Origin of the sequence: Kribbella sp. DT2 (assembly GCF_049844575.1) — a bacterium.
GTDB lineage: Bacteria > Actinomycetota > Actinomycetes > Propionibacteriales > Kribbellaceae > Kribbella.
On sequence record NZ_JBNCLH010000004.1, the window covers coordinates 454,229 to 677,299 of the forward strand.

Here is a 223,071-nt window from a genome sequence, read left to right on the forward strand (position 1 = left end):
GGTCGAGGACGAAGACCGCTTCGGTACGGCGTACAACGCGCTGACCGCCGCCGGGCTGCGGACCGAGGCCTGGATGGTGCTCACGCACTCGTCGATCCTCGGCCGCTCCGCACCGGATCTCACCGTGCGCAACGCGTACGGTGAACGGTTCGCGCACGCGCTCTGCCCGGCGCAGCCCGACGTGCGCGAGTACGCGCTGACGCTGGTCCGCGAGGTCTGCGACCAGTACGACGTACCGGCGCTGATGCTGGAGGCGTGCGGCTGGCTCGGCTTCGACCACCTGAGCGCGCACGAGAAGACGAGCGGTGCGGACCTGTCGCCGTGTGCGCGGGATCTGCTGTCGATCTGTGTGTGTTCCGTCTGCGCCGACGTGCTGCCGGTCGACGAGCTTTCCGCACGCATCCGGATGCTGCTCGATCGCGAGCTGCAGCACGGCGTACTTGCCGGTGACAACCTGATCGATGCTCTGGGCCCGCAGCTGGCCCGGGCTGTCGCCAACCATCGCACCGCGGTGATCAGCGGACTGGTCGACGACATCGCCGCACTTGCGGGCGATCGGGACATCTTGCTGATGGCAACCGATGATCCGCAGGTCACCGGGCCCGACGTCGGGCTCGACCTCGCCGCGGCTTCCCCGACGGCGTACACGCTGAAGTGCTGGGACGAGCCGGAGCCTGCGATCGGCCGGCTCAAGGCGGCCGCGGCGCGCACCGACGTACCGTTGGTTGCCAACGTCAACGCTCTCGGCGAGCGGCCCGGCGACCTGCCGTCACTCGTCGGCCGTTTGGTGTCGGCGGGTGCCGAGCAGGTGCGCTACTACCACGCCGGCCTGGCCTCGCCGGCCCGTCAGGCGGCGATCCGCGCCGCCGTCCAGGAGGTGAAGTGATGCTCAACGGCTTGTACGTGATGGATCTGGCCCGGTTCCCCGACGTGTACGGCGAGGAGGAGCGCGCGGCGCTCGAGAAGCACCTCGAGATCACCGCGCCGCCGCTGACACCCGCCGATCTCACCCCTGAACTGCTAGCCGACGTCGACGTCCTCGTCACCTCCTGGGGCGGACCACAACTCACCTCCGAGGTCCTTGCCTCCGCGCCCCGGCTGAAGCTCGTCCTGTACGGCGCGGGATCGGTCCGCGCGATCGTCACTCCGGAGTCGTGGGCCCGAGGCGTCCGCGTCACGACGGCCAACGAGGTGATCGCCGCGTCGGTCGCCGAGTTCACGCTCGCGCAGGTGCTCTACGCGCTGAAGCACGGCTGGCGCTACGTGCTCGGCTCGCGCGCCCGGGGCGAATCGTTGCCGCGCGCCACCAACGAACCCGGCGCGAACGGTTCCGTCGTCGGCCTGATGTCCCTCGGCGCGACCGGCCGCGCGACGGCCCGTCTGCTGTCCCGGCACGACGTGGTTCTCCAGACGTACGACCCGTACGTCGACCCCGCCGTCGCCGCGTCGCTGGGTGTCCGTCAGGTCTCCCTCGAAGAACTCTTCAGCACCTCGGACGTGGTGAGCCTGCACGCCCCGGTCCTGCCCGCGACCCGGAAGGTCGTCGGCACCGACCTGCTCCGCTCGATGAAGCCCGACGCGACGCTGATCAACACCGCCCGCGGCGCGCTGATCGACGAGGACGCGCTGATCGCCGTACTCCAGGAACGTCCGGACCTGTTCGCCGTCCTCGACGTCACCGACCCCGAACCGCCGCTGCCGGGATCGCCGCTCTTCACGCTCCCCAACGTCGTTGTCACCCCGCACCTGGCCGGAACCCTCAACACCGAGCGCCGCCGGCACGGGCGACTGATGGCCGAAGAGCTTGCCCGGTACGTCGCCGGAGAGCCCTTGCAGCACGAGGCCTTCGAGTCGGCCCAGGCGAGATCCGCGTGACCACCCTGACGATCGTTCCGCCCCATCGAGAGGGCGAGGCCGGCTGGGCCCATCGCCTGACGGCGGACGTCCCTGGCCTGACCGTTCTCAGTCCAGATCCCTCACAGGTAGAGGACGCACTGCGCACCGCCGATGCCGCCTACGGTGTCCTCCCTGCCGACCTCCTCGCCGCGGCGCCCCACCTCCGCTGGTTGCAGGCCCCACAGGCCGGGCCACCACCGGGCTTCTACTACCCCGAGCTCGTCGCGCACCCGCTCGTCGTCACCAACATGCGCGCGACGTACACCGACCACGTCGCCGAACACACGCTCGCGCTGATCTTGTCGTTGACCCGCGGCCTGCCGCGCTACGTCCAGGACCAGACCCGCGCGCGATGGAACCCCGACTGGGATCCCAAGGCGGTCGTGCCGTTGTCCGAGGCAACCGCCTTGGTGATCGGCGTCGGCGCGGTCGGCGCTGAGATCGGCCGGTTGCTCGCAGCCTTCGGTACCACGGTGACCGGCGTCGACGCCCGTCGGACAGAGGCCCCTGGCTTCAGCGCGGTGCAGCCGGTCGAGACGCTGGACCAGCAGCTGGCCGACGCCGACCTGGTGGTCCTGACCGTGCCCCACACTCCGACCACCGAAGGCATGGTCGACGCGCGATTCCTCGAGCAGTGCAAGCGATCCGCGTTCTTCGTCAACGTCGGCCGCGGTCCGACCGTCCGGCTCGACGATCTCGACGCCGCGCTCGCGGCCGGAGAGCTTCGCGGCGCCGCGCTCGATGTCTACGAGACCGAGCCGCTGCCCGCCGATCACTCGCTCTGGCACCGGCCGAACGTCCTGCTCACCCCGCACGTCGCCGGAGCCGGGCCGCACGCGACCGAGCGCCGGTACGCCGTACTGGTGGAGAACTGCCGGCGCTTCCTTGCCGGTGACGAGCTGATCAACGTCGTGGACAAGTCCCAGTGGTTCTGACCCGGAGGTTCTGTACCGCCTCATAAACCGCCCCGAAGAAGGAGTTCGACCATGCGTGGTACCCGCCCCCTTGCCCTTCTTGCCGCCCTCGCCGCGAGCGCCGCCGCCCTGACCAGCGCCGGTACGGCGACCGCCGTCCCAGCCTGCACCTACCCGGCCGAGGTGCTCAACCTGAGCCGGTGGAAGCTCCAGCTCCCGCTGGACGACCCGAACCAGTCCGGCACCCAGGTCCTGCAGATCAGCCGGCCGCGACTGAACACGTACGTCGTCAACCCGTGGTTCACGCCGAACGCGTCGTGCAACGGCGTCCAGTTCCGCAACGCGGTCAACGGCGTGACCACCCCGAACACCAGCTACGCCCGCTCCGAGCTGCGCGAGATGGAGAGCAACGGCACCACCGAGATCAAGTGGTCGTCGAACTCCGGCACCCACACGATGGTGATCGACCAGTCGATCGACCGCCTGCCGAACACCAAGCGCCAGGTGGTGGCCGGCCAGATCCACGACGGCAACGACCGGTCCACGTTCCGGATCGACGGGTCGAGCCTGTACGTCACGCGCGACAACGACACGAAGTACAAGCTGGTCACCAGCAACTACGTGCTCGGCACCCGCTTCCAGGCGAAGTTCGTGGTCAGCAACGGGTCGATCAAGGCCTACTACAACAACGTCCTGCAGACCACGATCCCGGTCAGCTTCACCACCGGCTACTTCAAGGCCGGCGTCTACACGCAGGCCAACTGCACCAACTCGTCCCCCTGCGACACCAGCAATTACGGCCAAACCACGCTGTACAACGTGAGCGTCAGCCACAGCTGACGCGGAGCGGGGCCGACGATGCCTGTCCAAGCATCCTCGGCCCCGCGCTCTCCGGCCCAGTCCGAGCCGGCTTCCCGGGCTCGCTCCCCGGGCCCGCGCCACTTCAGCGCTTGCGGTGCTTCGGATCCGCGTCGTCGACGATGTCGACCTGCTCCTTGCGGACCTTCTCGCTGACCTGCTTGTCCTCGCGCACGGTCTCGGTGTCCAGGCCGACCCGCTCGACCGCGACGGTCTCCTTGGCGACCACCGGACGCTCCTCGTGCAGCGTCACCTCGACGTCCTCCTCACCGATCTTGCCGCCGGCGCGGCCGTTCTCGATCGGCTCGCGGACCACGTGCACCTCTTCGTGACTGACCGGGATCGTGACCTGCTGCTCCTCGGTCACCACCCGCTTGTGCAGCCGGACCTTGCCGGTCTCGACCGTCTCGGTGCCGGCGCGCAGCCGCTCCTCGGAGCGGACCATCTCCTCGCGACCGGTGCCCTTCATGTCCTTGTTCTTGCCGGCCGGGTTCTTGCCGGTGCCGCGGTCGGTGCCCATGTTCTGGCCGGGCATCATGCCACCGGCCTGCATGTTGTAGTGCCGGTACAGCTCGCTCGCCTCGGTCTCCGACAGGTGACCCTGGTCGTCGATCCGCGGCGCGTCCTTGATCAGGTCCTTGCGCTGTCCGACGTGCAGCCCGTCCTGCTCGGCGCGGGCGCCGGCCAGCGGGACGAACGACTCCTTGCTGCCGAACAGGCCGGTCTTCACCGTCACCCACTCCGGCTCGCCGGACAGGTCCGAGGCGTACAGGTTCGCGGCGGTGCCGACCTTCTGGCCCTCCACGTCGTAGACGTCCTGCCCGATGGTGCGTTCCAGTTCCTGCGCGGTGCTCATCTGGTTCATCCCCGTTCTGCTTGTCGACGGCAACTTGTGTACGACGGCCGGGTACCCGGCGTCACCGTGCGCAAACAGTCCGTTGCCGAGAGCACTCAGATCACGTGGTCGAGAATCGCCTGCAGATCAACACCGAGCGGCCGGTCCTCGTCGATCGGCGGAACCACCGCTCGGACGGCGGCGTGCAGATCCCCCAGTCCAGCAGGGATGTCCCGCTCGGACAGCGCGAACGCCTGATGCACGACCAGCAACTCAGCCGCAACAACTTCGCGCGCCAACCGAGTCGCCGTTGTGAGGTTGCCGGCCGCCTCCCAGGAGAAGGTCTGGACGTCCTCCTGGCCGTTGGACGTCTCCATCGCGCCGATTGCCGCGGGCAACGACAGCCGCCGCAGGGCGTGCGTGGTCGCCACTGCGCGCTTGTGCACGGAGACGAGCCCGGCCTGCGGTCCGGGCACGCGCGCCAGTTGCGCCGGCAACCCCGTCACCGCAGGGTCCAGCAGCCGGTGAATCCGAGCCGTCGACACCTCCGCCGCATGCGTCAGCGCGGCCACCACGTGATCGCAGTGCGCCGCCAGGTCGATCCCGTGAAACCCGGCCGTCCCCAGGAAATCGCCGTCGAGGAAGGCCGGAGAGTCAGTGACCCCGTCCACCCCACGGTCGACCGCTTCTGCCAGCCGCACAACCGTGCGCCTGACATGCGAGACCACCTGTCCCGCCACCCGAAACGAAACCGGCGCCTGCAGCGCCCCCGGTGAGTTCTCGCTTCCAGCAAGCTGAAGAATCCTCGCCTGCTCAGCCGCCAGCAGTTCGTCCCCGCGCCCCACCCGCCGGTCATAAGGATCCCGGCTGGCCCCCACCACAGCCAGAGCCCCCGCAGCCACCTCCCCCATCCGCCCCATCAGACGTTCCAGGGGTTCAACCTGCAACCAAACCCGCCCAGTAGCCCCAGGAACCCCCGCCAACAAAGCGATCCCTTCCTTGGGACCCAATTCAAAAGAACTTTCAGTTGCCGGGTACAGGTTGCCGTCGGCATCCAGCACCGTGCCGATGCCGACCAGCGGCCCGAAAGCGTGAGCAAGCGGAATGATCTCCCCCGCCGAGCCTGCACCTTCCAACGGGATCGCAGGGATGTACCCGCTGTTGAGCAAGGCAACCAACTGTTGGCACAGCTCGGCAGACACACCCGCGTCGCCGGTCAGGAAAGTGCGGAGACGGGCCAGCACGACCGCGCGAGCTTCGGCGTACGGGAGCCAGGGGGCACCGCCAACCGCTCGGCCGAGCAGCAGGTTGCGTTGGTGGACGCGTTGTTCTGCGTCGTCCAAGCGGCGTTTGCTCATGGCACCCATGCCGGTGTTCACGCCGTAGACGGGCGCACCGGCGGAGAGAGCGGCGAGCAGGCGTTCGCGGGTGGAGCTGAGGAAGGTCAGGAGCGTAGGGGAAAGCTCCAGCGGGCCGGCGGAAGAGACGGTGAGGTCTTCGGCGCGGTCGATCAGCATCAGTGGAACCTGAGCATCGTGCCGACCTCGGACTCCTCGGCCCGGCGGAGGATCAGGTGGGCGATCGCCACGTCGAGCAGCGAGAGACCGCGGTGCCACAGCAGCGTGCGCTCGACATCGGTCTCCCGCCCGGGCTTCTGACCGGCGACGATCTGCCCCAGCTCGGCGTGCAGGCTCGAGGGCGACAGCCGCCCGGTGTCGACATGACGACGTAGCGAGCCGAAGCGACCGGACTGCGCCTCGCGCCAGTCGTCGACGACGACCTTGTCGATCACGTCCAGCAGGTCCAGCTCGACCGCGCTCACCGTGCCGTACGGAACCACGAACGCCCCGGGCTTCACGGCCGCCGTGCGCAGCAGCACCTCCGGCTCGTTCAACCGCGTCGCCTCCACCAGAACGTCCGCGCCGTCGAACGCCTCCTCGGCGGTCGCGACCACACGCACCGGCGTCGACAGCTCCGCCGACAGTTCCTCGGCGAACTTCTCCCGCGACTCCGGCCGCCGCGACGTCACCCGGATCTCGTCCAGGTCGAACAGGTCGTCGAGCATCGTCACGTTCCACCACGCCGTACCGCGGGCCCCGGCGTGCCCGAGGATCTTGCTGTCGCGGCGCGCGAGGTGCCGCGCCCCGACGGTCGTCATCGCACCCGTGCGCGCCGCGGTGATCATCGTCGCGTCCAGGATCGCCAGCGGTACGCCGGTGGTCGGGTCGAACAGCGTCGCCACCGCCAGCTCGCTCGGCAGCCCGACCTGGTAGTTCGGGACGAAGTCGCCGACCACCTTGACCCCGCTGACGCCGTGCTCGCCGAGCCGGTTGAGGTGCCCGCGGAGCACGTTGAAGTGCCCGATCCCGCCGTTGTCCGGGACCAGGTGCACCCGCGGCTCGAAGCTGGTCTGCCCTTCGCCGTGATCGCGGACCGCCTCCTCGACGGCGTCCACGATCTCCGTCCGGGTCAGCCCGAGCGACTCGATCTCGGGCCCGGACAGGAAGCGCAACCAGATTCCCTCAGCCATGCGGAGCTCCTTCTCGTACTGCGACTTTGGTCTCGACCAGGTTCGCAGGCACCGACTTCGGTATCGCGAACCGTCTCAACGGCTGACCCTCGGCGTGGCGCGCTGTTAGCGTCGGTCACCGGTGACGACCCGCGACCAAGGGAGCAGGACCATGCCTACGGACACCAGAACGGTGGTCGGGCACTCGGCGGCCGACAAGGTGCTGCTGTACGGCGGTCTGCCGCTGCTCGGCGGCACGCTCGGCTTCTTCCTGCCGCGGATCGCCGACTGGGCGACCGGTCTGCGGTGGTTCCCGTGGCAGGGCCCGCTCGAGCTGGTCGCCGGCTGGGACGCCTGGTGGGTGCAGCTGATCATGATCGCCGTCGGTCTGGTGGCGGGCTTCTTCCTGGGCGCGATGGCGATGGACGACACGCTGCGGATCACGGTCACCAACGGTGACGTCGAGCTGCTGAAGAACGAGAAGACCACCGTCGTCGCGCGGGAGAAGGTCGCCGCGGTCTTCCTGGACGGCAAGGAACTGGTGCTGCAGGACCGGGACTCGGCCGAGCTGGTCCGCGAGAAGCACGACCAGCTCAAGGGCGACACGGTGAAGATCGGCGCCGCGTTCCGGGCGCACGGGTACCCGTGGTCCGACGGCGGCGACCCGTACGCCGACCGTTTCCGCCGCTGGGTCGAGGACGACCCGGAGCTGCCGCCCGCGGTCAACGCCGTCCTGCGGGCCCGGTCGAAAGCCTTCTCCGACGCGAAGAAGGACGACCTGCGCGAGCTTCGCGCGGAGGTCGGCAAGCTCGGCTACGTCGTCCGGGACCAGGACAAGAAGCAGTACTGGCGCCCGGCGGGCCGCTGAGAGAAGGAGAGCGCGCGGCGCGGGAGCGAGCGCTCGGCTCAGCCTTCCAGCAGGTCGAGCACCGCGTCCGCGTACGCCTGCTCGGCGTCGGGACCGCTGGTCGAACCGCCCTTGGTGTTCACCGTGTAGCCCTCGCCGGCGGCCTCCAGGCTGACGAACTGCGCGCCGAGCAGCGTGCGCAGCTGCTCCTCGCGAGGCAGCCAGATCACCTCACGCTGCTCGATGCTGTCCAGCGCCCACTCGGTGGTCCCGTTGAAGCCGATCACCTTGCCGCCGGGGTAGTCGTGCACCTCGACGGTCATGTCGCTGACCACGAACACGTCGTCGTCCATCTCCCGGTCCGGGACGACGAACCGGTCGCCGGCTCCCGGCACCCAGAGCGCGCCGGCCTTCTTCAACCGCTTCGCCTGCTCGAGTGTGATCACGTATCCATCTTCCTCGCCCGCCCAAATCCGCACACCTTCGCGCGCGCCCGGACACCTCTCAGCGGGTCAGCGCCTTGCGCAGCTCGCTCGCGCGCAACCGCATCCGGTCCCGCGTCCCGGTCGTGAACCGGTGCAGCGGCAGGTCGACGACCGCGGTCGCCTGCCCCTGGCTCACCGCGAGCAGCGCACGCACCCGCCGTACGGCGGTGTGACGGTCCGGGGCGGCGGCGATCACGTCGAGCACCTCGTCGCGCCGGTCGAAGGCGGCCAGCACCGCGTCGTAGATCTCCAACTGTGTGTACGCCGAACGGTCGGGCTCGGGCTGCACCGCGTGGTCCTCTCGTCGCGCGCCGCCGCGGACGACCTGACGCCAGAGCGCGGGGACGGCCGGGTGGTTGCGGCGCCGGGTGGTGGTCACGGGCAGGGTCATCGTCATAGTGGGCGCTCCTGTTATTCGGCGAGTGCGTAGGGTTCGCGGGCCGGGCACTTGCGGCCCGGTTTGACGAGGGCTTCGAAGTGCCACGGCTCGTTGTCGTAGCGGCGGCAGATCCCGTAGCGGTAGCCGTTCAGCTCCAGCCACTTCGCGCCGGCCGCCGGCGTGATGTCGACCGCGCGGCCCTTGACGTGCTCGGAGAACTCCGGCGGCAGGACCCAGCGGACGGCCGCCTTGTACGAGCCGTACTTGACGATCGCCTCGTCGAGCAGACGGCGCTGCTTGGTGGCACTACGACGGCCGGAGTTGATCCTGAGGGCTACCCCGTCGGCCTTCGCGGCTGCCATGGCCTTCAGCAACCGGGACCGCAGCACGGGCGACATCCCCTCGGTCGACTCCTCGTCGTACTGCCCGTTCTCGCTGGTGCTCGGGCTCTTGGTCGGCTTCGGCTTCTTCGGTGCGTTCGTCGGCTTGGTCGGCTTGGGCCTCGGCCGGGGCGTGATCGTCGGCTTGCTGAGCTGCGTCCCCGGTCCGTCGCCGTCGGCGCGCGGCGGTTTCGCGTCGGGCGCTCCCGACCCACCGATCACCGGCGCCTTGTCCCCCGCCGAGCCGAAGCCGAGGAAGTCCGCGACCTGGCCGTGCCAGACCAGGAGCGAGGCGGCGAGGGCGATCCCGGTCACGGAGAGCACCCGGGCGCGGACCGACAGGCTCCGCCGCGGTGGCTCGTCGTTTGTCATGGGGTACAGCCTCTCGGTTCACGGCGCTGGTGGCATCCCTCCCAGGGACCGTCCTGGGCGGCCGGAAGTCGGACCTGGGTAGCAGGTCCGACGCGGGGCCTCGTCCTAAAGTTGGACCTTCTGCCCGTTCGGGCGAAGGAACCGGCCACTGAGTGCCGCGACTACGCTGAGCAAGGTGTGGACCCTCTGGCGCGGAATGTCGCAGGCGCAGCGTGACCTGCTGCTCGCTGCGCTGATCGGCGTCGGCTGGTTCTTCGCGCTGGCGGTGATCAGCGACAGCTCGCTGCGGCCGGCCAACCCGAGCGTGTCGGTGGTGACCGGGCTCTTCCTGGTGATCACGGTCGCCGCCGGGCGGAGTCTGCCGCGGACGACGCTGGTGTTCGTCGCTGTGCTCTACCCCTTCGTGTACGCCGCCGCCGGCACCGGGCTGGCCTCGCAGGCGGGGATCGACGTCTTCGGTCAGCCGGTGATCGCGAACGCCGCGCTGCAGTCCGAGATCCACCTCGTCCCGCTGCTCGTCGTCGGGTACGTCGCGGCCGCCAGCGGCGTCCGGCGTTTCACCTGCCTGTTCTTCACGATGGGCAGCCTGGCCGGGCTGATGATCGGGCTGCCGACCGTGGTCGCACTCGTGCTCGCCAACTCCGACGTCGTGATCAGCCGGCGCTACCGCAACCTGCCGACCGACCTCTACAGCCTGTACGGCTACATCGACGTGTCGCTGTTCGTGTTCGCCGAGGCGCTGATCGGCGGCATGGTGCTGCTCGGCGCGAACGCCCTGCGCCGGCGCAAGTCCATGCTGGTGCTGGAGAACCGGAACGCCGAGCTGGTCCGGCTGCGCAAGATCGAGGCCGAGCGGGTCGCGGCCGCCGAGCGGACCCGGATCGCCCGCGACCTGCACGACGTGGTCTCGCACCACATGAGCGCGGTGGTGATCCGGGCCCAGGCCGCCGACCGGGTCGCCGACCAGAACCCGGCCGCCCTGCGCGAGGCGGTGCGCTGGATCATCACCAGCGGCAAGGAAGCGCTGACCGCGATGCGCGAGACCGTCCGGGTGCTCAACACGGCGTCGCCGGGCGGCGGCGCCGAGACGACTCCGGTGCCGGACCTGGCCGACGTGGCCCGGATGGGCGACCGGCTCAAGGCCGTCGGGGTCGACGTCACGATGAACCTCCCGACCCGCAGCCGCGAGCTGACCAGCGCCACCGACCTGACCGCCGTACGGATCATCCAGGAGGCACTGACCAACGTGATGGTGCACGCGAAGGCCTCGGCGGCGCAGGTGAGCTGGCAGAGTGGGCCGCGGGGCGAGCTGCTGACCATCGACGACAACGGGAGCGGTGGGCCGCCCCCGGTGAACGTGCTGGAGACCGCCCGGCGGAGCGAGAGCGGCCGCGGCAACGGACTGATCGGAATGCGCGAACGCGCGCTGGCTGTCGGCGGCACACTGGCCGTCGCAGCCGGACCACTGGGTGGATGGAGAGTGCAGGCATGGTTGCCGCCCCAAAGATGACGGAGCAGAGATGACGGAACAGATCCGGGTGCTGGTCGTCGACGACCAGGGCGTGATCCGGACCGGGCTCTCGATGATCCTCGACCACGAGCCGGACCTGACCACGGTCGCGCAGGCCGGCGACGGCGAGGAGGCGCTGCGGATGGTCGACCAGTTCGACCCCGACGTCGTGCTGATGGACATCCGGATGCCGGTGATGGACGGGCTGGTCGCGACCGAGCGGATCACCCGGGCCAACCAGGCCGCCGGGAAGAGCAAGCCGGCCGTGCTGGTGCTGACCACCTTCGACGACGAGGCGTACGTGCTGAGCGCCGTCCGGGCCGGAGCTTCGGGGTTCCTGCTGAAGGACACGGATCCGGATCTGCTCGTGTCCGCCGTACGGGCTGTGCATCGGGGGGACTCGCTGGTGGACCCGGCGTCGACCCGGGTGCTGCTCGAGCGGTGCGTGGAGCTGGAGCGCAAGGTCGGGAACGGAGGCGAGGCTGCGGCGCCGCAGGACGCGGGCCGGTGGATCGGCGTGCTGTCGCAGCTCAGCGAGCGCGAGCGCGACGTACTGGTGTGGATGGCGCGTGGGCTGTCGAACCGGGATCTCGCGGCGAAGCTGTTCGTCAGCGAGACGACCGTGAAGACGCACGTCAGCAGCGTGCTGTCGAAGCTCGGGCTGTCGAGCCGGGTGCAGGCCGTGGTCGTCGCGTACGAGGCCGGGGTGGTCCGGCCGGGCGAAGCCGAAGTGCGCTGGGAGTCCTAGAGCAGCCAGAGTGCACCCGCGACCACGGCGAGCACGAGCAGGACGGTCAGGATCTGGCTGAGCACCGACGCCTGGCGGCGGCGGGGTAGGAAGTCTCCGGTCATACCCCCAAGCCTGCAAGGATTCCGGCCCGCAGCCATCGGCCGCCGGGACGATCCTGCTGTGACGGAAGTCGCCCCCAGGCCGCAGGGGCCTCATCCTCAGGGAGGAGATAGTTGCCCAGGGCCACTGACTGTTACCGGAAGACCTCGGCGCGTACTTTCTTGGGGACGACCATCCCCCAGGCGTCCAGGACCAGTTCGCGCAGCTCGTCGGCGTCGATCGCGTCCAGGTGGACCTGGATCCAGCGGAACCGTTCGTCGGACGGCCGCGGGCGGAAGAACTTGTCCGGCTCGGCCGCGATCGCGGCGTCGCGCTCCTCCTTCGGGAACGCGATGCCCATTGTCTTCTCGTCCGGCGAGACCGCGAGATAGACGATCTGCCCGACCCGGTACTTGATGCTGTCCCGGACCAGCACCTCGTAGCTGCGGGGCAGCCCCTCGGTCGCCGCCCGGATGTCGCTCAGCTCCACCATGACGCCTCCTCCCGGCCGACGGTAGCGCCGATACCTGACATCGCGTGTCAGTGATCAGGTCGAGGCATCGGTTTGCGGCTGGGATTGCCGGGTTCCTGAGCGTGGCACGTACCGTGGTCGGATGCCTGATCAGGTGACGAGCGCGGTCGAGGGGGCCGAGGTGGTGTTCCGCCTCGCCGACCCCGAGCACGCGCTGCCCGGCGTACGACTCTGGGAGGAGCTCGGGCTCGCGGCCGAGCAACTGGAGTTCAAACCGGTCGAGTACGGGTGGGAGCTGCGCCTCCCGCGGCCGTCGGTGCACCGGATGGAGTACCTGTTCGACATCGCCGACACCGGGATGCGGACCGACCCGACCAACCCGCGCGTGGTCGGCGGCGCGTTCGGCGAGCACTCGTGGCTGCCGCTGCCCGGGTACGTCGAGCCCGCCTGGATCTCGGTCGAGCCGATCGCGTCGAGCCTGACCCCGCTGCCGGTCGAGACCTCACCGGTCGGGCCGGTCGACGTCCAGGTCTGGGCGCCGGACGGGATCGCGCCGTCGTTCGAGCTCCCGCTGCTGCTGTCCCACGACGGCCCCGAGTTCGCCCTGTACGCCGGGCTCACGCACTTCGCCGGCGCGATGGTGGCCGAGGGCACCCTTCCGCCGTTCCGGCTGGCGCTGGTCCGGCCGGGCTCGCGCAACCTCTGGTACGCCGCCAACCCGTCGTACGCGGAGACGCTGACCGAGCACGTGCTGCCCGCGATCACCACGCGGTACAAGAGCAAGCAGCCCGTGCTGATGGGCGCGAGCCTCGGCGCGCTCGCCGCCCTGTACGCCGAGTGGAACCACCCCGGAACCTTCGCCGGACTCTTCCTCCAGTCGGGCTCGTTCTTCACGCTCACCACGGATCCGCAGGAGTCCGGCTTCGAGTACTACGCCGAGGTCACCGGCTTCGTGAACCAGGTGCTCGCGGCAACCTCCGCACCGAGCACGCCGGAGATCGCGATGACCGCCGGGACGCCGGAGGAGAACGTGCACAACAACCGCGTGATGGCCGCCCACCTGGACACGCTGGGCCTCGACGTCGACTTCAACGAGACCCCGGACATGCACAACTTCACCGCCTGGCGCGACGTGTTCGACCCTTGTCTCACGGAGTTGCTGCAGCGCGTCTGGCAATGACAGTGCGCCGAAAGGTTCACGAAAGTACGGTCAGCTTGACTGAGAGTCATCGACCTCGGAAACGGAGCCTCAGATGATCCGAAAGATGATTCTTGCCGTCGCCGCGACCCTCGCCCTGACATCCAGCTTTGCTACCAACGCCACTGCCCGACCCGCCACCGACATGTCGCCGCAGGCAGTCTGGTACAACGACTCATGGCACGACACGTACGCCGACTGCAAGAAGATCGGCGACTTGTTCGTGTGGCAGCACCGTATCCAGACCTATGTCTGTCTGGAGTGGGACACCAACCGGCCTCCCTATCTGCCATGGCTCCTCCGGGCCTTGGGCTAGTCAGATCAGCCGACAGCTGAACCGCACTCGGTCCTAGAGTCGTGCGGGTGCTCAAGACACTTGCAGGCGTTAGCGCACTCGTCTCGATACGCTTCACCGGCCACTGATCGACCGGTGCCACCGGCGTCGTGCTGCCGGTGGTTGTTACTCGCGTACGTCGTGGAGAACGCCTGGCAGAGCTGGAGCGCCGTACACCTCGACACCTCGCTGGGCGCGGCACCTGGTCTCGCGTCGAGCGCGCCGGCCGTCTTCGCCGCCGCAGCAGCGACTGGACGTATCAGCGGCAACGCCCTGCTCGCCCGACTCCGCCCAGCCCAGCTACTGGTTGCCGGAGGCGCCGTTGCCGCCGTCGGCTCGCTACTGGCCGCCACCGCCGGCAACGCCTGGGTCGCCCTCGTCGGCATCGGCATCGCAGGACTCGGTACGTCGGTCTGCGCGCCGACGATCATCAGCATGGCCGGTGCCTGGGCCGGGCCCGAGCGGCGGGCCGGAGCGATCTCCACGGTCACCACGATCGCCTACCTGGGCTTCCTGCTCGGCCCGGCCGCGGTCGGCGCCGCGTCCAGCGTGTGGTCGTTGCCTGCCGCCCTGGCCGGCGTCGCCGTACTGGCTGTAGTCGTCGCGTTGCTCGGACCGGTCGCGGGACGCGCGGGGACCAGACAGCCGACCTGAACTCGTGCGAGGGTTACCGGCAGGACAGCGAAGGGGTGAGGCCGGGTGGAACGTGAGCAGGTCGAACTGGACGCGCCGGGGCTGGACAGGCCGGGCACTCTGATCCGCTACGGCCACTACGGCCGGCCGGTGCTGGTCTTCCCCAGTGAGCAGGGCCGCGCCTGGGACTACGAGAACAACGGCATGGTCGGCGCCGTCGCGGACCTGGTCGAGGCCGGCCGGGTGAAGCTGTACTGCGTCGACTCCTTCGACCACGTGAGCTGGTCCGACCGCGGCATCCCGCTGGAGGAGCGCGCGCGACGGCACGGGCTGTACGAGTCGTGGATCCTCGACCACGTCGTACCGGCGATCGGCTCCGACACTCCCGGCGCCTCGGACATCATCACCACCGGCTGCAGCCTGGGTGCCTTCCACGCGCTGAACTTCGCGCTGAAGCGGGCCGACCTGTTCCCGATCGCGATCTGCCAGTCCGGCAACTACGACGCGGCCAGCTGGCACGCGTGGGGCGACCGCGGCGACGCGACGTACTTCAGCAACCCGGCCGACTACCTGCCGAACCTGGACGGCGACCACCTGGAGTGGCTGCGCAGCAGGATCTTCCTGGTGCTCACCGTCGGTCAGGGCGACTGGGAGACGCACCCGACGGGCTCACTGCCCTCGGCCCGCGCCACCGCCGCGTTGCTGGCGGCGAAGGGCATCCCCCACGAGCTGGACCTGTGGGGACACGACGTAGCTCACGACTGGCCGTGGTGGCGAAAGCAGTTGGCGCACCACCTACCCCGATTCTGTTAGGAGACCTACTGTGCCTGACCGCTCTCAGCACCTGATCGGGTTGTTGCTCGGCGCCGAGGAGGACTGGCCGCAGGCGTTCGAAGCCCTGCTACGCCGCGTCGGTCCCGTGCAGGCCGCCGGCACCACGCACGAGTTCGGCACCGAACGGCTCACCATCGAGCCGTTCGACCTGAACGACCCGGTCCGGGTCCAGCTCGTGATCGACCGGCTGGCGTACTGGTACTACCACCCGCGCGAGTGGCTGAAGAAGGCCGCGCTGATGAACGGCACGTACCTGCTGAACTCGCCGTTCACGTTCCAGGCGATGGAGAAGCACTCGGCGTACTGCGCGATGCTGCGGCTCGGGCTGAAGATCCCGCGGACCGTGCTGGTGCCGTACAAGAACCCGGTCGACAACGTCCGCTGGGCCTACACGTCGGCGAAGTACAACAAGACCTTCGACCTGGACGCGATCGCCGACGACCTCGGCTACCCGATGTACATGAAGCCGTTCGACGGCGGCGGCTGGCGCGGCGTCTCCCGGATCAACAACCGCGAGGACCTGCACACGGCCTACGACGAGTCCGGCGAGATGCTGATGCACCTGCAGGCCACGGTCGAGTACGAGAAGTTCGCCCGGGCGCTGTCGATCGGCGCCGAGACGATGGTGATGGACTTCCGCCCCGACGAGCCGATGCACAACCGGTACGCCGTCTCGCACGACTTCCTCAGCCCGTCGGCCGGCCACCAGGCGGTCGCGATCAGCCGGATCGTGAACGCCTTCTTCGGCTGGGAGTTCAACTCCTGCGAGATGCTCGTCGCGGGCGACTCGGTGCACCCGATCGACTACGCCAACGCCTGCCCGGACGTCGCGATCACCTCGCTGCACTACTACTTCCCGTGGGCGATCGGCGCGCTGGTCAAGTGGTCGATCTTCTCGCTCGCGACCGGACGCCGGACGAAGGTGGACCTGCACACCGAGCGCTACTTCGCGATCGCCGACGACGAGTCGCTCGACTACGACGCCAAGATCGCGGCGTACCTGAAGCTGGCCGACGAGTACTTCGAGACCGAGAAGTACCACGAGTGGTGCGCGCGGAACCTGCCGGACTTCGACGAGCAGCTGGTCGACTGGGTGAAGAGCCCCGACTTCGACCGGATCCTCACCGAGACCGTCGCGGCGACCTACCCGGCCCACGAGCAGGACAAGTTCCAGGCCCACTTCCGCGGCCTGACCGGCCTGTGGGTCATCGACCAGTCGCGGTGATCAGGCGGGCCGCCGGGTGGTGCGTCCACTCGCCTTCCGGCGCCCGCTCCAGGAACCGTTCCCGCAGCTCCTCGACGAAGGCCTCGCCGCGGGCGATCGCGGTCGCGCGCATCGGGCCGGAGTGGGCGTAGGCCTCGAAGAAGCTGCCGGCGTCGGCGTACGTGATCGGGAAGGCCACCGGCTCGTCGACGGCCTCACCCAGTACGGCGGCCAGGTCCGGATCGGGGTCGGCCGGGCCGGGGCGCAGCAGCTCCCGCATCAGGCTGAACGGGCCGTCAGCCTCGGTGACGGACGGCCAGTAAACGACCGACAGCCGTCCGCCGGGCAGCAGGGCGTCGTACCAGGAATCGATCGCCTGCTCCGGCGCGGGCAGTTGCTGCAGGCCGAAGACGGAGACGACCGCGCTGCAAGCCCTGAGCCAGCGGGGATCGAGCGTTGCGGCGTCGCCTTCGACCACACTCACCTGGTCGTGGCCGGCCGCCCGCTCCCGTGCCAGGCGGACCATGCCCGCCGACAGGTCGATGCCGACGATCTCCCGGTCCGGGAAGCGCTCGAGCAGCAGGTCGAGCTCCGGGAACGTGCCGCAGCACGGCACCAGGATCGGGCCGGACGGTAGGTCGCCGAGCTGGGCAACGGCTGTCTCCACCCACGGCCGGAAGCGCGGGACGAAGTACTGCTCGTAGCCGGCGGCGGCTTCGTCCCAGCCGCGAGCGAGGTGCTCGTTCACAGCAGCACCGCGCAGAAGGCGCCGGCGAGGACCAGCTGGATGGCGGTGGAGACTCCACGGCGTACTGGGTGGGCCTTGAACCAGGGAAGGCCCGACCAGATGCGGCCGGTCAGTGCGGTCGCTACGGCCATCAGGGCCAGGCCAACGAGCCACAGTGCCGGCGGCAGGGAGTTCCAGTCGGCGGTGGCGCGGGCGACGAGCAGGAAGAGGACTCCGGTGACCAGCACGATCACGGCGTCGGCCCGGTCGCGGAGCTTGTGGGTGTGGATCTGCCAGAGGGCCAGGAGCGGGTAGGCGACCGTCAAGGCGATCAGGATGAAGTCTCTCACTGGGCCTCCAGGAGTTCGGTGGCGAAATCGTCCACCGGTACGGCGACGTCGGAGAGCACGACCACGGCGCGGCGGCGTTCCAGGTCGAGCGCGATGAACGAGCGGTAGCCGCCGGTACCGCCGTTGTGCCAGACCATGCTGCGGTTGTCGGGCAGCGGCGTGGTCAGCCAGAACAATCCGACCCGGTCCTCGTCGAAGTCGCGGCGCGGAGCCAGCGCTTCGACGTACTTGCCGCTGAGCAGGGTCCGGGCGAGCAGTGCGAGGTCCGACGCGGTGGAGACGACTCCACCGGCCGGGGCGTAGCCGGTCTGGATCCAGGGCGCCTGCTGGCGTCCGCCCGAGCCGTAGCCGTCGGGAGCCGCGCCTGCGTCGCTGACCGGCGTACGGGACTCCTTCATGCCCACCGGCTGGAAGATCTGTTCCTGCAGGAGTTCCGGGTAGCTCTTGCCTGCCTGCTGGGCCAGGGCCTGGCCCAGCAGGGCTCCGCCGAGATTTGAGTACGTCGACTTGCCGCGACCGCTGGTGCTCGCGGACCGGGCCTGGTCGAGCAGCTGGTCGACGCTGAACGGGTAGGGGTTCCCAGCGGACAGGCTGGCCAACAGGGACCGCGCTGCCGGCAGCGGCTTCCTGGTGGTGTTCGGCAGACCGGACTGGTGGGTCGCCAGGTCCTCCAGCGTGGCAGTGGCGACGTCCGACCCGTCCAGCGGCAGCAGCGACCCCACCTGTTGGTCGAGCTTCACCTCACCGCGCCGGACCGCCTCGCCGAGCAGGATGCCGGTGAGTGCCTTGCTGATCGAGCCGATCTCGAAGCTGCCGTGCTCGTCGGTACCGCGGCCCGCGTAGCGCGTCGTGGAGTCCTCGACGACCGCCACGGACAGCCGGTGCCCCGGGCCCTCGTAATGGTCGTCGACGAAGCGCTGCAGCTCGGCGTCGCCCGTGCGGGACTCCGCCAGGTCGAGCGCACCGGGCCGGATCAGCCAGCCACCGACGGCCAGCGCGACTGCGAGTAGTACGGCGATGAGCTTCATGGTTTACCTCTCCAGGGCGACCAGAATCGCGAGCAGCGCGACCACCCGGGTCGGGGGGACCGCGAAGAGGCCTCGGCTGGGAGTGTGCAACCAGCCCTCGGCCGTCAGCTGCCGCAGATGGTGGTAGATCTGCCCGCTCGTCCCGAGGCCCTCGACCTCGCTGAGCGCGCTGACCGTCGTCCGTCCGTGCAGGATCTCGCGGAGCAGCGTCAACCGGACCGGATGCCCGAGCGCGGCCAGCGCCGAGGCACGGGCGGCCCAGTCCGCCTCCAGCACCTCGGGCGTCGGCCGCCCGAACTGCCAGTCGATCGTCCGGTCGTCCGGCAGCGTCACGCTGCCCGTGTAGAGCACCGCGCCGGGCGCCGGGATCCGCTCCTTCAGCCCCCGCAGCGCGAAGAAGACCTCGGGGTCCGCGCCGTCGGGCAGCACCTGCCGTTCCTGTGGACGAAGCCAGGCGGACTCGGCGGACTCCAGAGCGGCGACGCGCCGCTCCAGCTCCTCGAGCCGGTTGTCCACAGCTTCTTCCACACTGTGGATACTACGTAGCTACGTAGGTCTTGCAAACCGTAGGCGTGTCTAGAGTGTTCGGGTGCGTGACGACGAGGTACCTGGCTGGTGGCAGCGACTAGGGCTCGACGGGCTGGTGGACGTGCACGTCCACTTCCTCCCCGACCAGGTGATGAACGCGGTCTGGGCGTACTTCGACCAGGCCGAGCAGCACTACGGCGTCGCCTGGCCGGTCCAGTACCGGACTCCGGTTCCTGACCGCGTCGAGACCTTGCAGCGGCTGGGCGTACGCCGGTTCCCGGCGCTGGTCTACCCGCACAAGCCCGACATGGCCGCCTGGCTGAACAGCTGGGCCCGGGACTTCGCCGCGCGGACACCTGGCTGCGTGGCGAGCGGGACGTTCTACCCGGAGCCCGGCGCCGCGTCGTACGTGAAGGAAGCGCTGGAGCTGGGCACGCGGATCTTCAAGGTGCACGTCCAGGTCGGTGACTACGACCCGCGCGACGAGGAGCTGGACGCGGTCTGGGGCCAGCTGGCCGAGGCCGGCGTACCGGTGGTGGTGCACTGCGGGTCGGGGCCGATCCAGGGCCGCCACACCGGGCCGGGCCCGATGGGCGACGTACTGGCCAAGCATCCGCGGCTGACGGCCGTCATCGCTCACCTGGGCATGCCGGAGTACGCCGAGCACCTGGCGCTCGCCGAGACCTACCCGAACGTCCACCTGGACACGACGATGGCGCTGACCCCGTTCACGGAGTCACTGGCGCCGTACCCGCGGGAGCTCCGGCCGCGGATGGCCGCGCTGCAGGACAAGGTCGTGCTCGGCTCGGACTTCCCGAACATCCCGTACGAGTACGCCGTACAGCTGGAAGCGCTGGAGCGGCTGGACCTGGGCGACGACTGGCTGCGCGCGGTCTGCTGGGAGAACGGCCTACGGCTCCTCGACGGGTAGTTGCGAGGCGAACCAGGCCAGCGTCAGGCCGGTGAGCAGTGCGTCCCGGTCGATCTCCAGGCTGACCAGCTGCGCGTTCCAGGCGAGCAGTGCGGTACTCAGCACCAGAGCGGAGATCTGCTGCCCCTCGTTGAACGCTGTGAGGTTCTCGTTGAACCAGCGGACCTCCGCCAGCTCCGCGGCGTCCAGCCCGCGCTGCTGCGCGACCGCCTCCGACACCGCCGTGTACGCCGGGGTGGCACCGAGCCCTTCGCGGTCGTCGCCGACCTGGTACTCGTCGTAGCCCAGACGGCACATCAGCTCGTCCCAGCCCGCCGCTGCGCGGCTGCTCGGCGAACCGCCTTCCGGACCGGTCAGCGCGGTCCAGGCGATCGACGGGATGACCAGGTGGTGGCTACCGGCCACCTCGAACCGTGTCGCCGCGTCCAGCACGTCCATCACGCCACTGGGCCAGGCGTGCGTGAGCAACGCCGGCCGGGCGTCGGGGTGCGGGGACCGCAGGTGCAGGAAGTGGACGAACTGGCCGCCGATCTCGGTGCCGTAGTGGTGGTAGGCGTTCAGCCGGGCCTCGTGCACGCGCCAGTCGTAGCCGGCGAGCCAGTAGTCCAGCAGCTCGTCGGCGTACGCCGCCGGCACCACCCGGTCCAGACCCGCGGCGATGTACCCGCCGCCGTCGCGGAACGCGCGGAGCCGGTCGTACAGCCCGTCGAGATCGGCCTGCGGCACCCGCAGCCGGAGCTCGCGGACCTCGGCGGTGCGCTCAGTTCCCACCCATCGACCTCTCCCTCTCCCCGCTCCACACAGCTCTGCCACCAGCATGACGCTCCGGGCCGACGCTTTGTTGTCCCCGACCACGACTTGCCTCTTCTGACATAGAACGAACTGGTACCGAAAGGGTTGCACGAACGGGCTGACATCTTGCTGACACTTCCGCCGGGCGGCAAACCATTGACACCGTTTGCCGCCCGCGTGAAGCGGACCGGCGTCCACTCCTCGGCGGGCCGTTGCCGCGCTTATTCCAACGTTGTAAAGTCGATGCCGACCTGCTCAGCACACCTCACGGGAGCCTCTCGATGCCCAGCACCCAGCCCCGCCCCGAGCACCCCCGGCCGCAGTTCGTCCGCCCGCACTGGCTGAACCTGAACGGCGAGTGGCAGTTCGAGGCCGACAAGTCCGACTCCGGCCTGGAACGCGGCCTGGCCGAGCGCGAGCTCGAGCGCCGGATCACCGTTCCGTTCGCGCCCGAGTCCGAACTGTCCGGGATCGAGGACGTCGACTACCAGGAAGCGGTCTGGTACCGCACGACCGTCACGATCCCCGCCGACTGGACCGGCAACGACGCCGTTCTGCACTTCCAGGCCGTCGACCACGACGCCACCGTCTGGGTGAACGGCACCGAGGTCGTCCGCCACCGCGGCGGCTTCACGCCGTTCAGCGCCAACCTGGCCGGGATCGCCGGACCGGGTGAGGAAGCGCTGATCGTCGTCCGCGCCCGCGACACCAAGAACGGCTCGCAGGCCCGCGGCAAGCAGAGCACGATCTACTTCAACCGGGACTGCCACTACACCCGGACGACCGGCATCTGGCAGACCGTCTGGCTGGAGGCCGTCCCGTCGGTCCACCTCGGGCGGCCGCGGATCACCCCGGACGTGGCCGGCTCGGCGTTCCACCTGGCCGTCCCGGTATCGGCGAACAAGCCGGGCTGGAAGGTGCGCGCGGTGCTGTCCGACGGCGACGGTGAGGTCGTCACCGCCGAGGTCCGCGCCGACCTCGACCTCGCGCCGCGCCTGCTGCTCGCCGTACCGGCTGAGCGGGTGCGGCTGTGGGACACGACCGACCCGCACCTGTACGACGTACAGCTGGAGCTGGTCGACGCCGACGGCACTGTGGTCGACCAGGCCGCCAGCTACGCCGGCCTGCGGTCGGTGTCGATCAACGGCCAGGCCGTACTGATCAACGGCAAGCACGTGTTCCAGCGGCTCGTGCTGGACCAGGGCTACTGGCCGGAGAGCCTGATGACGGCGCCGTCCGAGGAGGCGCTGGTCGCTGACATCGAGCTGAGCCTGGCGGCCGGCTTCAACGGAGCCCGGCTGCACCAGAAGGTGTTCGAGGAGCGCTTCCTCTACCACGCGGACCGGATGGGCTACCTGGTCTGGGGCGAGTTCGGCGACTGGGGGGCGGGGGTCGGTGACACCGGCGACAACAACCAGCTGCCGACCGCGACGTTCGTGACGCAGTGGCTGGAGGCGGTCGAGCGCGACTACAGCCACCCGTCGATCGTCGGCTGGTGCCCGCTGAACGAGACCCACCAGCTGCTGCACGACCGGATCACCCAGCTGGACGACGTGACCCGGGCGATGTTCCTGGCCACCAAGGCGGCCGACACGAGCCGGCCGGTGCTGGACGCCTCCGGCTACTCGCACCGGGTGCCGGAGACCGACATCTGGGACTCGCACAACTACGAGCAGGACCCGGTCGAGTTCGGCAAGCAGATGGCCGGGCTGGCCGACGGAGCGCCGTACGGGAACACCGGTGGGCTGGAGGACCGGCCGATCTCGCAGCCGTACAACGGGCAGCCGTACTTCTGCAGCGAGTTCGGCGGGATCTGGTGGAACCCGGAGGCTGTGCAGCTGGCGGGCACCGACCGGGCCGAGTCGTGGGGCTACGGCCAGCGGGTGAGGGACGAGGCGGAGTTCTACGACCGCTTCACCGGGCTGGTCGACGTACTGCTCGACGACCCGCGAATGTTCGGCTACTGCTACACGCAGCTGACCGACGTCTTCCAGGAGGAGAACGGGATCTACCGCTTCGACCGCTCCAGCAAGCTGGACGTCGAGCGGGTCCGCAAGACGCAGGTGCGGGCGGCGGCGTACGAGCAGGACTAGAGGGTGCCCGTAGCCAGTTGCAGCCCGAGGCTGCCGAGGCTCACGCACACCCACAGGATCGCCCCGAGCAGCAAAGGCCGCAGCCCGGCCTTTCGCAGCTCACCGACCCGCAACGACAGTCCGATCGCCACCAGCGCACTGGTGATCAGGTAGGTCCCGACGAGCGCCAGGTCCGCCTGGCGCTCGTCCGGCACCAGGCCCAGCGTGCGAAGGCCGGCGGCCACCAGAAAGCCCACGAGGAACAGGGGAAGCATGCGCCGCCAGGGCAGCTTCCGGTGGACTGCGGCTTCAGAGGTCTTGGCGTCGCGGCGCGACTTCAGGATCACCAGGCCGATGACGATCGGGACCAGCATCAGCGAGCGGGTGAGTTTGACCACCAGGGCGTGGTCGCCGGCTTCCTGGCTGAACGCGTAGCCGGCCGCGACGACCGACGACGTGTCGTTGACCGCCGTACCGGCCCACAGGCCGAAGGCTTCCGGGCCGAGCCCCATCAGGTGACCGAGCGGCGGGAACGCCAGTACGGCGACCACGTTGAACGTGAAGATCGTCGCCAGCGCGTACGCGACCGACGACTTCTTCGCCTCGATCGCCGCCGTCGTCGCCGCGATCGCGGACGCGCCGCAGATCGCCGTACCGACCCCGATCAGGATCTGCGTGTCCCCGCGCACCCCGAGCAGCCGCCCGAACAACCAGGCGCCGCCGAGCGCGATCGCCAGCGTCCCGAGCATCACCGGCAGCGAGCCGGCACCGACCCGCGCGACCTGCTGCAACGACAACCCGGTGCCCAGCACCACGATCGACACCTGCAGCAAGAACTTCGACGCGAACTCGTACCCAGGCCGCGACCACTCACCCCGCAGCACCGGCACGCACGTGCCGACGACAACTCCGAGCACCAGCCCGAACACCGGCCCACCAACGACCGGCACCAGCCGACCGAGCGGCACAGCCGCCGTCGCGAGCACGAGCACCACCAGCAACCCTGGCAGTCGCTCGACGAAATGAGGTTTCGCCGCCGTCGGCGACGACGCTGGTGACCTAACCTCGACCTGCACGCCGTCACCCCTTGGATTAAATGTACGCACATTTAAGCTAAGAGATGACCGGACATTTGGCAAGCCGCCGTGACCCACGGCTCGGACGGGAAGGCCTCGATGACCGAGCGCAAGCTCAACCGCGGCGGCGGGCGGCCGCTGTGGAAGCAGCTCCAGGAGGAGCTGGTCCGCCGGCTCCGCGCCGGCGAGTTCGACGACGTCTTCCCCGGCGAGCTCGCCCTGGTCGAGGACTACCAGGTCAGCCGCCACACCGTCCGCCAGGCGCTCAGCCAACTCCGCGCCGACGGCCTGATCGTCGCCGAGCGCGGCCGCCAGCCGCGGGTCGCGACCGCCCCGGAGATCAGCCAGCCGATGGGCGCGCTCTACAGCCTGTTCTCCTCGGTCGAGGCGTCCGGCCTGACGCAGCACAGCGTCGTACGGGCTCTGGACGTCCGCGCCGACGGCGTGATCGCCAGCCGCCTCGGCCTGGAGGCGTCGATCCCGCTCGTCTACCTCGAACGCCTCCGCTTCGCCGGCGACGAGCCCCTCGCGCTCGACCGCGTCTGGCTCCCGGCAGGTGTCGCCGAGAGCCTGCTCGAGGCCGACTTCAGCCACACCAGCCTGTACGCCGAACTAGCGGCCCGCACCGGCCTCCGTCTCGACCACGGCCGCGAGGACATCCGCGCCGTCAACCCGACCTCGGCCGAGCGAGCTCTCCTGCACTGCCCGGCCGGTGCCGCCGTCTTCTCCATCAACCGCCTGGCCCACGCCCAGGGCCGCCCGGTCGAGTGGCGCCACACCGTCGTACGAGGAGACCGCTTCGCCCTGGCCGCCGAGTTCTCGGCCCACCAGGGCTACCGCCTGACCCCGGCCACCGGGACCAGCCTGGCCTGAGGGGTTCACGCCGGGCGCGTTGGCCGCTGGAGTGCGCCCGGCGTGAAGCTTTCAGAGGGTGATCGACTGCAGGTGCTCGACCTTCTTGAACTCGGCTCCCGCTGCGAGCACCGAGGCCTCCAGCTTGGCCAGACCACCCCAGTCCTCGGCAGGCTCGTCGAGGGGCTTGTCGAAGTCGTCCCAGTGCGTGGCGATCACCAGCGGGACGGGCTTGATCGTCTTCAGCAGGCGATCCGTCACACCGGGCTCGCCGCCGGGCGCGGCCAGAACCACGTCGACCTCCAGGTCCTTCAGCGCGACCGGGTCGAAGCCCGCCGTGCTGAGACTGAGGATGCGCAGACCGCCGATCGTCAGCACGTAGGCGAGCGTCCCGCCCTCGACCAGCTCGGCGATGGTCCGCGGCCTGGCCGGTACGACGCCAGGACGCGTTCCAGGGAAGGCGAACTGGTGCCGCGCACCACCGCACGAGTGCAGCGACCGGAACACCTCGACGGTGAACCCGGTGAACGGCAGGTACTCACCACCGACCACCTGCGTCAGTTGGTCGCCAGGTGCGCGCAGGGCCCGCAGCAAGTTGAGGTGCGTCTCGTTGCCGAGCACGGTCGCCTTGGTCCGGCGGGCGATGTACGGAACGTCGGGCAGGTGGTCGTAGTGCCCGTGGTGCACCAGGATCGCGTCGGCCTTGGTGACGTACTTGTCGATCACGCTGGGCTTGCTGACGATCCGCGTCGTCTCGTCGGCGCCCTCGGGCGCGTAGGTCCCGGTGACGAACCTGGTCAGCCACGGGTCGGTCAGCACCACCGACTCGCCCGACCGGATCTGCCACGCGTGGTTGCCCCACCAGGTCAGCTCCACGGGCTGCCGGTCTACTGCTGCGGGCTCGTCCGCAGTCGCGGCCCTCACTCCGGCCACTGTCCCGGCAGCACCCACCGCCGCGACCGCGGCGCCTCTGAGCACACCTCTCCGGCTTACCGTCATCCCCAGTTCTCCTCACCTCGACGTGTTGCCCAGTCAAGGCGCTGTGGTCCGGAGATGTCGAATATGCTCTTACACATGATCCGATTGCCTGCACGTATCACCCCAGGTCAGCCGGCTCATGCTCACTGAACGCCACCTGCAAATCTTCGTCGCCCTCGCCGACGAGCAGCACTTCGGCGACGCCGCCCGCGTCGTCGGCATCACCCAGCCGCCGCTCTCCCAGGGCCTGCGCCGCCTGGAAGCGCTGGTCGGCGCCAAGCTCTTCGAACGCGCCACCGGCCGCGTCGAGCTCACCCCCGCCGGCGCAGCGCTTCTCCCCTACGCCCGGCGCGCACTGGGCTCGCTCGACGAGTTCCACCATGCCGCTGGTGCCCAGGACCCCGACGGCCCGGAGGTGCGCCTCGGCCTGACTCCGGAGGTCCCGCCAGCGCTCGGAGCCGCCGTAGCCGCTGCGCTGCCCAGCGGCCGAGTCACTGTCGTCACTGCTCCGACCAGCCAGCTCCTGGCCCAGCTGGCATCCACCCGCCTGCACCTGGCCGTCGTACTGCATCCGGCTGTGCTCGACGGGCTGGAGGCCGGCCCGGTCACGCTCCTGCCGACCGAAGCCCTGGTGCCGACCACACTGCACCCCGACGACGGCGTACCGCTCAAGTTGCGCGACCTGAGCGTGCTGCCGATCGCCGTACGGCCGCGTGCTGAGGCACCGGCTGCCAGAGACCTGGTGCTGGACACGCTGGACCTCCACCGCCCAGCAGGTGGAACGGTCGTGGTCACCGACGAGCGGGCCGCGCTGGCGATGGCCGCAGCCGGTCAGGCCATCGTGGTGACGCCGGACCGCTCACTGCACGCGGCTGGACTCGGCCGGCACCCGATCGTCGACGACCCGCTGCCCGTACGGCTCCGCCTGGTCTGGCCGAACGCCCGTACGCCGTCAGCCCTGTTGCCCGATGCCCTGGCCCGCATCGCCCTGGCCCTGGCGGTGACGCCATGAGCGGCTCTCCGCGGGCGCGCCGAGTCCCTGGCGGTGACGCGGTGAGCGCCCTTGGCCGCGACGCCGCAGGGCCCCCGCTGCGTGGCTCCGCCGCCAGCCACCTGCGCGCGCTCTTCGAGGACGCCGGCACCCGCGGCTGGTTCCACGCGGTCTCGCTCGACCGCCCCGACGAGGCGATCTCACTGGACGCCGACCACGTCGTACCGATGGCCTCTGTCTACAAGCTCCCCCTGGTCATCGCCTTCGCCGACCTGGTCGACAGCGGCTCGCTGGACCCCCAGCAGCCAGTCACGCTCCAGCCGGACGACCGCACCCCCGGCCCGACCGGGCTCTCGATCTTCAGCGACCCGGTCACCCTGTCCCTCCGTGACCTGGCCGCCTCGACCATGGCCCTGTCCGACAACGCAGCCGCCGATGCGCTGCTCGAAGTCGTCGGCTTGGACCAGGTCGCCGACCTCCTGCAACGCGCCGGCCTGACCAGCACCCGAGTCCGCCGAGGTACCGCCGACAACCTGCGCGAACTGGTACGCCGTACGCGGACGACCGACGCCGATGCGGCACTCGCCGTACTGGCCGACAACGACACCACCGACCCGTCCAACGTCTACGAGGCAGCCAACGCCTCGGCAACCACCGCACGCGACATGACTGCCTTGCTGAAAGCCCTGTGGTCCGGCGAGTTCCTGTCGCCGTCGCAGACCGCGTTCGTCCAGCGCCTGATGGCGCAGCAGGTCTTCACCCAACGGATCGCGTCCGCGTTCCCGCACGACGCCGTCCGCGTCTACGGCAAGACCGGGACCTTCGGTGCCCTCCGCCACGAGGTCGGCGTCGTCGAGCTCCCCGGCGGCCCGACCGTCGCGGTCGCCGCGCTCACCCGAGCGGCCCGCGCCGACAGACGCCTGCCGCGCGTCGACGCCGCCATCGGCCAGGCCACCCGGTACGCCGTCGATCGGCTGCGCTAGTCAGGCACGACGGCGTACGCCTCGACCTCCAGCAAGAGCTCGGGCTTGAACAGGCCGACCACCTGCACCGCCGTACTGGCTGGTGGGTTCGCCGTGTCGACGTACTGATCCCGCGCAACCCGTACGGCGGGCAGCACCGCGATGTCGGTGACGTAGAAGTTCAGCTTCACCACGTCGGTGAAGCTCGCCCCCGCCGCCTCCAGGCACGCGGCCAGGTTCGCGAACACCTGCCGCGCCTGTGCCTCCGGATCACCGACGCCCACGATCTCCCCGGCGGCGTCCAGCGCGACCTGTCCCGCGATCGCCACCCAGCGGCCGGGCCCGGTGACGACATGGCTGTACCCGTTGCCCGCAGCAACGCCTTCGGGCTGCGGGTAGGAAAGCTGACTCAAGAGAATCCTCCAGGATCGTGAACCGGCCTCCATCCTGACCCGGCACCGCAATATCGCACCAGCGCATACTCCGCACACGAGCCATGCGCTCGCGGTATACCTTGCCGCCATGGAACTGACCCCGCTCCGTGCGTTCCGCGAGGTCTGCCGGCTCGGCTCGATCAGCGCGGCCGCGGACCAACTCGGCTACACCCAATCGGCGGTCTCCCGGCAGCTCGCCACCTTGGAGTCGCAGCTCGGCCGCACCCTGCTCACCCGGCACGCCCGCGGCGTCCAGCCGACCGCCGCCGGTGAGGTCCTGCTCACCCACGCGGCCGGCATCCTCGCGCAGGTCGACCGTGCGACCGCCGACGTGGCCGCGGCCGGGAGCCGGCCCGGTCCGCTGCGGGTCGGCGCGTTCCCGACCGCCAGCGCGCAATTGTTGCCCAAGGCCCTCAAACGGTTCCACCGCGACCGGCCCGACGCCCGGATCACCTTCGCCGAGGGCACGACGCCGACGCTCGTCCCCGGACTGCTCGACGCCACGATCGACCTCGCGGTGATCACCGACTACCCACCGGGTCTGCCCGCGGCCGACGGGATCGAGCTGCTCCACCTGCTCGACGACCGGCTGCACGTCGCGTTGCCGATCGGCCACCGGCTGACCGGCCACGAGGAGATCGACCTCGCCGAGCTCGCCGAGGACAGCTGGGTCGAGGACTATCCCGGCGCAGCCGCCGTCCTGACCAGCGTCTGCGCCCGCGCCGGGTTCGCGCCGCGACTCGAGATCGTCTGCGGGACCTGGCTCGGCAAGCAGGCGTTCGTCGCCGCCGGGTACGGCGTGATGCTCGCGCCCGGCCTCGTCGTACCGGCTCTGCGTCCGGATCTCGTCGTCCGTCCACTGACCGAGCCGCCGACGCGGACGGTGTACGTCGCGACGCGGGCCGCCGACGAGCCGTGCGGTGCCGTCGACGCGTTCGTCGGGGCCCTCCGCGAGAGCATTTGACCTCAAGTCCACTGGAGCTGCTGGGATGGTCGCCATGACCAACGAGTGGGGCATCGAGAGGCTCGACCTGACCGCGTACCTGGACCGGATCGGCGAGCCCGCCGGCGACGTGTCGGTGGACACGCTGCAGCGGCTGCACGCGGCGCACGTCCGGGCCATCCCGTTCGAGAACGTCGACGTCGTGCTCGGCACCCACGCCGGGCTCGAGCTCGACGTCGTCCAGGCCAAGCTCGTCGGGCGGCGTCGCGGCGGCTACTGCTACGAGCACGCGCTGCTGTTCGCCGCCGTACTGGAGACGCTCGGTTTCGAGGTCGACCGCCGCGTCGCGCGTGTCCAGCCGCACAAGTCGGGGCCGAAGACGCACATGAACCTGCTGGTCCGGATCGACGGCGAGCCGTGGCTGGCCGACGTGGGCTTCGGGGCCGGCATCCTGCACCCGATGCCGCTGAAGGACGGCGCGGTCGTCGACCAGGCCGGCTGGGAGCACCGGCTGACCGACGACGCCGGCACGTGGACGCTGGCGAAGAGGACCGCCGACGGCTGGGTCCCGCAGCACGCTTCGAACGACGAGCCGCAGCGGCTGATCGACTACGAGGTCTACCACCACTATGTCGCGACCCATCCGCACTCGCCGTTCTCGACCAAGCTCGTCGTGATGCGCCTCGCCGACGGCGTCAGCCGCCGCGTGGTCGGTACCGACCTCACCACCGAGTACGCCGGCGGCCGGACCGAGCACCGCACGCTCACCGCCGAGGACCTCGGCCCGGCGCTGGCCGCGCTGGACGTCGTACTCAACGACGAGGAGCTGGACCGGCTCCTGCTGAAACAGCGCTAGGCGTCTCGGTCCGGAAGCTCTCGCCGAGCTGCTCGCCGAGACCGAAGTAGTGGCGGAAGTTGTAGATCAACGGCGACCACGCGCGCGGATCGACGTACGACGTACCCGGTACGACGATCTCAGGGGCGGCGTGCACCCGGAGCACCCTGGCCTGCACGACCAGAAAGTTGCCTCCAGCATCCAACTCGACCCGGGCGGCCGTTGCCTCGAACTGCAGCGGGCACTCGGCGACCCGCGGCGGGCCGACCAGGTCCGACGGTTGAGGCGTGAGCCCGGCGGCGTCGAACTTGCGCGGCGCGTAGCGGAACCGTTCGCGCTTGTGCTCCGGCACGGGATTGCTGCCGGTCAGCCCGGCCAGCCGCTCGACGGCCTCCCACTGCGCCGGCGACGGGTAGCTGACGACCAGTTCGGGCCGGCTGCGCAGGTTCGTCCCGGTCCGGCCTTCCTCGCCGAGGCCCAGCACGACGACGTCGCCGAGCGCCCAGGCCGACGACATCGGCGCCAGGTTGAAGGTCCCGTCGCCGTTGTCGGTGGTCAGCAGGGCGACCGGCGTCCCGGCGTACAGGACGGAGGGCTCGATGGTGAGATGCGTCATGCCGCCGAACCTAGGTCCGGGATGATTCGGCCCGGACCGAACCGACCGCGAGGCACGATGGGTGCATGACGACGACCGAGGGGCAGGAGCTGGCCGCGTGGGCCCGCATGCTCGCCGACGGCACGCGGGCGACCGTCTGCCTCGCGCTGCTCGACGGCCGCGCGTGGACCGCCACGGAGTTGGCCGAGCTCGCCGGCGTCTCCCGCCCGACGATCAGCGAGCACCTGAACCTGCTCGTCGAAGGCGGACTGCTCAGCGAAGTACGGCAGGGACGGCACCGGTACGTCGAACTGGCCGGGCCGGAGACCGCGCAACTGCTGGAGGGACTCTCCGCGCTGGCTCCTCGTCGTACGGAGATCGCGACGAGCCTCAAGAGCGCGAGCCGGCGGGACGCCTTCGCGCGGGCCCGGACCTGCTACGACCACTTGGCCGGGCGGCTCGGCATCGCCGTCATCGACACGATGACCGAGCGCGGTCTGCTCGACTGGTCCGACGGACTCGCGCTGACGCCCGACGGCACGCGCTGGCTCGAGGAGCTGGGCATTGTGGTCAAGACCGGTCGCGGCCGTCCGCTCGTCCGGCCCTGCCTCGACGTGACCGAACGGCGTCCGCACCTGGCCGGAGCGGTCGGCTCCGCGCTGTGCCGGCACGCGCTGGACCAAGGATGGGTTCACCGAATCCCTGGCGGACGAGCACTCAAAGTGACCGGAGCACTGACCGAGCTGGGCCTTTCTGTTGGTGTGGTGCGAGAACTGGCTTCCAGGGTGTGAGATTCCCGGCAGGGGACACGCACTCAGCAGGCAAGTGTCGGTGGAAGCGCCTAGCCTTCGGCCATGACTGGTTTCGAGCCCGACACCGAGTTGGTGTCCCGCCTCTCTCTGCCCAGCCATGTCGTCGTCCAGGTGGACGGTGTGTGGTACCCCGGCTGGTTGATCGGCCGCGAGAACGAGGATGCGGGATGGACCGGCCTGGTGCAGTACGAGGGCGACGACGGCGTCGAGCGGACCGAACGGCTACCGGCCGACCGGATCGCTCTGCCGGAGTCGGACCGACCGACTGAGCACGCGTCGTAGGAGGAACGACCGCGGAAAAGCCCCCGAGGAAACTCGGGGGCTTTTCCGCGTCACGGGTACTTTCGGGCGCCTCGTGCGAAAGCGGATCCCGCCCCAGGCCCTTCGGGCGGTTGACCTGGGGCAGGATCCAGCGTTACACCCTCTGTATCGGTGAGGACACGGTTGGTGTTACACGAGTCAGGAACTTTTCTGCGTCAGGACAGCTTCCGCGTCGCGATCAGCCGCTGCGCGACGTCCCGCAGCTTCACGTTGTTGTCCTGGGAGTACCTGCGCAGTACGGCGAACGCCTGCTCGTCGCTCAGGTCGAACCGCTCCATCAGGATCCCCTGCGCCTGGCCGATCAGCTTGCGGGCGTCGATCGCCTGCCACAGCGTCGACTCGCTGCGCGCGTTGGAGACCGCGACCGCCGCGTGGTCGGCGAACACCTGCGCGATCACGTCGTCGCCCGGGCCGAAGCGGTCGGTCGCGCCGTCGTACAGGTTCAGGACGCCCACCGTGGTCGTCGGTGTCCGGAGCCGGACGCTGAGCACGCTGCGCAGGCCGACGCCGGCGATGCCGACGGACCAGCGCGGCCAGCGCGGATCCCCCGGGACGTCCCCGCTGACCACGCTCTGCTCGTCCTGGACCACGCTGAAGCTCGGGCCCTCACCGGTCTCGATCTGGACCCGGTCGGCCTCCTCGACCAGCGCGTCGGTCGCGGTCGCCGACTCCAGCCGGCCGCCTCGGTGCACGAGCAGCAGACTGGCGTGGACGGTGCCGATCCGGGGCAGCACGAACTCGAGGAACCGCTCGGCTGTTTGTTCCACATCGGGCTGCTCGTGCAGGACCTGGGCCATCCTGGCCAGCTCCTGGGCGAACTCGTCGTTCACCGGGCCACTGCGCCCGACGGTTGGGAGGTTGGTCTCACCGGGGTGTGTCCTCAACGGGTCGAAATCACTGCGGGCGGCATGCTGCGCCACCGGCTGACTTCCCAACCGGGATGAACCTTAACACCGTCCGTCCGGCCGTTCCGCCTGGACATGAGGCGACCCCGGTGCGTCGGGTCTGAACACCGGGGCCTGGACGAACCTGCCTCTCGAGCGATCGGTTCTTCCTTGCTCTCAGGTGCCCCTTCCCGGACCCGTCATGCGCCTTGGCGGGAGACGCTTCCAGAAGTGCCTCGGGCTGGTCAGAAGTGCACGGCGAGCAGAATCCGGCCGGTGTCGGAGCTGCGGATGTCCAGCGCGCGGATCTCGCTGCGCGGCAGCTTCGTGGTCGCGGCCGGGCGGACCGTCGTACCGGGTGAGGCTGTCCAGCTGGCGATCAGCGTGGCCTTGCCGCTCTGGTCGGTGACGTACAGGTCGTAGCCGCGGGCGCGTTCGCTCGGGGTCGCGAGCTCGTCGTACCGGCAACTGATCTCGATCATCGTTCCCCACCGCTCCTCCACCAGGCGGGCATCGGCGGTCAACTTGCTGGCGACGGTCTGCGCCAGTACGACGTAGTCGCCCTCGGGCTCCTCGCGGGCCGGCGGGACCGCCACCACCGCGCCGATCGCGGCCGCGGTGGCGGCGGTCGCGGCGACCAGTCCCGCGACCCGGAACCGCCGCTTGCGACGGTCCCGACTGACGGCCCGGACGAGGCCGGGCAACAGGTTCGGCGGAGTGGGGTCGAGCGTGGCGAGCGCCCGGTCGCCCGGCAGGATCGCCAGGGTCCCGGGCACGCCCGCCAGCGACGCCACCTCCGCCGAACACTCCGTGCACGTCCGCAGGTGCTCCTCGTACGCGCGCCGATCCTGCGCGGACAACGCGCCGAGCAGGTAGGCCGCGTCCCAGTCCCGGTACGGATCGCTCATTCCTGCGTCACCCCCCTCTCCTGCAGCGCGAGCTTCAGCGCCCGCATCCCGTAGTGCAACCGCGACTTCACCGTGCCCGGCGGGATGTCGAGCTCCTTGGCGATGTCGGTGACCGTCCGCCGGCCGTAGTACGCACGGACGATCACCTGCCGATGATCCTCCGACAACTGCGCCAGCGAATCAGCCACCAGCCACGCGTCCAGTACGGCGTTCGCGTGGTCGGCGCTCGGCCGCTCCGGCAGGTCGTCGCTGGCGACCTCCCGGTTGACCCGGGCACTGCGCCGGTCGTCGATGACGAGGTTGCGCGCCACCGTGAACAACCAGGCCCGGGCCCCCGCCTCGTCCTCGGTCAGGATCTGCGGCCGCCGCCACGCGCGCAGCAACGTCTCCTGCACGACGTCCTCGGCGAACCGGTCGTCGCCGGTCAGCCGGACCACGAACCGCCACAGCGACGGCGCGTGCACATCGTGCAGCTCACGCAGGAGCGCCGCCCGGTCGTCGGCCATCGGCACCCCAGCTCTGTCGTCGTGGATCCTCATGGCCCGGCACCCGCCTACTCGCCGGCCGCCACAGGCTCCCGCTTCCTGCCCAGAAGGCTACTTTCCAGCGCCCAACTCCCGTTCCCGAGCACCGCGATCAGCAAGAACGCGAACGCGAACAGAGCCGCCTTCTCCCCACCGTTCTCCACCGGCAACAACCCGTCAACCTGATGCACCGTGAAGTACGCGAACGCCATCGACCCCGAGCACAGCAACGCGGCCCACCGCGTCCCGAACCCCACCGTCACCAGCGCCCCCGCCACCGCCTGAATCGCCGAAGCCCACCACGAGGGCCAGGTCAGCGCCGCGACCTGCTCCACCCCCAGCACCCCGAACAACGCCGCGAACCCATGCGTCGCAAACAAGAACCCCACCACGATCCTGAACACAGCAACCACCTGCGTCTGCCAGCGCTCCAGCATCTTCCAACTCCTCAAGGTGAACGGACGGCTTCACACCCCCACCCGCCTCACGCTCAGCAGGGGTGCTCCTTCACCCACCAGAACGGCCCACCCACCCATCCGGTTCAACCAAAAGTGACTCAACCGTCACCCTAAGAGACCACCTGAGCCACTGGTCTCTCTCATCATCCGGTTGGCCCCCCACCCCCAACACCTGTCACACTGGACCCCACACCCGGGCCTCTAGCTCAATTGGCAGAGCAGCGGACTTTTAATCCGCGGGTTGTCGGTTCGAGTCCGACGGGGCCTACCAGTTCTCAAGGACACCGCCTCCGGCGGCGGCAGTACTTACCGGCGCCTTCGGCGCGGGCGCCTACCGTGGTCTTCAATCAGCACCGCCGGCGGCGTGCGGCGATGGGCTTGCTGAAGCCTCGGGCATCTGCCCGCAGCGTGAGCTCTTCATTTTCGGCGCCGGTCTATTAGCGACAGCACTAGTCAGCTCAGTTGATACATCACAACACCGTGGTTCGCGAGATCGTTCGGACCATCCATCGCCGCACACCGACCTCGAACCAGCGCCACTCCCCCACCCGCGAGCTTGCCGAAGGTTGCCGAGCGATTCAGCGAGCGGCCCGACAGTGGTGCGGCGTGGTTGCGGGAGCGCCGACAATTGTATTCAGAACACGTTCTGAACTAGTATGGACTGCATGGCGACCGACACCACATCTCGAACCTCCTTCCAATCGTCTGACTTGAGTCGCTCGTCGGCCGAGGTGTTCGCCGCGGCTGCAGATCACCCTGTCGAGGTGACACGACGGGACGGCGAGGCACTGGTTCTCATGTCCGAGAGTGAGAACCGAGCCCGTAACTCCCTGCTCGAACTGGCCGCTCAGCTCATCGCCGTCTCCACCGGCCTCGAAGGAACACTCGCCGAGCGGATGAGTGACCACTTCCCATGGATGCTTGCCCTCAGTGCGGAGGGCCGTCAGACCTGCGCAACCGACATCCTGGCCGCAGCCAGGGCATCATTCGCCACCGGCCAGGCACACCTCGCGGTCGCCGAGTTGACCTCCTGGCGCGAAACAGCAACTGCACTCGCCGCCGGACTCGGCCGTACACCGGTGGAATGGCTTGACGAGGATGTGCCGGTGGAGCGTCCCTGACGCATGGCGAAGCAGACAAAAGTCGAGCGCCCGACCAAGAAGAGCGAGTACGAGCTGCGCTTCGCCTCGGCCAACGCCCAGAAGGGCTGGCGTGACCTCGCAGCGACGCTGCGAGGTCCGCTCGCCGATACCTGGGACTTCCTGACGAGGACTCCGCTGGACGTGACGCCGACCAACTATCCCCTGAAAGATGCGCTGGGGATCGTCTGCCGGGCAGGCGAGAACCACCAGCGCTGGCAGCACAAGCCAACAGCCAAAGGCACCGCTCGGATCTGGTTTTACGTCGACGACCATGTGGTTTATCTCGAACAGGTACACACCAGCCACCCCAACGAGACAAAATAGGGCGCCGCCAACCCGGCGTACTTGCGACGTCTACCGGGGGTAGTGTCTACGGCGTCGCGCGGACTTCTAATCCGCGGGTTGCCGGTTCGAGTCCGACGGGGCCTACCAGGTTAAAAGGACACCGCCTCCGGCGGCGGCAGTTCTACCGGCGCCTTCGGCGCCTGCCGTGGTCTTCCGGAGAGCATCGCTGGCGATCGGCCGCGGTTAAGGGTGTTTGGTCCACATGATGGTGCCGCTGATGAGGGCTATGGCGAAGCCGGCGACTGCGGAGATTGTTGCGGCCCACAGGCTTGCGGTGGGTGGGTGGATGTCGGGGGTGATTGCGATGGCGAACAGTGCGCCGCCGCCTAGGCCGAGTAGGGCGGTGCCTGCGGCGAGCATGATTTCGGGGCGTCGGTCGCCGGGCTGTCCGATCCGGACGGCCTGGGCAGCTTGGGTTACGTAGGTGACCGAAACGGCGTCGGCGCCGGAGCGGTCGGCGATTCGTTCGGCTTCTGCGTAGAGCTCGCTGGCGTGGTCCTGCAGGATCCAGTGGGCCTGCTTCTGGGCCTCGAAGGACCACGACTTGGTCTTGGTTCGGCGTCCCTGCAGCTTGTCGAGGGTCACCGGCGATCGTCCCCCGAGTCGGTGGGGCGCACGGAGGACGCCCACCACTCGCGCTCTTCGGCGTGACGCCAGGCGGCGCCGGCGGCCCGGAGCGCCCTCTCCTCCGACGTGCGGTCCCGGTTGTGCACGATCAGCCACGCGCTCGCAATTGCCGCGACGAAGACCACGCCTGCCACGCCGAGCAGGACCTCGAATCCCGCGGGCCGCAGGGTGGTGTTCACGTAGTAGACAACGGCCGCAGTGGACAGGCCGACCGCCGCGGCCAACGCAAGTAGGGCGCCCTCCCTGCGTCGGTTCCGTGGCCGGCGCGGCTGCCACATCCCAACCAGATCATCGGAGTCGTCCAGGGGCGTTGGCGTTGGGACAGGGGCGCCCTTTCCCCGGGCAGTGACTGCCTCCAGCCGGCGCTTCAGTTCCTCCGGCGGAAGCTGACGTCTCAACAGACTGCCATCCTTGGCGCGCTGGGCTTCCTCCGACAGGCGCCCCCGCTCCTCTTGCGGAAGCTTTCCGGGCAACGGAGTGACGCCGTGCTCGGTCTCGCCGGAATCGTCGCGGCCAGGCGGCTCGGATGGCATGCCCCGAGCGTAACCGCCTTCCTTTCATGGCGACCACTCTCACGACCGACCGACCGACCTGTCGGTCCGTCAGGCACCGTCGTGACGGGCGGGCGGATAGCCGTTGATCGGATCGGGTACCAGCGAGGACGTCGGCAGTGGCGGACCTCGGACGGGGTGAGGGCTGTGAGCGCACGGGTTGAGCTTCGGCGGGAGCAGGAGACGATGCTCATGACGTTGTACCTGCATGCTCGGGATGCCGAGTCGGCGGTGCCGGTGCTTGGGGATCGGTTCGCGGGCGGGGTGCTGGCGCAGATCGACTACGACTTTGCTCGGCTGAAGGCGCTGCGCGGGAACCAGCCGATCATCGTGGCGCGGGCGAAGGCGATCGACGATCAGGTTCGGGTGGCTCTTGCTGAGACGCCTGACGCGGTGGTCCTGCATCTTGGGTGCGGGCTGGACAGTCGGGTACTACGGCTGGCGCCGGGGCCGGACGTTACCTGGATCGAGGTTGATCAGGGGCCTGTGATCGAGTTGCGGCGCAGGTTCTATCCCGACCGCGACGGTGTTCGGACGATCGCTGCCTCGGTGGTCGACGAGGGCTGGTGGGACGAGGTGCCGACGGGGAGACCGCTGCTGGTGGTGGCCGAAGGGCTGCTGATGTACCTGCCGCCGGACGCCGTACGGTCTGTTGTCACCAACCTTGCTGGGGTCGAGGCGCCTAGGGCCACGCTGATCTTCGACACTGTTGCTCCTTGGGTCCGGGACGTCGCGCGCTGGCAGCCGAACATGCGGCGTGCCTCCACCGGGTTCGAGTCGTCGACTCGCGAGCTCGAGGACGCGCTGCGGGCGGGCGGTTTCGATCGGGAGGTCAGCAGCTCGTTGGTGACCGAGGCCGCGCGGTCGACGAACGGGGCGCTGGCGTTGTTCATCAAGCTGATCGACGCTGTCCCACCCGGCCATCGCGCGATGATGCTGTCCCGTTGGTCGCGGGTCACGTCCTAGATCGCCGGCCGGCGGAGATGTAGTTGCCGTCGGCAACGAACCGCGGTGCTCAACCTCAACATCGGCAGCTGCCCGTACCCTGGAGCATGTGCCCCCGACTGTGACGCGTCGTCCGTGGCGGGAGATGGCTGTCACGGCGGTCGCGTTCGTGGTGTGTCTGCTCGGTGGTGTGGTGCAGGTGGACGACACGTTCTCCTGGCCGCCTGCTGCGGCATATCTCGTTGCTGTGGTGTCTTGTGCGGGGTTGACCGTACGGCGTCAGCGGCCGCTGGTTGCGATGGTTGTCACGACTGCGGCCGGGCTGTTGGTCCCGCCGTTGGGGCTGTTGATGAATCCCCTGATCGTCGCGCCGGCTGTGGTTGCTGCTTATGCCTACTCGCTGACCGCGCCGACCGAACGGCGGGCGGCGGGCGTGGTTTCGCTGGCGTCCCTGGTGCTGCTAGTCGCCTCGATCCCCTTGTCGGGTGGGGTTTCGTGGCAGGACGCGAGCAGGATGGGGATCGTAGCAGCGGTTCCGTTGGTGGCCGGGCTGTTGGGGTACACGGTGCGGAATCGGCGGGACTACCTCGCGGCCGTCGAGGAGCGTGCGCAGCGGGCTGAGGAGACCCGGGACAGCGAGGCGCGCAGGCGGGTGGCCGAGGAGCGGGTGCGGATTGCTCGGGAGTTGCATGATCTCGTGGCGCATCAGATTACTTTGGCCAATGCACAGGCGACGGTTGCTGATCACTTGTTCGATACCCGGCCTGAGCAGACTCGTAAGAGTCTGAAGGAGTTGGTCGAGACGACCAGTCATGCGCTCGATGAGTTGCGGGCCACGGTGGGGTTGTTGCGGCAGACCGGGGATGTTGCGGCGGTCGAGCCGGCGCCGGGGTTGGCTCGGCTGCCCGCGCTTCTCGAGTCCTTCCGGAGCGCGGGGCTGGAGGTGTCGGTGGAGCAAGAGGGTGCGGCTAGGGCGTTGCCGCCGGGGGTTGATCTGACCGCTTACCGCATAGTCCGGGAGGCTCTGACCAATGTGACCAAGCACGCCAGTACTGGTAGGGCACAGGTGCGACTTCATTGGAGTGGTGATCGGGTGAGGATCACCATTGCCGACGACGGAGAATCAGCACCCACCACAGAGCCTGGTTACGGTTTGATCGGGATGCGGGAGCGTGCCACCGCGGTCGGAGGACACTTCTCCGCCAAAAGACGCTCAGAAGGCGGCTTCCTCGTTTCTGCTGAACTGCCCTCGCCCACCAAGGAAACAGAACCAACGGACGGCGACACCCCATGACCATCCAAGTCCTCCTCGCCGACGACCAAGCCCTGCTCCGCGGCGCCTTTCGCCTCCTGCTCGACTCCGCCGACGACATCACCGTCGTCGGTGAGGCCGCCGACGGCCGCGAGTCCGTGCGACTCACCCGCGAACTGCACCCGGACGTCGTGATCATGGACATCCGCATGCCCGACCTCGACGGTCTCGCCGCCACGGCGGAGATCTGCGCGGACCCAGACCTGCGCGCCAGCCGCATCCTGATCCTCACCACCTACGAGACCGACGAGTACGTCGCGCAAGCGCTGCGCGCGGGCGCCGGCGGCTTCATCGGCAAGGGCATCGGCGCCGAGGACCTCCTGAACGCCGTACGGACGATCGCCGACGGCGACACGCTGCTCTCCCCCGCCGCGACCCGCTCCCTCGTGACCCGGTTCCTGGCAACGCCAGCCCAACCTCAGAGCCCCGAGCTCGACGTCCTCACCCCGCGCGAACGCGAGATGGTGGCCCTGGTCGCGACCGGTCTGTCGAACCAGGAGATCGCCGAACGACTGGTCCTCAGTCCCTTCACCGTGCGCGCCCACGTACAGCGCTCGATGACGAAGCTCGAGGCCCGCGACCGGGCGCAACTCGTCGTCATCGCCTACCAAACAGGACTGGCCGGCAGCACCAGCGCCGAGTGAGCCGGCCGCGGCGGCGCGGGCGGCAGCGTGACGAGGTCACGCAGCATCGCGTTGCGTCGCTCCAGGGCCTCCGCCGTCGTGGGAAAGAGCGTCGCCGCGCCGTGGTTCACCAGTCCCTGATTCAGGGCGACGAACTCCCGAAGACTGCTCTCGTACGCCGAAAAGGCCGCGCCGTGATCCTCGTGCGTGGCCAGCGCATGGGCGAGCATGTACGCCCCGACCAGCGCGAGGCTCGACCCTTGCCCGGTCAGAAAAGAAGGCGCGTACGCCGAGTCGCCGACCAGCGCGACCCGGCCGCTGGACCACCGAGGCATCCGGATCTGCCCCGCCGTGTCCATGAACAGGTCGTCCGCCTCGCGCATGGCCTCGACCATGGCAGGAACCACCCAGCCCGCGTCCGCGAAGACGTCGGCGACCAGCTCGATTGGGTTGCCTCGGGCAACGACCGGTTGATGAAAGTTCAGAAAGGCATGGAGCTCGTCCCCCACCGCATACAGCGCCGCGGCCCGACCCGGCGTGTTCCACATCATCAGCTCGTGGGACAGCCCGAAGGTGTTCGGCAGCGTGAAGATCGCGAAGCAGTACCCGAGGTACCGGTGGAAGTCCTCCTCAGGACCGAACACCGACTCCCGGGTCTGCGAATGCATGCCATCGGCACCGATCACCAGGTCGAACGTACGCCGCCGCCCGCTGCGAAACGTGACGTCGACCCCAGCGCCGGACTGGTCAAGGACGTCGATGGAGTCGTTGAAGACGAACTCCACGTCGTCCCGAACGATCCCGTACAAGGCCTCGGCCAGATCCCCCCGCCGTACCTCGAGGTCCTGCCCTTCGACGCTGCCGGCCACGGCGCTCGGGGTGACCGAGACCAGCTCGCTGCCGTCGGCGTTGAGGAAGGTCGCGCGCCGCGAGTCGACGTGCGCGGCCCGCAGCTGCGGCAGGATTCCCATCCGCCGGACCACCTCGATCGCCGTCCCGCGGAGGTCGATGGGATAACCGCCGGCGCGCAGCGCGCCGGCCTTCTCCACCACGGTGACCGCGAATCCGGCCCGGTGCAGCCAGTACGCCAGGGCGGGTCCGGAGATGCTGGCCCCGGAGATCAGAACCCTGCGGGTCATGCGTGAGCTCCCTTCTTCGTCGTACGAACGACCAGCAGCGACAGTGCGGCGACCAGGCCGGCGATCACGAACCCCGTGACGAAGGCCGACTCGGCCGGACGGCCAGACGAGTCGGTCCCGGCGGCGAGGATCGCACCGCCGACCTGGGAGCCCAGCGCAACGCCGATCACCCGAGTCACCACGAGCAGGCTGGTCGCGATGCCGGTGTCCTTCGCCTCGACGGTCGTGGCGGTGCCGGCCAGCAACGCCGTCGTACCGATGCCCGCGGCGAACGCGATCACGGCCTTCGCGACGGCGAGCTGCCACGCCTCGGTGTGCAGCGCGGCCAAGGCGATCATCGTGGCCGCCGTGGCGACACTGCCCACCACGATCACGGCCCGCGGCCCGAACCGCCGTGCCGCGACACCGCCGACCGAGTCACTCAGTGCGCCGGCGATCGCACCGGGCATCAGGAACAGGCCGATCTCGGTAGTGCCGGCCCCGAAGCCGTACCCGTCGGCGTCGACCGCGAACAGCTGCGGGAGCATCAGGAGCACCATCCCGAGACTGATGGTGATGACGAGCGTGAGCACGCACGCGTGCCACATCGCGGGCTTGGCCAGCATGCGCAGGTCGACCATCGGCGACACCGCCCGTCGTTCGACAACGACCCATCCGGTCGCGAGCGCGGCAACAACTACCACGACGGCAGCGATCGCGAGCGGCGGCAGACCGGCGTTGGTCACCGTCACCAGTCCGAGCATCAACGCGAGCAGCGTGCCGCTCAGCAGTACGACGCCGGGCCAGTCGATCCGGTGGTCCGGCTGGGCCGGTGGGTCCTGCGGCATCAGCCGGGTGACGGCCACCGTCGCCGCGATGATCGCGATCGTCGGCAGCGCGAACATCCAGTGCCAGGACAGTCCTTCCGCGATCGGCCCGGCCACCAGCGTTCCCACCATGCCGCCGCCGGTGAACAGCGCGACGACCAGCCCGATCGCCGCTTGGGTCTGCCCCGTCGAGAGGTGCTTGCGGACGAGAATGAACGACAAAGGCAGCGCACCGACCATGACGCCCTGCAGGACCTGGCCGAGCAGCAGCACGGGCAGGTTCGGTGCGACACCGGCCAGCAGGCCACCGGCCGAGACGACGGTCATCAACCATACGAGCACGCGGCGTCCGCCGTACCGGTCGCCGAGTTTGCCCGCGATGGGCGCGACGACCGCACCGGTGACGAGCAGGGCGTTCGCGACCAGTGCGCCTTCGGCAGGACTCACCCCCAGCTCACGTTGCAGCAGCGGGACCGCCGGCTCGACTACTGATTGCAAGGCACCTAGCGCGAGCGCCAAGATGCCCAGGGCACCGATCGACTGCCGCCCGATGCGGGGCGGTGCCGTGAGTACTGTCGTCACCTGTTCAACAACTCCACTGGACGAAGGGAATGCGTGGGAATCACGCGTCTCCCAGACTTCCGTCCAGCGGCCGGTGAGACATCGCCGTCCGGCACCGTCTTCGGCTCGTGCACCTGGACCAGCCGGCCACGCGGTCCTGGTGCGTATGCACTACCGAGGCGCCCAGGGGTCGTCGCGCCGAGAACTACGATCAGGGGCGGGAGTGAATGCCGATGCCGCCGGAGACAGCGATGTTGTTTCCGGTGATGTGGCCGGCGGCGTCGGAGACGAGGAAGGCGACTGCCTCGGCGATGTCGGCGGGAGCACCGACCCGGCCGAGCGGGATCTCGCGAGCCCACGAGTCGACGATCTCCTGGGAAATGCCCATCTTCGCGTAAGCAGGGGTATCGACCAGTCCCGGGCTGACGGCGTTGACCCGGATGCGGCGGGGTGCGAGTTCGAGTGCGAGTGCCCGCATCAGGGGAAGCAGTGCTCCCTTGGCAGCGGTCATGGCTGCTCCGAGACCTTCGCCGGCTCCAACGGTGAACACCACACTCGCTCCCTCACCAAGCAGCGGGAGTGCTTTCTGCAGGGTGAAGAAATTGCCCTTCACGTTGATGTCGAACAAGCTGTCGAAGGCGGCCTCGTCGGTGGACTCGAGCGGGCCTGGACGGGAGACGCCGGCGTTCAGGAAGAGCACGTCGAGGTGTCCGAGGTACTGGCGCGCCCGGTCGATCGCCGCATCGATGTCGGTGAGTGAACCTGCGTCGGCCTCGATGACCGCGATGTCGGCGGGCAGCCCTGCCGCGGCGAGGTCGCCGCGGCCTGTGACCATCACGCGATAGCCGCGTGAGTGGAGGAGTTCGGCGGTGCTCTTTCCTATGCCACTGGTTCCGCCGGTGATGAGTGCTGTCTTGAGTGCCACTGTTGGTCTCCTCGAGTGATGACGATTGCTGATGGCGATGCCGCAGGGGGGTCCGGTGTCAGGAGTGCGGGTCTTCCACCAGAGCGCTCATCACCAGGTCGGAGAGCATCGAGGTGCGCTCCAGATGGTGGCTCTCCTCGAGCAGACCAGTGGTGAGCAACGCATAGGAGAGCTCGTGTTCAGGATCGACCCAGAGGCCGGTCGAGCCCGCGCCCATGTGACCGAAGGTGCCCGGGGAGTTGAGCATTCCGAACGGCCCCGGGCTGATGCCTTCGCCGCGCACGCGCAGACCGAGGCCGATGTTGTCGGGAAAGCGACGCCATCCGCGAGGAGCGAGGATGGGGTCCCAGACCGTGTTCGGTTTGTCGCCGATCCAGTTGCGCGCCGCCAGCCGGAGAGTGGCCGGCGCGAGCAAACGGACGCCGTCCAGCTCGCCACCGCGACGCAGCATCTCGGCGAAACGATGAAGATCGGTGATCGTGGTGAGCCCTCCTGCGGCCGGGAACTCGGCGCCGGGGGCGAGAATGACCTCCTCGACGAGCGGTTCGATGAGGGTGGCGGGGAATGCGTCGTACGGGACCTCCTGCGCGCCCCTCACCGGACAGACCCGGGCCTCGAGATCTGTGCGCAGGCCAAGGCTGGTGTCGCTCATCCCCAGCGGCTGAAAGACCTCGTCGCGGAGCATTGCCGAGTAGCTACGGCCGCGCCCGTCGACTCGTAGACACATCGCCGCGATGATCGAATGCGCGACCAGCATCGAGTAGCTGACCCGCTCGCCCGGGAGGCACTCAGCCGGGAGGCTGCCCAGCAACTCCACGAGCTTCTCGATGTTTCCGAGCACGTCCGGACCGGCATTGGGGACTCCGGCCATGATTCCGCCGGTATGGGTCAGCAGGTGGAAGAGCGTGATCGTCTCCTTTCCGAACCTCCCGAACTCGGGGATGGTGTCCGCGACGGGGCTGTGCAGCCGGAGGAGTCCTCGTTCGACCAGACCCAGGACAAGCACCGTGGTGAACGGCTTGCACGCCGACATCGTCACGAAAACGGAATCCGTGGCGAGGCGCCGGCCCGTCGCCTTGTCCGCGTAGCCGTCCACGAAGTCGACAACGACCTGCCCGCGCCGGCTGACCCGCATCGCGGCGCCGTGGATATATCCCGACTCGATCTGAGCGCTGAGCACGTTGCTCACGCGATGTAGTCGCTCGGCATCGAAGCCCAGCTGAATCACGTTCTCGTTGATCATTCGACCTCCTGGGGGTTCTGTGCGCCGTGAAGGTCAGCACCCTGTGGGAGATCCAGCGGCACACCAGATGATGACACTGTATGACATCGTGACAGACACTGACAAGTAGGCAGACTCCGACTTCATGGCAGCACGGGGTACCGTGGTGACATGACGCGGCCTGCACCGGACACTGCGACCCGAGCACCCACCTTGCGGGACCGGACGCGTCAACTGGTGGCGCAGGAGATCCTGGACACGGCGCTGCGCTTGTTCACCGAGCAGGGCTACGAAGAAACTTCCATCGCCCAGGTCGCGCGCGAGGCAGGAGTCTCCGACCGCACCGTCTTCCGTTACTTCCGTACGAAGGAAGACCTCCTGGGCGGCAATCAGCAGGAGTTCAGCCGAGTCCTGGCCGCCGCGGTCCGTGACCAGCCGGCCGAGGCTGATGTCTGGACAGCGCTGCGCGCGGCGATCGCGGCGGCGCAGGCGATGAACGAAAGCCGCGAGCAGGCTCTCGAGCGGTTTCGCCTTCTGCACGGCACTGCGGCGCTGCGCGCCGGCTGGCTTGAGAAACGCCTACGGCTCCAAGAGGATCTGCTCCCCTTCGTCAAGGCGCGGATGGGTGCTCTGGGCGGGAACGACCACGGAGCCCGCGCGGTGATCGCAACGGTGTTCGCCTGCCTGGACACAGCCTCGACGACCTGGGTTGCCGAGCACGGCAAGGGCGAGATCATGGACCTGTACGACGAGTGCATCGCCGCAGTACGAGTGCCTCTCGACTGATCAGCGAGCGAGCAGACCCTGATCTGATAGCCGGTCGACGTCGGTGATCAGCGGGTTGTGTAGACCGCCCGCCGACTTGGTGCCGGGTAGGTGATTCTCACCGATGCGAGGACCGTCAAGCCTCACCAGACCGGCGATCAGATCGAGGCTGACCCGGCCACCGCCATCAAGTACCTCGCTCCGGGACTCGATGCCTGGCTCGCCGATCTGAAGCGCGCAGCCGAAGCCCGCTCCGGCCGGTCCTGAGAGGCGCAGCTACGACGTCGTGCCGGAGACCTGGTCGAGAATGCCGGAATTCCGCAGTTCCCGGCGCGACGAGATGCCGAGCTTGCGGAAGATGGCACGCAGGTGAGCGTCGACGGTCCGAGGGCTGATGAACAGGCGGCCGGCGACTTCGTTGGTGGTTGCGCCGGTCGCGACCAGCCGGGCGACACAGGTTTCCTGCAGGGTGAGTTGGTCGTAGGAAGACGTCGATCGGTTTCGGACCTTGTCGCCGGTGGCCCGGAGTTCGTCGGCGGCTCGCTGGGCGAATGCCTCGAGGCCGGCTCCGGAGAGCAACTCGTGGGCGATGTGCAGGTGTTCGCGGCAGTCCCGTCGACGGCCTTCCCGGCGTAGCCATTCGCCGTACAGGAGACGAGCCCTGGCCCGGTACGGGAGCAGCGGGCTCTCCTCGAGGCGCTCGACGGCTTCGCGGTAGTGATCCTCGACTCCGGTCACCAGTCCTCGGGCGTAGGCCGCAACGCCCAGCCCGAAGGTGGTACCGCTGGCCTCGGTACGCTCGGTCAGCGACTTCAGCGCCGTCGCCGCGAGTTCGGGCTCACCGCACCGCATGGCCGCCTCGATCAACTCCGACAGCGAGATACCGGCGAGGTAGAGCTCGCCGTCGGCGCTCGCGCGCCGGGCCGCGGTCAGCGCCGCGGGATAGTTGGCCAGGCCGTTGTTGAGCACGGCTTCGGCCCAGTGGACGTTGGCGATCTGCTGGCTCGCGCCCCGGACCGCCGCCGCCGCGGTGGCCGTCTCGAACAGTTCGAGCGCTTCCTGGCGACGGCCGCGCATGGCGGCCAGTTGCAGCCGGTGGTAGAAGACGGGTGGTCCGCCGATCGCGTCGGCGATGGCCTCCTCCTCGGCGATGGCTTCCATTGCCTTCCCGAAGTCGCCGGTCAGCGCGGCGTTCGACGTCGTCTGGGCGAGGCCGAGGCGCAGCAGATGGGGCGAACCCGACTCCCGGCCGGTCTTCATCAGCCAGTCCACGATGGTGTCGTGGAGTTGCGGGTCCCACAGTTCGGCCGCGAGAACGATGGCGAGGGCGGGCCGCTGGGTCCACAGCGGACCGTCATCGCCGTCCAGAACCTCGCGAATCAAGGGAACTCCGACCCGGTGGCCGTCCGTGGCCAGCCGTGTCAACGCCTGCAGGGTGTCGGGGGACTGTGAGGCCAGAGTCGCGTCCTGTGCCGCGGCCAGGGCCATGTCCATCACTCCGCCGGCCCGGCCGACGACCAGGCTCATTTCCAGCGCATCCAGGACACATTCGCGGGCCCGGGCCGGGTCCGACTCCGCGAGCCGTCGGGCGGCGCGCAGCACGAACGTGGGCCCGTTGCCGTCACTGTGCCTGACATAGGCGATCTGCCCGCGCAGCAAGTCGATCCGGGTGAGCTGGAGTTCGTCGAGGGCGACGTTCTCGATGGAGGTGAGGAGGTTCGCGGCCGTATCGGTGGCAGCCGCGTCGAGGTGGGCCTGGACCGCCGCGAGGGTCCGATCGATGCGTTGAGGCGCGCGGGTGGACAGGGCGGCCGAGCGTTCGATGAAGGCCGCCGCGGCCACCACCCCGCCGCGCGCCCGGGCACGGGACGCGGACCGGTCCAGTTCGTCGGCGACATCGTCGTCGGGGCCGGTACAGGCCTGGGCACGGTGCCAGGCCCGACGGTCCGGGTCCGCGTCCGCGTTGGTGACTTCGGCCAGTACGCGATGGGCAGTACGGCGTAGATCCGGGTCCGCGGCCCGGTACACCGCTGAGCGGGCCAGCGGATGACAGAAGCGGACGCGGGTCGAGAACTCGACGAGCCCGGTGGCGGCCGCGGCGGCGCCCACCGTGACCGGGTCGATCTCCAGGAGCCGCGCGGCAGGCCACAACAGCCCGGGATCGCCGGTCGGGTCCGCGCTCGCGATCGTCAGCAGCAGTCTCGCCTCGTCGGCCAACCGCGGCAGCCTGGCCTGGAACCCGCGTTCGATCCGGGTCGGTACGAACGACAGGTCCGGCGCGTCGAAACCGCCGGCGGTGGGCAGTTCGAGCAGGGCCAACGGATTCCCGCGGGCCTCCGCCATGATCCGCTGACCTACCTGATCGTCGAGCGTCAGATGGCTTCTGGCGGTCAGCAGGGAGCGCGCATCGAGGTCGTTCAATCCGCCGACGGACAGGTGCGGGAGTTCATCGAGCTCGCCGGCCGCGGTCTCCGAACGGAGCGCGAGCACGATGGCGACCTGCTCGGAGCCGACCCGCCGGGCGACGAAGGCCAGTGCCTTCGACGACGCCGTGTCCAGCCACTGAGCGTCGTCGATCAGACACAGCAGCGGACCATCAGAGGCCGCGGCGGCCAGCAGTTCCAGCGTCGCCAGGCCGATACGGAACATGTCCGGCGCCCCGCTGATCAGCCCGAACGCGACCTGCAGCGCCTCGCGATGCTGGGCAGGAAGCTCATCCAGATGACTCAGCAGCGGCACGCACAGCTGGTGCAAGGCCGCGAACGGCAGTTCCATCTCGTACTGCGATCCCGAAGCCTCGACGATCTGGAACCCGGACGCCGCCCGCCGGGCGTGGTCCAGCAAGGTGCTCTTGCCGATCCCCGCCTCACCGCGCAGGACCAGCGCCCCGCCACGACTCACGCGGGCGGCACCGACGAGCTCGTCGAGGCGCCGGACCTCGCCTTGCCTGCCGACGATCCGGCCGCGAGCACCGGCGAGCGCGGGCGAGGCTCGATGACTGGCGACGGACACGGTCACCGAGCCGTTCGGCATCGAGAACGCGACGTCGCAGCGTCCTCCCGTGGCCAGCAGCAGATCGGTCTCCTGCCTGAGCGAGTCAGGGCCTTCATCGCGTTGCCGTCGATCGCGGTGACGGTGATCATGGGGTGGTCACTCCTGTGTCGTGAGGCTCGGTCAGAACAAGGCGATGGGGTTGACCGGGACGCCTGTCAGACCATGGACGCGCGGTGGCGCGATGGTGAGCATGAAGCTGTAGCGCCCGAGTAGTGCGCACAGCGCGGCGAGGTCGTCGAGCTCAGCCGCGTCGATCAGTGGCATTGCCATCCGGCCCAGTCCGACACCGTGCAGCGGCGACGGCCCGCCCGGATCCAGCGGTGGGTAGGCGTCGCCCCTGTCGCTGGCGATGATGGCGATCCCTCGGAGATGCATCCACCGCACCGCGTCGATGCTGATTCCCGGTGACGACGTGCCCGGGATCGGCGTACTCGTCCAGCCGAGCCGTACCACCAGCGCGTCGCCGGACTCCACGTGGACTCCCTGCCGCTGCTCGGCTTGCTCGAAGTCGTGCGACGTCACCGCATACCCGGCGGGAAGCGGACCATCGTCGGCCAGATCGAGCAGGATGCCCCGCGTGACGATCCCCGCGGCGAAGGCAGTTGTCGACCCGTGGGTGACACCTCCCGGCGTGACGGCCTGGTCCCTCGGGCGGCCCGGATACACCTCGCCCTCCAGTGACCAGTGCGACAGCGCATCGAGGTGCGTCGACTTCGCGTGGTGGTTCGAGACGAGCATCAGATCGGCCGCCACGCCCACCCCGGTGTGAGCCATGATCTGCTGGACGGGTGAGACCTCGACCGTCGTCGGCGCGAACGGACTCATGACCATCGGGTTGGGCGTGACCGGCTGCGCCAGCGACGCCCACCGACCGGTCCGTACCTCCGCAGCGGCCTTCTCCCGTACGTCGTCGGTGATGAGGTTGAGCGTGCCTAGTTCGTCGCCGGCTCCCCACCGCCCCCAGTTGGTCGGCAGGTCAGGATCGAGCGGAACAGCCATCAGATGTTGCCTCCGTCATCTGGTCGAAGTGGGTCGGCGATGCCGTGCGGTACCGGAGACTGATCTTGCCGCAGCCCCCGACGTCACCAGTCGCCGATCTCGCGGGCGACGTCGCGGTGTAGTTCGAGGATCGCCCTTATCGCCTTGGGGTTGCGGCGTCCCAAGCCGCACACGGTGCTGATGCCGAACTCCTGCAGATACGGGCGGGAAGGTCTCGAAGCCGAACGCGACCGAGTCGAGGTGGCGCAGGTCAGCGACCTCGAGTTGCGGGACCTTTCGCAGGTCGGACGCCAGGCTCGGTACCCAGTTCTTACGGGTGGTCTCTCCATCGGGAACCCTGACCACACGGTCGGCGAGAAGGTCTCCGACGATCGCGAAGACGTCGTCGGCAGAGTCGAGATTGAGGCTGCCGTTGAGGTGTACACGGGGCACTGGAACTCCCTCCACATCGATCACTCCGAGCTCCACGCGCGCGGGCGACGTGCGTGGACAGCGCCTGTCATTGCGGGCCACTGTACCTACAGTCAATATAGGCAGTCTATATTCAATATGGCCACGCTGCACTCGATCATCGAGCGGCGGCGCGAACGATAGACTCCCGCACAGTGGATCTGCGTCTCAGAAGGGTCAGGGTTTCGTGCCGCAGGACGACGAAGTCACCCGGCCGCAACGCCGCTCGTACCACGCGCCACTGCGGGCGAAGGCAGCCTCGGAGACCCGCGCCGTGATTCTCGCTGCGGCCACGCGGCTGTTCGTCGAGCATGGCTACGCCAACGTGACCGTTCCCCAGATCGCCCAGTTGGCCGGGACGGCCGTTCCGACGGTGTACGCCAGCACCGGCGGCAAGGGCGCCATCCTGACGAACCTGATCGAGGACGGTCTGCAGCGCGGCACTGCTGACGAGGCGATCGCGTTGCTACGCCGAACCGACCAGCCAACCGAGGTGATCGCCGCGGCCGCCCATGGCACTCGCGTCGACAACGAACGAGATCACGGCATCATCAGGGTTGTGGTCGGCGCCGCGCACACGGACAAGCACGCTGCCGGGGCGCTCGTCCGCGTGAACGAGGGCTACCGGGGAGCCCTCGAGGCGGTGGTCGAGCGGCTGGGTGAGCTCGAGGCGCTACGATCCGACCTCACCTCCGACCGCGCCACCGACGTTCTCTGGTACTACCTCGGGCATCACTCGTGGCATGAGCTGGTCGTTGCGCAGGGTTGGTCCTGGGACGTCACCGAGGAGTGGCTCACGAACCAGCTCAGGGCAGCGGTTCTTCCCTGAGCCGCACCGCCGGGGTGCTTTGTCGATCGACCAGGTGGGCGGCAATCATTTCGTGGCGTCCTGGTCCTTGGTAGCCGTGGATTCGGTCGTCGAGGAGCCGCAGGGCCGCTTCAACGATGGCGGCCTTGTCGGGGCTGACGGTGGTCAGTGGCGGCCACAGATGTCGCGAGATGATCAGGTCGTCCCAGCCGGTGACAGCCACGTCGTCGGGGACCGCCAGTCCGTGGGAGTGGAGGGCGTGCAGCGCTCCGGTGGCCAGTGCGTCGTCTCGGCAGGCGATCGCGTCGAAGGTGAGGCCGCTGTCGAGGGCTTCGGTCACCGCACGATGGCCGTCGTCGGCAGAGTAGTAATCCACTGACAGGCGGAGTCGGCGATCGAGGCGGATGCCGGCCGCGCGCAGCGCCTTCTTGTATCCGTCGAAGCGCTGGCTGGTGGTGTGGGTCGAGGCTTCGCGTTCGGTTCCGAGGAAGGCGATCCGTCGACAGCCGCGCTCGATCAGGTGCGTAGTCACCTCGCGGGCCGCCGCTACGTTGTCGATCATCACGTGATCGACCGTTGTGGGGGCGGGCCCTTCCCCGAGCAGCACCAGCGGGAAGCCTGGTTGCCGGTCCGCGAGGTCGTTGGCCTCCAGCGCCACCGGGTGGAAGATGACGCCGTCGACGAGCCCTCGTTCGCGTTCCTCCAGAATGGCCAGCTCGTTGGCGCGTTCGCCGTTGGTCTGCTCGATCACCACGCGAAGACCCTGCGTGCGGGCGGCCCGATCGATGAGGTTCGAGATCTCGGCGAAGTACGGCACGGTGACGGACGAGACAGCGACGGCGACGGTACCGGTCCGGCCCGTGGCCAACCGCCGGGCGGTGACATTGGGGCGGTAGCCCAGCTCCTCGATGGCGGCCTGGACCCGGAGCCGGGTCGCCGGCGATGCCGACCCCGTGCCGTTGACGACATTCGAGACCGTCTTCATCGAGACACCGGCCCGGACCGCAACATCCGTCAATCGCGGTGTGCCCATCAGGCCCCCTTGCGTCGCGTTGCGGCCGATCGTATCCCGTCGCCCGTAGCTTGCGCAGAAGCCTTACCGGGTTGACGCTTGACACTAGTACAGCGCTGTACCAATGTGGAGCGAACCGCCCCTGCACTCCTCCGAACAAGGAGCCAGCATGCCGTCACCCGAACGCAAGATCTCCCGGCGTCTCCTGCTCGCAAGCTCGGCCGCCGCCGTAGCCGTACCAGCCGCCATCAGCTCCAGCGCACCGGCGCTCGCCGCCGGCCGGACCCGTCGAGCAGCATCCCTGAAGCTGGACTCGTCGACCTACCTCGAGCTCGACGCTGCCTTCCTCGGCACGCAGACCGCGCACTACTCGCGCATCAAGAAGCTGGCCGACGGTAGCTTCGTCCTGTTCTACCAAAGCGCCCAGTACGCCTGGAACGTGTTGTCGACGACCAGCCCGGATCTGAAGCAGTGGGCCCAGCCGAAGGTGCTGTTCGCGTCCCGGAAGATTCTCGACGGCGCCGATGACCGGTGCTACGCGACCGCGGACGGTTGTGTCCTGGACAACGGTGACCTGCTCGTCGTCTCGTCCTTCCGGGCCAATCGCGGCTTCAGCTCCAACATGCTGGAAGACGGCCTGATGCTGCGCCGCAGTACCGACAACGGCAGGACCTGGGGCCCAGAGCAGGTGATCTACGTCGGTGCGAACTGGGAGCCCTTCATCCACCAGACCGACACTGGCGAGGTCCAGGTCTACTTCACCCATATCGCGCCGAAGGTAGCGACTCAAGGCACCACTGGCTCGACCGGTGTCGCGATCATCAGGTCCCACGACCGAGGCCGGAGCTGGACTCCCGACGTCCGCCAGTCCCCGTGGGCCGCCGATCGGGTCGCGCAGCAGTACACCAGCACGACCGACGACGGCGTCAAGAAGTTCACCGACCAGATGCCCAGCGCACTGCAGATCGGATCGAACGGCCGGATCGCGTTGGCCATGGAATCCCATCTGGCCAACGGGAACTACATGATCTCGTTGACCCACACAACCAACAACTGGCCCGACAAGCTGGGTATCGACCAGTCCGGGCCCGCCGATCGCCAGAACAACCTGTTCCTCGGCGCCGGTCCCTACCTGGCCCGCTTCCCCTCGGGCGAATCGGTCCTGGCCTACAACCAGGGTTCCCGGCAATGGATCCGCGTCGGGGACGCCGACGCCCGCCAGTTCGGTGCCGCCGAGACCTTCCTGCCCGGCACCGGCTACTGGGGCGCGATCGAGCTGGCCGGTCCCCGGCGCCTGGTCACCACGATGGCCAACGTCCGCTCCGGTGGCAACAAGATCATGATCGGCGTTCTTGACCTTGTGAGCTAGCGGCCCGGCGGTGCGGCGACACGTCGTGGCGGAGGATGCTGTACGACGCCAGGTCGTGGTACTCGCCGCCGCGGAACTGGGCGCCCCGGAGAATGCCTTCGCGAACGAATCCGGCTTTCTCCAGGGCACGCTGCTCGGCGATGTTCTCGGTAGCGGTCTGTGCGTCGATCCGGTTCACTTCGGTGTGGTCGAACAGGTACTCGACGAGAAGCCGTTGAGCGCGGGTGCCGATGCCCGCGCCACGGACTTCGGGTGTCAGGCCGATCCCGATGTTCCAGCCGCGGTTGAGTGGGCCGAAGGGCGTCGACCGCCAGGAGACCATGCCGACGGCCTGGTCCTGCCGATGGACCATCAGAGTCCCGGAATCCGCGCCGAGCATCCCGTCCTGCGACCACCGGCGCCGCGTTTGGCCGGGATCGGAGTACCCGAACCACTCGAAGGCAGAACTCGTCGCGGGCCAGGTGTTGCGGAGCGACTCCACGAGAGCAAGGTCAGCTTCGGTCACCGGACGGAGGTGTATCTCGGATGTCATCACGTGGTCAGCATCCCTCGGGGTCCTGGATGTTCGCGTCGGCGATGATCGCCTAGCTGAATCGCCCTCAGGATAAGGCGGCCGGGGTCCGATCTCGGTGGTTCTCACCGACGCGAAGGTGGTGCTCGGCGCGGCATCGTCGGAGATGTCATCCCGCATCCGGCAAGGAGAACTGTTCATGAGTACAGCCGTTGTCAACTCCAGCGGTGTTTTCGATCCCACCACCGGCCGAGGCGATCTGGCCGGCCGCGTCTTCCTGTGGTTCGCGTCGGTCTCGACCGTCTTCGCGTTCGGGAAAGGCATCGTCGACAGTCTGGCCGCCGATGACGACCGGTTGTTCGTGGAGTTCTGGCGGATGACGTCGTACTTCGTGTTCATCGCGATCTTCGCCGTCCTCGCCCTGCGGCCCCGCCGTTCACCGGTGATCTGGGAAGCGACCTTCCTCGCCAAGAGTGCGTTGGTGGTCTTCACTGCCTTCGCCGTGGACATCCCCGAGGCCGGGATGGCCCTGGTCGCCGACTCGATGCTCGTCGTCTGTCTGATCGTCGGCTGGTTCTTGAGCCAGGGACGGGAGTCCTGGCGATCGGCCGGCTGAAGTCGTCGTCGATCTGAGCCGGTACGCCGTACGTGGTCACGGTTGCCTTCGACAACAAGCTTCGACCGCATGCTCGATAAATGGCGCGCGCCCAGGTGGGCGGTTCGGCTACCGTTCGCGTCATGCACTACTACTTCTTCGTCTGATTCCTTCGAGGAGTCGCGGGCCGTCGGCTGTCTTGCCGCGCCCGCGCGGTCAACTCTGTCGCTGCGACCGAGAAGTGAGATCTGATGAAGAACACCAGTAGTTTCCACACCGTGCTCGCCGACGTCGTCCGCGCTCCGGGCGGACGGACCGTGCTCGACGGGATCAGCCAGTCCGTCGCGCTCGGCGAGCGCATCGGCGTGATCGGCGAGAACGGCTCCGGCAAGTCGACCTTGCTGCGCGTCCTGGCCGGGATCGACCTGCCCGACAGCGGCCAGGTCCGGACGCACGTGCCGGGCGGGATCGGCTACCTGCCGCAGACTCCGGACCTGCCTCCGGGTGACACGGTGCAGGACGCGGTCGACCATGCCCTCCACGACCTCCGCGAGCTGGAGGCGAAGATGCGGTCGGCCGAGGAAGAGCTCGCAACGGAGCCGACGAACCTGGACGAGGTGCTCCAGCAGTACGGCGAACTGATGGAAGCCTTCGAAGCTCGCGACGGCTACGCGGCCGACGCCCGGGTCGAGGCCGCGATGCACGGCCTGGGCCTTGCCGACATCAAACGCGACCGGCTGCTCGGATCCCTGTCCGGCGGCGAGCAGTGTCGCCTCGGCCTGGCCTGCATCCTGGCCGCTTCACCGCAGCTGCTCCTGCTGGACGAACCGACCAACCACCTCGACGCCGCCGCGCTCGAGTGGCTGGAGGAGCGACTGCGCGACCACCCCGGCAGCATCGTCGTGGTCTCCCACGACCGGGTCTTCCTCGAACGGGTGACCACCGCGCTGTGGGAGGTCGACGCCGAGCAGCACACCGTCGTACGGCATGGGAACGGGTACGCCGGATTCCTGCAGGCGCGCCAGGCTGCGCGGCTGCGGTGGGAGCAGGAGTACGAGGAGTGGCAGGAGGAGATGGCCCGGCAGAAGGACCTGGCCCGGAAGGCTGCCAACACGCTGGCCTCGGGGCCGCGGCCCGACGCCGAGGCGGCCGGGCGTCATCAGCGCAGCGTGGAGAAGCAGATCTCCGCGCGCGTCCGCCAGGCCAAGGAGCGCGTACGACGGCTCGAGGACAACCCGGTCCCCCGGCCGCCGGCCCCGATGCGGTTCACCGCGAAGCCTCAGGGCGGCGCCGCCACCAAGGGGACGCTCGCGGATCTCCACCAGGTCAAGGTCGAAGGCCGGCTCGACGTGCGCAGCCTGGAGATCAAGACCGGCGACCGCCTGCACATCGTCGGCCCGAACGGTGCCGGCAAGAGCACGCTGCTGCGCGTCCTGGCCGGGGATCTCGCGCCCGACCAGGGTGACGTCCGGCGACCGGCCCGGATCGGTTGGCTCCCGCAGCAGACCGTCGTCGCCAAACCCGGCGAACCGCTGCTCAGGGCCTACGCCCGAGGCCTTCCCGGTACGCCGGACGAGCACCGTGGCGCGCTCCTCGGACTGGGTCTGTTCCGTCACCACGACCTGCAGACCCCGGTCGGCAAGCTGTCGACCGGCCAGCTGCGCCGCCTCGACCTCGCCCGGTTGCTGCACCGTCCGGTCGACCTGATGCTGCTGGACGAGCCCACCAACCACCTGTCCCCGGCCCTGGTCGAGGACCTCGAGAACGCCCTGTCCGACTACCGAGGAGCCCTGATCGTCGTGTCCCACGACCGGATGCTCGCCCGCCGCTTCCAGGGCCGGACCCTCGCACTGGAGGACGGTCGCCTGACCGCCTAGATCGATCAGCATCTATTGACTTTCGATCGATAGTGAGCGACCTTCAATGCATGGAGAAGCTGCCTCGGAGATTGACGACCCTCGTGACGCGACCTGCGGTCGCCGTACTGGCTGTCGGCCTGGTGATGGCCGGAGCCGGTACGGCGGCCGCCAAGGACTGGCTGCCGATCTTTCAGACCGAGCAGGTCGCGCCGGTGAGCCTGAGCGCGGCGGACCTGGTCACGCTGCCGGACCTCAGCGCGTACGGCGACGTCAAGGTGACAGGCGCGCACGGCGTCCGCGAGGTGAAGGACGCGACGGCCGCAGGGGAGCAGTCGGGTCTGGACGTGCCGACGGTGAGCAAGCTGCCGAGCGGGGTGACCGGCGAGCCGTCGTACCAGGTGGGTGGGAAGGTGAGCGCGACCTTCACCTTCTCGACGGCGAAGGCAACCAAGGCGGCCGGCGACAAGTTGCCTCCGGCACCTAAGGGACTCGACGGTCAGCCGATCCGGCTCGATGCGGGCCCGGGTGTCGGACAAGTGTGGAAGTCGTCGAGCGGCATGCCGGCGCTGCTGGTCGGTCGCGCGGTCGCGCCGACGGCGCATTCGTCGGGGATCGCGTTCGCGACGGCGCGTGACTACCTGCTGTCGCTGCCGGGGATCCCGGCCGAGGTCGCGGCGCAGCTCGAGGGCGCGGACGGGTCGACCTTGCCGCTGCCGATCCCGGCCGACCGGGTGACCAGCTCGACGACGAAGGTGAACGGGCATCAGGCAACGGTTCTGGTGACCCGCGACCGGTCGATCTCGGCGGTCGTGTGGGTGTCGGACGGGGTGGTCACCGCGGTGGCCGGGTCGCTGTCGAAGACCGAGGTTCTCGACGTCGCGCGGAGCCTGCGCTGAACGCGGGCGCCACCGCGCACACAGCGGTCCAGGCTTTCGGGCTGCGCAAGCGGTACGGCAAGCGCCAAGCCGTCGACGACGTGTCGCTGGACGTTGCCCGCGGCGAGATCGTCGGTCTGCTCGGCCCGAACGGCGCCGGCAAGACGACCGTGATCAAGATGCTGCTCGGGCTCGTACGGCCCGATGCGGGTGAGGTCTCACTGCTCGGGCAACCCGCGCACGAGCCGTCCGCCCGGGCACGCGTCGGCTACCTGCCGGAGCTCTTCCGCTACCAGCCCTGGCTGAGCGCGGCCGAGGTCCTGACGCTGCACGTCAAGCTCGCCCGCGCCGACGTGTCCAGGGCCGAGCAGCACCAGTGCCTTGAACTCGTGGGCCTGGGGCAACGATCGAAGGACCGGGTCGGCGGCTTCTCCAAGGGCATGCAGCAACGACTCGGTCTGGCGGTCGCACTCGTCGCCCGGCCCGAGTTCGTGATCCTCGACGAACCGACCAGCGCGCTCGACCCGCTCGGCCGGGCCGACGTCCGCGACATCGTGCTGGAGCTCAAGTCGCGCGAGGTCGCCGTACTGCTCAACTCGCACCTGATCGGCGAGGTCGAGCGGGTCTGCGACCGGGTGGTCATCCTCGACCACGGCTCGGTGGCCGCGGCCGGCTCGCTCGCGGAGCTGCTCGGCCAGCGCGAGCTGCGCCTTCACCTGACCGACGTCAGCCCCGCGGCCTTCCAGAGGCTGGCCGGGACCACCGTCCTCGACCGCTCCGGCGACTGGATCACCGTCGCGCTCCCAGCCGACGACGACGCCACCGTTCCCACGCTGGTCAGCGATCTGGCCGGCCTGGGCGTCAAGATCCACGCCGTCGAGCCCGGCCGCATCACCCTGGAAGAACGACTGCTCGGCATCCTGCGCAAGGCGGACCAATGACCACTGTCCTCACCATCACCGGCCTCACCCTGCGCGAGGCCTCGCGCCGCCGCGTGCTGCTTGCCCTCGGCATCCTTACGGTGCTGCTGCTGGGCTTGTCCGCCTGGGGATTCTCCAAGCTGGCCGCGGAGTCCGGCGGCACGCTGACCTCGGGCGAGGCGCGACTGACGGCGTCGATCCTGCTCAACCTGGTGATGTTCGGCTTCAGCCTGATCGCCGCGCTCGGCACCGCGTTCCTCACTGGTCCCACCCTGGCCGGCGAGACCGAGTCCGGCATCGCACTGACCGTCCTGGCCCGGCCGGTACGACGTTCCGCCTTCCTCCTCGGCAAGTGGCTGGGCCTGGTCGTTTTCGGCAGCGGCTTCGTCGTACTGGCTGGGTTGGCGCAGTGCCTCGTCGTCCTGGCGACCACCGGCTACTGGCCGCCCAACCCCGCCGGCGCCCTGGCGCTGCTCGCCGCTCAGACCACAGTCCTCCTGACGCTGGCGATGCTCCTGTCCACCGCGATCTCCCCGATGGCATCAGGAGTAGTTGCCGTAGGCCTCTTCGGTACGACGTGGGTCGCGGGCGTCGTCGGCGGCATCGGCGCCTCCCTGGGCAACGACGCGATCGCCCGCATCGGCACCCTGTCCCGGATCTTCCTCCCCACCGACGGCCTCTGGCGCGGCGCGATGCACGCCTTCCAGGACCCGTCAGCCCTCGGCGAGTTCACCACCGACGAGGGCGCAGGAGCCTTCCCGTTCCTCGGCGCAGCCGCCCTGACCCCGGCGTACCTGGCCTGGGTCACCCTCTGGATCGCGATGCTCTGGTGCCTGGCCGCACTGTCCTTCAGCCGCAAGGACCTCTGAGCCGACCAGGCACCTGACACGGAAGTTAGGATTGCTAACCTAACCTTCATGCCCCGTCGATCCCGGCGAAGCCCCAGCGGATCGTGACGGCCGGCTGGAACGACCAGGACTTCGTGCTCGCCCTCGGCGAGGTGCCGGTGAGTACGCGGGAGTGGTTCGAGGAGTACCCGAACTACCCGTGGGTGAAGGCGGCCGTCGGCGACAAGCCGCCGACGACGTTCTCCGCCGAGCTCGACTTCGAGGCGATCGCCCAGCAGCGCCCCGACCTGATCCTGGCGATCTACGAGACGATCGACCGGGCGACGTACGACAAGCTCACGGCGATCGCGCCGACCGTCGTCCAGTCCGAGCAGTACGACGAGGAGCAGACCCCGTGGGACGTCCAGACCCTGACCATCGGCAAGGCGCTGGGCAAGCCGACCGAGGCGCAGGGCCTGGTGGACAAGGTCAACGCGAAGCTGGACGAGGCGAAGAAGGCGCATCCCGAGTTCGCCGGCAAGGTGCTCGTGGAGGACTTCGGTCCCGAGAACGGTCAGCACTACCTGCTGCCCGCGAAGGATCCGCGCCGCGCGCTCTTCGACGCCCTCGGCTTCACCGCCCAGCAGGAGAAGGCCGAGATCAGCGACGAACGGCTCGACCTGCTCGACCGCGACGTGCTGTTCATCAACGGCGCGACGAAGGCGGCCATGCTCGAGCGCCCGGTCTTCGGTCGCCTGGACGTGGTGAAGACCGACCGCACCCTGTACACGACCTTCAAGACCCCGCTGTCCGGCGCCCTCGCCTACAGCGGTCCGAACGCGCTGCTCTACGCCTTGGACCTGCTGGTTCCCCAACTGGCCAACGCCCTCGACAACGACCCGGCTACGCCGGTCGCCGAGCTGTCCTGAGAAGCGGCGGCCCTGAGGTGCCAGGACCGCCGCGTCGTCGTACCGGGGTCAGGCCGGTGTTGTCCAGCGTTGATTGGCGGCGCCGGTGCAGGTCCAGATCTGAAGGCGGGCGCCGTCCGCGCTGCTGGAGTCGCGGACGTCCAGGCACGTGCCGCTGGCGGCGTTCACCAGGGTGCCGCCCGAAGCAGTCCAGCGTTGGTTGGGACCGCCGAAGCAGTCCCACAGTTGCACTGCGGTGCCATTGGCGGTGCCGTTACCGGTGACGTCGAGGCACTTGCCGAGGCCGCGGATCGTACCGTCGGTGCCGACGGTCCACTGCTGGTTGGGCCCGGAGGTGCAGGTCCACAGCTGGGGCTGGTTGCCGTTGGCGGTCGAGCCGCCGGTGACGTCGAGGCACTTGCCGCCGAGGCCGGTGATCGCGCCGGTCCCACCGCCGGTGGGCGGGTTTCCCCCACCCGAGCCGGGCCAGGTGAAGGTCGCCATCGCTCCGCCGGGCAGCTGGTAGCCGAACGTCTGGCCACCGAACGAGACCTGGAAGTTCTGGGTGCCGCCGCTGTTGATCGCCACCAGGGCGATCGAGCCGTCGGGGTTGCGGAAGGCAACGTTCTGGATCCCGCCCTCGCCGTACCCGGTGGACTCGACCCGGACCGCGCCCGGGCGGACGAACTTGCTCAGGTGTCCCAGCACGTAGTACTCGGCGTTGTACTGCACGTTGTTGCCGTCGACCGTCGCGACGCCGGTGCAGTTGCCGCAGCTGCCGATGACCGGGCCGTTGGCGTTGTTCAGCGCCATGTTCCACGTCGTCACGCTGCGGGCCCAGTTCCGGGTCGTGCCGACGGCCAGGTTGATGCCCTGCCAGCGCAGCGAGTCGCGGAAGGTCGCGGCGTCGTCGCTCGACTTCGTCCCGGAGCACTCGGTGAAGAAGATCTCCTTGTTCGGCTGGGCGTTGTGGACCGTCGACTGATCCGACGGCTTGCCGCCGTAGCAGTGCCAGGCCGATCCGACGACGTTGTTCCCGGTGCTGTTGTTGACCGTCTGCGCGTACGACGTGTCGTCCCAGTTGTGGTCGTAGCCGAGCAGCCGCGCGTCGAGCCCGGCCGAGCGCAGCTTCGGGACCAGGTTGTTGATGATGTTGCTCTGCTGCCCCGCCGACATCAGCATGCCGGGGTAACCGGGCGGCGAGAACTTCGGCTCGTTCTGGACGCTCAGGTAGTCGATCGGTACGCCGGCCGCCTGGTAGGCCTGGGTGAACTTGACCAGGTAGTCGGCGTACGTACCGATCCGGCTGTCACTCAGCGAGCCGCCGATCAGGTTGTTGTTGTTCTTCATCCAGGCCGGGGCACTCCACGGCGTGGCCATCACCGAGATCTCCGGGTTCAGCGACAGCGCCTGCTTGACCAGCGGCAGGATGTAGGACTGGTCGTGCGCGATCGAGAAGCGCGACAGGCTGGGATCGGCGGCGCCGTCGTTGTAGGTGTAGAAGCTGCGGGAGAAGTCCGACGCACCGATCGGCTGGCGCAGGAAGCTCAGGCCGATGCCGTTGCCGCGGTCGAACAACGCGTTCATGACCTCGTTGCGCCGAGGCGAGTTGAAGATGTTCCAGGCGGCCGCGTCCGTGAACGAGGCACCGAAACCGACCATCGACTGGTACGTCGTACTCGGGTTGACCGCGATCGTCGGGCCGCTGCCGCCGCCCGACCCGAAGCTGACGTCGGCCTGCCGGCCGAGCAGGCTCGACTTGTTCGGCGTGGTCAGCCAGACGGCGACGTTCGGTGCTGCCGAGGCGGTCTGGACCGGGACCGTCAGACCGGCGGCCGTCACCGCGGCGGCGGCGGCCAGCACGATGCCGCGACGGCGTCGAGGGACTCGTGATTTCCAGGATGAAAACATGACTCTCCTACGGGGGCGGGTGGCCGCCGCGAAGACCCGCGACAGCCTGAGGTGTCATGGACCGCAGAAACTGAAACATGCTGCAAATTCTGTTCCATCATGAAACAACAGCAGCTCGACGGCGTCAACAGTCCGTTAGACTGCGCCGATGAGTGGGTCGCGGGGGGACCGGGACGCGGCGATGGTGGAACGGCAGCCGCGGGCCACGCTGCGCGACATCGCCGCCGAGACCGGGGTGTCGATCGCCACCGTCTCGCGGGTGCTGAACGACCGCGTGAACGTCGCACCGAGGACCAGGGACCTCGTGCTGCAGGCCGTGGCCCGGCACAACGCCGGCGAAGAATCCGCCGAGAGCCCGGGCGCGGTGTACGTTCGCTGCCCGTACCTGCTGACCGACTGCTTCGGCCTGATCGTGTCCTCGATCGCCGAGACGCTCGCGCTGCACGGACGCCGCCTGATCCTCGACGCCGGCGAGTCGGGCCAGGACAACGACGCCCTCAGCGAGCTGCCGACCCAGGACGGAGTCGACGGCGCGATCCTCATCCTTCCCCCGGAGCCGGCGCGGGATCTGGTGACCCTGTCCCGCTCGGGCTTCCCCTTCGTCGTCGTCGATCCGCGCCAGCCGCTCCCGCCGGACGTCGCGGCCGTCTCCGCCGCGCACGCCTCAGGTGCGAACACGGTCGTCGCCCACCTGACCGGCCTGGGCCACCGCGACATCGCCGTGATCGCCGGTCCCGAGGAGTGGCTGGCCACCGACGCCCGCATGGTCGGGCACCGCGCCGCACTGGCGGCCGCCGAAACCCTGCTGCCGCCGGACCGGGTCCGCTACGTCCATCCCACCATCGAGGACGGACGGCAGGCAGCCGGCGAACTGCTCGACCAGCAGCCCCGCCCGACCGCGATCGTCTGCTTCAACGACAAAGTTGCCGTAGGCACCTATCACGCCGCCCGGGAGCGGGGGCTTGCCGTTCCCGCCGACCTGTCGGTGACCGGCTTCGACGACATCGACCTGAGCGCGGCGATCGATCCCCCACTCACCACCGTGCGCCAGCCCCTGCAGGAAATGGGGCGCATCGCCGTCACCCAACTGATGCGCGTCCTGAACGGCCACCGCCCCGAGGCGCTTCACCTCGAGCTCGCCACCCAGCTGGTCGTCCGCGGCTCGACCGCGGAACCGTCGACGCGCGCCGTCAAGGACTCCTGAGCGCGGTCAGCCGGCTGAGGGGACCACGAGCCGGTAGACCCTCGCGTCACCGCCGACCGGCGTCGTCGTACCGGCGTCGTACTGCCGGCGTCGTCGTACTGAGGTCTTACGCCGTGCCGTCCTTGGCGACGGGGTGGTAGTCGGTGCTTCCGTTGACCTTCACGACGTAGACGCGGACCGGGGTCCCTTCGCGGAGGTCGCCGCTGGCCCAGCCGGAGCAGTACGGGGAGTGGTGGCCGCGGGTGCTGATCCGGCGGTCGATGTCACCGTCGCGATCGATGTCGAGGCGGACCTCGATACCCCAGCCGTCCGCGGTCACATCGCACGCGGAGATCGCGTCACCGGGGATGTCCCCGTCGGGGTCCTGCTGCCAGTTGCCCCACCCGCCGCCCTCGTAGGCGCCGTAGCTGAAGGACGCGGCGTTCGCGACGGTGCTCGTGGCGAACACCAGGCCGAGCGCACCGAGCAGAACACCGGCAGTACGAAGGTGAAGTCGACTCATCAGGCGGTTCCTCCCTGGGGCGAATGAGGTGGACAGAAGATAACAGCACTCCTGTGATCTTTGCGAGGAGTTACCGGAATAAATTGAGAAATTCCCAGTTAAACGAGTTCCTCGAAGAGGGTCAGCTGAATCCCGCCGGGGGTTTCGAGGCGGGCGTTCAGCGAGTTCCACGGGGTGCGGGTCGGGGCCGCGACGAGGGAGGCGCCGGCCTCGGTCAGGACTCGGGTGGTGCCGGTGGCGTCGGTGACCTGGAGGGCCACGCGGAACTGGCCGGCGACGCGGCGGCCGACCTCGACGCGGTCGATGTAGTCGGCCTGGTTGGGGTCGGCGATCTCCAGGGTCGCCTGGCCGGCCTCGAGGATGGTGACGTTGCCGTCCTCGGAGGAGTAGGCAGCGCGTTCGCGCAGGCCAAGGACGTCGCGGTAGAAGGTCACCGCTTCGGCGTAGTCGGGAGCGGTGACCACCAGCCGGAGTTCCATCACGTTGTCGCTCATTCCCTGATTCTGACCTCTCCGAGGGGCAAATTGCCTACCCCGGATCTTGCGGTGGGCAATCACCTCCTCGACACCACCCGTACGACGGTGCCGCCGGTGCGCGCGAGGCTCTCGATCCCTTGGCAGCAAAGGATTACCCGCAAGCAGGCACTTGAACGGCGGTATTGATGCGTTCGCTTGACAACGCTGCGTGAAATGCGGGTCTTGTGCGCGGACGAAAGCCGGTGCTCTCATGACGACGGCAAACCGCCACTGCCAATGGGAGGAACGATCATGGAGAAGAAGACCGACAAGCCCGAGCCGCGCAAGATCATGGTCCGGAAGCTGGAGAAGCTCGAGACCACCGCGATGATCATCGCGGACCCGGGCTGCCGCAACGAGCTCTGCGGCTAGTCAGCCGGCACCGGGGCGCGGGCTCATCACCCGTGCCCCGGTGCACTCGGTCCTGGGGAGGGGGCACGCGTGGAACGACCGAAGATCAAGGGGATCCACAAGCCGGTCCGGCTGACGCCGACGCTGGTGAACATCGGCGGCCGGCAGGTCGGTATCGGCGCCGAGATCGACGACGAGGACAGCGCCCTGTGGACGCTGCTCGGGCTGATGGACGGGACCCGTGACCGCACCAGGATCGTCGCCGAGCTGGTCGAGCGCACGACGCTGACCGCCGACGAGGCGGCCGACATGCTGGAGACGATCATCGCCGCCGGGTACGTCGAGGACGCGGCCGCGCCACCGCCGCCGGAGCTCGGCCCGGACGAGCTGGACCGTTACGACCGCGCCTTCAACTACTACGCCTGGGTCGACCTGACCCCACGCCCTTCCCGGTACGCCGTCCAGGCACAGCTCAAGCGCAGCCGCGTCGTCGTACTGGGCCTTGGTGGTACAGGATCCGCTGTCGCGTCGTCGCTCGTAGCAGCAGGTGTCGGATCCGTGCACTGCGTCGACTTCGACGTCGTCGAGGCCGGGAACCTCACCCGCCAGTTGCTCTACACCGAGGACGACCTCGGCCGCCCCAAGGTCGGGACCGCCGTCACCCGGCTCGGCGCGATCAACTCGCACGTCAAGGTCACCGGCGAGGAGACCCGCGTCGAGAGCACCGACGACGTCGCCCGGCTGATGCGCGACCGCGACCTGCTCGTGCTCTGCGCCGATCAGCCGATGGACAAGATCCGCGACTGGACCAATGAGGCAGCGCTGCGCACGAACACCCCCTGGATGATCGCCCAGTACGCCGGTCCGATGGCCGTCGTCGGCCTGTTCGTCCCCGGCCAGACCTGTTGCCAGGCCTGCCTGCCGAGTGTCCGGGACCGCCTCGTCGACCAGCACGGCGAAGAGCCCGAGGAGCTGTTCCCCTTCCAGGGCCACGCCGTGATCGCCCCGACCGCGAACCTCACCGGCCACCTCGCCGCGCTCGACGCGATCTACCATCTGGGCGGCATCCCGCCGAGCACGCTCGGGACGATGTTCCACCTCAGCCTGACCGACCTGACCTACCACTACGCCGTCCGCCCGACGCCCGGCGAGAAGTGCGGCACCTGCGGCTGGGTCGGCCGGTGAGCGACACGCTGCCCACCGGGATCGCGACCGACAGCCGGCTCGCCGTCGACCACCTGATCGTCCGGCGCGAGGACGAGGACGAGTACGTCGTCGGCGACCCGGCCACCGGCACGTTCGTCGTCGTACCGGAGATCGGTGCGCGGCTCGTCGAGCTGTTCGCGCAGGGCCGGACTGTCGCCGAGGCCGGCGAGGAGCTCGAGCGGGAGACCGGCGAGCAGATCGACGCGCTCGACTTCGCCGAGGTCCTGCTGGACGCGGGCATCGTCACGACCGAGCCCCGCGACGTCGCGAAGCACTGGTCCGCGTCCCGCATCCCCGCCCGGCTGGTCCGCCCGCTGTTCACCCCGCTCGCCTGGGTCCTGTACGCCGGGTGCCTGGTCACCGCGCTGGTGATGTTCGTCGTCGAGCCGTCGCTGCGGCCGACGTACGAGGACACGTTCATCTTCCCCGACATCGTGCTCAGCCTGCTCGTCACCAACCTGGTCGTCGTCGTGCTCACGATCGTGCACGAGCTGTGGCACGCGTTCGCCGGTGCGGCCGTCGGCGTCCGGTCGCGGCTGCGGATCGAACGCCGCGGGATCTTCCCGGTCCTGGAGACCGATCTCACCGGGCTGTGGGCGTTGCCGCCGGCGAAGCGGTACGGGCCGTTCCTGGCCGGGATGGCGATCGACAGCGTGATCCTGTTCGCCGCCGTCGCGCCGCGGTACGCCTGGTCGCGCGGGTGGATCGACCTGCCGCCAGGGCTGATCCGGCTGCTCGCGATGGTCGTGCTCAGCCAGATCGCGAAGCTCGCGTTCCAGACGCTCGCGTACCTGCGCACCGACATGTACTTGGTGATGGCAACGGCCACGGGCTGCGGCAACCTGCACCAGGTCACGCGGCTCTCGCTGAAGAAGCTGGTCCGCCGGCTCAAGCCCGACGAGCAGGTGATCCTCCGGGACGCGAGCCCGAAGGACCTGCGCGTCGCCCGCTGGTACCGGCTGCTCTACCTGACCGGCTTCACCTGGATGCTGTGGTTCGCCTGGCACTTCTTGTTGCCGAGCGCAAAGGTCACGTTCGGCTGGGCGTTCGGCGTACTGGTCGGTGCGCCGTTCGCGAGCCTCTACTGGTGGGAGGGCGTCGTGCTGCTGCTGTTCACCTCGGTCAACGTGTTCCTTCCGCTCTGGGTCGTCGTCCGCAACCGCCGTCAGGCCGCGCGATGAAGCGAAAGTACGGCGTCCTGGTCGGCATCCTGGTCACGACGTTGTCGGTCCTCACGATGTCGAGCTTCGCGTTCGGTGTCCTGCTCGGCCAGTTCGGCGACAAGCAGGCGCTGCCCTGCAACGAGGTCCCCGGCACGCCGCAGCCCTTCGAGGGCAACCGGCACATCGCCTACCAAGGCGCTCCGCACGACCCGTACAAGACGCTGCCCCCGACCTCCGGCCCGCACTCCCCCCGCGTCGTCATCCCCGGCATCTACCGCGCGCCGATCGTCCCCGAGCTCCAGGTCCACATCCTCGAGCACGGGCACGTACTCCTCCAGTACGCCGCCGACGTCTCGCCCGCCGACGTCGAACGCCTGGAGTCCATCGGCCGCCGCTACCCCCGCGACGTGGTCGTTGCCCCATACCCCGAAATCCGCCACGGCATCGCGCTCACCGGCTGGCAACGCCTGCAACTCCTGGACACCTTCGACCCCGCCAAGGTGGAGGCCTTCGCCACCAAGGTCCCCACCCGCTACAACCACCAGTGGCGCGACGGAGCCACCGACTGCGTCACCGACTAACCGATCGGGCGCCACGGCAGGTGCTGCAAGGTCCAGGTGTTGCCGTCGGGGTCGGCGAAGTAGGCGAACTGGACGCCTCGGACGTCCTCGATCGGCTCCACGTCGATGCCGTTGGCAATCAGGCGGTTGCGTTCGGCATCGATGTCGGCGACGACCAGATGGAGGCCGCGCAGCGAGCCGGGCTCCATGTCGAGCTTGGGGAAGCCCGTGGAGAGCTTGATGGAGACCGACGAGCCGGGTGGGGTGAGCTGGACGACCCGTACGCCGGGCGCCGGCTCCACGTCGACGTCGAGGGTGAAGCCGACCTGGTCGGCGTAGAAGGCCTTCGCGCGGTCGAGGTCGCGGACCGGGACCGGGACGAGTTCGAACTGGAGGTGGCCGGGGGTGACCGGCGGATCGGTGGGCATGACGGAACTCCTTGCAGAAAAGGGAATCAGACGAGGGCTTCGCCGCCGTCGACCGGCAGGGTGTGGCCGGTGACGAAACTGTTGGTGAGGGCGAACAGGACCGCGGCCGCGATGTCTTCGGCGGTGCCGATCCGCGCGGCCGGGCTGCTGCCGATGCGGTCGGCGAAGAAGGCCGCCTTCTTCTCGGCGCCGAGGCCGTCGTACGCGCCGGTGTCGATCGTGCCGGGTGAGATCGCGTTGACCCGGATAGGTGCGACCTCGACGGCGAGCGAGCGGACGACCACGTCGACCGCGCCGTTCGTGGCACCGACCGCGAGCATGCCCGGCATCGGCTTCTGCGCGGACTGGCCGGAGAAGAAGACGAACGAGCCGTCGGCCGGCATCAGCGGCGCGAAGTGCTTGGCGAGCAGGATCGGGCCGGTCACCTTCGTGGCGAACGACAGCGCGATCGTCTCCGGCTTCAGGTCGGTCAAGGCTCCGCGCGCACGCGCCGACGCGGTCGACACCACGTGGTCAACCTTGCCGAGCGAGGCGGCGAGCGCAGCGATCGAGGACTCGTCGGTCAGGTCGACCTGAGCCCGGCGAACGGAGCCCGTCTCCGGCGTACCGGTGTTGACCGGGTCCAGCGTGCGGCCGGCGAGGATCACCTCGGCCCCCGCAGCGGCCAACGCCTGGACAGTCGCCGAAGCGATGCCGCTCGGACGACCGACAACGAGAACAGTGCGGTTTTCCAGTGACAGTGACATGTCAGTGCTTCCCATCGGTGATGTCGCGGTCGATTCCGTGCGGACGAACCTGCTGGCCGGGCTCGAGGTGCTGCTGGACGCCGTCCAGGAAGACCTCGACCTTGTCGGCCTCGAACGAGACCAGATCGCGCACCCGGCCGACCTCGTCGTACGCGTCCTCGTACGACCACGCGGCGCGCTCGGCGCCCTCGATGTCGTAGTAGGAAGCCATTCCCTTGTACGGGCAGAACGTCTGCCCTTCGACCGCCTTCAGCGCACCGTCCACGATGTCCGAGCGCGGCACGTACCAGCGCGGCGCGAAGCCCGATTCGTACAGCACGACCGGACGCTCCGTCGACGCGACGACCCGACCGCCGACGCGGACCTCGAGGCGGCGCGACGTGTTCCGGATGTCGATCCGGTGGTACTGGTCGGCGGCGTGGCCCAGGATCCGGTCGTCCTCCTCGTAGAAGGCGTCCATCGCCCGCCACGCGAACGCGACCCGGCCGGCCAGCTCGTCGGCGTACGCCGGGAGGTCGACGTGCTGCCACGCGGCCCGGTCCGTCGTACCGACCGTGTACCAGGTGGTGGTCCCCAGGTCCTTGTGCCGCGTCTGTCGCGGAGCCTCGGTCAGCACGTCGGCGCGTACGTCGGCGAGCGGGAAGTAGGCGACCGGGTAGCGGCCGGGCTCGTGCAGCAGGATCACGTCCTCGCTGTCGGCGATCCACTCACCGGCGTACTGGACGCGCATCCGGCGGCGCAGGCGTTCGGCGTACAGGAGTCGTTCGGGGAGTGGTTCGGGGGTGAGGAAGCGGCCGACCGCGCCGCCGTCGAGCGGGCCTTGTTGCCAGGACAGTCCCATCGGAGTTCCTTCCTAATGTTGAAATCTAGGATTAAGTATTAGTATGATCATGCCATGACCACAAGGCCTAATGTCAACGAGCTGCTCGAAGCTGGCTTCGGCATGGGTGGCGAGCGCCTCGCCGTTCTGGATCTGGTCGACACCGAGCTGCTGGTGCCGGACCCGTCGATCGACCTGCTGGAGCCGGCCGGGCAGCGCGACAAGTGGTGGGCGTTGCAGGCCTCGCGCGTGCCGGAAGGCCCGGTCCCGGATGCCGCGGCGACGCGGCGGGTGCGATCGGCGGCGCGCGAGGTGCTCGACGCACACCTGACCGGCCGGCGACCGCAGGCGACCGCGATCGAGGACCTGAACGCGGCCTCGTCGTCGGCGCCGCAGAGCGTTCGGCTCAGCGCGGACGGGCAGTTCGAGGTGCGCTACCACCCCGAGTACGGCGGCAACGCCAAGCTCGCGTCGATCGCCCGCGAGACGATCGAGCTGCTGGCCGACGCGGAGCAGCTGGCCCTGCTGCGCCGCTGCGCGAACCCGGAGTGCTCGATGCTGTTCCTCGCCGAGCACAAGCGCCGCCAGTGGTGCGTCGGCTCGATCTGCGGCAACCGCACGCGCGTCGCCCGGCACTACGAGAAGACCCGGAAGCAGTCATGAAGACGACCGTCGGCTTCCACGAAGGCGAACTGGCCGTCCAGCACCAGGCGGGAGTCCTGTACGACGCCTCGCGCCTCGAAGGAATGCTGCGACCGCCGCTGCTCGACGGCGGCGCCGCCAAGTTCCTCGCCCAGCGCGAGTTCGCCGTGATCACCGCGCGCGACAACGAGGGACGCCTGTGGACGTCACCTCTGCACGGACCTGCAGGCTTCCTCGACGCAACCGGTACGACGCTGACCGTGCACGCGGCGCCTCCGCCCGGCGACCCGCTGCACCTGATGCCGGCCGACCAGCCCGCCGGGCTGATCGTGATCGAGTTCGCGATCCGCCGCCGGTTCCGCGTGAACGGCACGCTGACCGTCAGTACGGCGGAGTCGCTCGAGCTGACCGCCGATCAGGCGTACGGCAACTGCCCGCAGTACATCCATCCCAGACCATTGCCTCCAGCAACTGCGCATCCGAGGACGCAGGTTGCCGACGGCCTGCTCGGGCGCGAGCTGATCGAGCGGTCGGACACCTTCTTCCTCGGTACGACGCACGCCGAGCGCGGCGCCGACAGCTCGCACAAGGGCGGCACGGTCCATCTCGACGGCGACGAGCTCTGGTGGGCCGACCAGCCAGGGAACAACATGTTCAACAGCCTGGGCAACCTGGCGATCGATCCGGCCGCGTCCCTGCTCTTCGTCGACTTCGCGACGGGGGCTTCACTGCACCTGTCCGGAACGGCGACGATCGACTGGGACGCGCCGACCGAGACCGGCCGCGCCGTTCGCTTCACCCCGAACCGCTCGGTGCTGACCGCTGGAGGATCGTGATGGCAACGCTCGTCTCACTCAACGTGGGGATGCCGAAGGACGTCGAGTGGCAGGGCAGGACGGTCCACACCGGGATCTGGAAGTCGCCGGTCGAGGGTCCGCGGATGGTCCGGCGGCTGAACGTCGACGGTGACGGGCAGGGCGATCTCGGCGGTCACGGCGGCGAGATCCGCGCCGTACTGGTCTACCAGCTGGACTCGTACCGGCACTGGCAGGAGCATTTCGGCCGCGACGACTTCGAGTACGGCGCCTTCGGGGAGAACTTCACCGTCGACGGGCTGCCCGACCACGAGGTCTGCGTCGGCGACCGGTACCGGATCGGTACGGCGGAGTTCGAGGTCACCCAGCCGCGCGTGACGTGCTACCGCGTCGGGATGCGGATGGGCGAGCCGGAGCTGCCGTCGCTGCTGGTCGGGCACAAGCGGCCGGGCTTCTACCTGCGGGTGATCACCGAAGGAACGGTCGAGGCCGGCGACGAGATCGTCCGGACGCACGTTGGGCCGGAGGAGCTGTCGGTCGCGGACGTGGACGGTCTGCTCTACCTGCCGAACCGCGACGAGGAGAAGCTCCGCGCGACGCTGCGGATTCCCGCCCTGAGCCCGGGCTGGCAGCAATCCTTCCGGGAACTGGTGGAGAAGGCCGACGAGGAACCGGTCGAGGCCGCTGCGTGGACTGGATTCAAGCCGCTTCAGATCGAGCAAGTGGTGCGCGAGAGTGAGTCCGTGGTTTCCGTGCTGCTCGGCGGCGACAAGCTTCCGTCGTACCGGGCAGGGCAGTACCTGACCGTACGAGTGCCAGGTCCGGCCATCCGGAGCTACTCGTTGTCCTCGGCGCCCGGCGGTACGTCGTACCGGATCAGCGTGAAGCGCGACGGCCTGGCCAGCCGCTACATCCACGAGGAACTGGCGGCCGGCATGACGCTCGACGTCGCGGCACCGCGCGGCGACTTCGTGCTGGAGGAGGCGGACGGGCCGGTTCTGCTGGTGTCCGGCGGGATCGGGATCACGCCGGTGCTCGCGATGCTGCACAGCCTGGCGACTCAGCGCACGCGCCCGGTCTGGTGGATCCACGTGACCCGCGACCCGGCTTTCACGAGCGAGGTCGACGGTCTGCTCGACGCGCTGCCGGACATGCACCGGTACGTCTATACGCACGGGCGTCCGACGCCCGAGGAGCTGCGGGCGCTCGGCGTACCGAAGGACGCGACGGCGTACATCTGCGGCCCGACCGTGTTCATGGACAACCTCCGCGAGCTGCTCGCCGAGTCGGGCATCGCGCGCGACCACATCCACACCGAGCTGTTCGGCACGCTGCCGCCGATCAATCCGGGGCTCGTCGGGCAGACCGTCGTACCACCGCACGCTCCTCCGGGTGCACCGGGGACCGGTCCGCTGGTGACGTTCGCGCGGAGCGGGTTGTCGGTGCCGTGGTCGGCTCAGCACGGCTCGCTGCTGGAGCTGGCTGAGGCTTGCGACGTACCGGCGCGTTGGTCGTGCCGTACGGGCGTCTGCCACACGTGCGTCACCGACCTGGTCGCGGGCGACGTCACCTACTCCCCCGATCCGCTCGAACCGGCGGGGTCCGGTCAGGTGCTCCCGTGCTGCGCACGGCCGGCCGACGACGTGGTGATCGACCTGTAGGGGCATGATGGTGCCTGTGAGTGAAGAGCTGACGCCGGAGCTGGCGGCGACCATCGAGCAAGCGTTCGCACGGCGGAACCGGGCGAACATGGCGCCGACGATCGCCTTCTTCGAGGACCTGCTGAAGGAGCACCCGGGCAACCCGTACGTGCTGTACGAGGTCGGCGGGTCGTACGACACCGACGGCCAGGAAGAACGCGCGATCGTGTACTACGAACGCGCGCTGCCCGACCTGACCGGCGACACCAAACGCCGCTGCCTGCTGCAGTACGGCAGCACCCTGCGCAACCTCGGCCGGTACGACGAGTCGCTGGAGGTGTTCACGAAGGCGTGCCAGGAGTTCCCGGAGTCGGACTCGCTGCGCGTCTTCAAGGCCCTCACGCTGAACGCGGCCGGCCGCAAGGACAAGGCGCTGGCCGCGCTGCTGCTCGTGATCGCCGACCGCGTCGACACCGCGGAGATCAAGCGGTACGAGGCGGCCATCCGCGGGAACGCGGACTACCTGTACTCGCAGTAGCTACGCCCGGCGGCTGGGTTGATTTACGCATGGCGGTAGTGAAGCCCGACCGCGCCGTGCTCGAGCGCGGTCGTCTCGGCCAGCATCCAGCGCGACTCCGGCAGTCCTTCGGCGAACAGCCGCAGCCCGCCGCCGACCATCGACGGCACGATCGCGAACCGCAGGTCGTCGACGAGATCGGCCTTCAGCAGCTGCTGGATGATGCTGACGCTGTTGACGATCATGATGTCGCCGCCGTCCCGCGCCTTCAGCTCGCGGACCGTGCCCTCCAGGTCGTCGGAGATCCGGGAGTTGTCCCACTCCGCCTTCTCCAACGTGCGTGAGAAGACGATCTTCTCCACGTCGTTCAGCCACTGGCCGAGCGCCCGGGTCCGTTCGTCGGTCTGTGGATCGGCGGTGATGCCGGGCCAGACACTGTGGAAGCCGACGTAGTTCGTCCGCCCGAGCAGGGCCGTGGTGACCCCACGCCAGACCGACTCGAAGTACGCCGTCGTCTGAGGTTTCATCGCGTGCTCGTAGAGCCAGGAGTCGTGCGCGGGACCGCCCGGCCCGCTGGTGTACCCGTCCAGGGAGACACTCGTCCACGCGACCACCCGCCGTTGCGTCATGTCCTCTGTCATACCGGCTACGTCGGAGCCACGCCAGGTTTCTCGACACGGTCAGCAGGCGCAGGCGACTCCGCGCGGCGCGACCAGCGGGTCGACCGCCTGGCGACTGGTTCCCTCTTTGGTCTCCACGGGCAGGCCCTCACGGGTCCAGTACTCGAAGCCGCCGAGCATCTCCTTCACCGGGTGCCCGAGCTTGGCGAACTCGAGCGCGGCCCTCGTCGCGCCGTTGCAGCCAGGGCCCCAGCAGTACGTGACGACCGGAGTGCCGGCCGGTACGACGGACGCCGCGCGGGCTTGGATCTCCCGCGTGGGCAGGTGAATCGCGCCGGGGACGTGGCCCTGGTCCCAGCTCTCCTGGCTGCGGGTGTCGATCAGCAGCCAGCCCTCGACGCCGGCGCCGAGGTCCGCGGCGACGTCGGAGCAGTCGGTCTCGAAGGCGAGCCGGGCGGCGAAGCGCTCGACGGCGGCCTGCGAGGGCGCCGGCGGAACCTGGAGGACTGCTGACATGGGGACTCCCTTGCGAGTTCGTGGAGTCCCCAGCGTCGCGGACCGGCGTACGGCCTGAGAAGTGGCAGAAACGACGCCGTACTACGAATTACTGCCATTGCGGGCGGCGATCCCCGCGCGCGCCCGGGCGGTCTTGATCGCCTTGGCCAGCGTCTCGATGTCGTACGCGCCGTAGTGCCGCTGCCCGTTGATGAAGAACGTCGGCGTACCGGACACGCCACTCAGGTCGGCCGTCTCCACGTCCCGCGCGACCCGGCCGGCCGCGACGTGGCGCTTGACCTCGTCGTGGATGCGGTCGTCGTCCAGGCCGAGCTCCCTGGCGTACTTCATCAGATCGGTCGGCTGGAGCTTGTCCTGGTGGGCGAGCAGCAGGTCGTGCATCTCCCAGAACTTGCCCTGCGCCGCCGCGGCCTCGGAGACCTCGGCCGCGATCTGCGCCCGCGGGTGCACGTCGGTCAGCGGCAGGTGCCGCCAGACGTACCGCAGGTCGTCGTCCTTCGCCAACTCCCGGACCACGGTCTCGGCGAGGCCGCAGTACGGGCACTCGAAGTCGCCGTACTCGACCAGCGTCACCGAGGCGTTCACCGGGCCGCGGACGTGGTCGGCGTCGGGATCGATGTCGTCGACGAGATCGGTCAGCTGCTCGGCGTCGCCCAGCAACGCGGCCGCCTTCTTCGGCGGCGAGAGCAGCCTCGCCGCCCAGAACACCGCCCAGGTCACCGCCGACGCGATCACCACCGTCGACAGCAGGCCGACCTTCGCCTCGGCCAGCGCGTCCCCCTCGAACGCTATCGTTGCTATCAGCAATGACACGGTGAATCCGATACCGGCGATCGTGCCACTGCCGAGCACGCCGACCCAGCCGACCAGCGGTTTGACGCGGCCCTTCGTGAAGCGGGTCAGCGCCCACGAGCTGATCGTGACCGCGATCGGCTTGCCGAACGTGTACCCGACGATGATGCCGAGCGTGATCGGCGAGGTGTAGGCCTGCGCGAGGAAGTCCAGGTCGATGCTGATGCCCGCGTTGGCCAGGCCGAACAGCGGGACGATCAGGTAGCTCGTCCACGGGTGGTAGATGTGCTGGAGCCGGTCGTTCGGCGACAGCGTCGAGGTCAGCCCGAGCGTCGCGCTGCGCGCCAGCTCCGGCGTCGGCTGCTCGCGGAACAGGCGGAACAGACCGCTCGCCTGCTCCAGTTCGTCACGGCCCGGCGAGTACGCCGGCGCGGTCAGGCCGATCGCGAGCCCGGCGACGACCGGGTCGACGCCGGAGGTGAGCAGTGCGGCCCAGGTGAGGATGCCCAGGAAGACGTAGAAGAAGGGATTCCGGACACCGGCCAGCGACAGCGCGAAGATCACGCCGAAGGCAACAATTGCTGCCAGCAACGGCATCATCGCGATGTTCTCGCTGTAGACGACCGCGATCACCAGCAGCGCGATCAGGTCGTCGACCACGAACACGGTCAGCAGGAACACCCGCACCCGGTCCGGCACCCCGCGGCCGACCAGCGCCAGCAGGCCGAGCGCCAGCGCGGTGTCGGTCGACATCGCGACACCCCAGCCGTGCGAACCCTCGCCGCCGGCGTTGAACGCGACGAAGACCAGGACCGGCAGGGCCATCCCCGCGACCCCGGCCACGACCGGCAGCACGAACCGGCTGCGCTCCCGCAGGTCGCCCAGGTCGAACTCGCGCCGCGCCTCCAGCCCGACGACCAGGAAGAACAGCGTCATCAGCCCGCTGTTGATCCACTCGCGCAGGTCGAGGCTCAGCTCCCGCTCACCGAGCTGCAGCGAGAAGTCGGTGTGCCAGAAGCTCTCGTACGAGCCCGGCATCAGGTTCGCCCAGAGCAGCGCGAGCACGATCGCCGCCGCGAGCACGCCGGAGCTGCCCGCCTCGGTCCGCAGGAACGCCCGCATCGGCGTCGCGATCCCACGGGTCCACAACGAACGCCCGCTCAGCCGTGAGGTCTGCTCGGACATCTCAGTCCTCTCGCCGCGCGTCGCCGGAACCGCTCACTCGTTCGCCGTCGGGACCAGGCGTCCGGCGTACGGCGTACTGGTCGGTGGCGTAGGACTCCACGTGGGTCAGCATCGCATCCAGAGTCACCGCGAGCGGCGTGGGATCGCGGTGCGTCTGAGTGAGCAGTACGCCGCCTTGGAGCGCACCGAGCAGGGACGTCGCCAGGCGGGCGGGATCCGCGTCGGGCCTGAGGTCGCCACGGTCGCGCATCGCCTGCAGGCCGTCGCGGAGCGCGACCTCCCAACGGCCGAAGCCGGTGGCCAGTTCTCGCCGCGTCGCCGGATCGCTCTCGGCCAGTTCGCCGGCCAAGGAGCCGAAGCGGCAGCCGCCCGCGCAGCCGTTGTCGATCTGGTGCTGGACCTGCGTGCTCGCCCAAGCGCGTAACGCCGCGAAGCTGTCCAGCTCGCTCGACCGTACGACGACGTCCGCCTGGAGACCGACGACCGCCTGGACCAGGCTGCGCTTGTCGTGGAAGTAGTGCGTCATCTGCGAACCACTCACGCCGGCCGCGGAGCGCACGTTCTCGATGCTCGTCCCCGCGACGCCGCGCTCGGCGATCAGGCCGGCCGCCGTACGGACGATGCGCTGCTGGGTCGCCTGGCCCTTGCTGGTCAGCCTCATGCTTCGAAGGGTACGGCGAAGAATGGGATGCGCAACCCAAAAGATCGGTTTACGCTCAGCGCTATGACGTATGTCGCGCGGATCGTGGACGTGCCCGGACGTGGACTTCGGCTCGAGCCGGCGGAGGGATCCGCCGCCCCGGACCAGCCGACGGAGGTGAACCTGCTCGGGATGGCGGTGGCGCTGGCGCTCGGGGCGGCCGGGTACGAGCACCACTCGGAGACTCGAGATCCTTCGCTGCAGACGCTCGACGCGCTGCTTGCGGGTGAGGCCGTGATGCCATGGCGGCACCCGGACGAGTCGGGCGACGCCGTACTGGTGTGTGAGACCGGGCCTGCTGGGCCTGTGTGCCGGGTGGAGCATCGGCCGGTCTGAGCCGGTTCCGCTTTGGATCGCGTTTGCTGGTGGTTGAAATGCGAACCAGTTTGTCTACAGTACTCCCTGGGGCCTGTCTCTCGAGCCGAGGAGAGTTTTCGCGATGAATGATCGTCCGCCGCTGCCGCCGTTCACCGAGGCGACCGCGATCCAGAAGGTGCGCGCCGCCGAGAACGGCTGGAACAGCCGCACCCCGGAGGCCGTCTCGCTGGCCTACACCGAGGACACCTCCTGGCGGAACCGGGACACCTTCGTCACCGGCCGCGCCGAGGTCGTCGCGTTCCTGGCCCACAAGTGGGAGCGCGAGCTCGACTACCGGCTGATCAAGGAACTGTGGACGTACGGCGAGAACCGGATCGCGGTGCGCTTCGTGTACGAGTGCCACGACGCCGCCGGCCAGTGGTACCGCTCGCACGGCAACGAGAACTGGGAGTTCGACGAGCACGGCCTGATGCGCATCCGCAAGGCCAGCATCAACGACCAACTCATCACCGAGTCGGACCGCCTCTTCCACTGGGACGCCCCGGGCCCCCGGCCGGACGACCACCCTGGCCTCACTGAGCTGGGCCTGTAGCTCCTCCCCCACGCGCGCTACGCAGCCGCCTCCGTCGCTCCGCTCCTCCAGACGGCACCACCCCCGCTCCCGCCCACCCTCCGGCTTGGCGCCGGCACAGCCACCGGCTGATCGCCGGCGTCTTCCGGCTGTCGCCGGATTTCCCGGCTGTCGCCGCGTTTCACGGCTATCGCCGGGTTGCGGGCTTAGCGCCCGCAGTCTGCGCGCTTAGCGCGCGGTGACCACTCGGCAGTGGACGCCTGCTGGCTTGTCGACCGCGCCCGACCATCGCGCGGCTCCCCCGGTGCCGGCCGTCCGACGTACCGGTTGATGAATCCGCCGAGCACAGCGCACGACGGGCTGGCTTCGCCTTGACCGAACGGCCGAATGCGACCGGATGCCGCGCGGCGACCACCTGGTGGAGGTGACCGGATGTCGCGCCGCGACCACTCACCGCGCGCGTTCCTCACCTGCGACGAGACACCCCCGACGACCATCCGGGACCAGCCGATCTGCCCTCGCAAGTCCCGCCAGAAAACCGACGTGGATTTGACGTAGGACCGGCTAACAGATCCACGGGTTCAGCCTGCATGATGTGCACTGAGGAAAACACTCCAGCCTCGGGGTGCCCTGACGCTGACCCCTGTCTGGAGCCCGGATGGCCGAGTTCGATCCCGTTGTGCCGACGTCGGCCGATGCGTTCGCCCAGCTGGCGATCGAGTTGCACGACGCGCCCGGGGTCGAGGAGACGATCGACGCGGTCGTCCAGTTCGCGCTGCAGGCGCTGAACTGCACGTACGCCGGCGTCGCGCTGCACCGGCGCGGCTCCCGTCCGGAGATCGCGGCGGTCACCGATCCGGTGGTCGCCGAGGTGTACGACCTGCAGATCGACGACGGCGAGGGCCCACTCGTCACCGCGCTGCGCGAGCACAAGATCGTGTGGATCCGCGACACGTCCACCGACCCTCGCTGGCCCCGGTGGGCCGCGAAGGTCGCCCAACTCGGCGTCCGCTCGGTCCTCGACGTCCCCCTCACCACCGGCACCGGCAGCACCGCGTCGGTCGGCGTACTGGGTCTCTACAGCCCCCAGCCCGACGCCTTCAGCCCGGACGACGAGGCGATCGCCCACATCCTCGCCCGGCACGCCTCCATCGCCGTCGCCACCGCGCGCCACGAGGAGACGATGGCCCAGGCCGTCGACGCCAGAAAGCTCGTCGGCCAGGCGATGGGCATCCTGATGGAACGCTTCGACGTCGACGGCGACCGGGCTTTCGCCATCCTCAAGCGCTACTCCCAAGACACCAACACCAAACTCCGCGACGTCGCCCAACACCTCATCGACACCCGCAAGCTTCCCCACTAGTACACCGGGAAAGTACCCCTGCTCGCCTATGGGGTACCGACCGACAGGATGTCTCGCGCTCGCCGTATCACCAGGCTTGTGAACCACGCCTGAATGCTGCTCGCCCGACCGCGTCGAGAGCGCGACATCCTGTCGGTCGGTCCGCCCTAGCACTCACCAGCCGTCACGCGTCCGGCCGACCGCGCTCGCGCCGCTCCCTCAACCTCTTCTTTGTGCACCGGCTAGCCGTCAGGGAGACGAGGTCGCCCGTGGCTGAGCCCGCACCGGCCGGTTGGAAACAGAGCCCGTCACCCCGGGCCTTCGCTCCGCTCGGCTGCACAGGCAGCCCGTCACCCGAGCCTTGCTTTGCCCGGCTGCTCAGGCAGCTCGTCACCCCCAGGCTTTCCCTTCCCTCGACTGCTCAAGCAGCACGTTGCCCCCGGCCTTCGCCTCGCTCGGGTGCTCACCTAGGCGGCGCGGCAGACACCCAACGTTCCCCAGGCGTGCGCCTCACTCGAGGTGGGCACCGGAGAGACCGGCGCGGAGACGGCCCCGGCCTTCACCTCACTCGGGTGCTCGGCCGGGCGAGGGGCAGCACCGCGGGCTGCTGCCCCCCGGCGACCGGGCGACCGGTGGGCGACCGCTCAAGCCATCCAGCGGGGATTGCGTATTCTGCGTCGCAAGTGGAAATCGGCGGACGGGGTGTCTGGTGGCGGGTGGGTGGCAGCCGTTGGCGGGGCCGGCGCACCGGGTCGCGTTGGAGATTTTGCTGGACGGGCCGTTGTCGCGGGCGGAGCTGGCGCGGCGGGTGGGGTTGTCGCCGGGGAGCTTGACGCGGATCACGAAGCCGATGCTCGAGTCGGGGTTGCTGGTCGAGGTTTCGGGTGGGCCGGTGGATCCTCGGGTGGGGCGGCCTTCGCAGCCGTTGGACGTGGTGCCGGCGGCGCATCACTTCGTGGGGATCAAGCTGACCGGCGACCAAGCCGTCGGCGTACTGACGACGCTGCGGGCCGAGGTGATCGCCGCGGCGGAGCTTCCGTTGCCTGATCACGCTCCGGCGGCGGTTGCGGCGACGGTGGCTGAGTTGACCAAGACGTTGGCCGCGCAGAGCGACAGCGGGCTGAGTGGGCTCGGGATCTCGCTCGGTGGGCAGGTGGTCGGCAAGAGCGAGGTACGCTCCGGTTCCTTCCTCGACTGGTACGACGTACCGCTCGGTCAGCTGATGAGCGCGCACACCGACGTACCGGTGGTCGTCGCGAACGACCTGACCGCGCTGACCGAGGCGACGCACTGGTTCGGCGCGGGCCGCGGCGCGGCGCGGTTCTGCTTGATCACCATCGGCGCCGGCATCGGCTACGGCTTGGTCGTGCACGACAAGATCGTCGACACCCCGGAGTCGAGCCTCGGCCTGATCGGTCACCACCCGCTGCTCCCCGACGGCCCCCGCTGCGAACGCGGTCACATCGGCTGCGCCAGCACCCTGCTCACCACCGACGCCATCGTCAGCCAGGTCAGCGCGGCGCTCGACGGGCCGGGCAGCGCGGACAGTACGTCGACCACCCGCGAGCTCACGTACGACGAGTGCCTGGACCTCGCCGTCAAGGGTGAGCCGGCCGCACGCCAGGTCGTCGACCGCGCCGGTTACGCGCTCGGCCGCCTGGTCGCGACCGCCGCCAACTTCACGTTGCCCGACCGGGTCGTGCTCGGCGGCGAGGGCGTCCGGCTGGTCGACGTCGCCCACGACGCCCTGCTCGAAGGTCTGCACCTCGACCGCCACCCGGAGTCGACCGATCCGCCGATCGTGTTGCTCGACGCCAGCTTCAGCGAGTGGGCGCGCGGCGCCGCGGTGATCGCCATCCAGACCTTCGTGCTCGGCAGCTAAAGCTCTGGCGGTAACTGTCTAGAAAGTGATAGACAGTTACCCATGGATGATCTGCTCCGCCGCTGGCAGTACGGCTGGGGACTGTGCCGCGGTCTCGCGCCCGCCGTCGACCGCCCGCTCGCCCTCGACGTCACCCTCGGCCTCCCGCACCGCGACCGCGAACTCTTCGCACTCCCCGGTACGACGCCCACCCCGCTGATCGACGAGGTGCTGCACGCTCCCCGCCCGACCTGGCTCACCGTCACCACCCAGGAGCCCGAGCAGGTCGCCGCCGAGCTGCGATCGACCGGCCTCGAACTCTTCCCCGAGCAGAAGCTGCTGATGACGATCGACCTACGCAAGCACCCGCGGCCGATGACGCATCACGAGGTACTGATCTCCGCCGAAGGGCCGCTGGATCGGGCGCGCATCGCCGCCTGGCGGGAAGACCCCGCCGCCGAGAGCGGGGGCCGAGACGGAGACGGGGTCAAGGGCGGCGGCCGAGACGGAAGCGGGACCGAGGCCGGCGCCAAGGACGCCGCGCGCGGAATGATGGCCGTCGTCGGCGCGGACGCGGTGATGCACGACATCCACACCGACCCGGCCTACCGGCGCCAAGGCCTCGGCAGCATCGTGATGGGCGCCCTGGCCGAACGGGCAATCAAACGTGGAGCGACGACCGGCCTGCTGATGGCAACGGTCGAAGGCGCCGCCCTCTACCGCAAGCTCGGATGGGTGCTCCAGGCAACCATGTTGACCGCTAAGGCTGCCTAGCCCGGTGGGCGGCGACCTTGGTTCTGTTCTGGCACGCCGGCGAGCAGAACCGCTGGGTCCGGCTGCGGGTCGTGTCGAGGAACAGGTTGTCGCACCGGTCCGCCCCGCACTCACGCAGCCGCGACGCGCGACTCCCGACCACCATCGCCACAGCCGTCGCGAACTCGGCCAGCCACCCGGTCGCGGCCGACACCCCAGGCCCGGCGAAGTGCAGGTGCCACAGCTCCTCCCCGTCCCGAACCATCCGAGGCGTCGCGCGCGTGCTCTCGAGCAACGCATTCACCCCGGCAGCGGCCGCGTCCACGTCGCCGTCGACGAGCAGCCGCAGTACGCCGTACAGGTCGCGCCCGCCGGCCGCGAAGGTCGGCAGGTCGATCTCCGGGATCAAGCGAGTGGTCAGCCGTAGCGAAGCCTCGACTCCGTCCTCGTCGCCCGGCGGGCGCACACGCCCCTGGGCGAACTCGCCCCCGAAAGTGTTCGCCAGCGCGACAGCGGCGGTGAGCGAGTCCCGCAGGTGATCGGTGGCCTCCACCTGACAACCCTAGCGGCGCGATCAACGACAAAGGACCGATGACACTGGCCGAACGGCCATCGCTCTCGTCCTTAGGGATGGCTCGGTTTGGCCCGGTGTGCTACCAGGGTCGTAGTCCGGCGGGCGGCAACATCCGACTTCGATCCGATGTGCTGCTCGTTGCCGGAAACAACAATGATGGGCATGAACCTGGTCCAGAGCCCCGCCCGTGCCTGCTTCGGCCTGGCGGAGGCGACGATCGACCTCGGCGCGGTCACGGCGAACGTCCGCCACTACCGGCGGCTGCTGCGGCCGGGCACCGAGATCATGGCGGTCGTCAAGGCCAACGGCTTCGGCCACGGCGCCGTACCGATCGCCAAGGCGGCCGTCGAGGCCGGGGCGACCTGGCTCGGGGTCGCGCGGGCCGACGAGGCACTGGAGCTGCGCGCGGCCGGGCTGACCGTACCGATCCTCGCCTGGCTGTACGACGCCAGCGAGCTGATGTGGTTGTCCGACGTCGACGTGAGCGTCGCGACCGTCGCCGAGCTGCAGCAGGTGGTGTCGGCGCCGAGCGTGCACCACGTTCACCTCAAGCTGGACACCGGCTTGCACCGAGGGGGCAGTACGCCGGACCAGTGGATCGAGCTGACCCGCGCGGCCGCGCACTACGAGGCGCTCGGCGCGGTCAAGGTCCGCGGCATCTGGTCGCACCTGTCGCACGGGGACGAGCTCGACGCGACGCACAGCCGTCGCCAGCTCGAGATCCTGCGCGCCGGCGTCGCCCTGGCCCGGCGCGCGGGACTCGAGCCGTCCGTGGTCCACCTGGCCAACTCCGCCGGTGCCCTGACGCTCGACGCTCCGGACTGCAACCTGGTGCGGATCGGGGCCGGGCTGTACGGGATCGACGAACTGGGCACGGGGCTGCGACCGGCGATGCGTCTCAACACCAAGGTGGCGCAAGTTCGCCGGATCCGTGCGGGAGAAGGCCTTTCGTACAACCACGACTACATCACGCCAACAGACACAACAGTCGCTCTCATCCCGCTGGGGTATGCGGACGGCATCCCCCGACCAGCCGGAACCGGGGGTGGGGTGGAAGAAGCGGGCCGCCCCGGGGCCGCGCGCGCGGGCGCACCGGCCGGCGTCCTCGTCCGTGGGGTGCGGATGCCGATCCGGGGGCGCATTGCCATGGACCAGTTCGTGGTCGACGCCGGCGACATCCCCGTCGAGCCCGGTGAGCCCGTCACGGTCTTCGGCCCCGGCGACCAAGGCGAGCCGACCGCGGCCGAGTGGGCGCGGTGGGCCGGAACGATTCCGCACGAGATCTACACCGGCCTCGGGTCCCGGGTGCCGCGTCGTTACGAGGAGGCAGACCGGTGAAGGTCGCAGTGATCATGGGTGGCGCGAGCCCCGAGCACGAGGTGTCGCTGGCCAGCGGCGCGGGCATCGCGGAGGCGGCCACCGGGCTCGGCCACACGGTGATCGAGCTGGTGCTCGAGCCCGACGGCACCTGGCGCGACGGGCAGCACGAAGCGATCGAGCTGCTCCAGGACGCCGACGTCGCCGTACCGGCGCTGCACGGCGAAGGCGGCGAGGACGGCGCCGTCCAGGGCTTCCTCCAGCAGCTGAAGGTCCCGTACGTCGGCAGCGGCGTCACCGCGAGCGCCGTCGGCCTCGACAAGCACCTGACCAAAACCATCCTCAGCGCCCACGGTCTCCCGGTCGCTCCGGGCATCACGCTCAGGGGCGCCGACCTCAACGATCCCGAGGCCGCGCACCAGCAGCTGAAGGCCGCCGGTATCGACTTCCCGGTCTTCGTGAAGCCGAACAACGGCGGCTCCAGTTACGGCGTCACCCGCGTCACCGACGCGGCCGCGCTGACCGAGGCAGTCGCGGCAGCGGCCGCGCTCGACGGTCAGGTCCTGATCGAGCAGGAGATGCGCGGCCGCGAGGTCGACCTGGCCGTGATGCAGTTCCCCGACGGCCGCGTCGACGCCGGGCCCGCGCTGGAGATCCACAGCGACCCGGCTCAGCCGTTCTTCAACACGACCGCCAAGTACTCCAAGGGCGCCGGCGAGCAGTTCGTCGTACCGGCTCCGCTGGACGCCGAGCTGGCCGCGACCTTGCGCCGGACGGCGATCGAGGTGTTCGAGACGCTCGGCTGCGCCGGCCTCGCGCGCGTCGACTTCTTCGTCCCGGCCGAGGGCGGCCCAGTGGTCAACGAGATCAATACCTTCCCCGGTTTCACGCCCGCGTCGCAGTTCCCGCGGATGTGGGCGGCTGCCGGGATGACCTACGCCGACGTCGTGCAGAACCTCCTGGAGACCGCGCATGCCCGTGCTGCTGAGTGACGAGCGGATCACCCGGATCCCCGCGATCGAGAGCGGTGAACCACTGGTCGACCTCTACAGCCGAGGCGTGCGGGCCCGCGACCGCGTGCTCGTCCGGGAGGCGCTCGCGGACCGGTTGGTGATCGCGGACAGCTTCCTGCCGACCGGCGTCCGCCTGTACGTCGGCGAAGGCCTGCGGGAACTGACGATCCAGCAGGAGATCTACGACGGTTACCGCGCCGAGCTCGTCGAGCTCAACCCCGGCATCTCCGACGCCGAGGTGCACGTCCTGGCCAGCCGGTTCGTCTCACCGGTCGAGGTCGCGCCGCACGTGGCCGGCGCCGCGGTCGACCTGACGCTCGTCGGCGAGCACGGCCCGTTCGACCTGGGGACGCCGATCGACGCGACGCCCGAGCAGTCCAACGGCGCGTGCTTCTTCGACGCGGCGAACATCAGCCGGGAGGCCCGAACCAATCGCGCGCTGCTGGCCGACGTACTGATTGCCGCTGGTCTGGTGAACTACCCGACCGAGTGGTGGCACTGGTCCTTCGGCGACCGCTACTGGGCCTTCGCCGAGCATCAGGCGCACGCGATCTACGGACCGGTTGAAGAAAATATGCGCACCGTTCTATGCTCTAAATGAGCCTTCTGCATACTGCATATTGATAGGAACTGCCTATCTCGTGATAGGCAGTTTTGCTTTGACCGTGGGTCCTGGGACCGGGACCGTGGGTGTATGACGACGCCAGTCACGGATTCCGTCCCCGCGCCCGATCCCGGGCGTCCGCCGCGCGTCCGCGAGATCGCCACCGAGCGGCGCGGACTCCGCGGCGCGCTGATGCCGATTCTCCATGCCGTGCAGGAGGAATTCGGCTGGGTCAGCCAGACCGACGTGCCGGTGATCGCCGACGTGCTCAACCTGTCGGTCGCCGAGGTGCACGGCGTCGTCACCTTCTACCGCGACTTCCGGCGCGAGCCCGGTGGCCGGACCACCGTGCGGATCTGCCAGGCCGAGGCCTGCCGGTCCGTCGGCGGCGTCGAGCTCGCCGACCACGCCAAGCGCGCGACCGGGCTCGGCTTCGGTGAGACCACGTACGACGGCCGCCTGACCGTCGACGAGGTGTTCTGCCTCGGCAACTGCGCGCTCGGCCCCGCCGTACAGGTGGATGAGAAGGTCCACGGCCGGGTCACGCCGGCCCGCCTCGACGCGATTCTGGGGGAGGCACGATGACGAAGGTCTTTGTCCCGCGTGACATGGCGGCCAAGTCGGTCGGTGCCGACGAGGTCGCCGAGCGCGTCACCGCGGCCGCCCGTACGGCGGGCGCCGACGTCGAGCTGGTCCGCAACGGATCGCGCGGCATGCTCTGGCTGGAACCGATGATCGAGGTGGAGACCCCCGAAGGCCGCGTCGGCTACGGCCCGGTCGCCCCGGAGGACGTCGACGGTCTGGTGGCCGCCGGGATGCTCACGGGTGCTGCCCGGAGCGAGGGCGCCTACCTCGGACTGGTCGAGGAACTGCCGTGGATGAAGCGGCAGCAGCGGCTGACCTTCGCGCGCGTCGGTGTCGTCGACCCGCGCTCGGTCGACGACTACACCGCCAACGATGGCTTCGCCGGTCTGAAGAAGGCCCTGACCATGACACCGGCCGAGGTGGTCGAGGAGGTCGTCGGCTCCGGCCTGCGCGGCCGCGGCGGCGCCGGGTTCCCGACCGGGATCAAGTGGCGCACGGTGCTCGGTGCCGAGTCCGACCTCAAGTTCGTCTGTTGCAACGCCGACGAGGGCGACTCCGGAACCTTTGCCGACCGGATGCTGATCGAGGGCGACCCGTTCGTGCTGATCGAGGGCATGACGATCGCCGCGTACGCCGTCGGGGCGACCGAGGGCTACGTCTACCTGCGCTCGGAGTACCCCGACGCCGTCGAGGCGCTGAACGCCGCGATCGTGACCTGCCGCGCCAACGGCTGGCTCGGCGAGAACATTCTCGGCTCGGGCCTGACCTTCGACCTGCAGGTCCGGGTCGGCGCCGGCGCGTACATCTGCGGCGAAGAGACGTCGATGCTGGAGAGCCTCGAGGGCAAGCGCGGGATGGTCCGGGCGAAGCCCCCGATCCCTGCCCTGGAAGGGCTTTTCGGCAAGCCGACCGTGGTCAACAACGTGTTGTCGCTGGCAACGATCCCGACGATTCTCGCGAACGGCGCGGCGACGTACGCGGCGTACGGTGTCGGACGGTCGCTCGGGACCAGCGTGTTCCAGCTCGGTGGGAACGTGGCCCGCGGCGGCGTCGTCGAGACGGCGTTCGGGATCACGCTCGGCGAGCTGGTCAACGACCTCGGCGGCGGCAGCGCCTCCGGCAGGCCGGTGCGGGCCGTCCAGGTCGGTGGGCCACTGGGGGCCTACCTCCCGGTCGGTCAGTTCGACCTGCCGATGGACTACGAGGCGTTCGCCGCCGCCGGCGCGATGGTGGGCCACGGCGGCATCGTCGTGTTCGACGAGTCGGTGGACATGGCCGCGATGGCCCGGTTCGCGTTCGAGTTCTGCGCGGAGGAGTCGTGTGGCAAGTGCACGCCCTGCCGGGTCGGCGCGACCCGCGGCGTGGAGACGATCGACCGGATCGTGGCCGGTCAGGACCGGCGCAAGAACCTCGTCCTGCTGGACGACCTGTGCGACTTGATGACCGACGGTTCGCTCTGTGCGATGGGCGGACTCACCCCGCTGCCGGTACGCAGTGCTGTCCGCCACTTCGGAGAGGACTTCGACGCATGACCCTGCTCAAGGAACCTGATTTCGGTACGCCGGCCCGCAAGGGCGAGGCGACCGTCGAGCTGACCGTCGACGGGATCGCCGTCACCGTCCCACCCGGTACGTCGGTGATGCGCGCCGCCAAGCAGGCCGGCGTCGACATCCCCAAGCTGTGCGCGACCGACAACCTGGAGGCCTTCGGCTCCTGCCGGCTGTGCGTGGTCGAGATCGACGGCGCCCGCGGTACGCCGGCCTCCTGCACGACACCGGTCGGGCCGGGCATGGTGGTCCGGACCCAGAACGAGAAGCTCGGCAAGCTGCGCCGCGGGGTGATGGAGCTCTACATCTCCGACCACCCGCTGGACTGCCTGACCTGCTCGGCCAACGGCGACTGCGAGCTGCAGGACATGGCCGGCGTCACCGGCCTGCGCGAGGTCCGGTACGGATCGGGCGTGGACGCCGGCGCGAACCACCTGGACCTGCCGACCGACACCTCCAACCCGTACTTCGACTTCGAGGCGTCCAAGTGCATCGCCTGCTCGCGCTGCGTCCGCGCCTGTGACGAGGTGCAGGGCACGATCGCGCTGACCATCGAGGGCCGCGGGTTCGACTCCAAGGTCGCGGCCGGCGCCGGCGTCTCCTTCATGGAGTCCGACTGCGTCTCCTGCGGCGCGTGCGTGCAGGCCTGCCCGACCGCCACGCTGCAGGAGAAGTCGGTGATCGAGCTCGGCATGCCGACCCGCTCGGTGATCACCACCTGCGCGTACTGCGGGGTCGGCTGCTCGTTCAAGGCCGAGCTGCGCGGTGACGAGCTGGTCCGGATGGTCCCGTACAAGGACGGCGGCGCGAACGAGGGCCACTCCTGCGTGAAGGGCCGGTTCGCCTTCGGCTACGCCAACCACCCGGACCGGGTGATGGAGCCGATGGTCCGCGACTCGATCGAGGACGAGTGGCGCAAGGTCTCCTGGGAGGAGGCGATCGGCTTCACCGCGCGCCGGCTGCGCGAGATCCAGGCCGAGTACGGGCAGGGTTCGATCGGCGGCATCACCTCGTCGCGGACCACGAACGAAGAGGTGTACGTCGTCCAGAAGATGGTCCGCGCGGTCTTCGGCAACAACAACGTCGACACCTGCGCGCGGGTCTGCCACTCGCCCACCGGGTACGGACTGAAGCAGACCTTCGGCGAGTCCGCCGGGACGCAGGACTTCAAGTCCGTCGACGACGCCGACGTGATCCTGGTGATCGGCGCGAACCCGACCGACGCCCACCCGGTGTTCGGCTCCCGGATGAAGAAGCGCCTGCGCCAGGGCGCGCAGCTGATCGTCGTCGACCCGCGCAAGACCGACCTGGTCCGCTCGCCGCACATCGAGGCCCAGCACCACCTGGCGCTGGCGCCCGGCACGAACGTCGCCATCGTCAACGCCATCGGGCACGTGGTCGTGACCGAGGGCCTGGTCGATCGCACGTTCGTCGACGCCCGCTGCGAGGGCTTCGACGAGTGGGAGACCTTCATCGCCGGCCCGGAGCACAGCCCGGAGGCGGTCGAGGAGATCACCGGCGTACCGGCTGCTGAGGTACGGGCCGCGGCGCGGCTGTACGCGACCGGCGGCAACGGCGCGATCTACTACGGCCTCGGCGTGACCGAGCACAGCCAGGGCTCGACTACGGTGATGGCAATGGCGAACCTGGCGATGGCGACCGGCAACATCGGCCGGTCCGGTGTCGGCGTGAACCCGCTGCGCGGCCAGAACAACGTGCAGGGCTCCTGCGACATGGGCTCGTTCCCGCACGAGCTGCCCGGCTACCGGCACGTCTCCGACGACGGCGCCCGCGACGTCTACGAGCAGCTCTGGGGTACGCCGCTGCTGAACGAGCCGGGCCTGCGGATCCCGAACATGTTCGACTCCGCGATCGACGGCTCGTTCCGGGCGTTGTTCGTGCAGGGCGAGGACATCGCGCAGTCCGACCCGAACACGGCGCACGTGTTCGCGGCGCTCGGCGCGCTCGACCTGCTCGTCGTCCAGGATCTGTTCCTCAACGAGACGGCCAAGTTCGCGCACGTGCTGCTGCCGGGCACGTCGTTCCTGGAGAAGGACGGCACGTTCACCAACGCCGAGCGCCGGATCAACCGGGTCCGCCCGGTGATGGCGCCGCAGACCGGCAAGCAGGAGTGGGAGATCATCTGCGAGCTCTCGCAGGCGATGGGCTACCCGATGCACTACGACTCCTCCAGCCAGATCATGGACGAGATCGCGCTCACCACCCCGACCTTCATGGGCGTCTCGTTCGACCGGCTCGACGAGGCCGGCTCGATCCAGTGGCCGTGCAACCTCGAGCACCCGGACGGGACGCCGGTCATGCACGAGGAGGAGTTCACCCGCGGCAAGGGCCGGTTCATGGAGACCATGTACGTGCCGACGACCGAGCGGTCGACGCGCAAGTACCCGCTGATCCTGACCACCGGGCGGATCCTGTCGCAGTACAACGTGGGTGCGCAGACCCGTCGTACGGCGAACGTCGCGTGGCACCCCGAGGACATCCTCGAGCTGCACCCGCACGACGCGGAGGTGCGCGGCATCTCCGACGGCGACACGGTGTCGCTGGCCAGCCGGGTCGGGAAGACGACGCTGCACGCGAAGCTGTCCGAGCGGATCCCGGTCGGGGTCTGCTACACCACGTTCCACCACCCGGTGACGGGCGCGAACGTGATCACCACCGACAACTCCGACTGGGCGACGAACTGCCCGGAGTACAAGGTGACCGCGGTGCAGGTCGACCTGGTCGTCGAGCCGTCGACGGCCCAGCGCGAGACCGTTGCGGTGGGCCACTGATGAGCGCGACCACACTGCCGCCACACGTCCGGCTGGCCAACGAGATCGCGCGGCAGTTCGCGCACAAGCCGGCCGACGTCGCGGCGGCGACGATCGCCGGCCACATCAAGGCGGTGTGGGACCCGCGGATGAAGGCGGCGCTGGTCTCGCACCTGGACGCCGGGGGTGAGGACCTGGACCCGGTCGCGGCGCTGGCTGCCCAGCAGTTGAAGGGCAGCTAGTGCCCCGACCCGGTCACCGGCACGCGGCGGCGTCCCTCCCCTGGGACGTCGCCCGCGAGCTGGCCCACGCGGCCTCCGCCGCGCTGGCTCCACGGTCGCTGCCTTTGTCGGCGGCCGACGGTACGACGCTGGCGACGCCGCTCGTCTCCCCTGGGGCGGTTCCGCCGGTCGATCGCTCGGCGATGGACGGGTACGCCGTACGGGGTGAAGGTCCCTGGCAGGTGGTCGGCACGATCCTGGCGGGCTCGGGTGTTGTCGCCGAACTGCAGGACGGACAGGCGTACGCGATCGTCACCGGCGGGTCAGTGCCTGCAGGAACTACTGGTGTGCTGCAGGACGAACTGGCTGTTCTTAGTGGTGATGAGTTGTTGGGGACGGTAGTTGCTGGGCAGCACATTCGGCTTGCGGGCGAGGAGTGTGCTGCCGGCGAGGTGCTGTTGCCTGCTGGGGTGCGGATCGATCCGTCGGTGCTCGGGTTGGCTGCTGCAGTGGGGCTTGATCGGTTGACGGTGATTCCCAAGCCTCGGGTGGCGGCGTTCGTCACGGGTGACGAGCTCGTGCAGCGTGGAGCGTCCGGGCCCGGTCAGGTGCGGGATGCGATCGGGCCGATGCTGCCGGGTCTGATCGAGCGCGCCGGAGCAACCTGTACGACGGTCACGCACCTGAACGACTCCCGTCAGGAGTTGCTGGACGCGATCGCCGGGTGCGAGGCCGACGTGATCCTGGTGTCCGGGTCCTCGGCGACGGGCCCGGCGGATCACCTGCGCGCCGGGCTGACCGCACTGGGCGCCGAGCTGGTGATCGACGGGGTCGCGTGCCGCCCCGGTCATCCGCAGGCGCTCGCACGGTTCGACGACGGCCGACTGGTGATCGGCCTGCCGGGCAACCCGTTCGCCGCGCTGACCGCGTTCCTCACCCTCGGCGTCGCCGCGCTGCACCGGCTGCGAGGGCTACCGCTGCCGACCTTGCCTGTGGCGCCTATCCCCGGCGGTCTCGCCGGCCACCCGACGAGCACCCGTCTGGTCCCCGTCCGGGTCACGCCTGAGGGCGCCGTACCGGTTGGTCACGCCGGCTCCGCCATGCTCCGCGGCGCCGCCGCCGCGGACGCGCTGGCAATCATCGAGCCCGGCCCGACCACCGCGATCGCCGCCCGGCTGCTCTCGCTCGACCCAGGCGCCACCCCTTGGACCTTCTGACTGCTCCGGTGTTGGACGACTGCCGCGATACATCGCGGCAGTCGTCCAGTACGGCGTCAGTCGGGCGCGGCATTGCCCCGGCGGTCACCGACCGGCGACCATCGCGGCGATCGTGCTGCGCATGTTCCGGCCCAGCTCGTCGAGCCGCCGCTCGCGGCGCTCTTCGGCACCGCTCGGACCGGTGAGCACATCTCGGCGCATTCCGCTGTCCCCTGGCCCGTGCGTGAACGCCTGACGGACCACGGCCCCCTCCTCGTCCGACCGCAACCAGTACTCCCAGTGCGCGAACGGCACCACCTCGTCGCCGTACACGTCCCAGCCGAACCGCGCCCTCGGTTCGGCCGCCGTCACGAGACACGTCACGTGCGTCTCCAACCCGTTCGGAAACCTGTTCCCGGCCGCGAACCGCGACCCGACCCGCACGGGCTCGTCCAACCAGCGCCCGTAGACGCACTCAGGGCTCCACTCGCCGTACCGGTCGACGGCGGTAATCAGCCGCCAGACCTCTTCGACGGGCAGGGCGACCAGGACCTCGACCTCGACACGTGCTCCGGTGACTCCGTAGTCGTTCATGCCCGTGACGTCGGTGATGCCGTCCACGCCTCGACATTTCGCTCGGCGGACGCTCCCCCGCCGCGGTTACCCTGGCCAGATGGACGACGGGCTGAGCATCGGGCAGGTGGCGGAGCGGACCGGGTTGAGCGTGCACGCGCTGCGCTTCTACGAGCGTGAAGGCATCCTCGCCGAGCCGGTCCGGCGGGAGTCGAACGGCCGGCGGATCTACAGCGCGGACGACGTCGACTGGCTGGAGATGTGTATCCGGTTCCGCTCGTCGGGCATGCCGCTGGACACCATCCGCCGCTACACCGACCTGGTCCGCCAGGGCTCCGGCAACGAGTCCGAGCGGCTGGCCCTCCTGCAGAGCCACCAGCGCCACGTCGAGGAGCAGCTCGCCGCGCTCACCGCCTGCCACGAGGTGATCACCCACAAGGTCGAGATCTACCAGCAGCACCTCTCCCAAGGCACCGCCGACTGCCTGTGGACGGTCCCGACAGCCGCGGACCAGGAGTCGGCAGTCAGCTGAGCGCATCCAGCGCAAGCTGTACGTCGGCCCGCGTCGAGTACACGTGGAACGACGCCCGCAACCGACCGTCCCGGACGGCGGCGCGAATGCCCGCCGCCTTGAACGCCGCGTCCGCGCCGGCGACGTCCGCGCTGACGATCGCCGAGTTCCCCGGCGCCAGGCCGAGTCCGGCGCGGAACTCGTTGGCCAGAGCAACGTTGTGCTCGTGGATCTTCGCGACGCCGATCTCCTCCAGCAGCTCCAGCGCCGGGGCCGCGCCGACGAAGCTGAACCACGCCGGTGACTGGTCGAAGCGCCGGGCGTCGGGAGCGAGGTTCATCGTCGTTCCGTAGTACGACGCGTGCACGTCGTCGGCGGCGTACCAGTTGGCGTTCAACGGCCGGCAACGGTCACGCAGCTCGGGCGAGAGGTAACCGAAGGTCGCGCCGCGCGGCGCCATCAACCACTTGTAGCTGTGGGCAACCAGCGCGTCGACGCCGGTGACGTCGATCGGCAACCACCCGGCCGCCTGGCTCGCATCGACCACCACCAGGGCACCGATCTCCTTGCTCGCAGCAACCACTGCCGGCAGGTCGAGAACGGTCCCGGTCGCGGACTGGACGAGACTGACGGCGACCACGTCGACACCCGGCCGGATCGCCGCCACCAGTTCGTCGGTCGCAGCCCCGATCACCTCGACACCGCGGTCGGCGTGCACCTGCCACGGGAACACGTTCGAGGTGAACTCGACCGAGTCGGTCAGCACCTTCGCGCCGTCCGGCAGCGCACTCGCGATCGGCGAGACCGCGGCCGACACCGTGCTGCCGACGAACACGTCCGCGGCGGGCGCGCCGATCAGCCGCGCGAACGACTCCCGCGCCCGCGCCGTCGACCTGTCCCACGGCTCCCAACTGGTCGCCCCCACGTGCCAGTCCGCGAGGGCCGCCTGCAACGCCTCCCAGGCGGGCCGCGGCGGCAGCCCGTACGAGGCCGTGTTCAGCCAGCCCGGCTGCGGCTCCCAGAGGTGGGCGAAGTCGGCGACATCGGTCATGTGTTCTCCCAGACTCGTTCCGGACGGGGTGGCCCGAGGCGTGGGTTGACCTGGAGCGCGGTCTAGATCCTAGGTTCTGGGCACACCACAGTTGAGGAGCTCGTCGTATGCGATACCGCACTCTTGGCGCGACCGGCATCGAGGTCTACCCAGCAGTCGGCGCCTGGCAGCCGACCTCACTCACCGAGCCGACCAGGCGCCGCCGCCCGCTCGCCGACCGCGCGGCCAGCTGAGCTCCTCCTACTTGCCTGCTTGGAGGGCGGTCCAGGTGACTGGGCCTGTTACTCCGTCGACTACCAGCGTGCGGGTGCGTTGGTAGTCGCGGGCTGCTGTTTCGGTGAGGGGGCCGAACTGGCTGTCCACAGCGACCGTGCGGCCGAGGGATGCGGTGAGGGAACGCTGGAGGCGGGCTACCGCGGGGCCGGTGGAGCCGTTGCGGAGGGTGGGTTTGTCGCCCGCTGACAGGAGCGCGGTCCAGGTGGAGGCCGCGATGATGCCGTCGGCGGGGAGGGCGACTCGAGTTTGGAAGGTCTTGGTCGCGTCGACTGTGGGCTGGTCGAACGTGCCGGTGGGGTCCACGCCCAGGAGGCATTGGGCGGCTTTGACCTGGGGACCTGTGGAGCCGGACTGCTGGGTGGCGTACGTGGGGAAGTTCAGGCCGCCGGCAGTGCAGGTTGGTGTGTTGCTGACGAAGGCCGTGGCGGCCGACTCGCCCTTGGTGAGGGCGTCAGGCTGGTTCTCGATGGGGGCGGCGGTGACGCCGGGGAAGAGGATGTACGTGACGACCGCACCCGAGACCCCGCCGGTGGACGGGTTCGGGTTGATGCCCAGTTGCTGGGCGAGCTTGTACGAGCCCTCGCCGACGATGCCGGTCGGGCCCTGGTCGCCGACCACGGCGTACGCGACCTTGTCCTGGTAGACGACCGCGGCGACGGTGGCTCCGCCGATGCCGGCGCCGCGGTAGTCCCAGGTGGAGCTCGGCAGCGGTACGACGATGAACGGCAGCCCGGCGGAGTTCAGGGGCCGGCCGTCGGACTGGTTCCAGGACGTGTTGGGCTGGAACGACGGGTCGGTGTTCTCGTTGCACTGGGTCGTGCGCTGGCCGTCGCAGTCGATGTCGAAGTCCGCCGTCCAGTGCACGGCGTTCCCGCTGCCGCAGACCGCGACCGAGCGGGTCCCGCCGGAGTCGTGGGCGTACTTGCCGCTCGAGAGTTGCGTCTCGCAACCGGCGGCGCGTTCCTTCAGCTGGGCCGCGGTCGGCCCGGCGAGGGTGGTGTCGGTCTCGGCCTGAGCAGGCGGCGCACTGAACGCGCCGACGACAGATGCCATCAGCAACAGCAGTCCGGCAACGAAAGTCCGTGGTGCACAGCGGGGCGACCGGTCCATCGAATCCTCCCGGTAAAATAGTTTTACCGGTGAGAGTACATACGAAACTTACTTACCGACAGACCTCAGTCCGGCGTGCACCTTGCCGGCCAGCTTGAGTAACTGCGCCCGCTCGGTCGCACTCAGCGGCGCGAGCGTCGAGTTCTCCACCTTCTGTACGACGTTCCGCGCGGTCGTGAACGTCCGCCGGCCGAGCCCGGTCAGTGCGATCCGGTAGCGGCGGCGATCGTGCGGGTCACGCTCGCGGGAGACCAGTTCGTCCTCGAGCAGCTCGTCCATCAGTCGGACCATGTCGCTCGGGTCGAGCCCGAGCCCACCGGCCAGCTCGCTCTGCGCGGACGGACCCTGATCGGCCAGCTCGGCCAGCGCCGCGAACTGCCACAACGTGATGCCGGGCCGTACCGCCAGACGCTCCGCGATCTCGCGCCGGCCGGCCACGCCCACCTTGTGCAGCACGAACGTGGTCATCCCCAGCAGCGTCTCCATGGCAGTCCATTGTAGGGTCGAACCAATCGTTGGTACTTTCCCACTAATTCGCAGGTCCTGGGCCGGTGCGGGGGCGGCAATCTTACTGAGCGTGTTTCTTTCGCCGGACGCTTTTACTTCGCTGCCATCGGGGCACCGGGAGGTGGAAGACAACGATGGACAACGGAAAGAAGTAGCTGAGTCCGATGGCACTGCCGCAGTCGATCCGCAACGCCGGGGAACCCTGGACCACCCAGGACCTGAGCAAGCTCGAGGAACTGGCCGCCGACAACTTCCCACCCTGCGTGATCGGCCTGCGGCTCGGCCGCCCCGAGGACGCGATCGTCGACCAGGCGCAGCGGGTCGGCGTTAAGCTGACCCCACTGAACCGTCCGCCGTACGGCGTCCTGCTGCCGGCCGGGCGTCGGCGCGAAGGGGAGGACGAGCGATGAGCTTCGACCGGCCAGGAGTACCGAAGCCCGGGAACCGCACTGATGAGGCGGAGACCGAGGAGATCCTCGAAGAAGAAGGCGTCGAGATCGCCGACGGCCGCCTCGACGGCCGCGATCATCCGGGCGGCCCGTCCACCGGTCCGCAGCCCTACACCCCACGCCGCGCCGCAAAGCGCGACGCCGAGGGCGAAGACCAGCGTGAGGGCAACACCGAGGGCGAGGGCAACGCCGGGGCGGGCGTAAAGCCAGGCTGATGCTCGGGCTCGTCGCCCCACCGCGCGGCCTCCGCGGCGGAGTCCGGAACGGCCCGTGGACTACCGTGTTCGGACCAGGATCGGCCGACGCGGAAGGGGTTACCTGTGGCGGTGACCATGCGCGACGTCGCGCAGCATGCCGGGGTGTCGCCCAAGACGGTGTCGAACGTGATGAGCGGCTATCCCTTCATCCGCGAGGAGACCCGGCAACGGGTGCTCGCCTCGATCGATGCGCTCGGCTACCAGCTCAACATCTCCGCCCGCAACCTCAAGTCCGGCCGGACCGGCATCATCGGGCTCGCTGTACCGGAGCTGAGCCAGCCGTACTTCGCCGAGCTCGCGGACGCCGTGATCACCGCGGCGGAGGGACACGGCCTGACCGTGATGATCGAGCAGACCGGCGCCGTCCGGGAGCGTGAGCTCGCGACCCTCGTCCGCCCGCGCGGTCCGCTCGTCGACGGGCTGCTGTTCAGCCCGCTCGCCCTGGGGCCCGACGACGTCGGGCACCTGCGGACCGGGACCCCGATGGTGCTGCTGGGCGAGCGGATGTTCCACGGCCCGGTCGACCACGTGATGATCGACAACGTCGCCGGTACCCGCGCGGTCACCGAGCACCTGCTCGCACTCGGCCGCCGCCGGATCGCCGTGATCGGGACCCACCCCGGTGAACTGGTCGGTACGGCAGCGATCCGGTACGACGCGTTCGCGGCCGCGCTGTCCGACGCCGGCGTCGAGCCGATCGATCGGCTGGCGCTGCCGGCCGACCCGTGGCAGCGCCGGACCGGCGCCGCCGCGACGGAGGCGCTGCTCGCCTCCGGCGCGAAGTTCGACGCGGTCCTCGCGCTCAACGACACGCTGGCGGTCGGGGCGTTGCACACGCTGATCAAGCACGGCGTCCGGATTCCCGACGACGTGGCCGTCGCCGGGTTCGACGACATCGACGAGGCGCGGTACAGCACACCGAGCCTGACGACGGTCGATCCCGGCCGTGCGCAGATCGCCGCGACGGCGGTGGAGATCCTGGTCGGCCGGATGAACGGCGACGACACCGACCACCGCGAGATCGTCGCGCAGTACGAGCTGCACGTCCGCGAGTCCACATCCGGACACTGATCCACTGACCTCTTGACGCTCCCGAAGAGCGACGGCATCATCCTTCTACACCGATGTAATACACCGATGTAGAGACGTGCCCCACCGCCCTGGGAGGACACGAAGATGACTGTCAGCAGACCTTCCCGACGCTCGGTGCTGACCGGTGCGCTCGGCCTGGCCGGTGCTGCCGCACTCACCGGCTGCGGTGCGTTCGGTGGGCGTGACGCCCGCGTCCGGGAGTGGAACCTGTTCGGCGGTGGTGACGGCGCGCGGCTGCTCCAGATCCACGACAAGTTTGTTGCCGAGCACAACAACATCGCGTTCGAGGCGCACACGCTGGCCTGGGGGCCGCCGTTCTACACCAAGCTCGCGATGTCCGCCGCCGACGGGCGAGCGCCCGAGGTCGCGACCCTTCACCTGTCCCGCCTGAAGGGTTTCAGCCCGAGCACGATGCTCGACCCGATCCCCGTCGACCTGCTGGCCGAGGCCGGCATCACCGAGCAGGACTTCCTCCCCGAGACCTGGAACAAGTGCCACGTCGACGGCCGGCTGTACGCCGTACCGCTCGATCAGCACCCGTTCGTTCTCTACTACAACACCGACATCTGCCAGAAGGCCGGCCTGCTCGGCCCCGACGGCCGGATCAAGACCGTCAAAGGGGTCGACGCGTTCTTCGAGATGCTGAAGGCGGTCAAGGACGTCACCGGCACGTTCGCCGCGTCGGTCGAGACGACCAACCCGTGGCGGATCTGGTGGACGCTGTACGGGCAGCTCGAGGGCGAGTTCTTCGACGAGTCCGGCCAGGAGCTCGTCCTCGACGACGCCAAGGCGCTGGAAGCCCTGCAGCTGATGGCGAAACTCGCCGCCGACGGCCTGACGCCGAAGTCGGCCGACTACCCAGCGCTGGTCGCCCAGTTCAGCAACGGCGACGCCGGGCTGAGCTTCAACGGCGAGTGGGAGGTGACGACGTACCAGGCCGCGAAGCTCCCGTTCAGCATGGCCCCGTTCCCGGTCGTGTACGACGTACCGAAGTTCGCCGGCGACGCGCACACCTTCGTGATGCCCCACCAGGCGGCACGCAGCGACGAGGACACCGCGGCGACGGTCGAGTACATCGCCTGGATGCTGAAGAACAGCGCCGACTGGGCCGCCGGCGGCCACATCCCGGCGTACCAGCCGGTGGTCAGGAGCCCGGAGTACCTGCAGCTGAAGCCGCAGGCCGAGTACCGCTCGGTCGCGACGGACGTGCTGTTCGACCCGGACGCGTGGTTCAGCGGTTCGGGCGCGCAGCTGCAGAACGAGGCGGCGGCCGCCTTCTCCGGGGTGTTCTCGGGCCGGACGACGCCGCGGCAGGGGCTCGACCAGTTCAAGGCGGCCACGCGCAAGCTGCTCGACACTCCGTCCCCGGTCTGACAGGAGCGCATCATGGCCGTGCAGACACCCGCCCGCCCCCGTAGTACGGACGCTGCCTCTTCAAAGCCACCCAACGGTCCGCCCTGGACCGAGCGCTGGGGCGGACTGTTCTTCGTCGCGCCGTTCGGGATCTTCTTCGTGCTCTTCCTGCTCTGGCCGACGCTGGCCGGGTTCTGGAACAGCTTCTTCAACACCAGCCTCGCCGGTGTGCAGCAGGAGTTCCTCGGCCTGGCGAACTGGCGTGAGCTGTTCGGCGACCCGGCGGTCTGGGACTCGCTGAAGAACACGCTCGTCTTCACGGCGATGAGTACGCCGCCACTGGTGCTGATCGCGCTGGTGATGGCGCTGCTGGCCAACCGGCGTGGGGTGTTCGGCTGGCTGCTGCGGTTCGCGTACTTCGCGCCGTTCGTGCTGCCGGCCACGGTCATCACGCTGATCTGGGTGTGGATCTACCAGCCCGGCTTCGGCCTGGTGAACGGGCTGCTGACGGCCGGCGGGTTCGCCGAGATCGACTGGCTGAACGCGGAGAACCGGGCGATGCTCGCGGTGGTGATCACGACGGTCTGGTGGACCGTCGGGTTCAACTTCCTGCTCTACCTGGCCGCGCTGCAGGGCATCCCGGCGCAGGTCTACGAGGCGGCCTCGATCGACGGCGCGAACGGGCGGCAGACGCTGTTCCGGATCACGCTGCCGCTGCTCGGCCGGACCACCGGGCTGATCGTCGTGCTGCAGCTGGTCGCGTCACTGAAGATCTTCGACCAGATCTACCTGATGACCGACGGCGGACCGAACTACGCGACCCGGCCGATCATCCAGTACATCTACGAGAGCGGCTTCACCAGCTACCGGATCGGCTACGCCTCGGCGGTCTCCTACCTGTTCTTCGCGATCATCGTGATCGTGTCCGTGGCCCAGTTCAAGCTGTTCGGCGGCCGGAAGGAGGCGCGATGACGAAGCGGCTCACGTTCCCGAAGGCCGCGATCGCGGTCGGCGCCGCGCTACTCGCCGTGCTCTGGCTGGTGCCGTTGCTGTGGGCACTCATCACGTCGCTCAAGCCCGAGACCGAGACGACCCGTACGCCGATCACGTGGTTGCCCTCGGCACCCACCTCCGCGGCGTACCAGAGTGTCCTCGACCAGGGCTCGATCCTGCGCTGGTTCGTGAACAGCACCGTGGTCGCGGTGCTCGTGACCGTGCTGACGCTGCTGGTCTCCGTGCTGGCGGCGTACGGGTTCTCGCGGACCACGTTCCCCGGCCGGAAGGTGATCTTCGGCGTGGTGATCGCCGGGATCCTGGTCCCGCCGCAGGTGCTGATCGTCCCGCTGTTCCAGGAGATGTCGAGCCTGGGGCTGGTCGACACCTACTGGGGCGTGGTGCTGCCGCAGGTGGTCGCGCCGGTGATGGTGTTCGTGCTGAAGAAGTTCTTCGACGGCGTCTCCCGCGACTACGAGGACGCCGCCCGGGTGGACGGCGCGACCCGCTGGCGGATCGTCTGGGGCGTGATGGTGCCGATGTCGAAACCGATCCTCGTTGCCGTCGGCATCTTCACGTTCATCGGGGCCTGGAACAACTTCCTCTGGCCGTTCATCGTGACCACCGACCCGTCGATGATGACGATCCCGGTCGGGCTGGCGAACGTGCAGGGCTCGTACGGCCTGCGCTACGCCCAGATCATGGCCTCGGCCGTGCTCGGCGGGCTGCCGCTGCTGATCGTCTACGCACTCTTCCAGCGACACGTCGTCCGCGGTGTGGGCGACGCCGGAATCAAGGGCTAGACCTCAACCACCAAGGAGCATTCCCTCGTGCCTTCTGCCGCACTGATCCTCGATCCGTCCTTCACCGTTGCCCCGGTCAACCGCCGGACCTTCGGCACGTTCGTCGAGCACATGGGCCGTTGCGTCTACACGGGTATCTACGAGCCGGGCCACGCGACCGCCGACGAGGACGGCTTCCGCAAGGACGTCCTGGAGCTGACCCGGGAGCTCGGCGTCTCCCTCGTCCGGTACCCGGGCGGCAACTTCGTCTCCGGCTACCGCTGGGAGGACGGCGTCGGTCCGCGCGACGAACGGCCGCGCCGGCTGGAGCTGGCCTGGCACAGCATCGAGACCAACCAGTTCGGCCTGGACGAGTTCGTCCGCTGGTGCGCGAAGGCCGGGGTCGAGCCGATGATGGCGCTCAACCTGGGCACGCGCGGTGTCCAGGAGGCGCTCGACCTGCAGGAGTACGCGAACCACCCGGGCGGTACGGCGCTGTCGGATCTGCGCGCCGAGCACGGCGCGGCGTCGCCGTACGGGATCAAGCTGTGGTGCCTGGGCAACGAGCTGGACGGGCCCTGGCAGATCGGGCACAAGACAGCGAGCGAGTACGGGCGGGTCGCGGCCGAGACCGCGCGGGCGATGCGAATGGTCGAGCCCGACCTGGAACTCGTTGCCTGCGGCTCCTCCGGTTCGGGGATGCCGACGTTCGGGACGTGGGAGCGTGAGGTGCTGCGGGAGTGCTACGACCTGGTCGACCACATCTCGTGCCACGCGTACTACGGCGACGACAACGACGACCCGGCGTCGTTCCTGGCCTCGGCCGTGGACATGGACCGCTTCATCGACGCGGTCGTCGCGAGTGCCGACCACGTCGGCGCCGAGCTGAAGAGCAAGCGGCGGATCGACATCTCGTTCGACGAGTGGAACGTCTGGTACAAGGACCGCTCACGACTGACCGACGGCGCTCCCGACGCGTGGGAGGTGGCGCCGCGGCGGATCGAGGACGAGTACAACCTCACCGACGCCGTGGTCGTCGGCAACCTGCTGATCTCGTTGCTGCGGCACAGCGACCGGGTCGCGGTCGCTTGCCTGGCGCAACTGGCGAACGTGATCGCGCCGATCATGACCGAGCCCGACGGCCCGGCCTGGCGGCAGCCGACGTTCCACCCGTTCGCGATCACCTCGCGGCTCGCGGCCGGTCAGGTGCTGCGGGTCGAGACTTCTTCGCCGACCGTCGAGACCGAGAAGTTCGGCGAGGTGGCCGCGGTCGACGCGGTGGCGACGTACGACGAGGGAAAGCTGGCGGTCTTCCTGGTCAACCGGTCGCTCGACCAGACCATCGAGGTCTCGGTCGACGTCAGCCGGACCGGGGTGACGACGGTCGAGGAGGCGCTGACGCTCGCCGACGACGACCGGCTGGCGGTGAACTCGGCGGCCCAGCCGGACCGGGTGGTTCCGCGGGAGGCTCAGGGCGTGCGCCTGGAGGACGGAAAGCTGACCATCAGCCTGCCGCCGATCTCGTGGACGGCCCTCAGCCTGGCCTGACCTCAGAGCACGCGTTCCCGGCGGAAGCGGGTGATGCTGACGCCCGGGGCGACCTCCAGCAGCTCGGACTCGTGGTAGCCGCGGCCCAGGTACAGCTTGACCGCCGGGGCGTTCGCCGTACCGGTGGAAACCAGGGAGAGGCCGCGTGGTTCCAGGTCGTCCAGGGCGTCGAGCAGGGCGGTGGCGTGGCCCTTGCGGGCGTGCGCGGGGTCGACGACCAAGCGGGTGATGTCGAGGGTCTCGTGGTCGGGGACGTCGTAGGCGACGGCGGCGACCAGGACTTCGTCGGTGAAGCAGCCGAGCCAGCGCTCGGTCGACGCCATCAGGCCGGACAGGTCCTCCTGCAGCGGCGGGATCCCGTCGAAGCCGATCAGGGCGGCCTCGACGGCGTACGCGCGGTGCTGGACCTCGAGAAGACGTGGCGCTACCCCCGGGTCGGCCGGGTCGATCGGACGGATCACCTGTCCACGCTAACCCGATAACGTGTCAGGCGCGCCACCCAACGCTGTGGCCGGTCCGCTCGAAGGGATGCGTGTGAAGGTTTACCGGGACAGCTGGGGAGTGCCACACCTGCGCGCCGACGATCCGCTGGCCCTGGTCCGGCTGCAGGGACGCAACGTCGCGGCCGACCGTGCCTGGCAGATCGAGACGCAGCGCCGCAAGTACCTCGGTACGACGGCCGCCGTCCTCGGCCCGGACGCCGTGGCCTGGGACGTCTTCGCCCGGCAGGCCCGCCTGGCCGACACCGCCGAACGCTGCTTCCGGGCGCTCGACGACGACACCCGCGCGTGGGTCGAGGCGTACGTCGCCGGCGTCAACGAGGGCCTTCCGGCCGGCGCCGCGCGGGCTCCTGAGTTCGCCAGGACCGGGCTGACCCCGCAGGAGTGGGAGCCGTGGACGCCGCTCGGGATCTGGATGGCGATCCACATCCTGTTCGCGGGGTTCCCGTCCAAGCTGTGGCGTGAGCAGGTCGCGCTGCACCTCGGCGACGAGGCGATGGAGCTGTTCAGCTCCGAGGGCCCGCACACGTCGGGCAGCAACGGCTGGATGGTCCCGGGCGCTCTGACCGCGACCGGTACGACGCTGATCGCGGGCGACCCGCACCGGTACGTCGAGAGCCCGGGCGTCTACCAGCAGATCCGCCTGGCCTGCCCCTCGTACGACGTACTGGGCCTGGCCGTTCCGGGTATCCCCGGGATCGCGCACTTCGGCCACGCCGGCGACGTCGCCTGGGCGATCACGAACGCGGCCGCCGACTACCAGGACCTGTTCGAGGAGCAGCTCCGGCGGACGGCGGATGGCGTGGAGGCGCTCGGCCCGGACGGCTGGGAGACCGCCGAGGTGCACACCGAGTCCGTGGAGATCGCCGGCCGGAACGCCATCGCGGTCGAGGTGATCGAGACGGCACGCGGGCCGGTGGTGATCGGCGGGCCGGACTTCGCGCGCGGGGTCAGCCTGCGGTACCCGCCGCGGGTGACCGGCCGGCTTGGCTTCGAGGTGCTCCCCTTGTTGCTTCAGGCAACCGATGTGGCGGCGGTCGACGAGGCGCTGGAGGGATGGGTCGAGCCGGTCAACGTCGTGCTCGCGGCCGATACCGCCGGCGGGTTGCTGCACCGGACCGCCGGGCTCGTCCCGCGGCGGGACGCGGAGAACCAGCTGCGCGTCGTACCGGCCTGGGAGAGCAGGCACCAGTGGGACGGCTGGATCGATCCGATGCCGAGGGCAACGGTTGACGGCGTCGCCGCGATGGCCAACACGCGCGACCTGGCCGCACCGCTCGGGGTCGAGTTCGCCGCTCCGCACCGGTACCGGCGGATCCGTGAGCTGCTGACCGCGCGGGACCGGTGGACGGTCGAGGAGATGCCGACGATCCACACCGACACCTGGCTGGGATCGGCCGGCAGCATTCTCGACCCGCTGCGTGACCTGACCGGGCTGTCGGCCGGGGCCGTCGAGCTGCGCGACCGCCTGCAACGGTGGGACCGCCGGATGGACGCGGCCAGTACGACGGCGTCCAGCTACGCCGCGATCCGGAAGGCGCTGAGCCGCCGGATCACCGAGCACCCGGTCCTGGCCGCGCTGGACGACCTCGACGGCACGGAGATGTTCCTGCCGTACCTGGATCTGCTGACGCACGTGTCGTTCGCGCTGGAGAACCTGCTCGTCAGCGACCTGGAGATCGACTTCTCCGCGTTGCTCCGGGAGTCGCTGGAAGAGGTCGCTGCGAGGAAACCACGTGGGCCGTGGGGTGACACCCACCAGTTGTCGCCGATCCAGGTGATCCGCGGGCCGCTGTTCACCCGCGACGAGCAGCCGATCGACCTCGGGCTGTCCGGCGACCACCACTGCGTGTGGTCGACGTCGAGCGTGCCGGGGACGACCGACCTGTCCGTCCGGGCCTCGGCCGCGCGGTACGCGTGGGATCTCGGGGACCGCACGAAGAGCGGGTGGAGCGTGCCGCTGGGGGCGTCCGGCGTACTGGGCGACGAGCACCACCACGACCAGCTCCCGCTGTGGCTGCGGGGCGAGCTGGCGCCGATCGTGACCGACTGGGATCAGCTGACGCCGGAGTAGGTGTCGAGTACGACCTGCAGCCGGTCGCAGCGGAAGCGGCCGGGCTGCTCGTCGTACACCTGACGTCCGGCACCGGACCAGAACAGCTCCGGCGGCACCGCCGCGGCGCCGGGCGGAACGAACTTCAGCACCTCGGCCACCGCCGCCGCAGCAAACCTCGCCGAGTCATCGGCCGCCCGCGGGTCGTCGGTCGGGACCGCCGACATCAGCTGGTCGGCCAGATCCAGCCACTGGCCGGGATCGATCAGTTCCGACGGTTCGGCTCCGCCGAAGTTCGGGGTGCCGCCCGCGTGCTCCCGCGCCGGCAGCCGGAACAGGTACTCGCGCTCGGCCGCACAGCCCTGACAGGTGCCGTCGTACGCCGAAACCAATTCACCGTCGGCCTGCGCGATCCCGTGCCGCCAATCGACCTCGACCGACCCGCACTGCCCGCACGGCGTCAGATCAAGATAGACGAACGCCTCGTCCCGGGTCCGGGCCGGCGGAAGGACCATGATCGACTCCTCGTCTCCTAGGGCGGCACCAGCGGTCGGTTCCATTATCGGCTCCCTGTCCCGCCGGTCGCCTCGGCCACGCTGTCCCGCAGGCGAACGCCCGCCTGCCGCAGTTTCTCCTCGTCGTCCTCGTCGTCTTCCTCCAGGTCGGTGACCCGGTTCGCGAGGAGGGTCGGCGGTGCCGGGAACCGGGACCACGGGTCGCCGGTCTGCTGGTCGCCGGCCTGCTGGTCGCCGTTGGCAGTCGCGGAGTTGTCCGGACTGGAGTCACCTGGCTGGTTCTGCGCGGCCGGACCGCCCTGACTGCTGCCGGGATGCAGCTCGCCCCGCAACCACGCCTCGAGATCAGCAGCACCCCGCCCGCCCTCCTGGCCTGGTGCGACCGCCGGGCCGGGGGCAACGGCCTCGGGGCCGGGGGTGCTTTCCGGGGACAGGAACTGTTCCAGTTGCCGGTAGTCCGTCTCAAACATCGTCAGGTAGGCGACGCCGCGCGGTGCCTGTTCGAGCTGGGTCTCCTGGCCGAGCCGGACTTCCCCACTGCGGCGGAGCTGCTGCTCGACCAGCGTGACGTCGTAGGCCACGTCGACCCGGACGGTGACCACCCGTCCCTTCTCGAACCGGCTGCGTTCCCGCCGTACGCCGCGACCGTCCGCGGTCTGGTCGGCGAGCTGATCCCCCGCGGTCACCCCGCCGCTCACCTCGGTGCCGGAATCCTCGGCCTTCGCCCCACCATCCACCGGCAGCACGCGGCCCGAGGTCACTGTGTGGGTGACCGTGTGCTGGCTGCGGTTGACCTCGCCGATCTCCACGTCGTCGACCGGGTTCCCGATCAGCTGAGCACCGACCACCGTCGCGCCGACCTTGACCTCGACGATCCGGGACGTGTAGCCCGGCAGGGGCAGCCGCAGGACGGCGACCCCTCCGTCCTGCGCCATTCGGCTGAACGACGCGTTCAGGGTGACCGTCGAGAGCATCACGTCCAGCTCGGCGCGGTGCACCCGCATCCCGGACTGCCCGAGCAGCTCCGTCAGCTGCTCCAGGATCGTGTCGGTCAGCTGCTCGCTGGTGGACCCTTCCACGAAGTACGCGTCCGGTACGCCGCGCTCGTTCAGCGAACCCATCGGCTGCCCCGCGGCCGCCTCGAGCCCGTCGGGCTGCTGCTGCTCGGGCATCATGCGCAGCGGGATGAGCTGGGTGATCTCTCCGTCCAGCGTCGCCGGGGCGAGCGGTGTCAGCGGCGACTCCGTCCGGGTGAGCGTGCGGCCGACCCACGTCCGCGACGGGGTCGCGGTGGCCTGCGACGCCACCTCGAGGGTCAACTTCACGCCGCGCCGCACCCGGTGCTGCCCCTCGAACGTCGCCATCCGTTCCAGGCGGGTCGTCTGCTCCCCGACCGCGGTGGCACTGGAACCGGTCCGATCGGTGCCGACGCTGCCGCTCTGCCCTTCCTGTACGCCGCCGTCGAGGCCGGCCCCGAGTGACCTGCCCTTCGTGACGCCGCGGATCCGTTCGCCGTACAGGTAGCGCTGGACGATGCTGATCGTCTTCTTGGTAACGCCGAGCGAGACCACTTCGTCGGCGAAGGTCGCCCGGATGGTCAGCCTGATCTGCTGCGCGCCGAGCTGTCCAGGTTGCCCGACCGGATAGTCACGGGTGAAACCGCGCCCGCCGAGCATGTCCTCCAACCGTCCCCACCAGCGCTTGCCCGCCAGGTCGGCCGCGAGGGCCTCGGCCAGGACCGGATCGCTCTCCGGGGTGATGCCGAGCTGTTCGGTCATCAGGGCACGGACCCGGTCGAGCAAGGTCACCTCCTGCCCCTGATCGGACAGCGAAGCCTGCTCGACCAGGCTCGACCCGAGGTTCTCCCGGTAGTGCTCCGGGAGGTCGACCTTGCTGAGCGCCTCCACGCGTTCGGCTCGGTCCAGAACCAGGTCCAGCTGCGCTTCCTTGCTCCGCGGCGTCGGCTTGCCGTGCTGCGGCTGCAGCTTCTCCAGCAACACCCGAGACGTATGCGATGCCGACAGCGACGGAGTCGGTTGACCGGCAGCCGTTGCAGCGGCCAACGCGGCCCGGTACTGCCGGACGAGTCCGGTGGCCAGCCTCCGGTCCAGCTCCAGGCTGCCGTTCAGATAACGCTCGACGACATCCGCGACCTGGGCGAGCGGCAGCGTCAGCTCGCCGTCGACGTGGAACTGCAGGACGTCGCGCTCGGCCACCTGGAAGACGACCGTCGCGTCGGCCGGCACCGGCTTTCCATCGGCCGTCACGGTCAGACCGGCCGTCCCGGACAGCAGGTAGTGCCGGCCGACCTCGATGGTCAGACGCTCGACACCGGCGATGGTCTGGTCGGTTCGCGAGGCCGAGGTCGTCATGCCGGACTCACCGGACACCGTGCCGCCCTGGGCTTCGGCGTTCGCGCCGAGGTTGACCGACGTCTGCCCACCGGTGCTCCGCCCGGCGGACAGGCCGTGGCTGGTCAGCGCCAGGTTGATGTCACCGGCCACCGCGTCGGTCACCCCGAGCAGGACGACGTCGCCGATCCGTCCGTTCACGGCGAGGCCACCGCGGGTCGAGACCGGCCCGGCGCCACGGACCACCACGTCGGTGCGATGGGTGCCGCGGGCCCACTCCGGGTGGGCCAGCAGGTTGCGCGGGTCCAGGAACGCGGCCAGGTGGTGCCGCGCCGTCGGGTCCTGTCCGGCCACCGCCTGCAGCACCCGGTTCAGGTCATGGGTGTCGAGGGCAACCAACGTGGCGCGGTCGAGCACCTTGTCGCTGACCGGCCCGGAGATGACCTCGGCCGGAGCCACATCGGTCGACGGCAGCAGATCGGTGTCGACCAGGATCCGTGCCGAGCTTCCCGGAGCGCCGCGATGCAGTACGACGTCCTCGCTGCCGAGCTCGACCACCTCCAGCCGGTGCGGGACCTCGAACGCCGCCACCGGCGAGCGGCTCTCGACCAGCGTGACCTGGTTGAGCGTCCCGCCGGTGAACCAGCCCATCACCCGGCCGAGCGCCTGACGCCCGTACGACACTCCCGACTTGACGGTGACACCGGCCGGACCGTCCTGGCTGTACCCGAGCGGCGACGCCCTCCAGGGCAGGGATTTCGACCAGCCGTCGGTCCGGCTCGCGCTGTCGGATCCGATGTTGAGCGTCACCATCGCTTCGTCGGTCGTGACGCCGACCGCCGACGGCGGCCCGGGGTGGAGATCGATGCGCAGGCTGAGCGTCTGGCCCGGGGTGGTGAGCGTGACCACGATGCCGTTCTGAACGGCGATGTCGTAGCCCGCTTCGAGCCGGTTGACCGACAGCTGCTCGCGCAGCTCCATCAGGTTGAGAAGCTGCGCCCGCGCCAGCTGCGGGTCGTTCGTCATCCGGGCCAGGTCCGGATCGCCCTGGTCGTTCAGCGGCGGCAGGAATCCGCGCTCGGCCAGCGGACCGACCAGGTCCGCGAGCGCCTGTTCGCCACCGGTCACTCGCTGGGCGAGTCCAGGACCCGCGCCGCTCACCCGGCTCCTCCCGCCGGTGAGCCACGCCGGCAACTCGAGTCGCCGGCCCGGGACATCCACCGCGGTCCGAGGTTCACCGTGCAGGAGGGGATCGCCGTTCACCAGCACCCTGTTGCCGTGGTTGTCGTGCACGAACGCGCTCTCGGCGACCGGCAGACCGTGCCGGTAGGCGTCGCTGGTGCGCAACCGCGTCAGCCCCTCGGTGCGACCGGTCACGGTGCCCTGCGACTCGCCGTCCAGGACGAGCGTCACCTTGTGCTCGAACACCATCCGGTAGCCCTGCGTCGGACCGGTGTAACGCTGTACGCCGACGTGGATCCCGACGCCGCCGCCGCTCAACGACTCCGAACGACTGAGCGAACGACCACCGGTCGCCGTCGGACCGAGGTCGACGCCGGTGTCGCCGAGGTCGTTCAGCTCCTGCCCGCCGTACCCGACGGTGGCGTTCACCGTCGTACTGGCCGAGAAGGCCTGCTGACCGCTGGCGTTGCTGAAGCCGACCCGGACACCTTCCTGCCAGTGTGCCGTGGTCGGTCGGCCGACCAGTTCGACCTCCTCGTACCGGACCTCGGTCCTGACCTGCAGATGGCCGACCGGGCGGCCGCCGGCCTGCAGGGGCTGCAGGACCGACCGCTCGGTGCTCTCCGCCAACCGCGACGGCAGATCCTGGGTGATCGCCGCCTGGATCTGCTCGCGGAGCAACGACGCCTCGTCGCCACGGCCGTTCAAATGGTCGGCGAACTCGGCCAGGACCTCGTCCGACAGGCTCTGCAATCCGTCCAGCGAGGCCAGGACGTTGTTGGGCAGCCGGCCGGACGGCTGCTTGCCGTTGGTGAACGTCGTCGTGGGCGCCAGCACGGTGTAGGCGTGCGATATCCAGGCACGCAGGCGGGAGACGTCCTTGCCCTGGCCCCGGTCGACCTCGAGGGCGGCCACGGTCCAGTCCTGATCGCCGGGCCGACGGGCTTCCAGCTGCCAGCTCGCGCGGCCGGCGTACAGCAGAGACTCGCCGCGGTTGTCCTCGACCGAGCCGTCCTGGGCGTACTGCGCGCCGGTCGAGGTGACCGACCGGCCGCGGCCGGAACTCTGCTCGCCTTTGATCGTGACCAGCTGGCCGATCGCGTTCAGCACCGACCCTTCGCCCAACAGCCGCGTCAGGGTGCCGAGGCCGAAGGAGCCGCTGGCCCCAACTCTGCCGTTCTGCGTGATCCCGAACTTGCGCGACGGCTGCCCGAGCAGGCCGACCATCGTCTCCGAGGCCCGGACCGAAGGGTCGAGCGTCTCGATCAGCTCGGAAACACTCAATCGGAACCGCAGTTCCATCGGCCGGGCATGGCCGACCCGCAGGACCGCGCCGTCGCTGGTGACCGCCTGGCCGAACTCGGCGTTGAGGCGATGCTGCAGCGCGCCCGTGGTGAACCGTTGATCGACCTGGTTGGCCGCCAGGACGACGTTCACCCGCTCGGTCAGGGCCGACAGGTGCGGCAGCCAGTCCGTCGGCTGCAGGCTCGTCAACGCGATCAACGGCGGTGCCACCTCGGCCAGCCGTTGTTCGTACGCCGTCAGCTGGTTCACCAGCTCGGATGCGGTCTGCGCGCGCAGCTCCGGGGTCATCGACCGCGCGTCGGCCAGCAACGATTGGTAGCCTTCGGCAACGGTCTCCAGCTGCCGCCGCGCCTGCTGGTACCCCGCGGCCACCTGCTCGTGCCACTGCCGTACCTCATCGTTCTTGGCGGCATCCGTGGCGGCTTGGTGCGCGCGTGCGAACCGGCCGGAGTCGGCAGCCTGCAGGGCCTCGGTAGCCGTCTGCTCGGCCTCGCGGGCCGATTCCGCGGCGTGGTCGGCCGCCTCCTGCTTCGCGGCGATCCGGCGGTCCAGTTCGTCGAGCTGGCGCTGGAGGTCGTGGAACTGTTCGGTCACGTCGGCGACGAAGCCGTCGACCGGATCGGCCTGCGCCGTGTGCGAGGGCGCGGCGTCCCACGGCAGGACGGGGGGCTGGTGACGACGCCCGATCGCCTCGACCAGACCTTCGAGGTCGTTGCGCAGTACGGCGATCTCTTCGTCCGTCGACGCCTCGGCGAGTTGACGGGTCAGCAGCCGGAACTCGTTGAACTGCGCGGCGACACAGGCGTCCTCGGTGTGGGCCGACGGCCGGCGGAGCAGGCGCTGCAGCCGGGTCCGAGGAGCTGCCTGCTCCTGCAACGTGTGGCTGATCTCGTGAATCCAGGCCCGGGTGAGCTGGTCCTCGGCAAGGCTCGACGGCATCCGGACCAGGTGAGGCTTGGTGAAACTCCCGGCGCGGACCCTGGTCGCGGCGACCCGGCCATCGGGGACGTTACTCCGGCTGACCCGGAAGTATCTCGGGCCGTCGGCGGTCTGGACGACGACCACACCGGGGGCCACCACTCCGGGCCGGCCCTGGATCAGTCCACCGAAGTCCGCCTCGATCGCAGCCGTGGCCGCCAGTGCCGCCGTCTCCACCGACGAGTCGTGCGACCCGTCCGGCCGTCCGTCCGCGACGAACCGCGTCCGTTGCACCTCGGGCGCGTGGACGGTCCGCCCCTCCGGATCGGTGCCGCGAGTGGTCGGGCTGGTCGTCGCTTCGGGATCGGCGCCACGGGTGGTCGGGGTGGTCGTCGCTTCCGGATCGGTAGCGCGGGTGGTCGGGGTGGTGCTCGCTTCGGGATCAGCGCCGGGTGAGAGCGGCGAAGGGGCGAGCCGGGTAGCTCGGTCGGCGATGCGCTGGGCGGCTCGGCGACTGGCGCCGACGTCGAGCGGGTTGACCGGCTGAGCAGTGTCAGATTCTGTTGCAGGAGGCAACAGTTTCTCCAGCTGGCTCCGCGCGGCGGCCCGGGCCGTCTCCTGGTCGTTGCCTTCGTCAAGCACTCGGCGGGCCTCGGCACGGACCTCGTCCAGAGCGGCACGGTCCAGCACGACGTCGCGTCCGTTGGCCTGGGTCGCCCGGTAACCACCGTCCTGCAGCGGAATCGCCCCAGGCAGCAGTTCGGCCACGCTCTCGGCCACCGCCCGCGCGGCGGCCTCTTCCATCGCCGCCTGCACCGGATCCGGAGCCGCTGGTTCGACAGACGCTGCCTCGGTGGCCGGCCCCGGTGCGCGGTGGCGACCGCCGGGCAGGTCGGACCGATCGTCCAGGCGCGAACGATCGACGGACGGTTCATCGACCCGGTGACGCCCCTCATTCTCCTGGGCCACCGTCCGATCGGCCGACTCGTCCGCGTGGTGACGCCCAGTGGCCTCGGCCGCGTGATGGCGCCCCTTCGACTCCTCGGTGCGGTGACGGCCCGGGGCGCTGTCGAAGCCGAGCGACGAAAGCAGCTCGGCAAGGGTCGCCGGGCCGTGGACCTCGGTCCCGGCCGGACCGATCACGTTCGGGTCGGTCACCCGGACGGTGAAGCGGAACGGATCGGCGTCCGGCCCCGGCCGGGCTACTCGGTCGACGGTGACTTCCACCCCGTATCCACGCTCGACCAGAGACGCGAGGCCCTGCTCCACTGTGTCGAGCGCGGCGCGATCCACCACGGCCTCCGGTCCGAACAGCGATCGCGCGCCGCTGGCCTGCGCGTGATTGAACTCCAGCAGACCTCGACCGGCCGACTCCGGCCGGTGGTGGCGCCCACCCTCGCCCTGGTTCGGCAGGACCGGAGGAACCGACCGCAGCGGGATCACGACCTGCCCGCCGACCCGGTCCAGGCCACGAGAAACGCTCACCGAGGGCAGCACGAAGCCGTTGGGAACACCGGCCTCCCGCCACAGTCGCGCCACTTCGGCCAGCGCCTGGTCGAATCGTTCCTGCACCAGCGCGCGAGACTCGTCCGTGCCGTGCAGCGCCTGGTGGTCGACGGCGGCGGCCGCGGCCGTCAGCTGCGCGAGAGCCTTCAGCCGCTCCAGCAGCAACGGTTTGCCGGCCGGTTCGGCGACCAGACGTCGTACCGCCTGCTCGGCGCCGAAACGCGCCTGATCGGTCGGCCCACCGACCACCCGCCGGCCGGCCACCGGATCGACGGTGTCGAGCCCGGGGAAGGTCTTTCGTGATCCGTTGCCATCGGCAATCGCTTCGTACAGCTCGATCGCGAACCGCAGCCTGGCGCGGGCGTCGGACAGCAGGCTGCCTCCGACCCCGCGAGCATCCAACCGGTCGAGCTCCGCGGCCAGGTCGTCGATCCGCCGCAGGGCGCCGACGCGCTCCACCCTGGCATCCAGGTCGTAGCTGGACTCCGGCTGCCCAGGGGGCACGTTGTCCAGCTCCGCCCGGCGTACGGCGGCCCGGACGTGATCGGTGTAGCGCGGATCGTTCTCGGCCGGTACCTCGGCGACCGGCCGCTGTCCGGTCAGCTCGCTGACCCGCTGCGCCCTGGCCGCCAACTGCTCGGCCAGATAGCCGGTGACCGCCTGTTGCTCCACCAGCCGCGCCCGGTCCACCGCGTGGTCGGCCAGGATCGACTCGAGCTTGGCCTGCAGGTCGATTTCCGACCGCCGGAACAGGTAGCGAGAGACCGGCGTACCGATGATCGCCGCTGCCGCACCGGCCACGGTCAGGACGACACCGAGGTCCGGGAGGTCGAAGATCAGGTCGAGCCCGATCGCACTGACCGCGCCTCCGAGGGAGGCGGCCGCCACCTGGATCGCGTACGCGGTCCAGTGCGACTGTCCGCTGGGGCGAGGACCATCGAGGCGCGCGGTCGGTGCCGGCAGCCCTCGATCGGCGGCCCGGTCGGCCAGGTCCGGTGACGCTCCGGTGAACGCCTCCAGTTGCGTGGCCAGTTGCCTGAACGCGACCAGTCGAGGCGCCAGAATCTCGGCCAGCGCCGCCGCCTGGGCAGCCTCCTGCTCGGTCCGCGCCCATTGCTTGCGGGAGTCGTTGGCCGCCTCTTCGCGGTTGATGAAGTACTTGTCCCCCAGCGCACCGGTGACCGAGCCGAACAGGGCAGGGCCGACCGCGTTCAGCAGGACCTCCAGCTGCGCGCTCACATGCCGGGCGAGCTCGGTGGGGTCGACGTCCACCGTCTGGTCACCACCACCGACGAACACCCGGCGGGTCGCGGCCGAGACGTTCTCGATGAGCTGCACCGCCAGGGTGATGCTGAACGGCGGAGCACCGGGGATCGTCGGGTTGACCGGGGTCACCCCCACTGGCGGCTGGGCCACCTCGGCGACGGCCGGCAGGTGGCCGGTGCGCACGTCCAACGCGGCCAGGATTCGGTCCAGACGGGTCCTCAGTTCGGTGATCTCGGTGATCAGCTGGTTGGCGAACAGCGCGCTGTCCGACAGCCGGATGCGTTCGGTGGCGTCCACCCGGCGGAGCCTGAACTCGAGCTTCTTCATGTCGACCAGCCGCTCGGCCAGCGACTTGGCCAGCGCCGAGGAGGCGATCACCATCGCCGTCGACAGCGCCGGTACGCCGAACAGCGTGAGTGCTCCGGCGACGGCCGCGGTCGCCAGGGTCGGCGTGGTGTAACGGATCAGGTAGTTGCCCCACTTCGTTGCTCGTGGCACCTTGACCCGCTCGGGCCGGACCGCCGCCGGGCCGTCGAGCAGTCCCTGGAGGCCCGGGTGGTCGAACTCGCGCTGCTTCCGGTCGGCGACGTACGCGGGCTTCTTGCCCGGCTGCTTCTGCGCGTCCAGGTACCGCTCGGACAGGGAACCGACCAGGGCGTTGACGATCGTCGGGACCGCGATCCCGACACCGACCAGAGGATTTCCGGTGAACACCGCCGCCGCGGTCCCGAGGACGACGGCCGACCAGCCCGATCCCAGGACCGCCTTGGCCAGGTAGCGCGATCGGCTGACCCGGTCGTCGGTCAGCGACTGACCACGATCCTCCAGCCGGTCGAGGATCGCGCGCTCGTCCTGGGTGAGCAGGGAACGCAGCAGCTCGGTGTTCGGCTGCTCGTTCGCGACTCCCATGGCCAGGGCGAGTTTGCGGATCTCCTCCTGGATCGCCGCTGTCCGGGCACGGTCGGCTGTGGTCAGTTGCTGCTCGGTGTGTCCCCAGTGGCGGAGTTCGGCGCGGTCGCCGGCGTCTGTGGGTCGCAGTACGGCGTCGATCTCGGGGTTGCTGTCCGGGCGGAACACCTGTGAACCGTCGGCCTCGCCGCGAACGATCGCCGCGGACTCGGCGAGCACCCTGGCCAGGAGCGGGGCGATCTCGTCCTGGGTCAGGCGGTCGGACAGTCGTAGCTCGACGACGGGGACTCTGCCCGGTTGCACGGCGTACTCCAGCTGTACGCCGGGGGTGAGTGGGACGACCCGTTTGACCAGGCGGAAGGTCTCGCCGGTCTGGGTCTTGATCAGGTAGACGTCACTACCTTCGTGCTGCACCGAGGCCAGGTCGGCGAGCAGCGGGGTCGAGTTGTTGAACTGGTTGCCTGCGAGAAGGGCGGCGAGTTCCTGCAGGAGCTTGCTGGACTGGGCACCGACCAGGAGCCAGCCGGGAACGAACCGGTCGTTGCGGTGCGGAGAGCGCTCGACGGGATCGGCGCGATGCTTGCCAAGAGCATCGATCATGTCCAGGACGGACCGTGCCGGGTAGTGAGCCTTTTCGTCGGTGGCTGGGGGCGTCACGGCGACCGCGACCTCCAGGGCCTTCTGGCCGGTGGTCGCGCCGGGCACCGCGCGCAGTCGTACGGTGAGCTCGTGCCCGCTGCGGATCAGTTCCTGCAGCTGCTGCTCGAGTTCCTGGAACTGTTCGGCATCGACGGTGACTCCCGGTGGAATCAGCTCCCGGGCACGATCGCGCGCGAAGGCCCAGTCCAGTCCGATCCGTGCGTACGGCGCGGGGGTGTCCCGGCCGATCCGCGGTGGCGCCTCGGGCGGGTGGATCTCGTGCAGCTCGAGGACCACTTCGTCCGGCTTGCCGGGCTGCCCGTAGCTCCACTCGGCCCGGTTCGGCGACTCGTTCGAGGCGACTCGTCCGATGATGGGCTCGGTGACCGGCGCGGCGGCCGCGACGTACGGCACCGCTCGAGGGGTCAGGCCAGGCTGATCAGTACTGTCCCCGCGACGATCGGTGCGGCGTCCGTCCGGTCGATCAGCAGGGTTACCGTCCTGGCCTCCTGGGGTGTTCCGCCGGAAGAGGGGAATTCCAGACCCAGGACCCGGACCGGCTGGTCCGTCCCCTCGATCCGCAGCGTCGTCCCGCCCTGGATCACGCCCGTCAGCAACCGTCCCGGGGCCAGCACCCCACCCCTGCCCGGGAGGTCGAACGTCGTCTCGACCTCGAACCTGACCACTGTCATGTGCCCTCAGCCTTTCCAGTGCGGGACTCTCGCTCGCGTACGCTTCGGCTTCCAGATCCTTGAGGATCTCGGAGTTCAGGTCGACACCCGCCCGGAGCTGGTCCACGTGGGTCTTCTCGTGAGCCAGTGTCGCCGCCAGCGTCACCCGATCGGTGAAACTCGCCGGACCGAGCCGGATCTGACGCCCGCCGAGCTCGGCCGGCGTACAGGCACACGCGCCTTGGTAGTCCAGGTAGCGCAGCTCGTCCTGCTCGGTCACGATGACGACCTCGACCTCGCTGAGATCGACCCCGGCCGCGGCCGCGACCTCGGCGATGACCTCCTGCGTCAGCGGCAGGCCGTCGCTGGCCTCCAGGGCCTCCTGGTTGGTCCGCGGAGTCTCCCGCGAGAACAACTCCGGCCCCTGCGCGGGCGGAACCACCGGATCGGCGACTGCCTCGGATCCCGGGATCACCGGGCCGGAACTGTCCGACGCGCCGCCCTGCGGCGCGGGACCGTCCGGTGCCGGGCTCTGCGGCGCGGCACTGTCCGAGGCCGGACCCTGCGGCACGGCACTGTCCGGAGCCGGCCCCTGCGGCGCCGAGCTGACCGACGTCGGGCCTTGCGGCGCGGGGCCGTTCGGAGCCGGGGCCTGTGGTGTGGGGGCCTGTGGTGTGGGGCCGTTCGGTGTCGGGGTTGGTGGTGGGGTGGGAGATTCCGGCGTACTGGGTCCTGAGCGGGGGGGTGCCGTGTTGCTCAGGTGGACGGAGTCCACGGCTTGGCCGGGGGTCGGTAGCCGGCGGGCGGTGATGGTGACCTCGTCGCCTGCGGCGAGCTGGGCCAGCCATTCCTGTTCCAGCTTCGTGTAGCCCTCGGCGTCGATTACCAGACCGTGCGGGAACAGGTGAGCCACGCCTCCCGGCCCGAACAGCCGGTGACCGAGTGCGTTCCCGTCGGCGTCCAGCGGCACGCCCTGCTTGACCGCCCAGGCTCTGCCGGCGGCCTGCTTCTCGTCCTTCAGCCGCGGGTCGGTCTCACGGACGACGGCGGTCACCGTGTCGACGACGCCTTCGCTGTCGACCGTACGGGTGATCTCGTTGTCGCCGACCCGATAGTTGCCGGCCTCCTCGTACTCGCGCAGGGCCGCGGCGGCGAGGTGGCCGACGTAGACCTGGCCAGTGGCGTTGACGAAGGTTGCGCCGCTGGTCCAGATGACCTGTTCCTGCCCTGACCTGGTGTCGAGGACGGTGTAGTTGACCGTGAGCCAGTCCGGGCGTGACTTGCCGGGGGCCGGAACGATCTCGACCTCGACCTCGTAGCCTTCGGCGACCCAGGCCGCCCACTCCTGCTCCAGATTCTCGTAGGCGCCCTTGTTGAACTCCGCGTTCTGCGGGAACAGGTTGCGGAAGTCGTCGGTGCGGAAGAACCGCCGGCCCAGGTAGTGACCACCGTTGTCGCCGTCGAGGCCGTAGTCGTCGACGACCTTCCTGGTCTTGCTCCGGCCCTTTCCGCCCCGGCTCCCGTCGGCGAGATCCTCCCGGATGCGCGCGGTCACCCGGTGCAGGCGGCCGTCCTCGCCGACGGCCCAGTGGGCCTCGTTCCGGCCGGCCTCGACGGACAGCGGGCCTTTGAAGCGTCCAGGGCCGTCCGACTCGGCGGGCGCGAACGGAACCGACGAGTCGAACCAGGGGTTGCCATCCGGAGCCGGCTGATCGGACGTGCTGGGTGGGCCGGTCGGAGGCGTCGGCTGATCGGTCGAGGCGCTCGGTGGGCCGGTCGGGGTCTGTGTGCTGCGGGTGTGCAGGGGAGCTTTGGTGGGCGGGGTCACGGAGGGGTTCGGCGTAGGAGCGGCAGCGGCTGCGGGTGCGGCCGCGGCCAGGGCTCCGGCCGCGGTGGGAACGGAGTTGTCGACCTGATCCGTGGTGGTCTCGCCCTGGCCGGCCTCGGGAGCCTGCGGTTGCGCGGGTTGATCCGTCGTGTCCAGGGGCGGGGATTCGGCCAGGTCTTGCTCCGCCGGGCTTGGTGCTGGGGAGTCCTCGTCCGCGGCTGGTCGGTCGGTGCGGCCGGAGTTCGGCTGAGTGCCGGCAGGGTTCTGAGTGCCGGCAGCATTCTGGGCACTGCCAGGGCTCTGGGTACCGGCAGGGCTCTGGGTACCGGCAGGGGCGTGCGATCCGGTCGGTCCTTGGGCGGTGCCGGTGGGCGCTTGGGCGGGGGCGGCCGGCTGGCCTTGCACCGGGGCGCCCTGGGGCGCGGCCGGCGCGCCGTTGGGCGAGACGGTGGTAGAGGTCGGCGCGGTGGTGGAGGTCGGGCCGGTGTGGGTGGTGGACGGGTCGACCGCGGAGGACGACGGTGCATGCGACGGTCCGCCGCCGGAGCCGGCGGCGCCGAGCGGGGGGCGGGCGCCGGACTCGGAGCCGTTGGTGCCGTCAGTGGGGTTCATGCCGCTGTCGCCAGGGGCAGGTTGTTGCCCAGGGCCACTATCAGTCTGCTGGCCGGGTGCTTCCTGCTCGGTTGCTTGCTGCTCGGGTGCTTGCTGCTCGGCGCCCGGCTGCTGGCCTCCGGCTTCCTGCCCGTCCGGCTGCTGGCCCCCCACCTGCTGCTCGACGTCGTTCGGCGACTGCTGGCCGGAAGGCGCCTGCTGCTGACCGGCTCCTGGCTGATTCCCGCCGGCGGTGGAGTTCGTACCTGCTGATGACGGGTTGGAGGGACTGTCGGTCCCTCCCGTCGGCGAAGGGGTACCTGCCGCCGGCTGGCCGGGGCCTCGGGCCAGCGAGTTGTTGCCAGGGTCGCTCTGTGGAGTGGCCGGGGTCGGACCGCCCGGTCCTCCGCCGTTGCCGATCGGGACGGGGGTACCCGCTTGGCCCGCTCCGACCAGCTGGGGATTCGGCAGGGTGAAGCCGTCTCCGCGGAGCATGTTGCCAGTGGCAATACCACCGTTGACGGAGAGAGCCCGTGAAGAGGCGAGCACTCCCGCCAGTGGACCTTGCGTGACGAGCGCGTTGCCGTACTCGCTCCAGGTCGGCAGCCGGCCGTCGGCCAGCGCGTGGACGGTCGTTCCGGCCCAGGGCGAGGTGATGCCGTTCACCACGAAGCCGCTGCTCATCTGCTCGACCGTCCGGGTGAGCCCGGGCGGCGCACCCAACCGGTCGGTGAGCCGCCCGGCCGGGAGCGAGGCCGCGCGGCCGACCGGCCGGAGCAAGGGAGCCGCACCGGCACCCAGTACGCCGGCCCCGCCGCTGAGCCACATCTGATCCCAGTTGTAGCCCTTCTGGTAGCCGCCCGCGATGCTGAGGGTGTCTCCCAGCAGGGAGATTCCCATCTCTTCGACACCCTCGGCCAGCAGTTCCCCGCCGAAGCGCAAGGCATGGGGAACCGTCGTCAGAGCAGGCCGCAGGCCGCCCGCGGCGGTCCGCGCGTAGCCCATCAGCCGCAGCGCCAACTGGCTGGCGAACCGGCCCATCAGCAGCCCCGCACCGGGGAAGAAGGCCAAGGCGGCGAACAGGGCCGCGTTGACGACGAGTTCGGCGATGATGGAGTTCCGCAGCGCGGCGACCTGCCCGGCGAAGGTGCGGCACAGGTTCTCCATGTCGCGGTAGGCCTGCACCATGGTCTGGTAGTCGGCGAGCTTGTCGGCGACGTTGCGGTGGTAGATCTGCCCGACGGAGTCCGGCCAGACCGCGGGCAGTGTGTTGTTGGCCGCTCCGGCCTCGGTGATCATGTCGGTCAGCGCCTGCGCTGCCGAACCCCAGTCGTCGGCCATCTGCCGTACGACGGCCTCGTCGGTCGACGGCCAGATGTTCTCGTCGAGGTACGTCCGCAACCACAGCCACAGCTCGGTGGTCGGCTCCGGGATCGCACCCACGGCTAGGAGTCTCGCTCAGCGCGCGTCGTCACGCCGGTCAGAGATCGCCGACCGCGCGCATCCGCGCCGCGTCGCGTTGGGCGGACTGCACGTACTGGCCGACGATCTCGTTGCCACGGGCACCGAGCCCGCCGACGGCGCCGCCGGTGGCGTCCGACGCCTGCTGAATCGGGTCCTTCGCCGGGTTGTAGGCTTCGCGGAATCCCTTGCTCAGCGTGTCGAAGCCGGTGTTCGCCTCCAGTTCGCCGGTCCGGATCGCGGTGCTGAGCACGGTCCAGCGATTGCCGAAGGCGGTTCCGGCCTGCTGCAGCCGGCGCATCGCCGCGCGGGCCTCCGTGGGCAGCATGTCGATGTCGCCGGCGCCACCGAAGTTGATCGGGCCTTCGCTCATGACAGTCCTCCTCGACGAGCCTTGCGCAGTTCGGCGTCCAGTGGTGCGAAGGCCAGGTCCGACGGCTCACTCAGGCCGCCGGGCAGCAGCGACGACAACTGACCGGCCGCCGTCGCCTGCGCCTCGCCGACTGCCTTGTTGATGACGTCCCGGACGGCCTCGGCCAAGGCCGTGGCATCCACGGTCCGGTAGATCCTCGCGTCGAGGACGAGTTCCCGCACCTCGCCGTACAGGCCGACAGTGGCCTCGATCAGGCCGTCCGGGGACTGTGCCGTCCCCTCGGTGTCGTTGCTGATCGACCGGTACTCCCGCAGCTTGCGGTCGGCCTCCTCCAGCTGGCCGAGCAATGACTGCCCGGCCGTTCGGTCGTCGCGAGACACCATGCCGCCTCCTCGGTCGCTGATCTCCGCCGACTATCCCCGGCCGAGCAGGCCGTGGACGGTGGCTGACCGCTTCCGGCCATCGGCTCCGGGTGACTCGGGCGTTCGAGGACCATCGAAGGGTGAAGAAGAGGTGGCGCGTTCCGGTCCTGCTGATGTCGGCGATCGCCCTGTCGGCCGGCCCGGCGGTCCTGCCCGCCTCGGCGCAACCACCCCGCGGAGCCTGCAACAACCCCGAACCCGGCCGGCCGGCCGAGCGACTGTTGCCCTGGGCCCAGGAAGTGCTGATGCCCCAGCGCGCCTGGCCGTTCAGCACCGGCAGCGGGGTGACCGTCGCCGTGGTGGACTCCGGTGTCGACGCCGACCACCCTCAGCTTCGCCGGTCCGGCAAGGTCCTGCGGGGTCGCGACTTCTACCTGGCCGGATCGCTGCCGGGGAACTACGACTGTGTCTCCCACGGGACCGGAGTGGCCAGCATCATCGCGGCCGACCGGGTCCCCGGCATCGGTTTCCAGGGCGTTGCCCCCGGCGCCCGGATCCTTCCGGTCCGGGTGAGCGATCGGGAGGTCGGACAGACCGGACAGGCCCAGCTGATCGACCCGCAGATTCTTGCCCGCGGCATCCGGTACGCCGTCGACCAGGGCGCGCGGGTGATGAACCTGTCGATGGCGGGCGACCAGGACCAGGCGCCGGTCCGGGCGGCGGTCGCGTACGCCGTCGCGAAGGACGTCGTCGTGGTCGCTGCCGTCGGCAACCGCCAGGGCAACGCGCCCGGCGTCCTGCCCTCCTATCCCGCCCAGTACCCAGGGGTGCTCGGAGTGGGTGCGATCGACAACGGCGGCGCCCGGATGTCGGCCTCGCAGTACGGTCCGTACGTCGACCTGATGGCGCCGGGAGGTTCGGTGCTGGCAGCCACCCGCCGGACGGGTCACGCCTACTCCGACGGCACCAGTTTCGCCGCCCCCTTCGTCGCCGGCAGCGCCGCGCTGGTGAGGGCGGCGTACCCGAAGATGACCGCGCCGCAGGTGATCCAGCGGCTCAAGGCGACCGCTACTCCGGCGCGCGGCGGCGTGGACAGCCTCCAGTACGGCGCCGGCATCGTCGACCCCTACCGTGCGGTGACCGAGGCGATGATCGGTACGGCGGCCCGCGAACTGGCACCGATGCAGGAGGCGCCGCCGGACCACGAGGCACTCGCCGTGGCGGCCTGGTGGCGGACGACCGGTTCCGAGGCGCGCTGGATGACCGGCCTGGCGGCCGGCGGCACCGGCGTGATCGTCGTGGTCAGCGCGCTGCTGATCGCCGGTCACCGCCGGCGCTGGACCGCCGGTCGATCGGACATCGTCCGCCGGCGGCAGGACCCGGAGGCCGAACTGCCTCCCGAGCGGCTGTTCGCTCGCGCCGACTGAGACCACCGAACCCGAGCCGGGCCCGAGGACCAGGAGATTCCCTGTCCCGGGCCCGGCCCCCCCGTTCGGTCCGCTCTCCGGCTGGTCGCACACGGAAAGCCCCGACCGGAACATCCGGCCGAGGCCTTCGCCGTCCGGGGACTACAGGCTGGCTGCGATCCCCCGGCAGGTGGCCAGCGTGCTGGCACCGTCCGCGGAGCACTGGCTCCAGGCGGTGGACTGACGCTGCGAGTGGTCCGCGGCCTCCAGAGTTCCGTTCACCTCCTGATGGGTCACCGAGAAGTGCTGGTCCGACGCGCTGTCCATCCACTCGCTGCTGGCGAGGTTCTGCGCCGCGCGCAGCTCGTCCTCGGCCATCATCGTGCGGTCCGTCGAGATGCCCCGCAGGGCCTGCGACGACATGTCCATGCCGCCGAACTGCTGGTAGATCTCCGGCATCGAGAGACTCCTTCCTGTGTGAGGTTCGCCGGTCAGGCGAGCAGCGCGCCGACGCTGTTCGCCGTCTGGACGTTGTTCGAGATGTTGTTGTCGTACTGCGAGCTGATGTTCGAGACACCGGCGGACCGGTTCTCCACCCGCGCGTGGTGCGGACGGACACCGCCCTGCCAGCCGTCACCGACCGCCGCGGCGGCGGTGTAGCCCGGTCCGCGCCACGAGCCGTTCAGGTCCATCGTGGTCGAGGCCGCCCGGGTCGCGTTACCGGTCAGGTCCTGCCCGTACGCGCCGGTCCGGCTGGCGTGCTGGGCCATGCTCTCGGTGAAACCCTGGATGAAGTCGCTCATCCCCTGCTCCTTCCTGGTGGTGGTAGGTCTACGCCAACGTAGGGAGCACCGGCCCCGCCCCGGTGCCGACGGCACCTTCCTGCCACCGGGGGCCGGCCTCCTGCTGGGCGCGTGATGATCGGAGCGGATCGGATCGAACCGGTGGAGGTTGACGATGGCGACAGTGGTGGTCCGCCGCCCGATGCGGCGCCCGGCGCCCGAACTGCCCGGCGGCGAATTGTTGCTGGAGGCACCACCCGAGGTCCCGGAGCCGGCCGGGCGGCAGTGGGCGCAGATGCTGATGGTGCTGCCGATGGTGGCGATGATGGGCGCGATGATGCTGATGTTCTCCGGCAGCATCGCCAGCAGCCTGCGGTACGTGATCTTCGGGTTGTTCGGCCTGGCGATGATCGGGATGATCGTGCTCTCCGTGTTCTCCCGCGGCAGCGGTGCGGGCAAGGTCGAGATGGGACAGGCCCGGCGGACCTACCTGCGCCATCTGGCCCAGCAGCGGTTGCGCCTCGGCCGCTCGGTCGGTCAGCAGCGCGAGGCCCTGCACTACCTGCATCCCGATCCGGCGTCGCTGTGGGCGGTGGCCGGCAGCTACCGGTTGTGGGAGCGCCGCCGGGACGACGCGGACTTCGGCGTCACCCGGATCGGCATCGGCAAGCAGGGACCGGCGACCACGATCGTCCCGCCGGACACCCAGCCGCTGGAACGGCTCGAGCCGTTGTCGGCCCTGGCTCTGCGCCGGTTCGTTTCGACGTACGCGGCGGTGTCGAACCTGCCGCTGGCGATCGCGGTGACCGGATTCGCGCGGATCTATCTGCCGGGCGACGAGGACCGGTCGCAGTCCATGGCGCGGGCCATGGTCGCGCAGCTGGCCTGCCTGCACGCCCCGGACAACCTGCGGATCGCGATCTGCGCGAGCGCCGACCGCAGGGACGACTGGGACTGGGCCAAGTGGCTGCCGCACGTCCTGCACCCCGAGCGGAACGACGCACTGGGACCGATCCGGTTGATCGCTCCGTCGATCACCGCGCTCGAAGCGATGCTCGACGACCTGCTGACGAACCGCCCCCGGTTCGACCCCGACGCCGCCAGTGCCGTCAGCGGACCGCACCTGGTGGTCGTTCTCGACGGTGGGGACGCGGACGGTTCCGATCATCTGCTGGTGGGCCCCGGGCTGGAAGGCGTGACGGTCGTCGACCTGACCTTCCCGCCGCCGCGCGCGATCGACACCAGCGCCATCAGTCTCGATCTCGAGGCCGACGGCACCCTGCACGCGGAGACGATGGACGGCGCGGAGCGGATCGGACAGGCCGACACCCTGGACCTGGTCACCGCCGAGGGCCTGGCCCGGCAGCTCGCTCCGCTGCGGCTCACCGCCGGTGTGCACGGCGAGCAGCCGCTCAGCGCCGACCTCGGGCTGGCCGAGCTGCTCGAGCTCGGCGACCCGTTCGACTTCGACCCCGAGGACACCTGGCTGCCCCGGCCGAGTCGCGACCGGCTGCGGGTCCGGTTCGGTCTGCGCTCGGACGGGCAGCCGATCGAGCTGGATCTCAAGGAGTCCGCGCAGGAAGGGATGGGGCCGCACGGCCTGCTGATCGGCGCCACCGGTTCGGGCAAGAGCGAGCTGCTGCGCACGCTGGTCCTGGCGCTGGCGATCACCCACCCGCCTCGCTCGCTGAACTTCGCGCTGGTCGACTTCAAGGGCGGTGCGACCTTCACCCGGCTGGACAAGCTGCCGCACACCAGCGCGGTGATCACCAACCTGGCCGAGGAGTTGCACCTGGTCGACCGGATGGCCGACGCCATCAACGGCGAGCTGCTCCGCCGCCAGGAGCTTTTACGGGCCGCAGGCAACTTCTCGTCGCTGCGTGACTACGAGAAGGCCCGGGCCGCGGGAGCGCCGCTGGAGGAAGTCCCCACGCTGCTGGTCATCTGTGACGAGTTCAGCGAGCTGCTCACCGCCCGGCCCGACTTCATCGACATGTTCGTGCAGATCGGCCGGGTCGGCCGTTCGCTCGGCGTGCACCTGCTGCTCGCCAGCCAGCGGCTGGAGGAGGGCCGCCTGCGCGGTCTGGAGACGCATCTGTCGTTCCGGATCGGCCTGCGGACCTTCTCCGACATCGACAGCCGAACGGTGCTCGGCGTGAACGACGCCTTCCACCTGCCGCGGGCACCGGGTCACGGGTTCCTCCGGGTGGGGACCGAGCAGATGGACCGCTTCCGCTCGGCGTACGTGTCCGGTGTTCACCGGCGTCCGGTGCCCGGCGCGCTGCCGTCGATGGGTGACCGGCCCGTCGAACTGCTCGACTACTCCAGCGGTTACGTCGCGCCGGTCGTCGAGGAGGAGCAGGACGAGAAGCAGCCCGACCCGGACGGTGTCTTTGACGAGTCGGTCGGCGAGAGCCTGATGGACGTCCTGGTCGACCGGTTCGAGGGCAAGGGCACGCCGGCGCACCAGATCTGGCTGGCGCCGCTCGACAAGGCGCCCGCGCTCGGCACGGTCCTGCCCACCGGGCCGACGGACTTCCCCATCGGCAGGTTCCAGCCGGGCCGGCTGCAGACCGTCGCCGGCATCGTGGACCGCCCGCTCGAGCAGCGGCGTGACCCGCTGCTGCTCGACCTGTCCGCCGGCGGCGGGCACGTCGCGGTGGCCGGCTCGGTGCAGAGCGGCAAGAGCACCACCCTGGTCACCCTGATCACCGGCCTCGCCCTGACCCACTCACCGCGCGACGTGCAGTTCTACTGCCTCGACTTCGGTGGTGGCGTGCTGACCGGCGTCCGCGACCTGCCGCACGTCGGCTCGGTGGCCGGACGTCAGGACGTCAACGCCGTACGGCGGAGTGTGATCGAGGTGCTCGGCATCGTGGCCGAACGGGAGAAGACGTTCGCCCAGCTCGGCATCGACAGCATGGAGACCTACCGGGAGCGCCGCCGGCAGGGCGAGCTCGCCGATCTTCCGTACGGCGACGTGTTCCTGGTGGTCGACGGGTGGGCGACGATCCGCAACGACTTCGAGGACCTGGAGCAGCTGCTCGCCGACATCGCGACCCGCGGGCTGGCGTACGGCGTGCACCTGATGGTGAGCGTGGCGCGCTGGTTCGACCTGCGGACCAACGTTCGCGACCTGTGCGGCACCAAGCTGGAGCTGCGGATCGGTGACCCCATCGACTCGATGGTGGACCGGCGGGCAGCCGCGCTGGTGCCGGAGCGAGCGCCGGGGCGCGGCATCATGACCGGCCGGCACCAGTTCATCACTGCCGCACCACGGCTGTCCGAGCCGCAGGGCGAGGAGCGCGTGTCGGTCGGCCTGGCCGAACTGGTCCGGACCGTGTCGGAGGCCTGGCCGGGGCAGGCGGCGCCGGAGGTCAGGCTGCTGCCGCCCGACGTACCGTACGAGGCCGGAAACGGAGCGAGCTCGCGGGAGGCCGGGCTGGCGATCGCCGTGGCCGAGCGGAGTCTCCAGCCGGTGCTCCTCGACCCGAACGCCAACCCGACGTTCATCCTGCTCGGCGACACCGGGTCGGGCAAGACCGGGTTCCTGCGCACGCTGTGCCGGCGGATCTCGGAGACCTACACCCCCGCGGAGGCGTGTGTGCTGGTCATCGATCACCGCCGCAGCATGCTCGGGTCGGTCGAGGGCCCCAACTTGCTGGGCTACGGCACCGGCCACCAGGTCACCGAGAACCTGATCCAGCGGCTGGTCCAGATCCTGGAGGAGCGGCTGCCCGGGCCGGACATCACCCCGCAGCAACTCCGGGACCGCTCCTGGTGGCAGGGGCCGGACGTGTTCGTCCTGATCGACGACTACGACATGGTCGCCACCGGCGACGGACACCCGTTGATGCCGTTGCTGCCCTACATCCCGCAGGCCGCCGACATCGGGTTGCGGATCTACGCGGCCCGGCGGACCGGCGGCGCGATGCGCGGCCTGTTCGAACCGGTGCTGGCCAAGATCCGCGCGGTCGGGTCGCCCGGACTGCAGCTGTCCGGCAGCCGCGACGAGGGCATCCTGCTCGGCGGCCTGCGCGCCCAGCCGCTGCCACCCGGCCGGGGCTTCCTGGTCAACCGGCAGGGCGACAGTCAGCTCATCCAGCTGACCCATCCCCCGGCGGACGACCAGGAGCAGTGACGCCGGTTTCGCCGGCACGGTCGCCCGGCCGTGCTACTCACCCCAAGGAGATTCGATGAGCGAAGAAAGAATCCATGTCAAGGACACGGCGGCCTTCAACAGATTCACGACCGGGATGGACGCCACCGCCCAGGCGTTCGGGACCAGCGTGGCCGAGGCGGGAGTCCGGTCCACGTACGAGCCGCCGGCCGGCGGGATGGCCGAAGGCGTCACGTTCCTCGGCAAGGAGCGCCAGGCGCGGGACCATCTCGCGCAGTTCATGACCAAGACCATGGACGGGATGGTCGGCTACCGGAAGGCGGTCGGCGCGATCGGTGAGCAGTACGACGGCACGATCAACCGTCAGGTCGGGATCATGAACCCGCTCCTCGAGGTGAACAACAAGCCGGTTCCCAACAACCCGGTGTTCGGTCCGAGCGGCGTGTAAGGAGGAGTGATGGCGGACTACCTAGCAGCAGTGAACGCGGCCCAGAACCTCGCAACCGTCAAGCCGGCCGTCCAGGAACTGATCCGGACCGCCCTGGCCGAGCGCAGCCTCGCCGGACCGCTGACCACGTCGAAGGACATGTGGAACCAGGCCGGCATCGGGACCATCGACGCCATGGGCAGCATGCGCACCGTCTCCGGTGAACTGCTCGACCAGTGGCTGAGCCCGGCGGACTCGGGTCTGTTCCGGTCGGCGGCCGAACGGTCGGCCACCTCGCTGGCCGACGCCGCGGGCAAGATGGGCGACGGAGGTTCCACCGCGCGTCCGGGTGGAGCCCCGGCGCAGCACGGCGGTGGGGCGAACCCCAGGTCCGCCGGCGGTGTCGCCAGTCAACTGACGCCGGTGATCGAGTACATCGGCAGGGTGGCGCAACAGGCCGACACGGTCAAGCCACAGGTGGACGGCTACTTCACCGAGATCGAGAGCTTCTTGAACGGGGGCGGAGCACTCACCCCCGCGCAGGAGCAGGAAGCGGTCCGGGCCGTCCAGCAGCTGGTCGCCCCCCTCGGGCAGGACATGAACTTGCTGGCGACCATCTACACCACGACCGGCGATCAGATCGTCAACACCGCCGGCAGCATGAAGTGGGACGGGCCGGGAGCCGACAACAGCCTCGGTGGACCCGGCGGCCCGGCCAGTCCGTCTGCCGCTGGGACGCCGGCAGGGCCTGCCGGTGGACCGGGCGGCCCGGCCGGTGGACCAGGTGGTCCCGCCGGCGGTCCTGCTGATGCACCTGCCGGTGGACCGGGTGGCCCCGCTGGCGGACCGGGCGGTCCTGCCGGTGGACCAGGCGGTCCTGCTGGTGGACCAGGTGGCCCTGCCGGTGGACCAGGTGGCCCCGCTGGCGGACCAGGTGGTCCGGCCGGCGGTGGGCCTGGTGGCACCGAGCTCTCCAGGCTGTCGCCTGGAGGGGTGCCGATGCCTCCCGGCGGCGGTCCGGGGCTCCCGACGCCGCCGCTACCGCCCAACGGTGGGCTGCCGTTGCCGCCCAACGGCGGGCTGCCGTTGCCGCCGACCGGGCTGCCTCCCCTCCAGCCGATCGGTTCCGGCACCAACGGTTCGGGCTCGCTGAACAACCGGCCTCCCAGGCCGCCGGGCGGGCCGCTGCCGCCAGTGGGCAAGGGCGGTCTGGGCACCATCGGCACCGGTGGTCTCGGCAGCAGCGGAATCAACGGCACCGGTGGAGGTGGCGGGCTCGGTAACCTTCGCGGCGGTGGTGGCGCCGGTGAGCTCGGGCTCGGCAAGGCCGGAGGCGATGTCCGTGGCGATCAGATGATCCCTCGGGCGGGCGAGCAGTCGGTCGCCCCCAACCAGGCCGGCGCGGGCCGGGCTCCGACGCCGCCGGGCTCCTCGTTCGGTACGGCGGCAGGCGGCGCCGCGGCGGGTGCGGGCGGCGGTACGCCCCCGATGATGCCGCCGATGGCCGGCGGTGGAGCCGGTGCCGGCGGCAACAGTCGTGGTGGCAAACCGGGGACCGGCGCGATCCGGCCGGTGAACCGCAAGCGGAAGGGCCAGGACGACGACACGCCGGGCGTGCCGGTCGGGCTGCGCGGCAAGGCGGGCCGGGAGCTGCCCGGTGCGTTCCCGGTGATGCCGATGAACAACCGGCGGCGTAAGGACGAGCGCGACAAGCCGGTCGACACCATCGAACTCCTCGACGAGGAGCTGTGGAAGGTCCAGGAGGCCGAAGCGGTCGAGACGAAGAAGCGCGTCGGCCGGCTGGCCACCTGAGCCGCACGGCAACCGGCCCGGACATCAACCGATGCCCGGGCCGGTTCCTACTCCCGCACCCATCGCGACTTGATGGGTCGAACAGCGAGCGAGCGCCGTGAAGACTCAGGTGTAGGGGTTGTGCAGGGCCGAACTGGTCACACACTTCACGTTGCCGAGCGCTGCTGTGTAGACGCACACCTTGAGACTCAACGATTTGATTCGCTGGCCGCCGCCCAGGCCGAGCTTGACCGTCGGGAACTGGGTACCGTCCGCGCCGCAGCCGTTGGTGTCCGAGTAGTACGGGGAGATGTTCACCCGGCTTCCGTCGGTGCGGGTCGCGACCACGACGGCCCGCACCGGGCGGTTGTCACCGGGACAGATGTCGCGAACTTTGAGGTACCGCACCGTGACCTTGGACCGACCGGTGAAGTTGAGGTCCGCGCTGGCCTCCCCACCACTGCCGGTGGGGTTCGGGTAGTACACGCGAGCGTAGACCGAGCCGCTGGCAGCCTGTGCCGGACTTGCCACCAACAACCCGCTCAGCACCGCTGCGACTCCTACCAGTGCCCCCAGTGCACGTGCCTTCATTGGTCCTCCGAGAGAGATCTCCCGAGCAGGCTTGCGCCCACCCGCTGAATGTCTCGCGACGGTACGAGTTGTCGCCGAGGTGTCTCTGCCCGTACCGCACCCGTACCCCGAGGTCGCGCGCGCCGTGGCTCCGAGCGCGGCTGTAGCAGCAATCGGCGGATGGCCGGGTCGTGGAGATCAGCGGACCGGGCGGACCGCTGCGGCTGGGTCCAGGCCGCTGCCCTGGGGGATGCGTGCTACCAGCTGGGCGGGGATGCGGACGGGCAGGACGCCCTGGTAGCCGAGAGGCTCCAGCAGGGCCGGGTCGGCCAGCGGGTAGGTGCGGCCGAGGTCGGTGATCACCGAGACGGTACCGGCCGTGGCCTGGTCCGAGGGCATGGCTTCGACGACCGCGGCCGCTCCGGGCTCGACCAGGATGCGGTCGGCCAGAGCGGTCCCGAGTTTGCCGCGCTTGACGGTCACGGCGGCGGCGTCGCGGACCGGCATCGCGGCGTCGATCGACACGGCCGGCACCGTCTCGCCGGGCTGGTAGGTGGCGCAGACCGTTCCCTGTCCGTTGCGTGGGGCAACGAATTCGGGCCGGGACCGGGGAGCTTGTCCCGCGTCGGCGCGGGTGGACGGCGACTCGGCGCGGCTCAGCGAGAGCAGGTCGATCGCGATGGCGCTCGGCGCCTTGCCGCCGTACGCCGCGGTGACCGGCCGGTAGGCGCGCTGGATGTCGTACTGCAGCGCGGTGATCGGCCGGAGCTTGTCCTTCAGCGCCACGTAGTGCTGCTTGGCACCGCTGGCCGTCGTCACCACGAACAGCTGCCCGATCCGGGTCCCACCGCGTTCCTGGACCGCGTACGACGCCTGCCCGGTGCCCGGGATCGCGATCGGCGCGATCGGTTCCCCGTCCGGCAGGCCGGCGACGAAGGCGGACCCGACGCGGGCCCACGGCTCCGAACCGAGCGCCAGGCCGACCGTGGTGGTGTCGGACTTCTGGATCCGGTGCCGGTAGCCCTTCCAGATCAGGTACTGGTCGCGGGTCTCCATCACCTCCACCAGCATCGCGGTGTCCAGCATCGCCTGGTCCCGTGCGGGCCCGGACCCGATCATCAGCACCGACTCGCTGGTCGCCGCACCGCTGGGGTCCAGGGCCGGCTCGGAGCACAGCGTCCAGCCCCCGGTGAGCAGCCGCTTGCGGTCCGGCAACGCGTCCGGAGCGTCCTCGATCCCGATCAGCGGTCCCCGGGGAGCCTTGGCCAGCGAGCGGCGGGAAACCCGGCGGACCTCGCCGTACTTGCCTAGGGCAAGCAAAGCGGAGGTGTAGTTGGTGACGGGATGCAGATGCCCGTCGACGTAGACGAACCGGGTCCCGGTCTCCTTCTCCACGACGACCACGTCGCCCTTGGCGTAGGCCTTGCTGCCACCGGGCGACACCATGCCGTAGACCCCGGCCACCACCAGCGCAAGGACCAGGATCGCGGCACTGCCGAAGGCCGCGGCGAGCGGTCGCTTGAACGGCGGCTGCTCGGGGTCGGTCTCCCGGGTGACCAGGGCCGACACCATCCGCTGGACGGAGAACTGGTGGGACTGGAGCTGGTCCTTCCTGGTCGCCATCTCAGCCTCCCCAGCCCCGGACCACGCCGTACAGGCCGAGCACCGCCGCGGCGACCGGGACGAGCGCCAGGATCACCAGGAGCTCGGCGATCTCCGCGTAGCGGCTCAGGTACGGGCTCGGCCGGTGGTTGCTGTAGCGCAGTCCGAAGAAGATCGCCAGCACCGCCAGCACCAGGACGGCGGGCATGACCACGGCGACCGGGTCGGTGAGGCGGCGGGTCAACGGGCCCAGGATCAGGCCGGCAGCGCCGATCACGCCCGGGACCAGCATCAGCAGCCGTTGTTTCACGACCGGGTACAACCGGGTCCGCAGGAACGCCCCGGCGCTGAGCAGGCAGGCGAGGATCGTCGCGGACCGGGTGTCGGCCATCACCAGCAGCACTTCGCAGATCGACAGCACGACCATCAGGCCGACCAGCATTCCGGTCAGCAGGCCGTCGGCCCGGACCACCGCGCCGTACACCTGCTTGCGCGGCGGCAGCGGGTCGTCGCGAACCAGATCCGCGGTGGTGCGCGGCAGGATGGGCATCGGTAACCGGCCGAGCCGTAGTCCGAGCGACCCGAGCAACGGAGAGAACCCCAGCAGGACGGCTCCCACGATGGCCGCGACGTCAGGACCGTCCAGGCTGTCGGAGGTGCCGATCCACCCACCGAGGACTCCCAGTACACCGACACTGACTGCACCGACGAACAGCACCGCGCCGTCCACGACACCGAGGTAGCAGGCCGCACCCGCGAGCATCAACGTGGCGCTGCCGGCCAGCAGCTGCGGGGCTCCGATCGCCGGCCAACCGGCCGCGCCGGCCAGCAGCAGAGCCCCACCCACTGCCGCGCAGGGCAGTCCGATGCCGCCGACCATCGCGCCGGCTCCGGAATCGCCGACCACCCGGGCCAGGACGACGGCGCCGCCGACGACCAGCAGGGCGGTGATCAGCAACCAGCCCGCCGGCTCCTGCCAGGGTGACCCGAGCCGCAGGATCGCAACCATGACGATCAGCAGTGCGGTGGCCGCGCAGACCAGCCCGGCGATCCTCGTGTGCCAGGGCGACCAGACGGCGCCGAGCCGGCCGGAGCCGGAGGCGACCGCGTCGACCAGGTCGTCGTACTCGAGCTCCGGCCACTCCAGCCGGCGGGGCACCAGGTGCAGGATCTCGCCGTCACGGATCCGGTGCGAACCGAGGCTGCGGCCGAGGGTGAGCTCAGTGCCGTCGGCGCGGCGCAGCACCCAGCCGCCTCCCGGCGCCCCTTCGTCGGCGAGGTGCTCGCCGGCCTTGGACAGGACACCGGGCAGCACCTCGGCCACCGACGACTGCTCGGGCAGCGCGAGATCGAGCCGGCGCTGCGGGGCGGCGATGGTGATGCGGAGAAGTCCGGTGATGTTCATGGCAACCTTCCGTGGTCCGCTTCGCTTCCACTGCACACTGTCGGCGTACGGCGGCCGCGGCGGGCGCTGCTGACCTCTTGCGGCCACTCCCTCCGGGCAGCGGGCCCGGCTGGCTACGGTCAGTCGAACCAGCCGATGCAGGAGGAGGACGCCCGTGGAGCCGTTGCTGATGCCCGTCGGGCACGACGTAGGTGTGCTCCACGACGCCGGGGGCGGCCGGCGCCAGCAGATCCGTGCGGGGACGAACCTGGTCGAGCTGTCCGATCCCGAGTACGTCGTCTGGCTGCTGGCCCACGGCACCGGTGGCGAGGACCGCCCGAGCCGCTCGTCGGTCGCCGCCGGCGCTGAGCGGCTGGAGCTGAGCGCTGCCGACGCGACCGCGGTCGCCGATCAGCTGGTCTCGGTCGGCCTGCTCGCCGAGGTGGACCCCGAGGCCGGGCCTGCCGTCGACTTCGCCCAGCGGCACCAATTGGTACCGCTGCTGATGGGACTCGGTCCGGACCAGGAGCAGAGCAGTCTGCAGACCATCGGCCTGCTCGGGCAGCCGATCGCCCAGGTGTCCGGTGCCGTCTACGACGTGTGGTCGTGGGCGCACCTGACACCGCATCTGTGGATCGCCTGCCAGGACGCAGCCGAGGTGGCCCGCCGGGTCGGGGTGACGGCGCCGGAGGAGACCGAGGCGCGCGAGGTGCTCACCGGGATCCTCCGGTCGGTGCACGGACTGCTGTGCGTTCGCGCGGCGTACCTCGACCGGAGAGGCGTGGCCTGATGAGTACGACGATCTTCCCGGTCGGCCACTACACCGGACTGCGCGCGGCCGCGGACGGACCACCGCAGCACTCGGTCCGGATCGGCTGGCAGCAGCACCGGCTGGAGGAGGACGTATTCGGTACGTGGGTGCTCGCCCACGGTCTGCGGGAGACCGGCAGGGACAAGTGGACCGAGGCCGACGTGCTGGGCCAGGCGGAGCAGGCCGGGATCGCCGGCGCGGCGGGCCACCTCCAGCAGCTGGCCGGTCTGGGACTGGCCGCGAGCCCGGACGACGGCGAGCAGTTCGCGCGAGGCCACCGGCTGGGGATCATGTTCGTCGGTCTGGGGAACAGTCCGGAGCGGCCGGACGAGTTCGCGGTGGGCCTGCCCGGACTGGGCACCGCGGCGGTGCTCGACACCCGCAGCTACGAGCTGTGGCAGTGGGGATCGATCGCGCCGACGCTGTGGGACGCCGGCGAGCTGCTGTCGGCGCCCGAGGTGCTCGGAGACCTGCGGTACCTGCTGGCGAACGGCTGTGCCTACCTGGATGTCGCTGCGGCGACCTGAGGCAGGTGCGAGGATGACTGTGATGGCCGAGATCCCGCTGGAAGCACTGGTGCCGCGGGCGAGCGGTCCGGTGGCCGGTGTGTTCCTGCTCGCCCCGGCCGTCGCCGGTGGCCGGACGATGGTGCTGAAGGTCTACCCGCAGCCGCTCGACCGGCGGACCTACAACGCCGTCGAGGTCGAGCAGGCGAAGCTGGCCGGCCTGCGGTCGTCGCGGTCGATCGTGCTGGTGCAGGGGCTCGACGACCTGCCGGACGGGCGGACCGGGCTGCGGATGGAGTTCTGCCCGCAGGGCCTGCGTGAGCTGGTCGCCGGTGGGCCGCTGCCGATCGGCGATGTGGTCGTCCTGGGGCAGATCCTCGCGTCGGTGCTGGCCGAGGCGCACGACATCGGGCTCGTGCACGGCGGCGTCACGCCCAGCAACGTGCTGGAGCGGGCCAGCGGGCAGCCCGCGCTGAGCGACTTCGGGCTGGCACTGCGGCTGCGGTTCCCGCGCGACCTGATGGGCGACGCGGCGTACACGGCACCCGAGGTGCTGCGGGACGGCGAGCTGTCCGAGCAGGCGGACGTGTACGGCCTCGGTGCGACGCTCTACCTCGCGCTGGCCGGGCACTCGCCTTTCCCTGTGCGGCCCGGTGAGACACCGGACGACGTCGTTCTGCGGGTGCTGCGTGAACCCGTACCTGCTGTGTCGGGCCGCGACGTGCCGCCCGGGCTGACCGCGTTGCTGGACCGGATGATGGCCAAGGAGCCGGACGACCGGCCGACCGCGGCGGAGGCGGTCCACGAGTTCGAGGTCCTGCTGCTGAACCCGCAGGAGCCTGGTGCGGACGACCTGGACTTCGACGACTTCCGGGACGAGCTGGCGTCCGCGCGCGTCGCGGAGGTCCCGCAGGTCGCGGCCGTCGCACAGGCCCGGCCTCCCAAACCTGAACGGAACAAGGGCTGGCGGCCCTCCAAGGGCTTGCTGATCGGTGCGGGCGTTGCTGCCTCACTGGCCGCCGTACTGGTCGTCATGCTGCTGCCGAAGGACGACCCGCAGAGCACGCCGCCTCCGGTGGTGACCCGGACGCAGTCGGCGCCCCCGGTGACGCCGTCGGTGACCCCCGCTGTCCGGCTGGAGCTCAAGCCACCCAAGGACAACGGCACCTCGGTCGAGCTGCAGTGGACGAGCTCCAAGCCGCTCACCTACGCGCTGAACATGGCCGAGCAGGGCGGCAAGGACGCCCAGACCACCTACCGTGGCACCGGCACCTCGATGACCGTGCGCGTGAGCCCCGGACTGCTGTACTGCTTCGAGGTCCAGGGCACCGACGGTACGGCGATCTACATCAGCGATCCGCAGCCACTACGCGGCGCAACCTGTCGCCGCCGCTGAGCCGGAACAGGCTCCGCAGCTCGAGGGCCGCCTGCAGACGGTCTGCCAACGGCCGGGACCGCAGTCCACGCCGTACCTCCCGTACGCCGGCCCAGGCCTCCCGGCTGACCTCCGGTCCGACCTGACCACCGGACCACAGCGCCTGGTCGACGCTGTTCGCGACGACAGCCAGTCCGGCCGAGGCGCGCTCGTCGGCGACGTCCTCAGCGGCCAGCGCCAGGTCCCGCACGGTCATGCCCGAGGTCACCGCCACCCCGTGCGCGCGCAGCCGGTCACGGGCCTCGGCCCACGCACCGACCACGGCAGCGTTGCCCGGTCGGCGCTTGCGGCGTACGGCTCGCAGTGTCTTCAGCAGCGGTACACCGAGCAGCCAAAGCAGCAGCAGAGCGCCCGAGCCGATGAAGATCCCGAGCGCCGGTACGTCGGGCCGGGGCCAGCCGGCACTCTTGTGAGACGACTCCGAAGGCGGTGCGACCTCCGGGTCCTGGATCTCGTTCACCGGCGGCACCTCCCGGCGCGCCTGGTCAGTCACGTCGGTGTCACTGCCCGGTACGACGGACTTACCGGACGCGGCCTGACCGGACGGGTCCAGCGGCCACCAGCCGACGCCGTCCACAGCCACCTCGGGCCAGGCCAGCGCGTCGCCGTTGTGGACCGTGTACCAGCCGTCCGCGTCGGCGGTCGTTGGAGCGCGGAAGCCGACCACCAGCCGGGCAGGGATGCCGTTCACCCGCGCCAGCGCGACGTACCCGGCGGCGAACTGCTCGCTGGTCCCCGGCTCGTCGTCGAGCAGGAACCGGCGCAGCTGCGGCCAGCTGTGCCCGGTCGGCAGCGGGTCGGTCGACGCGAGCTTGTACCGCTTGCGCATGTAGCTCTCCAGCGCGAGCGCGGTCGCGAAGGTCGCGCGCCGGCCGGCCAGCGCGTCGGTGGCCAGCGCGGCGACCTCGTTCGGCACAGCGCCCAGGTCGCCCAGCCCGCCAGGAGCATCGGCGTCGATGCCCGAGGCCAGCAGGAGCTTGGCGTCCACCTTCGGCTTCGCCCAGGTCAGCTCGTAGCGGTCCGGCATCTCGCCGGTCAGCAGCGTGCCACCGATCGGCTCGATCTGCGGCTCGATCACGCCGCGCAAGGACGACGGCAGCAGCTGACCGGGCAGCCAGGGCCCGCGCAGCTCCTTCACCTCGACCTCGGCGTGCTGCGGCTCGGTCTGCACCCGCACCTCGGGTCCAGGGGGCAGCTCGGACCCCAGCCGCAGGATGGGGTGGTCGGTGGTCCAGTTGGCGCCGTCGAAGGAGTTCAGCACAACCTGTCGCCACCGCCCGACCGGACTGGGCGCCTGGTAGCGAAACACGACGGTGTCCTTGCTCCGTCGGTCGAGTCGCCCGGCCAGCTCGTCCAGCGGGCTCGCCTGCCGGGTCGCGGGAGCCGCAACGCTCTGCGCCTGCTGCAGCGTGTACGGCGTCCGCTCGAATGGGTCAGCAGCGCCAACGGCCAGCGCGCCGACCACTGCCAGCACGGTGACGATGGCGCCGGTGATCAGCGGCGTCACGGATCGCTGAGGCTTGCGCGCCGCATCCGGGACGAGTAGAGCGGCAATGACAGCGCCGAACGCCAGAGCCACCAGGACGGCGGCGAATCCGCTCAGCGCGATGTAGGCCTGGGCGATGCCGGCCACGGCGAGACCGGGGAGCACCCCGACCAGCGGCGGCGTACGGTCCAGCAGCTCGACGACGAGCAGTGCGGCGAGCAGCACGAGCAGCGGGATGAACACCACCAGGTCCGGGTCCGGCCGGGCGGGCCAGGTCGACTCCAGCGTCAGCTGCCAGGCCGTGAGCCCGCGGCCGAGCGCGCGGATGGTCTCGGCGGTCGGCAGCCCTGCGAGCGTCGTACTGCGGAGCACTGTCTCGATGGTGGCGAGCAGACCGGCTACGAGGACCAGGAGAGGGCGCCAGGTCAGCAGGGTCGGCCGGTAGCGGCACAGCTCGGTGACTGCGTAGACGGCCAAGCAGACAACGAGAACTGGCAGGAGCAGGGAGGTCAGTCCGAAGACCGGGCCGAAGCACAGGCCTCCGACGGCGACGGCCGCCAGCGCAGCGGCTGTCCTGCGACGCGTGCTCACCCGATCACCCCACTCCACTGGGTCAGGGCCTCGCCCGCGTCGGCCGCGAGGATCACTCGGGCGCCATGGATCGGCGCGACGCCGTGCGCCGGGCCGAGGCCCAGCACGGTCACCGAGCCGTAGCGGACCAGCAGCGGCGCCAGGTCGCTCGCCGTACCGTGGGCGCCGGTCACCACGACGATGGCGCCGCCACTCGACGCTCCGGTGGTCAGGGACCGCGGCAGGAGACCTGCGCGCTCGTCACTCTGCTGGACCATGCACAGCTCGTCCAGGAACTGCCGGGAAGCCAGTGCTCCACCAGGTGCGGCCAGGTCGGTTCCGGCCGAGGTGAGCAGCCGGCAGCGGTGGCCGGCCATCGAGGCCGCGAACAGGATCGACGCGGCGACCTCGACCGCTTCCTCGAAGGTTGCCTCAGGCAAAGGTTCGGTGCGGGTGTCGAGCAGGACGGTCAGGCGGGGCTGGTCGGGGTCGACGTAGTCGCGGACCATCAGTTGACCGGTCCGCGCGCTCGCCTTCCAGTGCAGGTGCCGGACCTCGTCGCCGACGACGTACGGGCGGACGTCGCGCAGGTCCGCGGAGCCGCGCAGCGAGTCGTCGGCGGTCCGGCCGATGTGGTGGTGCCTCGGCCGCCCGGCCACGACCGTGCGGGTCGGGTGGCGCTTCGGGTGCACCCAGAGCACGGCGGTCTCGCCCGTGGCCTGGCGGTTGCGGGCCAGGCCGAGCGGGTCGGTGCGTTCCAGGGTCAGCGGGCCGACCTGGATCCGGCCGCGTCGCGAGGTCGGCAGCTCGTACCTGTACGTCGCCTCGCTGTCCGGCCCGAGTCGCCGGATCGGCACCTGGCGGCGCTCCGGCCCGGCCGAGTCGTGCGCCGCGAACGACGGCTGCCAGCGCGTTCCGGCGTTCCGCACCCGGAGCGTGGCCAGCGCCGGCCGGCCGCGCTCGACGCGGTCGGGCGAGAGGTCGCGGTGCACGGACACCTGCGGGCGTCGTACGGTCAGAATGGTTGCCGCCAGCAACGCGCCGAGGCCGATGCCGCCGAGCGCGCGGAAGAAGGTGTAGCCGGCCAGCTCCCCCAGCCCGTAGGCCAGCAGGGAGGAGACCAGCACGGCGACACCACGCCCGGTCGGACGCATCAGCCGCTCCAGGTGATGGTGTTGGACTTGAGCGTCGCACCGTCGTGGGACGCGGAGACGTAGACGTCCGCGCCGACGTCGTCGTGGTAGAACTTGTTGACGGTGATGGTGCCATCGGCCCCCACCGTCAGCGGGTCACCACCATCGTGCAGGTCATCGTAGTTGGTGGTGTGACCGTTGAAGAGGTAGGTCGCCCCAGGCTCCAGGTTGCGGGCCACGATGTGGATGTAGTGGCAGTACTGCGGTCTGCAGTTGCCGTCCGGGTTCTCCGTGTACGCAGGGCCCTGGCTGATCGTGATCGCTCCAGCGGGTGAGCCCGCCGTCGCCGTGACGGTCGCCGGGGCACCGACCACCGTGCCGCGACCCGGAACGCTGGTCACCGCCCGGACCTGGAAGGTGTAGCGCTTGCCGTTGCTCAGACCGGTCCAGCGGTAGCTGGTCGTCGTCGAGCTCTCCGGGTCGCCGTTCAAGGTGATGCCGTAGCCGGTCAGCGAGCCGCCGTTGAGGTTCGGGCGCCGCCAGGTCAGCGTGATCGCTCCGGAGGACCCGGTCGCGCGCAGGGCGACCGGCGGGTCGGCCGGGCCGCCGAGGGTGATCCCGGCGGCGGAGACGCCCGGGCCGCTGCCGACGCGGTTCCTGGCGCGGACGGTGAACGTGTACGACTGCCCGTTGGTCAGACCGGGGACCACCAGCCGGCGTGCGGACGCCGTCGCGGTCCGGCTGCCGCCTGCCCACGACACGACGTACGCCGTGACCGGTGCGCCGTTGGCGGCGGCCGCACCCCAGGTGACCGTCGCCGTACCGTCTCCTGCTGACGCTGCGACATTGCCGGGGGCACCTGGCTTGCCGGCCCTCACCGTCGGCCTCGGCGGCGGCGGGGTCGGCTTGCGGGTCACGGGAGGCTCCGGCGGCTGCGGGGGCTCGGGCTTGCGCGTGATGGGCGGCACGACCGGCCGCTTGGTGTTCACAGGTGGCACCGGACGCCGGGAGCTCGGCTGGACCGGCGGCGGCGCGACCGGCTTCTCGACAGTCTTCGGCGGGACCTGCGGCCGGACCGGCGGCAGGCTCGGCGTGTCCGGGGTCGGTTTCGGCTGCTGGCCCTTGCGCTTGACCGGTCCGGAGGTCTCCACCTCGGTGACGTCGCCGTTGTTGTCGACGACCAGGACGTGCTCACCGGCCAGGCTGTCGACGTACAGGCGGGAGTCGTCGCCACGGATCAGGCCGGGCCGCTCGCCCGCCTTCACCTTGGCCAGCTTCGATGGCGCCGGGATCGGCCGCCGCCGCTCCTGCCCGCCACGACTGTCCAGCGTGACCAGGCTCTGGTCGGCGGAGTCCACCAGCGCCAGCGTCTCGCCCGACGACGCGATCTGGTCGTACCGGCCCGGCTTGAGCTGCTTCACCACCGGCTCAGCAGCCGGTCGGCCACTGGTCAGCTCGGCGGTGTCGACCAGCTGCAGCGTGTTCTTGGTGACGATCGCGATCCGTCCGTCGACGTCGTTGGACGCGACGATCGAGCTCTGGCCCAGGTCGAGCCTGGCCAGCGAGACCGCGCGGCCGAGGCCGTCGTTGCTGACCATCTGCATCTGCCGTGCGGTCGTGTCGACGAAGACCGGCTGCTTCCCGACCAGCGTCAGCGCGCCGCTGTGCCCGGCCGGGATCCTCGCCGTACAAGCGATCCGGGCGCTGGAGACCGGCAGTTGGCAGAGCTGGCCCGTGTTCCAGCGGTGCAGCCAGACCGTGCCCTCCGGCGTGACGACCGGCTGGCCGACCGGGCCCTCCGTCGAGACCACCTTCGGGTTCTCGCCGAACCGCTGAACCTGTCCGGCCTGCCGGTACACCGCGTACGCCGAACCAGCCGCCGTCAGCGTCACCGGCCGCTCCAGCGCCGGCGCCGGGATCGGGTCGGCGACCCGCAGGTCGGACTTGCCGAAGCCGATGATCGACCCGTCCGCCAGGACGTAGCCGTCCTTGTCCGTCTCGACCACCTGGGCACCCGGCGCGGCCCCGGGGACCTTCACCTCGGCCTCGACGCTCTTCGTGCCACCGTCGATCTTGAACACCTTGCCGAGCGTGCTGTTGTAGACCAGGTGACCGGACTGGGTGAAGCGCATCCCGCTCAGGTCCGCGCCGGCACCGGTGACGGCGATCGTCGTGACGGCCATGCAGCCCGCCACGACAGCGGCGAGCGCCATCCGTGCTCGCACCTCCGGGCGGACTTTGCGCATGCTTGTTCTCCCCGTTCGACTCTGCTCGGACTGCCTAGACCGCGCCGACGCTCGCGGTCGGTGCGGGAGTGGCGGCCAGCACCTCGTCGACCACCGAGGACGGCGGCCGCTGGCTGAGCTCCGCGTCCGGTGTGAGGACCAGGCGGTGGGCCAGCACCGGCTGGGCGACCTGCTTCACGTCGTCCGGCGTGGTGAAGGCCCGGCCGTCGGTGGCCGCGTAGGCGCGGGCCGCGCGAACCAGGGCGATGCTGCCCCGCGGGCTGGCGCCGTACCGTACGGCGGTGTGCTCGCGGGTCGCGGCGACGAGCTTCACGGCGTACGAGGTGATCGCCGGGTCGACGTGCACCGACCGGACGGCCGCGATCGCGTTGCGCAGGGCCGGTACGTCGATCACCGGGCTGAGCGAGTCCGGGCCGATCCGGCCGGTGTCGCCGAGCACGATCCGGACCTCGGCGTCGTGGTCGGGGTACCCGATCTCGATCCGCATCAGGAACCGGTCCAGCTGCGCCTCGGGCAGCCGGTAGGTGCCCTCCATCTCGATCGGGTTCTGGGTGCCGATCACCAGGAAGGGGTCCGGGACGGCGCGGGTGACCGAGTCGACGGTGACCCGGCGCTCGGCCATCACCTCGAGCAGCGCGGACTGCGTCTTCGGCGTCCCGCGGTTGATCTCGTCGGCGACCACCACGTTGGCGAAGATGCCGCCGGGGTGGAACTCGAAGCTCTCGTTGCCCTGGTGGTAGATCATCACGCCGGTGATGTCACCGGGCAGCAGGTCGGGGGTGAACTGGATCCGGTTCCAGGTGGCGTCGATGCTGCGGGCGATGCAGCGGGCCAGCGTGGTCTTGCCGAGCCCGGGCACGTCCTCGATCAGCAGGTGACCCTCGGCGAACAGGGCGGTCAGCGCCAGCCGGACCACCTCGGGCTTGCCGTGCATCACCCGTTGCAGGTTGTCCGCGACCAGCCGGTAGGCCTCACCGGGCGGAATCGTCGCACTCATCAGCTACTCCACTTGAACTTGTTGGACGTGACGTCTTCTTCGCCGGGCGCGGTCGCCACCACCCAGACCTGCTGGCCGGGCGCGTCGGTGGCGAACCGGTCGTCGATGGTGATCCCGCCGTTGCTGTTGGTCCGCAAGGTCGCGCCGGGGTTGGACGGCTGCCACCGCGTCGTGAACGGCTGGAAGAAGTAGTCGGTGTTCGGCTCCAGCCCGGTGCCCTTGACCAGGATGAAGGCACAGCCCGGCGCGTCGCAGGCCCGCTCGCCGCCGCCGTGGGTGGTGCTCGCCCCACGGGACGCCGTCAGCCTCCCCTGCGTGCTGCTGCCGCCACCGCCGACGACCAGCGTGCTGACCGCCTGCTTGCCGAGCACGAAGTTGCCTTGGGCATTGGTCGTCGTGGCGCGCACGGTGACCCGGTACTGCTGCCCGCTCGACAACCCGGAGATGGTCGCCCTGGTCAACGTGGTGGAGTCGCCCTTGGCTGTGCCGCCCTCGGTCCCCGTCGGGTTGGCCGCGATGTCGTAGCCCTGCAAGGTGTTGCCCTTCAGGTCCGGCCGGGTCCAGCTCAGCGTGACGCTGCTGCCGGACGTGCTGACCCGGAAGTTGCCAGGGGCATCCGGCACTCCACCGGACGGCACCAACCGCGCCGTACTGCTACCTGGTCCCGTGCCGACGCTGTTGATCGCGCGGACGGTGAACGTGTAGCCGGTGCCGTTGGTCAGGCCGGTCACGTTACGGCTGCGGGCCGTCGCGCCGAGCCGGACGCTGCCGCCGTTCCAGCTGAGGGTGTACGCCGTGATGGCGGCGCCGTTGGTGGCGGCTGCCTCCCAGCTCACCTGGACCGACCCGTTGCCGGCCTTGCCGGAGACGCTGCGCGGAGCACCGGGCCGGCTCGCCTGCACCGGTGGTTTCGCCGGCGGCTTCACCGGCGTGGTCGGCTTCTCGGGCGGCGGCTTCGGGCGGTCCGTGGTGGGCGGGTCGGTGGGTTCGTCCGGCTGGTCGGGCTGGTCGGGCTTGTCGTCGCCGGGCCGGGTGGGCCTGCCGGTCGGCCGGTTCGTCGGCCTGGGGTCCCCGGTCTCGGGCGGCTGGGGCGGTCGCGTCGTGGTCGGCGGCGGCTGGACCGGCCGGTCCGGCGTACTGGGCTTGACGCTCGGCTTGACCGGCTGCTGGGTCTTGCGCTGGTCCGGCCGGGCCGCGTTGGTGTCGACCGCGGTCACGTCGCCGGTGTCCTCGACGACCATCACCTGCTCGCCCGACCGGCTGGCGACGTACAGGCGCGAGTCGCCGCCGCGGTACAGGCCGGTCCTGTCCTCGGGACCGGCCTTGGAGCCCTTGGACGGCGCGGGGATCTTCCGGGCCGCCCGCTCCGCGCCGTTGCGGTCCAGGGTGACCAGGGTGTCGGTGCTCTCGTCGATCAGCGCGAGACTGTTGCCGGAGGAAACGATCCGCTCGTACTTGCCCTTGCGCAGCTGCTTGTGGACCGGCGGGGCGTCGGCCTTGCCGGTGGTCAGGGCGGTCGCGTCGACCAGGTGCAGCAGGCTCTTGTGCGGGTCGACGATCGCCAGCCGGCCGGTCACGTCGTTGGGCGCGACGATGGCGTCCCGGGGCAGGTCGTCGATCGGCAGCACCACCTTGCGGCCAAGGCCTCCGTCGTCCACGGCGTACAGCTCACGGCCGGTGGTGTCCACGAAGACGACCTGGTTCGCTCCGACGACCGCCAGCGATCCGGTGTGGCCGCTGGGCAGCTCTGCCGGGCAGGCCAGGCGGTCCGCGTCCAGCGGCAGCAGGCAGAGCCGGCCGCTGTCGGGCCGGTGCACCCAGACCGTGCCGTCCGAGGTGACCACCGGCGGGCCGAGCGGTACTCCGACCTTGGCGGTCGCCGCCTTCTCGCCGAAGCGCACAATCTGGCCGCTCTGGCGGTAGACCGCGAAGGCGGCCCCGCCGGCCTCCAGCACGACCGGCAGCTCGTCGACCGGTGCCGGCAGCGGGTTCGCGACGTCCAGGTCCGACTTGCCGAACGGGTAGGTGCGGCCACGCGACAGCACGTAGCCGTTCTGGTCGGACTCGACCACCTGCGTGCCCGGTCCGGCGCCCGGCAGCGGGATCTCCTGGTCGACGTTCTTGGTGGCGCCGTTGACGTGGAAGATCTTGCCGACCGTGGAGTTGTAGATGTACCGGCCGGGCTGGCTGAACTTCATCCCCGGCGACGCGTTGCCGGCCCCGGCGACGGCCACTCCGGTCACCGCGACGCAGCCCGCCACCACCGCGGCCAGCGCGGCGCGGGACCGGCGATTCTCGCGTGGTGACGGCGTACGGCGACCCTGACGGGACCTTCGCGTGACCGTCCGCAACAACTCGGTGACAGACCTCACAGCGACGAGACTAGGTCATCGCCGGTACAGCCCTTGTCCAGATTCGATCCAGACTGAAACATCAGCGCTCCGCCACCGGCAGCCGGAACTCGAAGATCGCGCCGCCCTCGTCGCCGTTGTGCACCTTCAGATCGCCGCCGTGCGCCAGCGCCACCCACCGGACGACGGACAGCCCGATCCCCGCGCCGGCCGAACCACTGCCGGCGGCGAACCGCTCGAACAGGTCGTCGCCGATCGCCGGATCGATGCCCGGACCCTGATCGGCCACGGTGATTCGCCCGTCGGCCACCGTGACGGTCACGATCGCCTGGTCGGCGCCGGGGGCGCGGCCGTGCCGCATCGCGTTGTCCAGAAGGTTGCCGATAGCCCGTTGCAGCAGGACCGGGTCGGCCCGCACCATCGTCGGCGCGGTCACCAGCGAGACCCGGCCGGCGTCGGACGGGGTGTCCTCCACCACTACGGCGACCAACTGGTCGAGCCAGACCAGCTGCATGCTCAGCTGCTCGACACCGGCCGCCAGCCGGGCGCGCACGAGCAGCCCGTCGATGATGTCGCCCATCCGGCCGGCCAGCCGGACGGTCCGGGGCAGCAGTTCGCCGCGCTGGTGCGGATCCTGCATCGCCGTCTCGGCCAGGGCTCGGAGCGCGGCGACCGGCGTACGGAGGTCGTGGGCTGTTTCGGCCAGCAGGTTCTCCTGCTGCTCCAGTGCGGCCATAGCGGGCCGGATGGCTCGGCCGGAGACGCCGTAGCCGAGCAGAGCGGCCGCCAGGATCAGGAACGCGCAGACCAGCAGCACGGTGGTCACCAGCTGCCGGTGGTCACCCAGCTCGTCCTTGACGTCGGTCCAGGCCACCACCGCACCGGCGTACTTGCCGCTGGAGTCGCGGAACGGCTCGACGTCGAGGCGGACCGGGCGGCCGTTGAGGGCCGTGCGGTCGGTGGACAGGACCACGCCGTCGCTGACTGCCTGGGTCGCCAGGCCGTCGAGGACCTTGGGGTCCATCGGGGTGCAGTTCTTCAGACTGGTGTGCTGGTCGAACCGCGTCGCGCCGCCCGGAACGATGACGAACTGCGGGCAGTCCGAGTTCAGCGGGTCGCGGTTGACCGCGGTGAAGTCGATGCCGCCGCTCTCGTTGACCAGGCGCAGCACCGGGCCGGTGACGACGTCCAGCTGGTTGTCGATACCGGCGTCGACGCGCTGGGAGTCCAGCCGCAGGATCAGCGGGGCCAGCACGATCAGGCCGATCGTGTTCATCACCGTGAACAGGACCGTGAGCCACCAGCGCAGACGGCGCAGGCGCTCGGCCGCGGGACCACGCATCAGACGCCCTCCGCGCGGACCAGCTGGTAGCCCTGGCCGCGGACCGCCTCGATCAGGTCCGGCGCGCGCAGCTTGCCGCGCAGCCGCCGGATGGTCGCGTCGACCACGTTCGACATCGGGTCGGCGGCGGAGTCCCAGCAGTGCTCGATCAGCTCCGAGCGGGACACCGTCCGGTCCGGCCGGGTGATCAGGTACTCGAGCACGGCGAACTCCTTGGCGGTCAGGCCGAGCAGCACACCGGCCCGCCTGACCTCTCGCCGGCCGGTGTCCATCTCGACGTCCTGGTAGCGCAGTACGGGGGTGCGGCCGGTCCCGGCCCGGCGGCACAGGCTGAGCACCCGCGCGGTCAGCTCGGCCACGGCGAACGGCTTGACCAGGTAGTCGTCGCCGCCGTACTCGAAGCCGTCCACCCGGTCGGCCAGGGTGTCCAGGCCGGTCAGGAACAGCACCGGGACCGCCCAGCCCTGTTCCCTGCGGTGGCGAACATAGCCGATCGAGTCGCCGTCCGGCAGCAGCCGGTCGAACACGACGCAGTCGTAGGCGTTCACGAACAGCGCCTCGTCGGCGGCCGCGATGGTGCCGGCCAGGTCGACCGCCAGCGCCGCCGACCGCAGCGCCGCCGGGACCGCCACCTGCAGGTCCTCGTTGTCCTCTACCACCAGTACGCGCACTCGGGACCGCCCGTGTCATCGAAATGTCATCGTCCACCCGGATCGTATGTGTCATGAACGGTCACTCAGCGCACACACCGGCCCGGATCGCCTTCCGGGTGCTGGGCCCGCTCGAGGTCGACGGCCCGGACGGAGCCCCGCTGGACGTCAGCGGCGGCAAGCCCGCGACGATGCTCACCCTGCTCCTCCTGCACCGCAACGCGTGGGTCAGCACCGACCAGCTCATCGAGGCGGTGTGGGCCGGGCTGGACGCTCCGGCGTCCGCGCAGCGCAACCTGAAGACCTACGTCTGGCAGCTGCGCCGGGCCCTGCCCGACGAGCGCATCGAGAGCCGACCGGGTGCTTACCGCGTGCGGGTGCTCCCCGGTGAGCTGGACGCGGACGTGGCCGCCGGCCTGTCCGACCGGGCGCGCACTGCTCCTGCGGCCAAGGCTGTCGCCCTGCTGGAGCAGGCCCTGGGCCTCTGGCGCGGCTGCCCGTACGACGGCCTGACCGGCGACGCGACCAGTGCCGTGGACCGCCTCACCGAGCTCCACCGCTCCCTGCGCGAGGACCTGGCCGACGCTTCCTTCACCCTCGGCCGTTCCAGCGACGCGATTTCGTTGCTGAAGGCCCTTACCGACGAGGACCCGCTGCGCGAGCTCGCGTGGACGCGCCTGATGTCCGCCCTCCACCAGACCGGTCGCCGCCACGAGGCCCTTGCGGCCTACCAACGGGCCCGCACCGTTCTGGTCCGCGAGCTGGGGATCGAACCAGGCGCCGAGCTGACGCGCGTCCACCAACAGATCCTGAACGACGACGAGCAGGACGCCTCGGGCACGCGCTCCACCTTCCGACCGCCCCGAACGGGCGGCGACCCTCTCCTCCCCTCCGATCTTCCTGCTCGGATCGCCGGGTTCGTCGGGCGGGAGCGAGAGCTCGCCGCTGTTCGGGCGGCCGGCTCGTCGGAGCGGGTCTGTGTGGTCTCCGTCGACGGCATGGCCGGGATCGGGAAGTCCGCCTTCGTGCTGGAGGCGGCGGCTGCCGTTCACGCCGTGGAAGCGCAGATCTGGGTCGATCTGAGCACCGAGGACCCCGCCGGTCCGCGTGGTCTCGGGCAGCGCGTGCTGCTGGTGCTGGAGAACGCCGAGGACGCGGGCCAAGTACGCGACCTGATGCCCAACACACCCGGTTCTGTTGTTCTCGTGACCAGCCGCCGGCGGCTGGTCGGGCTGGACCGCGACCTGGCGATCACCCTCGAGCCGCTGGACGACGCCGACTCCGCACGGATCACCGACTGCGAGCAGGCTCTCCGCTGGGCAGCCGGTCACCCGGAAGCGCTGCGGCGGTTCGCCGAGTTGCTGGCCGGGCGGCAGCCGTGGACGGCGGCCCGGCTCGCCGACGGACTGGACCGGCCGGCGGCACGCCGGCACGCACTCGCCGGGCTCCACGAGCGGTTCGACGCGGCCTACCACTCACTCGCGGGACCGGTCCGCCGGCTCTACCGCTTACTGGGTCAGACACCGCAGTTCGACGTACGGCGGGCAGCACGGCTGCTCGGCGTCGATCAGCAGGAGGTGGAACCGATGATCGACGAGCTGCTCGACCAGCACCTCGTCTCCGAGCCCGCACCGGGCCGCTTCAGCCTGCACCCGGTCGTCGGCGATCACGCGCACGGGCTCGCCGCCGAGTCCTCCGCTGAGCTGCTCGCCGCGGCGCGGCCGAGGGTCGCATGAGGCCCCCGGCCGCGGCCGCGGCCGCTCCCCAGCAGCAGGTCGACCACGCGCCGACCGCACGGGCAGTCCCCCGAGCAACCTCAGTCGGTACGCCGATCGCCCGCGTCGCAGCAGTCCCGCAGCGACCTGTGCCGCAACCGGTCGCCGTACAGGCCGCGCTGGCGGCTCCACTGGCTGCCCGGTCCTACCTGGTCGACCAGCCGCCGGCACCAACACCGGTCGCCGACAAGGTCGAGATCCCCGAGCGCGCGATCCGCGTCGGTCAGGTCGTCTGCTGGCAGATCGCCCTGCTTGCCGTCGGCGCCGCCACGGCGGGCTCCCGGCTGACGCTCGTCCTCACCAGCGCGGCAGCGATCACGCTGGTGCTGCTGACCGCTGTCCGCCTCCGCGGCCTCTGGCTCTACCGCTGGGCCGCCGTACTGCTCACCTTCCTGCTCCGCCGTCGCCGGATCGACCTCGGCGGCGACACCGCGCTCAACCTCACGAGCGTGTTCCTCGGCCGTACGACGGTGAGCACCCTGACCATCCGCGACCAGCCGTACGGCGTACTGAGCCATCCCGGTGGAGTCCTGCTGGCCCTCCGGGTCGGCGCCGACGCGCAGCACGAGCTGCTGCCGCGCCTGTCCACGTTGACCGAGTCGGTCGACGAGCAGCCCGTCGCGGTGTCGATGCAGCTCGTCCTGCACACCGGCATCAAGCAGAACCAGCCGCTGCGGGCCTGGATCGCCGTGGCCGCGCAGCGCACGTCGGAGATCGCCACGGACGAGCAGGTCAACCAGGTCCTCACCAACACCGTCCGCCGCCTGGTACGCCGGTTCGACCGCGAGCAGGTCGAGAACCTGCCGCTGGACGAGTCGGACGTACTGGCCTCGATCGGCGCACTGGCCCACGCCAACGCGGGCCGCGGTCAGGTCCGCGAGCGCTGGTCCACCTGGGCCGCCGGACCCGTCCTGCAGGTCGGCGTACGGCTCACCGGGTACGCCGCACTGCCGGGCCCGCTCGCGCAGGCCCTGGTCGACACGCTGACCGGTACGGCGACCGGTGCCGCCCAGACCCTCGCCATCACCGTCACGGCTCCGCCCGACGGTCCCGAACCCGCCCAGCACGACGCCGTACTGCGCGTAGCCGCCTCACATCCGGCCACGCTCGACTCGGCGGTCAACGTCCTCACCTCACTGGCTCGCTCCTTCGGAGTGGAGCCGGAACGCCTCGACGGGCGGCACACCGCCGGTGTCGCCGCCACGCTACCTCTGGGGGTCCCCCTCTCATGACTGTGCCGATTGCCTCGCCTCCGGCTCGGCGGGACATGGGGCTTTAACTCCTGGTCTTCCCTCGTCGCTCCAGTCGCTTCGCTCCTTCCACTCCTCAGTCCAGACCAGGAGGCCCCATGTCCGTCACCGTTCTGCACCGTCCCACTGCCTTCCACCAGGTCCCTGCCCAGGACGGCATCGCCGCCCTGCTCGCGAGCGCCCGCGACGAGGTGATCGCGATGAGCAACCTCTCGCCGTCCGGACCGGCGTTCGGGCCGCGCGACGTCCGGCCCGGTGTGCGGTACCGGGCCATCTACCCCGACACCGCCCGGACCGCGCCGACGCTGTGCCGCCACCTCGCGGCGATGTCCGTCGCCGGTGTGGCCGTCCGGACCGTCCCGCACCTCCCGCTGAACGGACTGGTCGTGGACGGGCGGGCTGTGGTCCTGCCGTCCGACACGTCCAACGGCAGCGTCGCCGTACTGCGGCTGAGCAGCGCGGTGGCCAGCACGACCGGGCTGTTCGAGCTGGTCTGGCCCGGTGCGGTCCCGCTGACCGACAGCGACGTACCGGGTGACGTCGACCTGGACGAGCGGAACCGGGAGATGCTCCGGCTGCTCGCGCTCGGCGTCACCGACGAGGTCGCGGCCGCCCAGCTCGGCATCTCGGTCCGGACCGTCCGCCGGATGGTCTCGCAGATCATGGGCCGGCTCGGTGCGCGCAGCCGGTTCCAGGCCGGCGTGAAGGCCGCCGACCGCGGCTGGCTGCTCGACCGGGCCAGCTGATGCGCGTCCTCACCGTCGCGGCGGACCGTCCCGGCGCGTACCCGACCATCGGCTCCGCTCTGCTCGAGGCGTCCGACGGAGCCACGGTCGCGATCGCCGCCGGGACGTACGCGGAGACGCTGGAGCTGAGCGGGCGCGTCGTCACCCTGCAGGCCGAGGCCGGCGGTGCCGTCGTCCTGGATGGAGCGGGTGCGGACTGGCCGACGCTGCGCGCGGTGGACGGTGAGCTGACCCTGCGCGGCCTGGACATCCGGGCCGGCGACAACCTGGCCGTCTCGGTCGAGCGGACCGTGCTCACCGTCGAGCAGTGCGAGGTGCGCAGCAAGAGCCGGCCCGCCATCAGCGTGCACGCCAGTGCGGCGTTCACGGTCGACCGGTGCACGGTGAGCGGCGCCGAGACCGGCATCGTGGTCGAGGGCGCGACCGGCCGGATCCTCGACACCACGGTCTCCGACGTCTCCGGCGACGGCATAGTCGTTGCCTTGGGCTCCGATCCGCTGATCCGCGGCTGCACGGTGAGCGGGTGCGGCGGCCGCGGGATCTACGTGTACCAGTACAGCCGGCCCGAGCTGACCGACACCTCGGTGGCGCGGACCGGGACCGACGGGATCGGCGTCGCGCACGGCAGCACGGCGACCATCCGCCGGGTCACCGTCGAGGACACCCGCGGCGCGGGCATCGCGTTCAGCCCGGGCTGCGGCGGCACGGTCGAGGGCTGCCGGACCGACAACACCGGACTCGCCGGAATCCAGATCGCCGACGGCGCGACGGTCGAGGTGATCGAGAAGGCGTCCGCGCGGCCGGCCGACACCGACGGGCCGCTGGAGCAGCTGCTCGGGGACCTGGACGAGATGGTCGGGCTGCCGGGCGTGAAGGCCGAGGTGCACGCGCTGGTCGACGAGATCCAGGTCAACGAGTGGCGGCGCGCGGCCGGGCTGTCGGTCGGCGCGGTCAGTCACCACCTGATCTTCGCCGGGGCTCCTGGGACCGGAAAGACGACCGTCGCGCGGCTGTACGGCAAGCTGCTGAAGGCGCTCGGCGTGCTGCCGCACGGCGAGTTCACCGAGGTGTCCCGCCGCGACCTGGTCGGCCAGTACATCGGCCACACCGCCGAGAAGACCGCGACGGTCTTCGAGAAGTCCCTCGGCGGCGTGCTGTTCATCGACGAGGCCTACACGCTGTCCCGCTCGGCCGGCAGCGGCGGCGACTTCGGCCAGGAGGCGATCGACGCCCTGGTGAAGCTGATGGAGGACCACCGCGACGAGATCGCGATCATCGTGGCCGGCTACACGACCGAGATGAACGACTTCCTCGACGCCAACCCCGGTCTGGCGTCGCGGTTCTCCAAGACCATCGAGTTCGAGAACTACTCCGCGCCCGAGCTGCTGCTGATCACCGACCGGATGGTCGCCGCCGGGGACTACCTGCTCGACCCCGCGGCCGCCGACCCGCTGACGGCGTACTTCGACCGGATCGCCGGCACCGCCAACTTCGGCAACGCCCGCGAAGCGCGCCGTCTGGTCGAGGGCGTCCGGAAAGCGCAGTCCCAGCGCCTCCGCGCGCTCGGCCGGATGCCCACCACGGACGAACTGCGTTCGCTGCTGGCCGACGACGTCCTGTCCGCCGCGGGCCTGCCGAAGGTGGCTGATCCAGCTCTGCCTCGGTGAAGCGCACCTTCTGTCGAAACTTCTGACAGTTCCAGCGGGTGCGCCTCACCGGCAGAGTTCAGCTCAGGATCTTCTTCTCGTCCCGGGCCAGGCGGTCGTGGCCGGCCGCGCGCCGGTCGACCGGTTGGTGCTCCTTGCGTGGCGCCGGGCAGACCGGGCCACGGCGGATCGGTCCGCCGCCCAGCCGCCTGCTCTTCCACTGCTTCTCGTCGTAGTCGTAGTAGGTGTCGGTCCCTCCAACGCTCACAGCCGTCCTCCCTGTCACCCCCCGGTGACCCCCCTCCTGCTGCCTTCTCAACAGGTGGTACCCACCCACAGTCCGTCACCAGACCCCTGCAACACAAGGGATTGACGAAACTGTGTTGGTCCTGATCAAACCGCCCAGACCGCCACGGAGCGACCGGAAAGCGCTACTCCGTCGGTCACCTGGTCGCTCGTACCGAAAGTCATCACCTCGTACGACGGAACGCCGTCCACCGGCACCACGCGCTCTTCCTCACCGAGGTTCACCACCACCCGCAGCGCACCCCGGCCGACCACCAGCCAGTCGTCCCCCGACGTCACCGTGGCCGAGCCGATCCGGTCGTCGCGCAGGTCGTCGTCGCGGGCCCGCAGCGCCAGCAGGTCGCGGTACCAGGCGAGCAGCTCGCGGTGCGGCGACTGGTCGAGCTCGGTCCAGTCCAGCACCGAGGACCGCCAGGTCTCGGGGTCCTGCGGGTCCGGGATCTCCTCGGCGTCCCACCCGAACGCCGCGAACTCGCTGCGCCGTCCGGTGCGGACCGCGTCGGCCAGCTCCGGCTCGTCGTGGTCGGTGAAGAACCGCCACGGCGTGGACGCGCCCCACTCCTCACCCATGAACAGCATCGGCGTGTACGGCGAAGTGATCACCAGCGCCGCACCGATCGCCAGCTGCCCCGGCGACAACGCCGGCCGGTCGCCGAGCGCGCGGTTGCCGACCTGGTCGTGGTTGGAGGTGTAGGCGAGGAACTCCGAGCCCCGGTGCTTCGCGGGGTCCACCGGCCGTCCCCAGTCCTTGCCGCGGAACGACGAGTAGGAGCCGTCGTGCAGGAACACCTGGGTCAGCGTCTTCGCGAACACCCCGGGCTGGGCGAAGTCCTCGTAGTACCCGGCCCGCTCACCGGTCAGCAGCGTGTGCAGGGCGTGGTGGAAGTCGTCGCTCCACTGCGCGGTCATGCCGCGCCCGCCGTCGGCCACCGGCGTCACCATGGCCGGGTCGTTCAGGTCCGACTCGGCCACCAGTCCCAGCGGCCGTCCCAGCTCGGCCGAGAGCGCTGCCGTCTCGGTGGAGAGCTGTGCGAGCAGGTGCTGCGGGCTGTCGTCCTGCAGAGCGTGGACGGCGTCCAGCCGCAGCGCGTCGAAGTGGAAGTCCCGGAACCACCGCAGCGCGTTGTCGAGGATCCAGCGCCGGACCTCGTGAGAGCCGGTGTCGTCCAGGTTGACCGCCGGGCCCCAGGGCGTCGTGTGCTTGTCGGTGAAGTACGGGCCGAAGGAGCCCAGGTAGTTCCCGGACGGTCCGAGGTGGTTGTAGACGACGTCCAGGCAGACCGCCAGGCCGACCGCGTGACACCGGTCGACGAACTGCTGCAGGGCTTCCGGTCCGCCGTACGGCGCGTGCACGGCGTACAGGTCGACGCCGTCGTAGCCCCAGCCGTGCTTGCCCGGGAACGCGGCTACCGGGAGCAGGGACACCACCTGGACGCCGAGCGCGACCAGGTAGTCCAGGTGGCCCGCGGCCGCGTCCAGCGTGCCCTCGGGGGTGAAGGTCCCCAGGTGCAGCTCGTAGAAGACAGCACCGCGCACGTCCCGCCCGGCCCACTCCGCGTCGCTCCAGCCGAAGCGGGACGCGTCGAAGACCCGGCTGGGTCCGTGCACCCCTTCGGGCTGCCAGGCGCTGCGCGGGTCGGGCATCGGGTCACTGCCGTCGACGGAGAACGCGTAGTCCGTGCCGGGCCCGGCGTCGGCGACCTCCAGCGACCACCAGCCGTCGTCGGCCTTGGTCATCTCCAGCGACTGGGTCAGAACCAGTGAAACCGTTGAGGCGTCGGGGGCCCAGACGGTGAAGGTGTGCATCGATCAGCCTCTCGCGAGCAGCGCCACCGGGAGCTCAGCCAGCAGCTCGTCGATCCGAGCCGCTCCACTACCCACCGACCGGCCGGTCAACACGTCCTGCCAGTCACCGGACGGCAGGACGACGGTCGAGTCGCCCCAGCCACCCAGCCGGTGCAGCGCGACCGGCAACCGGGTCGCCAGCGTGATCACCGCGTCTCCGCGAGCAAAGGCCACCGCATGCCCGTTGGACGTCGGCAGCGGGGTGTAGCTGCCCGCGAAGGCCTCCGGGTTCTGCCGGCGCAGCCTGAGCGCCCGAGACGTCACGAGCAGCTTCTCGTCCGCCAGGTCACTCGGAGACGCACCGCCGTCCAGCCGGGCCAGCCGCTGGATGCGCTCCTGGTAGTCGACCGGGCGCCGGTTGTCCGGGTCGACGAGCGACAGGTCGACCAGCTCGCTGCCCTGGTAGACGTCCGGTACGCCGGGCATCGTCAACTGGACCAGCTTCTGCCCGAGCGTCGCCGCCCGCACGTACGGCGCCTGCGTGTCAGCGAACCGGCGTACGGACTCCAGCAGCTCGGAGTCGGCCAGCACGGCGGTCGCGAAGGCAGCCACGGCCTCCTCGTACTCGCTGTCCGGTGAGGTCCAGCTGGTGTGCCGCTTGCCCTCGCGGATCGCCTTCTGCAGGTAGGCCTGCAGCCTGTCCTCCGCCAGCGGCCCGTCGTCCCAGGTGCCGAGCAGGGTCTGCCAGACCAGGTACTCCGTGCTGCCGTCGAGCAGGGACCCGCGGTAGTCCTCCGACCGCGTCCGCCACAACCGGACCGCCTCGACCCAGGCAGCAGGCTGCTCGGAGAGCACGCTGAGCCGGGCCCGGACGTCCTCGGACCGCTTGGTGTCGTGCGTCGACAGCGTGGTCATCGTGCGCGGCCAGTGGTCGTTCAGCCGGGCGGCGTACGCGTGGAACTCCTCCGGCGAGACGCCGAAGTGCTCCGGGTCGCCACCGACCTCGTTCAGCGAGGTGAGCCGGAACCAGCGGTAGAACGCGGTGTCCTCCACGCCCTTGGCCATCACCGGCCCACAGGTCTGCTGGAACCGCACGATCAGCTCGTGCCGCGCGTGCTCGTCGATCCGGCTCGCCGTCCCGGCCTCCCGGCCGAGCAGCAGGTCGCGGACCAGGTCGAGCGTCTCCTGCTGCTCCTCGTCCAGGTTGCGCCGGGCCAGCTCGGCCACGTGCTCCAGCTCCGCGACCGCCTCGGCCGGTGCAGGCTCACCCGGTACGACGTACGCCCGGTACCGGTCGAAGTTCACCAGCAGCTCGACGACGACCTCGTGGAACGCCCGGCGGGTGTGGTCGCGCAGGCGAACGTCGTCCTGGCAGATCCGGGCCAGCAGCTCGACCAGCCGGTGCACCTCGGCGTACTGGCCGTGCTTCACGACCTCACGCTTGGCCTGCTCGACCACCGGAGCGAAGTCGGCCGGCTCGCCGGTCAGGTCGGCGTGGTACGCCGCCAGCGGTGCGGCGCCGGCCGGGTCGACGAAGAGGCCGCCGACCCGCAGGAGCGCGTCGTAGCCCGTCGTACCGGCGCAGGGCCAGTCGCGGGGCAGCTCTTCGTCGCCCTCGAGGATCTTCTCGACCACGACCCACGCACCGCCGGTCCGCTCGGCCAGGCGCCGCAGGTAACCCCGCGGGTCGGCCAGGCCGTCTGGGTGGTCGATCCGGAAGCCGTGCAGCTTCCCCTCGCGCAGCAGGGTGAACAGCAGCTCGTGCGTCGCCTCGAAGACCTCCTGCGTCTCCACCCGGACAGCGGCCAGGGTGTCGACGTCGAAGAAGCGCCGGTAGTTCAGCTCCTCGTCGGCGACCCGCCAGTGCGCCAGCCGGTACCACTGCTCGGTCACCAGCTCGGCGATCGGCAGGTGCTCGGTGCCGGGGCGCAGGGGGTACTCGTGCTCGTAGTACCGCAGTACGGGCTCGTCACCACTCGTGTCGATCGACAGCTCGCCGTCCGCCAGCACCTTGCCGATCCGGTTACCGAGCACCGCCATCAGCAGCGGCTGGTTGCCCGACCCCCAGTCCACGTCGAACCACTCCGCGTACGGCGAACCCGGCCCGTCCCGCAGCACCGACCAGAGCGCCGCGTTGAGCCGGGCAGGCGTCGGTACGGCGACATGGTTCGGTACGACGTCCGCGATCGCCCCCATCCGGTGGTCGGCCAGCTTGTCCGTCAGCCGCCCGAACGCCTCACGCCCGCCGGCCGGCTCCGACAACCGACTGTGGTCGACCACGTCGTACCCGTGCGTCGAACCAGGCGCAGCCTGCAAAATCGGCGACAGGTAGGCGTGCGAGACACCGAGGGAGTGCAGATACTCCACGACCGCCGCGGCATCGTCGAACCCAAAAGCCCCGTTGATCTGAAGCCGGTACGTAGACAACGGCACGGAGCTCACAAAGCCTCCCCCTCAGAGACTCGGAGTCCCCCAAGGTTTTGGGGCTGCCCGCTCTGGACTGAGGAGAGAGGGAGCGCAGCGACCGAACGACGAGGGAAGAGCGGGCGAAAAAGCCCCAAAACCCGCGGCGACGAAGTCGACGCAAAAGATACAGCCGGGTTCGCAGCCAAAAACAGACCCATCATCCCGCGGCCTGCCGGGGCCTGGTCAGGACGATCGTGCCGTGGGCCTCGATCCGGATCGTGCTGCCGGCCGGGTGGTCGACCTCCTCGCTGCGGCCGGTCGGCCGGATCGTGTCGACCACGACCGACCAGGAGTCGCCGTACTCCTTGGTGGGCAGCAGGAACTCGTGCGGCTCGTGGTCGCTGTTCAGCAGGATCAGGAACGAGTCGTCGACCACCGGCTCGCCGCGCGGGTCCGGCTCGGAGATGGCGTCGCCGTTGAGGAACACCGCGACCGCCCGGGCGTCGTCCCGGCTCCAGTCGCCGTCCTGCATCTCCTGGCCCTCCGGCGTGAACCAGACCAGGTCACCGAGCCCGTCGATGCCCTGGTCGCCGTGGAAGAAGCGGCGGCGGCGCAGCACCGGGTGCTCGTTGCGCAGCTGGACCAGGCCGCGGGTGAACTCCAGCAGGTCTTCCTGCTCCTCGTCGAGGTCCCAGTTCACCCAGGCGAGCTCGTTGTCCTGGCAGTAGACGTTGTTGTTGCCCTGCTGGCTGCGGCCCAGCTCGTCGCCGTGCGCGAGCATCGGGACGCCCTGCGAGATCAGCAGCGTGGTCAGGAAGTTGCGCTGCTGCTTGGCCCGCAGCACCCGGACCTCCCGGTCGTCGCTGGGGCCTTCCGCGCCGCAGTTCCAGGAGCGGTTGTGGCTCTCGCCGTCGTTGCCGCCCTCGCCGTTGGCGTCGTTGTGCTTGTCGTTGTACGAGACCAGGTCCCGCAGCGTGAAGCCGTCGTGCGCGGTGACGAAGTTGATGCTGGCCAGCGGGCGGCGGCTGTCGTCCTGGTACAGGTCCGACGAGCCGGTCAGCCGGGAGGCGAACTCGGCCAGCGTGTAGCGCTCACCGCGCCAGAAGTCGCGCACGGTGTCGCGGTACTTGCCGTTCCACTCCGTCCACAGCGGCGGGAAGTTGCCCACCTGGTACCCGCCGTCGCCGACGTCCCACGGCTCGGCGATCAGCTTCACCTGGCTGACCACCGGGTCCTGCTGGACCAGGTCGAAGAACGCCGACAGCCGGTCGACCTCGTGGAACTGGCGGGCCAGCGTGGCCGCGAGGTCGAAGCGGAAGCCGTCGACGTGCATCTCGGTGACCCAGTAGCGCAGCGAGTCCATGATCAGCTGCAGCACGTGCGGGTGCCGCATCAGCAGGCTGTTCCCGGTCCCGGTCGTGTCGTAGTAGTGCGACTTGTCCTGGTCCACGAGCCGGTAGTACGCCGCGTTGTCGATGCCCTTGAACGACAGCGTCGGGCCCATCTCGTTGCCCTCGGCGGTGTGGTTGTAGACCACGTCGAGGATCACCTCGATGTCCGCCTCGTGCAGCGCCTGGACCATCGTCTTGAACTCGGTCACCTGCTGACCGCGGGTGCCGTTGGACGAGTAGGCGTTGTGCGGGGCGAAGAAACCGATCGTGTTGTAGCCCCAGTAGTTCGACAGTCCGCGCTCCTGCAGGTGGCCGTCCTGGGCGAACTGGTGCACCGGCATCAGCTCGACCGCGGTGACACCGAGCCCCTTGAGGTGCTCGATGATCGCCGGGTGCGCCATCCCGGCGTACGTGCCGCGGATCTCCTCCGGCAGCGCCGGGTGGGTCTTGGTCAGGCCCTTGACGTGCGCCTCGTAGATCACCGTCTCGTGGTAGGCGTGGCCCGGCGGCCGGTCGTTGCCCCAGTCGAAGAACGGGTTGGTGACGACCGACAGCATCGTGTGCTCGCGGTTGTCCATCGTGTTCAGCTCGTCGGGCTTGGCGAACCGGTAGCTGAACAGCGACTCGTCGGCGTCCACCTGTCCGTCGATGGCTTTCGCGTACGGGTCCAGCAGCAGCTTCGACGGGTTGCACCGGTGCCCGGCGGCCGGGTCGTACGGGCCGTGCACGCGGTAGCCGTAGCGCTGGCCCGGTTGGACCGAGGGGAGGTAGGCGTGCCACACGAAACCGTCCACCTCGGTCAGCTGGACCAGCTGCTCCGACCCGTCGTCCGCGATCAGTGCCAGGTCAACTTGTTCGGCAACCTCCGAGAAGAGCGCGAAGTTCGTACCGGAGCCGTCGTACGTGGCTCCGAGGGGATAGGGACGACCAGGCCATTTCTGCACGCGACGACGGTACCCATCCCTACCCCCATTCGAAGAACGGCGGTGTGTTTTCCCACCGCGAATCCACCTCAGCTGACGGTGACCGCCTTGGTGCTACTCACGGTAGTGGCGTGGTCCGCGTCAGCGAGCCAGACCACCCGGTAGTACGACGTACCGCGCGCGGTCGGCTTGATGCTGAACCCGTAGTTGCCGGTGGCGTTCAGTTTGGTCGTCGTGACGGTCGGCCACGCCGTGCCGGTCAGCCGCTGCAGGTACGCCGTCGTACCGGGGTGCTGCGGGCGCAGGAAGCCGTAGACCGGGGTGGTGGTGCCGAGCTTGATCGCGGCGGCCAGGTTGATCGTGATGGTCGGCTTGACCTCGATCGTGGCGTTGCCGCTGCGCGAGCCGAGCAGGTCCGGTGAGCCGTTGTAGCCCCACGCGTACACCGTGGAGACGGTCGGCTTCTGGACCGACGACGCCTGGCCGGTGCCGTCGGAGGTGACCTTGCCCACCTCACGCCAGGTGGAACTGTTCTTGGCACGCGCGTAGAGCGACAGCGGTACGCCGACCAGCGAGGCGCCGGTGTCCTTGCGGGTTGCCCGGGTGTAGAGCGTCACCGCGCCGCCGTAGCTGATCGCCGGAGCGCTCGCTGCCACGGTCGCTCCGGTGCCGATCAGGACCGTGTCGACGCCGGGGCCGATCTTGCCGGTGCTGTCCTTGACCCAGGCGCGGAACGCGTAGCTGGTGGCGTTGGCCAGGCCGGTGGCCGTCGTGGAGCTCGCGGTGCCGGTGTAGACCGCCGTACCGACGTTCGGGAGCGGCGGCGGGGCGGTGCCGCCGGCGTTGCGCCGTACGATCACCTGGTGGCCGGCGGGGACGGTCCACTTGAGCGCTGCCGTCGAGTAGGCGCCGGTCGCGTCGAACCCGGTGGCTGCCGCCGGCGGAGCGGTCAGGTTGACCGCGTTGCTGTCGATCTCGATCTCGGTGCCACCGTGGGTCTCCTTGTGCGGACCCGCGTACTGGTGCACCCGCTGCCGGTTGGTCCACATCGTCGGCGGGATGAACCCGTTGTCGGTGGTGTTGGTGACGTTGTTCCAGCGGGCGAACCACAGGTTGTCCGGCCGGGTGTACGACGTGTTGTTGTAGGCGCCGGCCAGATCGACCCCGCCGGAGGCAGCAGCGACGTACGCACCGCCGACGTAGCCGCGGGTGTTCAGCTCCAGCGTCCAGCCGCTCAGGTAGGACAGCACCGACGCCTTGCAGGCAGCGGTGGAGGTGTAGGCCTCCACGTCGCTGTAGATCGCGCTGCGCTGCGCGAAGCCGAGCGCCTGGGCGGCGGTGACGGCGTTGGCCGCCGCCGTACGGCCCTAGGCCCGTGCGGTCGCCGGGTCGGTCGACATCTTGCTGGCGTACGGCGCGCAAGGCGCCTGCAGGCCGACGTCGATCAGCAGGAACTGCCAGCCCTTGGCGGCGTTGTTGGCCACCCAGTCCGGCGTCAGGTTCGGCTGGCCGCAGGCACGGCGCTCGCCGCTGATGTAGACACCGACCGCCTGGTAGCCCGACGCCGGGTACAGCCAGGCGTCCATGGCGGCCTGGCTCGGGGCCGAGCAGGTGTCGAAGGCGAACCCGCCCTGCAGGTTGCCAGTGGCAACTACAGACGGGGTCGCCGCCGCAGCACGGGGCTGGGCGAGCCGGCTGGCCTTGGAGGTCACCCGGCCGGTGCCAAGCACCTCCCGGGCGGCTTGGTCTCCACCGGAGCTGTAGTACGCCGTCGCGAGCACACCCGCATCCGTCACAGCCTCCTGCAGCTCACCAGGGGTGGAGCGGGCGGTCCTGGTCAGCGGCTCCAGGACCAGGCCCTGGCTGCGGCCGGTCAGGTGGGCCGGGCAGTCGGCCTGGGCGGTGCTCTTGCCCAGGTAGACGGCCGGGCGGTCGAAGCGAACACAGGCCGTCGGGTCCTTGGCCAGGTCCACGACCTGCCAGTCGGCCGGCACCGTCACCTGGTAGCCGCGGTACTCCACGGTCTTGTCCCCCGCGGCCTGCGCGGGCAGTACGCCCGTCGCAAGCACCGCAAAGGGCACAACGATCTTCCACAACCTCACAAAGAACTCCTCACAGGGCAGGCGGCCGCCGTGAGTATTTCAGAGAGACCAGACCTGACGCCTGCGTATTGCTACTTACTGCAAAGCCTCCACCGGCCGCTCGGACCCGAAGACGCCCAGCGTCGCCAGGGCGGCGTTGCCGAGCAGTACGACGCCGGAGCCGACTCCGGCGACCAGACCGACCAGCGGCCGGTCCTGCTGACCGAAGGCGATGACCAGCCCGGCCACACCGAGCACAGTCATCAGTACGCCGATCGCGAGCATCTCCCGGTTGCCGCGGATCCACCAGTACGCGAACGCGACGAAGTGCAGCCCGACGACCAGCGCGATCCAGGCGACGGCCGCGGTCTGCTCGATCTGGTTCAGCACCGCCAGCCCGCCGAACAGCAGCACGACCTCGACGGCCACGATCACGAAGTACCCACGCGCCGACTGCTTGGCCGGCTTGCGCGGCCCGCCGGCCCGCAGCACCTGGACGAACGAGACGAGCACGAGCAGCGCCGCGGCGACGGCGACCGCGCTGACGATCGCTCGGCCGGGCGAGCCCAGCTTCGCGGAGTTGACGAGGATGAACACGAGTCCGAACGACGCACCGACGACGTGGCCGGGCTGGGCGGGGGTCAGCTTCACGGCGTGAACTTACCCCCGCCCAGGGTTCGGGTCAGACGATGTACCGGTCGCCCGGCTGGACGATCCGCAGCCAGCGGCTGCCGTGCGGGTCGAGGTCGAGCTGGATCGTGCCGTCCTCGGCGACTTCCGTCGTACCGGGCTGGAGGAGGTCGACCGCCTGGACTCCGACTCCGGTGCCCGAGACCGCCAGGGTGACGGTGGCGGGCTCCCCGGCGAAGTTGTGGGCAGTGATCACGCAGCCGCCCTCGTACTCCGAGCGGTGGGCCAGGACCGTCTGCGACTCGTGCTCCAGGACCGTGCAGTCGCCCCAGGACAGCTCGGGGGTCTCCCGGTAGCGCTGGATCAGCAGCTTGATCCAGCTCATCAGGGAGTCCGGGTCGCGGCGCTGGGCGGCGACGTTGACGTGCTCCGGGGACAGGTCGCCGGTGACGACCTGCCCGGCCAGGTCGGCCGCGTCGGCGGTGGAGAAGCCGCCGTTCACCGAGTCGGTCCACTGCATCGGAGACCGGACGGCGTTGCGGCCCTCCATGGCCAGGTTCTCGCCCATGCCGATCTCCTCGCCGTAGAACAGCACCGGAGTGCCCGGCAGCGAGAAGAGCAGGCTGTAGACCATCCGGAGCCGCGCCGGGTCGTTGTCCAGCATCGGAGGCAGCCGCCGGCGCAGTCCGCGATCGTAGACCTGCATGTCCTTGTCGGGGCCGAACGCGGCGAACACCTCGGCCCGCTCGTCGTCGGTCAGCTTGTCCAGCGTCAGCTCGTCGTGGTTGCGGACGAACGTGCCCCACTGCGCCTCCTCCGGCGGAGCGGGCCGCTCGCGGATGGCCTTGACCAGCTCGGCCGGGTCCTGCCGGGCCAGCGACAGGTACATCTTCTGCATCCCGATGAAGTCGAAGCACATGGTCAGCTCGTCGCCGTCCTCGTCCCCGAAGAACTCCCGGGTCTCCTTGTACGGCAGGTTGACCTCACCGAGCAGCACCGCCTGACCGCTGCGCCGATTCATGAACGCCCGCAGGTCGCGCAGGTAGTCGTGCGGGTCCGCCAGGCTCTCCGGGTCCGCCGCGCCCTTGGTGTCGAGCAGGAACGGTACGGCGTCCACCCGGAAGCCGGAGATCCCCAGCTGCAGCCAGAAGCCGATCACCCGGATGATCTCCTCCCGTACCTCCGGGTTGGTGATGTCCAGGTCGGGCTGGTGCTTGTAGAACTGGTGCAGGTAGTACTGGCCCGCCTGCTCGTCGTACTGCCACAGGCTGGTCTCCTGGTCCGGGAAGACGATGCCTTCGGTCGCGTCCTCCGGCGGCTGGTCCCGCCAGACGTACCAGTCCCGGTACGGCGACTCGCGCGACTCCCGCGCGCTCTGGAACCACGGGTGCTGGTCGGACGTGTGGTTCACCACCAGGTCCGCGATGACGCGCATGCCGCGGTCCTGGGCCAGCGTGATCAGCTCGACCAGGTCGCCGTGCGTGCCGAGCCGCGGGTCGACGCCGTAGAAGTCGGTGATGTCGTAGCCGTCGTCGCGGTCCGGCGTCGGGTAGAACGGCATCAGCCACAGGCAGGTGACGCCCAGGTCGGCCAGGTGGTCGATGCGCTGCGACAGGCCACGGATGTCGCCGCTGCCGTCGCCGTCGGTGTCGAAGAAGGTCTCGATGTCCAGGCAGTAGACGACGGCGTTCTTCCACCAGATGTCGGCGGTCTCGGTCAGTCTCACGGGCGGGTCACCTCCAGTTGCGGCAGCACCTTCGCGCCGAACGTGTCGACGAACTCCGACTGCTGCTGCCCGACGTGGTGCAGGTAGATCGCGTCGAAGCCGAGTTCGGCGTACTGGTTGAGCCACTCCGCGTGGCGGCCCGGGTCGGAGGACACGTGCACGGTCTTGTGCATCGCCTCCGGCGGCACGTGCTCGGCGGCCAGGTCGAACGACTCAGCCGTGTCGGTGTCCCAGCAGAACGGCGGGGGGAACACGTTGGAGCGCCACTGGTCGTGAGCGATCGCCAGTGCCTCCTCGTCGGTGCCGGCGTAGCTCAGATGCACCTGCAGGCAGACCTTTCCGCGACCACCGGCGTCCTTGTACGCCGCGATCAGGCGGCGCAGGGTGTCGTGCTCGGCGTTGACGGTGATCAGGCCGTCGGCCCAGCCGGCGCACCACTTCGCCGTACGTTCGGAGACGGCCGCACCGAGCAGGGCGGGGACCTCGGTGGGGAGGGTCCAGAGCCGGGCCCGGTCGACCGTGACCAGGCCGTCCTGGCTCACCTCGTCGCCCTGCAGCAGCCGGCGCATCACGTCGACCGCCTGCTCCAGCCGCTCGGTCCGCTGCTGCTTGTCGGGCCAGCGCTCCCCGGTGATGTGCTCGTTACTGGCCTCGCCGGTGCCGAGCGCGGCCCAGAAACGGCCGGGGTACATGGAGGCCAGCGTGCCGATCGCCTGGGCGATGATCGCCGGGTGGTAGCGCTGGCCTGGGGCGTTGACCACCCCGAAGGTCAGATCGGTCGCCTGCAACGCGGCACCGAGCCAGGACCAGGCGAACCCGGACTCGTTCTGCCGGACGCTCCAGGGGCTGAAGTGGTCCGAGCACATCGCGGCTGTGAAGCCGGCTTGTTCCGCCCGCACCACCGCTTGCAGCAGGTCGGCGGGCGGGACCTGTTCGTGCGAGGCGTGAAAGCCGTAGACAGTCATACGTCCCCGTGCCCGGACCGCGGGCCCGCCACACGGGGATTCAGCGCACTACTTGGACTTCTGGTTCACCGAGCCGACCAGGGCCGTGGCGACCTCGCGGAGCTTCAGGTTGCCGGACTGGGAGAGGCGGACCAGGAAGGCGAAGGCGCGGTCGGCGTCGAGGGTGTAGCGCTCCATGATGATGCCGACGGCCTGGCCGATGACGTTGCGGGTGGCCAGCGCCTCGTTCATCGTCTCGCCCTGGCGGGCCCAGCCCATCGCGACCGCGACCTGGCCGGCGTACAGGCTGCCGAGGTGGACCGAGTCCTGGTCCAGGGCGTACGGCTCGCCGGCGTACAGGTTCAGGGCGCCGCGGATGTGCGGCTCGGCGCGGAACTGGAAGGCGAGGTGGGCGCCGAAGCCGAGCGCGGCGGCCTTCGGGCCGAAGACCGGCCAGCGGCCGTCGGTGCCGACGTCGCCGACCAGGACCACCGGTTCACCCAGCGCGGCGTCGACGCACGGGCCTTCGTGCAGCTCGTACTGCAGGAGGTCGGCCTGGGTCGCCACCGGACCGGTCGGCGCGATCGTCTCGATCCGGCCGTCCTTGTGCGTCAGCGAGATGCTCACCTCGACGACCCCCGGCACCGTGTCGGCGGCGCTCCGGGTGATCAGCTTCAGCGTCTCGTCCAGGTCCATCGGAGCCCGCATCGACTCCGCGACGTCCACCATCGCGCCCGCGACCTGCTGCAACTTCGTCGGCTCAGCCTGCAGCGGCATCGTCTCCATCACAACTCCTCCCGCCCGTGCCAGGCCCCCCAACGGCCGGTCACACGGCCAGTGTGCCGCACCAGCCCCAAAATGGCGCCCCGCGCATGCTACGGATGGGAAGAAGGGGAGGGGGAGGAGCCGGCCGCCCCCGGGCGCAGCTTCGCGCGCTGTGCTGCCGCCCGGCCCGCTACTCCGGGCAGTCCCCCGCCGCACCGCCACCCCCGACGGTCCCCCGCCGCACCACCACCCCCGACGGCTCCGCGCCGTGCTGCCGCCCCGGCCCGCTGACCCGGGTGGTTCGTGGCGGGTGAGGCTGCGGTCTACTTCCCCGCGCGGGGGCCTTTGCGGAGGGCGTTGTGGGTGCCGTCGCAGAGGGGTTTGAGGGCCGAGCGGCCGCAGCGGCAGAGGGCGATGGTGCCTCGGGTGGGGGTGATCTCCTCGCCGTTCTCGTCCTGCAGGGTGAAGTCGCCCCGGACGATCAGGGGACCGTCGGGGTAGGCGCGGATCACGGAGTCGCTCATGCACCTCCGGTACCCGGCATGAATCGGGGTACCGGGGGACCCGATGGTTCGAAGGAGCGTTTGATGCAATTACCACCCCCTCGCGGGCCCCTCAGTGGTTGGGTGATCGACCACCTGCGGGGTGCCGACCAGCCCGCGCCGGACACGATCTCCGAGCAGCAGGTGCTCGACGACGACTTCCAGCTCGCGCTCTGGTGCTGCTACGAGCTGTACTACCGCGGCTTCGACGGCACCGCGCCCGACGCCGAGTGGGACCCGCGGGTGCTCGCCTTCCGCGCCGAGCTCGAGAAGCCCTTCACCGGCTGGCTCCGGACGCTCACCGGACCAGCGCTCGCGGCCACCACGCCGGTCGCCGAGCAGCTCCGTGCCCTGATCGACGCCGACGACGGCCCGTCCCTGGCGGCGTACCTGCAGCGGCACGCGACCCGCGACCAGTTCCGCGAGTTCCTGCTGAACCGCTCGGTCTACCAGCTCAAGGAGGCCGACCCCCACAGCTACGGTATCCCCCGCCTCGACGGCGCCACGAAGGCCGCCCTGGTGGAGATCCAGACCGACGAGTACGGCGGCGGCCGCGCCGAACGCATGCACGCCGAGCTCTTCCGTACGACGATGCGCTGGCTCGACCTCGACGACACCTACGGCCGCTACGTCCCGGACGTCCCCGCCGTCACCCTCGCCCTGTCCAACGCGATGTCGCTCTTCGCCCTGCACAGCCGCTGGACCGGCGCGCTGCTCGGCCACCTGGCCGCCCTGGAGATGACGTCGACACTGCCCAACCGCCGGTACGCCGGCGGCGCGACCCGCCTCGGCGCCACCGAGGAGCAGGCCCGCTACTTCACCGAGCACGTCGAGGCGGACGCCGTCCACGAGCAGATCGCCGCGCACGACCTCTGCGGCCGGTACGCCGAGGAGAACCCGGACGCGGTCCCCGACATCCTCTTCGGCGCGGCCTGCTGCCTGGCGCTCGACAACCTGGTCGCCGAGCACCTGCTGACCGCCTGGAACGCCGGGCAGGAAGGACAAGTCGCCAGCTGACCCGGTCGCCTAACGCAATCGGGCGCGCACAGAGAGTACGTTCGTCCCCATGTTCAAGCGAGCCGCGGCGATCGCCGGCGTACTGGTCCTCACCATCTCGGGGGTCGCGACCGCGGCCACCCACCAGCCCGGGCAGGACCGGACGGACCGAAGTCTGATCGTCGGCGGCACGCTCGCGGCGCTGTCGGAGGCGCCGTGGGCGATCGCGCTCACCAGCACGCGGTCCTCGGACAGCAGCGGCCGCTGGTGCGGCGGTGCGCTGGTCCGGCCGAACAAGGTCCTGACCGCGGCGCACTGCATGACCAAGCCGACCTCGACGTACGCCGCGGTCCAGGGCCGCGCCGACCTGCTGGACACCCGCGGCGGCCGGACCTCCGCGATCAGCAACGTCTGGATTCACCCCGGCTACAACACCAACGACAACCGCAACGACTTCGCCCTACTGACGCTCGCCACTCCGATCACCGGCGTCCCGCTGATCGCCCTGGAGACCAACCCCAAGGCCGACCGCAAGGGTGCCGTCCCGACGGTCTTCGGCTGGGGCGACACCCAGGGCACCGGCCCCTCCGACACCTTCCACAAGCTCCGCGTCCCCGACCTCGGCGACGCGACCTGCCTGGGCAACTCCGAGTACGTCGGCAACGGCTACGCCGCCGCGAACAACATCTGCGCCGGCTACCTGAACGGCGGCAAGGACGCCTGCCAGGGCGACTCCGGCGGTCCCCTCGTCCTCAACGGCCGCCTGCTCGGCACGGTCTCCTGGGGCAAGGGCTGCGCGGAGAAGGGCTACCCCGGCGTCTACGCCGAGATCGCCCCGGCCGCGAAAGCACTCAAGGCCCAGTTCGGCAAGTAACGCCCTGGACCCGCGGACGGGCGGGCCCAGGGCGGGACGCCCCGCCTACGGCATGCGTTCGTAGGCGGGGAGGGTGAGGAAGTCGGCGTAGTCGTCGGCGATCGCTACCTCGAGGAAGGTTTCGCGGGCGTCGGCGTACGCCGTGGGGTCGTCGCCGAGCTTGGCGATCTCCTCGTCGGCGATGGTCGTGACCAGCTCGGCGGTCACGACGGAGCCGGTGTCGAGGACGACCGCGTTGCGGCGCCACTGCCAGATCTGGGAGCGGGAGATCTCCGCGGTGGCGGCGTCCTCCATCAGGTTGAAGATGCCGACGGCGCCGGTGCCCTCGAGCCAGGCGGCCAGGTACTGCACGGCGACGCTGATGTTGTTGCGCAGGCCCGCCTCGGTGACCTCGCCGGGGGTCGCGGCGACGTCGAGGAGCTGGTCGGCGGTCACCGAAACCTCGGAGCGAAGCTTGTCCAGCTGGTTCGGGGACGAGCCGAGGACCTCGTCGAAGACATCGCGGCAGGTGTCGACCATGCCGGGGTGGGCGACCCACGAGCCGTCGAAGCCGTCGCCGGCCTCGCGGGTCTTGTCGGCCTCCACCTTGGCGAAGGCCTGCTCGTTGACCGCCGGGTCCTTGCTCGGGATGAACGCCGCCATCCCGCCGATCGCGTGCGCGCCGCGCTGGTGGCACGTCCGGACGAGCAGCTCGGTGTACGCCCGCATGAACGGCACGGTCATCGTCACCGAGTTGCGGTCCGGCAGCTGGAAGTCCGCGCCGCGCGTCCGGTAGGTCTTGATCACGCTGAACATGAAGTCCCAGCGCCCCGCGTTCAGCCCGGCCGAGTGCTCGCGCAGCTCGTACAGGATCTCCTCCATCTCGAACGCCGCCGGGTACGTCTCGATCAGGACCGTGGCCCGGATCGTGCCGCGCGGGATCCCGAGGTACTCCTGCGCGAGCACGAACGCGTCGTTCCAGAGCCGCGCCTCGAGGTGCGACTCCATCTTCGGCAGGTAGAAGTACGGCCCCTGGCCGCGGTCGAGCTGGAGCTGCCCGCACGCGGTCAGGTACAGCGCGAAGTCGACCAGCGCGCCCGACGTCCGCTCGCCGTCGACCAGCAGGTGCTTCTCCGGCAGGTGCCAGCCGCGCGGCCGGACGACGATGGTCGCGAGCTCGTCGTCCGGTTTCAGCGCGTACGACTTGCCGGCGTCGCTGGTGAAGTCGATCTTGCGGGTGACCGCGTCGAGCAGGTTGAGCTGCCCGCCGATCACGTTCTCCCACAGCGGGGTGTTCGCGTCCTCGTGGTCGGCCAGCCAGACCTTGGCGCCGGAGTTCAGCGCGTTGATCGTCATCTTCTGGTCGGTCGGCCCGGTGATCTCCACCCGTCGGTCGACCAGCCCCGGCGCCGGCTCGGCCACCCGCCAGTCCGGGTCGTCCCGTACGGCGGCAGTCTCGGCCAGGAAGCCGAGCGACCCGCCCGCCGCGATCTCCTCGACCCGGGCCCGGCGCCGCTCCAGCAGCTCCAGGCGGCGCGGGTTCAGCGCGCGGTGCAGCTGCTCGATCAGCCCGAGTGCCCGCTCGCTCAGGATCTCGTCGTACCGCTCGTGCATCGGTCCCGTGACCTCGACTGCCACCACCAGCTCCTCTACTCGACGACCAAGACTTCGTGATCCGTGATGCGTTCCACCTCGACCGTAATCCAGCCGTCCGCCGGCGTCACCGCGACCTCCCCGCCACCGACCAGCAGCGAAGCCCGGCTCCCGCTCGCCCGGACCGACACCGTGAACGGCCCGCTCGGCGTGAACTCCTCCAGCCGACCCCGCCACGCGCCGCCCTGATCGAGGTTGACCAGGTGCACGATGGTCCGCTCGCCCTGCCGGTAGACCTGGCAGTCGAGCACTCCGGCCCCTTCGACACGCAACGGCAGTTCACCGGCAAAACGCCGTACGAGGTTCGCGAGCAGCCGGCCGTGGTCCGGGTGGTGGTAGCGCGCGTACAACCGGTCCAGATCAGCCGCCAGGTACGCCGTCCGCTCACCGAGCACCAGCGCCGGTACGTCGGTCCGCGGCTCCGCCATCCACGACTTCTCCGGCGGGTAGATCGGGAACGGCGGCACCAGCGTCAGCGCCGCCGCGCCCTGCACCACTTCCAGCGCACCACCGAACGGCAGCAGATCGGTCCCGTCGAACCCGTCGGCCACAGATCGGTCCTCGATCCGCAGGTAGCTGTGGCTGTCGTACGTCTCCCAGCTCCCCGACGACCCGCCGACCTGCCGCTCCCCGCTGTGCCGTACGCCGAGCAGCTCCCCCAGCGCGAAGTCCTCGCGCCGGTCGCCCCACTCGTCGTACAGGCTCGATTCGCCGGTCACGATCAACCGACCGCCGCTCTCGACGTACGAACGCAGCTCAGCGCACTGCGAGTCAGTCAGCACACCGACGTTGGGGACGATGAGACAAGCAAACGACGAGTCGATCTCAGCAGTCGGCAGGTACGGAATGCGCGCCCGCACCAACGCGTCCACCCACCCGCGGTACGGCAACTGACTCACCGTCTCCGGATCGTCCTTGCCGTGGAAGTCCACACTGCGCTGACTCCACAGCAACCCGACGGTCGCGACCGGCTCCCGGTCCACCAAGTACCGCTCCGAAGCGGCGTGCCACCCGAACAGCGACTCCGCCGTCGCGTACTGCCGCCGGTCCTCGTGCACCGACCCGATGTGGTGCCACCACGGCTGGATCCCGCCGGCGAACCCCTCGACCGCCCACATCCGGGCCTCCGGCGCCGGCTTGCTCCCGAGCCGGAACGTCGGCGTGCCCGCGTCGTACATGGCGGTACTCTCCGGGATCAGCGCGTCCCACCCGAGCATCCCGTGCAGCCGCTTGCCGGTGTCGGCGTTGGCCTGGAACCCCGACTCGTCCTTGCGCCACTGCGCGTCGAGCAGGAAGATCGGCGCCCGCGAGCAGAGCGCGACGTCGTCCCGCAGCCGTTTGCTCTGGGCAACGACCTCACCCCCGTTCATCCCGATCCACAGGCAGTCCGGGCCGCCGACGCGCCGGGTCACCTCGTTGTTCAGGTCCCACACCGCCAGCCGCCGGTCGTAGCTCCAGCGGATCCACCGCCGGTACGCCGGATCCGCCCAGTCCACCGCAGCAGGCAACTCCAACCCGACCAGGTCCTTGAAGGAGGCAGCACAGTTCGCGCAGTAGCAGATGCTGTCCCGGTCGAGCCCGCTCCAGCTGTTGTCCGTGATCCCGTCCGGCGCGGTCCGCTCGATGATCTCCTCGAGCACCCCGGTCAGGAAGTCCTTGTAGTAGGGCCCGGTCACGCACGCGACGTACAGCTCCCCCGCCCGATAAGGCTCCCCCGACGCATCCACAGCGAACCAGTCCGGATGCGCGTCGTACAACGGCTGATGCGCCCGGTTGGAGTCCATCCGGGCCAGTACGGTCAGCCCTTCCTCGCGTGCCGCGGCCACGATCTCGCCGTACAGGTCGCGGTCGCCGAGGAACTCCGCGCGATGGTGCAGCGGGTACTTGCTCGGGTAGTAGGCGACGATGCCGCCCGCGTTGACGATGACACCCTGCACCCTGGTCCGGCGCCACTGGCCGCGCCACCAGTCCGCGTCGTACCGGGCCGGGTCCTTCTCGGTCAGGTTGGTCTGGGCCCAGCGCAGCGTGCGCCGGTACCAGGGTGCGCCGGTCATCCGGCCAGGCTCTTCAGCGCGTCGCCGGAGCCGGACAGGTTGTCCAGCACCATCTCCGAGTACTTCCGGCTCAGCACGACCCCTTCGGCACCGCCTTCGAACGCGGCCAGTACGGCGTCGCGCACGCCGTCCCGCGTGCACGCGGTCAGGTCGCCCTCGTTGTCGTCCCAGTTGATCTTGGTCCCGAGGTCACGCGGCGACTCCAGCCCGCGCTGCTTGGCGACCCCGACCGGGATGTCGATGTCGATGCCGGGGTAGATCGCGCTCTGCCCACCGACGCCGGCCACGGCCCGCTCGGTCTCGCGCCGGACGTAGTCCGCGGTGAAGCCGGTCTGCGGCAGCTTGCCGTACGAGCCCTCGTCGAGCTGCAGCAGTTTCATCATCAACGGGTACACGTCCTCCGGCTCCGCGTCGGCGAACAGCGCACCGCAGATGCTCTTCACCCAGGTGAAGAACCGGGGCCCGGCGCAGTTGTTGTAGATCACCACCTTGATGAAGTCGGAGAACTTCGCCATCTCGGCGTAGTCCTGGTCCGCCCGGTAGAACGGGCTGAACGAGATGTTGTGGTAGACGTGCCACCCAACCTGTACGGCGGGCGAGAGCGCCTTGGCGACCCCGTAGATGTCGCGGTACAGCTGCCGCTGGCTCTCCGTCCACAGTGTCTGCCAGGCCAGCACCTCGGGGAAGTTCAGCAGGATTCGCCAGAACGCGACGAACGCGCCGTCGGCCGGCCGCTCACCGGCGCCGACCCGGTGGTTCCACTCGACCAGCTCGCGGTACCCGCGCATCGCCCGGTCGACGTCGATCCCGCGGTCGCGCCCGAACTGACGGCAGTGCGGGCAGAAGCAGCCGACCTCGGCCACGTCGACCGTGCCCTGCATCAGCATGTTCAACGGGCCGGGCCGCTCCGAGCACCACGCGAGACCATCGAGCTGGTAGCTCTGCAGGTAGTCCTCGACGAAACTCAGGTGCCAGTTGCGGTAGTCCGGGTTGTTGAAGCACGGCCGGCGACCGGGCCGTCCCCACGCGTCGACCTCGAGCACCTTGACGAAGTTCGCGTAGGTGCGCAGCTGCTTGGCACCGCCGCTCTCCTCCATCCAGGCGAACGACTTCATGCCGCGCTCGCGCGCCTTCGGGATCACCTCGCCGAGCAGGTCGAGGTCAGGATGCTCGGGCGCCTGCCCGGCGGAGCCGAGCACGGTGTTGCCGTAGTACTGCGGGTGCGTGGTCGCGTAGTTGCCACCGACCCACCCCAGGTCGTACTCCTGGCCACCGTGGTCCGGGATCGGGTGCCCCGGGATCTGCCGACCGCCGGTGCCCCGGGTCCAGGTCGGCGTGGCCAGGAAGAGCGCGTTCACCGCGCCCCGGTCGGCCAGGATGTCCAGTGTCTGGTCGACGCCTTCGTCGACGAACGAAACCGCTCCGATCTGCATGGCTACGAGCCGGTCCGGCACGTCGCTCACCCCTTCATTCCTGTCATCGTGATGCCTTGGATGAAATAGCGCTGCGCGAAAAGGAAGACGGCGATCACCGGTACGACGGAGACCGTCGCACCGCACATCAGCAGACTGATCTGGGTGAAGTACTCGCCCTGGAACTGGGCCAGCGCCACCGGCAGGGTCTGCAGGTTCTCGGAGTTGATGTAGATCAACGGCCCGAACAGGTCGTTCCACGACTCGAGGAAGGTGAACACCCCGATCGCGGCCAGGGCCGGTTTGGTCTGCGGCAGCATGATCCGCCAGTAGATGCCGAACGTGGAGGCACCGTCGATCTTGCCGGCGTCCTCCAGTTCCTTCGGCACGGTCAGGAAGGACTGCCGCATCAGGAAGGTCGCGAAGACCGGCGTGAGCACCTTCGGCACCCACAGCGGGTACTGGGTGTCCACCCACCCGATGTGCCGGAACACGATGTACTGCGGGATCAGGTAGGCGATGCCGGGGATGATCGAGGTGGCCAGCAGCACGATGAACGCGAAGTCCCGCCCGGCGAACCTCAAGCGGGCGAAGGCGTAACCCGCCATCGACGCGACGATCAGGATGCCGATCACGTTCAGCCCGGCCAGCTTCACGCTGTTCCACAGGAACACCGGGATCAGCTCGAAGATCTGCCGGTAGTTGTCCCACTGCGCGTCCTTGGGCAGGAACTGCGGCGGGACCGACAGCACCTGCGCCTCCGGCCGCAGCGAGGCACTGACCATCCACACCAGCGGCGCCAGGAAGGCTGCCGCGAACAGCGTCATCACGACGTACTGCGAGGTCTTGGTGGCGATTCTCATGTGTAGAACACCCACCTCTTCTGCAGCCGCCACTGCAGGAACGTGACGGCGGCGATCACCGCGAACAGGATCCAGGCCATCGCCGAGGCGTAACCGACCTTCCCGAAGCCGAACGCGTTCTGGTAGATGTTGAAGATGTAGACGCTGGTGGAGTGTCCCGGCCCGCCCTTGGTCATCACGTAGATCAGTCCGAAGACCTGGAACGACGTGATGAACTGGGTGATCAGCAGGAACAGGAAGTGCGGCGTGAGCAGCGGCAGCGTGATGTAGCGCAGCCGCGCCCAGGCCCCGGCGCCGTCGATCCGGGCCGACTCGAAGTACTCCTCGGGCAGGCCCTGCAGGCCGGCCAGCAGGATGATCATCGGGTAGCCGATGCCCTGCCAGACGCTCACCAGGATCACCGCCGGCATCGCCCAGCTCGAGCTCGACAACCACTGCGGGCCGGAGATCCCGACCTGGCCGAGCATCCCGTTGATCACCCCGTTGTCGGGCTGGAAGAACCAGAACCAGACGAACCCGATCGCGACCACGTTCGTCACGTACGGCGCGAAGTACGCCGTCCGGAAGAACGCCACGCCCTTGATCGGCCGTGAGCAGAGCAGGGCCAGGATCAGCCCGACCCCGATGGTCAGCGGGATGCTGGCCAGCGTGAAGTAGATCGTGTTCTTGAACGTCTGCACGAACAACGGGTCGTTGCCGAACAGGTCCTTGAAGTTCTGCAGCCCGACGAACTTCGGCGCCGAGATGCCGTTCCAGCTGGTCAGCGACGCTCCCATCGAGACCAGGATCGGGAAGAACTGGAACACCACCACCCCGACCACGATCGGACTGATGAACAGCCAGCCGACGAGGTTCTGCCGGCGGCGTTCCCGGCGTGCGCCCGCGACCGCGACGGGGCGGTCCCGGGTCGGCAATAAGGTTGCCATAGGCAATCAGCCTTTCGAGCCTGGTCGGGGTCAGCCCTTCAACGCGGTCTCCACCTGGGGAGTGACCTGCTTGAGCACGTCGGCGACCGATTTCTCGCAGTTGTAGGCCTGGTCGAGCGCGGGCCGGTACAGCTCCCGGGCGCCGAGCGTGTTCTTGGTCTGGTTGGTCGCGGTGAGGTGCTTGGACGCCTCACCGAACAGGCCGATGTGCTCGGGCATCTTGCCCTTGGGCGCCAGGCCGGCCGCGGCCTTGTTGTTGATCGGCGTGAACGAACCGCCCTCCAGCAGGATCCGGCCGCCTTCCTCGCTGGCCAGGTACTTCAGCAGCGCCCAGGCCTGGTCGGGGTTCTTGGCCGTCTTGGGGATGCAGAAGACGATCACGCTCGACTCGGTCTTCTGCTCCAGGTCGGCCGGCGGCGGCGCGACGTCCCAGGTGAAGTCCTTGATCGTGCTGCGCAGGTACGGCACCGTGCCGAAGGTCGCGTAGAGCATCGCCAGTTTGCCCTGCGCGAACATCTGGGTCTCGGCGTTGTCCTGCTGCAGCGCCGACCACGGCGGCTGCACCTTGTCCTTGCAGGTCAGGTCGGTGGCCCACTGCAGGGCCTCGATCTCCTGGTCGCCCGAGAGCGTGAACTTACTCCCGTCGGTGGAGAAGATCCCGGTCTCGCTGCCGTGGTTGACGGTGAACGTCTGCTCGTACCCGGTGTCCAGGTAGATCAGCCCGCCGTACCGCTGCCCTGGAACGGTGAGCTTCTTGGCCCGGTCGACGAAGTCGTCCCAGTGCCAGCCCTCGGCGCTCCACGTCGTCGGTGGCAGCGGTACGCCGGCCTGCTTGAACAGATCGACGTTGTAGAAGATCAGCCGGGGCTCGTAGCCGACCACCCAGGCGGTGTGCGAGCCGTCGGTCTGCTTCGGGAACTCGTACACCTCCTTGGCGAACTGCGCGGTGTCGAGCCCGTCCTTCTCGATGTACGGGCGCAGGTCCAGCAGCGCGCCCTGCTCGGAGAAGCCGCGGACGAAGTCGTCGTTGATCCGCATCACGTCCGGCGGTGCTCCACCGGCCAGCAGCGTGCGCATCTTGGTGTCGTACTCCTGGGTGACCGCGGGCTGGACCGTGACGGTCACCCCCGCGGCCTTCTCGTGGGCCTGGATCGCCTGCTCCAGCGGCGTTCCCTTGACCTGCTGCCAGTTGAGGAAGGTGAGGCCCTTGCCGCCACCGCCCGCCTCGTTGCCACCGCCACCGCACCCGGCGAGCACACCGCCGGCCGCTAGTCCGCCCAGCCCCGCCAGGAACCTGCGGCGGCTGAGGTTGGAGGGGATTGTCTGCACCGGAATCTCCCATCCACGAAGGATGAATACGTATACAATGAATACGTATACACAGCTCGGGATCCGAGGTCAACGGCGAACGGCCACACTCTTCAGTAGGGTTCGGGTCCGACCACGAGGGGAGGCCGCGGTGAGTCGACCACCGACGAGCAGGGATCTGGCGCGTCTGGCCGGGGTGTCGCAGGCGACCGTGTCGCGGGTGCTGACCAACAACCCGAAGGTGAACCCGGAGACCCGGGCGCGCGTGCTGCAGGTGCTCAAGGAGGCCAACTACACGCCGAACGCGCTGGCCCGCGCGATGAAGACCGGGCGGACCGACACCATCGGGGTGTTCATGACCCGGGTGACCAGCCCGTTCCACGCCGAGCTGCTCGACGAGATCGGCCGCGTGCTCAGCTCGGTCGGGCTGCACATGATCCTGTGGAACATCGAGCACGACCCCGAGGAGTCGGTCAGCAAGGTGCTGCAGCAGCGCCTGGTCGACGGGTTCCTGCTGACCTCGGCGACGTACGACTCGACACTGCCCGCGATGGCCGTCGGGTCCGGTACGCCGACCGTGCTGCTGCACCGCGGCATCGACGGCCTGAACTGCGACCAGGTCGTCGGCGACAACTGGCAGGGCGCGTACGACGCCGGCAAGTACCTCGCCGAGGCCGGCCACTGCGAGATCGGGCTGGTCCGGCTGGAGCACACCGGGAACACGTCCCGCGACCGCGAGCTCGGCTTCCGGGCCGCGCTCGACGAGGCCGGCGTGAAGATCAAGGCGCGCAACATCGTCACGGTCGGGGTCCCGCACGCCGACGGCCACGCCGCGGCGCAGAAGCTGCTCACGCAGAAGAAGCCGCCGACCGCGATCTACACGATGACCGACCTGCTCGCCTTCGGCATCCTGGACGGCGCCCGGGCGCTCGGCGTACGCGTTCCCGACGACGTGTGGGTGGTCGGGTACGACAACACCGACCTGGCGGCCTGGGAGTCGTTCGACCTGACGTCGGTCGAGCAGCCGGTCCACGCCATCGTCGAGTCCGGCGTGGACCTCCTCCGCCGCCGCATCGTCGAACCGGACCGCCCAACCGAGATCATCACCCTGCCGTGCCCACTGGTGGTGAGAGGTTCGACTGCGAACACGCCTTCTTAGTTCTGCAACTGAGGCAGCACGTCCTGCAGGACTTTTGCGTGGTCCTCCGGTGCCTTCAGGTCCATGCCCATCGTGTTCACGCTCAGGTGGGTTGCGCCGATCTCCCGCCAGGCCTGGGCGAACGCGGCCCACTCGGTCTTGGGGGTGCGGCCGAGGGTGAGGCGTGCCTCGAAGCCGATCTCGGCCGGATCGCGGCCGGCCTCCACGGCGTACTGGCGGACGCGCTCGACGGCGGCACGCGCCGCGTCGTCGGGGTCGCTCTGCGGCATCCAGCCGTCACCGATCTTGCCGGTACGACGCAGCACGGCCTCCGCCGTACCGCCGAACCACACCGGGATCCGACGCTTGGGCAACGGGTTGAGCCCAGCCTCGACGACCTGGTGGTACTTGCCGTCGTACGAGATGACCGGCTCGGCCCAGAGCCTGCGCAGCAGGTCGACCTGCTCCTCGAGCTTGGCGCCGCGCTGCTTGAACGGGACGCCGAGCGCGTCGTACTCGACCTGGTTCCAGCCGATGCCGACGCCGAGCCGGAGCCGGCCGCCGCTGAGGACGTCGACCTCGGCGGCCTGCTTCGCGACCAGCGCGGTCTGGCGCTGCGGCAGGATCACGACGCCGGTGACGAGCTCCAGCTCGGTGGTGACCGCGGCCAGGTAGCCGAAGAGCACGAAAACCTCGTGGAACAAGGACTTGTCGGTGTACCCCGACCAGCCCGGGCGGTTCGTCGGGTCCGCGCCGAGCACGTGGTCGTAGGCCAGGGCGTGCGTGTACCGGGCCCGCTCGACGGTCTCGGCCCAGGACCGGACCACCGCCGGGTCACTGCCGATCTCGAGCTGGGGGAAGACGGCACCGATCTTCATCCGGTAACTCCCTGCAGTAGTTGAGGATTTCCTGTCATCCGAGCTGCTCACGCAGTCGCTGGGTGACCTCCCAGGCCGCGGCCGAGTGCGGGCCGGGCGCCGAGTCGACACCGTGGTAGCGCACCTTGGCGAGCACGACGCGGACCGCGATCAACGGTCCGTCCGCACGCTCGTCGAGGCGGTCGCCCGTGCCGGTGAGCTCCAGCGGTCCGAAGCCCGCCGGCTTGGGCGCGCCGGAGAGGTTGAGCTGGACCCCCAGGCTGATCGCGGGGGCGTACTCGGCGTGCAGTTCCTGGTAGTAGTCGTCGAAGCCGTAGTCCAGATCGGCCACGAACTCGTAGCCGGGTCGGTCCAGGGGCTCGAAGTCGAGCGTGAAGTTGGTGGAGTCGGGCGCGCAGTTGGACGGACGGCCGGTGCGGATCGCGAGGCCGCGAACCACGCGGCCCGGGAAGGTCGGGGTCATCCGCGCAGTCCCCGCAGCAGGCCGACCATCCCCTGCACGGCCTGCTCGAAAGGCGCGTCGTCGGCGGCGGCGCGGGCGAGCACGTAACCGCCCTGGAGCACGGCGGCGACGGTCGCCGCCGTCGCGACCGGGTCCAGGCCCGGCGGGAACTCACCGGCTTGCTTGCCCTCGGCAAGGATTTCGGCGAGGCGTTCGCGGATCCGCCGAAAGGTGGCCTCGACCGGCGCGCGCAGCGCGGGGTCGGCGATCACGTCCGGGTCGGCGGTGAGGCGGCCGATCCGGCAGCCCTTGAGGACCTCCCGGTCGCGTTCCAGGTACCGCGTGATGCGCTCGAGCGCCGTACCGGGTCCGGACAGCTGCTGCTCGGCGGCCGCGGTGAGCTCGGTCGCGGACCGCTCGATCGCCGTCCTGGCCAGCTCCGCCTTGCCGGTGAAGTGGTGGTACATGCTGCCCTGCCCGGCGTCGGCCGCGGCCTGGATCGCCTTCGGGCTGGTCCCGACGTAGCCCCGCTCCCAGAGCAGCTGCTGCGTGCTCCGGATCAACCGTTCGACTGTCTCCACCTCTGCAACTGTACCCAGGGGTACAGCTTCGAATGGTGTCCCCGTACGGCGACCGATAGTCTCGGTCGCCATGAGCACCTCCGTGGCGATCGCCGTGATCACGTTCCGGCGACCCGAGCTGCTGAAGGACCTGCTGGACAGCCTGCAGGCCCAGGAACTGCCTGACGGGAGCGACTACGCCGTACGGATCGTCGTGGTCGACAACGACGCGGCCGGCTCGGCCGCGGAAGTGATTGCCGCGTCAACCGGCCCGTACCAGGTCGAGTCGGCGATCGAGCCGGAGCCGGGGATCCCGTTCGCGCGGGAGAAGTCGGTGCGGCTGTGCTGGGACGACGACGCGCTGATCTTCGTCGACGACGACGAGGTCGCCCCCGCGGGCTGGCTGGCGACGCTGCTCGGCGCCTGGGAGAGCACCGGCGCGGACGTGGTGACCGGCCCGATCCAGGGCATCCTGCCGCCGGACGCCCCGGCCTGGAACCGGTACAGCGACGTGCACGACTCGACCGGCAAGCACAAGACCGGTGACGTGCTGAACAAGGCCTACACGAACAACACGCTGGTCGCGCGGAAGGTGTACCACCAGGTCACGCCGGCCTTCCACCCGGCGTTCCGGTTCACCGGGTCGAGCGACCTGCACTTCTTCCTGCGCGTGCACCAGGCCGGGTTCCGGATCGTGTGGTGCGAGGAGGCCCGGATCACCGAGGACGTGCCCGCGTCCCGGACGACGCTGCGCTGGCTGGTCCGGCGCGCGTTCCGGTCCGGCAGCGGCGACAGCATCTCCCGGGTCCTGATCCGGCCGGGGGTGGCCAGCACCGTCAAGGCGCTGGCCTATGCTCTGGCGCGGATCGGGTCGGCCTTCGCCTACGGGCTGGCCGGTCTGGTGCTGGTACGCAAGACCTATCTGCTGAAGGCCGTTCGCCGGTTCTTCTCGGGCATCGGCAGCCTCGCGGGCATAGTAGGGATCAACCATGACGAGTACAGGGAACGGCACCACACCGACGGTGGCGACGCTGTGCCACGCGATCTGGCAGCTGGAGAGGGAGCTGGATCTGCTGAGCTGGCGGATCCAGGGCGCCCACCCGTGGCCGATCATCCGGATGCGCGTCTTCCATGAGCTGACCAAGCGCGGCGGGATCCACGGCGAGCCACACCCGGTACGCCGTACGCGCTCGGACAAGGCCCGACTCGTCGGCAAGCACGTCGCCGGAGTCGTCGGGAAGAACCCGTTCCTGGCCAGCGGCGCGTACGACGCCCTGGTGGTGCCGCACCCGCGCAAGCCGGCCGGGATCGAGATCTATACCGACAAGCTGCGCACCGAGCTCGGCTCGTCGGCGCTGGTCCTGGACTCCGGGATCAACGGGACACCGCTGGCGGGCAGCCGCAACCTGGACTTCTTCACCTCGGCCGCGGGCGCGGTCCGCAGCCGGTCGGTCGACGCGCGCAGCACGACGATCACGAACGCGCTCGAGGCGCTGACCGGCGTCAAGGTCCCGATCGGCGCGCTGGTCGCGCGGGAGATCCCGAAGCACCTGCGGCTGCGCACGCTCTACCGCGCGCTGCTGCGGCGCCACCGGATCAAGACCGTGTACTCCGTGGTGTCGTACTTCCACCAGCACATCACCGGCGCGGCCCGCGACCTCGGCGTACCGGTGATCGAGCTGCAGCACGGCGCGATCAGCCCGTACCACCTCGGCTACAGCTACCCGGGCAGCCCGGTGGTCGCAGACCAGCCGGACGAGCTGTGGTGCTTCGGCTCGTACTGGGAGACCGTCGCCGAGCTCCCCGCGGGGATGTCGACCGCGGTGATCGGGGCGCCGTTCCTGCCGGCCGCCGACGCGTCGCTGAAGATCGGCGACCAGGTGCTGTTCCTGTCGCAGGGGACGATCGGGCCGGCGCTGCTGGACTTCGCGGTCGAGTTCTCGGCGGCGCGGCCGGAGCTGGACGTGGTGTTCCGGCTGCACCCGAGCGAGCACGTGACGGACTACGCGGTGCCGGGCGGGTCGCGGGTGCGGCTGTCGGCGGGATCGGCGGAGTCGACGGTCGAGCTGCAGCGGGCGGCGGCGTACCAGGTGGGTGTGTCGACGACGGCGCTGTTCGAGGGGATGGCGCTCGGGTGCAGGACCGCCGTGGCCGAGCTGCCGGGTCACGAGTACCTGCAGCCCGTCGTGGATCTCGGGGACGCGTTGCTGGCGCCGGATGCCGGGACGCTGGCGGGGCGGCTGGACGATGCGCCGCTGTGCGCGGACAGTTCGGTGTACTACGCGGCCGACCAGCTCAGCGCCGTACTGAAGGATCCCTCCCGATGAACCCGAGCAGTCGGTCCTGGAGCGGCGCGTCCGCCGGGACCTCGACCTCCGGGCCGAACACCTCGACGTCGGGACCGAAGGCACCGGGCGTGCGGTAGAGCGTCATCATCTCGGCCGGGATCGACGTCGTGCTGCGCCAGAGCCGCTCGACGTCCTCCGGGTGCATCGCCTCGTCCTGCCCGGTCGCGCGGGCGAGGTCCCAGCCGTGCAGCACCAGGTCGTCACTCACCACCTGATCGATCTGCGCCTCGGCCGTCATCCGGCCGGTCGGCGTGTCAACCTCCTGCGCGGCGAGCTCGGGGTTGTCGAGCACTTCCTCGACCGCGACCCGCGCCTGCTGGAAGGTCTTCAACGGGTCGTCCCCCGCCCCGAACGACCGCCCCACCGGCCCGAGCATGTACCCGTGCATGGCAACGACATGGTCGACCACGTCCCGCGCCGACCACTTCACGCACGGCGACTGGTTGTCCCAGTCCCCCGGCGCCACCGCCGCCACCTTCCTCTCGAAAGCCGCAGCCCGCCGCCGGTACCGGTCCCCGATTTCTCCCATCGGGCCACCTAACCACCCGAAAGCCCGAAACAGAACCGTTTGCCCAGCCTCGGCGCGGCCCCCCACGTACGACGCACGTCGCCTCACCCCGAACATGAACAGCTGCCACCGCAGCCAGGCCTCCTCTGCCCTCACCTGCTTCCAGGTCGCAGCCCGGCCAGCACGAACGCCCACTCACGGGGACCTTGAACACCAACCGGGGACCCCGGACACGCCATGCCATGTCTAAGGACCCGATTTGGTGTTCAAGGTCCCCGGTCTATGTCGGTGGAGGTTCGTAAGGTCTCGGCATGCGTTCGGTGGAGTTGGGGCGGAGTGGGTTGCGGGTCAGCGAGCTGGGGCTGGGGCTTGCCTCGTTGGCGGGGATGTTCGCGGTGGTGCCTGAGGACCAGGCGGTGGCGACGATCGACCGGGCCTGGGAGCTGGGGGTTCGGCTCTTCGACACGGCGCCGGTGTACGGGTACGGGCTGTCCGAGCAGCGGGCGGGGACGGCGCTGCGGGGGCGACCTCGGGACGAGTACGTGTTGTGCACGAAGGTCGGGCGGTTGATCGAGCCGGGCGGGCAGGACCTGCAGCCGATCTGGGCCGAGCCGCCGATCGGGGTCGGCCCACGGCTGGACTACTCGTACGGCGCGGTGATGCGCTCGTTCGAGGAGAGCCTGGAGCGGATGGGGATCGACCGGATCGACGTCCTGCACATCCACGACCCGGAGCTCGACTTCGCCACCGCCTCGACCGCGGCGCTCCAGGCGCTCGTCGAGCTGCGCGACCGCGGCGCGATCCGCGCGCTCTCGCTCGGCATCAACCACGCCGACGTCGCCGCCCGCTTCCTCCGCGAAGCGTCGACGACCCCCGACTGCGTCCTCCTGGCCGGCCGCTACAGCCTTCTCGACCACACGGCCGCCGACGAGCTGCTCCCGCTCGCGCACCAGCTCGGCGTCTCGATCATCGGCGCCGGCGTCTTCCAGGGCGGCCCGCTCGCCGCGGCACGCTCGTCCGTCGGCTACCCACCGCTCACCCCCGAGGCCGCCGCCCGGCTCGACCAGCTCCGCACGATCAGCGACCGGTACGGCGTACACCTGCCGGCCGCTGCCCTCCAGTTCCCCCTCATGCACCCCGCGATCCCGACGGTCGTCGTCGGCGCCCGCACGCCCACGGAGATCACCGAGGTCGCCGCGTACCTCGACCACACGATCCCCCCGGCGTACTGGCGTGCCCTGGAACAAGCGGGCCTGATCCCGCTACGGTCGGCCTGAGGAGGTGCCATGCGATTCGCGCTGATGCACAAGACCAACCCCGCGCTGGAGGCCGGGCAGGCCCCGGACCCGGAGGTGATGGCCCGCGCTGACGCGGTGCTCGAGGAGATGCGCCAGGCGGGCATCCTGCTCACCGCCGAGGGCCTGCTGCCGAGCAAGCACGGCGCCCGCGTCAGGTTCCCGGACGGGCCGCCGCGCGTGCTCGACGGCCCCTTCACCGAGACCAAGGAGCTCGTCGCCGGCCTGTCGATCATCCGGGTCGCCTCCAAGGAGGAGGCCGTCCAGTGGGCCCTCCGCTTCGCCGAGGCCGATCCCGGCACCGAGATCGACATCCTCCAGATCGCCGAGTGACCACCCCCGAGCAGGCCAGCCCACCACCCGCCCGCCTCCGGCTACTACCGCCTGCCTCCGGCTACGGCCCCGGCGGGTAGTGCGCACCTTTCGAGGCGTCACCCCAGCGACCACTTTGAGCACCGGCCAGCCGTTTCCACCGGCGATTGCCGACCGAACCGTGCACAAAGCGGAGGCGGCGTACGAGCTGCTCCGCGCGCGGGCCTGCGCCGCGAGCTGGTCGCGCGAACCGAAGGCCCGAGTAGCAAACACTTTGTGCACCCACCAGCCGTTTCCGCGGGCGAGAGGTGACTGAGCGGTGCTCAAAGCGCGGAGTGGCTGCGGCTCGGGGCCGAGCGCGGCCGCCCCGGGGGTACCGAACGACAGGAGGTGTGCGTGCGTCGGCCGGTTCCGGCGGGGCGGCTGCGCTCGGGAGGCAGGACGGGAGCGCCGTGGCGTGGACATATCCTGTCGGGCGGTACCGGCAGGTCCTCGCGGCGGGCGGCCCCGAACCGGGTCAGTTCGACGGCAATCATCCTTGATAGTCAGTAATAGTTGCCATATCACTCGGCCACGTTGGTGGCCGCCCACTGGCCGAGGTCGTCGCGCCGGATCGCGGCGGCCATCAGGTCCGGGAACAGATCAGGGGTGCAGGCGAAGGCCGGGATCCCGAGGTCCGCGAACGCGGCGGCGTTGTCGGCGTCGTACGACGGAGCGCCGGAGTCGGCCAGAGCCAGCAGAGCGACGACCTGTACGCCGGACTCGACCAGCGACCGCGCCCGCCGCAGCAGCTCCTCCCGGTTTCCGCCCTCGTACAGGTCGCTGATCAGCACGACCACGGTCTCCGCCGGGCGGGCGATGAGCGTCTCGCAGTAGGCGAGCGCCCGGTTGATGTCCGTGCCGCCACCGAGCTGCGTGCCGAACAGCACGTCGACCGGGTCCTCCAGCTGGTCGGTCAGGTCGACGACCGCCGTGTCGAAGACGATCAGGCTGGTCCGGAGCGACCGCAACGACCCCAGGACGGCGCCGAACACGCTCGCGTAGACAACCGACTCGGCCATCGAGCCGGACTGGTCGATCGCGAGCACGATGTCGCGCTGGACGCTGTGGTTGCGCCGGGCGTACCCGACCAGCCGGTCCGGGACGATCGTGCCGAGCGCCGGCGAGAAGTGCTTGAGGTTGAGCCGGATCGTCCGGTCCCAGTCGATGTCGGAGTGCCGCGGCCGCGCCGTCCGCCCGGCCCGGTCGAGTGCGCCGGTGACGGCCGCCCGGGTCCGTTCGGCGAGCCGCTTCTCCAGGTCCGCGACCACCCGGCCGACGACCTCGCGCGCGGTCTGCTTGGTCTCCTCGGGCATCACCTCGTTCAGCGCGAGCAGCGTGCTGACCAGGTGGACGTCGGGCTCGACCGCGTTCAGCAGCTCGGGTTCCATCAGCATCCGGGTGATGCCGAGCCGCTCGACGGCGTCGCGCTGCATCACCTGCACGACAGAACTGGGGAAGTACCCACGAATATCGCCCAACCATCGCGCCACTCTCGGCGCCGACGACCCGAGCCCGGCCGACCGATTGGTCCCCGGCTCGCCCCGCTCGGCGTCGTACAGGGCGGCCAGTGCGGCGTCGACGGACTGGTCCGCCTTCGACAACGACGTCCCGGTCTCCGGATCCGCCTCGCTGCCGAGCACCATCCGCCAGCGGCGCAAGCGTTCGTCGTCCATCAGACCCCCAGCAGTCGCGCGACCGTCGGCAGCACCGAAGCGGCCAGTTCGGCGTCGAGATCGTCGTCAACGGCAACAACCTGCACGGCGCCGCCGAGCGCCTGCGCCCGTTCGCCGATCGACCGCCGCTCCGGCTTCGCGAAGGTCCCGAACGTCCTGCGCAGCAAGGGCAGAACCTCCAGGAACGCCTCGTCCGGAATCCCCGCCAGCCACCCGTCGACCAGCGCCAGCAGCCGCTCGTCGTGCACGAGCAGCAACCCGCCACCGGCCAGGAACCCCTCGACGTACCCGGCCGCCTCACCGGTCGGTGTCCCCGGCGACAACGCCCGGCCCAACCGCAGCGCGACCTCGCCCGACTCCACCCGCGACGTGTCGAGCATCAGCCGCGTCAACCGCCCACCGATCAACGGCGGCACCGACGCCCGGTCGCTCAGGTTCTCCAGCGTCCGCAGCCAGAGCTCCCGCGACTCCTCCGACAGCAACGCCGTCGCATCCTGCACACCGTCGATCCGCTCGAGCACGGACGCCGCCGCCTCCGGGTCCAGCCCGTGCACCGTCCGCCCGAGCCCAGCGCACACCCGAGCCACCATCCGCTCGGCGACAGCGCCCAGCCCGGCCGTGTCACTTCCCCGTACGTCGCCGTAGCGCGCGGACCTGGCCAACGCCGGCAGCGCGGCCATCAGGTGCCCGACATCCGCATCCTTCGCCGCGCGCGTGTCGACTCCCGTCAGCAACGCGGGCAATGCCTCGGCCAGGTCCGCCAGCAACGAGCGTTCCAGCGCCGATGTCACCTCGGCCAGCGTGGACGATTCCGAAGCAGCCGTGAGCATGACCGTCGTCGCCGCCCCGGCCACCGTCGTACCGTGCGCTCCCGCCGCGACGAGATCGACCTCGAGCCCCGGGTCCCACGCCAGCTTCCACATCTCCCGGAACGTGCCCTGCGCACGCCGGTCGTCCGAGGTCGGCAACCCCCAGGAGATCCCGAGAATCCTCAACCGGTGCAGGAGGTGCGACTTCTCCCGGTCGTTGTCCTTGCGCAGATCGAGATCGATCACGCGCTCGGCCGGGTCACGCTTGAGCCGCAGCCGCCGAGCCTGCGCCGCCAGATCCGCCGCCACCGGCGCCTGCGGTGTATCGCCCGGCACCGTCCCGAGCAGCTCGCCGACGACGGCTTCCCGCGTCACCAGGTCCAGCAGTACGTCGTTCCCGCCACACAGTACGGCGCGCGTCGCCTCGGTCATCTCGCTCAGCCCGGCGAGCGGCCGTTCCCTCAACGCGGCAAGGGTTTCCGCGAGCCGCACCGCCTCGATCACGTGCGCGCTCGACACCGGCAGGTCCTCGTCACGCAGTACCCGCGCGACCTTGGTCAGCCAGCGGGTCGTGATCTGATCCGGCGCGGTGAACAGGTGGTGGTACCAGCCCGGCGAGGTCACGCCGGCGCCGTACCCGCTCGCGTTGGCCAGCCGGCTGTGCGTCCACGGCACCCAGGTGCAGGCGACCTTGCGCTTGGCCATCCCTTTGAGGATCCGCGCGTCATGGGTTGCCGGGGGCAACGGCAAGGTCAGCGCCGGGACGTGCCAGGCGCCGCAGACCACCGCGATCCGCTCGAAGCCCTCCTTGATCGCCTTCCGCACCGTCTGACGCATGTACGCCTCACGCTGCGCCTCCCGGCCGGTCGCCTGCTCGTCGCGTCGCAGCTCACCCATCGCCTCCGCGATCACCGTGAACGGTTCGGCACCGTCGCGCCGGTGCTCGATCACGTCGTCCCACCAGCGCTCGGGATCGTCGTACCCACCGGCCGCGGCCAGCGTCGCGAGGGGGTCGATCGACGTACCGCGCTCGCGCTCGGACGACCCGAACATCAGCGCGGCCGGGAGATCGCAGAACCGCACCGGTACGCCGCCCGCCAGCGCGAACCGGATCGCCTGCCACTCCGGGCTGAACACCGCGAACGGCCAGAACGCCGCCCGCGTCGAGTCGTCGACGGCGTACGCCAGGAGCGCCACCGGCGGCACCATCTCCGGGTCCGCGGCCAGCTCGACCACCTTGTCGGCCTCGGGCGGTCCCTCGATCAGCACGATGTCCGGCTGCAGCTCCGCCAGGGCAGCCACCAGCGCACGGGCCGATCCTGGTCCGTGGTGCCTGATGCCGAACAGGTGCACAGACATCAGCTCAGGTCCCGGCACGCCCGGTAGAAGTCCGACCAGCCGTCGCGCTCGCGGACGACGGTCTCCAGGTACTCCGACCAGACCACCCGGTCGGCCGACGGGTCCTTCACGACAGCACCGAGGATGCCGCCGGCGACGTCGTACGAGCGCAGGACGCCGTCGCCGAAGTGGGCGGCCAGCGCCAGGCCGCCGGTGACAACGCTGATCGCCTCGGCGGTGGACAGTGTGCCGGACGGCGATTTGACCGCGGTCCGGCCGTCCTCGGTGCGGCCCGACCGCAGCTCGCGGAAGACCGTGACGACGCGGCGGATCTCCTCCAGCGCACTGTCCTGCGGCGGCAGCTCGAGCGAGGCGCCGAGCTGCGCGACCCGGCGGGAGACGATCTCGACCTCGTCGTCGGCGGAGTCCGGCAACGGCAGCACGACGGTGTTGAACCGGCGCCGCAACGCGCTCGACAGCTCGTTGACGCCCTTGTCCCGGTCGTTCGCGGTGGCGATCACGTTGAACCCCTTGCGGGCCTGGACCTCACCGGCCAGCTCCGGGATCGGCAGCGACTTCTCCGACAGGATCGTGATCAGCGCGTCCTGCACGTCGGACGGCATCCGGGTCAGCTCCTCGATCCGGGCGATCTTCGCCTCGGCCATCGCGCGCTGCACCGGGCTCGGGACCAGCGCGGCCTCGCTCGGGCCCTGCGCGATCAGCTGCGCGTAGTTCCAGCCGTAGCGGATCGCCTCCTCCGCCGTACCGGCCGTGCCCTGGACGAGCAGCGTCGAGTCACCGCAGATCGCCGCGGCCAGGTGCTCGCTGACCCATGTCTTCGCCGTACCCGGTACGCCGAGCAGCAGCAGCGCCCGGTCCGTCGCGAGCGTGGCGACGGCGACCTCGATCAAGCGGCGCGGGCCGACGTACTTGGGCGTGATCTCGGTGTCGCCGGCCTGCCCGCCGAGCAGGTAGGTGACCACCGCCGCGGGCGACATCCGCCAGGCCGGCGGGCGGATCCGGTCGTCCGTCGCGATCAGCGCGGCCAGCTCACCGGCGTACTCGTCCTCGGCGTGCGGCCGCATCACTGCTGTGGTGCTCATGACAGCTCCTCGTACATCTCACGACGGAAAATCAGGGTCTCGACGAGCCGCAGGCGCCAGGTGTCTTCCTCGCCGGTCGGCTCGCGGGTGATCGGGTGGTTCAGGACGTCAGGCGGTACGGCGCGTGCCGCGGTGCTCGCCAGGCGGGCCCAGCTGCGGTGCGTGCCGGCTTTGGCGAGCAGGTCCAGGACCAGCACCGCGAGGGGCGCGGGCCAGGGCACGGGTAGGCCGCCGACGAGCTCGGACAGGTCGATGGTGGTCCGCAGGTGGTCGACGGCTCTTGGCAGCTCGTCTTCCGGGAGCACGCGCAGCAGCTCGCTCGTGCGGCCGTCGGTCGCTGCGTTGCTGAGTAGGAGGGCGCGGGCCCAGTCGGCGTTGTGCTCGCGGACCGCTGCTTCGGCCCAAGCTGCTTGGAGGACTTCGGGTGCTACGCCTTCGACTGGTAGCTGGTTGGTCTCTGGCGACGGCAGAGGGGCTGCGGCGACGAGCTGCTTGAGCCAGCCGGCTCGGCGGCCCAGACCGGGATGCGCCTGCGGGTCGATGCCGTCGCGCTCCATGGCTTTGGTGACGCGCTCGGGCAGGGTCACCGCCAGCACGCCCTGGGACTCCATCAGGTACGTCGCTACGCGCTCGGTCATCCGTACGCCGTACTGCGAACCTTCGATCCGTGCCAGCAGCTCGGCCGCCAGTCTCCTGACTTCCTTCGACCTGTCGTCGAGAGCCTGCTCCAGGAACTCCTCGTCCGCCTTGCTCACCTTGGCCTTGAGCGCCCCGAGGAACTCCAGCCGCGTGCCTGCTGTCTCCGTCGGCCACACCTCGCGCAGCGCCTCCAGCGCGGCCGCTGGGTCGCTCTCCCTCAGTCTCCTGAACCACGCCCGGCGCTGCAGTGAGTTCCCATGCGTCCACAGCTCCGGATCGTCGCTGACCGCCTCGTGCAGGAACCGCCACTCCGGGTTCAGGTCCGCCAGCCAAGCCGCCCGCCTCCCCGCGGCGGCGACCACCAGCGGCCGGTACTCCGCCCGCCCTTTCGCGTAGTCCGCCAACGCGGGCAGGTGCTCGGGCGGGATCCCCCAGCCCTTCGCCTCGGCAACCCGCAACCACTCACCGAGCGCCGCCGACTGAAACCCCGTCATCATCGCCGCCAACCGGCGGATCGCGTTCGACCGAGGCAACGGCCGGTCGTCCCCGGTGGCCTCCGGCAACGGCTCAATTCCCTGCAGGGGAAGGCGTCCCGCCCGCTTGTAGAGCGTCGCCAACGCGGCAGCATCCAGCAGCCCGGCCTCTTCCGTCAGCTGCTCCTGCACAGCCGGAGGCAACTCCTCGAACACCGGAGGCCGCCGATCGGTCCCGAGCAAGGCCGAGGACACCAGGCCGTCCCAGCCCCTCACAGGATCACCGCTCTCTCGCCGTCCCACACTGTCATCGGCCGAAATCCTGCGCGGTTCCATTCCCCGGAAACGGTGATCGGAGCGCCTGCAGACACCGCCAAGAGCTTCCAAGGGTCGAAGCTCGGCAGGACTTCCAGCGCGCCTTCGTCGTCCACGAGAGCCCACGCCGTGCCGTTGCGGGCCGGGCGAACGTCCTGGAGGACCAGCGGCCAGCGTTCGTTCCACGGGTCGGCGGTCAGGGACTCCACGTACGCGGCGAGAGCCTGGCGGGTGGACAGGCCCGACGGCCTGGTGCCTGGGAGGCGTGGCGCGGTTTGAGTCAGCAATGCACGCAGCGGAAGTGCACCTGGGTAGAACGAGAGGACAGCAGGGACGACCTCCCCAGGACGCGCAGGCAGCGGATCCAACCGTCGTCCCGCCGGCGCGAACGCCAGGATCAATGCCAACCGTCCACTCGTTGCCCCGCGCAACCAAAGCCGCCGGACCGTCAGACGGTCGTCCGGTTCGACCACACGCCCGAGGACGAGCCAGTCGTCCTCGACCTTCTCGCCCTCGGCCTGCACGCGCGCCGTCTCGACGGTCCAGCCGATCCGCGTCTGCACCGTGTCCGCCATGGAGGGCGGCAGCTCAGCCATGCGGCCGTGCGCCGACACCGTCAGGTGGATCAGCGCCAGCTCCTCCAGCAGCTCCCCCGGCCACCCGTGCCCACGCCCCACCACGCCGGCAGCACGCCGTACGGCGCCGGCTACGCCGGGAGCCTGCGCGTCGACCATGCGAGCAGCCAGCCGGGTCAGCTCCTCGTAGCCGCGCTGCTCGAACCCGCTGAGCCCCCGCCGTACCTGATCGTCCAGCCAGCTCTCCAGCTCGGCCATCCCCGCAGACACCCGGTCAGCCCGACGCGACGCCCGCACCTGAGCCGCCAGCGGGTCGGCGACCTCACCCGGCTTCTTCTCGGCGCGTTCAGCCGCCTTCTCCGCCCGACTGCTCCGCTCGGCCAGCCACGTGTCGACCCACTCAGGCTCCTCCGCCGCGGACAGTGCACCAGCCGCCCAGAGCAGCATCAGCCCCAGCGAGTGCTTGCACGGGAACTTCCGGCTCGGGCAGCTGCACTTGAACGCCGGACCGCTCAGATCGACCGACGTCTGGTACGGCGACTTGCCGCTGCCCTGGCAGAACCCCCACAGCGCGCCCTCGGAGCTGCCCGCGTCGGACCACTTGGCCACGCGGGCCTGCGCCTGCCCGGCCTTGGCGGAGGCAGGATCAGGCGCCAGCGCGAGCACCTGCTCCACATCCCAAGGCCCCACGACGCTCCCCGCTCTCACCTACCCGACAGACGAGAGCATGCCATCCAGGGCGGACAGCTCAGCCGAAGGCCTGCTGCTCGGACTCGTAGTGGCTGGGGTACCCGTTGTCAGCCCGGTGCCCGTTGACCGCCGGCGTCGGGCTCGTCGGCTGCGCCGACCTCGAGGCGGGGGTCGAGCCGACCGGCTGGCCGGAGGCCGGAACGCCCGGCTGCGCCGGCGGCGAGGTCATGGGGTGTGCCGCCTGCGAGCCGACCGGCTCCGCCGGCGGCGAAGCGACCGGCTGGGCCGGCGCCGGAGCTGGCGGCGGAGGCGGGGTCTCCGACAGCCCGTCCCGTACGGCGCTCAGCAGCTGCTGCTCGACTGCCTGCAGCCCGGCGATCCGCTGGCGGATCGCCTCCTCCTCCGTCCGCGCGGCCGACACGATCTCCTCGGCCTCGGACTTCGCCGTCTCGCGCAGGTGGTCAGCAGTCCGCTGGCTCGCGCTGAGCACGCTCAGCTCGTACCGGCGCAGCTCGTCCACCCAGGCGCCGTCCTGCGGCTGCCCGTTCAGCACCGGTGCCATCGGGTGGTCGCCGTCGACCACCGGCAGCGTCCGCTCGAGGTCGGCGATCTGCTGGTCGACCCGCGTGAACAGGTCTGCCACGTCGGTCCGCATCTGGCGGATCACGGTTGCCGCCGCGGCGACCCGCTCGGTGGCCTCCCGCTCGCGCTCAAGCGCTGTCCGCTCGGCTGACGTGATCACCCCGAGCGCGACCAGCGCGTCTCGCTCGGCGTCGTCGGTCGGCTCCGGGACCACCCCGGTCGACGCCGCACCAGGCGCCGCCGCAGCCGCCAAGTCAGCCTGCGCGCCGACACCAGCACCCGCGTCGTCACCATCCCCACTCATCGCAACAGTCCGCCGCAGCGGCACCTCCCGGATGAACAGCACCGCCAGCAGACTCACCACCCCGGCCGCGGCCGCGATCAGGAAGATCCGGCTCGTCGCGTCGCCGTACGCATGCCGTACGACTTCCGCCAGCTGCGGCGGCAGCGACCCGACGTCGAGCACACTCGTCCCCGAGCCGTCCTGCAGCGCCCGGCCCGCCTCAGCGCCCTCCGGCCCGAGTGCCCGCAGGTTGCTCGCGATCAGCTCGGTCACGCGGCTCGCCAGCACAGCGCCCAGCACCGAGACGCCGACCGCACCGCCGAGGCTGCGGAAGAACGTGACGGACGCACTGGCCGCTCCGACCTGGCTGACGTCGACGGTGTTCTGCACGGCCAGCACCAGGTTCTGCATCAGCATGCCCATGCCGAGGCCCATCGCGCCCATGCCGACCGCGAGATACCAGTACTCCGTCGTGTGGTCGATCGTCCCGAGCACCCCGAGGCCGCCGATCAGCAGCAGCCCGCCGAGCACGAGGTAACGCTTCCACTTGCCGTACCGGGTGATCATCTGGCCGGCGCCGACCGAACCGAAGAACGAGCCGAGCATCATCGGGATCGTCAGCAGCCCGGACTCGGTCGCGCTGTAGCCGCGCGCGATCTGGAAGTACTGGCCGAGGAACACCGCGCTGCCGAACATCGCGAGCCCGACCGCCAGGCTGGCCACGATCGCCAGTGCGGTGGTCCGCTCCCGGACGACGGACAGCGGGACGAGCGGCTCCTTCGCGCGGGTCTCGACCACCACCGCGAGGATCGCGAGCAGCGCCGTACCGCCGAGGTAGTACGCCGTCTCGCGGGACCACCACGGGAAGTGCGTGCCGGCGAACGAGACCCAGACCAGCGGCAGGCTGGCCGCGCCACTGATCAGGATCGCGCCGAGGTAGTCCATCCGGACCTTCCGCTTGACCAGCGGGAGGTGCAGGTACCGCTGCAGCACGACGAGGCTGATCATCGCGAGCGGCACGCAGACGTAGAAGCACCAGCGCCAGCCGAGCCAGCTGGTGTCGACGATGACGCCGCCGAGCAGCGGACCGCTCACCGTGGCGACGGCGACGACGGCACCCATGTAGCCGGAGTAGCGGCCGCGGTCGCGCGGCGGGATCGCGGCGCCGATGATCGCCTGCGCGAGCGCCATCAGGCCGCCCATCGCGAGGCCCTGCAGGACCCGGGCGCCGATCAGGAACGGCACGTTGTGCGCCATCCCGGCCAGCGCCGAGCCGATCACGAACAGCACGATCGCGAGCTGGACGAGCAGCTTCTTGCTGATCAGGTCGGACAGCTTGCCCCAGACCGGGGTGGAGACCGTCGTGGCCAGCAGGCTCGCGGTGATCACCCAGGTGTACTGGGTCTGGCTGCCTTGGAGGTCGGCGATGATCGTCGGCAGCGCGTTGCTGACGATCGTCGAGCTGAGCATCGCGGTGAACAGCGCGGCCAGCAGCCCGACCAGGATCTCGAGAATCTCCCGGTGGGTCAGCTCCGGATCGGCGGCCCGCGGCGGGGCGTCAGCCGGCGCTGGGAGATCGGGAGCGGCCTGGGCCTCGGTGACAGACATCGGGTGGATCCGTCCTCACGCAGTCGTTCGGCCGGAACAGCCGGTCGGGCTGCTCCGGGGCGGAGTACGGCCTCCAGGTCCTCACCCAGGCCTATTTGGTTGCAGTAGGAAACTGTAAGGCAGCTGAGCGTGACACTGCATGCCGGGTCAGTCATCGGAGCTGTTCGGCCGGTCCACGGCGCGGGACGCACGTAACGTCCACCGGCTCGTCAGCGATCAACAGCCGGAAGCCTCGGCGGTGCTGTCAGGGCCCGCCGAGGCTTCGCAGTTCCGATCCATTGCCGCCCCACTGGGTCAGCTGTCGCCACCACGCCCGGTGCGCGTCTGCAGTTCGTCGATCAGCTTCGACGCGTCCGCCTTGCTCAGTCCGTCCGGGACCTGCTCCCCGGCCTCCTGCGCGAGGGTCCCGAGGTAGGACTCCTGCGGCCCGGTCATCGGCTCGTCCCCCGTCGTCCAGTCCTCAGGCTCCTTGTCCGGCACCGGATGCACGTCCTGACTCATCAGTCCTCCTCCACGGCGTTCTTCGAACACCAGCTCGATTACCGAGGTGGTACCCCGGACATCGCGGTCCATGCACCCGGCCGGACACCACTCCCACCACCCGCCACAAAAGTGGCCGACCGGTGCACAACGTGGCCAAGGTGCCAGCGGGTGAGGTGGGGGTGGGGCTAGGTCGCTGACGCGCGGGTGAGCAGCCGTACGGCGTTGGCGGTGGTGCGCGGCCTCCAGCCCTCAGCTACGGGTGCCTGGTCCAGCGCGGCGATCTGACCGGCCACAGCCTCGTACGGCGTGAAGCAGTGGTCGCTGCCGTACAGCAGGTGGTCTGCGCCCGCTACTGCTTGCAGTGCCGGCAGCTGGTTCGGCACCGGCGTACCGGCGACGTCGTACCAGAGGTGCTTGAGCTGGTCGGTCACGCTGGGCAGGTCGCTGGTCGGAGCGAACGTGTCGCGGAAGAGGTCGAGTCGGTCGCCCAGCAGCGGGATGACTCCGCCGGCGTGCGTGACGACGAAGCGGATCCGCGGGTAGCGGGTGAAGACGCCGGTGAGCACCAGGTCGGTCACCGCACGGGCGCTGTCGAACAGGAACTCGATCATCGGCCGCGGCCGGTCCAGCGAGACCTGTCGCCACTGCGGCGGCGACGTCGGGTGCAGGAACACCACAGCGGACCGCTCGTCCAGCGCACGCCACAGCTGCTCCCAGGACGGGTCACCGGGGTACTGCCCACCCGCGTTGCTGTTCAGGATGACCCCGTCAGCACCCAGTACGTCGGACGCGTGCTCCAGCTCGACCAACGACCCCGCGACGTCCGGCAACGGCAGACTGGCGAAGAACCCGAACCGGCCGGGGTGGTCCTTGACCACCTCGGCCGCGGCCTCGTTCATCCGCCGGGCCAGCACCTGGGCGCGGAAGTCGTCGCCGAAGTGGACGCCGGGCGACGACACCGACAGGACCGACTTGGCGATCCCGGTCCGGTCCATCAGCTCCAGGTGCTTGGCCGCGCTCCACACCGGCCAGCCCGGCATCCCGTCCGGCCGCAGGTGCCCGGCCCGCTCGGCCGCCGCCACGTACTCCTTGAGCAGGAAGTGCGCGTGGACGTCGATGAGGTCACTCATCATGCGGTGGTCGGGTGCAGCAGGTCGTCCAGCTCCACCCGGCGCAGGAACTCCGTGCGGACCCGGTCCGCGACCGCGTTGACCACGGCGGCGCCGTCGTCGGAGGGGTCGATGTGGACCCGGAACGGCCGGCGCCCCTTCTCGGTGTCGACCACGGTGACGATCGCCTTGGCGACCTCCGCGACGTCGGCCCACTCCGGCTCCAGCTCGCGCAACTTCTGGCTGACGAGCTCCATCAGCAGACCGTCCTGCTGCTCCCGCAGGTGCGGCAGGGCCGCGCGGTTGAGCCGCTGAGCGCCGATCACGTTGGTGTCGTACAGGTTGGCCAGCTGCTCCGGGGTGAAGGCCTCGGCAGGGCCGGTGACCATGTGCCCGGCGTTGTGAACCAGTACGTCGAGCTTGCCCTGGTCGGCGAGCACGGCCTGGACGGCCTGCCGGGCCGACTCGTCGGAGCTGACGTCCAGCTCGACGGTCCGGAGGTCGACGGTGTTGTCCTTGGAGTACTGGGCCGCGTCGGACGCGGCGGGGGCGTTGCGGCCCGCGGCATCCCGCATTCCGGCGTACACGGTGTGGCCGGCGTCGGCCAGCGCGCGGGCGGTGAGCGCACCGAAACCGCTGGAGGCGCCGCTGATCAAGATGGTTCTGGACATGGCGCTAGTCCCTTCCGTGCCCTTGCAGGCAACGAGTTCAGGCCGCGGATCCGCCGTTGGCGTAGATGGTCTGGCCGTTGACCCAGCGACCGGGGCCGGCCAGGAAGGCGACCAGCTCGGCGAGGTCCTCGGGCTGACCGAGGCGCTCGAGCGGCGGCTCGGCCGCGATCCGGTCGATCAGCTCCTGCGACTTGCCGTCCAGGAACAGGCCGGTCGCCGTCGGGCCGGGAGCCACGGCGTTCACGGTGATGTCGCGGCCGCGCAGCTCGCGGGCCAGGATCAGGCTGATGCTGTTGACCGCGCCCTTGCTCGCGGCGTACGCCGAGTACCCGGGCCGGGCCAGCAGGGTCAGCGAGCTGGAGAAGTTGATGATCGCGCCGCCGTCGCGGACCCGGCGGGCGGCCTGCTGGTCGACCACGAAGGTGCCGCGCACGTTGATCTTCAGGTGTTCGTCGAGCACGGCGAGATCGAGGTCCGCCAGCGGCGACAGCTTCATGATGCCGGCCGCGTGCACCACCACGTCGACGCCGCCGAACTCCTGCTCCGCGGCGTCGAACAGCGCGCCGACCGCCTGCTCGTCGGACACGTCGGCCTGGACGGCGATCGCGCGGCCACCGGCCTGCTCGACCTCCTTGACGGCCTCCTCGGCCCCGGCCCGGGCGCCGCCGTACGCGACCACGACGTCGAAGTGGTCCTTGCCCAGGCGGGCCGCGGTCTCGCGCCCGATCCCCCGCGATCCGCCGGTCACGATCGCCACCCGGTTGGTGTTCTCGGTCATCGTCCTGCTCCTTCGAAGTTCTCGGTGCTTCCTGCTGACACCAAGAGCTTCGCGCGCCGGATGGATCAAGTCCAACGACTCAACTCGATGGGTGGATCAGTTCTGGTGATCCATCAGGTCTTCGCCGGGCGTCGTACCGGGTGGGTGCTGGAGGTGGGCGACGACCAGGCCGAGCAGGGCCCGCAGCGCGACCGACGGTTTTCGCTTGCGCAGGGTCGCCACGTAGAGCGACCACTGGAAGTCCAGGCCGGTGATCGGCACCGCGCGGATCGCCTCCTCGTCGGCGACCGCGTAGCCGGGCAGGATGCCCAGGCCGACGCCGTGCCGGACGAACTGCACGCCGTTGTCGATGCCGAGCGCCTCGACCACGACGTGCCGGCCGATGCCGGCCGCGTCGAAGGTCTGGTCGATCAGCGTCCGGGTGCCGAAACCGGGCGGGAAGTCCACGAACGCCTCGTCGGCCAGGTCCGCCAGCTCCACCGAACGCCGCCTGGCCAGCCGGTGCCCGGTCGGTACGGCGAGCACCTGCGGGACCTTCAGCAACTCCCAGGCCGTCAGCTCCCGCGGCACGCTTCCCGCGCCGACGCCGAGGAAGCCGACCTCGATGTCACCGTTGCGCAGCCCGGCGATCACACCGGTCGAGCCTTCGGGCTCGACCCGCAGTTGCAGCTCGACGTTCTGGTGCCGCCGCCGGAACTCGCCCGCCGCGGCCGGCAGGTCGATCAGCCCGAGCCCGGGCAGCAGCCCGACCCGGACCGTGCCGCGCATCCCGGCCCCGAGCTCGTCGACGACGTCCCGGGCGCCCTGGACCGCGTCCATCACGGCCAGCGCCTCCGGCAGCAACGCCGTACCGGCTTCGGTCAGGACGACGCGTTGCGCCGACCGCTCGAACAACGTCACCTTCAGATCGCGTTCCAGCGAGGCGATCGCCGCACTCACCGCACTCTGGACGACATGCAGCCGCCGGGCCGCGAGCGTGAAACTCCGCTCGTGCGCCACCGCGACGAAGTACTCCAGCTGCCGAAGCTCCACGCCCCGAGTCTGGCAGCATCCGTGTCGAGAAGGCCGGGACGACTCCGACGGGACAGGTATGAGCAGCTCTCTGCAGCAGGCGGTCCAGCAAACGATCGACGACCTCGTCGGATCGGGCGCGGAGACGGGCGTGCAGGTCGCGGTCTACCGGTACGGCGATCTGGTGGTCGACGCGGTCGCCGGTGTCGCGGACCTGGAGACCGGCCGGTCGATGACCCCGGACACCCCGATCTACAGCGCGTCCACCGGTAAAGGCGTCACCTCGACGCTCGCCAACCTGCTCGTCGCGCGCGGGGTCCTCCGGTACGACGATCCGATCGCGGACCTGTGGCCCGAGTTCGCGGTGCACGGGAAGCAGCGGGCGACCCTGCGGCACGTGCTGACGCACTCGGTCGGCGTACCGGCGGTTCCGGCGTCGACCACGCTGGCCGATCTGACCGACTGGGCGGGGATGACGGCGACGATCGCGGCGAGCGAGCCGTGGTGGGAGCCAGGGACGAAGACGGCGTACCACGCGCAGACGTTCGGGTTCCTGGTCGGCGAGCTCGTCCGGAGGGCGACCGGGCGGCCGCCGGCGCAGGTGTTGCGGGAGGAGCTGACCGGGCCGCTCGGGGTGGGCGACGAGGTGTACTTCGGCGTACCGGCTGAGGAGCTCGAGCGGGTGGCGCGGCTGGATTCGCCGGACGGAGTGGTCGCGTCGCCGGGCGACCAGCTGGCGCCGGCGGCGGTAGTCCCGTCGGCAGTCTCGATGAACCGGGCCGACGTGCTTGGCGCTGACGTTCCGTCGGTCGCGACGGCGTCGGCCAGGGGCATCGCCAAGGTGTACTCCGCGCTGCTGGACACCGAGCTGATCCCTGCGACCTTGTTGCAGCAGATCATCGGCCCGGCGTTCAGCGGGGTCGACGAGGTCTACGGGAACCCGGCGGTGTGGGCGCTCGGCTACGCCTACGGGCGGCTGGGCGCGACCGCCGAGCAGGCGGCGACGACCTTCGGCATGCCAGGCATGGGCGGCAGTGCGGCATGGACGGACCACAGCACCGGTGTCGCGTTCGCGCTCACCAAGAACCGCTTCGACCCGCGGCAGGCGGACGCGGCGACCGCCGTGGGCAACCTCGTCGCGGCCTGGCCGAACTAGCTACGGCGTACGGACCTGGTCCTGGTCGACCCAGACGAGGTGACCGTGGTGGCTGATCAGGATCTCGGGGGCACCGGTGGCCGCCGTACGGCGGGACAGCGCCTCGCCGGCGATCCAGCGGCCGCCGATCCGGACGTGCACCGACTCGGGCCGGGTGGGTGTGGCAACAGGCATGGGACCTGACTTCTGGACAGGGGCGGAGACGGGTAGGCGACGTCTGGTGGAGCGAGGGTGGCGCTGCAGGTCGGGCATGTTCGTCCTTGGGAGGGACCACAGTCGTCGGTGCTTTGTCACACCGGCTGGCTGCTCAACCAAAGGCCACCCTACAACCGCACGGTGAACCATCCCTAGCGGTATCTCGAATTGGTCTTTAAAACAAAGACCTGTATGAATTACGCGGCCCGGACTGGGCACCGGGGGTGGGACCAAGGAGGTCCCACATGTCGACCAACCCGATCACCCCGACCGGTCCGGGCAGCGACCCGGACGAGAATCCCGACCTGGTGGATCCGGGCCTGGACGACCCCGGTGTCAGCACCCCGCCCGGCGAGAACGACCCGCTCAGCGTGCCGGTGCCGGAAGAGCCGCCGCTGTAGGAACAGCTACTTCCACTCGGGCAACTGCTGCAGTGCCCAGGTGTTGCCGTCGGGGTCGGCGAAGAAAACAAACTTTCCCCACGGGAATTCCTGTACTTCGCTGACCTCGACGCCCCGCCCGGTCAATTCGTCGCGCGCCGCCGCGGCGTCCGCGACGACGATCTGGAGGCCACGCACCGACCCCGGCTCGGCCTGGCCCATTCCGGTGCCCAAGGCAATGGAACAGGCCGATCCCGGCGGCGTCAGCTGGACGAAGCGCAGCTCGTCGCTGACCTGGTGGTCGTGGTCGGCGACGAAGCCGACCTGCTCGGTGTAGAACGCCTTGGCCCGGTCGACGTCACTGACCGGCAACGACACCAGTTCGAGTTTCCAGTCCATCGTTTGCTCCCCTCCTGAATGCTGATTGATCAATTTAACGGCGGGACCGGTCAGAACTTGTGCGGCTGGTTGCCGACGAGGTCCTTGGGTACCGGGTCGGCAACGCAGTCAACACGGAGGGCAACCATGACGACGCAGACCCCGGCCGTCCACCCGGACGGTCAACGGACCGGACAGGACGAGCACGTGGGCGCGCTGGTCGCGCAGCTGACCACCGACGTGAGCACCCTGGTCCGCGACGAGCTGCAGCTGGCCAAGGCCGAGCTCAAGGACAAGGGCAAGGAGGCCGGCCTCGGCGTCGGGCTGTTCGGCGGCGCCGGAGCGTTCGCGTTCTACGGCCTGGGCGCGCTGATCGCGACCGCGATCATCGGGCTCTCGTACGCCGTACCGGCGTGGCTCGCGGCGCTGATCGTGACGCTGGTGCTGTTCGCGATCGCCGGTGTGGCCGCGTTGCTGGGCAAGAAGCACGTCGGGCAGGCCACTCCGCCGGTCCCGCAACGCGCCGTCGACGGCGTGCACGACGACCTCGAAGCACTGAAGGGCCACCAGCCGGAAGGGAAGAACGCATGACCACCACGACGCGCCAGACGACCAAGCCGCGGAAGGCCTCCGCTGCGGGGCCCGAGGAGATGAGCGAGGTCGAGGCGCTCCGGGCAGACCTGGAGATGACCCGCCAGCACCTGGCCGACACCGTTCAGGAGCTGAGCCGCCAGCTGAACGTCCCGCGCCGGATCAAGGACTCCGCGACCAGCGCCGGGCACCGCGCCGTACAGGCTGCGGGCAGTGTCAAGGAGCGGGCTGGACAACGCGCGAAGGCGACCGCGGGCGGCATGGGTGAGCGGGCCAAGCACCTGCCCGACCACGCGAAGAACCTTCCGGCCAAGGCGAAGCAGGCTCCTGAGCTCGGCCGCAAGCACCCGAAGGCCACGGCCGCCGTCGGTGGAGCCGTCGCCCTCGGAGTAGGCGCTGCCGCCTGGATCGTGGGACGCAACCGGTGAGCACCAAGGCCGTCAAGCTGGCCTACCGCCCGTTCGGCCTGGTCTCCGGTATCGCCGGCGGTCTCGTCGCCGGTGCCATTTTCAAGCAGGTCTGGAAACGCGTGGCCGACGAGGACGACGCCCCGGATGCTCTGCAGTCGGAGTACCCCTGGCGCCAGCTCCTCCTCGCCGCCGCTCTCCAAGGCGCTGTCTACGCCGTGGTCAAGGCGGCCGTCGACCGAGGCGGAGCGAAGGCCTTCGAGCGCTGGACCGGCGAGTGGCCCGGCGACTGATCGATTGAGCGCCCACTGAACCGACGGTGGCCCCTCTCGGATGCGAGCGGGGGCCACTGTCATGTTCACAGCCCACGCAGAGCCGGACCGAGTTCCTTGGTGAAGAAGTCGAAGAACCCGTCCATGTCCGGGCCTGCGTTGATCAGCGCCAGGTGGTCGTAGCCGGCGTCGGCGAACGGTTTCGTCACCTCGACGTGCCGCGCGACGTCCGGCCCGCACCCGAACTGCTCCTGCATGTGGCCGGCCGTCACCAGCTCCGTCGCGGCGTCGAAGTTCACCGGGTTCGGCAGTTCGGCCTGCACCTTCCACCCGGTCAACCCGAACCGGAACAGCTTGCGCGCCGACTCCGCCGCGTCGTCCTCGGTCGAGGCCCAGGCCAGCGGCACCTCGGCGTACCGGGGTCCGTCGCCTCCGGCCTTCTGGTACGCCGTCACGAGCTCTTCGCTCGGCTCCGTGGTGAACAGCGCATCACCCAGCTCACCCGCGATCTTCGCCGCCTGAGGGCCACCCGCGGCCACCGCGATCCGCGGCAGATCGTCCGGCAGATCGAACACCCGGGCGTCCTCCAGTTGCAGGTGCTTCCCGTCGTACGACTGGTAGCCGCCGCTCCACAGCAACCGGATGATCTCCAGCGACTCCCGCAGCATCTCGTGCCGCTGCGTGACAGCGGGCCACCCGCGACCGACGACATGTTCGTTGAGCCGCTCGCCGGCGCCCACCCCGAGCGTGAAGCGCCCGCCGGACAGCAGCGCGGTCGTCGCGGCCATCTGGGCGACGACCGCCGGGTGGTACCGGATGAACGGGCAGGTCACGCCCGTCGCCAGCTCGATCGCCGACGTCCGCGCCGCGGCCGCCGCGAGCATCGAGAAGGCGAACCCGGAGTGCTGGTGCTCCGACACCCACGGGTGGAAGTGGTCGCTGACCTCGACGAAGTCGAAGCCGGCCTGTTCCGCGCGGACCGCCTGATCGACGATCTCGGTCGGCGAGTACGCCTCGGCGATCAGCTTGAAACCAAGTTTCACGGCGTATACCTCCGAAAGATGAATAGAACAAGACGCTCTGGGCACCAGAAGGGAGCAAGTACTGGTTGCCCAAGGCCTCGGCGTTGAGCAGACAGCGCCGGGGCCGCCACCAACCGGCAGTTTTCAGTCCGGCGGTTCAGGAGTAACCGGTACGTCGTCCTTCGGCAGGCACGCACCAGTACCCGCGAGCGGCCCACCTCATGCGCGAACGGCGACGATCAGCGCGTCGTTCCCTCGCCGCCAGACCGCGCCGGCTCGTTCGAAACCGTTGCGCCGGAGTAGGTCGACGTGCCAGCCCTCGCGTTCCAGCAGGTCGCCGTTCCAGTGCGCGAACACCTTCTCCCGTTCCGCCCAGAGCCCCGCGTACGCCGGATCGCCGTACGCCCGCTCGTACCAGGCGTCGCAGTCCTCCGCCTCCGCGAAGGTCGTCCGCAGGTGCTCGGCGTGCAACCGATCGGCCGCTGCGCGCAGGACGGGTTCGGCGATCGGCGTGTGGTCCGCGTTGGCGAACACACCACCCGACCTCAGCACCCGCGCGACCCCGCCGTACACACCGGCGAGCGCGTCCGCCGGAAACCAGTGCATCGCCGTCGCCGTCACCACCGCGTCGAATCCGGTCGGCAGCCCGCGATCCCAGTCCGGTGCGGCCAACTGTCGCGCGACCACCGAGACGCGGTCGTCGTCGGCGAAGGCGTCGCGGGCCAGGTCGAGCAGGACCGGATCGATGTCGACCGCGACCACCTCGGTGTCGGGGAAGCGGTCCAGCACGCGCCGGGTCAGCGAACCCGGGCCGCAGCAGAGGTCGAGGACGCGGCGGGGAGGGCCCGCGAGCGCCTCGACGTACTCGAGGATCAACCGGAACCGGAGTTCGCGATCCGGCGCGTGCCCCGCCTGCTGACGCTCCCAGCTGCCGCGGAGTTCCTCACGCTGTGTTGTCATAACCTTCACGTTCTGCCCTCTAGGCCCTCGACGTCCAAGACGCAAGAGCACTAACGTCACAGCTTCTGGTTATCCCCGCAGGTGAGGAATACATGGACGTCGATCTACGGCTGGTGCGGTACTTCCTGGTGATGGCCGAGGAGTTGCACTTCACCGCAGCGGCCCGCCGGTTGTACGTGTCCCAGCCGGCGCTCAGCAATCAGATCCGCCGGCTCGAGAACCAACTAGGAGCCCAGCTGTTCGAGAGGTCCCCGCGCGGTGTCACGCTGACCGCCGCCGGAGGGGCCTTTCTGCCCCACGCGCAAAGCGCGCTCGCCGCGATCCGTTCCGGGGTCGCGGAAGCGACCGCCGCCGCGGGCCGCGACCAGGTACTACGGATCGACGTGCTGCAGTCCGACCTGGTCACGCCACGTGCGGTCCTGGCGCGACTGCGCGAGCGCCTCCCCTCGCTGCGGCTCGAGGTCAGCAGTCGCGGTAGTCGCGAGCAGGAGCAGCGGTTGCTCAGCGGCGACCTCGACCTCGCGCTCTGCGGGTCCACGGCCCATCTCGCCGACGGCTTGGTCCAACGGGTGATGCGCCGCGAAGCGCTCGGCATCGCACTGCCGACGGACCATCCGCTCAGCGACGCCGACGCGGTCGCCGTCCGCGAGCTGGCCGACGAGGTGCACTACCTGCCGCGCGACGACTTCGCCCCGGAGTGGAACGACTTCGTGCTCGGCTGCTTCCGTACGGCGGGCTTCCAGCCACGCCGGCACCCGGCCAGCACCGACGGGACCAGCTCGGCGCTCGAGCTCGTCAAGGCCGGCGAGTGCGTCGCGCTCGGGCTGCTCTCGACTCCCGCTCCGGCCGGCGTCGTGGTGAAGCCGCTCGCGGCCGGCGTACCGCCGTACACGTGGACCCTGCGCTGGCGTGACTCCGCGCATCCGCCGACGGCCGCCCTGGGGGTGCTGCGGTCGCTCGACTGACCCGTGTTTCACCCGTGTCTCGATCCAACGGGTTCGTGTGAGTTCGAGGTCGGATGCATAACTTCGGGATCCATGGGGTAGGAATGACTCACACAGATATTGACCGCGGTCCAGACATGTGCCGCGCCGTGACTCATAGTCGCGAGGTCAAGAATCATGGTTACCGTACTTGCACGCACCACCGTCGAAGAGCTGCCGAGCACCGATCCCAAGCAGCGACGGGATCTGGCCACCAGGGAACTTCTCGCCCGCCGGGCCGACACCACCGACGAGACTCTCCAGCAGTCGCTGCTGGAAGAGGCCATCGAACTCAACCTGGGCATCGCCCACAGCATCGCGAGCCGGTTCCGCGGTCGCGGTGTCGAAGCCGACGACCTGGACCAGGTCGCCTACCTGGGTCTGCTGAAGGCGGCCCGCAGCTACCGTCCCGACACCGGTACGCCGTTCCTCGCGTACGCCGTTCCGACCATTCGTGGCGAGGTGAAGCGCTACTTCCGCGACTGCTCGTGGACGGTGCGGATCCCGCGCCGCCTGCAGGAGCTGCAGGGGTCGATCGCGAGCGTCCGTCCCCAGCTGGTGCAGGACCTGCAGCGCGACCCGACCCTGGAGGAGCTGGCCGCAGCGGTCGGCACCGACGTGACCGAGATCGAGGCCGCGATCGCCGCCGACGGCTGCTTCTCGGTGCTCTCGCTGGACCGTCCGGTCGACGGTGAGTCGACCGCGAACCTGGCCGACACCATCGCCGACGAGGAGGACTCCTCGTTCGAGCGGACCGAGGCGGTCGCCGTCCTCGAGCCGGTGCTGAACGAGCTCGCTCCGCGCGAGCGCAAGATCCTTGAGCTGCGCTTCATCGAGGGTCACACCCAGGCCGACATCGGCGCCGAGATCGGCGTCAGCCAGATGCAGGTCTCCCGCCTGCTGCGCGGCATTCTCGACAAGCTGCGCGACCAGATCGAGCCGCCGGCGGTCTCGGCGGCCTGAAGCCCAACCCCCGCGGGTGGTTCGCCGTAGACTCAGGACCCGGCGAACCACACGCGGAGGACCTGGATGGCATCGTTGCCTGAGGCACCTGTTTTCGTGGTGCAGCTGCACGATGCGCGGCGCCGTCACTACGACGTCCGGCTCGAGGTCGACGGCGTCCTGAAGTCCTGGGCGGTGCCGCTCGGGCCCTCGCTCGACCCGGTCGTGAAGCGGCTGGCCGTGTTCACGACCGATCACGCGCTCGAGTACGCGACGTACGAGGGTGTGCACGCCGAGGCCAAGTACGGCAGCGGCGCGGTGATCGTGTGGGACGCCGGCGTCTGGACCAACCTCACCCGCGACAAGCAGCGCGAGCCGGTCGAGCCCGGTGAGGCGATCGAGCGCGGGCACCTGAAGTTCCGGCTGAGCGGCGTGAAGCTCCAGGGAACATGGGCTTTCACCCGGACCGACCGCGACTGGCTGCTGGTCAAGGTCCGCGACGAGTCCGCCGACCCGCTGCTCGACCTGACGACGGCCGAGCCGCGCTCGATCCTCAGCGGCCTGACCATCGAGGAGATGGCCGCTACAGCAACCTGATCGCCGCGGTCGCCACGATTCCGCCTGCGACAGCCACCAGCATCGGTACCTTCGCCACCGCCAGTACGCCGGACGCACCGACGCCGACGAGCTGCGTCCAGTCGAGTTGCTTGCCGCCCAGCTCGGTCACGATCAGCCCGGCCAGCAGCACCGGCGCGGTCAGCGCGGTCATCCTGATCACCGGCCGGGGAAGCTTGCGTTGGGCAATGACCAGCGGAGCGCTGGCCTTCATCAACCAGCTCAGCACGGTCACGGCCACGACGGACAACCAGATCCTGATCATGTCGTCTCCTCCTTCTCCGGCAGTACGCCGATCAGCGCGGCCGCGGTCGCGCCGAGCAGCGCGTAGCCCGGGGTGGTCACCAGGAGCAGCAGCCCCGCGATCACCGCGCCGAGCAGCGCCGCCACGAACGCCCGGCGCGATCGCCGCAGCTCGTCGATCGCGAGGATGATGAAGAACGCGGGGAACGCGACGTCGAGGCCGAGCGTGTGCATCAGCTCGGGCGACGGCGACGTGAGTGCGCCGATCGCCGTACCGCTGACCCAGAAGATCCACTGCGGAACGCTGGCGCCGACGAGTCGCGCGGCGTCGTACTTGCCGTCGTCCCGGTGGGCGGCGACGAACGACGCGTCCGCCAGCGCCAGCGCGTGGACGGTTCTTCTGACCCGGCCGCCTTCGAGGCTCTCGTTGAGGGCGACGCTCATCACGAGGTACCGCGCGTTGATGAGCACCGCGGAAGTGACCGCGGCCAGCGCCGATCCGCCGGCGAGTGCCGTCAGCAAGGTGAACTGGGCCGAGCCGGAGAACGCCAAGGCCGAGAAGGCGACCGGAAGGCCGAATCCCCAGCCGCGGGCTTCCGCTTCGGCCCCGAAGCTCAACGCCAGCACGAAAGCAGCGGCTCCCGGACCGACGCCGAGCCGCATCCCGTCGATGAACGCCGCGCGGTCCATCCGCCGGCTCATCGGCCGCCCTCGCGGGTCCGCTGGTAGTGCCGCTTGGCGCGGGCGCGATTGCCACAGTCCCCGGAGCTGCACCATCGTCTGGATCCGTTCTTGCTCCGGTCCAGGAACAGCCAGCCGCAGTCGTTGTCCTGACACTGCCGCAGCCGGCTCAGGTCCTCGTCCTCCAGCAACCGCCACGCCGCGAGCGTCAACTCGGTGACGGCGTCATCGGCCTGCCAGCGCAGCGGATTGAGCTGCACGATCCGCGCTCGCCCGACGGCTGCGACCAGTAACTCCCGCAGCTCGGCAACGTTGTCGGGCTCTTCCCCGACTGCGAGCGGCTGCAGCACCTCGTACGCCGTTTCCCGCAGCGCTGCGAGGTCACCGGCCTCTACCTGACCGAGCTCCACCGCCCGCAACCACACGTCACGTGCTTCCGGCTCGGCGATCCGGTCCACCCAGCGGCTCGGGTCGAGCCGCCAGGAGACCGTGTTGATCAGGTCGAGCACCACGTGCCCGCCGACCAGTTCCGGTGCGTAGCTCACTCTAACAAGCTATACGGCTTTTGCTCGTTAGTCACCAGCTGTCGACGTGCAGCACCTCGTCGAGCGGCTGCCGCGCGGCCGGCTTGAAGTCGGTCCCGATCGTGTACGCCGTCGGGATCAGCACCGTCTGGCGGACCTCCTCGGGCAGCCCGAGCAGCTCCGAGACCTCGTTCTCGTACTTCATGTGCAGCGTCGTCCACGCCGTACCGAGGCCGCGCGCCCGCGCCGCGAGCATGTAGCTCCACGCCGACGGCAGGATCGAGCCCCACAGCCCCGCCTGGTTCCCGGCCGGCAGGCTCTTGGCGGTCAGGCACGGGATGACGAGGACCGGCACCTGGCCCATCCGCTCGCCCAGGTACGCAACGCTCGACCCGACGCGCTTCTGCACCGGCGCGCGGTCCGGGTCGTCGGCGTACAGGCGTCCGGCCGCGCCGGAGGACTCCACGTATTCCTCGACCGCCAGCCGGTAGTACTCACCGATCTGGGCACGCTTTTCGGCGTCCGTGATCACCAGCCAGTGCCAGGTCTGCCGGTTGCTGCCCGAGGGCGCCTGCAGCGCGATCTCGATGCACTCGCGGATCAGCTCCATCGGCACCGGCTTGTCCAGGTCCAGCCGCTTACGGACGGTCCTGGTGGTGGTGAGCAGTTCGTCTGGGGTCAGGTCGAGTGTGGTCACCCGGCCAGTTTGTCAGCAGGTGCAGGGCCTCCGGCGCGGTGGAGCGCTAGGGTCGGGACATGGCGAGGTATTTCGATGTGCATCCGGAGAATCCGCAGAAGCGGGCCATCGGGCAGGTGGTCGACCTGGTACGCGGCGGCGGACTGATCGCGTACCCGACCGACTCGTGCTTCGCGCTCGGCTGCGCGCTGGGCAACAAGGACGGGATCGACCGGATCAAGGCGATCCGGCACCTGGACGACCGGCACCACTTCACGCTGGTCTGCCAGGACTTCTCGCAGCTGGGCCAGTTCGTCCACATCAGCAACGCGGTCTTCCGCTCGATCAAGGCGGCCACGCCGGGCAGCTACACGTTCATCCTGCCGGCCACCAAGGAAGTCCCGCGCCGCCTGCTGCACCCCAAGAAGAAGACCGTCGGCGTCCGCATCCCCGACCACGTCGTGGCCCAGGCGCTCGTCGCCGAGCTCGGCGAACCGCTGCTGTCCAGCACCCTGCTCCTGCCCGACCACGAGGAGCCGATGACGCAGGGCTGGGAGATCAAGGAAGAGCTCGACCACCAGGTCGACGCCGTCATCGACTCCGGCGAGGCCGGCACCGAACCCACGACGGTCGTCGACTTCTCCGAGGACTTCCCCGAGATCGTCCGCGTCGGCGCGGGAGACCCCACCCCGTTCGAGTAGTCCCTGGTCAGAGGTGGGACGTGATCACGGAGACCGCCAGCGCGAGGCAGGCGAGCACGAAGACCAGCAGCCAGCGCGCCCGGCGAGCGGCGCGCTCGTCTCCGGGAGCCGGGGGTGCGGTCGGACTTGTCATGTCAACATCATCCACCGGCCGGCCGCCGAGCTGAACACCGGCTCCCCGACTTCAGGGACGACTCCGGGGCGTGGTCAGTGGCTTACCTGACTACTTGGCCTGACTACTTGGCCTGACTACTTGGCCATCCCCACAGGCTCGGCCGTCACCAGCAGGTTCGACTCGTAGCCACCCCGCGCCGCGTCGTACACGCCGGTGCAGGTGATCAGCGACAGCCGGTGCTCGCCCACCTGGTCGAAGGCCCCGCTGCGCGTCGCCAGCGCGTCCTTCGGCACGGAGACCACCGAGCTCACCCGGTACGACGCGCTGTGCCCGTCGCCGTGCAGCACGACGGTCTCCCCGACCTTGATCCGCAGCAGCCGCGCGAAGTACCCGATCCCCTCGGTCGCCGAGTCGACGTGCCCGGCCAGTACGACGGCCCCGAACGGATCGCCCGCCTGGGCGCCGCCGTCCCACCACCCGACCCGGCGCACCTCGGCGGGCACCACCAGTTGCCCGTCGACCGTCCGGGCCGGCAGGACCGCCGCCTTGGCCCCGCCCGGCAGCACCACCTCGGCCGGCACGAACCGGATCCGCTGACTGGCGGCCGGCGTACCGACTCTTGCCGGAGGCACCGATCCGGTCTCGGCGGGCGGCGGCCCCGTGACCGTACCGCCGCCCGCTCCGGGGCTCGGAACCGCTCCGTCCGACTGCGCGGCGCACCCCTCCAGGGCCACGCAGAGGACGAGAAGCAGTCCGAGCAAGAACCTCCTCAGCGACGGGCCACCTTCCGGACCGACACCAGCAACGCGCACCCGAGCAGCAGGCCGAGCGCGACCAGGGGCAGCGTCGACGGCCGCTCCTGCATCAGCGCGGCCGCCTGGCCGCCGGTCCCGGTGTCGACCATGCCGGGCTTGTCCGTGCCGGTGCTCGGCAGGCGGATCGTCCCGACCGCGACGTTCATGGTCTTCGAGTTCGGTTCACCGATCGCGAAAACCCGGGTCAGGTACCCGGCCTTCACCGGCAGCGACGCCGGTCCCAGAACGACCGGTCCGGACGCGCCGGCGGGAACGATCTCGACGGTGTACGTTCCGGCCGGAACGACTACGTCGAGTGATTCCCCGTTCGCCACGTTCGCGAACAGCACCTTGCCGTTCACCCGGATGTCGGCCGGCCCGACAGCGGCCGTGTGCGCGACCCGGACCGCGGCCTTGTCCTTCGGTACGGCGCTGAGCTTGTTCGCGTAACTGGTGATCACCGGCGCGGCGGTCGGCGCGGCCGGGCGGTGGATCACGATGTCCTGGTTGCTTCCGGCACCGACCGCGACCCGCCGGTCGACCAGCGTCTTCCCGCCTGCCACAGCGGTGATCCGGCGCTGCCCGGCCTTCACCGAGAACGGCCCGACGACCTTGGCCGCGGCGACCCCACGCGTCACGACCTTGCCGTCCACCTGGACGTCGACCGACTGGCCCGGCAGGCCCTGGACGACGTACAGCACGCCGCCGGAGGCCGCCTCGGCCTGGGTGGCGAGCACCGCGGGCACGGCGGCGACGATCACCGCGAGCGCCAGCGAAATCACCCTGCGATAATGCGGACCCGGAATTCTCGAAATACCCTCGGTCGTTTTCCCAGGCGTACCTACAACTGTTCGGAATTGCCTGAACACTTTCCGCTTCCGCATTTCCTGCCCCCTCGAAAAATCACCCCTGAGAATGCCTGACAAAGCCAATTCGGGCGTATCGTATGCGGAAGTCGATCCGGCCACCAGAGGAAGTGGCCGGGTCCTTGGGGGCGATGCAGCATGTCCGGACGTAGAAGGCTGGTAGGCGCCGCACTGGGTGTGGTGCTGATGGCAACAACCGCTTGCTCGGCCGAGCTGGCGGGACCGACTCCGCCCAGCCCCGGCCAGTTGCCGGCGGGCAGTGGAGGCGCGCCGGTGCAACCGCCGCCGACGGCCGAGGGCCCTGGCCTGACCGCGCCGGGGATCCGCCTCACCGCCGTACCGCGGGGTGACGGGAGCTTCGACGTCACCGAGGAAGTCATGCTCCGCGGTGCGACCGACACCTTGCAGCTGCGGTTGCCGCAGTCGGGCGAGCGCCTGCAGGGAATGATGGCCAGCACCAAGCCTGAGGCAACCAGTCTGCGGGTCGTTGCCGACGGCGACCCGGTGCTGCTGCCGGAGACCGACGTCAAGGCACCGCGGGACCTGTCGCTCAACACTTCGGCCACCGAGGTGAAGCTGACGTACCGGTTGAGCGGCTCGTCCGCGCGGAGCCTGCCGTCGCGGGTCGGGCGAGCGCTGGCCGCCATCAGCCCGCTCACCGCCGCCACGGACGGCACGCTGCCCACGAACCTCGCCGTGTCGGGTGGGGGTCTGCTGAACGCGGTCTGCCCGCTGATGACCGAGACGCGGTGCGCAGTGGGTGAGCCGCCTGGCTTGGGGATCCAGCAGGGGTTGCCGGCCGACCGGGCGCTCGCCGTACTGCAGCTGGATCTTCCGATGCAGCCCTGACCACACCCCGCCGCGGCCAGCCCTACTCTGTCCGTATGGCTGATCGGATCGCATTCGGTACGGCGCGCGCCCGCTGGGTGCTGGCGGCCACGGCTCTCGGCTCCGGCATGGCCTTCCTGGACGGCACGGTGGTCAACGTCGCGCTGCCGGCCATGGGCGAGGACCTGAACGCCGGCATCTCCGGGCTGCAGTGGATCGTCAACGGCTACATGCTGATGCTGGCCTCGCTGATCCTGCTGAGCGGTTCGCTCGGCGACCGGCTCGGACGGCGCCGCCTGTTCGTGGTCGGCGTGATCTGGTTCGCCGTGGCCTCGGCCATCTGCGCCGCCGCGCCGAACCTCGAGGTGATGATCGCCGGCCGTGTCCTGCAGGGGGTCGGCGGCGCACTGCTGACCCCGGGCAGCCTCGCGATCCTGCAGACCAGCTTCCAGCCCTCCGACCGCGGCAAAGCGGTCGGCGCCTGGTCGGGTCTCACGTCGGTCGCCGCGGCGGTCGGCCCGTTCGTCGGCGGCAGCCTGGTCGACAGCGGCTCGTGGCGGCTGATCTTCCTGCTCAACCTCCCGCTCGCCGCGCTCACCGTCGTGGTCACCTTGCGGCACATCCCGGAGACCCGCGACGAGACGATGGCCGGCAAGCTCGACCTGACCGGCGGCCTGCTGGCGACCCTCGGCCTCGCCGGACTGACGTACGGCCTGATCAGCGCGGGCGACCACGGCTTCGGCGACGCGATGGTGCTGACGGCACTGGCCATCGGCGTGGTGAGCCTGGCGGCCTTCGTCGAGGTCGAGCGCCGCAGCTCGCACCCGATGCTGCCGCCCGGCATCTTCGCCAACCTCCGCTTCACCGGCGCCAACCTGGTCACCGTCGTCGTGTACGGCGCACTCGGCACGGCCACGTTCCTGCTCGTCGTCTACCTGCAGACCGTGCTCGAGTACGACGCCCTCACGGCCGGCGCCGCGCTGCTGCCGATGACGATCCTGATGCTGACGCTGTCCGGCTACGCGGGCGGCCTGTCCGAACGGATCGGCGCGCGCATCCCGATGACCGTCGGCCCGCTCTTCATGGCCGGCGGGTTCCTGCTGATGCGGCGGATCGAGCCCGGCGTCGGGTACTTCTCCGCCGTGCTGCCGGGCGTCGTCGTCCTGGGGATCGGCCTGGTCTGCACGGTCGCGCCGCTGACCGCGACCGTGCTCAACTCGGTCGAGGACCACCACGCGGGGATCGCGTCCGGCGTCAACAACGCGGTCGCGCGGTCGGCGCAACTGATGGCGGTCGCGGCGATCCCGCTGGCGGCGGGCATCACCGGCGACTCCTACCGCGACCCGATGTCCTTCAAGGGCAGCTTCATGACCGCGATGGTGATCTCGGCCGTGCTCGCCGTGGCGGGCGCCGTACTGGCTTGGGTGACGCTCGGCGATCGCACTTCACGCCGTACGACGCCGGAAGCGGTGGCGACCCACCGGCACTGCTCGCTGGAGTCCCCACCGCTCTCGAACAGCCCGTCCAGGACACGGTGAAGGTCCGCGGCATCCGGGCAGGTGCGGTGCGGCCGGCCGTTCGTCGGGTAGCGCGGATCGACCCGAACAGCCGACATGTCGACAAATCGCACCCGGGCGACACTCGTTTCCTGTGAAACCTTTGGCGTTTTGACACAGTCGTGCTGTACGTTCGTACGCATGCTCTGGATCCGCGCTGCGTACGGCGCTCTGGCGATGGCCGTCGCCCTGGGTGTCGCCACCCTCATCCCCATCAACTGGCTCGCCGCGGTCGCGTGCAGCCTGATCGCGGTCGTCCTCCTCCGCCCCTGGCGCCGCACCGCCGGCTTGCGCCACGGCCGCGCGGTCGGCTTCGCCCACTTGGGCCTGACCGGCGGCCTCCGCCCTTTCCTGCTGGGCATCGCCGTGACCACCGCCGCCGCCGTCGTCACCTTCACCGCAGGCACCCTCGCCGGCTGGCTCACCTGGGGTCCCGTCGACCCCGCTCAGGTAGCCCTCTTCCTGGTCACCAACGGCGTCATCGCCGTGCTCCTGGAAGCCTTCCCCGAAGAACTGACCCTCCGAGGCCACACCTACACCACCCTCCGCGCCGCCCACCGCCCGTGGATCGCCGCCGTAGGCACCACGGCCTTCTTCCTCACCGTCCCCGCCCTCGCCACCCTCATCCAGTCCGCCCTGACCCTCGGCGCCCACAAGCCTTCCCTGGCTCCACCCGGCGAAGACCCCATCTCCTACTTCATCCTGCTCACGATCTTCGGCTTCACCCTGATCGCGGCCCGCAACGCCACCGGCTCCCTCTGGACCTCGGTCGGCACCCACCTGACCTTCCTCACCATCAACCGCCTCACCCTGTACGGCGAAGACCGCGACGCCGGCTGGTCGATGGACCTGGAGAGCCCCGACGCAATCCTCCTGATCCCCGCTTACTTGCTCATAGCAACGATTGCGTTCAAGGTGATCGGCAGAGCTCACAGTCCCCGGTAGTGCTTGCGGGTTTCCGGTGGGAAGTGCTCGAGGGCGTAGCTGAGCATCGTGCGGGGCATTCGTGCGGCGTACTGGTCGAGGAAGGCCAGCAGCTCGTCGGGCGACACCCGCTTGCCGGCTTCGCGGAGCATCCAGCCGGAGGCTTTGTGGATCAGGTCTTCGGGGTCGTCGAGGACCTGCGGGGCCAGGGCGTAGATGTCGGTGCTGTCGCCGGCGCGGATGAAGCGGTGGGTGGCTACGAGCGCGATTCGGCGGTCCCAGAGCAGGGGTGAGCGGATCAGGTCGTGCAGGACGTCGCCGGGGCGGTCGAGGAGGTGGCCGCCGACGATCTGGGGGGCGCTGCAGTCGACCAGGTCCCAGTTGTTGATGTGTTCGGTGTTGCGCAGGTAGAGGCCGAAGATCGCTTCAAGGTCCGCGGGGTCCGCCGTACGAGGCTTGAGCGCACGCTCGGCGCGATTGGCGAGCAGGCAGAGGACGGCCAGGCGGTGCTCGTGGACCGGGCTGTGCAGGGCTTCCTCGAGGTCGTCCAGCGGGAGCTCCGGCCCGTACGGCGTGATGATGCCGCGCAGGGTGGAGAGCTTGACGCCGATCATCACGTCGCCCTCGCCGTAGCCGCCGGGCTTGACCTGGAAGTAGCCGGACAGGATCGCCGCCGTCCCGGCGTCGGCGGCCGCGTCGATGTCGGCCAGCAGGTCCGCGACGGCCAGTACGGCGGATCGACGGGCCGGCATCAGACGATCAGGCCGCCACTGGCGCCCAGGTTCTGGCCGGTGAGCCAGCGCGAGTCCGGGCCGGCCAGGAACGCGACGACGTCGGCGACCTCGGCCGGTACGCCGATGCGACCGAGCGCGGCGAACGCGGCCGCGCGCTCAGCGGCCTCCGGCGGGTTCGCATCACGGAACATGTCGGTGTCGGTCGCTCCGGGCGAGACCACGTTGGCGGTGATCCCGCGGCCGCCGACCTCGCGGGCCGCGACCTTGGTGACCTGCTCGAGCGCGCCCTTGGTGGCGGCGTACAGCGAGATCCCAGGGCCCGGGACGCTCGTGTTCAGCGTCGACAGCGTGATGATCCGCCCGTTGTCGCGCAGCACCTCACCGGCCCGCTTGATCGCGAAGTACGGGCCCTTGAGGTTGGTCGCGACCATGGCGTCGAAGTCGTCGGGCGTGACGTCGGCCATTGCCTTCACCATCGCCCGCCCCGCGTTGCAGACCAGGACGTCCAGCCCGCCGAGCGGTTCGGCCGCTGCCTCGAAGACCGCCGGCAGCGCGTCGAGATCAGCCTGGTCGGCCTGTACGGCGTACGCCTGACCGCCGGCGTCCTTCACCGCGGCGACCACCTCGTCGGCAGCCTGGCCGGACGACGCGTAGGTGAAGGTCACCACGGCTCCGTCGGCGGCCAGCCGGCGCACGATCGCGGCGCCGATCCCGCGCGAACCACCGGTGACCAGCGCGGCCTTGCCGTCCAGGACTCCCATCACAGCTCCTTCTGCAACCGTCGCATCGTGGAGATCTCCTTGGTCTGGGTGACGCCGACGTCCTGCGCGAGCTCGCCGATCCGCAGGTCGGCGCCCTTCTCGATCGCCGTACCGCTCATCGCCACCGCGCCCTCATGATGCTTGATCATCAAGGTCAGGAACAGGGTGTCGAAAGCCTTGCCGCTGGAGTTCAAGAGCTTGCTCAGCTCGGCCGGCGTGGCCATGCCGGGCATGCCGCTGTGGTCGGCGTGCTCGACGTGCTCCAGCGCCGGCGGCGTCCCGCCGTGCTCGGTGAGCAGTTGCCGCATCGCCTCGATCTCGGGCTTCTGGCCGACCCGGATCCGGTCGGCCAGCGCCTTGACCTGCGCGTTCGCCGCGGCGGTCCGGGCCCGCTCGGCCATCACCAGGGCCTGGCTGTGGTGGATCATCATGTCGCTCAGGAACGTCAGGTCGTCGGGATCGGTCGTGGCCGCCGACGAAGGCGCTGTGGCGAGCGTTCGATTCGGGCCGCCCGGCGTACCGGGGACGATGACCGGGACGGTCGACGTCGGCGCCGGAGCGGCCGCGGGCGGGTCCGAGCTGCACCCCACCAGGGCGAGCCCCAGTACGGCGACCAGTGGCAGGGCGAAGTTCCTCACAGCACCTCACTCTTCGTGGCACATCGCTTCCCCACAGTGTCTATCACGCTTACCCTGAGGCAATCGATCGATTCAACTGCACAGAAGGGACCACGGCATGCGCCGCCCACGCACGCTCGCCCGTCTCAGCTTTTCCTTTGTCCTCGTCGCCGGCCTGACCGGTCTGGCCGGTGCCGCCTCCGCGGAGGTCCCCGCTCCGCCGGAGACCGGCGCGGCCAAGAGCGACAACATCACCCACCTGGCCAGTGCCCCGATGACCGGGCCGCTGGAAGGCGGGGTGAACACCGACATCGCGTTCGCCGGCAAGACGGCGTACGTCGGCAACTACTCCGGCTTCGCGGTCTACGACATCGCCGACCCGGCCAAGCCGCGGCTGGTCAGCCAGGTCTCCTGCCCGGGCAGCCAGAACGACATCAGCATCTACGACGGCCTGCTGTTCCTGAGCACCGACTCGTCCCGCAGCGACAACTCCTGCCAGAGCGTCGCGCAGTCGCCGACGATCAAGGAGTCGTGGGAGGGGATCAAGATCTTCGACGTCAAAGATCCCCGCAACCCGCGCTACGTCGCGGCCGTGGAGACCAAGTGCGGTTCGCACACGCACACGCTGGTCCCGGACAAGTCGAAGCGCTCGGTCTACGTCTACAACTCGTCGTACTCGCCGAACGCGACGTACCCGGACTGCCAACCGCCGAACGACCGGATCGACATCGTCAAGGTCCCGCTGCGGCACCCGGAGCAGGCCGCGGTCGTGGCCTCGCCGGTGCTGTTCCCCGACGGCGGCTTCCCGGGCAGCCCGACCGGCTCGGCGACCAGCGGGTGCCACGACATCACCGCGTTCCCGTCCAAGAACATCGCGGCCGCGGCCTGCATGGGTGACGGCCTGCTGCTGGACATCTCCAAGCCCGAACGCCCGGTGGTGATCGACAAGGTCCAGGACGCGGCCAACTTCGCCTTCTGGCACGGCGCCACCTTCAACGGCGACGGCACCAAGGTCGTGTTCATGGACGAGCTCGGCGGCGGTGGCGGCGCGGAGTGCAACACCGAGGTCGGCCCGAACAAGGGCGCCACCGCGGTCTTCGACATCAAGCACCGCAAGCTGCAGTTCCGCAGCTACTACAAGATCGACCGGCACCAGGCCGAGAACGAGAACTGCGTCTCCCACAACGGTTCGCTGATCCCGGTCAAGGGCCGCGACATCATGGTGCAGGCCTGGTACCAGGGCGGCTTCTCGGTCTGGGACTTCACCGACTCCGCGCACCCGAAGGAGATCGGGTACTTCGACCGCCCGCCGCGCGACCCGGCGTCGTTCGGCGGCTACTGGTCGGTCTACTACTACAACGGCGCGATCTACGGCACCGAGTCGGTGACCGCGTTCGACGTGTTCAAGATCAAGGACCGGCGCACCGATCCCGCCGAACGGGTGAAGCTGAAGGAGCTCAACGTCCAGACGCAGCCGGCGTTCCGGCGCTGATTCGAAACGTTTGTTGCCTAAGCGCTTACATCACGCTCCGGGGTCACTGGCGGTACAGCCATTGTGACCCCGGAGCAATCCGGCATACGGTGAGACCAGGGCTGTCACCCACCACGCCAGGACCGACCGGCGTTTCGCGGGGCTGCCCGGGGGAGAGACCGCCGTGAGCCAGCCCGATTCCCAGGACGGCGAGATGATCAGGACCACGTTCGACGCAGTCACCGAGCAGCTTCGGCCCGGTGTCGTGCTGGTCAAGCTGTCCGGTGAGATCGACATCGCCACCACCGACTTCGCCTCGGAGTCGATCCGGGCGGCGATCGCCCCGCCGGCGCGCAGCGTGCTGATCGACGTGTCCGCGGTGACGTTCTGCAGCTCGGCCGGCCTGGGCAACCTGGTCGAGGCCCGGCGGCTCGCCTCGCAGTACGGCATCGAGCTCGCGCTGGTCGGTGTCGGGCGGCCGGTCGACCGGCCGCTGACGATCACCGGGCTGGGCCAGGAGTTCCGCATCTTCGCCTCCGTGGAGGACGCCGAGCGCCAGGACGGCGCCGGACGATGACCGCCGTGGGGTACGCCGACCGCCTGAGGATCAACAGGGCGGCCGGCCCTCCGCGATGAGCCCGCCACCGGGCACGTTCCGGGATCTGGTGGTCATCGGCGCTTCGGCCGGGGGCGTCGAAGCCCTGCGCGAGCTGGTGAAACAGCTGCCCGTCGACCTCCAGGCCGGCGTACTGGTCGTCCTTCATGTCCCGGCAGGTGGCACCAGCGTGCTCGGCTCGATCCTGGACGCTGCCGGCCCACTCCCGGCCGAGCCGGCCCAGCACGGCGCACCGATCGAGCACGGCCACCTGTACGTCGGGTCGCCGGACCACCACCTGCTGGTCGAAGGTGACTGCGTCGTCCTGTCCGACGCGCCGACCGAGAGCGGTCACCGCCCGGCGATCAACGCGTTGTTCCGTTCCGCCGCACTGGCCCGGGGGCCGCTGGTCGCCGGGGTCGTGCTGTCCGGCGTACTGGACGACGGCGCTGCCGGCCTGGCCATGATCAAGGCGTCCGGCGGGCTGGCGATCGTCCAGGATCCCGACGACGCGGCGTACCGGGGAATGCCCGACAGCGCGCTGGCCGGCCTCGACGCGGACCACGTGCTGCCGGCGCGAGCGATCGGCGAGCAGCTGGCCGAGATCCTCGCCGTACCGGTCGAGCTGGCGCAGCCCGCGGGCCCGGGAGCGATGCAGCGGTACGAACAGGCGCTCGCCCGCAACGGATCTGAGGAATCGATGCCGGAACCGTCCGCCGACGCCGCCGGCCTGCTCTGCCCGGACTGCGGCCGCGAGCTGTCGATGCGGGACCGCGACGCCGAGGCCTTCCGGTGCCAGGCCGGCCACGCCTGGAGCGCGGACGCGCTGCTCGCGACGGCCGACCACCGGATGCAGGCGGCGCTGTGGACCGCGTTGCAGGCGCTCGACGAGAAGACCGCGCTGACCCGGCAGATGGAGGGAACGGCCCGCGACCGCGGCAGCGACGACCGCGCCGGCCGGTACTCTGCCTCCGGGCAGGAGACCGATGCGGCCGCCCGGTTGATCCGGGCACGGCTGACCTCGGGCCTGCCCGGGTCCGACAAGGATGGTGACCCCGCATGAGCCTCGACAAGGCGCTGCAGCTCGGATCCCGGACCATCGGCGACTCGATCGTCGTCCGGCCGCGCGGGGTGCTCGACGTGGCCACCGCACCGCGGTTGCGGACCTACCTGCTGAAGGCCGTGGCCGACCAGCCCGCGGCGGTGATCGTGACCCTGCAGGACCTCGTCCTCGCCCGGGCGTTCACGCTGAGCATCTTCACCGCGGTCGCCCGGCAGGCGGCGGACTGGTCCGGCGTACCGATGATCCTGGTGATCGGTCCGGGGCACGGTTCCGAGGTCCAGCGGCAGTCGAGGACGATCGCCCGGTTCCTGCCGGTGCACACCGAGCTGGCCGGCGCGCTGGCCGCGATCAACAGCCCGCCGGCCCGGCAGCTGACCCGGCTGCGGCTCGCCCCCAGCCCGCACAGCGGCGGCGTGGCCCGGCGGTTCGTCTCCTCGACGTGCGAGCTGTGGCGCTGCGAGGACGTCAGCGAGGACGCCGTGGCGATCGCCTCCGAGCTGATCGGCAACGTGGTCCGGCACGCCCACACCGACGCCGACCTGCGGCTCGAGCTGCGGCGTGAGCTGCTCACCGTCGCGGTCACCGACGGCAGCGCGCTGTTCCCGGTCCCCCGGCCGGCCAGCACCACGCGGGAGAACGGCCTCGGTCTCACCATCGTCACCACGCTGGCGTCCGCCTGGGGCGCCAACCCGACGTCCGCCGGCGGCAAGGTCGTCTGGGCGACGCTCCGGCTGCAGGGATCGGCCACGACGGCCGCGATCATCAACCGGCGCCGCAACGGGCAGTAGCGTGGCGGTGTGACCAACCAGCCCGCCGCGACCGCTGACGACGTCGAGGACCTGCTCGCCTACCTGCGCGAGTCCAGGGGCTTCGACTTCGGCGGCTACAAGCGGACCGGGCTGCTACGCCGGATCCAGCACCGGATGGGCCAGGTCGGCATCGGCAGCTACCACGCGTACCTCGACCTCCTGCAGGTCGACCCGAACGAGTTCACCGCGCTGTTCAACACGATCCTGATCAACGTCACGGGCTTCTTCCGCGACCCCGACGCCTGGGAACTGCTGCGGACCGAGGTGGTGCCGGCCCTGCTCGCCGAGCGCAGCCCCGGCGACCCGCTGCGGATCTGGAGCACCGGCTGCTCGTCCGGCCAGGAGCCGTACTCGCTGGCGATGCTGCTCGCCGACGAGCTCGGCCTGGACGACTACCTCAAGCAGGTGAAGATCTACGCGACCGACGTCGACGACGAGGCGCTGGCCCAGGCGCGCCAGGCGTCGTACTCGGAAGCCGAGCTGGCCGGGGTGTCCGACGAGCAGCGTACGACGTACTTCGAGCAGCGCGGCGACGCGTTCGTCTTCCACCCCGACCTGCGACGAACGGTGATCTTCGGCCGCAACGACCTCGTGCAGGACGCGCCGATCTCCCGGGTCGACCTGCTGCTGTGCCGCAACACGCTGATGTACTTCAACGCCGAGACCCAGCAGCGGATGCTGAACCGGTTCCACTTCGCGCTGGTCCCCCGCGGTGTGCTCTTCCTCGGCCGGGCCGAGATGCTGCTCGGCCGGAGCCGGCTGTTCGAGCCGATCGACCTGAAGCAACGGATCTTCCGCCGGGTCGCCAACCGGACGGCGCCGACCGGGCGACCTGCGGCCGAGCGGGCCGACCCCGAGAACACGAGCCAGCGGCTGCACGAGCACGCCTTCGCGGCCAGCCCGATCGCCCAGCTGGTGATCGGCGCCGACGACACCCTGGTCCTGCACAGCGAGCAGGCCGCGAGCCTGTTCGGGCTGACCCGGCGCGATCTCGGCCGGCCGATCCGTGAGCTGGAGGTGTCGTACCGGCCGCTGGCGCTGCGCGGTCACCTCGACCAGGTGCTCGCCGAGCGCAAGCCGATCCGGGTGTCCGAGGTCGAGTTCAGCCGCCCGGGCGGCGTCGTGCACTGGTTCGAGGTGCACCTGAACCCGCTCGTCGACGGCAGCGAGCTGCTCGGCGTCTCGGTGGTGTTCCACGACGTCAGCGCCACCCGCACGCTGCGGCTCGAGGTCGACCGGGTCAACCGGCAGCTGGAGAGCACGAACGCCGAGCTGCAGTCGACCAACGAGGAGCTCGAGACCACCAACGAGGAGCTGCAGTCCACGGTCGAGGAGCTGGAGACGACCAACGAAGAGCTCCAGTCGACCAACGAAGAGCTCGAGACGATGAACGAGGAGCTGCAGTCCACCAACGACGAGCTGCAGATCATCAACGAGGCCGTGCGGGAGCGCAGTACCGAGCTGAACGAGGCGAACGACTTCCTCGAGGCCGTGCTGACCGCCTTCACCGCCGGCGTGATCGTGGTCGACCTCGACCTGCTCGTCCTGGCCTGGAACACGGCCGCCCAGGAGCTGTGGGGAGTCCGCCGCGACGAGGCCGAGGGCCGGCACCTGCTCAACCTGGATGTCGGACTACCCGCGGACGTCCTGCGCCCGCTGGTCCGGGCCGCGCTCGACAATCCGGGCGAGCCACGGGAGGCGCGGATCGACGCGGTCAACCGGCGCGGCCGCGCGATCACGGTCCGGCTGCTCTGCAGCGGGCTGCTGGGTGCGGACGGAAATCAGCGCGGAGTCCTGTTGGTGATGGAGATAGTTGCCCCAGGTCCCTGATCTGACAGCTTGGATGTGCTTAGACTGCGCGCCATGACGCAACGGGGGCGCGGTCCTGGTCCGGGTGCGGTGGTGAAACGCCCCACCGTGCAGGACGTCGCGCGCGAGGCGGGCGTCTCGCCGTCGACGGTGTCGCGCGCCCTGCACACCAGGGGGTACGCCTCTCCCCAGGTCCGGGAGCGGGTCCAGGCCGCCGCCGACAAGATCGGGTACGTGCTCGACCACAACGCGCGTAACCTGCGCAGCCGGACGTCGACGTCGATCGGCGTCCTGATCTCCGACCTGCGCAACCCCTTCTACGCCGACCTCGCGGCCGGGATCGAGGAGGAGCTGCGCGCGGCGGAGTACCAGATGGTGCTGGTGAACGACAACGGCGAGGCGGCCGAGGAGATGCGGGCCGCCGAGACGCTGCTGGCGATGCGCGTCCCGGGCGTGATCGTCACGCCGGTGACCGCCGCCTGCCCGCGAATCCTGCAGAACAACGGCGTCCACGTCGTCTGCGCCGACCGCGAGCTCGGGCGGTCCGGCAGCGACGTCGTACTGAGTGACAACAAGGCCGGAGCGCGCGAGCTGACCGAGCACCTGATCGGCCTGGGGCACACCCGGATCGGCTTCCTGATCGACGAGACCAAGTGGTCCACGGGTGCCGGGCGGCTCGCGGGCTTCCGTGCGGCGCATGCCGATCACGAGCTCGAGGTCGACGACGAACTGATCGCGTACACCAGCTTCGACGCTGTCGCCGCGCAGCAGACGACGCGGGAACTGCTGGACGCGCAGGAGGTGACGGCGATCGTGGCGGCGAACAACGTGCTGGCCCAGGGCGCACTCGCCGAGATCAAGCGGCGCCGGTGGAAGATCCCGCGACGGATCAGCCTTGCGGCGTACGACGACGTACCGTGGATGTCCCTGGTCGAGCCCGCGCTGACCACCGTCGACCAGCACACGGTCGAGCTGGGGCGCAACTGCGCACGGTTGCTGCTGGCCCGGATCCGCGGTGAGCTCCCCGCCCGGCGGCGGATCGTGCGCGTCGTACCGAAGCTGATCGTGCGGGGGTCCACCGGGCCGCCTGGGCCGCCGTTGAGGGGATCAGGCAGACTTTGAGGGTGGTGGTTCCGACATCCACTGCCAGGAACGTCACCTTCAGGGCCCTAGACCGGTTGATGCGATAGCGTCCTGATCCCCGAAGCTAGGAATTGTCCATGGGCGAGAGCTCCTCCAAGATCATCGTCGTCGTCCCGACCTACAACGAGCGGGAGAACCTGCCGGAGCTGGCCAAGCTGCTGGCCGAGCTCAACCTGCCCGGGCTGCAGATGCTGGTCGTCGACGACAACTCCCCCGACGGCACCGGCGACGTCGCCGACGAGCTGGCCAAGGCCGCGCCGGAGCAGGTCGGCGTCCTGCACCGGACCGCGAAGGACGGCCTCGGCCGCGCGTACATCGCCGGCATCACCCGCGCGCTCGACGAGAACGCCGAGATCGTGATCCAGATGGACGCGGACCTGTCCCACCCGGCGTCGGTGCTGCCGATCATGGTGGAGACGCTGCGGACCACGGACGCAGGCCTGGTGATCGGGTCGCGGTACGTGCCCGGCGGGTCCGCCGCGGCCGAGTGGGCCTGGCACCGGCGGCTGCTGTCGGCCTGGGCGAACTTCTACGTGAACACGATCCTGCGCCTGCACGTCAAGGACGCCACCGCCGGGTTCAAGGCGTGGAAGGCCGACACCCTGCGGGCGATCGACGTCGGTTCGATCCAGAGCAACGGGTACTCGTTCCAGGTCGAGATGAACACCCGCGCGGTCCGCCGCGGCTTCCGGATCGCCGAGGTGCCGATCCGCTTCGAGGAGCGCACGCACGGGGCGTCGAAGATGAGCCTCAAGGTCCAGCTCGAGTCGGCGCTGATGCCGTGGAAGCTGCTCTTCAAGCGTTCCTGAGCCCTTTGTTTTCCAGCCGGTACGTCGCCACGACGTACCGGCTTGTTGGCGTGCGCCTCGAGTCTTCCCCGCGAACGCGGGAGGTTCACCCGTAGCCGAGCTCGTGCAAGCGCGCGTCGTCGATCCCGAAGTGGTGCGCGATCTCGTGCACGACCGTGATGTTCACCTCGTCGACCACGTCCTCGACGGTCTCGCAGATCGCGAGCGTCGGGTTGCGGTAGATCGTGATCCGGTCGGGCAGGACCCCGCCGTACCAGTTGCCCCGCTCGGTCAACGGGATGCCCTCGTAGATCCCGAGCAGGCCCGGCTCGCTCGGCGGCGCGTCGTCCTCGACGAACACCGCGACGTTGTCGAGCAGCGCGGCCAGCTCAGGCGGCACCTCGTCCAGCGCCTCGGCCACCAGCACCTCGAAGTCCGTGCGGCTCATCTCGATCACGACCCCAGCCTAGTGAGGCGCACCACAGGCTGTGGTTTCTGTGAGCGGTGCTGCTTGGCGGCTTTGCTGCGACAGATTCCTACCATGCCCGATTCCGCCGGCCCGACGCCTCGTAATCGGCGTTACCTGCTGCGGATACTGACGGCCATCCGGTCGCGTCCTGGCGGCCGTCCCCAGCTGCAGGAGATCGAGAACCACCCCGCAGGCGATCCGGGCGCAGGGCACCACATCCAGTACGAGGACGGGCTGTTCGACTCGACGCTGCCGGCGCCCGAGGCGACCCGTCGTACGGAACTGATGGCGGACTCGTTCAGCGCGTACTTCCTGACCCACGTGCTGCCGTCGCGGGTGCTCGCCTGGCTCTTCGAGAAGCAGCTCCCGCGGCTCATCGTGCCGGACGCCCCCACCGACGCAGCTGTCCTGGACGCCACCAAGAAGGCCGCCTCCTCCCTCAACTGACCGCCCTCCTCCTCTTCTCCGATCCTCCGGGCGGCCGCTCGGACCTCTCCACGCAGCCGCCCGAACCCTTCCCAACAACTCGTTTTGGACCTTCGCCGAGACTCCTCTATGCTTACTGCTGTCCCTGGAGCTTCGGCTCCCGCGGGTCCGAGTCCCCATCGTCTAGTGGCCTAGGACGCTGCCCTTTCAAGGCGGTAACGCGGGTTCGAATCCCGTTGGGGATAC

Annotated in this window: 213 protein-coding genes, 2 tRNA genes and 1 pseudogene (1 of these 216 running past the window's edge); 108 read left to right on the forward strand and 108 right to left on the reverse strand. The window is 70.0% G+C overall.

The window, feature by feature from the left end; translation table 11 throughout:
* The 4 genes in view from ACLQ2O_RS20190 to ACLQ2O_RS20205 are tightly spaced (at most 51 nt apart) and all read left to right on the forward strand, a layout consistent with a single transcriptional unit that may run on beyond the window.
* Window positions 1-886: the 3' portion of a hypothetical protein gene (locus ACLQ2O_RS20190; protein ID WP_425833549.1), read on the forward strand. 242 nt of this gene lie to the left of the window's left edge; the window shows 886 of its 1,128 coding nt (coding positions 243-1,128); its start codon lies beyond the left edge, outside the window; its stop codon occupies window positions 884-886.
* Window positions 886-1,875 carry a hydroxyacid dehydrogenase gene (locus ACLQ2O_RS20195; protein ID WP_425833551.1) on the forward strand — a complete coding sequence of 330 codons (990 nt, stop codon included), beginning with the start codon at window positions 886-888 and terminating at the stop codon, window positions 1,873-1,875. The genes ACLQ2O_RS20190 and ACLQ2O_RS20195 overlap by 1 nt, the downstream gene beginning before the upstream one ends.
* Complete coding sequence (locus ACLQ2O_RS20200) at window positions 1,872-2,831, forward strand: D-2-hydroxyacid dehydrogenase (RefSeq protein WP_425833553.1); 960 nt, start codon at window positions 1,872-1,874, stop codon at window positions 2,829-2,831. Before ACLQ2O_RS20195 ends, ACLQ2O_RS20200 begins: the two co-directional genes overlap by 4 nt.
* Window positions 2,832-2,882: 51 nt before the next feature.
* A complete protein-coding gene (locus tag ACLQ2O_RS20205) occupies window positions 2,883-3,650 on the forward strand; it encodes a polysaccharide lyase family 7 protein (protein WP_425833555.1) in 768 nt (255 codons plus the stop codon).
* 103 nt (window positions 3,651-3,753) lie between these two features.
* Here the strand turns inward: ACLQ2O_RS20205 and ACLQ2O_RS20210 are convergent, their stop codons facing one another.
* The 3 genes from ACLQ2O_RS20210 to ACLQ2O_RS20220 form a co-directional block, all read right to left on the reverse strand.
* Complete coding sequence (locus ACLQ2O_RS20210; RefSeq protein ID WP_425833557.1) at window positions 3,754-4,524, reverse strand: DUF2382 domain-containing protein; 771 nt, start codon at window positions 4,522-4,524, stop codon at window positions 3,754-3,756.
* 95 nt (window positions 4,525-4,619) lie between these two features.
* Complete coding sequence (locus ACLQ2O_RS20215; RefSeq protein ID WP_425833559.1) at window positions 4,620-6,020, reverse strand: aromatic amino acid lyase; 1,401 nt, start codon at window positions 6,018-6,020, stop codon at window positions 4,620-4,622.
* Window positions 6,020-7,033 (reverse strand): ornithine cyclodeaminase family protein, encoded by a 1,014-nt coding sequence (locus ACLQ2O_RS20220; protein ID WP_425833561.1) that lies wholly within the window; start codon window positions 7,031-7,033, stop codon window positions 6,020-6,022. Before ACLQ2O_RS20220 ends, ACLQ2O_RS20215 begins: the two co-directional genes overlap by 1 nt.
* A 151-nt stretch (window positions 7,034-7,184) precedes the next feature.
* On the opposite strand from ACLQ2O_RS20220, the gene ACLQ2O_RS20225 reads away from it, so the two are divergent.
* Window positions 7,185-7,880 carry a YqeB family protein gene (locus tag ACLQ2O_RS20225; RefSeq protein WP_425833563.1) on the forward strand — a complete coding sequence of 232 codons (696 nt, stop codon included), beginning with the start codon at window positions 7,185-7,187 and terminating at the stop codon, window positions 7,878-7,880.
* 38 nt (window positions 7,881-7,918) lie between these two features.
* On the opposite strand, the gene ACLQ2O_RS20230 is transcribed toward ACLQ2O_RS20225, so the two are convergent.
* Genes ACLQ2O_RS20230 through ACLQ2O_RS20240 form a run of 3 tightly spaced genes read right to left on the reverse strand, consistent with a single transcriptional unit; the run spans window position 7,919 to window position 9,475 of the window.
* Window positions 7,919-8,305, reverse strand: coding sequence for a pilus assembly protein CpaE (locus ACLQ2O_RS20230; RefSeq protein WP_425833565.1), 387 nt, complete (start codon window positions 8,303-8,305; stop codon window positions 7,919-7,921).
* A gap of 58 nt (window positions 8,306-8,363) precedes the next feature.
* Complete coding sequence (locus ACLQ2O_RS20235; RefSeq protein ID WP_425833567.1) at window positions 8,364-8,741, reverse strand: hypothetical protein; 378 nt, start codon at window positions 8,739-8,741, stop codon at window positions 8,364-8,366.
* Between the two features lie 14 nt (window positions 8,742-8,755).
* Entirely contained in the window at window positions 8,756-9,475 is a 720-nt protein-coding gene (locus ACLQ2O_RS20240; protein WP_425833568.1) for a M15 family metallopeptidase, read from the reverse strand.
* A gap of 175 nt (window positions 9,476-9,650) precedes the next feature.
* Here ACLQ2O_RS20240 and ACLQ2O_RS20245 point away from each other — a divergent pair, with 175 nt between their 5' ends.
* Both ACLQ2O_RS20245 and ACLQ2O_RS20250 read left to right on the forward strand, forming a co-directional pair.
* Complete coding sequence (locus ACLQ2O_RS20245) at window positions 9,651-10,985, forward strand: sensor histidine kinase (protein WP_425833570.1); 1,335 nt, start codon at window positions 9,651-9,653, stop codon at window positions 10,983-10,985.
* Window positions 10,986-10,995: 10 nt separating this feature from the next.
* Window positions 10,996-11,733 (forward strand): response regulator, encoded by a 738-nt coding sequence (locus tag ACLQ2O_RS20250; RefSeq protein WP_425833572.1) that lies wholly within the window; start codon window positions 10,996-10,998, stop codon window positions 11,731-11,733.
* Between the two features lie 235 nt (window positions 11,734-11,968).
* Here ACLQ2O_RS20250 and ACLQ2O_RS20255 read toward each other — a convergent pair whose 3' ends face one another.
* The gene (locus tag ACLQ2O_RS20255; protein WP_425833574.1) at window positions 11,969-12,307 is read right to left on the reverse strand and encodes an MmcQ/YjbR family DNA-binding protein; all 339 of its coding nucleotides are present in this window, start codon (window positions 12,305-12,307) and stop codon (window positions 11,969-11,971) included.
* A 121-nt stretch (window positions 12,308-12,428) separates the two neighbouring features.
* Here ACLQ2O_RS20255 and ACLQ2O_RS20260 point away from each other — a divergent pair, with 121 nt between their 5' ends.
* The 5 genes from ACLQ2O_RS20260 (at window position 12,429) to ACLQ2O_RS20280 (ending at window position 16,510) form a co-directional block, all read left to right on the forward strand.
* Window positions 12,429-13,466, forward strand: a complete 1,038-nt coding sequence (locus ACLQ2O_RS20260) for an alpha/beta hydrolase (RefSeq protein ID WP_425833576.1) — start codon at window positions 12,429-12,431, stop codon at window positions 13,464-13,466.
* A gap of 73 nt (window positions 13,467-13,539) precedes the next feature.
* Window positions 13,540-13,800: a hypothetical protein gene (locus ACLQ2O_RS20265; RefSeq protein ID WP_425833578.1), complete on the forward strand. Its 261-nt coding sequence runs from the start codon at window positions 13,540-13,542 to the stop codon at window positions 13,798-13,800.
* Window positions 13,801-13,941: 141 nt separating this feature from the next.
* Window positions 13,942-14,472 carry an MFS transporter gene (locus ACLQ2O_RS20270; RefSeq protein WP_425833580.1) on the forward strand — a complete coding sequence of 177 codons (531 nt, stop codon included), beginning with the start codon at window positions 13,942-13,944 and terminating at the stop codon, window positions 14,470-14,472.
* A gap of 45 nt (window positions 14,473-14,517) precedes the next feature.
* Window positions 14,518-15,264, forward strand: a complete 747-nt coding sequence (locus tag ACLQ2O_RS20275) for an esterase family protein (RefSeq protein ID WP_425833582.1) — start codon at window positions 14,518-14,520, stop codon at window positions 15,262-15,264.
* Window positions 15,265-15,274: 10 nt separating this feature from the next.
* Window positions 15,275-16,510: a hypothetical protein gene (locus ACLQ2O_RS20280; RefSeq protein ID WP_425833584.1), complete on the forward strand. Its 1,236-nt coding sequence runs from the start codon at window positions 15,275-15,277 to the stop codon at window positions 16,508-16,510.
* Here ACLQ2O_RS20280 and ACLQ2O_RS20285 read toward each other — a convergent pair.
* The 4 genes from ACLQ2O_RS20285 to ACLQ2O_RS20300 are packed head-to-tail and all read right to left on the reverse strand — an operon-like array spanning window position 16,491 to window position 19,122.
* Window positions 16,491-17,237, reverse strand: coding sequence for a class I SAM-dependent methyltransferase (locus tag ACLQ2O_RS20285; RefSeq protein WP_425833586.1), 747 nt, complete (start codon window positions 17,235-17,237; stop codon window positions 16,491-16,493). The genes ACLQ2O_RS20280 and ACLQ2O_RS20285 overlap by 20 nt on opposite strands.
* Complete coding sequence (locus ACLQ2O_RS20290; protein ID WP_425833588.1) at window positions 17,234-17,566, reverse strand: hypothetical protein; 333 nt, start codon at window positions 17,564-17,566, stop codon at window positions 17,234-17,236. The genes ACLQ2O_RS20285 and ACLQ2O_RS20290 overlap by 4 nt, the downstream gene beginning before the upstream one ends.
* Complete coding sequence (locus ACLQ2O_RS20295; RefSeq protein WP_425833590.1) at window positions 17,563-18,594, reverse strand: serine hydrolase domain-containing protein; 1,032 nt, start codon at window positions 18,592-18,594, stop codon at window positions 17,563-17,565. Before ACLQ2O_RS20295 ends, ACLQ2O_RS20290 begins: the two co-directional genes overlap by 4 nt.
* A 3-nt stretch (window positions 18,595-18,597) precedes the next feature.
* Complete coding sequence (locus ACLQ2O_RS20300; RefSeq protein ID WP_425833592.1) at window positions 18,598-19,122, reverse strand: ArsR family transcriptional regulator; 525 nt, start codon at window positions 19,120-19,122, stop codon at window positions 18,598-18,600.
* A 61-nt stretch (window positions 19,123-19,183) separates the two neighbouring features.
* Here ACLQ2O_RS20300 and ACLQ2O_RS20305 point away from each other — a divergent pair, with 61 nt between their 5' ends.
* A complete protein-coding gene (locus ACLQ2O_RS20305) occupies window positions 19,184-20,053 on the forward strand; it encodes an amidohydrolase family protein (protein ID WP_425833594.1) in 870 nt (289 codons plus the stop codon).
* On the opposite strand, the gene ACLQ2O_RS20310 is transcribed toward ACLQ2O_RS20305, so the two are convergent.
* Window positions 20,033-20,824: an epoxide hydrolase N-terminal domain-containing protein gene (locus tag ACLQ2O_RS20310; protein ID WP_425833596.1), complete on the reverse strand. Its 792-nt coding sequence runs from the start codon at window positions 20,822-20,824 to the stop codon at window positions 20,033-20,035. The two genes, ACLQ2O_RS20305 and ACLQ2O_RS20310, sit on opposite strands and share 21 nt — an antisense overlap.
* Before the next feature lie 302 nt (window positions 20,825-21,126).
* Between ACLQ2O_RS20310 and ACLQ2O_RS20315 the strand changes: the two genes are divergently transcribed.
* On the forward strand, window positions 21,127-22,938 hold the full coding sequence (locus tag ACLQ2O_RS20315) for a glycoside hydrolase family 2 protein (RefSeq protein ID WP_425833598.1): 1,812 nt from the start codon (window positions 21,127-21,129) through the stop codon (window positions 22,936-22,938).
* Here the strand turns inward: ACLQ2O_RS20315 and ACLQ2O_RS20320 are convergent.
* Window positions 22,935-23,993, reverse strand: coding sequence for a YeiH family protein (locus ACLQ2O_RS20320; RefSeq protein WP_425833600.1), 1,059 nt, complete (start codon window positions 23,991-23,993; stop codon window positions 22,935-22,937). The genes ACLQ2O_RS20315 and ACLQ2O_RS20320 overlap by 4 nt on opposite strands.
* 99 nt (window positions 23,994-24,092) lie before the next feature.
* On the opposite strand from ACLQ2O_RS20320, the gene ACLQ2O_RS20325 reads away from it, so the two are divergent.
* Window positions 24,093-24,866 carry a GntR family transcriptional regulator gene (locus ACLQ2O_RS20325; RefSeq protein ID WP_425833602.1) on the forward strand — a complete coding sequence of 258 codons (774 nt, stop codon included), beginning with the start codon at window positions 24,093-24,095 and terminating at the stop codon, window positions 24,864-24,866.
* A gap of 51 nt (window positions 24,867-24,917) precedes the next feature.
* On the opposite strand, the gene ACLQ2O_RS20330 is transcribed toward ACLQ2O_RS20325, so the two are convergent.
* Entirely contained in the window at window positions 24,918-25,769 is an 852-nt protein-coding gene (locus tag ACLQ2O_RS20330) for an MBL fold metallo-hydrolase (protein WP_425833604.1), read from the reverse strand.
* A gap of 193 nt (window positions 25,770-25,962) precedes the next feature.
* Here ACLQ2O_RS20330 and ACLQ2O_RS20335 point away from each other — a divergent pair, with 193 nt between their 5' ends.
* A complete protein-coding gene (locus ACLQ2O_RS20335) occupies window positions 25,963-26,835 on the forward strand; it encodes a LysR family transcriptional regulator (protein ID WP_425833606.1) in 873 nt (290 codons plus the stop codon).
* 41 nt (window positions 26,836-26,876) lie between these two features.
* Window positions 26,877-27,797 carry a serine hydrolase gene (locus ACLQ2O_RS20340; RefSeq protein WP_425833608.1) on the forward strand — a complete coding sequence of 307 codons (921 nt, stop codon included), beginning with the start codon at window positions 26,877-26,879 and terminating at the stop codon, window positions 27,795-27,797.
* Here ACLQ2O_RS20340 and ACLQ2O_RS20345 read toward each other — a convergent pair.
* Window positions 27,794-28,189 (reverse strand): RidA family protein, encoded by a 396-nt coding sequence (locus tag ACLQ2O_RS20345; RefSeq protein WP_425833610.1) that lies wholly within the window; start codon window positions 28,187-28,189, stop codon window positions 27,794-27,796. The genes ACLQ2O_RS20340 and ACLQ2O_RS20345 overlap by 4 nt on opposite strands.
* A gap of 109 nt (window positions 28,190-28,298) precedes the next feature.
* On the opposite strand from ACLQ2O_RS20345, the gene ACLQ2O_RS20350 reads away from it, so the two are divergent.
* Both ACLQ2O_RS20350 and ACLQ2O_RS20355 read left to right on the forward strand, forming a co-directional pair.
* Window positions 28,299-29,174 carry a LysR family transcriptional regulator gene (locus tag ACLQ2O_RS20350; protein WP_425833612.1) on the forward strand — a complete coding sequence of 292 codons (876 nt, stop codon included), beginning with the start codon at window positions 28,299-28,301 and terminating at the stop codon, window positions 29,172-29,174.
* A gap of 34 nt (window positions 29,175-29,208) precedes the next feature.
* Complete coding sequence (locus ACLQ2O_RS20355; RefSeq protein WP_425833614.1) at window positions 29,209-30,009, forward strand: arylamine N-acetyltransferase family protein; 801 nt, start codon at window positions 29,209-29,211, stop codon at window positions 30,007-30,009.
* On the opposite strand, the gene ACLQ2O_RS20360 is transcribed toward ACLQ2O_RS20355, so the two are convergent.
* Complete coding sequence (locus ACLQ2O_RS20360; RefSeq protein ID WP_425833616.1) at window positions 29,966-30,604, reverse strand: flavin reductase family protein; 639 nt, start codon at window positions 30,602-30,604, stop codon at window positions 29,966-29,968. The genes ACLQ2O_RS20355 and ACLQ2O_RS20360 overlap by 44 nt on opposite strands.
* 65 nt (window positions 30,605-30,669) lie before the next feature.
* Between ACLQ2O_RS20360 and ACLQ2O_RS20365 the strand changes: the two genes are divergently transcribed.
* A complete protein-coding gene (locus ACLQ2O_RS20365) occupies window positions 30,670-31,374 on the forward strand; it encodes an ArsR/SmtB family transcription factor (RefSeq protein ID WP_425833618.1) in 705 nt (234 codons plus the stop codon).
* A 63-nt stretch (window positions 31,375-31,437) separates the two neighbouring features.
* On the forward strand, window positions 31,438-31,677 hold the full coding sequence (locus ACLQ2O_RS20370; protein WP_425833620.1) for a hypothetical protein: 240 nt from the start codon (window positions 31,438-31,440) through the stop codon (window positions 31,675-31,677).
* A 194-nt stretch (window positions 31,678-31,871) separates the two neighbouring features.
* Here ACLQ2O_RS20370 and ACLQ2O_RS20375 read toward each other — a convergent pair whose 3' ends face one another.
* The 4 genes from ACLQ2O_RS20375 to ACLQ2O_RS20390 all read right to left on the reverse strand — a co-directional run bounded on the left by ACLQ2O_RS20375 (window position 31,872) and on the right by ACLQ2O_RS20390 (window position 34,469).
* Window positions 31,872-32,546 carry a GAF and ANTAR domain-containing protein gene (locus ACLQ2O_RS20375; RefSeq protein WP_425833622.1) on the reverse strand — a complete coding sequence of 225 codons (675 nt, stop codon included), beginning with the start codon at window positions 32,544-32,546 and terminating at the stop codon, window positions 31,872-31,874.
* Between the two features lie 299 nt (window positions 32,547-32,845).
* Window positions 32,846-33,508 (reverse strand): anti-sigma factor family protein, encoded by a 663-nt coding sequence (locus tag ACLQ2O_RS20380; protein ID WP_425833624.1) that lies wholly within the window; start codon window positions 33,506-33,508, stop codon window positions 32,846-32,848.
* On the reverse strand, window positions 33,505-34,047 hold the full coding sequence (locus ACLQ2O_RS20385) for a sigma-70 family RNA polymerase sigma factor (protein ID WP_425833626.1): 543 nt from the start codon (window positions 34,045-34,047) through the stop codon (window positions 33,505-33,507). Before ACLQ2O_RS20385 ends, ACLQ2O_RS20380 begins: the two co-directional genes overlap by 4 nt.
* 14 nt (window positions 34,048-34,061) lie before the next feature.
* Window positions 34,062-34,469, reverse strand: coding sequence for a DoxX family protein (locus ACLQ2O_RS20390; RefSeq protein ID WP_425833628.1), 408 nt, complete (start codon window positions 34,467-34,469; stop codon window positions 34,062-34,064).
* Window positions 34,470-34,685: 216 nt separating this feature from the next.
* Here ACLQ2O_RS20390 and ACLQ2O_RS20395 point away from each other — a divergent pair.
* The 3 genes from ACLQ2O_RS20395 to ACLQ2O_RS20405 all read left to right on the forward strand — a co-directional run bounded on the left by ACLQ2O_RS20395 (window position 34,686) and on the right by ACLQ2O_RS20405 (window position 35,956).
* Window positions 34,686-34,761 (forward strand) — tRNA-Lys (locus ACLQ2O_RS20395).
* Between the two features lie 394 nt (window positions 34,762-35,155).
* On the forward strand, window positions 35,156-35,611 hold the full coding sequence (locus ACLQ2O_RS20400) for a hypothetical protein (RefSeq protein WP_425833630.1): 456 nt from the start codon (window positions 35,156-35,158) through the stop codon (window positions 35,609-35,611).
* Window positions 35,612-35,614: 3 nt separating this feature from the next.
* Window positions 35,615-35,956, forward strand: coding sequence for a hypothetical protein (locus ACLQ2O_RS20405; protein WP_425833632.1), 342 nt, complete (start codon window positions 35,615-35,617; stop codon window positions 35,954-35,956).
* A gap of 204 nt (window positions 35,957-36,160) precedes the next feature.
* On the opposite strand, the gene ACLQ2O_RS20410 is transcribed toward ACLQ2O_RS20405, so the two are convergent.
* The gene (locus ACLQ2O_RS20410) at window positions 36,161-36,562 is read right to left on the reverse strand and encodes a hypothetical protein (RefSeq protein ID WP_425833634.1); all 402 of its coding nucleotides are present in this window, start codon (window positions 36,560-36,562) and stop codon (window positions 36,161-36,163) included.
* Window positions 36,559-37,137: a hypothetical protein gene (locus tag ACLQ2O_RS20415; protein WP_425833636.1), complete on the reverse strand. Its 579-nt coding sequence runs from the start codon at window positions 37,135-37,137 to the stop codon at window positions 36,559-36,561. The genes ACLQ2O_RS20410 and ACLQ2O_RS20415 overlap by 4 nt, the downstream gene beginning before the upstream one ends.
* Before the next feature lie 165 nt (window positions 37,138-37,302).
* Between ACLQ2O_RS20415 and ACLQ2O_RS20420 the strand changes: the two genes are divergently transcribed.
* The 3 genes from ACLQ2O_RS20420 (at window position 37,303) to ACLQ2O_RS20430 (ending at window position 40,056) form a co-directional block, all read left to right on the forward strand.
* Window positions 37,303-38,121 carry a class I SAM-dependent methyltransferase gene (locus ACLQ2O_RS20420; RefSeq protein ID WP_425833638.1) on the forward strand — a complete coding sequence of 273 codons (819 nt, stop codon included), beginning with the start codon at window positions 37,303-37,305 and terminating at the stop codon, window positions 38,119-38,121.
* Window positions 38,122-38,245: 124 nt separating this feature from the next.
* Window positions 38,246-39,394, forward strand: a complete 1,149-nt coding sequence (locus ACLQ2O_RS20425; RefSeq protein ID WP_425833640.1) for a sensor histidine kinase — start codon at window positions 38,246-38,248, stop codon at window positions 39,392-39,394.
* Window positions 39,391-40,056 (forward strand): response regulator, encoded by a 666-nt coding sequence (locus ACLQ2O_RS20430; protein WP_425833642.1) that lies wholly within the window; start codon window positions 39,391-39,393, stop codon window positions 40,054-40,056. Before ACLQ2O_RS20425 ends, ACLQ2O_RS20430 begins: the two co-directional genes overlap by 4 nt.
* Here ACLQ2O_RS20430 and ACLQ2O_RS20435 read toward each other — a convergent pair.
* From ACLQ2O_RS20435 to ACLQ2O_RS20450, 4 genes are all read right to left on the reverse strand, one after another.
* On the reverse strand, window positions 40,017-41,174 hold the full coding sequence (locus ACLQ2O_RS20435) for an FAD-dependent monooxygenase (RefSeq protein ID WP_425833644.1): 1,158 nt from the start codon (window positions 41,172-41,174) through the stop codon (window positions 40,017-40,019). The two genes, ACLQ2O_RS20430 and ACLQ2O_RS20435, sit on opposite strands and share 40 nt — an antisense overlap.
* Window positions 41,171-42,562 (reverse strand): MFS transporter, encoded by a 1,392-nt coding sequence (locus ACLQ2O_RS20440; protein ID WP_425833646.1) that lies wholly within the window; start codon window positions 42,560-42,562, stop codon window positions 41,171-41,173. Before ACLQ2O_RS20440 ends, ACLQ2O_RS20435 begins: the two co-directional genes overlap by 4 nt.
* A gap of 190 nt (window positions 42,563-42,752) precedes the next feature.
* On the reverse strand, window positions 42,753-43,466 hold the full coding sequence (locus ACLQ2O_RS20445; protein ID WP_425833648.1) for an SDR family NAD(P)-dependent oxidoreductase: 714 nt from the start codon (window positions 43,464-43,466) through the stop codon (window positions 42,753-42,755).
* A gap of 58 nt (window positions 43,467-43,524) precedes the next feature.
* Complete coding sequence (locus ACLQ2O_RS20450) at window positions 43,525-44,709, reverse strand: serine hydrolase domain-containing protein (RefSeq protein ID WP_425833650.1); 1,185 nt, start codon at window positions 44,707-44,709, stop codon at window positions 43,525-43,527.
* Window positions 44,710-44,859: 150 nt separating this feature from the next.
* Between ACLQ2O_RS20450 and ACLQ2O_RS20455 the strand changes: the two genes are divergently transcribed.
* Together ACLQ2O_RS20455 and ACLQ2O_RS20460 are read left to right on the forward strand one after the other, a co-directional pair.
* Window positions 44,860-45,474 (forward strand): helix-turn-helix domain-containing protein, encoded by a 615-nt coding sequence (locus tag ACLQ2O_RS20455; RefSeq protein ID WP_425833652.1) that lies wholly within the window; start codon window positions 44,860-44,862, stop codon window positions 45,472-45,474.
* 90 nt (window positions 45,475-45,564) lie between these two features.
* Window positions 45,565-45,720, forward strand: a complete 156-nt coding sequence (locus ACLQ2O_RS20460; RefSeq protein WP_425833654.1) for a hypothetical protein — start codon at window positions 45,565-45,567, stop codon at window positions 45,718-45,720.
* 9 nt (window positions 45,721-45,729) lie between these two features.
* Here ACLQ2O_RS20460 and ACLQ2O_RS20465 read toward each other — a convergent pair whose 3' ends face one another.
* Both ACLQ2O_RS20465 and ACLQ2O_RS20470 read right to left on the reverse strand, forming a co-directional pair.
* Window positions 45,730-48,486, reverse strand: a complete 2,757-nt coding sequence (locus tag ACLQ2O_RS20465) for an AAA family ATPase (protein WP_425833656.1) — start codon at window positions 48,484-48,486, stop codon at window positions 45,730-45,732.
* Between the two features lie 141 nt (window positions 48,487-48,627).
* Window positions 48,628-49,506 carry a cyclase family protein gene (locus ACLQ2O_RS20470; RefSeq protein WP_425833658.1) on the reverse strand — a complete coding sequence of 293 codons (879 nt, stop codon included), beginning with the start codon at window positions 49,504-49,506 and terminating at the stop codon, window positions 48,628-48,630.
* Between the two features lie 174 nt (window positions 49,507-49,680).
* Here ACLQ2O_RS20470 and ACLQ2O_RS20475 point away from each other — a divergent pair, with 174 nt between their 5' ends.
* Entirely contained in the window at window positions 49,681-50,100 is a 420-nt protein-coding gene (locus ACLQ2O_RS20475; RefSeq protein WP_425833660.1) for a hypothetical protein, read from the forward strand.
* 43 nt (window positions 50,101-50,143) lie between these two features.
* Window positions 50,144-50,785 (forward strand): TetR/AcrR family transcriptional regulator, encoded by a 642-nt coding sequence (locus ACLQ2O_RS20480; RefSeq protein ID WP_425833662.1) that lies wholly within the window; start codon window positions 50,144-50,146, stop codon window positions 50,783-50,785.
* Here ACLQ2O_RS20480 and ACLQ2O_RS20485 read toward each other — a convergent pair.
* Window positions 50,763-51,797, reverse strand: coding sequence for a LacI family DNA-binding transcriptional regulator (locus tag ACLQ2O_RS20485; protein WP_425833664.1), 1,035 nt, complete (start codon window positions 51,795-51,797; stop codon window positions 50,763-50,765). The genes ACLQ2O_RS20480 and ACLQ2O_RS20485 overlap by 23 nt on opposite strands.
* A 148-nt stretch (window positions 51,798-51,945) precedes the next feature.
* Between ACLQ2O_RS20485 and ACLQ2O_RS20490 the strand changes: the two genes are divergently transcribed.
* Window positions 51,946-53,145: a hypothetical protein gene (locus tag ACLQ2O_RS20490; protein ID WP_425833666.1), complete on the forward strand. Its 1,200-nt coding sequence runs from the start codon at window positions 51,946-51,948 to the stop codon at window positions 53,143-53,145.
* Here the strand turns inward: ACLQ2O_RS20490 and ACLQ2O_RS20495 are convergent.
* A complete protein-coding gene (locus ACLQ2O_RS20495) occupies window positions 53,114-53,857 on the reverse strand; it encodes a GNAT family N-acetyltransferase (RefSeq protein ID WP_425834013.1) in 744 nt (247 codons plus the stop codon). The genes ACLQ2O_RS20490 and ACLQ2O_RS20495 overlap by 32 nt on opposite strands.
* Here ACLQ2O_RS20495 and ACLQ2O_RS20500 point away from each other — a divergent pair.
* The 6 genes from ACLQ2O_RS20500 (at window position 53,856) to ACLQ2O_RS20525 (ending at window position 59,661) form a co-directional block, all read left to right on the forward strand.
* A complete protein-coding gene (locus ACLQ2O_RS20500) occupies window positions 53,856-54,272 on the forward strand; it encodes a hypothetical protein (RefSeq protein ID WP_425833668.1) in 417 nt (138 codons plus the stop codon). The genes ACLQ2O_RS20495 and ACLQ2O_RS20500 overlap by 2 nt on opposite strands.
* Window positions 54,273-54,502: 230 nt before the next feature.
* Window positions 54,503-56,128 carry a ribosomal protection-like ABC-F family protein gene (gene abc-f, locus ACLQ2O_RS20505; protein WP_425833671.1) on the forward strand — a complete coding sequence of 542 codons (1,626 nt, stop codon included), beginning with the start codon at window positions 54,503-54,505 and terminating at the stop codon, window positions 56,126-56,128.
* Window positions 56,129-56,178: 50 nt separating this feature from the next.
* A complete protein-coding gene (locus tag ACLQ2O_RS20510) occupies window positions 56,179-57,006 on the forward strand; it encodes a hypothetical protein (RefSeq protein ID WP_425833673.1) in 828 nt (275 codons plus the stop codon).
* On the forward strand, window positions 56,922-57,926 hold the full coding sequence (locus ACLQ2O_RS20515) for an ABC transporter ATP-binding protein (RefSeq protein ID WP_425833675.1): 1,005 nt from the start codon (window positions 56,922-56,924) through the stop codon (window positions 57,924-57,926). The genes ACLQ2O_RS20510 and ACLQ2O_RS20515 overlap by 85 nt, the downstream gene beginning before the upstream one ends.
* Window positions 57,923-58,774: an ABC transporter permease gene (locus ACLQ2O_RS20520; protein ID WP_425833677.1), complete on the forward strand. Its 852-nt coding sequence runs from the start codon at window positions 57,923-57,925 to the stop codon at window positions 58,772-58,774. The genes ACLQ2O_RS20515 and ACLQ2O_RS20520 overlap by 4 nt, the downstream gene beginning before the upstream one ends.
* A gap of 83 nt (window positions 58,775-58,857) precedes the next feature.
* Complete coding sequence (locus ACLQ2O_RS20525; protein WP_425833679.1) at window positions 58,858-59,661, forward strand: ABC transporter substrate-binding protein; 804 nt, start codon at window positions 58,858-58,860, stop codon at window positions 59,659-59,661.
* Window positions 59,662-59,709: 48 nt separating this feature from the next.
* Here the strand turns inward: ACLQ2O_RS20525 and ACLQ2O_RS20530 are convergent, their stop codons facing one another.
* Window positions 59,710-61,551 carry a ricin-type beta-trefoil lectin domain protein gene (locus tag ACLQ2O_RS20530; RefSeq protein ID WP_425833681.1) on the reverse strand — a complete coding sequence of 614 codons (1,842 nt, stop codon included), beginning with the start codon at window positions 61,549-61,551 and terminating at the stop codon, window positions 59,710-59,712.
* Window positions 61,552-61,699: 148 nt separating this feature from the next.
* On the opposite strand from ACLQ2O_RS20530, the gene ACLQ2O_RS20535 reads away from it, so the two are divergent.
* Window positions 61,700-62,755, forward strand: a complete 1,056-nt coding sequence (locus ACLQ2O_RS20535) for a LacI family DNA-binding transcriptional regulator (protein WP_425833683.1) — start codon at window positions 61,700-61,702, stop codon at window positions 62,753-62,755.
* Between the two features lie 106 nt (window positions 62,756-62,861).
* Here the strand turns inward: ACLQ2O_RS20535 and ACLQ2O_RS20540 are convergent, their stop codons facing one another.
* Together ACLQ2O_RS20540 and ACLQ2O_RS20545 are read right to left on the reverse strand one after the other, a co-directional pair.
* Window positions 62,862-63,257, reverse strand: coding sequence for a hypothetical protein (locus ACLQ2O_RS20540; RefSeq protein WP_425833685.1), 396 nt, complete (start codon window positions 63,255-63,257; stop codon window positions 62,862-62,864).
* Window positions 63,258-63,355: 98 nt separating this feature from the next.
* On the reverse strand, window positions 63,356-63,751 hold the full coding sequence (locus tag ACLQ2O_RS20545; RefSeq protein ID WP_425833687.1) for a VOC family protein: 396 nt from the start codon (window positions 63,749-63,751) through the stop codon (window positions 63,356-63,358).
* Between the two features lie 462 nt (window positions 63,752-64,213).
* Here ACLQ2O_RS20545 and ACLQ2O_RS20550 point away from each other — a divergent pair, with 462 nt between their 5' ends.
* From ACLQ2O_RS20550 to ACLQ2O_RS20560, 3 genes are read left to right on the forward strand one after another with little or no spacing between them, the layout of a single operon-like run.
* A complete protein-coding gene (locus ACLQ2O_RS20550) occupies window positions 64,214-65,308 on the forward strand; it encodes a HesA/MoeB/ThiF family protein (protein ID WP_425833689.1) in 1,095 nt (364 codons plus the stop codon).
* The gene (locus ACLQ2O_RS20555; protein WP_425833691.1) at window positions 65,305-66,510 is read left to right on the forward strand and encodes a PqqD family protein; all 1,206 of its coding nucleotides are present in this window, start codon (window positions 65,305-65,307) and stop codon (window positions 66,508-66,510) included. Before ACLQ2O_RS20550 ends, ACLQ2O_RS20555 begins: the two co-directional genes overlap by 4 nt.
* Window positions 66,507-67,073 (forward strand): DUF3105 domain-containing protein, encoded by a 567-nt coding sequence (locus tag ACLQ2O_RS20560; RefSeq protein WP_425833693.1) that lies wholly within the window; start codon window positions 66,507-66,509, stop codon window positions 67,071-67,073. The genes ACLQ2O_RS20555 and ACLQ2O_RS20560 overlap by 4 nt, the downstream gene beginning before the upstream one ends.
* Here ACLQ2O_RS20560 and ACLQ2O_RS20565 read toward each other — a convergent pair.
* The 3 genes from ACLQ2O_RS20565 to ACLQ2O_RS20575 are packed head-to-tail and all read right to left on the reverse strand — an operon-like array spanning window position 67,070 to window position 69,067.
* Window positions 67,070-67,480, reverse strand: coding sequence for a VOC family protein (locus ACLQ2O_RS20565; RefSeq protein ID WP_425833695.1), 411 nt, complete (start codon window positions 67,478-67,480; stop codon window positions 67,070-67,072). The two genes, ACLQ2O_RS20560 and ACLQ2O_RS20565, sit on opposite strands and share 4 nt — an antisense overlap.
* 26 nt (window positions 67,481-67,506) lie before the next feature.
* On the reverse strand, window positions 67,507-68,226 hold the full coding sequence (locus ACLQ2O_RS20570; protein WP_425833697.1) for an SDR family oxidoreductase: 720 nt from the start codon (window positions 68,224-68,226) through the stop codon (window positions 67,507-67,509).
* A gap of 1 nt (window position 68,227) precedes the next feature.
* The gene (locus tag ACLQ2O_RS20575; protein WP_425833699.1) at window positions 68,228-69,067 is read right to left on the reverse strand and encodes a DUF427 domain-containing protein; all 840 of its coding nucleotides are present in this window, start codon (window positions 69,065-69,067) and stop codon (window positions 68,228-68,230) included.
* 54 nt (window positions 69,068-69,121) lie between these two features.
* Between ACLQ2O_RS20575 and ACLQ2O_RS20580 the strand changes: the two genes are divergently transcribed.
* Genes ACLQ2O_RS20580 through ACLQ2O_RS20595 form a run of 4 tightly spaced genes read left to right on the forward strand, consistent with a single transcriptional unit; the run spans window position 69,122 to window position 72,681 of the window.
* Window positions 69,122-69,709 carry a CGNR zinc finger domain-containing protein gene (locus ACLQ2O_RS20580; RefSeq protein WP_425833701.1) on the forward strand — a complete coding sequence of 196 codons (588 nt, stop codon included), beginning with the start codon at window positions 69,122-69,124 and terminating at the stop codon, window positions 69,707-69,709.
* The gene (locus tag ACLQ2O_RS20585) at window positions 69,706-70,524 is read left to right on the forward strand and encodes a pyridoxamine 5'-phosphate oxidase family protein (protein WP_425833703.1); all 819 of its coding nucleotides are present in this window, start codon (window positions 69,706-69,708) and stop codon (window positions 70,522-70,524) included. Before ACLQ2O_RS20580 ends, ACLQ2O_RS20585 begins: the two co-directional genes overlap by 4 nt.
* Window positions 70,524-72,164, forward strand: coding sequence for an MOSC domain-containing protein (locus ACLQ2O_RS20590; protein WP_425833705.1), 1,641 nt, complete (start codon window positions 70,524-70,526; stop codon window positions 72,162-72,164). Before ACLQ2O_RS20585 ends, ACLQ2O_RS20590 begins: the two co-directional genes overlap by 1 nt.
* A 7-nt stretch (window positions 72,165-72,171) precedes the next feature.
* On the forward strand, window positions 72,172-72,681 hold the full coding sequence (locus tag ACLQ2O_RS20595) for a tetratricopeptide repeat protein (RefSeq protein WP_425834015.1): 510 nt from the start codon (window positions 72,172-72,174) through the stop codon (window positions 72,679-72,681).
* 23 nt (window positions 72,682-72,704) lie between these two features.
* On the opposite strand, the gene ACLQ2O_RS20600 is transcribed toward ACLQ2O_RS20595, so the two are convergent.
* The 4 genes from ACLQ2O_RS20600 to ACLQ2O_RS20615 form a co-directional block, all read right to left on the reverse strand.
* On the reverse strand, window positions 72,705-73,301 hold the full coding sequence (locus tag ACLQ2O_RS20600; RefSeq protein ID WP_425833708.1) for a dihydrofolate reductase family protein: 597 nt from the start codon (window positions 73,299-73,301) through the stop codon (window positions 72,705-72,707).
* A gap of 39 nt (window positions 73,302-73,340) precedes the next feature.
* Window positions 73,341-73,796: a rhodanese-like domain-containing protein gene (locus tag ACLQ2O_RS20605; RefSeq protein WP_425833710.1), complete on the reverse strand. Its 456-nt coding sequence runs from the start codon at window positions 73,794-73,796 to the stop codon at window positions 73,341-73,343.
* Window positions 73,797-73,877: 81 nt separating this feature from the next.
* Entirely contained in the window at window positions 73,878-75,773 is a 1,896-nt protein-coding gene (nhaA, locus tag ACLQ2O_RS20610) for a Na+/H+ antiporter NhaA (RefSeq protein WP_425833712.1), read from the reverse strand.
* A gap of 1 nt (window position 75,774) precedes the next feature.
* Window positions 75,775-76,434, reverse strand: coding sequence for a TetR/AcrR family transcriptional regulator (locus ACLQ2O_RS20615; RefSeq protein WP_425833714.1), 660 nt, complete (start codon window positions 76,432-76,434; stop codon window positions 75,775-75,777).
* Between the two features lie 63 nt (window positions 76,435-76,497).
* Here ACLQ2O_RS20615 and ACLQ2O_RS20620 point away from each other — a divergent pair, with 63 nt between their 5' ends.
* The 5 genes from ACLQ2O_RS20620 (at window position 76,498) to ACLQ2O_RS20640 (ending at window position 81,339) form a co-directional block, all read left to right on the forward strand.
* Complete coding sequence (locus tag ACLQ2O_RS20620) at window positions 76,498-76,809, forward strand: hypothetical protein (RefSeq protein ID WP_425833716.1); 312 nt, start codon at window positions 76,498-76,500, stop codon at window positions 76,807-76,809.
* A 103-nt stretch (window positions 76,810-76,912) separates the two neighbouring features.
* Entirely contained in the window at window positions 76,913-77,383 is a 471-nt protein-coding gene (locus ACLQ2O_RS20625) for a DUF1348 family protein (protein WP_425833718.1), read from the forward strand.
* A gap of 637 nt (window positions 77,384-78,020) precedes the next feature.
* Window positions 78,021-78,725 carry a GAF and ANTAR domain-containing protein gene (locus ACLQ2O_RS20630; RefSeq protein WP_425833720.1) on the forward strand — a complete coding sequence of 235 codons (705 nt, stop codon included), beginning with the start codon at window positions 78,021-78,023 and terminating at the stop codon, window positions 78,723-78,725.
* A 688-nt stretch (window positions 78,726-79,413) separates the two neighbouring features.
* Window positions 79,414-80,586 carry an ROK family transcriptional regulator gene (locus ACLQ2O_RS20635; protein WP_425833722.1) on the forward strand — a complete coding sequence of 391 codons (1,173 nt, stop codon included), beginning with the start codon at window positions 79,414-79,416 and terminating at the stop codon, window positions 80,584-80,586.
* Window positions 80,587-80,628: 42 nt separating this feature from the next.
* Complete coding sequence (locus ACLQ2O_RS20640) at window positions 80,629-81,339, forward strand: GNAT family N-acetyltransferase (RefSeq protein WP_425833724.1); 711 nt, start codon at window positions 80,629-80,631, stop codon at window positions 81,337-81,339.
* On the opposite strand, the gene ACLQ2O_RS20645 is transcribed toward ACLQ2O_RS20640, so the two are convergent.
* Window positions 81,326-81,871: a CGNR zinc finger domain-containing protein gene (locus ACLQ2O_RS20645; protein ID WP_425833726.1), complete on the reverse strand. Its 546-nt coding sequence runs from the start codon at window positions 81,869-81,871 to the stop codon at window positions 81,326-81,328. The genes ACLQ2O_RS20640 and ACLQ2O_RS20645 overlap by 14 nt on opposite strands.
* Window positions 81,872-82,054: 183 nt before the next feature.
* Between ACLQ2O_RS20645 and alr the strand changes: the two genes are divergently transcribed.
* The 8 genes from alr (at window position 82,055) to ACLQ2O_RS20685 (ending at window position 91,167) form a co-directional block, all read left to right on the forward strand.
* Complete coding sequence (alr, locus tag ACLQ2O_RS20650) at window positions 82,055-83,230, forward strand: alanine racemase (RefSeq protein ID WP_425833728.1); 1,176 nt, start codon at window positions 82,055-82,057, stop codon at window positions 83,228-83,230.
* Window positions 83,227-84,201: a D-alanine--D-alanine ligase family protein gene (locus tag ACLQ2O_RS20655; RefSeq protein ID WP_425833730.1), complete on the forward strand. Its 975-nt coding sequence runs from the start codon at window positions 83,227-83,229 to the stop codon at window positions 84,199-84,201. Before alr ends, ACLQ2O_RS20655 begins: the two co-directional genes overlap by 4 nt.
* Entirely contained in the window at window positions 84,182-84,823 is a 642-nt protein-coding gene (locus ACLQ2O_RS20660; protein WP_425833732.1) for a M15 family metallopeptidase, read from the forward strand. The genes ACLQ2O_RS20655 and ACLQ2O_RS20660 overlap by 20 nt, the downstream gene beginning before the upstream one ends.
* A 93-nt stretch (window positions 84,824-84,916) precedes the next feature.
* Entirely contained in the window at window positions 84,917-85,411 is a 495-nt protein-coding gene (locus ACLQ2O_RS20665; protein ID WP_425833734.1) for an NAD(P)H-dependent oxidoreductase subunit E, read from the forward strand.
* On the forward strand, window positions 85,408-86,943 hold the full coding sequence (locus tag ACLQ2O_RS20670; RefSeq protein WP_425833736.1) for a formate dehydrogenase beta subunit: 1,536 nt from the start codon (window positions 85,408-85,410) through the stop codon (window positions 86,941-86,943). Before ACLQ2O_RS20665 ends, ACLQ2O_RS20670 begins: the two co-directional genes overlap by 4 nt.
* Window positions 86,940-89,750 (forward strand): formate dehydrogenase subunit alpha, encoded by a 2,811-nt coding sequence (gene fdhF / locus ACLQ2O_RS20675; protein ID WP_425833738.1) that lies wholly within the window; start codon window positions 86,940-86,942, stop codon window positions 89,748-89,750. Before ACLQ2O_RS20670 ends, fdhF begins: the two co-directional genes overlap by 4 nt.
* The gene (locus ACLQ2O_RS20680) at window positions 89,750-89,971 is read left to right on the forward strand and encodes a formate dehydrogenase subunit delta (protein ID WP_425833740.1); all 222 of its coding nucleotides are present in this window, start codon (window positions 89,750-89,752) and stop codon (window positions 89,969-89,971) included. The genes fdhF and ACLQ2O_RS20680 overlap by 1 nt, the downstream gene beginning before the upstream one ends.
* Window positions 89,971-91,167, forward strand: coding sequence for a molybdopterin molybdotransferase MoeA (locus tag ACLQ2O_RS20685; RefSeq protein WP_425833742.1), 1,197 nt, complete (start codon window positions 89,971-89,973; stop codon window positions 91,165-91,167). Before ACLQ2O_RS20680 ends, ACLQ2O_RS20685 begins: the two co-directional genes overlap by 1 nt.
* A gap of 84 nt (window positions 91,168-91,251) precedes the next feature.
* Here ACLQ2O_RS20685 and ACLQ2O_RS20690 read toward each other — a convergent pair whose 3' ends face one another.
* Window positions 91,252-91,767: an SRPBCC family protein gene (locus tag ACLQ2O_RS20690; protein ID WP_425833744.1), complete on the reverse strand. Its 516-nt coding sequence runs from the start codon at window positions 91,765-91,767 to the stop codon at window positions 91,252-91,254.
* 52 nt (window positions 91,768-91,819) lie between these two features.
* Here ACLQ2O_RS20690 and ACLQ2O_RS20695 point away from each other — a divergent pair, with 52 nt between their 5' ends.
* Entirely contained in the window at window positions 91,820-92,251 is a 432-nt protein-coding gene (locus ACLQ2O_RS20695; protein ID WP_425833746.1) for a MerR family transcriptional regulator, read from the forward strand.
* On the opposite strand, the gene ACLQ2O_RS20700 is transcribed toward ACLQ2O_RS20695, so the two are convergent.
* The gene (locus ACLQ2O_RS20700) at window positions 92,244-93,281 is read right to left on the reverse strand and encodes an aminotransferase class V-fold PLP-dependent enzyme (protein ID WP_425833748.1); all 1,038 of its coding nucleotides are present in this window, start codon (window positions 93,279-93,281) and stop codon (window positions 92,244-92,246) included. The two genes, ACLQ2O_RS20695 and ACLQ2O_RS20700, sit on opposite strands and share 8 nt — an antisense overlap.
* 107 nt (window positions 93,282-93,388) lie before the next feature.
* Here ACLQ2O_RS20700 and ACLQ2O_RS20705 point away from each other — a divergent pair, with 107 nt between their 5' ends.
* Window positions 93,389-93,514, forward strand: coding sequence for a hypothetical protein (locus ACLQ2O_RS20705; protein WP_425833750.1), 126 nt, complete (start codon window positions 93,389-93,391; stop codon window positions 93,512-93,514).
* Window positions 93,515-93,521: 7 nt separating this feature from the next.
* Here ACLQ2O_RS20705 and ACLQ2O_RS20710 read toward each other — a convergent pair whose 3' ends face one another.
* Window positions 93,522-94,610, reverse strand: coding sequence for a glycoside hydrolase family 75 protein (locus ACLQ2O_RS20710; protein WP_425833752.1), 1,089 nt, complete (start codon window positions 94,608-94,610; stop codon window positions 93,522-93,524).
* A 105-nt stretch (window positions 94,611-94,715) separates the two neighbouring features.
* Window positions 94,716-95,153 (reverse strand): MarR family winged helix-turn-helix transcriptional regulator, encoded by a 438-nt coding sequence (locus ACLQ2O_RS20715; protein ID WP_425833754.1) that lies wholly within the window; start codon window positions 95,151-95,153, stop codon window positions 94,716-94,718.
* A gap of 185 nt (window positions 95,154-95,338) precedes the next feature.
* Between ACLQ2O_RS20715 and ACLQ2O_RS20720 the strand changes: the two genes are divergently transcribed.
* From ACLQ2O_RS20720 to ACLQ2O_RS20750, 7 genes are all read left to right on the forward strand, one after another.
* The gene (locus ACLQ2O_RS20720) at window positions 95,339-95,584 is read left to right on the forward strand and encodes a hypothetical protein (RefSeq protein ID WP_425833756.1); all 246 of its coding nucleotides are present in this window, start codon (window positions 95,339-95,341) and stop codon (window positions 95,582-95,584) included.
* On the forward strand, window positions 95,581-95,838 hold the full coding sequence (locus tag ACLQ2O_RS20725) for a hypothetical protein (RefSeq protein ID WP_425833758.1): 258 nt from the start codon (window positions 95,581-95,583) through the stop codon (window positions 95,836-95,838). Before ACLQ2O_RS20720 ends, ACLQ2O_RS20725 begins: the two co-directional genes overlap by 4 nt.
* Window positions 95,839-95,943: 105 nt before the next feature.
* Window positions 95,944-96,951, forward strand: coding sequence for a LacI family DNA-binding transcriptional regulator (locus tag ACLQ2O_RS20730; RefSeq protein ID WP_425833760.1), 1,008 nt, complete (start codon window positions 95,944-95,946; stop codon window positions 96,949-96,951).
* 105 nt (window positions 96,952-97,056) lie between these two features.
* Window positions 97,057-98,346: an extracellular solute-binding protein gene (locus tag ACLQ2O_RS20735; protein WP_425833762.1), complete on the forward strand. Its 1,290-nt coding sequence runs from the start codon at window positions 97,057-97,059 to the stop codon at window positions 98,344-98,346.
* Window positions 98,347-98,358: 12 nt separating this feature from the next.
* Complete coding sequence (locus ACLQ2O_RS20740; protein ID WP_425833765.1) at window positions 98,359-99,297, forward strand: carbohydrate ABC transporter permease; 939 nt, start codon at window positions 98,359-98,361, stop codon at window positions 99,295-99,297.
* Window positions 99,294-100,121: a carbohydrate ABC transporter permease gene (locus tag ACLQ2O_RS20745; RefSeq protein WP_425833767.1), complete on the forward strand. Its 828-nt coding sequence runs from the start codon at window positions 99,294-99,296 to the stop codon at window positions 100,119-100,121. Before ACLQ2O_RS20740 ends, ACLQ2O_RS20745 begins: the two co-directional genes overlap by 4 nt.
* Window positions 100,122-100,148: 27 nt before the next feature.
* The gene (locus tag ACLQ2O_RS20750; RefSeq protein ID WP_425833769.1) at window positions 100,149-101,648 is read left to right on the forward strand and encodes an alpha-N-arabinofuranosidase; all 1,500 of its coding nucleotides are present in this window, start codon (window positions 100,149-100,151) and stop codon (window positions 101,646-101,648) included.
* Window positions 101,649-101,650: 2 nt separating this feature from the next.
* Here the strand turns inward: ACLQ2O_RS20750 and ACLQ2O_RS20755 are convergent, their stop codons facing one another.
* Window positions 101,651-102,109, reverse strand: coding sequence for a GNAT family N-acetyltransferase (locus tag ACLQ2O_RS20755; RefSeq protein WP_425833771.1), 459 nt, complete (start codon window positions 102,107-102,109; stop codon window positions 101,651-101,653).
* 67 nt (window positions 102,110-102,176) lie between these two features.
* Between ACLQ2O_RS20755 and ACLQ2O_RS20760 the strand changes: the two genes are divergently transcribed.
* Window positions 102,177-104,222, forward strand: coding sequence for a penicillin acylase family protein (locus ACLQ2O_RS20760; protein WP_425833773.1), 2,046 nt, complete (start codon window positions 102,177-102,179; stop codon window positions 104,220-104,222).
* On the opposite strand, the gene ACLQ2O_RS20765 is transcribed toward ACLQ2O_RS20760, so the two are convergent.
* From ACLQ2O_RS20765 to ACLQ2O_RS20780, 4 genes are read right to left on the reverse strand one after another with little or no spacing between them, the layout of a single operon-like run.
* Window positions 104,204-104,761: a hypothetical protein gene (locus tag ACLQ2O_RS20765; protein ID WP_425833775.1), complete on the reverse strand. Its 558-nt coding sequence runs from the start codon at window positions 104,759-104,761 to the stop codon at window positions 104,204-104,206. The two genes, ACLQ2O_RS20760 and ACLQ2O_RS20765, sit on opposite strands and share 19 nt — an antisense overlap.
* Window positions 104,761-119,325, reverse strand: a complete 14,565-nt coding sequence (locus ACLQ2O_RS20770; RefSeq protein ID WP_425833776.1) for a DNA/RNA non-specific endonuclease — start codon at window positions 119,323-119,325, stop codon at window positions 104,761-104,763. Before ACLQ2O_RS20770 ends, ACLQ2O_RS20765 begins: the two co-directional genes overlap by 1 nt.
* A 37-nt stretch (window positions 119,326-119,362) precedes the next feature.
* Complete coding sequence (locus ACLQ2O_RS20775; protein WP_425833778.1) at window positions 119,363-119,716, reverse strand: hypothetical protein; 354 nt, start codon at window positions 119,714-119,716, stop codon at window positions 119,363-119,365.
* A complete protein-coding gene (locus ACLQ2O_RS20780; protein ID WP_425833780.1) occupies window positions 119,713-120,099 on the reverse strand; it encodes a YbaB/EbfC family nucleoid-associated protein in 387 nt (128 codons plus the stop codon). Before ACLQ2O_RS20780 ends, ACLQ2O_RS20775 begins: the two co-directional genes overlap by 4 nt.
* A 119-nt stretch (window positions 120,100-120,218) precedes the next feature.
* Between ACLQ2O_RS20780 and mycP the strand changes: the two genes are divergently transcribed.
* On the forward strand, window positions 120,219-121,505 hold the full coding sequence (gene mycP, locus ACLQ2O_RS20785; RefSeq protein WP_425833782.1) for a type VII secretion-associated serine protease mycosin: 1,287 nt from the start codon (window positions 120,219-120,221) through the stop codon (window positions 121,503-121,505).
* Window positions 121,506-121,646: 141 nt separating this feature from the next.
* Here mycP and ACLQ2O_RS20790 read toward each other — a convergent pair whose 3' ends face one another.
* The gene (locus ACLQ2O_RS20790; protein WP_184802229.1) at window positions 121,647-121,943 is read right to left on the reverse strand and encodes a hypothetical protein; all 297 of its coding nucleotides are present in this window, start codon (window positions 121,941-121,943) and stop codon (window positions 121,647-121,649) included.
* A 32-nt stretch (window positions 121,944-121,975) separates the two neighbouring features.
* Complete coding sequence (locus ACLQ2O_RS20795) at window positions 121,976-122,287, reverse strand: hypothetical protein (protein WP_184802227.1); 312 nt, start codon at window positions 122,285-122,287, stop codon at window positions 121,976-121,978.
* Window positions 122,288-122,441: 154 nt separating this feature from the next.
* Between ACLQ2O_RS20795 and eccCa the strand changes: the two genes are divergently transcribed.
* The 3 genes from eccCa to ACLQ2O_RS20810 are packed head-to-tail and all read left to right on the forward strand — an operon-like array spanning window position 122,442 to window position 128,625.
* A complete protein-coding gene (gene eccCa, locus ACLQ2O_RS20800; protein ID WP_425833785.1) occupies window positions 122,442-126,407 on the forward strand; it encodes a type VII secretion protein EccCa in 3,966 nt (1,321 codons plus the stop codon).
* Between the two features lie 55 nt (window positions 126,408-126,462).
* Window positions 126,463-126,834 carry a hypothetical protein gene (locus ACLQ2O_RS20805; RefSeq protein WP_425833787.1) on the forward strand — a complete coding sequence of 124 codons (372 nt, stop codon included), beginning with the start codon at window positions 126,463-126,465 and terminating at the stop codon, window positions 126,832-126,834.
* A 9-nt stretch (window positions 126,835-126,843) separates the two neighbouring features.
* Window positions 126,844-128,625: a hypothetical protein gene (locus tag ACLQ2O_RS20810; RefSeq protein WP_425833789.1), complete on the forward strand. Its 1,782-nt coding sequence runs from the start codon at window positions 126,844-126,846 to the stop codon at window positions 128,623-128,625.
* A 105-nt stretch (window positions 128,626-128,730) separates the two neighbouring features.
* On the opposite strand, the gene ACLQ2O_RS20815 is transcribed toward ACLQ2O_RS20810, so the two are convergent.
* The 3 genes from ACLQ2O_RS20815 to eccD form a co-directional block, all read right to left on the reverse strand.
* Complete coding sequence (locus tag ACLQ2O_RS20815) at window positions 128,731-129,195, reverse strand: hypothetical protein (RefSeq protein WP_425833790.1); 465 nt, start codon at window positions 129,193-129,195, stop codon at window positions 128,731-128,733.
* 177 nt (window positions 129,196-129,372) lie between these two features.
* On the reverse strand, window positions 129,373-130,797 hold the full coding sequence (gene eccB / locus ACLQ2O_RS20820) for a type VII secretion protein EccB (protein ID WP_425833792.1): 1,425 nt from the start codon (window positions 130,795-130,797) through the stop codon (window positions 129,373-129,375).
* Window position 130,798: 1 nt separating this feature from the next.
* On the reverse strand, window positions 130,799-132,181 hold the full coding sequence (gene eccD / locus ACLQ2O_RS20825) for a type VII secretion integral membrane protein EccD (protein WP_425833794.1): 1,383 nt from the start codon (window positions 132,179-132,181) through the stop codon (window positions 130,799-130,801).
* A 154-nt stretch (window positions 132,182-132,335) separates the two neighbouring features.
* On the opposite strand from eccD, the gene ACLQ2O_RS20830 reads away from it, so the two are divergent.
* Genes ACLQ2O_RS20830 through ACLQ2O_RS20840 form a run of 3 tightly spaced genes read left to right on the forward strand, consistent with a single transcriptional unit; the run spans window position 132,336 to window position 134,873 of the window.
* Entirely contained in the window at window positions 132,336-132,950 is a 615-nt protein-coding gene (locus tag ACLQ2O_RS20830) for a hypothetical protein (RefSeq protein WP_425833796.1), read from the forward strand.
* Window positions 132,950-133,498 (forward strand): hypothetical protein, encoded by a 549-nt coding sequence (locus ACLQ2O_RS20835; protein WP_425833798.1) that lies wholly within the window; start codon window positions 132,950-132,952, stop codon window positions 133,496-133,498. Before ACLQ2O_RS20830 ends, ACLQ2O_RS20835 begins: the two co-directional genes overlap by 1 nt.
* Window positions 133,499-133,511: 13 nt before the next feature.
* Window positions 133,512-134,873, forward strand: a complete 1,362-nt coding sequence (locus ACLQ2O_RS20840; protein ID WP_425833800.1) for a protein kinase domain-containing protein — start codon at window positions 133,512-133,514, stop codon at window positions 134,871-134,873.
* Here ACLQ2O_RS20840 and ACLQ2O_RS20845 read toward each other — a convergent pair.
* From ACLQ2O_RS20845 to ACLQ2O_RS20875, 7 genes are all read right to left on the reverse strand, one after another.
* Window positions 134,827-136,989, reverse strand: coding sequence for a transglutaminaseTgpA domain-containing protein (locus ACLQ2O_RS20845; RefSeq protein WP_425833802.1), 2,163 nt, complete (start codon window positions 136,987-136,989; stop codon window positions 134,827-134,829). The two genes, ACLQ2O_RS20840 and ACLQ2O_RS20845, sit on opposite strands and share 47 nt — an antisense overlap.
* Complete coding sequence (locus tag ACLQ2O_RS20850) at window positions 136,986-138,122, reverse strand: DUF58 domain-containing protein (protein WP_425833804.1); 1,137 nt, start codon at window positions 138,120-138,122, stop codon at window positions 136,986-136,988. The genes ACLQ2O_RS20845 and ACLQ2O_RS20850 overlap by 4 nt, the downstream gene beginning before the upstream one ends.
* Entirely contained in the window at window positions 138,122-140,347 is a 2,226-nt protein-coding gene (locus tag ACLQ2O_RS20855) for a fibronectin type III domain-containing protein (protein ID WP_425833806.1), read from the reverse strand. The genes ACLQ2O_RS20850 and ACLQ2O_RS20855 overlap by 1 nt, the downstream gene beginning before the upstream one ends.
* A 34-nt stretch (window positions 140,348-140,381) precedes the next feature.
* A complete protein-coding gene (locus tag ACLQ2O_RS20860; RefSeq protein ID WP_425833808.1) occupies window positions 140,382-141,344 on the reverse strand; it encodes an AAA family ATPase in 963 nt (320 codons plus the stop codon).
* Window positions 141,344-143,716, reverse strand: coding sequence for a fibronectin type III domain-containing protein (locus tag ACLQ2O_RS20865; protein WP_425833811.1), 2,373 nt, complete (start codon window positions 143,714-143,716; stop codon window positions 141,344-141,346). The genes ACLQ2O_RS20860 and ACLQ2O_RS20865 overlap by 1 nt, the downstream gene beginning before the upstream one ends.
* A gap of 61 nt (window positions 143,717-143,777) precedes the next feature.
* A complete protein-coding gene (locus ACLQ2O_RS20870; protein ID WP_425833812.1) occupies window positions 143,778-145,037 on the reverse strand; it encodes a sensor histidine kinase in 1,260 nt (419 codons plus the stop codon).
* Window positions 145,037-145,708 (reverse strand): response regulator transcription factor, encoded by a 672-nt coding sequence (locus ACLQ2O_RS20875; protein WP_425833814.1) that lies wholly within the window; start codon window positions 145,706-145,708, stop codon window positions 145,037-145,039. The genes ACLQ2O_RS20870 and ACLQ2O_RS20875 overlap by 1 nt, the downstream gene beginning before the upstream one ends.
* 53 nt (window positions 145,709-145,761) lie before the next feature.
* Between ACLQ2O_RS20875 and ACLQ2O_RS20880 the strand changes: the two genes are divergently transcribed.
* From ACLQ2O_RS20880 to ACLQ2O_RS20895, 4 genes are all read left to right on the forward strand, one after another.
* Window positions 145,762-147,423 (forward strand): BTAD domain-containing putative transcriptional regulator, encoded by a 1,662-nt coding sequence (locus tag ACLQ2O_RS20880; RefSeq protein WP_425833816.1) that lies wholly within the window; start codon window positions 145,762-145,764, stop codon window positions 147,421-147,423.
* Window positions 147,420-148,694, forward strand: coding sequence for a hypothetical protein (locus tag ACLQ2O_RS20885; RefSeq protein WP_425833818.1), 1,275 nt, complete (start codon window positions 147,420-147,422; stop codon window positions 148,692-148,694). The genes ACLQ2O_RS20880 and ACLQ2O_RS20885 overlap by 4 nt, the downstream gene beginning before the upstream one ends.
* A gap of 116 nt (window positions 148,695-148,810) precedes the next feature.
* Entirely contained in the window at window positions 148,811-149,458 is a 648-nt protein-coding gene (locus tag ACLQ2O_RS20890; RefSeq protein ID WP_425833820.1) for a helix-turn-helix transcriptional regulator, read from the forward strand.
* Complete coding sequence (locus ACLQ2O_RS20895; RefSeq protein ID WP_425833822.1) at window positions 149,458-151,125, forward strand: right-handed parallel beta-helix repeat-containing protein; 1,668 nt, start codon at window positions 149,458-149,460, stop codon at window positions 151,123-151,125. The genes ACLQ2O_RS20890 and ACLQ2O_RS20895 overlap by 1 nt, the downstream gene beginning before the upstream one ends.
* A gap of 58 nt (window positions 151,126-151,183) precedes the next feature.
* On the opposite strand, the gene ACLQ2O_RS20900 is transcribed toward ACLQ2O_RS20895, so the two are convergent.
* The 10 genes and pseudogenes from ACLQ2O_RS20900 to ACLQ2O_RS20945 form a co-directional block, all read right to left on the reverse strand.
* Entirely contained in the window at window positions 151,184-151,372 is a 189-nt protein-coding gene (locus ACLQ2O_RS20900) for a hypothetical protein (protein ID WP_425833824.1), read from the reverse strand.
* 125 nt (window positions 151,373-151,497) lie between these two features.
* Entirely contained in the window at window positions 151,498-153,216 is a 1,719-nt protein-coding gene (gene treZ, locus ACLQ2O_RS20905; RefSeq protein WP_425833826.1) for a malto-oligosyltrehalose trehalohydrolase, read from the reverse strand.
* A gap of 3 nt (window positions 153,217-153,219) precedes the next feature.
* Window positions 153,220-155,637, reverse strand: coding sequence for a malto-oligosyltrehalose synthase (gene treY, locus ACLQ2O_RS20910; protein WP_425833828.1), 2,418 nt, complete (start codon window positions 155,635-155,637; stop codon window positions 153,220-153,222).
* A gap of 181 nt (window positions 155,638-155,818) precedes the next feature.
* On the reverse strand, window positions 155,819-157,936 hold the full coding sequence (glgX, locus tag ACLQ2O_RS20915) for a glycogen debranching protein GlgX (protein WP_425833830.1): 2,118 nt from the start codon (window positions 157,934-157,936) through the stop codon (window positions 155,819-155,821).
* Between the two features lie 68 nt (window positions 157,937-158,004).
* Window positions 158,005-159,501: pseudogene (locus tag ACLQ2O_RS20920) on the reverse strand (glycoside hydrolase domain-containing protein).
* A gap of 591 nt (window positions 159,502-160,092) precedes the next feature.
* Window positions 160,093-160,647 carry a hypothetical protein gene (locus ACLQ2O_RS20925; RefSeq protein ID WP_425833832.1) on the reverse strand — a complete coding sequence of 185 codons (555 nt, stop codon included), beginning with the start codon at window positions 160,645-160,647 and terminating at the stop codon, window positions 160,093-160,095.
* A 31-nt stretch (window positions 160,648-160,678) separates the two neighbouring features.
* The gene (locus ACLQ2O_RS20930) at window positions 160,679-162,352 is read right to left on the reverse strand and encodes an alpha-amylase family protein (protein WP_425833834.1); all 1,674 of its coding nucleotides are present in this window, start codon (window positions 162,350-162,352) and stop codon (window positions 160,679-160,681) included.
* Window positions 162,349-163,317, reverse strand: coding sequence for a TIGR03885 family FMN-dependent LLM class oxidoreductase (locus ACLQ2O_RS20935; RefSeq protein ID WP_425833836.1), 969 nt, complete (start codon window positions 163,315-163,317; stop codon window positions 162,349-162,351). The genes ACLQ2O_RS20930 and ACLQ2O_RS20935 overlap by 4 nt, the downstream gene beginning before the upstream one ends.
* Window positions 163,318-163,365: 48 nt before the next feature.
* Window positions 163,366-164,082 carry a GAF and ANTAR domain-containing protein gene (locus ACLQ2O_RS20940; RefSeq protein ID WP_425833838.1) on the reverse strand — a complete coding sequence of 239 codons (717 nt, stop codon included), beginning with the start codon at window positions 164,080-164,082 and terminating at the stop codon, window positions 163,366-163,368.
* 302 nt (window positions 164,083-164,384) lie between these two features.
* Window positions 164,385-164,585, reverse strand: a complete 201-nt coding sequence (locus ACLQ2O_RS20945; RefSeq protein WP_425833840.1) for a CDGSH iron-sulfur domain-containing protein — start codon at window positions 164,583-164,585, stop codon at window positions 164,385-164,387.
* A gap of 102 nt (window positions 164,586-164,687) precedes the next feature.
* On the opposite strand from ACLQ2O_RS20945, the gene ACLQ2O_RS20950 reads away from it, so the two are divergent.
* Window positions 164,688-165,620, forward strand: a complete 933-nt coding sequence (locus ACLQ2O_RS20950; protein WP_425833842.1) for an iron-containing redox enzyme family protein — start codon at window positions 164,688-164,690, stop codon at window positions 165,618-165,620.
* 49 nt (window positions 165,621-165,669) lie between these two features.
* Complete coding sequence (locus ACLQ2O_RS20955) at window positions 165,670-166,473, forward strand: S1 family peptidase (protein ID WP_425833844.1); 804 nt, start codon at window positions 165,670-165,672, stop codon at window positions 166,471-166,473.
* Window positions 166,474-166,518: 45 nt separating this feature from the next.
* On the opposite strand, the gene aceB is transcribed toward ACLQ2O_RS20955, so the two are convergent.
* From aceB to ACLQ2O_RS20985, 6 genes are read right to left on the reverse strand one after another with little or no spacing between them, the layout of a single operon-like run.
* Window positions 166,519-168,090, reverse strand: a complete 1,572-nt coding sequence (aceB, locus tag ACLQ2O_RS20960; RefSeq protein WP_425833846.1) for a malate synthase A — start codon at window positions 168,088-168,090, stop codon at window positions 166,519-166,521.
* Window positions 168,091-168,101: 11 nt separating this feature from the next.
* On the reverse strand, window positions 168,102-170,159 hold the full coding sequence (locus tag ACLQ2O_RS20965) for an alpha-amylase family protein (RefSeq protein ID WP_425833848.1): 2,058 nt from the start codon (window positions 170,157-170,159) through the stop codon (window positions 168,102-168,104).
* Window positions 170,156-171,622: a hypothetical protein gene (locus tag ACLQ2O_RS20970; RefSeq protein ID WP_425833850.1), complete on the reverse strand. Its 1,467-nt coding sequence runs from the start codon at window positions 171,620-171,622 to the stop codon at window positions 170,156-170,158. The genes ACLQ2O_RS20965 and ACLQ2O_RS20970 overlap by 4 nt, the downstream gene beginning before the upstream one ends.
* A complete protein-coding gene (locus tag ACLQ2O_RS20975) occupies window positions 171,619-172,434 on the reverse strand; it encodes a carbohydrate ABC transporter permease (RefSeq protein ID WP_425833852.1) in 816 nt (271 codons plus the stop codon). The genes ACLQ2O_RS20970 and ACLQ2O_RS20975 overlap by 4 nt, the downstream gene beginning before the upstream one ends.
* Entirely contained in the window at window positions 172,431-173,360 is a 930-nt protein-coding gene (locus tag ACLQ2O_RS20980) for a carbohydrate ABC transporter permease (protein WP_425833854.1), read from the reverse strand. Before ACLQ2O_RS20980 ends, ACLQ2O_RS20975 begins: the two co-directional genes overlap by 4 nt.
* Window positions 173,361-173,390: 30 nt before the next feature.
* Window positions 173,391-174,689 carry an ABC transporter substrate-binding protein gene (locus ACLQ2O_RS20985; RefSeq protein WP_425833856.1) on the reverse strand — a complete coding sequence of 433 codons (1,299 nt, stop codon included), beginning with the start codon at window positions 174,687-174,689 and terminating at the stop codon, window positions 173,391-173,393.
* A gap of 130 nt (window positions 174,690-174,819) precedes the next feature.
* Here ACLQ2O_RS20985 and ACLQ2O_RS20990 point away from each other — a divergent pair, with 130 nt between their 5' ends.
* Entirely contained in the window at window positions 174,820-175,827 is a 1,008-nt protein-coding gene (locus ACLQ2O_RS20990) for a LacI family DNA-binding transcriptional regulator (protein ID WP_425833859.1), read from the forward strand.
* On the opposite strand, the gene ACLQ2O_RS20995 is transcribed toward ACLQ2O_RS20990, so the two are convergent.
* Genes ACLQ2O_RS20995 through ACLQ2O_RS21005 form a run of 3 tightly spaced genes read right to left on the reverse strand, consistent with a single transcriptional unit; the run spans window position 175,824 to window position 177,707 of the window.
* Window positions 175,824-176,684 (reverse strand): LLM class F420-dependent oxidoreductase, encoded by an 861-nt coding sequence (locus ACLQ2O_RS20995; protein ID WP_425833861.1) that lies wholly within the window; start codon window positions 176,682-176,684, stop codon window positions 175,824-175,826. The two genes, ACLQ2O_RS20990 and ACLQ2O_RS20995, sit on opposite strands and share 4 nt — an antisense overlap.
* 34 nt (window positions 176,685-176,718) lie before the next feature.
* Window positions 176,719-177,147, reverse strand: coding sequence for a hypothetical protein (locus ACLQ2O_RS21000; RefSeq protein ID WP_425833863.1), 429 nt, complete (start codon window positions 177,145-177,147; stop codon window positions 176,719-176,721).
* Entirely contained in the window at window positions 177,144-177,707 is a 564-nt protein-coding gene (locus ACLQ2O_RS21005) for a TetR/AcrR family transcriptional regulator (RefSeq protein ID WP_425833865.1), read from the reverse strand. The genes ACLQ2O_RS21000 and ACLQ2O_RS21005 overlap by 4 nt, the downstream gene beginning before the upstream one ends.
* Before the next feature lie 70 nt (window positions 177,708-177,777).
* Between ACLQ2O_RS21005 and ACLQ2O_RS21010 the strand changes: the two genes are divergently transcribed.
* Together ACLQ2O_RS21010 and ACLQ2O_RS21015 are read left to right on the forward strand one after the other, a co-directional pair.
* The gene (locus ACLQ2O_RS21010) at window positions 177,778-178,821 is read left to right on the forward strand and encodes a glycosyltransferase family 2 protein (protein ID WP_425833867.1); all 1,044 of its coding nucleotides are present in this window, start codon (window positions 177,778-177,780) and stop codon (window positions 178,819-178,821) included.
* Entirely contained in the window at window positions 178,805-180,013 is a 1,209-nt protein-coding gene (locus tag ACLQ2O_RS21015) for a hypothetical protein (RefSeq protein ID WP_425834017.1), read from the forward strand. Before ACLQ2O_RS21010 ends, ACLQ2O_RS21015 begins: the two co-directional genes overlap by 17 nt.
* Here the strand turns inward: ACLQ2O_RS21015 and ACLQ2O_RS21020 are convergent.
* Window positions 179,982-180,563: a TIGR03086 family metal-binding protein gene (locus ACLQ2O_RS21020; RefSeq protein WP_425833869.1), complete on the reverse strand. Its 582-nt coding sequence runs from the start codon at window positions 180,561-180,563 to the stop codon at window positions 179,982-179,984. The genes ACLQ2O_RS21015 and ACLQ2O_RS21020 overlap by 32 nt on opposite strands.
* Window positions 180,564-180,853: 290 nt before the next feature.
* Between ACLQ2O_RS21020 and ACLQ2O_RS21025 the strand changes: the two genes are divergently transcribed.
* Window positions 180,854-181,819 carry an aldo/keto reductase gene (locus ACLQ2O_RS21025; protein WP_425833871.1) on the forward strand — a complete coding sequence of 322 codons (966 nt, stop codon included), beginning with the start codon at window positions 180,854-180,856 and terminating at the stop codon, window positions 181,817-181,819.
* Window positions 181,820-181,828: 9 nt separating this feature from the next.
* Window positions 181,829-182,170: a YciI family protein gene (locus ACLQ2O_RS21030; protein WP_425833873.1), complete on the forward strand. Its 342-nt coding sequence runs from the start codon at window positions 181,829-181,831 to the stop codon at window positions 182,168-182,170.
* Between the two features lie 542 nt (window positions 182,171-182,712).
* On the opposite strand, the gene ACLQ2O_RS21035 is transcribed toward ACLQ2O_RS21030, so the two are convergent.
* The 11 genes from ACLQ2O_RS21035 to ACLQ2O_RS21085 form a co-directional block, all read right to left on the reverse strand.
* Window positions 182,713-183,864: a VWA domain-containing protein gene (locus ACLQ2O_RS21035; protein WP_425833875.1), complete on the reverse strand. Its 1,152-nt coding sequence runs from the start codon at window positions 183,862-183,864 to the stop codon at window positions 182,713-182,715.
* Complete coding sequence (locus ACLQ2O_RS21040; protein ID WP_425833877.1) at window positions 183,864-186,032, reverse strand: DUF5682 family protein; 2,169 nt, start codon at window positions 186,030-186,032, stop codon at window positions 183,864-183,866. Before ACLQ2O_RS21040 ends, ACLQ2O_RS21035 begins: the two co-directional genes overlap by 1 nt.
* Complete coding sequence (locus ACLQ2O_RS21045) at window positions 186,032-187,114, reverse strand: ATP-binding protein (RefSeq protein WP_425833879.1); 1,083 nt, start codon at window positions 187,112-187,114, stop codon at window positions 186,032-186,034. The genes ACLQ2O_RS21040 and ACLQ2O_RS21045 overlap by 1 nt, the downstream gene beginning before the upstream one ends.
* Complete coding sequence (locus ACLQ2O_RS21050) at window positions 187,111-188,481, reverse strand: DUF5691 domain-containing protein (RefSeq protein WP_425833881.1); 1,371 nt, start codon at window positions 188,479-188,481, stop codon at window positions 187,111-187,113. The genes ACLQ2O_RS21045 and ACLQ2O_RS21050 overlap by 4 nt, the downstream gene beginning before the upstream one ends.
* A 17-nt stretch (window positions 188,482-188,498) precedes the next feature.
* Window positions 188,499-189,806, reverse strand: coding sequence for an SWIM zinc finger family protein (locus ACLQ2O_RS21055; protein ID WP_425833883.1), 1,308 nt, complete (start codon window positions 189,804-189,806; stop codon window positions 188,499-188,501).
* Between the two features lie 58 nt (window positions 189,807-189,864).
* Complete coding sequence (locus ACLQ2O_RS21060) at window positions 189,865-192,279, reverse strand: MFS transporter (protein ID WP_425833885.1); 2,415 nt, start codon at window positions 192,277-192,279, stop codon at window positions 189,865-189,867.
* A 294-nt stretch (window positions 192,280-192,573) separates the two neighbouring features.
* Window positions 192,574-192,780 (reverse strand): DUF3072 domain-containing protein, encoded by a 207-nt coding sequence (locus ACLQ2O_RS21065; RefSeq protein ID WP_425833887.1) that lies wholly within the window; start codon window positions 192,778-192,780, stop codon window positions 192,574-192,576.
* 167 nt (window positions 192,781-192,947) lie between these two features.
* Window positions 192,948-193,892 (reverse strand): amidohydrolase family protein, encoded by a 945-nt coding sequence (locus tag ACLQ2O_RS21070; protein WP_425833889.1) that lies wholly within the window; start codon window positions 193,890-193,892, stop codon window positions 192,948-192,950.
* Complete coding sequence (locus ACLQ2O_RS21075; protein ID WP_425833891.1) at window positions 193,892-194,542, reverse strand: SDR family NAD(P)-dependent oxidoreductase; 651 nt, start codon at window positions 194,540-194,542, stop codon at window positions 193,892-193,894. The genes ACLQ2O_RS21070 and ACLQ2O_RS21075 overlap by 1 nt, the downstream gene beginning before the upstream one ends.
* Window positions 194,543-194,579: 37 nt before the next feature.
* Window positions 194,580-195,320 carry an SDR family oxidoreductase gene (locus ACLQ2O_RS21080; protein ID WP_425833893.1) on the reverse strand — a complete coding sequence of 247 codons (741 nt, stop codon included), beginning with the start codon at window positions 195,318-195,320 and terminating at the stop codon, window positions 194,580-194,582.
* 96 nt (window positions 195,321-195,416) lie between these two features.
* Window positions 195,417-196,352, reverse strand: a complete 936-nt coding sequence (locus tag ACLQ2O_RS21085; RefSeq protein WP_425833895.1) for a LysR family transcriptional regulator — start codon at window positions 196,350-196,352, stop codon at window positions 195,417-195,419.
* A gap of 58 nt (window positions 196,353-196,410) precedes the next feature.
* Between ACLQ2O_RS21085 and ACLQ2O_RS21090 the strand changes: the two genes are divergently transcribed.
* On the forward strand, window positions 196,411-197,487 hold the full coding sequence (locus tag ACLQ2O_RS21090; RefSeq protein ID WP_425833897.1) for a serine hydrolase domain-containing protein: 1,077 nt from the start codon (window positions 196,411-196,413) through the stop codon (window positions 197,485-197,487).
* Here ACLQ2O_RS21090 and ACLQ2O_RS21095 read toward each other — a convergent pair whose 3' ends face one another.
* A complete protein-coding gene (locus tag ACLQ2O_RS21095) occupies window positions 197,488-197,661 on the reverse strand; it encodes a hypothetical protein (protein ID WP_425833899.1) in 174 nt (57 codons plus the stop codon).
* Between the two features lie 266 nt (window positions 197,662-197,927).
* Here ACLQ2O_RS21095 and ACLQ2O_RS21100 point away from each other — a divergent pair, with 266 nt between their 5' ends.
* The gene (locus ACLQ2O_RS21100) at window positions 197,928-198,083 is read left to right on the forward strand and encodes a hypothetical protein (RefSeq protein ID WP_425833901.1); all 156 of its coding nucleotides are present in this window, start codon (window positions 197,928-197,930) and stop codon (window positions 198,081-198,083) included.
* Between the two features lie 6 nt (window positions 198,084-198,089).
* Here the strand turns inward: ACLQ2O_RS21100 and ACLQ2O_RS21105 are convergent, their stop codons facing one another.
* On the reverse strand, window positions 198,090-198,461 hold the full coding sequence (locus tag ACLQ2O_RS21105; protein WP_425833903.1) for a glyoxalase superfamily protein: 372 nt from the start codon (window positions 198,459-198,461) through the stop codon (window positions 198,090-198,092).
* Between the two features lie 126 nt (window positions 198,462-198,587).
* Between ACLQ2O_RS21105 and ACLQ2O_RS21110 the strand changes: the two genes are divergently transcribed.
* From ACLQ2O_RS21110 to ACLQ2O_RS21120, 3 genes are read left to right on the forward strand one after another with little or no spacing between them, the layout of a single operon-like run.
* Entirely contained in the window at window positions 198,588-199,031 is a 444-nt protein-coding gene (locus ACLQ2O_RS21110; protein WP_425833905.1) for a phage holin family protein, read from the forward strand.
* Entirely contained in the window at window positions 199,028-199,459 is a 432-nt protein-coding gene (locus ACLQ2O_RS21115; protein WP_425833907.1) for a DUF3618 domain-containing protein, read from the forward strand. The genes ACLQ2O_RS21110 and ACLQ2O_RS21115 overlap by 4 nt, the downstream gene beginning before the upstream one ends.
* Window positions 199,456-199,731, forward strand: a complete 276-nt coding sequence (locus tag ACLQ2O_RS21120; protein WP_425833909.1) for a DUF4235 domain-containing protein — start codon at window positions 199,456-199,458, stop codon at window positions 199,729-199,731. The genes ACLQ2O_RS21115 and ACLQ2O_RS21120 overlap by 4 nt, the downstream gene beginning before the upstream one ends.
* Window positions 199,732-199,796: 65 nt before the next feature.
* On the opposite strand, the gene ACLQ2O_RS21125 is transcribed toward ACLQ2O_RS21120, so the two are convergent.
* On the reverse strand, window positions 199,797-200,753 hold the full coding sequence (locus ACLQ2O_RS21125) for a TIGR03557 family F420-dependent LLM class oxidoreductase (protein ID WP_425833911.1): 957 nt from the start codon (window positions 200,751-200,753) through the stop codon (window positions 199,797-199,799).
* A gap of 198 nt (window positions 200,754-200,951) precedes the next feature.
* Window positions 200,952-201,692: a class I SAM-dependent methyltransferase gene (locus ACLQ2O_RS21130; RefSeq protein WP_425833913.1), complete on the reverse strand. Its 741-nt coding sequence runs from the start codon at window positions 201,690-201,692 to the stop codon at window positions 200,952-200,954.
* Window positions 201,693-201,784: 92 nt separating this feature from the next.
* On the opposite strand from ACLQ2O_RS21130, the gene ACLQ2O_RS21135 reads away from it, so the two are divergent.
* From ACLQ2O_RS21135 to ACLQ2O_RS21145, 3 genes are all read left to right on the forward strand, one after another.
* Window positions 201,785-202,657, forward strand: coding sequence for a LysR family transcriptional regulator (locus tag ACLQ2O_RS21135; RefSeq protein WP_425833915.1), 873 nt, complete (start codon window positions 201,785-201,787; stop codon window positions 202,655-202,657).
* Between the two features lie 156 nt (window positions 202,658-202,813).
* Window positions 202,814-203,638: a sigma-70 family RNA polymerase sigma factor gene (locus tag ACLQ2O_RS21140; RefSeq protein WP_425833917.1), complete on the forward strand. Its 825-nt coding sequence runs from the start codon at window positions 202,814-202,816 to the stop codon at window positions 203,636-203,638.
* A gap of 66 nt (window positions 203,639-203,704) precedes the next feature.
* Window positions 203,705-204,214, forward strand: a complete 510-nt coding sequence (locus ACLQ2O_RS21145) for a DNA polymerase ligase N-terminal domain-containing protein (RefSeq protein ID WP_425833919.1) — start codon at window positions 203,705-203,707, stop codon at window positions 204,212-204,214.
* Here ACLQ2O_RS21145 and ACLQ2O_RS21150 read toward each other — a convergent pair.
* From ACLQ2O_RS21150 to ACLQ2O_RS21165, 4 genes are read right to left on the reverse strand one after another with little or no spacing between them, the layout of a single operon-like run.
* On the reverse strand, window positions 204,201-204,497 hold the full coding sequence (locus ACLQ2O_RS21150; protein ID WP_425833921.1) for an AzlD domain-containing protein: 297 nt from the start codon (window positions 204,495-204,497) through the stop codon (window positions 204,201-204,203). The two genes, ACLQ2O_RS21145 and ACLQ2O_RS21150, sit on opposite strands and share 14 nt — an antisense overlap.
* Complete coding sequence (locus ACLQ2O_RS21155) at window positions 204,494-205,177, reverse strand: AzlC family ABC transporter permease (protein ID WP_425833923.1); 684 nt, start codon at window positions 205,175-205,177, stop codon at window positions 204,494-204,496. The genes ACLQ2O_RS21150 and ACLQ2O_RS21155 overlap by 4 nt, the downstream gene beginning before the upstream one ends.
* The gene (locus tag ACLQ2O_RS21160; RefSeq protein WP_425833925.1) at window positions 205,174-205,701 is read right to left on the reverse strand and encodes a CGNR zinc finger domain-containing protein; all 528 of its coding nucleotides are present in this window, start codon (window positions 205,699-205,701) and stop codon (window positions 205,174-205,176) included. Before ACLQ2O_RS21160 ends, ACLQ2O_RS21155 begins: the two co-directional genes overlap by 4 nt.
* Before the next feature lie 31 nt (window positions 205,702-205,732).
* The gene (locus tag ACLQ2O_RS21165) at window positions 205,733-206,377 is read right to left on the reverse strand and encodes a nitroreductase family protein (protein ID WP_425833927.1); all 645 of its coding nucleotides are present in this window, start codon (window positions 206,375-206,377) and stop codon (window positions 205,733-205,735) included.
* 59 nt (window positions 206,378-206,436) lie between these two features.
* Between ACLQ2O_RS21165 and ACLQ2O_RS21170 the strand changes: the two genes are divergently transcribed.
* Window positions 206,437-207,057, forward strand: a complete 621-nt coding sequence (locus ACLQ2O_RS21170; RefSeq protein ID WP_425833929.1) for an L-threonylcarbamoyladenylate synthase — start codon at window positions 206,437-206,439, stop codon at window positions 207,055-207,057.
* 7 nt (window positions 207,058-207,064) lie between these two features.
* Here the strand turns inward: ACLQ2O_RS21170 and ACLQ2O_RS21175 are convergent, their stop codons facing one another.
* The 3 genes from ACLQ2O_RS21175 to ACLQ2O_RS21185 all read right to left on the reverse strand — a co-directional run bounded on the left by ACLQ2O_RS21175 (window position 207,065) and on the right by ACLQ2O_RS21185 (window position 208,748).
* Window positions 207,065-207,190, reverse strand: a complete 126-nt coding sequence (locus tag ACLQ2O_RS21175; RefSeq protein WP_425833931.1) for a hypothetical protein — start codon at window positions 207,188-207,190, stop codon at window positions 207,065-207,067.
* Between the two features lie 116 nt (window positions 207,191-207,306).
* On the reverse strand, window positions 207,307-207,804 hold the full coding sequence (locus ACLQ2O_RS21180; RefSeq protein ID WP_425833933.1) for a class F sortase: 498 nt from the start codon (window positions 207,802-207,804) through the stop codon (window positions 207,307-207,309).
* Between the two features lie 137 nt (window positions 207,805-207,941).
* Complete coding sequence (locus ACLQ2O_RS21185; RefSeq protein ID WP_425833935.1) at window positions 207,942-208,748, reverse strand: DUF4397 domain-containing protein; 807 nt, start codon at window positions 208,746-208,748, stop codon at window positions 207,942-207,944.
* 270 nt (window positions 208,749-209,018) lie between these two features.
* Here ACLQ2O_RS21185 and ACLQ2O_RS21190 point away from each other — a divergent pair, with 270 nt between their 5' ends.
* From ACLQ2O_RS21190 to ACLQ2O_RS21200, 3 genes are all read left to right on the forward strand, one after another.
* The gene (locus ACLQ2O_RS21190; protein ID WP_425833937.1) at window positions 209,019-209,681 is read left to right on the forward strand and encodes a hypothetical protein; all 663 of its coding nucleotides are present in this window, start codon (window positions 209,019-209,021) and stop codon (window positions 209,679-209,681) included.
* Between the two features lie 35 nt (window positions 209,682-209,716).
* The gene (locus tag ACLQ2O_RS21195) at window positions 209,717-211,198 is read left to right on the forward strand and encodes an MFS transporter (RefSeq protein ID WP_425833939.1); all 1,482 of its coding nucleotides are present in this window, start codon (window positions 209,717-209,719) and stop codon (window positions 211,196-211,198) included.
* A gap of 159 nt (window positions 211,199-211,357) precedes the next feature.
* Entirely contained in the window at window positions 211,358-212,161 is an 804-nt protein-coding gene (locus tag ACLQ2O_RS21200) for a CPBP family glutamic-type intramembrane protease (protein WP_425833941.1), read from the forward strand.
* Here ACLQ2O_RS21200 and ACLQ2O_RS21205 read toward each other — a convergent pair.
* The 3 genes from ACLQ2O_RS21205 to ACLQ2O_RS21215 are packed head-to-tail and all read right to left on the reverse strand — an operon-like array spanning window position 212,146 to window position 214,273.
* Window positions 212,146-212,892, reverse strand: a complete 747-nt coding sequence (locus ACLQ2O_RS21205) for a DNA alkylation repair protein (RefSeq protein ID WP_425833943.1) — start codon at window positions 212,890-212,892, stop codon at window positions 212,146-212,148. The genes ACLQ2O_RS21200 and ACLQ2O_RS21205 overlap by 16 nt on opposite strands.
* Complete coding sequence (locus tag ACLQ2O_RS21210) at window positions 212,892-213,635, reverse strand: SDR family oxidoreductase (RefSeq protein WP_425833945.1); 744 nt, start codon at window positions 213,633-213,635, stop codon at window positions 212,892-212,894. Before ACLQ2O_RS21210 ends, ACLQ2O_RS21205 begins: the two co-directional genes overlap by 1 nt.
* A complete protein-coding gene (locus tag ACLQ2O_RS21215) occupies window positions 213,635-214,273 on the reverse strand; it encodes a DUF305 domain-containing protein (RefSeq protein ID WP_425833947.1) in 639 nt (212 codons plus the stop codon). Before ACLQ2O_RS21215 ends, ACLQ2O_RS21210 begins: the two co-directional genes overlap by 1 nt.
* A 97-nt stretch (window positions 214,274-214,370) precedes the next feature.
* On the opposite strand from ACLQ2O_RS21215, the gene ACLQ2O_RS21220 reads away from it, so the two are divergent.
* The 7 genes from ACLQ2O_RS21220 (at window position 214,371) to ACLQ2O_RS21250 (ending at window position 221,951) form a co-directional block, all read left to right on the forward strand.
* A complete protein-coding gene (locus ACLQ2O_RS21220; protein WP_425833949.1) occupies window positions 214,371-215,744 on the forward strand; it encodes an LVIVD repeat-containing protein in 1,374 nt (457 codons plus the stop codon).
* Between the two features lie 163 nt (window positions 215,745-215,907).
* On the forward strand, window positions 215,908-216,300 hold the full coding sequence (locus ACLQ2O_RS21225; protein ID WP_425833951.1) for an STAS domain-containing protein: 393 nt from the start codon (window positions 215,908-215,910) through the stop codon (window positions 216,298-216,300).
* A gap of 55 nt (window positions 216,301-216,355) precedes the next feature.
* Window positions 216,356-217,381: a chemotaxis protein CheB gene (locus tag ACLQ2O_RS21230; RefSeq protein ID WP_425833953.1), complete on the forward strand. Its 1,026-nt coding sequence runs from the start codon at window positions 216,356-216,358 to the stop codon at window positions 217,379-217,381.
* Entirely contained in the window at window positions 217,378-218,169 is a 792-nt protein-coding gene (locus ACLQ2O_RS21235) for an ATP-binding protein (protein WP_425833955.1), read from the forward strand. Before ACLQ2O_RS21230 ends, ACLQ2O_RS21235 begins: the two co-directional genes overlap by 4 nt.
* 9 nt (window positions 218,170-218,178) lie before the next feature.
* A complete protein-coding gene (locus ACLQ2O_RS21240; RefSeq protein WP_425833957.1) occupies window positions 218,179-220,020 on the forward strand; it encodes a CheR family methyltransferase in 1,842 nt (613 codons plus the stop codon).
* Between the two features lie 33 nt (window positions 220,021-220,053).
* Window positions 220,054-221,121 (forward strand): LacI family DNA-binding transcriptional regulator, encoded by a 1,068-nt coding sequence (locus tag ACLQ2O_RS21245; protein ID WP_425833959.1) that lies wholly within the window; start codon window positions 220,054-220,056, stop codon window positions 221,119-221,121.
* 98 nt (window positions 221,122-221,219) lie between these two features.
* Entirely contained in the window at window positions 221,220-221,951 is a 732-nt protein-coding gene (locus ACLQ2O_RS21250) for a polyprenol monophosphomannose synthase (protein ID WP_425833961.1), read from the forward strand.
* Between the two features lie 85 nt (window positions 221,952-222,036).
* On the opposite strand, the gene ACLQ2O_RS21255 is transcribed toward ACLQ2O_RS21250, so the two are convergent.
* Complete coding sequence (locus ACLQ2O_RS21255; protein ID WP_425834019.1) at window positions 222,037-222,378, reverse strand: metallopeptidase family protein; 342 nt, start codon at window positions 222,376-222,378, stop codon at window positions 222,037-222,039.
* A gap of 93 nt (window positions 222,379-222,471) precedes the next feature.
* On the opposite strand from ACLQ2O_RS21255, the gene ACLQ2O_RS21260 reads away from it, so the two are divergent.
* A complete protein-coding gene (locus tag ACLQ2O_RS21260; protein ID WP_425833963.1) occupies window positions 222,472-222,846 on the forward strand; it encodes a hypothetical protein in 375 nt (124 codons plus the stop codon).
* A gap of 151 nt (window positions 222,847-222,997) precedes the next feature.
* Window positions 222,998-223,070: transfer RNA gene (locus ACLQ2O_RS21265), tRNA-Glu, on the forward strand.
* Window position 223,071: the final 1 nt, after the last annotated feature.

Excerpts from the sequence above, each read along its gene's own strand:
- ACLQ2O_RS20235 (WP_425833567.1), bottom strand. The coding sequence starts at position 8,741 with ATGACGATGACCCTGCCCGTGACCACCACCCGGCGCCGCAACCACCCG.
- ACLQ2O_RS21135 (WP_425833915.1), top strand. The coding sequence starts at position 201,785 with ATGGACGTCGATCTACGGCTGGTGCGGTACTTCCTGGTGATGGCCGAG.
- ACLQ2O_RS21195 (WP_425833939.1), top strand. The coding sequence starts at position 209,717 with ATGGCTGATCGGATCGCATTCGGTACGGCGCGCGCCCGCTGGGTGCTG.
- ACLQ2O_RS21045 (WP_425833879.1), bottom strand. The coding sequence starts at position 187,114 with ATGAGCACCACAGCAGTGATGCGGCCGCACGCCGAGGACGAGTACGCC.
- ACLQ2O_RS20430 (WP_425833642.1), top strand. The coding sequence starts at position 39,391 with ATGACCATCCAAGTCCTCCTCGCCGACGACCAAGCCCTGCTCCGCGGC.
- ACLQ2O_RS20520 (WP_425833677.1), top strand. The coding sequence starts at position 57,923 with ATGACCACTGTCCTCACCATCACCGGCCTCACCCTGCGCGAGGCCTCG.
- ACLQ2O_RS21065 (WP_425833887.1), bottom strand. The coding sequence starts at position 192,780 with ATGAGTCAGGACGTGCATCCGGTGCCGGACAAGGAGCCTGAGGACTGG.
- eccCa (WP_425833785.1), top strand. The coding sequence starts at position 122,442 with ATGGCGACAGTGGTGGTCCGCCGCCCGATGCGGCGCCCGGCGCCCGAA.
- ACLQ2O_RS20225 (WP_425833563.1), top strand. The coding sequence starts at position 7,185 with ATGCCTACGGACACCAGAACGGTGGTCGGGCACTCGGCGGCCGACAAG.
- nhaA (WP_425833712.1), bottom strand. The coding sequence starts at position 75,773 with ATGTCCGAGCAGACCTCACGGCTGAGCGGGCGTTCGTTGTGGACCCGT.
- ACLQ2O_RS20205 (WP_425833555.1), top strand. The coding sequence starts at position 2,883 with ATGCGTGGTACCCGCCCCCTTGCCCTTCTTGCCGCCCTCGCCGCGAGC.
- eccD (WP_425833794.1), bottom strand. The coding sequence starts at position 132,181 with ATGAACATCACCGGACTTCTCCGCATCACCATCGCCGCCCCGCAGCGC.
- ACLQ2O_RS20595 (WP_425834015.1), top strand. The coding sequence starts at position 72,172 with ATGGTGCCTGTGAGTGAAGAGCTGACGCCGGAGCTGGCGGCGACCATC.
- ACLQ2O_RS20870 (WP_425833812.1), bottom strand. The coding sequence starts at position 145,037 with ATGCGTGGTCCCGCGGCCGAGCGCCTGCGCCGTCTGCGCTGGTGGCTC.
- abc-f (WP_425833671.1), top strand. The coding sequence starts at position 54,503 with ATGAAGAACACCAGTAGTTTCCACACCGTGCTCGCCGACGTCGTCCGC.
- ACLQ2O_RS20745 (WP_425833767.1), top strand. The coding sequence starts at position 99,294 with ATGACGAAGCGGCTCACGTTCCCGAAGGCCGCGATCGCGGTCGGCGCC.
- ACLQ2O_RS21015 (WP_425834017.1), top strand. The coding sequence starts at position 178,805 with ATGCGCGTCTTCCATGAGCTGACCAAGCGCGGCGGGATCCACGGCGAG.
- ACLQ2O_RS21110 (WP_425833905.1), top strand. The coding sequence starts at position 198,588 with ATGACGACGCAGACCCCGGCCGTCCACCCGGACGGTCAACGGACCGGA.
- ACLQ2O_RS20365 (WP_425833618.1), top strand. The coding sequence starts at position 30,670 with ATGACGACGACCGAGGGGCAGGAGCTGGCCGCGTGGGCCCGCATGCTC.
- ACLQ2O_RS20955 (WP_425833844.1), top strand. The coding sequence starts at position 165,670 with ATGTTCAAGCGAGCCGCGGCGATCGCCGGCGTACTGGTCCTCACCATC.
- ACLQ2O_RS20385 (WP_425833626.1), bottom strand. The coding sequence starts at position 34,047 with ATGAGGATCCACGACGACAGAGCTGGGGTGCCGATGGCCGACGACCGG.
- ACLQ2O_RS20805 (WP_425833787.1), top strand. The coding sequence starts at position 126,463 with ATGAGCGAAGAAAGAATCCATGTCAAGGACACGGCGGCCTTCAACAGA.
- ACLQ2O_RS20315 (WP_425833598.1), top strand. The coding sequence starts at position 21,127 with ATGCCCAGCACCCAGCCCCGCCCCGAGCACCCCCGGCCGCAGTTCGTC.
- ACLQ2O_RS20945 (WP_425833840.1), bottom strand. The coding sequence starts at position 164,585 with ATGAGCGACTCCGTGATCCGCGCCTACCCCGACGGTCCCCTGATCGTC.
- ACLQ2O_RS21070 (WP_425833889.1), bottom strand. The coding sequence starts at position 193,892 with ATGAGTGACCTCATCGACGTCCACGCGCACTTCCTGCTCAAGGAGTAC.
- ACLQ2O_RS21035 (WP_425833875.1), bottom strand. The coding sequence starts at position 183,864 with ATGGACGACGAACGCTTGCGCCGCTGGCGGATGGTGCTCGGCAGCGAG.
- ACLQ2O_RS21260 (WP_425833963.1), top strand. The coding sequence starts at position 222,472 with ATGCCCGATTCCGCCGGCCCGACGCCTCGTAATCGGCGTTACCTGCTG.
- ACLQ2O_RS20560 (WP_425833693.1), top strand. The coding sequence starts at position 66,507 with ATGAAGCGAAAGTACGGCGTCCTGGTCGGCATCCTGGTCACGACGTTG.
- ACLQ2O_RS20390 (WP_425833628.1), bottom strand. The coding sequence starts at position 34,469 with ATGCTGGAGCGCTGGCAGACGCAGGTGGTTGCTGTGTTCAGGATCGTG.
- ACLQ2O_RS21140 (WP_425833917.1), top strand. The coding sequence starts at position 202,814 with ATGGTTACCGTACTTGCACGCACCACCGTCGAAGAGCTGCCGAGCACC.
- ACLQ2O_RS21250 (WP_425833961.1), top strand. The coding sequence starts at position 221,220 with ATGGGCGAGAGCTCCTCCAAGATCATCGTCGTCGTCCCGACCTACAAC.
- ACLQ2O_RS21210 (WP_425833945.1), bottom strand. The coding sequence starts at position 213,635 with ATGGGAGTCCTGGACGGCAAGGCCGCGCTGGTCACCGGTGGTTCGCGC.
- ACLQ2O_RS21230 (WP_425833953.1), top strand. The coding sequence starts at position 216,356 with ATGAGCCCGCCACCGGGCACGTTCCGGGATCTGGTGGTCATCGGCGCT.
- ACLQ2O_RS20540 (WP_425833685.1), bottom strand. The coding sequence starts at position 63,257 with ATGAGTCGACTTCACCTTCGTACTGCCGGTGTTCTGCTCGGTGCGCTC.
- ACLQ2O_RS20715 (WP_425833754.1), bottom strand. The coding sequence starts at position 95,153 with ATGGAGACGCTGCTGGGGATGACCACGTTCGTGCTGCACAAGGTGGGC.
- ACLQ2O_RS21130 (WP_425833913.1), bottom strand. The coding sequence starts at position 201,692 with ATGACAACACAGCGTGAGGAACTCCGCGGCAGCTGGGAGCGTCAGCAG.
- ACLQ2O_RS20545 (WP_425833687.1), bottom strand. The coding sequence starts at position 63,751 with ATGAGCGACAACGTGATGGAACTCCGGCTGGTGGTCACCGCTCCCGAC.
- treZ (WP_425833826.1), bottom strand. The coding sequence starts at position 153,216 with ATGCACACCTTCACCGTCTGGGCCCCCGACGCCTCAACGGTTTCACTG.
- ACLQ2O_RS21030 (WP_425833873.1), top strand. The coding sequence starts at position 181,829 with ATGCGATTCGCGCTGATGCACAAGACCAACCCCGCGCTGGAGGCCGGG.
- ACLQ2O_RS20195 (WP_425833551.1), top strand. The coding sequence starts at position 886 with ATGCTCAACGGCTTGTACGTGATGGATCTGGCCCGGTTCCCCGACGTG.
- ACLQ2O_RS20790 (WP_184802229.1), bottom strand. The coding sequence starts at position 121,943 with ATGCCGGAGATCTACCAGCAGTTCGGCGGCATGGACATGTCGTCGCAG.
- ACLQ2O_RS20500 (WP_425833668.1), top strand. The coding sequence starts at position 53,856 with ATGAGTACAGCCGTTGTCAACTCCAGCGGTGTTTTCGATCCCACCACC.
- ACLQ2O_RS20360 (WP_425833616.1), bottom strand. The coding sequence starts at position 30,604 with ATGACGCATCTCACCATCGAGCCCTCCGTCCTGTACGCCGGGACGCCG.
- fdhF (WP_425833738.1), top strand. The coding sequence starts at position 86,940 with ATGACCCTGCTCAAGGAACCTGATTTCGGTACGCCGGCCCGCAAGGGC.
- ACLQ2O_RS20495 (WP_425834013.1), bottom strand. The coding sequence starts at position 53,857 with ATGAACAGTTCTCCTTGCCGGATGCGGGATGACATCTCCGACGATGCC.
- ACLQ2O_RS20965 (WP_425833848.1), bottom strand. The coding sequence starts at position 170,159 with ATGACCGGCGCACCCTGGTACCGGCGCACGCTGCGCTGGGCCCAGACC.
- ACLQ2O_RS20260 (WP_425833576.1), top strand. The coding sequence starts at position 12,429 with ATGCCTGATCAGGTGACGAGCGCGGTCGAGGGGGCCGAGGTGGTGTTC.
- ACLQ2O_RS20760 (WP_425833773.1), top strand. The coding sequence starts at position 102,177 with ATGCGTGTGAAGGTTTACCGGGACAGCTGGGGAGTGCCACACCTGCGC.
- ACLQ2O_RS20210 (WP_425833557.1), bottom strand. The coding sequence starts at position 4,524 with ATGAGCACCGCGCAGGAACTGGAACGCACCATCGGGCAGGACGTCTAC.
- ACLQ2O_RS20765 (WP_425833775.1), bottom strand. The coding sequence starts at position 104,761 with ATGGAACCGACCGCTGGTGCCGCCCTAGGAGACGAGGAGTCGATCATG.
- ACLQ2O_RS20575 (WP_425833699.1), bottom strand. The coding sequence starts at position 69,067 with ATGGGACTGTCCTGGCAACAAGGCCCGCTCGACGGCGGCGCGGTCGGC.
- ACLQ2O_RS20605 (WP_425833710.1), bottom strand. The coding sequence starts at position 73,796 with ATGTCAGCAGTCCTCCAGGTTCCGCCGGCGCCCTCGCAGGCCGCCGTC.
- ACLQ2O_RS20580 (WP_425833701.1), top strand. The coding sequence starts at position 69,122 with ATGACCACAAGGCCTAATGTCAACGAGCTGCTCGAAGCTGGCTTCGGC.
- ACLQ2O_RS20860 (WP_425833808.1), bottom strand. The coding sequence starts at position 141,344 with ATGAGTGCGACGATTCCGCCCGGTGAGGCCTACCGGCTGGTCGCGGAC.
- ACLQ2O_RS20710 (WP_425833752.1), bottom strand. The coding sequence starts at position 94,610 with ATGGCATCTGTCGTCGGCGCGTTCAGTGCGCCGCCTGCTCAGGCCGAG.
- ACLQ2O_RS21145 (WP_425833919.1), top strand. The coding sequence starts at position 203,705 with ATGGCATCGTTGCCTGAGGCACCTGTTTTCGTGGTGCAGCTGCACGAT.
- ACLQ2O_RS20855 (WP_425833806.1), bottom strand. The coding sequence starts at position 140,347 with ATGCGCAAAGTCCGCCCGGAGGTGCGAGCACGGATGGCGCTCGCCGCT.
- ACLQ2O_RS20880 (WP_425833816.1), top strand. The coding sequence starts at position 145,762 with ATGAACGGTCACTCAGCGCACACACCGGCCCGGATCGCCTTCCGGGTG.
- ACLQ2O_RS20795 (WP_184802227.1), bottom strand. The coding sequence starts at position 122,287 with ATGAGCGACTTCATCCAGGGTTTCACCGAGAGCATGGCCCAGCACGCC.
- ACLQ2O_RS20735 (WP_425833762.1), top strand. The coding sequence starts at position 97,057 with ATGACTGTCAGCAGACCTTCCCGACGCTCGGTGCTGACCGGTGCGCTC.
- ACLQ2O_RS21155 (WP_425833923.1), bottom strand. The coding sequence starts at position 205,177 with ATGAGCCGGCGGATGGACCGCGCGGCGTTCATCGACGGGATGCGGCTC.
- ACLQ2O_RS21150 (WP_425833921.1), bottom strand. The coding sequence starts at position 204,497 with ATGATCAGGATCTGGTTGTCCGTCGTGGCCGTGACCGTGCTGAGCTGG.
- ACLQ2O_RS20815 (WP_425833790.1), bottom strand. The coding sequence starts at position 129,195 with ATGAAGGCACGTGCACTGGGGGCACTGGTAGGAGTCGCAGCGGTGCTG.
- ACLQ2O_RS21075 (WP_425833891.1), bottom strand. The coding sequence starts at position 194,542 with ATGTCCAGAACCATCTTGATCAGCGGCGCCTCCAGCGGTTTCGGTGCG.
- ACLQ2O_RS20425 (WP_425833640.1), top strand. The coding sequence starts at position 38,246 with ATGGCTGTCACGGCGGTCGCGTTCGTGGTGTGTCTGCTCGGTGGTGTG.
- ACLQ2O_RS20350 (WP_425833612.1), top strand. The coding sequence starts at position 28,299 with ATGGAACTGACCCCGCTCCGTGCGTTCCGCGAGGTCTGCCGGCTCGGC.
- ACLQ2O_RS21000 (WP_425833863.1), bottom strand. The coding sequence starts at position 177,147 with ATGACCCCGACCTTCCCGGGCCGCGTGGTTCGCGGCCTCGCGATCCGC.
- ACLQ2O_RS20455 (WP_425833652.1), top strand. The coding sequence starts at position 44,860 with ATGACGCGGCCTGCACCGGACACTGCGACCCGAGCACCCACCTTGCGG.
- ACLQ2O_RS20615 (WP_425833714.1), bottom strand. The coding sequence starts at position 76,434 with ATGAGGCTGACCAGCAAGGGCCAGGCGACCCAGCAGCGCATCGTCCGT.
- ACLQ2O_RS21170 (WP_425833929.1), top strand. The coding sequence starts at position 206,437 with ATGGCGAGGTATTTCGATGTGCATCCGGAGAATCCGCAGAAGCGGGCC.
- ACLQ2O_RS20895 (WP_425833822.1), top strand. The coding sequence starts at position 149,458 with ATGCGCGTCCTCACCGTCGCGGCGGACCGTCCCGGCGCGTACCCGACC.
- ACLQ2O_RS20585 (WP_425833703.1), top strand. The coding sequence starts at position 69,706 with ATGAAGACGACCGTCGGCTTCCACGAAGGCGAACTGGCCGTCCAGCAC.
- ACLQ2O_RS20370 (WP_425833620.1), top strand. The coding sequence starts at position 31,438 with ATGACTGGTTTCGAGCCCGACACCGAGTTGGTGTCCCGCCTCTCTCTG.
- ACLQ2O_RS20510 (WP_425833673.1), top strand. The coding sequence starts at position 56,179 with ATGGAGAAGCTGCCTCGGAGATTGACGACCCTCGTGACGCGACCTGCG.
- ACLQ2O_RS21175 (WP_425833931.1), bottom strand. The coding sequence starts at position 207,190 with ATGACAAGTCCGACCGCACCCCCGGCTCCCGGAGACGAGCGCGCCGCT.
- ACLQ2O_RS21040 (WP_425833877.1), bottom strand. The coding sequence starts at position 186,032 with ATGTCTGTGCACCTGTTCGGCATCAGGCACCACGGACCAGGATCGGCC.
- ACLQ2O_RS21010 (WP_425833867.1), top strand. The coding sequence starts at position 177,778 with ATGAGCACCTCCGTGGCGATCGCCGTGATCACGTTCCGGCGACCCGAG.
- ACLQ2O_RS20400 (WP_425833630.1), top strand. The coding sequence starts at position 35,156 with ATGGCGACCGACACCACATCTCGAACCTCCTTCCAATCGTCTGACTTG.
- ACLQ2O_RS20940 (WP_425833838.1), bottom strand. The coding sequence starts at position 164,082 with ATGGAGACGATGCCGCTGCAGGCTGAGCCGACGAAGTTGCAGCAGGTC.
- ACLQ2O_RS20705 (WP_425833750.1), top strand. The coding sequence starts at position 93,389 with ATGCGATACCGCACTCTTGGCGCGACCGGCATCGAGGTCTACCCAGCA.
- ACLQ2O_RS20780 (WP_425833780.1), bottom strand. The coding sequence starts at position 120,099 with ATGGTGTCTCGCGACGACCGAACGGCCGGGCAGTCATTGCTCGGCCAG.
- ACLQ2O_RS21095 (WP_425833899.1), bottom strand. The coding sequence starts at position 197,661 with ATGCCTGTTGCCACACCCACCCGGCCCGAGTCGGTGCACGTCCGGATC.
- ACLQ2O_RS21255 (WP_425834019.1), bottom strand. The coding sequence starts at position 222,378 with ATGAGCCGCACGGACTTCGAGGTGCTGGTGGCCGAGGCGCTGGACGAG.
- ACLQ2O_RS20625 (WP_425833718.1), top strand. The coding sequence starts at position 76,913 with ATGAATGATCGTCCGCCGCTGCCGCCGTTCACCGAGGCGACCGCGATC.
- ACLQ2O_RS21020 (WP_425833869.1), bottom strand. The coding sequence starts at position 180,563 with ATGGGAGAAATCGGGGACCGGTACCGGCGGCGGGCTGCGGCTTTCGAG.
- ACLQ2O_RS20995 (WP_425833861.1), bottom strand. The coding sequence starts at position 176,684 with ATGAAGATCGGTGCCGTCTTCCCCCAGCTCGAGATCGGCAGTGACCCG.
- ACLQ2O_RS20640 (WP_425833724.1), top strand. The coding sequence starts at position 80,629 with ATGGATGATCTGCTCCGCCGCTGGCAGTACGGCTGGGGACTGTGCCGC.
- ACLQ2O_RS21190 (WP_425833937.1), top strand. The coding sequence starts at position 209,019 with ATGGCAACAACCGCTTGCTCGGCCGAGCTGGCGGGACCGACTCCGCCC.
- ACLQ2O_RS20885 (WP_425833818.1), top strand. The coding sequence starts at position 147,420 with ATGAGGCCCCCGGCCGCGGCCGCGGCCGCTCCCCAGCAGCAGGTCGAC.
- ACLQ2O_RS21060 (WP_425833885.1), bottom strand. The coding sequence starts at position 192,279 with ATGTCTGTCACCGAGGCCCAGGCCGCTCCCGATCTCCCAGCGCCGGCT.
- ACLQ2O_RS20415 (WP_425833636.1), bottom strand. The coding sequence starts at position 37,137 with ATGCCATCCGAGCCGCCTGGCCGCGACGATTCCGGCGAGACCGAGCAC.
- ACLQ2O_RS20530 (WP_425833681.1), bottom strand. The coding sequence starts at position 61,551 with ATGTTTTCATCCTGGAAATCACGAGTCCCTCGACGCCGTCGCGGCATC.
- ACLQ2O_RS20325 (WP_425833602.1), top strand. The coding sequence starts at position 24,093 with ATGACCGAGCGCAAGCTCAACCGCGGCGGCGGGCGGCCGCTGTGGAAG.
- ACLQ2O_RS20890 (WP_425833820.1), top strand. The coding sequence starts at position 148,811 with ATGTCCGTCACCGTTCTGCACCGTCCCACTGCCTTCCACCAGGTCCCT.
- ACLQ2O_RS20240 (WP_425833568.1), bottom strand. The coding sequence starts at position 9,475 with ATGACAAACGACGAGCCACCGCGGCGGAGCCTGTCGGTCCGCGCCCGG.
- ACLQ2O_RS21100 (WP_425833901.1), top strand. The coding sequence starts at position 197,928 with ATGTCGACCAACCCGATCACCCCGACCGGTCCGGGCAGCGACCCGGAC.
- ACLQ2O_RS20450 (WP_425833650.1), bottom strand. The coding sequence starts at position 44,709 with ATGATCAACGAGAACGTGATTCAGCTGGGCTTCGATGCCGAGCGACTA.
- ACLQ2O_RS20215 (WP_425833559.1), bottom strand. The coding sequence starts at position 6,020 with ATGCTGATCGACCGCGCCGAAGACCTCACCGTCTCTTCCGCCGGCCCG.
- ACLQ2O_RS20220 (WP_425833561.1), bottom strand. The coding sequence starts at position 7,033 with ATGGCTGAGGGAATCTGGTTGCGCTTCCTGTCCGGGCCCGAGATCGAG.
- ACLQ2O_RS21245 (WP_425833959.1), top strand. The coding sequence starts at position 220,054 with ATGACGCAACGGGGGCGCGGTCCTGGTCCGGGTGCGGTGGTGAAACGC.
- ACLQ2O_RS21080 (WP_425833893.1), bottom strand. The coding sequence starts at position 195,320 with ATGACCGAGAACACCAACCGGGTGGCGATCGTGACCGGCGGATCGCGG.
- ACLQ2O_RS20255 (WP_425833574.1), bottom strand. The coding sequence starts at position 12,307 with ATGGTGGAGCTGAGCGACATCCGGGCGGCGACCGAGGGGCTGCCCCGC.
- ACLQ2O_RS21115 (WP_425833907.1), top strand. The coding sequence starts at position 199,028 with ATGACCACCACGACGCGCCAGACGACCAAGCCGCGGAAGGCCTCCGCT.
- ACLQ2O_RS21235 (WP_425833955.1), top strand. The coding sequence starts at position 217,378 with ATGAGCCTCGACAAGGCGCTGCAGCTCGGATCCCGGACCATCGGCGAC.
- ACLQ2O_RS20665 (WP_425833734.1), top strand. The coding sequence starts at position 84,917 with ATGACGACGCCAGTCACGGATTCCGTCCCCGCGCCCGATCCCGGGCGT.
- ACLQ2O_RS20835 (WP_425833798.1), top strand. The coding sequence starts at position 132,950 with ATGAGTACGACGATCTTCCCGGTCGGCCACTACACCGGACTGCGCGCG.
- ACLQ2O_RS20380 (WP_425833624.1), bottom strand. The coding sequence starts at position 33,508 with ATGAGCGATCCGTACCGGGACTGGGACGCGGCCTACCTGCTCGGCGCG.
- ACLQ2O_RS20980 (WP_425833854.1), bottom strand. The coding sequence starts at position 173,360 with ATGGCAACCTTATTGCCGACCCGGGACCGCCCCGTCGCGGTCGCGGGC.
- ACLQ2O_RS20535 (WP_425833683.1), top strand. The coding sequence starts at position 61,700 with ATGAGTGGGTCGCGGGGGGACCGGGACGCGGCGATGGTGGAACGGCAG.
- ACLQ2O_RS20720 (WP_425833756.1), top strand. The coding sequence starts at position 95,339 with ATGGCACTGCCGCAGTCGATCCGCAACGCCGGGGAACCCTGGACCACC.
- ACLQ2O_RS20565 (WP_425833695.1), bottom strand. The coding sequence starts at position 67,480 with ATGCCCACCGATCCGCCGGTCACCCCCGGCCACCTCCAGTTCGAACTC.
- ACLQ2O_RS20250 (WP_425833572.1), top strand. The coding sequence starts at position 10,996 with ATGACGGAACAGATCCGGGTGCTGGTCGTCGACGACCAGGGCGTGATC.
- ACLQ2O_RS20680 (WP_425833740.1), top strand. The coding sequence starts at position 89,750 with ATGAGCGCGACCACACTGCCGCCACACGTCCGGCTGGCCAACGAGATC.
- ACLQ2O_RS20740 (WP_425833765.1), top strand. The coding sequence starts at position 98,359 with ATGGCCGTGCAGACACCCGCCCGCCCCCGTAGTACGGACGCTGCCTCT.
- ACLQ2O_RS21090 (WP_425833897.1), top strand. The coding sequence starts at position 196,411 with ATGAGCAGCTCTCTGCAGCAGGCGGTCCAGCAAACGATCGACGACCTC.
- ACLQ2O_RS20265 (WP_425833578.1), top strand. The coding sequence starts at position 13,540 with ATGATCCGAAAGATGATTCTTGCCGTCGCCGCGACCCTCGCCCTGACA.
- ACLQ2O_RS20975 (WP_425833852.1), bottom strand. The coding sequence starts at position 172,434 with ATGAGAATCGCCACCAAGACCTCGCAGTACGTCGTGATGACGCTGTTC.
- ACLQ2O_RS20570 (WP_425833697.1), bottom strand. The coding sequence starts at position 68,226 with ATGTCACTGTCACTGGAAAACCGCACTGTTCTCGTTGTCGGTCGTCCG.
- ACLQ2O_RS21025 (WP_425833871.1), top strand. The coding sequence starts at position 180,854 with ATGCGTTCGGTGGAGTTGGGGCGGAGTGGGTTGCGGGTCAGCGAGCTG.
- ACLQ2O_RS20630 (WP_425833720.1), top strand. The coding sequence starts at position 78,021 with ATGGCCGAGTTCGATCCCGTTGTGCCGACGTCGGCCGATGCGTTCGCC.
- ACLQ2O_RS21205 (WP_425833943.1), bottom strand. The coding sequence starts at position 212,892 with ATGCCGGCCCGTCGATCCGCCGTACTGGCCGTCGCGGACCTGCTGGCC.
- ACLQ2O_RS20405 (WP_425833632.1), top strand. The coding sequence starts at position 35,615 with ATGGCGAAGCAGACAAAAGTCGAGCGCCCGACCAAGAAGAGCGAGTAC.
- ACLQ2O_RS20935 (WP_425833836.1), bottom strand. The coding sequence starts at position 163,317 with ATGACTGTCTACGGCTTTCACGCCTCGCACGAACAGGTCCCGCCCGCC.
- ACLQ2O_RS20590 (WP_425833705.1), top strand. The coding sequence starts at position 70,524 with ATGGCAACGCTCGTCTCACTCAACGTGGGGATGCCGAAGGACGTCGAG.
- eccB (WP_425833792.1), bottom strand. The coding sequence starts at position 130,797 with ATGGCGACCAGGAAGGACCAGCTCCAGTCCCACCAGTTCTCCGTCCAG.
- ACLQ2O_RS20670 (WP_425833736.1), top strand. The coding sequence starts at position 85,408 with ATGACGAAGGTCTTTGTCCCGCGTGACATGGCGGCCAAGTCGGTCGGT.
- ACLQ2O_RS20660 (WP_425833732.1), top strand. The coding sequence starts at position 84,182 with ATGCCCGTGCTGCTGAGTGACGAGCGGATCACCCGGATCCCCGCGATC.
- ACLQ2O_RS20465 (WP_425833656.1), bottom strand. The coding sequence starts at position 48,486 with ATGCCGAACGGCTCGGTGACCGTGTCCGTCGCCAGTCATCGAGCCTCG.
- ACLQ2O_RS20850 (WP_425833804.1), bottom strand. The coding sequence starts at position 138,122 with ATGCGTCCGACCGGGCGTGGTGTCGCCGTGCTGGTCTCCTCCCTGCTG.
- ACLQ2O_RS20695 (WP_425833746.1), top strand. The coding sequence starts at position 91,820 with ATGGACGACGGGCTGAGCATCGGGCAGGTGGCGGAGCGGACCGGGTTG.
- ACLQ2O_RS20810 (WP_425833789.1), top strand. The coding sequence starts at position 126,844 with ATGGCGGACTACCTAGCAGCAGTGAACGCGGCCCAGAACCTCGCAACC.
- ACLQ2O_RS20295 (WP_425833590.1), bottom strand. The coding sequence starts at position 18,594 with ATGAAGCTCATCGCCGTACTACTCGCAGTCGCGCTGGCCGTCGGTGGC.
- ACLQ2O_RS20470 (WP_425833658.1), bottom strand. The coding sequence starts at position 49,506 with ATGGCTGTTCCGCTCGATCCTGACCTGCCGACCAACTGGGGGCGGTGG.
- ACLQ2O_RS21105 (WP_425833903.1), bottom strand. The coding sequence starts at position 198,461 with ATGGACTGGAAACTCGAACTGGTGTCGTTGCCGGTCAGTGACGTCGAC.
- ACLQ2O_RS20840 (WP_425833800.1), top strand. The coding sequence starts at position 133,512 with ATGACTGTGATGGCCGAGATCCCGCTGGAAGCACTGGTGCCGCGGGCG.
- ACLQ2O_RS20490 (WP_425833666.1), top strand. The coding sequence starts at position 51,946 with ATGCCGTCACCCGAACGCAAGATCTCCCGGCGTCTCCTGCTCGCAAGC.
- ACLQ2O_RS21200 (WP_425833941.1), top strand. The coding sequence starts at position 211,358 with ATGCTCTGGATCCGCGCTGCGTACGGCGCTCTGGCGATGGCCGTCGCC.
- ACLQ2O_RS20620 (WP_425833716.1), top strand. The coding sequence starts at position 76,498 with ATGACGTATGTCGCGCGGATCGTGGACGTGCCCGGACGTGGACTTCGG.
- ACLQ2O_RS20600 (WP_425833708.1), bottom strand. The coding sequence starts at position 73,301 with ATGACAGAGGACATGACGCAACGGCGGGTGGTCGCGTGGACGAGTGTC.
- ACLQ2O_RS20725 (WP_425833758.1), top strand. The coding sequence starts at position 95,581 with ATGAGCTTCGACCGGCCAGGAGTACCGAAGCCCGGGAACCGCACTGAT.
- ACLQ2O_RS20355 (WP_425833614.1), top strand. The coding sequence starts at position 29,209 with ATGACCAACGAGTGGGGCATCGAGAGGCTCGACCTGACCGCGTACCTG.
- ACLQ2O_RS20485 (WP_425833664.1), bottom strand. The coding sequence starts at position 51,797 with ATGGGCACACCGCGATTGACGGATGTTGCGGTCCGGGCCGGTGTCTCG.
- ACLQ2O_RS21220 (WP_425833949.1), top strand. The coding sequence starts at position 214,371 with ATGCGCCGCCCACGCACGCTCGCCCGTCTCAGCTTTTCCTTTGTCCTC.
- ACLQ2O_RS20435 (WP_425833644.1), bottom strand. The coding sequence starts at position 41,174 with ATGACCCGCAGGGTTCTGATCTCCGGGGCCAGCATCTCCGGACCCGCC.
- ACLQ2O_RS20335 (WP_425833606.1), top strand. The coding sequence starts at position 25,963 with ATGCTCACTGAACGCCACCTGCAAATCTTCGTCGCCCTCGCCGACGAG.
- ACLQ2O_RS20700 (WP_425833748.1), bottom strand. The coding sequence starts at position 93,281 with ATGACCGATGTCGCCGACTTCGCCCACCTCTGGGAGCCGCAGCCGGGC.
- alr (WP_425833728.1), top strand. The coding sequence starts at position 82,055 with ATGAACCTGGTCCAGAGCCCCGCCCGTGCCTGCTTCGGCCTGGCGGAG.
- ACLQ2O_RS20775 (WP_425833778.1), bottom strand. The coding sequence starts at position 119,716 with ATGAGCGAAGGCCCGATCAACTTCGGTGGCGCCGGCGACATCGACATG.